General features: G+C 61.6%; 187 protein-coding genes, 1 tRNA gene, 17 pseudogenes and 1 riboswitch (2 of these 206 running past the window's edge). Of the genes and pseudogenes, 91 read left to right on the top strand and 114 right to left on the bottom strand.

Annotation, left to right across the window (positions count from 1 at the left end; translation table 11 throughout):
• The 7 genes in view from SKP52_RS12515 to SKP52_RS12545 are tightly spaced (at most 23 nt apart) and all read left to right on the top strand, a layout consistent with a single transcriptional unit that may run on beyond the window.
• On the top strand, positions 1-929 hold the 3' portion of the coding sequence (locus SKP52_RS12515) for an extracellular solute-binding protein (RefSeq protein ID WP_228383632.1). The gene continues 355 nt to the left of window position 1, outside the view; 929 of the gene's 1,284 nt are visible here — the last part of the coding sequence; the start codon falls outside the window, past its left edge; its stop codon occupies positions 927-929.
• A complete protein-coding gene (locus SKP52_RS12520; protein ID WP_228383633.1) occupies positions 926-1,822 on the top strand; it encodes a carbohydrate ABC transporter permease in 897 nt (298 codons plus the stop codon). Before SKP52_RS12515 ends, SKP52_RS12520 begins: the two co-directional genes overlap by 4 nt.
• A complete protein-coding gene (locus tag SKP52_RS12525; RefSeq protein WP_052208218.1) occupies positions 1,819-2,634 on the top strand; it encodes a carbohydrate ABC transporter permease in 816 nt (271 codons plus the stop codon). Before SKP52_RS12520 ends, SKP52_RS12525 begins: the two co-directional genes overlap by 4 nt.
• Positions 2,635-2,657: 23 nt before the next feature.
• A complete protein-coding gene (locus SKP52_RS12530) occupies positions 2,658-3,410 on the top strand; it encodes a carboxylesterase family protein (RefSeq protein WP_052208220.1) in 753 nt (250 codons plus the stop codon).
• Positions 3,407-4,753 carry a GH1 family beta-glucosidase gene (locus tag SKP52_RS12535; RefSeq protein ID WP_039575147.1) on the top strand — a complete coding sequence of 449 codons (1,347 nt, stop codon included), beginning with the start codon at positions 3,407-3,409 and terminating at the stop codon, positions 4,751-4,753. Before SKP52_RS12530 ends, SKP52_RS12535 begins: the two co-directional genes overlap by 4 nt.
• Positions 4,750-5,622: an endonuclease/exonuclease/phosphatase family protein gene (locus SKP52_RS12540; RefSeq protein ID WP_039575150.1), complete on the top strand. Its 873-nt coding sequence runs from the start codon at positions 4,750-4,752 to the stop codon at positions 5,620-5,622. The genes SKP52_RS12535 and SKP52_RS12540 overlap by 4 nt, the downstream gene beginning before the upstream one ends.
• 2 nt (positions 5,623-5,624) lie before the next feature.
• Positions 5,625-7,793, top strand: a complete 2,169-nt coding sequence (locus SKP52_RS12545; protein ID WP_039575153.1) for a glycoside hydrolase family 2 protein — start codon at positions 5,625-5,627, stop codon at positions 7,791-7,793.
• Here the strand turns inward: SKP52_RS12545 and SKP52_RS12550 are convergent, their stop codons facing one another.
• Positions 7,794-9,278 (bottom strand): glucoamylase family protein, encoded by a 1,485-nt coding sequence (locus SKP52_RS12550; RefSeq protein WP_039575156.1) that lies wholly within the window; start codon positions 9,276-9,278, stop codon positions 7,794-7,796.
• 69 nt (positions 9,279-9,347) lie between these two features.
• On the bottom strand, positions 9,348-12,410 hold the full coding sequence (locus tag SKP52_RS12555) for a TonB-dependent receptor (protein ID WP_039575158.1): 3,063 nt from the start codon (positions 12,408-12,410) through the stop codon (positions 9,348-9,350).
• A gap of 252 nt (positions 12,411-12,662) precedes the next feature.
• Between SKP52_RS12555 and bglX the strand changes: the two genes are divergently transcribed.
• Positions 12,663-14,981, top strand: coding sequence for a beta-glucosidase BglX (gene bglX, locus SKP52_RS12560; protein WP_039575160.1), 2,319 nt, complete (start codon positions 12,663-12,665; stop codon positions 14,979-14,981).
• 44 nt (positions 14,982-15,025) lie between these two features.
• Positions 15,026-16,264, top strand: a complete 1,239-nt coding sequence (locus SKP52_RS12565; protein WP_039575162.1) for an MFS transporter — start codon at positions 15,026-15,028, stop codon at positions 16,262-16,264.
• Here SKP52_RS12565 and SKP52_RS12570 read toward each other — a convergent pair.
• From SKP52_RS12570 to SKP52_RS12595, 6 genes are all read right to left on the bottom strand, one after another.
• Entirely contained in the window at positions 16,256-19,432 is a 3,177-nt protein-coding gene (locus SKP52_RS12570; RefSeq protein WP_039575164.1) for an efflux RND transporter permease subunit, read from the bottom strand. The two genes, SKP52_RS12565 and SKP52_RS12570, sit on opposite strands and share 9 nt — an antisense overlap.
• Before the next feature lies 1 nt (position 19,433).
• Positions 19,434-20,558: an efflux RND transporter periplasmic adaptor subunit gene (locus SKP52_RS12575; RefSeq protein WP_039575166.1), complete on the bottom strand. Its 1,125-nt coding sequence runs from the start codon at positions 20,556-20,558 to the stop codon at positions 19,434-19,436.
• The gene (locus tag SKP52_RS12580) at positions 20,555-21,820 is read right to left on the bottom strand and encodes a TolC family protein (RefSeq protein WP_039575168.1); all 1,266 of its coding nucleotides are present in this window, start codon (positions 21,818-21,820) and stop codon (positions 20,555-20,557) included. The genes SKP52_RS12575 and SKP52_RS12580 overlap by 4 nt, the downstream gene beginning before the upstream one ends.
• A gap of 59 nt (positions 21,821-21,879) precedes the next feature.
• Positions 21,880-22,209, bottom strand: a complete 330-nt coding sequence (locus tag SKP52_RS12585) for a hypothetical protein (protein ID WP_039575170.1) — start codon at positions 22,207-22,209, stop codon at positions 21,880-21,882.
• Between the two features lie 32 nt (positions 22,210-22,241).
• The gene (locus SKP52_RS12590; protein ID WP_039575172.1) at positions 22,242-23,183 is read right to left on the bottom strand and encodes a winged helix-turn-helix transcriptional regulator; all 942 of its coding nucleotides are present in this window, start codon (positions 23,181-23,183) and stop codon (positions 22,242-22,244) included.
• Positions 23,184-23,317: 134 nt separating this feature from the next.
• Positions 23,318-25,606, bottom strand: coding sequence for a TonB-dependent receptor (locus SKP52_RS12595; protein WP_039575174.1), 2,289 nt, complete (start codon positions 25,604-25,606; stop codon positions 23,318-23,320).
• Between the two features lie 115 nt (positions 25,607-25,721).
• Between SKP52_RS12595 and SKP52_RS12600 the strand changes: the two genes are divergently transcribed.
• From SKP52_RS12600 to SKP52_RS12655, 12 genes and pseudogenes are all read left to right on the top strand, one after another.
• Positions 25,722-26,690, top strand: a complete 969-nt coding sequence (locus tag SKP52_RS12600) for an NAD(P)H-dependent flavin oxidoreductase (protein WP_052208224.1) — start codon at positions 25,722-25,724, stop codon at positions 26,688-26,690.
• Complete coding sequence (locus SKP52_RS12605) at positions 26,687-28,183, top strand: carotenoid oxygenase family protein (protein WP_039575176.1); 1,497 nt, start codon at positions 26,687-26,689, stop codon at positions 28,181-28,183. The genes SKP52_RS12600 and SKP52_RS12605 overlap by 4 nt, the downstream gene beginning before the upstream one ends.
• A gap of 1 nt (position 28,184) precedes the next feature.
• Positions 28,185-29,374: pseudogene (locus SKP52_RS12610) on the top strand (long-chain fatty acid--CoA ligase); the annotation flags it as partial.
• 120 nt (positions 29,375-29,494) lie between these two features.
• The gene (locus tag SKP52_RS27005; RefSeq protein ID WP_267128060.1) at positions 29,495-29,875 is read left to right on the top strand and encodes an AMP-binding enzyme; all 381 of its coding nucleotides are present in this window, start codon (positions 29,495-29,497) and stop codon (positions 29,873-29,875) included.
• A gap of 1 nt (position 29,876) precedes the next feature.
• Complete coding sequence (locus tag SKP52_RS12615) at positions 29,877-31,106, top strand: acetyl-CoA acetyltransferase (RefSeq protein WP_039575177.1); 1,230 nt, start codon at positions 29,877-29,879, stop codon at positions 31,104-31,106.
• 4 nt (positions 31,107-31,110) lie between these two features.
• Positions 31,111-32,265, top strand: a complete 1,155-nt coding sequence (locus SKP52_RS12620; protein ID WP_039575178.1) for an acetyl-CoA C-acyltransferase — start codon at positions 31,111-31,113, stop codon at positions 32,263-32,265.
• A gap of 51 nt (positions 32,266-32,316) precedes the next feature.
• Positions 32,317-32,536: riboswitch (cobalamin riboswitch) on the top strand.
• A 177-nt stretch (positions 32,537-32,713) separates the two neighbouring features.
• On the top strand, positions 32,714-34,558 hold the full coding sequence (locus tag SKP52_RS12630) for a TonB-dependent receptor plug domain-containing protein (RefSeq protein ID WP_039575182.1): 1,845 nt from the start codon (positions 32,714-32,716) through the stop codon (positions 34,556-34,558).
• Positions 34,558-35,166, top strand: a complete 609-nt coding sequence (cobO, locus tag SKP52_RS12635; protein WP_039575184.1) for a cob(I)yrinic acid a,c-diamide adenosyltransferase — start codon at positions 34,558-34,560, stop codon at positions 35,164-35,166. The genes SKP52_RS12630 and cobO overlap by 1 nt, the downstream gene beginning before the upstream one ends.
• Positions 35,163-36,017, top strand: coding sequence for an ABC transporter substrate-binding protein (locus SKP52_RS12640; RefSeq protein WP_081997328.1), 855 nt, complete (start codon positions 35,163-35,165; stop codon positions 36,015-36,017). Before cobO ends, SKP52_RS12640 begins: the two co-directional genes overlap by 4 nt.
• Entirely contained in the window at positions 36,014-37,015 is a 1,002-nt protein-coding gene (locus SKP52_RS12645; protein ID WP_039575189.1) for a FecCD family ABC transporter permease, read from the top strand. The genes SKP52_RS12640 and SKP52_RS12645 overlap by 4 nt, the downstream gene beginning before the upstream one ends.
• Positions 37,009-37,782: an ABC transporter ATP-binding protein gene (locus tag SKP52_RS12650; RefSeq protein WP_039575190.1), complete on the top strand. Its 774-nt coding sequence runs from the start codon at positions 37,009-37,011 to the stop codon at positions 37,780-37,782. The genes SKP52_RS12645 and SKP52_RS12650 overlap by 7 nt, the downstream gene beginning before the upstream one ends.
• Positions 37,779-38,468, top strand: coding sequence for a phytanoyl-CoA dioxygenase family protein (locus SKP52_RS12655; RefSeq protein ID WP_039575192.1), 690 nt, complete (start codon positions 37,779-37,781; stop codon positions 38,466-38,468). Before SKP52_RS12650 ends, SKP52_RS12655 begins: the two co-directional genes overlap by 4 nt.
• Here the strand turns inward: SKP52_RS12655 and SKP52_RS12660 are convergent.
• Positions 38,465-41,011 (bottom strand): family 20 glycosylhydrolase, encoded by a 2,547-nt coding sequence (locus tag SKP52_RS12660; protein ID WP_228383634.1) that lies wholly within the window; start codon positions 41,009-41,011, stop codon positions 38,465-38,467. The genes SKP52_RS12655 and SKP52_RS12660 overlap by 4 nt on opposite strands.
• 269 nt (positions 41,012-41,280) lie before the next feature.
• Here SKP52_RS12660 and SKP52_RS12665 point away from each other — a divergent pair, with 269 nt between their 5' ends.
• The 5 genes from SKP52_RS12665 (at position 41,281) to nagE (ending at position 48,736) form a co-directional block, all read left to right on the top strand.
• Positions 41,281-42,072: a GntR family transcriptional regulator gene (locus SKP52_RS12665; RefSeq protein WP_162483408.1), complete on the top strand. Its 792-nt coding sequence runs from the start codon at positions 41,281-41,283 to the stop codon at positions 42,070-42,072.
• A 246-nt stretch (positions 42,073-42,318) separates the two neighbouring features.
• The gene (locus SKP52_RS12670) at positions 42,319-43,356 is read left to right on the top strand and encodes an SIS domain-containing protein (protein ID WP_039575195.1); all 1,038 of its coding nucleotides are present in this window, start codon (positions 42,319-42,321) and stop codon (positions 43,354-43,356) included.
• Positions 43,353-44,516: an N-acetylglucosamine-6-phosphate deacetylase gene (gene nagA / locus SKP52_RS12675; protein WP_039575196.1), complete on the top strand. Its 1,164-nt coding sequence runs from the start codon at positions 43,353-43,355 to the stop codon at positions 44,514-44,516. Before SKP52_RS12670 ends, nagA begins: the two co-directional genes overlap by 4 nt.
• A 51-nt stretch (positions 44,517-44,567) precedes the next feature.
• Positions 44,568-47,057 (top strand): phosphoenolpyruvate--protein phosphotransferase, encoded by a 2,490-nt coding sequence (ptsP, locus tag SKP52_RS12680; RefSeq protein ID WP_039575198.1) that lies wholly within the window; start codon positions 44,568-44,570, stop codon positions 47,055-47,057.
• A complete protein-coding gene (gene nagE, locus SKP52_RS12685; protein ID WP_039575200.1) occupies positions 47,054-48,736 on the top strand; it encodes an N-acetylglucosamine-specific PTS transporter subunit IIBC in 1,683 nt (560 codons plus the stop codon). The genes ptsP and nagE overlap by 4 nt, the downstream gene beginning before the upstream one ends.
• A gap of 2 nt (positions 48,737-48,738) precedes the next feature.
• Here nagE and SKP52_RS12690 read toward each other — a convergent pair whose 3' ends face one another.
• The 6 genes from SKP52_RS12690 to SKP52_RS12715 form a co-directional block, all read right to left on the bottom strand.
• Positions 48,739-49,059 (bottom strand): DMT family transporter, encoded by a 321-nt coding sequence (locus SKP52_RS12690; RefSeq protein ID WP_039575202.1) that lies wholly within the window; start codon positions 49,057-49,059, stop codon positions 48,739-48,741.
• A 155-nt stretch (positions 49,060-49,214) separates the two neighbouring features.
• A complete protein-coding gene (locus tag SKP52_RS12695) occupies positions 49,215-51,260 on the bottom strand; it encodes a glycoside hydrolase family 97 protein (protein WP_039575204.1) in 2,046 nt (681 codons plus the stop codon).
• Positions 51,260-52,900: an alpha-amylase family glycosyl hydrolase gene (locus tag SKP52_RS12700; protein ID WP_052208226.1), complete on the bottom strand. Its 1,641-nt coding sequence runs from the start codon at positions 52,898-52,900 to the stop codon at positions 51,260-51,262. The genes SKP52_RS12695 and SKP52_RS12700 overlap by 1 nt, the downstream gene beginning before the upstream one ends.
• A 17-nt stretch (positions 52,901-52,917) precedes the next feature.
• Positions 52,918-54,711 (bottom strand): alpha-amylase family glycosyl hydrolase, encoded by a 1,794-nt coding sequence (locus SKP52_RS12705; RefSeq protein WP_187337255.1) that lies wholly within the window; start codon positions 54,709-54,711, stop codon positions 52,918-52,920.
• Positions 54,708-56,225, bottom strand: coding sequence for a tryptophan halogenase family protein (locus tag SKP52_RS12710; protein ID WP_039575208.1), 1,518 nt, complete (start codon positions 56,223-56,225; stop codon positions 54,708-54,710). The genes SKP52_RS12705 and SKP52_RS12710 overlap by 4 nt, the downstream gene beginning before the upstream one ends.
• A 53-nt stretch (positions 56,226-56,278) precedes the next feature.
• Complete coding sequence (locus SKP52_RS12715; RefSeq protein ID WP_039575210.1) at positions 56,279-59,029, bottom strand: TonB-dependent receptor; 2,751 nt, start codon at positions 59,027-59,029, stop codon at positions 56,279-56,281.
• 320 nt (positions 59,030-59,349) lie between these two features.
• Between SKP52_RS12715 and SKP52_RS12720 the strand changes: the two genes are divergently transcribed.
• The 5 genes from SKP52_RS12720 (at position 59,350) to SKP52_RS12740 (ending at position 66,892) form a co-directional block, all read left to right on the top strand.
• Positions 59,350-60,384, top strand: a complete 1,035-nt coding sequence (locus SKP52_RS12720; RefSeq protein ID WP_039575211.1) for a LacI family DNA-binding transcriptional regulator — start codon at positions 59,350-59,352, stop codon at positions 60,382-60,384.
• Between the two features lie 269 nt (positions 60,385-60,653).
• Positions 60,654-62,159, top strand: coding sequence for an MFS transporter (locus tag SKP52_RS12725; RefSeq protein WP_052208964.1), 1,506 nt, complete (start codon positions 60,654-60,656; stop codon positions 62,157-62,159).
• A 158-nt stretch (positions 62,160-62,317) separates the two neighbouring features.
• Positions 62,318-64,831 (top strand): TonB-dependent receptor, encoded by a 2,514-nt coding sequence (locus tag SKP52_RS12730; protein ID WP_039575216.1) that lies wholly within the window; start codon positions 62,318-62,320, stop codon positions 64,829-64,831.
• Positions 64,832-64,869: 38 nt separating this feature from the next.
• Positions 64,870-66,309, top strand: coding sequence for a CehA/McbA family metallohydrolase (locus tag SKP52_RS12735; RefSeq protein ID WP_148309267.1), 1,440 nt, complete (start codon positions 64,870-64,872; stop codon positions 66,307-66,309).
• A gap of 507 nt (positions 66,310-66,816) precedes the next feature.
• A tRNA-Thr gene (locus tag SKP52_RS12740) sits at positions 66,817-66,892 on the top strand.
• Here SKP52_RS12740 and SKP52_RS25400 read toward each other — a convergent pair.
• The gene (locus tag SKP52_RS25400) at positions 66,863-67,282 is read right to left on the bottom strand and encodes a hypothetical protein (RefSeq protein ID WP_148309116.1); all 420 of its coding nucleotides are present in this window, start codon (positions 67,280-67,282) and stop codon (positions 66,863-66,865) included. The two genes, SKP52_RS12740 and SKP52_RS25400, sit on opposite strands and share 30 nt — an antisense overlap.
• 2 nt (positions 67,283-67,284) lie before the next feature.
• On the opposite strand from SKP52_RS25400, the gene SKP52_RS12745 reads away from it, so the two are divergent.
• Positions 67,285-67,527 carry a DUF6894 family protein gene (locus tag SKP52_RS12745; protein WP_039575219.1) on the top strand — a complete coding sequence of 81 codons (243 nt, stop codon included), beginning with the start codon at positions 67,285-67,287 and terminating at the stop codon, positions 67,525-67,527.
• A gap of 146 nt (positions 67,528-67,673) precedes the next feature.
• Positions 67,674-68,384, top strand: coding sequence for a 6-phosphogluconolactonase (gene pgl / locus SKP52_RS12750; RefSeq protein WP_039580942.1), 711 nt, complete (start codon positions 67,674-67,676; stop codon positions 68,382-68,384).
• A 94-nt stretch (positions 68,385-68,478) separates the two neighbouring features.
• Here pgl and SKP52_RS12755 read toward each other — a convergent pair whose 3' ends face one another.
• Positions 68,479-70,242 carry an SLC13 family permease gene (locus SKP52_RS12755; protein ID WP_039575221.1) on the bottom strand — a complete coding sequence of 588 codons (1,764 nt, stop codon included), beginning with the start codon at positions 70,240-70,242 and terminating at the stop codon, positions 68,479-68,481.
• A 557-nt stretch (positions 70,243-70,799) separates the two neighbouring features.
• Between SKP52_RS12755 and SKP52_RS12760 the strand changes: the two genes are divergently transcribed.
• Positions 70,800-71,354, top strand: a complete 555-nt coding sequence (locus SKP52_RS12760) for a fasciclin domain-containing protein (RefSeq protein WP_187337256.1) — start codon at positions 70,800-70,802, stop codon at positions 71,352-71,354.
• Between the two features lie 242 nt (positions 71,355-71,596).
• Here SKP52_RS12760 and SKP52_RS12765 read toward each other — a convergent pair whose 3' ends face one another.
• Entirely contained in the window at positions 71,597-72,184 is a 588-nt protein-coding gene (locus SKP52_RS12765) for a helix-turn-helix domain-containing protein (protein WP_039580945.1), read from the bottom strand.
• Positions 72,185-72,376: 192 nt separating this feature from the next.
• Between SKP52_RS12765 and SKP52_RS25405 the strand changes: the two are divergent.
• The 3 genes and pseudogenes from SKP52_RS25405 to SKP52_RS12780 all read left to right on the top strand — a co-directional run.
• Positions 72,377-72,523: pseudogene (locus tag SKP52_RS25405) on the top strand (GTP cyclohydrolase I); the annotation flags it as partial.
• Complete coding sequence (locus tag SKP52_RS12775) at positions 72,523-73,455, top strand: NAD(P)/FAD-dependent oxidoreductase (protein WP_039575229.1); 933 nt, start codon at positions 72,523-72,525, stop codon at positions 73,453-73,455. The pseudogene SKP52_RS25405 and the gene SKP52_RS12775, both read left to right, overlap by 1 nt.
• Positions 73,456-74,206: 751 nt before the next feature.
• On the top strand, positions 74,207-74,578 hold the full coding sequence (locus tag SKP52_RS12780) for a PRC-barrel domain-containing protein (RefSeq protein WP_039575231.1): 372 nt from the start codon (positions 74,207-74,209) through the stop codon (positions 74,576-74,578).
• Positions 74,579-74,771: 193 nt separating this feature from the next.
• On the opposite strand, the gene SKP52_RS12785 is transcribed toward SKP52_RS12780, so the two are convergent.
• The 4 genes from SKP52_RS12785 to SKP52_RS12800 form a co-directional block, all read right to left on the bottom strand.
• Positions 74,772-75,029, bottom strand: coding sequence for a hypothetical protein (locus SKP52_RS12785; protein WP_039575235.1), 258 nt, complete (start codon positions 75,027-75,029; stop codon positions 74,772-74,774).
• A 140-nt stretch (positions 75,030-75,169) separates the two neighbouring features.
• Complete coding sequence (locus SKP52_RS12790) at positions 75,170-75,532, bottom strand: DUF6481 family protein (RefSeq protein ID WP_228383635.1); 363 nt, start codon at positions 75,530-75,532, stop codon at positions 75,170-75,172.
• Positions 75,533-75,745: 213 nt separating this feature from the next.
• Entirely contained in the window at positions 75,746-76,012 is a 267-nt protein-coding gene (infA, locus tag SKP52_RS12795; RefSeq protein WP_039580947.1) for a translation initiation factor IF-1, read from the bottom strand.
• A 301-nt stretch (positions 76,013-76,313) separates the two neighbouring features.
• Positions 76,314-76,520: a cold-shock protein gene (locus SKP52_RS12800; protein WP_039580950.1), complete on the bottom strand. Its 207-nt coding sequence runs from the start codon at positions 76,518-76,520 to the stop codon at positions 76,314-76,316.
• Positions 76,521-77,135: 615 nt separating this feature from the next.
• On the opposite strand from SKP52_RS12800, the gene SKP52_RS12805 reads away from it, so the two are divergent.
• Entirely contained in the window at positions 77,136-78,062 is a 927-nt protein-coding gene (locus SKP52_RS12805; RefSeq protein WP_039575238.1) for a lipid kinase, read from the top strand.
• 164 nt (positions 78,063-78,226) lie between these two features.
• Here the strand turns inward: SKP52_RS12805 and SKP52_RS26500 are convergent, their stop codons facing one another.
• On the bottom strand, positions 78,227-78,562 hold the full coding sequence (locus SKP52_RS26500; protein WP_160292411.1) for a CPBP family intramembrane glutamic endopeptidase: 336 nt from the start codon (positions 78,560-78,562) through the stop codon (positions 78,227-78,229).
• Positions 78,563-78,627: 65 nt separating this feature from the next.
• Between SKP52_RS26500 and SKP52_RS26505 the strand changes: the two genes are divergently transcribed.
• On the top strand, positions 78,628-78,864 hold the full coding sequence (locus SKP52_RS26505; protein ID WP_039575243.1) for a lysozyme inhibitor LprI family protein: 237 nt from the start codon (positions 78,628-78,630) through the stop codon (positions 78,862-78,864).
• A 309-nt stretch (positions 78,865-79,173) separates the two neighbouring features.
• Here SKP52_RS26505 and SKP52_RS27015 read toward each other — a convergent pair whose 3' ends face one another.
• The 5 genes from SKP52_RS27015 to SKP52_RS12835 all read right to left on the bottom strand — a co-directional run bounded on the left by SKP52_RS27015 (position 79,174) and on the right by SKP52_RS12835 (position 83,612).
• Positions 79,174-79,470, bottom strand: coding sequence for a hypothetical protein (locus tag SKP52_RS27015; RefSeq protein WP_148309118.1), 297 nt, complete (start codon positions 79,468-79,470; stop codon positions 79,174-79,176).
• Positions 79,471-79,580: 110 nt separating this feature from the next.
• A complete protein-coding gene (locus SKP52_RS12820) occupies positions 79,581-80,531 on the bottom strand; it encodes a helix-turn-helix domain-containing protein (protein ID WP_052208228.1) in 951 nt (316 codons plus the stop codon).
• 168 nt (positions 80,532-80,699) lie between these two features.
• A complete protein-coding gene (locus tag SKP52_RS12825) occupies positions 80,700-81,581 on the bottom strand; it encodes a dioxygenase family protein (RefSeq protein WP_039575245.1) in 882 nt (293 codons plus the stop codon).
• 45 nt (positions 81,582-81,626) lie between these two features.
• Positions 81,627-82,688 carry a maleylacetate reductase gene (locus SKP52_RS12830; RefSeq protein WP_187337257.1) on the bottom strand — a complete coding sequence of 354 codons (1,062 nt, stop codon included), beginning with the start codon at positions 82,686-82,688 and terminating at the stop codon, positions 81,627-81,629.
• A gap of 48 nt (positions 82,689-82,736) precedes the next feature.
• Positions 82,737-83,612 (bottom strand): sugar phosphate isomerase/epimerase family protein, encoded by an 876-nt coding sequence (locus SKP52_RS12835; RefSeq protein ID WP_039575249.1) that lies wholly within the window; start codon positions 83,610-83,612, stop codon positions 82,737-82,739.
• A 134-nt stretch (positions 83,613-83,746) separates the two neighbouring features.
• Here SKP52_RS12835 and SKP52_RS12840 point away from each other — a divergent pair, with 134 nt between their 5' ends.
• A complete protein-coding gene (locus SKP52_RS12840) occupies positions 83,747-84,658 on the top strand; it encodes a LysR family transcriptional regulator (protein ID WP_052208230.1) in 912 nt (303 codons plus the stop codon).
• Positions 84,659-84,679: 21 nt separating this feature from the next.
• Here SKP52_RS12840 and SKP52_RS12845 read toward each other — a convergent pair whose 3' ends face one another.
• The 8 genes from SKP52_RS12845 to SKP52_RS12880 all read right to left on the bottom strand — a co-directional run bounded on the left by SKP52_RS12845 (position 84,680) and on the right by SKP52_RS12880 (position 93,323).
• Positions 84,680-85,840, bottom strand: coding sequence for an epoxide hydrolase family protein (locus SKP52_RS12845; RefSeq protein ID WP_039575250.1), 1,161 nt, complete (start codon positions 85,838-85,840; stop codon positions 84,680-84,682).
• A 22-nt stretch (positions 85,841-85,862) separates the two neighbouring features.
• Positions 85,863-86,228 (bottom strand): DUF1330 domain-containing protein, encoded by a 366-nt coding sequence (locus SKP52_RS12850; protein ID WP_039575251.1) that lies wholly within the window; start codon positions 86,226-86,228, stop codon positions 85,863-85,865.
• Positions 86,229-86,265: 37 nt separating this feature from the next.
• On the bottom strand, positions 86,266-87,015 hold the full coding sequence (locus tag SKP52_RS12855) for an SDR family NAD(P)-dependent oxidoreductase (RefSeq protein ID WP_039575254.1): 750 nt from the start codon (positions 87,013-87,015) through the stop codon (positions 86,266-86,268).
• Positions 87,016-87,050: 35 nt separating this feature from the next.
• Entirely contained in the window at positions 87,051-88,259 is a 1,209-nt protein-coding gene (locus SKP52_RS12860) for an FAD-dependent oxidoreductase (protein WP_039575255.1), read from the bottom strand.
• A gap of 27 nt (positions 88,260-88,286) precedes the next feature.
• A complete protein-coding gene (locus SKP52_RS12865) occupies positions 88,287-89,030 on the bottom strand; it encodes a 2-oxo acid dehydrogenase subunit E2 (RefSeq protein ID WP_039575257.1) in 744 nt (247 codons plus the stop codon).
• A gap of 10 nt (positions 89,031-89,040) precedes the next feature.
• On the bottom strand, positions 89,041-89,901 hold the full coding sequence (locus SKP52_RS12870; RefSeq protein ID WP_052208232.1) for an MBL fold metallo-hydrolase: 861 nt from the start codon (positions 89,899-89,901) through the stop codon (positions 89,041-89,043).
• Complete coding sequence (locus SKP52_RS12875; protein ID WP_039575258.1) at positions 89,898-90,680, bottom strand: coniferyl-alcohol dehydrogenase; 783 nt, start codon at positions 90,678-90,680, stop codon at positions 89,898-89,900. The genes SKP52_RS12870 and SKP52_RS12875 overlap by 4 nt, the downstream gene beginning before the upstream one ends.
• Before the next feature lie 150 nt (positions 90,681-90,830).
• Positions 90,831-93,323, bottom strand: coding sequence for a TonB-dependent receptor (locus SKP52_RS12880; RefSeq protein ID WP_039575261.1), 2,493 nt, complete (start codon positions 93,321-93,323; stop codon positions 90,831-90,833).
• A gap of 307 nt (positions 93,324-93,630) precedes the next feature.
• Here SKP52_RS12880 and SKP52_RS12885 point away from each other — a divergent pair, with 307 nt between their 5' ends.
• The 3 genes from SKP52_RS12885 (at position 93,631) to SKP52_RS12895 (ending at position 95,664) form a co-directional block, all read left to right on the top strand.
• Positions 93,631-94,383: a glucose 1-dehydrogenase gene (locus SKP52_RS12885; RefSeq protein ID WP_039575265.1), complete on the top strand. Its 753-nt coding sequence runs from the start codon at positions 93,631-93,633 to the stop codon at positions 94,381-94,383.
• A gap of 20 nt (positions 94,384-94,403) precedes the next feature.
• A complete protein-coding gene (locus SKP52_RS12890; RefSeq protein WP_039575268.1) occupies positions 94,404-94,850 on the top strand; it encodes a nuclear transport factor 2 family protein in 447 nt (148 codons plus the stop codon).
• Between the two features lie 64 nt (positions 94,851-94,914).
• Positions 94,915-95,664, top strand: coding sequence for an SDR family NAD(P)-dependent oxidoreductase (locus tag SKP52_RS12895; protein ID WP_039575269.1), 750 nt, complete (start codon positions 94,915-94,917; stop codon positions 95,662-95,664).
• A 75-nt stretch (positions 95,665-95,739) separates the two neighbouring features.
• Here the strand turns inward: SKP52_RS12895 and SKP52_RS12900 are convergent, their stop codons facing one another.
• The 3 genes from SKP52_RS12900 to SKP52_RS12910 all read right to left on the bottom strand — a co-directional run bounded on the left by SKP52_RS12900 (position 95,740) and on the right by SKP52_RS12910 (position 97,983).
• A complete protein-coding gene (locus tag SKP52_RS12900; protein ID WP_267127957.1) occupies positions 95,740-96,822 on the bottom strand; it encodes an alkene reductase in 1,083 nt (360 codons plus the stop codon).
• A 134-nt stretch (positions 96,823-96,956) separates the two neighbouring features.
• On the bottom strand, positions 96,957-97,370 hold the full coding sequence (locus tag SKP52_RS12905; RefSeq protein WP_039575271.1) for a DUF423 domain-containing protein: 414 nt from the start codon (positions 97,368-97,370) through the stop codon (positions 96,957-96,959).
• Positions 97,357-97,983, bottom strand: coding sequence for a glutathione S-transferase N-terminal domain-containing protein (locus SKP52_RS12910; RefSeq protein ID WP_039575273.1), 627 nt, complete (start codon positions 97,981-97,983; stop codon positions 97,357-97,359). The genes SKP52_RS12905 and SKP52_RS12910 overlap by 14 nt, the downstream gene beginning before the upstream one ends.
• A 287-nt stretch (positions 97,984-98,270) precedes the next feature.
• Between SKP52_RS12910 and SKP52_RS12915 the strand changes: the two genes are divergently transcribed.
• Together SKP52_RS12915 and SKP52_RS12920 are read left to right on the top strand one after the other, a co-directional pair.
• Positions 98,271-99,023, top strand: coding sequence for an SDR family NAD(P)-dependent oxidoreductase (locus SKP52_RS12915; RefSeq protein ID WP_039575275.1), 753 nt, complete (start codon positions 98,271-98,273; stop codon positions 99,021-99,023).
• 113 nt (positions 99,024-99,136) lie between these two features.
• Entirely contained in the window at positions 99,137-100,039 is a 903-nt protein-coding gene (locus SKP52_RS12920) for a LysR family transcriptional regulator (RefSeq protein ID WP_039575278.1), read from the top strand.
• A 424-nt stretch (positions 100,040-100,463) separates the two neighbouring features.
• Here the strand turns inward: SKP52_RS12920 and SKP52_RS12930 are convergent, their stop codons facing one another.
• Entirely contained in the window at positions 100,464-100,889 is a 426-nt protein-coding gene (locus SKP52_RS12930) for a hypothetical protein (RefSeq protein ID WP_039575281.1), read from the bottom strand.
• 37 nt (positions 100,890-100,926) lie between these two features.
• Entirely contained in the window at positions 100,927-101,676 is a 750-nt protein-coding gene (locus SKP52_RS12935; protein WP_039575283.1) for an SDR family NAD(P)-dependent oxidoreductase, read from the bottom strand.
• 98 nt (positions 101,677-101,774) lie between these two features.
• Between SKP52_RS12935 and SKP52_RS12940 the strand changes: the two genes are divergently transcribed.
• Complete coding sequence (locus SKP52_RS12940; protein ID WP_039575285.1) at positions 101,775-102,671, top strand: LysR family transcriptional regulator; 897 nt, start codon at positions 101,775-101,777, stop codon at positions 102,669-102,671.
• A gap of 410 nt (positions 102,672-103,081) precedes the next feature.
• Here SKP52_RS12940 and SKP52_RS12945 read toward each other — a convergent pair whose 3' ends face one another.
• The 6 genes from SKP52_RS12945 to SKP52_RS12970 form a co-directional block, all read right to left on the bottom strand.
• Entirely contained in the window at positions 103,082-103,465 is a 384-nt protein-coding gene (locus SKP52_RS12945; RefSeq protein ID WP_039575288.1) for a VOC family protein, read from the bottom strand.
• A 79-nt stretch (positions 103,466-103,544) separates the two neighbouring features.
• Positions 103,545-103,733, bottom strand: a complete 189-nt coding sequence (locus tag SKP52_RS12950; RefSeq protein ID WP_052208238.1) for a (4Fe-4S)-binding protein — start codon at positions 103,731-103,733, stop codon at positions 103,545-103,547.
• A gap of 66 nt (positions 103,734-103,799) precedes the next feature.
• Positions 103,800-105,122: a ferritin-like domain-containing protein gene (locus SKP52_RS12955; protein WP_039575290.1), complete on the bottom strand. Its 1,323-nt coding sequence runs from the start codon at positions 105,120-105,122 to the stop codon at positions 103,800-103,802.
• Positions 105,123-105,261: 139 nt separating this feature from the next.
• Positions 105,262-106,164 (bottom strand): MFS transporter, encoded by a 903-nt coding sequence (locus SKP52_RS26120; RefSeq protein ID WP_052208240.1) that lies wholly within the window; start codon positions 106,162-106,164, stop codon positions 105,262-105,264.
• 155 nt (positions 106,165-106,319) lie between these two features.
• A complete protein-coding gene (locus SKP52_RS12965; protein WP_039575292.1) occupies positions 106,320-107,234 on the bottom strand; it encodes an MBL fold metallo-hydrolase in 915 nt (304 codons plus the stop codon).
• Between the two features lie 356 nt (positions 107,235-107,590).
• Positions 107,591-108,328: an IclR family transcriptional regulator domain-containing protein gene (locus SKP52_RS12970; protein ID WP_052208242.1), complete on the bottom strand. Its 738-nt coding sequence runs from the start codon at positions 108,326-108,328 to the stop codon at positions 107,591-107,593.
• Between the two features lie 138 nt (positions 108,329-108,466).
• Between SKP52_RS12970 and SKP52_RS12975 the strand changes: the two genes are divergently transcribed.
• The 3 genes from SKP52_RS12975 to pcaF are packed head-to-tail and all read left to right on the top strand — an operon-like array spanning position 108,467 to position 111,006.
• On the top strand, positions 108,467-109,138 hold the full coding sequence (locus tag SKP52_RS12975; RefSeq protein WP_039575296.1) for a 3-oxoacid CoA-transferase subunit A: 672 nt from the start codon (positions 108,467-108,469) through the stop codon (positions 109,136-109,138).
• 10 nt (positions 109,139-109,148) lie between these two features.
• Positions 109,149-109,787 (top strand): 3-oxoacid CoA-transferase subunit B, encoded by a 639-nt coding sequence (locus tag SKP52_RS12980; protein ID WP_039575299.1) that lies wholly within the window; start codon positions 109,149-109,151, stop codon positions 109,785-109,787.
• Between the two features lie 10 nt (positions 109,788-109,797).
• On the top strand, positions 109,798-111,006 hold the full coding sequence (gene pcaF / locus SKP52_RS12985) for a 3-oxoadipyl-CoA thiolase (protein ID WP_039575302.1): 1,209 nt from the start codon (positions 109,798-109,800) through the stop codon (positions 111,004-111,006).
• 122 nt (positions 111,007-111,128) lie between these two features.
• Here the strand turns inward: pcaF and SKP52_RS12990 are convergent, their stop codons facing one another.
• Positions 111,129-112,079: a ring-cleaving dioxygenase gene (locus SKP52_RS12990; protein WP_039575304.1), complete on the bottom strand. Its 951-nt coding sequence runs from the start codon at positions 112,077-112,079 to the stop codon at positions 111,129-111,131.
• On the opposite strand from SKP52_RS12990, the gene SKP52_RS26125 reads away from it, so the two are divergent.
• The gene (locus tag SKP52_RS26125; RefSeq protein ID WP_148309120.1) at positions 112,069-112,248 is read left to right on the top strand and encodes a hypothetical protein; all 180 of its coding nucleotides are present in this window, start codon (positions 112,069-112,071) and stop codon (positions 112,246-112,248) included. The two genes, SKP52_RS12990 and SKP52_RS26125, sit on opposite strands and share 11 nt — an antisense overlap.
• 290 nt (positions 112,249-112,538) lie before the next feature.
• Positions 112,539-113,177, top strand: a complete 639-nt coding sequence (locus tag SKP52_RS12995) for an FMN-dependent NADH-azoreductase (protein ID WP_039575307.1) — start codon at positions 112,539-112,541, stop codon at positions 113,175-113,177.
• A 61-nt stretch (positions 113,178-113,238) separates the two neighbouring features.
• Here SKP52_RS12995 and SKP52_RS13000 read toward each other — a convergent pair whose 3' ends face one another.
• Positions 113,239-114,162, bottom strand: a complete 924-nt coding sequence (locus SKP52_RS13000) for a LysR substrate-binding domain-containing protein (RefSeq protein ID WP_039575309.1) — start codon at positions 114,160-114,162, stop codon at positions 113,239-113,241.
• A 324-nt stretch (positions 114,163-114,486) separates the two neighbouring features.
• On the bottom strand, positions 114,487-115,203 hold the full coding sequence (locus SKP52_RS13005) for a nitroreductase (RefSeq protein WP_052208968.1): 717 nt from the start codon (positions 115,201-115,203) through the stop codon (positions 114,487-114,489).
• A gap of 442 nt (positions 115,204-115,645) precedes the next feature.
• Here SKP52_RS13005 and SKP52_RS13010 point away from each other — a divergent pair, with 442 nt between their 5' ends.
• Genes SKP52_RS13010 through SKP52_RS13020 form a run of 3 tightly spaced genes read left to right on the top strand, consistent with a single transcriptional unit; the run spans position 115,646 to position 118,972 of the window.
• Positions 115,646-116,761: an iron-containing alcohol dehydrogenase gene (locus tag SKP52_RS13010; protein WP_039575312.1), complete on the top strand. Its 1,116-nt coding sequence runs from the start codon at positions 115,646-115,648 to the stop codon at positions 116,759-116,761.
• A complete protein-coding gene (locus SKP52_RS13015; protein WP_228383636.1) occupies positions 116,758-118,140 on the top strand; it encodes an amidase in 1,383 nt (460 codons plus the stop codon). Before SKP52_RS13010 ends, SKP52_RS13015 begins: the two co-directional genes overlap by 4 nt.
• A complete protein-coding gene (locus SKP52_RS13020; protein WP_039575315.1) occupies positions 118,133-118,972 on the top strand; it encodes a tryptophan 2,3-dioxygenase in 840 nt (279 codons plus the stop codon). The genes SKP52_RS13015 and SKP52_RS13020 overlap by 8 nt, the downstream gene beginning before the upstream one ends.
• A gap of 6 nt (positions 118,973-118,978) precedes the next feature.
• Here the strand turns inward: SKP52_RS13020 and SKP52_RS13025 are convergent, their stop codons facing one another.
• The 9 genes from SKP52_RS13025 to SKP52_RS13065 form a co-directional block, all read right to left on the bottom strand.
• Positions 118,979-119,620 carry a glutathione S-transferase family protein gene (locus SKP52_RS13025; RefSeq protein ID WP_039575318.1) on the bottom strand — a complete coding sequence of 214 codons (642 nt, stop codon included), beginning with the start codon at positions 119,618-119,620 and terminating at the stop codon, positions 118,979-118,981.
• 200 nt (positions 119,621-119,820) lie between these two features.
• Positions 119,821-120,747, bottom strand: a complete 927-nt coding sequence (locus SKP52_RS13030) for a glutathione S-transferase family protein (protein ID WP_039575320.1) — start codon at positions 120,745-120,747, stop codon at positions 119,821-119,823.
• Between the two features lie 76 nt (positions 120,748-120,823).
• Entirely contained in the window at positions 120,824-121,864 is a 1,041-nt protein-coding gene (locus SKP52_RS13035) for a glutathione S-transferase family protein (RefSeq protein ID WP_228383637.1), read from the bottom strand.
• A gap of 326 nt (positions 121,865-122,190) precedes the next feature.
• Entirely contained in the window at positions 122,191-124,518 is a 2,328-nt protein-coding gene (locus SKP52_RS13040; RefSeq protein ID WP_052208244.1) for a TonB-dependent receptor, read from the bottom strand.
• A gap of 593 nt (positions 124,519-125,111) precedes the next feature.
• The gene (locus tag SKP52_RS13045) at positions 125,112-125,477 is read right to left on the bottom strand and encodes a response regulator transcription factor (protein WP_039575322.1); all 366 of its coding nucleotides are present in this window, start codon (positions 125,475-125,477) and stop codon (positions 125,112-125,114) included.
• 86 nt (positions 125,478-125,563) lie between these two features.
• Positions 125,564-126,202, bottom strand: a complete 639-nt coding sequence (locus SKP52_RS13050) for a response regulator transcription factor (RefSeq protein ID WP_039575325.1) — start codon at positions 126,200-126,202, stop codon at positions 125,564-125,566.
• Positions 126,192-127,712 (bottom strand): PAS domain-containing sensor histidine kinase, encoded by a 1,521-nt coding sequence (locus tag SKP52_RS13055; RefSeq protein WP_148309121.1) that lies wholly within the window; start codon positions 127,710-127,712, stop codon positions 126,192-126,194. Before SKP52_RS13055 ends, SKP52_RS13050 begins: the two co-directional genes overlap by 11 nt.
• Positions 127,713-127,806: 94 nt before the next feature.
• Positions 127,807-128,343: a sensor histidine kinase gene (locus SKP52_RS13060; protein WP_052208247.1), complete on the bottom strand. Its 537-nt coding sequence runs from the start codon at positions 128,341-128,343 to the stop codon at positions 127,807-127,809.
• A 486-nt stretch (positions 128,344-128,829) separates the two neighbouring features.
• Positions 128,830-130,269, bottom strand: coding sequence for a catalase (locus tag SKP52_RS13065; protein ID WP_039575327.1), 1,440 nt, complete (start codon positions 130,267-130,269; stop codon positions 128,830-128,832).
• Positions 130,270-130,781: 512 nt separating this feature from the next.
• On the opposite strand from SKP52_RS13065, the gene SKP52_RS13070 reads away from it, so the two are divergent.
• Both SKP52_RS13070 and SKP52_RS26510 read left to right on the top strand, forming a co-directional pair.
• A complete protein-coding gene (locus SKP52_RS13070; RefSeq protein WP_039575330.1) occupies positions 130,782-131,735 on the top strand; it encodes an SDR family NAD(P)-dependent oxidoreductase in 954 nt (317 codons plus the stop codon).
• A 78-nt stretch (positions 131,736-131,813) separates the two neighbouring features.
• Positions 131,814-132,071, top strand: coding sequence for a hypothetical protein (locus tag SKP52_RS26510; protein WP_039575333.1), 258 nt, complete (start codon positions 131,814-131,816; stop codon positions 132,069-132,071).
• Here SKP52_RS26510 and SKP52_RS27460 read toward each other — a convergent pair.
• Complete coding sequence (locus SKP52_RS27460) at positions 132,016-132,228, bottom strand: Arm DNA-binding domain-containing protein (protein ID WP_407695031.1); 213 nt, start codon at positions 132,226-132,228, stop codon at positions 132,016-132,018. The two genes, SKP52_RS26510 and SKP52_RS27460, sit on opposite strands and share 56 nt — an antisense overlap.
• On the opposite strand from SKP52_RS27460, the gene SKP52_RS26515 reads away from it, so the two are divergent.
• Both SKP52_RS26515 and SKP52_RS13080 read left to right on the top strand, forming a co-directional pair.
• A complete protein-coding gene (locus SKP52_RS26515) occupies positions 132,145-132,552 on the top strand; it encodes a hypothetical protein (RefSeq protein ID WP_160292412.1) in 408 nt (135 codons plus the stop codon). The genes SKP52_RS27460 and SKP52_RS26515 overlap by 84 nt on opposite strands.
• 33 nt (positions 132,553-132,585) lie before the next feature.
• Positions 132,586-133,730 (top strand): annotated as a pseudogene (locus tag SKP52_RS13080) (ISAs1 family transposase).
• A gap of 322 nt (positions 133,731-134,052) precedes the next feature.
• Here the strand turns inward: SKP52_RS13080 and SKP52_RS13085 are convergent.
• Together SKP52_RS13085 and SKP52_RS13090 are read right to left on the bottom strand one after the other, a co-directional pair.
• The gene (locus SKP52_RS13085; protein ID WP_081997337.1) at positions 134,053-135,102 is read right to left on the bottom strand and encodes an MlaA family lipoprotein; all 1,050 of its coding nucleotides are present in this window, start codon (positions 135,100-135,102) and stop codon (positions 134,053-134,055) included.
• Between the two features lie 78 nt (positions 135,103-135,180).
• On the bottom strand, positions 135,181-136,029 hold the full coding sequence (locus SKP52_RS13090; RefSeq protein WP_081997338.1) for a universal stress protein: 849 nt from the start codon (positions 136,027-136,029) through the stop codon (positions 135,181-135,183).
• Positions 136,030-136,828: 799 nt separating this feature from the next.
• Here SKP52_RS13090 and SKP52_RS13095 point away from each other — a divergent pair.
• The 5 genes from SKP52_RS13095 to SKP52_RS13115 are packed head-to-tail and all read left to right on the top strand — an operon-like array spanning position 136,829 to position 141,871.
• Positions 136,829-137,311, top strand: coding sequence for a MarR family winged helix-turn-helix transcriptional regulator (locus tag SKP52_RS13095; protein ID WP_052208254.1), 483 nt, complete (start codon positions 136,829-136,831; stop codon positions 137,309-137,311).
• Entirely contained in the window at positions 137,308-139,293 is a 1,986-nt protein-coding gene (locus SKP52_RS13100) for an FUSC family protein (protein ID WP_039575335.1), read from the top strand. The genes SKP52_RS13095 and SKP52_RS13100 overlap by 4 nt, the downstream gene beginning before the upstream one ends.
• The gene (locus SKP52_RS13105; RefSeq protein ID WP_039580980.1) at positions 139,290-139,502 is read left to right on the top strand and encodes a DUF1656 domain-containing protein; all 213 of its coding nucleotides are present in this window, start codon (positions 139,290-139,292) and stop codon (positions 139,500-139,502) included. Before SKP52_RS13100 ends, SKP52_RS13105 begins: the two co-directional genes overlap by 4 nt.
• A gap of 6 nt (positions 139,503-139,508) precedes the next feature.
• Positions 139,509-140,426, top strand: a complete 918-nt coding sequence (locus tag SKP52_RS13110; protein ID WP_052208256.1) for an efflux RND transporter periplasmic adaptor subunit — start codon at positions 139,509-139,511, stop codon at positions 140,424-140,426.
• Positions 140,423-141,871: an efflux transporter outer membrane subunit gene (locus SKP52_RS13115; RefSeq protein WP_039575339.1), complete on the top strand. Its 1,449-nt coding sequence runs from the start codon at positions 140,423-140,425 to the stop codon at positions 141,869-141,871. Before SKP52_RS13110 ends, SKP52_RS13115 begins: the two co-directional genes overlap by 4 nt.
• Before the next feature lie 406 nt (positions 141,872-142,277).
• Here SKP52_RS13115 and SKP52_RS24645 read toward each other — a convergent pair whose 3' ends face one another.
• Positions 142,278-142,652: a hypothetical protein gene (locus tag SKP52_RS24645; protein ID WP_052208258.1), complete on the bottom strand. Its 375-nt coding sequence runs from the start codon at positions 142,650-142,652 to the stop codon at positions 142,278-142,280.
• 784 nt (positions 142,653-143,436) lie between these two features.
• Entirely contained in the window at positions 143,437-144,066 is a 630-nt protein-coding gene (locus SKP52_RS13125) for a TetR/AcrR family transcriptional regulator (protein ID WP_081997339.1), read from the bottom strand.
• 267 nt (positions 144,067-144,333) lie between these two features.
• Between SKP52_RS13125 and SKP52_RS13130 the strand changes: the two are divergent.
• Positions 144,334-145,691 (top strand): annotated as a pseudogene (locus SKP52_RS13130) (IS701 family transposase).
• On the opposite strand, the pseudogene SKP52_RS13135 reads toward SKP52_RS13130, so the two are convergent.
• The 11 genes and pseudogenes from SKP52_RS13135 to SKP52_RS13190 all read right to left on the bottom strand — a co-directional run.
• Positions 145,678-146,037 (bottom strand): annotated as a pseudogene (locus tag SKP52_RS13135) (IS5 family transposase); the annotation flags it as partial. The pseudogenes SKP52_RS13130 and SKP52_RS13135 sit on opposite strands and share 14 nt — an antisense overlap.
• A 117-nt stretch (positions 146,038-146,154) precedes the next feature.
• A pseudogene (locus tag SKP52_RS13140) lies at positions 146,155-146,999 on the bottom strand (IS3 family transposase); the annotation flags it as partial.
• A gap of 283 nt (positions 147,000-147,282) precedes the next feature.
• Positions 147,283-148,278 (bottom strand): alpha/beta fold hydrolase, encoded by a 996-nt coding sequence (locus SKP52_RS13150; RefSeq protein WP_039575348.1) that lies wholly within the window; start codon positions 148,276-148,278, stop codon positions 147,283-147,285.
• Positions 148,278-149,879 (bottom strand): flavin-containing monooxygenase, encoded by a 1,602-nt coding sequence (locus tag SKP52_RS13155; RefSeq protein WP_267127958.1) that lies wholly within the window; start codon positions 149,877-149,879, stop codon positions 148,278-148,280. The genes SKP52_RS13150 and SKP52_RS13155 overlap by 1 nt, the downstream gene beginning before the upstream one ends.
• Before the next feature lie 29 nt (positions 149,880-149,908).
• Positions 149,909-151,522: an acyl-CoA synthetase gene (locus SKP52_RS13160; protein WP_039575354.1), complete on the bottom strand. Its 1,614-nt coding sequence runs from the start codon at positions 151,520-151,522 to the stop codon at positions 149,909-149,911.
• Positions 151,523-151,579: 57 nt separating this feature from the next.
• Complete coding sequence (locus SKP52_RS13165) at positions 151,580-152,671, bottom strand: acyl-CoA dehydrogenase family protein (RefSeq protein ID WP_039575356.1); 1,092 nt, start codon at positions 152,669-152,671, stop codon at positions 151,580-151,582.
• The gene (locus SKP52_RS13170) at positions 152,671-153,942 is read right to left on the bottom strand and encodes an acyl-CoA dehydrogenase family protein (RefSeq protein WP_228383638.1); all 1,272 of its coding nucleotides are present in this window, start codon (positions 153,940-153,942) and stop codon (positions 152,671-152,673) included. The genes SKP52_RS13165 and SKP52_RS13170 overlap by 1 nt, the downstream gene beginning before the upstream one ends.
• Complete coding sequence (locus tag SKP52_RS13175; protein WP_039575361.1) at positions 153,899-154,360, bottom strand: Zn-ribbon domain-containing OB-fold protein; 462 nt, start codon at positions 154,358-154,360, stop codon at positions 153,899-153,901. Before SKP52_RS13175 ends, SKP52_RS13170 begins: the two co-directional genes overlap by 44 nt.
• Positions 154,357-155,547 carry a thiolase C-terminal domain-containing protein gene (locus SKP52_RS13180; protein ID WP_039575363.1) on the bottom strand — a complete coding sequence of 397 codons (1,191 nt, stop codon included), beginning with the start codon at positions 155,545-155,547 and terminating at the stop codon, positions 154,357-154,359. Before SKP52_RS13180 ends, SKP52_RS13175 begins: the two co-directional genes overlap by 4 nt.
• Before the next feature lie 24 nt (positions 155,548-155,571).
• Positions 155,572-156,714: an NAD(P)H-dependent flavin oxidoreductase gene (locus SKP52_RS13185; protein WP_039575366.1), complete on the bottom strand. Its 1,143-nt coding sequence runs from the start codon at positions 156,712-156,714 to the stop codon at positions 155,572-155,574.
• Positions 156,715-156,758: 44 nt separating this feature from the next.
• Positions 156,759-157,499, bottom strand: coding sequence for a FadR/GntR family transcriptional regulator (locus tag SKP52_RS13190; RefSeq protein WP_039575369.1), 741 nt, complete (start codon positions 157,497-157,499; stop codon positions 156,759-156,761).
• A 190-nt stretch (positions 157,500-157,689) separates the two neighbouring features.
• Between SKP52_RS13190 and SKP52_RS13195 the strand changes: the two genes are divergently transcribed.
• Positions 157,690-158,952 (top strand): cytochrome P450, encoded by a 1,263-nt coding sequence (locus SKP52_RS13195; protein WP_039575372.1) that lies wholly within the window; start codon positions 157,690-157,692, stop codon positions 158,950-158,952.
• 26 nt (positions 158,953-158,978) lie between these two features.
• On the top strand, positions 158,979-159,308 hold the full coding sequence (locus tag SKP52_RS13200; protein WP_228383639.1) for a 2Fe-2S iron-sulfur cluster-binding protein: 330 nt from the start codon (positions 158,979-158,981) through the stop codon (positions 159,306-159,308).
• Positions 159,309-159,505: 197 nt separating this feature from the next.
• Here the strand turns inward: SKP52_RS13200 and SKP52_RS25415 are convergent.
• Positions 159,506-160,488 (bottom strand): annotated as a pseudogene (locus SKP52_RS25415) (helix-turn-helix domain-containing protein); the annotation flags it as partial.
• Positions 160,489-160,978: 490 nt separating this feature from the next.
• The gene (locus SKP52_RS13215) at positions 160,979-161,476 is read right to left on the bottom strand and encodes a MarR family winged helix-turn-helix transcriptional regulator (protein WP_228383640.1); all 498 of its coding nucleotides are present in this window, start codon (positions 161,474-161,476) and stop codon (positions 160,979-160,981) included.
• 68 nt (positions 161,477-161,544) lie between these two features.
• Between SKP52_RS13215 and SKP52_RS13220 the strand changes: the two genes are divergently transcribed.
• Both SKP52_RS13220 and SKP52_RS13225 read left to right on the top strand, forming a co-directional pair.
• Positions 161,545-162,423, top strand: a complete 879-nt coding sequence (locus tag SKP52_RS13220; protein ID WP_039575377.1) for an alpha/beta fold hydrolase — start codon at positions 161,545-161,547, stop codon at positions 162,421-162,423.
• Positions 162,420-162,830 carry a hotdog fold thioesterase gene (locus SKP52_RS13225; RefSeq protein ID WP_039575381.1) on the top strand — a complete coding sequence of 137 codons (411 nt, stop codon included), beginning with the start codon at positions 162,420-162,422 and terminating at the stop codon, positions 162,828-162,830. Before SKP52_RS13220 ends, SKP52_RS13225 begins: the two co-directional genes overlap by 4 nt.
• 285 nt (positions 162,831-163,115) lie before the next feature.
• Here SKP52_RS13225 and SKP52_RS13230 read toward each other — a convergent pair whose 3' ends face one another.
• The 5 genes from SKP52_RS13230 to SKP52_RS24650 all read right to left on the bottom strand — a co-directional run bounded on the left by SKP52_RS13230 (position 163,116) and on the right by SKP52_RS24650 (position 170,398).
• Positions 163,116-164,348, bottom strand: a complete 1,233-nt coding sequence (locus tag SKP52_RS13230; protein ID WP_228383642.1) for a serine hydrolase domain-containing protein — start codon at positions 164,346-164,348, stop codon at positions 163,116-163,118.
• A gap of 61 nt (positions 164,349-164,409) precedes the next feature.
• A complete protein-coding gene (locus SKP52_RS13235) occupies positions 164,410-165,957 on the bottom strand; it encodes a carboxylesterase/lipase family protein (protein WP_081997344.1) in 1,548 nt (515 codons plus the stop codon).
• 55 nt (positions 165,958-166,012) lie between these two features.
• Entirely contained in the window at positions 166,013-168,115 is a 2,103-nt protein-coding gene (locus SKP52_RS13240) for a TonB-dependent receptor (RefSeq protein ID WP_160292414.1), read from the bottom strand.
• 241 nt (positions 168,116-168,356) lie between these two features.
• Positions 168,357-169,661, bottom strand: a complete 1,305-nt coding sequence (locus tag SKP52_RS13245) for a hypothetical protein (RefSeq protein ID WP_052208261.1) — start codon at positions 169,659-169,661, stop codon at positions 168,357-168,359.
• Complete coding sequence (locus SKP52_RS24650) at positions 169,658-170,398, bottom strand: GntR family transcriptional regulator (protein WP_052208263.1); 741 nt, start codon at positions 170,396-170,398, stop codon at positions 169,658-169,660. Before SKP52_RS24650 ends, SKP52_RS13245 begins: the two co-directional genes overlap by 4 nt.
• 133 nt (positions 170,399-170,531) lie before the next feature.
• Here SKP52_RS24650 and SKP52_RS13255 point away from each other — a divergent pair, with 133 nt between their 5' ends.
• From SKP52_RS13255 to SKP52_RS13290, 8 genes and pseudogenes are all read left to right on the top strand, one after another.
• A complete protein-coding gene (locus tag SKP52_RS13255) occupies positions 170,532-171,545 on the top strand; it encodes a serine hydrolase domain-containing protein (RefSeq protein ID WP_052208266.1) in 1,014 nt (337 codons plus the stop codon).
• Between the two features lie 214 nt (positions 171,546-171,759).
• Entirely contained in the window at positions 171,760-173,373 is a 1,614-nt protein-coding gene (locus tag SKP52_RS13260) for a long-chain fatty acid--CoA ligase (RefSeq protein WP_137865749.1), read from the top strand.
• A 171-nt stretch (positions 173,374-173,544) separates the two neighbouring features.
• The gene (locus SKP52_RS13265; protein WP_039575391.1) at positions 173,545-174,222 is read left to right on the top strand and encodes a TetR/AcrR family transcriptional regulator; all 678 of its coding nucleotides are present in this window, start codon (positions 173,545-173,547) and stop codon (positions 174,220-174,222) included.
• 98 nt (positions 174,223-174,320) lie between these two features.
• Positions 174,321-175,007 (top strand): annotated as a pseudogene (locus tag SKP52_RS13270) (DDE-type integrase/transposase/recombinase); the annotation flags it as partial.
• Positions 175,008-175,045: 38 nt separating this feature from the next.
• The gene (gene tnpA / locus SKP52_RS13275; protein ID WP_228383643.1) at positions 175,046-175,537 is read left to right on the top strand and encodes an IS66-like element accessory protein TnpA; all 492 of its coding nucleotides are present in this window, start codon (positions 175,046-175,048) and stop codon (positions 175,535-175,537) included.
• A 26-nt stretch (positions 175,538-175,563) separates the two neighbouring features.
• The gene (gene tnpB / locus SKP52_RS13280; protein WP_202988349.1) at positions 175,564-175,890 is read left to right on the top strand and encodes an IS66 family insertion sequence element accessory protein TnpB; all 327 of its coding nucleotides are present in this window, start codon (positions 175,564-175,566) and stop codon (positions 175,888-175,890) included.
• A 31-nt stretch (positions 175,891-175,921) separates the two neighbouring features.
• Complete coding sequence (gene tnpC, locus SKP52_RS13285) at positions 175,922-177,439, top strand: IS66 family transposase (protein ID WP_039575396.1); 1,518 nt, start codon at positions 175,922-175,924, stop codon at positions 177,437-177,439.
• Positions 177,440-177,451: 12 nt separating this feature from the next.
• Positions 177,452-177,724, top strand: a pseudogene (locus SKP52_RS13290) (integrase core domain-containing protein); the annotation flags it as partial.
• A gap of 18 nt (positions 177,725-177,742) precedes the next feature.
• Here the strand turns inward: SKP52_RS13290 and SKP52_RS13295 are convergent.
• The 7 genes from SKP52_RS13295 to SKP52_RS13325 all read right to left on the bottom strand — a co-directional run bounded on the left by SKP52_RS13295 (position 177,743) and on the right by SKP52_RS13325 (position 185,672).
• Positions 177,743-178,354, bottom strand: coding sequence for an ABC-type transport auxiliary lipoprotein family protein (locus SKP52_RS13295; RefSeq protein ID WP_081997347.1), 612 nt, complete (start codon positions 178,352-178,354; stop codon positions 177,743-177,745).
• Entirely contained in the window at positions 178,351-179,259 is a 909-nt protein-coding gene (locus SKP52_RS13300) for an MlaD family protein (RefSeq protein WP_039575405.1), read from the bottom strand. Before SKP52_RS13300 ends, SKP52_RS13295 begins: the two co-directional genes overlap by 4 nt.
• On the bottom strand, positions 179,259-180,026 hold the full coding sequence (locus SKP52_RS13305; protein ID WP_039575408.1) for an ABC transporter ATP-binding protein: 768 nt from the start codon (positions 180,024-180,026) through the stop codon (positions 179,259-179,261). The genes SKP52_RS13300 and SKP52_RS13305 overlap by 1 nt, the downstream gene beginning before the upstream one ends.
• A complete protein-coding gene (locus tag SKP52_RS25420; RefSeq protein WP_039575411.1) occupies positions 180,023-181,123 on the bottom strand; it encodes an MlaE family ABC transporter permease in 1,101 nt (366 codons plus the stop codon). Before SKP52_RS25420 ends, SKP52_RS13305 begins: the two co-directional genes overlap by 4 nt.
• Positions 181,124-181,478: 355 nt before the next feature.
• Complete coding sequence (locus SKP52_RS13315) at positions 181,479-182,942, bottom strand: efflux transporter outer membrane subunit (protein ID WP_039575413.1); 1,464 nt, start codon at positions 182,940-182,942, stop codon at positions 181,479-181,481.
• Positions 182,943-182,949: 7 nt separating this feature from the next.
• Positions 182,950-184,521, bottom strand: a complete 1,572-nt coding sequence (locus tag SKP52_RS13320; RefSeq protein WP_148309124.1) for an MDR family MFS transporter — start codon at positions 184,519-184,521, stop codon at positions 182,950-182,952.
• Positions 184,518-185,672: an HlyD family secretion protein gene (locus SKP52_RS13325; protein WP_228383644.1), complete on the bottom strand. Its 1,155-nt coding sequence runs from the start codon at positions 185,670-185,672 to the stop codon at positions 184,518-184,520. The genes SKP52_RS13320 and SKP52_RS13325 overlap by 4 nt, the downstream gene beginning before the upstream one ends.
• Before the next feature lie 104 nt (positions 185,673-185,776).
• On the opposite strand from SKP52_RS13325, the gene SKP52_RS13330 reads away from it, so the two are divergent.
• The 5 genes from SKP52_RS13330 (at position 185,777) to SKP52_RS13355 (ending at position 190,777) form a co-directional block, all read left to right on the top strand.
• Entirely contained in the window at positions 185,777-186,265 is a 489-nt protein-coding gene (locus tag SKP52_RS13330) for a MarR family winged helix-turn-helix transcriptional regulator (protein WP_052208277.1), read from the top strand.
• A gap of 5 nt (positions 186,266-186,270) precedes the next feature.
• Positions 186,271-187,860, top strand: coding sequence for an ABC1 kinase family protein (locus tag SKP52_RS13335; protein WP_039575416.1), 1,590 nt, complete (start codon positions 186,271-186,273; stop codon positions 187,858-187,860).
• A gap of 61 nt (positions 187,861-187,921) precedes the next feature.
• The gene (locus SKP52_RS13340; RefSeq protein ID WP_081997349.1) at positions 187,922-188,695 is read left to right on the top strand and encodes an NUDIX hydrolase; all 774 of its coding nucleotides are present in this window, start codon (positions 187,922-187,924) and stop codon (positions 188,693-188,695) included.
• Between the two features lie 220 nt (positions 188,696-188,915).
• Positions 188,916-189,676, top strand: a protein-coding gene (locus SKP52_RS25425) for an IS5 family transposase (protein ID WP_148309125.1) whose coding sequence is annotated in 2 segments (ribosomal slippage) — positions 188,916-189,240 and positions 189,240-189,676 — 762 coding nt in all. Because the reading frame shifts where the segments join, the coding sequence is not laid out codon by codon here.
• 93 nt (positions 189,677-189,769) lie between these two features.
• Positions 189,770-190,777 (top strand): IS110 family RNA-guided transposase, encoded by a 1,008-nt coding sequence (locus SKP52_RS13355; RefSeq protein ID WP_039575425.1) that lies wholly within the window; start codon positions 189,770-189,772, stop codon positions 190,775-190,777.
• Between the two features lie 274 nt (positions 190,778-191,051).
• On the opposite strand, the gene SKP52_RS13360 is transcribed toward SKP52_RS13355, so the two are convergent.
• The 13 genes from SKP52_RS13360 to SKP52_RS13420 all read right to left on the bottom strand — a co-directional run bounded on the left by SKP52_RS13360 (position 191,052) and on the right by SKP52_RS13420 (position 206,784).
• Positions 191,052-191,723 carry a TetR/AcrR family transcriptional regulator gene (locus SKP52_RS13360; RefSeq protein WP_039575427.1) on the bottom strand — a complete coding sequence of 224 codons (672 nt, stop codon included), beginning with the start codon at positions 191,721-191,723 and terminating at the stop codon, positions 191,052-191,054.
• Positions 191,724-191,833: 110 nt separating this feature from the next.
• Complete coding sequence (locus SKP52_RS13365; protein WP_039575429.1) at positions 191,834-192,979, bottom strand: thiolase family protein; 1,146 nt, start codon at positions 192,977-192,979, stop codon at positions 191,834-191,836.
• Positions 192,976-193,389 carry a Zn-ribbon domain-containing OB-fold protein gene (locus SKP52_RS13370; protein ID WP_039575430.1) on the bottom strand — a complete coding sequence of 138 codons (414 nt, stop codon included), beginning with the start codon at positions 193,387-193,389 and terminating at the stop codon, positions 192,976-192,978. Before SKP52_RS13370 ends, SKP52_RS13365 begins: the two co-directional genes overlap by 4 nt.
• A gap of 30 nt (positions 193,390-193,419) precedes the next feature.
• The gene (locus SKP52_RS13375; RefSeq protein WP_234782549.1) at positions 193,420-193,611 is read right to left on the bottom strand and encodes a lipoyl domain-containing protein; all 192 of its coding nucleotides are present in this window, start codon (positions 193,609-193,611) and stop codon (positions 193,420-193,422) included.
• A gap of 35 nt (positions 193,612-193,646) precedes the next feature.
• A complete protein-coding gene (locus tag SKP52_RS13380) occupies positions 193,647-194,648 on the bottom strand; it encodes an alpha-ketoacid dehydrogenase subunit beta (RefSeq protein ID WP_039575434.1) in 1,002 nt (333 codons plus the stop codon).
• On the bottom strand, positions 194,645-195,637 hold the full coding sequence (locus SKP52_RS13385) for a thiamine pyrophosphate-dependent dehydrogenase E1 component subunit alpha (RefSeq protein WP_039575436.1): 993 nt from the start codon (positions 195,635-195,637) through the stop codon (positions 194,645-194,647). The genes SKP52_RS13380 and SKP52_RS13385 overlap by 4 nt, the downstream gene beginning before the upstream one ends.
• Before the next feature lie 55 nt (positions 195,638-195,692).
• The gene (locus SKP52_RS13390; RefSeq protein ID WP_081997350.1) at positions 195,693-197,228 is read right to left on the bottom strand and encodes an aromatic ring-hydroxylating oxygenase subunit alpha; all 1,536 of its coding nucleotides are present in this window, start codon (positions 197,226-197,228) and stop codon (positions 195,693-195,695) included.
• Between the two features lie 43 nt (positions 197,229-197,271).
• Complete coding sequence (locus SKP52_RS13395; protein WP_039575438.1) at positions 197,272-199,650, bottom strand: TonB-dependent receptor; 2,379 nt, start codon at positions 199,648-199,650, stop codon at positions 197,272-197,274.
• Between the two features lie 19 nt (positions 199,651-199,669).
• A complete protein-coding gene (locus SKP52_RS13400; RefSeq protein WP_081997561.1) occupies positions 199,670-201,259 on the bottom strand; it encodes an AMP-binding protein in 1,590 nt (529 codons plus the stop codon).
• Between the two features lie 53 nt (positions 201,260-201,312).
• Complete coding sequence (locus SKP52_RS13405) at positions 201,313-202,077, bottom strand: SDR family NAD(P)-dependent oxidoreductase (protein ID WP_228383645.1); 765 nt, start codon at positions 202,075-202,077, stop codon at positions 201,313-201,315.
• Complete coding sequence (locus tag SKP52_RS13410) at positions 202,074-203,501, bottom strand: FAD-dependent oxidoreductase (RefSeq protein WP_039575443.1); 1,428 nt, start codon at positions 203,499-203,501, stop codon at positions 202,074-202,076. The genes SKP52_RS13405 and SKP52_RS13410 overlap by 4 nt, the downstream gene beginning before the upstream one ends.
• A 20-nt stretch (positions 203,502-203,521) precedes the next feature.
• Entirely contained in the window at positions 203,522-204,766 is a 1,245-nt protein-coding gene (locus SKP52_RS13415) for a cytochrome P450 (protein WP_039575445.1), read from the bottom strand.
• Positions 204,767-204,831: 65 nt separating this feature from the next.
• Positions 204,832-206,784 (bottom strand): oxidoreductase, encoded by a 1,953-nt coding sequence (locus tag SKP52_RS13420; protein ID WP_039575447.1) that lies wholly within the window; start codon positions 206,782-206,784, stop codon positions 204,832-204,834.
• Positions 206,785-207,056: 272 nt separating this feature from the next.
• On the opposite strand from SKP52_RS13420, the gene SKP52_RS13425 reads away from it, so the two are divergent.
• Entirely contained in the window at positions 207,057-208,256 is a 1,200-nt protein-coding gene (locus SKP52_RS13425) for an acyl-CoA dehydrogenase family protein (RefSeq protein ID WP_145923347.1), read from the top strand.
• A 140-nt stretch (positions 208,257-208,396) separates the two neighbouring features.
• On the opposite strand, the gene SKP52_RS13430 is transcribed toward SKP52_RS13425, so the two are convergent.
• Both SKP52_RS13430 and SKP52_RS13435 read right to left on the bottom strand, forming a co-directional pair.
• A complete protein-coding gene (locus tag SKP52_RS13430; protein WP_039575450.1) occupies positions 208,397-209,347 on the bottom strand; it encodes an acyl-CoA dehydrogenase family protein in 951 nt (316 codons plus the stop codon).
• Positions 209,347-210,498 (bottom strand): acyl-CoA dehydrogenase family protein, encoded by a 1,152-nt coding sequence (locus SKP52_RS13435; RefSeq protein WP_052208285.1) that lies wholly within the window; start codon positions 210,496-210,498, stop codon positions 209,347-209,349. Before SKP52_RS13435 ends, SKP52_RS13430 begins: the two co-directional genes overlap by 1 nt.
• Before the next feature lie 141 nt (positions 210,499-210,639).
• Between SKP52_RS13435 and SKP52_RS13440 the strand changes: the two genes are divergently transcribed.
• Together SKP52_RS13440 and SKP52_RS13445 are read left to right on the top strand one after the other, a co-directional pair.
• The gene (locus tag SKP52_RS13440) at positions 210,640-211,560 is read left to right on the top strand and encodes a crotonase/enoyl-CoA hydratase family protein (RefSeq protein ID WP_081997352.1); all 921 of its coding nucleotides are present in this window, start codon (positions 210,640-210,642) and stop codon (positions 211,558-211,560) included.
• Positions 211,561-211,750: 190 nt separating this feature from the next.
• Complete coding sequence (locus SKP52_RS13445; RefSeq protein ID WP_039575457.1) at positions 211,751-212,959, top strand: acyl-CoA dehydrogenase family protein; 1,209 nt, start codon at positions 211,751-211,753, stop codon at positions 212,957-212,959.
• A 208-nt stretch (positions 212,960-213,167) separates the two neighbouring features.
• Here SKP52_RS13445 and SKP52_RS13450 read toward each other — a convergent pair.
• Positions 213,168-213,383 (bottom strand): annotated as a pseudogene (locus tag SKP52_RS13450) (integrase core domain-containing protein); the annotation flags it as partial.
• A gap of 75 nt (positions 213,384-213,458) precedes the next feature.
• Here SKP52_RS13450 and SKP52_RS27465 point away from each other — a divergent pair.
• Together SKP52_RS27465 and SKP52_RS25435 are read left to right on the top strand one after the other, a co-directional pair.
• Positions 213,459-213,617: pseudogene (locus SKP52_RS27465) on the top strand (IS21 family transposase); the annotation flags it as partial.
• A gap of 61 nt (positions 213,618-213,678) precedes the next feature.
• Positions 213,679-214,502 (top strand): annotated as a pseudogene (locus SKP52_RS25435) (IS3-like element ISSpwi1 family transposase); the annotation flags it as partial.
• An 11-nt stretch (positions 214,503-214,513) separates the two neighbouring features.
• Here SKP52_RS25435 and SKP52_RS25440 read toward each other — a convergent pair.
• Positions 214,514-215,457, bottom strand: a protein-coding gene (locus SKP52_RS25440) for an IS630 family transposase (protein ID WP_137865735.1) whose coding sequence is annotated in 2 segments (ribosomal slippage) — positions 214,514-215,119 and positions 215,122-215,457 — 942 coding nt in all. Because the reading frame shifts where the segments join, the coding sequence is not laid out codon by codon here.
• Positions 215,458-215,570: 113 nt separating this feature from the next.
• Here SKP52_RS25440 and SKP52_RS13470 point away from each other — a divergent pair.
• Positions 215,571-216,593, top strand: a complete 1,023-nt coding sequence (locus SKP52_RS13470; protein WP_039575463.1) for an IS110 family RNA-guided transposase — start codon at positions 215,571-215,573, stop codon at positions 216,591-216,593.
• Positions 216,594-217,006: 413 nt separating this feature from the next.
• Here SKP52_RS13470 and SKP52_RS13475 read toward each other — a convergent pair whose 3' ends face one another.
• Positions 217,007-218,329: a hypothetical protein gene (locus SKP52_RS13475; protein ID WP_039575466.1), complete on the bottom strand. Its 1,323-nt coding sequence runs from the start codon at positions 218,327-218,329 to the stop codon at positions 217,007-217,009.
• 687 nt (positions 218,330-219,016) lie between these two features.
• Here SKP52_RS13475 and SKP52_RS13480 point away from each other — a divergent pair.
• Complete coding sequence (locus SKP52_RS13480) at positions 219,017-221,953, top strand: TonB-dependent receptor (protein WP_039575467.1); 2,937 nt, start codon at positions 219,017-219,019, stop codon at positions 221,951-221,953.
• A gap of 246 nt (positions 221,954-222,199) precedes the next feature.
• Here SKP52_RS13480 and SKP52_RS25450 read toward each other — a convergent pair.
• Together SKP52_RS25450 and SKP52_RS13490 are read right to left on the bottom strand one after the other, a co-directional pair.
• Positions 222,200-222,490, bottom strand: a pseudogene (locus SKP52_RS25450) (integrase core domain-containing protein); the annotation flags it as partial.
• Positions 222,491-222,539: 49 nt separating this feature from the next.
• Entirely contained in the window at positions 222,540-223,754 is a 1,215-nt protein-coding gene (locus tag SKP52_RS13490) for an IS256-like element ISSpma2 family transposase (protein ID WP_006954973.1), read from the bottom strand.
• Between the two features lie 394 nt (positions 223,755-224,148).
• Between SKP52_RS13490 and SKP52_RS13500 the strand changes: the two are divergent.
• Positions 224,149-225,457, top strand: a pseudogene (locus tag SKP52_RS13500) (IS110 family RNA-guided transposase).
• A gap of 335 nt (positions 225,458-225,792) precedes the next feature.
• Here SKP52_RS13500 and tnpC (SKP52_RS13505) read toward each other — a convergent pair.
• From tnpC (SKP52_RS13505) to SKP52_RS13520, 4 genes and pseudogenes are all read right to left on the bottom strand, one after another.
• Positions 225,793-227,375 (bottom strand): annotated as a pseudogene (tnpC, locus tag SKP52_RS13505) (IS66 family transposase).
• 70 nt (positions 227,376-227,445) lie between these two features.
• The gene (gene tnpB, locus SKP52_RS13510; protein WP_039575474.1) at positions 227,446-227,799 is read right to left on the bottom strand and encodes an IS66 family insertion sequence element accessory protein TnpB; all 354 of its coding nucleotides are present in this window, start codon (positions 227,797-227,799) and stop codon (positions 227,446-227,448) included.
• A complete protein-coding gene (gene tnpA, locus SKP52_RS13515) occupies positions 227,796-228,137 on the bottom strand; it encodes an IS66-like element accessory protein TnpA (protein ID WP_039581028.1) in 342 nt (113 codons plus the stop codon). The genes tnpB (SKP52_RS13510) and tnpA (SKP52_RS13515) overlap by 4 nt, the downstream gene beginning before the upstream one ends.
• Before the next feature lie 147 nt (positions 228,138-228,284).
• Positions 228,285-228,623: pseudogene (locus tag SKP52_RS13520) on the bottom strand (IS481 family transposase); the annotation flags it as partial.
• A 6-nt stretch (positions 228,624-228,629) separates the two neighbouring features.
• Here SKP52_RS13520 and SKP52_RS13525 point away from each other — a divergent pair.
• Positions 228,630-228,978, top strand: a pseudogene (locus SKP52_RS13525) (integrase core domain-containing protein); the annotation flags it as partial.
• Between the two features lie 197 nt (positions 228,979-229,175).
• On the opposite strand, the gene SKP52_RS25455 reads toward SKP52_RS13525, so the two are convergent.
• Complete coding sequence (locus SKP52_RS25455) at positions 229,176-229,652, bottom strand: helix-turn-helix domain-containing protein (RefSeq protein WP_081997358.1); 477 nt, start codon at positions 229,650-229,652, stop codon at positions 229,176-229,178.
• A 364-nt stretch (positions 229,653-230,016) separates the two neighbouring features.
• Here SKP52_RS25455 and SKP52_RS13530 point away from each other — a divergent pair, with 364 nt between their 5' ends.
• Positions 230,017-230,686: the 5' portion of a DsbC family protein gene (locus tag SKP52_RS13530; protein ID WP_081997359.1), read on the top strand. 167 nt of this gene lie beyond the right edge of the window; the window shows 670 of its 837 coding nt (coding positions 1-670); the start codon lies at positions 230,017-230,019; the stop codon falls past the right edge of the window.

Genomic DNA, 230,686 nt, shown 5'->3' on the forward strand with positions numbered 1-230,686 from the left:
TCGACGACCAGTTTGCCGCGGTGGTCGATACGAACCGCATCGGCGGGGTGGCGTGGGCAATCCCCTGGTACGTCGACACGCGGCTGCAATTTTACCGCAAGGATCTGTTCACGCGCGCCGGATATGACGCGCCACCGGCCGACTGGGCCGGATGGAAGACGGCGCTGCACAAGGTGAAGCGTCAAGCCGGTGCGGGCAATTACGCCCTGCTCTACCCTCTCAACGAATATGAGCAGTTGACGACACTCGCGCTGTCGGCGGGCGCGCGGATGCTCCGCGACGATGGCGCGCGTGGTGCTTTTTCGGACCCCGAATTCAAAGCCGCGCTCGCCTTTTACAAATCCCTGTTCGACGAAGGGTTGGCGCCGGTCGCGTCGATGGCGCAAATCTCCAACGTGTGGGACGAGTTCGCGAAGGGCTATTTCAGCCTTTTCCTCTCGGGCCCGTGGACGATCGGCGACCTGAACAGCCGTCTTGCGCCCGACATGCAAAACCATTGGGCGACCGCGCCCAACCCCGGCCCCGACAGCATCGGATCGGCCGCTCCCGGCGGATCGAGCCTCGTGGTGTTTGCGGGCAACGATCATGGCGATGCGGCTTGGGATCTGGTGTCGCGGCTGATGGCGCCCGCCGCGCAGCTGAAGTTCCAGCAAATCACCGGCGACTTGCCCGCACGGCGTTCGGTTTGGGCGAAAGCGGGGCTTGCGGGCGACCCGATCGTCGCGCCGTTCGCGACCCAGCTCGACCATGCCACCCCGCTGCCAAAGGTGCCCGAGTGGGAGCGCATCGTCACCGAGATGCAGATCGTCGCCGAACGCATGGTGCGCGGGCAGTATAGCGTCGACGAGGCGGCGAAAGAGATCGACGTTCGCGCCGACCGCCTGCTCGAAAAACGGCGCTGGATGCTGGAGAAAGGCCGCACGCGGTGAGCGCCGCTGGGCGGGTCAGCGAAGCGCGCGCGGGTTGGGCGATGTCGTCGCCCGCGCTCGCCGCCATTATCCTCTTCTTCGTCCTGCCTGCGATCGCGTCGCTGGCGTTGAGCTTTACCGACTTCGACATCTACGCACTCGCCGATATCGGCAATTTGCGCTTCGTTGGCTTCCAGAATTACGAAAGACTGATCGGTAACCCGCTGTTCTGGAAAGCGGTCACGAACACCCTGCTTTTCGTCGGCTTCGGCGTGCCTTTCATTGTCGCACTGTCGCTGTTCGCGGCGATGCTCGTTAATTCGCGCTGGCTGAAATGGCGGCCGGTGTGGCGTGTCGCACTGTTCGCGCCCTATGTGACGACGCTCGTCGCGACCGCGGTGGTTTGGCGCTACCTCCTCCACACGCGATACGGCCTCGTCAATTATCTGCTGTCGCTATTCGGCATTGCGCCGATCGACTGGCTCGGCGATCCGCATGCGTCGCTGCCCGCGATCCTGATCTTCGTGGGGTGGAAGACCTTCGGCTATAATATGATCATCTTCCTCGCCGCGCTGCAGACGGTCCCGCGCGAACTCGACGAGGCGGCGCGGATCGACGGCGCGGGGTGGTTCACGCGCCTGCGCCATGTCATCCTGCCCGCGATTGCGCCCACGGTGCTGCTCGTATCGGTGCTGACGGTCGCGGGCATGTTCCAGCTGTTCGCCGAACCCTATGTGATGACGCAGGGTGGCCCCGCCCAGTCGACCGTTACCATCCTCTATTTCATGTACGAGGAAGGGTTCAAATGGTGGAACCTCGGATCGGGCGCGGCAGTCGCCTTCCTGCTGTTCCTGTGCATACTTGCGGTGACTTTGGTGCAATTGCGGCTCGCGAAACGGAGCGGTGCGATATGAGCCTGCGCCGCTGGTCCGTGACCTTGCTCACCGCGTTCGTCGCGCTGCTGACCATCGCGCCCTTGCTGTGGATGCTTTCGGTCAGTTTCATGGCGCGCGGCGAAGCATCGGCATTCCCGCCGCCCTTGCTGCCGAGCGACCCCAGCCTCGACAATTACCGCATGTTGTTCGGCAGCTTCGGCATCGGCCGTTTCCTGCTCAACAGCCTGCTGATCTCTACACTCGCGACCGTCCTCGCGCTGCTTTTCACGATCCCGGCGGGATACGCCTTCGCCAAGCTGCGCTTCAAGGGCCGCGATGCGACCTTCCGCCTGCTCGTCGCGGCGCTCGTGGTGCCGGGGCAGATCGGGATGCTGCCCTTGTTCCTCGAACTCAAGGCGATGGGGCTCGTCAACAGCTATGCCGGCGCGCTGGTGCCGTGGCTCGCGGGCATTTTCGGCATCTTCCTCGTCCGCCAATATTGCCTGGCGATCCCCGACGAGATGCTCGAGGCGGCGCGGATCGATGGCGCGAGCGAAGCGCAGATCCTCCGCCGCATCGTGCTGCCGATCCTCACGCCGATCATCGTCACGCTGGCGCTTTTCGTTTTCCTCGGCAGCTGGAACGATTTCATGTGGCCGCTGATCATCCTCGCCGACCAGGACCTCTACACGCTGCCTGTCGCGCTCGCCGCGATGAGCCGCCAGCATGTGCAGGACAATGAGCTGATGATGGCAGGCGCAGTCATCACGACCCTGCCCGTGCTGATCCTCTTCCTTGCGCTTCAACGCTTTTACCTCACCGGCCTCCTGAGCGGGAGCGTCAAGGGATGACCTCTTCAACCAAGGACAGACATATGAGATATTGGACTGCGGCGCTGCTGGGGCTTGCCCTCGTGGCCTCGCCCGTCGCCGCAAAAACCAAGCTCGTTCCGGTCGAAGGGCAGACGCCGCAGCAGCCGATCGAGGCGGGCAATTATCCCTATCAGCTATTCGTGCCGAAGGGCTATTTGACCGACACGGCGAAGCAATATCCGCTGCTGATCTTCCTCCACGGATCGGGCGAGCGCGGCGACGATGTTGCGAAGGTCAAGGTCCACGGCCCGCCGAAGGTCGCCGAACGCGACCCCGCCTTCCCCTTCCTCACCGTGTCGCCTCTGCTCGGCGCCGATCAGGATTGGGACATCGCCAAGCTCGACGAGCTGGTCGACCATATCGCAAAGAATTATCGCATTGATCCCGCACGCGTTTACCTGACTGGCCTCAGCCGTGGCGGCCATGCGAGCTGGCGCTGGGCGATTGCCGAGCCCAAGCGCTTCGCGGCGGTGGCTGCAGTCGCGGGGCGCGGCAATCCGGGGGAAGCGTGCCGGTTGATGGACCTGCCCGTCTGGGCCTTCCACGGCGACCGCGACGACGTCGTCGCGCCCGAAGGCAGCTTTGCCATGGCGCGCGCGATCCGCGCGTGCGGCGGCCGCAAGGTCCGCCTGACCATCTATCCCGACCTTGGCCACAATGCCTGGGATCCCGCCTATGACGACCCGGCGCTTTACGCCTGGTTGCTCGAACAAAAGCTCCCCTCCGCAACGATCACCAACAAGGACAAAAAATGAGCAAGAGTGTCTTCCCCGACGATTTCCTGTGGGGCGCGGCGACCGCCGCCTATCAGATCGAAGGATCGCCGCTCGCCGATGGCGCGGGCGCGAGCATCTGGCAGCGGTTCAGCCACGATCCGCGGCTGATGGCGGTCAAGGGCGACACCGGCGACTTCGCCTGCGACCATTATAACCGCATGCCCGCCGATGTCGCGCTGATGAAGGAACTGGGGCTGAAAGCCTATCGCTTCAGCGTCAACTGGGGCCGCGTGCTGCCCGAAGGAATCGGGCGCGTGAACGAACCGGGGCTCGATTTCTACGAGCGCCTCGTCGACGAATTGCTCAAGAACGACATCGAACCGCTGCTGACGCTGCACCATTGGGATTTGCCCGTCGCGCTCGACGACAAGGGCGGCTGGCTTAACCGCGATATCGCCGGCTGGTTCGCCGACTATGGTTCGGTGATGTACCGCCGCCTCGACGGGCGCGTGAAGAAATGGGTGACGCTCAACGAACCGTGGGTGATTACCGACGGCGGCTACCTCCACGGGGCGCTCGCCCCCGGCCACCGCAACCTGTTCGAAACGCCGATCGCGAGCCACAATCTGATGCGCGCGCACGGCGCCGCGGTCGAGGCGTATCGCAGCGAAGGCGCGCACGAAATCGGCCTCGTCGTCAACATCGAGCCCAAATATCCGGCGAGCGACAGCGCGGAAGACGTCGCCGCAACCGCGCGCGCGCATGCCTATATGAACCGCCAGTATCTCGACCCGGCGCTGAAGGGCAGCTACCCGGCCGAACTCGCAGAGATATTCGGCGAAGCCTGGCCCCAATGGTCCGCCGACGACCTGAAGGCGATCAATCAGCCGGTCGATTTCATCGGCATCAATTACTACACGCGCAACGTCGTCAAGGCCGACCCGAACCAGTGGCCCGTCGGCGCCTCGCCGGTGAAACAGAATGCCACGCATACGACGACCGATTGGGAGGTCTACCCGCCCGCGCTGACCGACACGCTCGTCTGGTTCCGCGACACCTATGGCGACATCCCCGTCTATATCACCGAAAATGGCGCTGCCTTTTACGACCCACCGCAAGCCGGCCCCGACGGGATCGACGATCCGCTACGCTGCGATTATCTTCGCACGCATATTTCAGCGATCGGCGACGCAATCAAAAAGGGCGTCGACGTGCGCGGCTATATGGCGTGGTCGCTGCTCGACAATCTCGAATGGTCGCTGGGCTTTTCGAAGCGTTTCGGTATCGTCCATGTCGATTATGAAACACAGGTCCGCACGCCTAAACGCAGCGCGCGTTTTTACAGCAGCGTGATTGCAGCCAATGGAGGGAACCTCGGATGACCCGCAAAGTCCTGGCTCTCGCGGCGGCGCTGCTTGCCCTGCCCGCCGCGGCAAAAGAGCGTGCCGACCATTATGAGGCGATGACCTACAACATCCGGCTCGACGTCGCCTCGGACGGCGACAATGCCTGGCCGCACCGGCGGAGCGCACTGACCGGCCTTGTCGCTTATTACGCTCCTGACCTGGTCGGCATGCAGGAAGTGCTGCTGAACCAGAAGCAGGCCGTCGAGGCCGACCTTCCCGCATATCAATTCGTCGGCGTCGCGCGCGACGACGGCAAGGACAAGGGCGAGTTTTCGCCGCTGGGTTTCCGCCGCGAACGCTTCGACTTGGTCGCCTCGGGTACTTTCTGGCTGTCGCCGACGCCCGACGCCCCAAGCAAGGGCTGGGACGCTGCGCTCCCGCGCATCGCGAGCTGGGCACGGCTGAAGGACAAGGCTTCGCAGCATATGCTGCTGGTCGTGAACACCCATTTCGATCATATAGGCACGACAGCGCGGATCGAAAGCGCGAAACAGATTCGCCGCTGGATCGGCGACAATCGCAAGGCCGGGGAAACGGTGGTGCTGATGGGCGATTTCAACAGTCCGGCGACCAGCCCCGCGCATGGCGCGATCGTGGGCGACGCGCCAGGTCAGATTGCCTTGCACGATACGCTGACGATCAGCCGCACCCCGCATTTCGGACCACTCGGCACCTTCACCGGTTTCAAGATCGAACAGCTCGACCCGAGTCCGATCGACCATATCTTCGTCGGTGACGGCGTTGCGGTGCTGCGCCACGCGACGCTGACGCAGCAAACCGGCGGGCGCCTGCCGTCCGATCATTATCCGGTGCTCGCCGACCTCTGCGTCGGCAAGGGCTGCTGAGAATGCGATGGGGGCTGGCAGCGCTGCTTGCGGTGCTGCTGGCTGCTTGTTCGACCAACCCTGCTCCTGCGCCGTCACCCGCCGCCCCGGTCGCGGCGCGAACCGCTACCCAGCTGACGACGGGCTGGCAGTTCCGTTTCGACGATAGCCTGACTCCCGAAGCCGCAGCGGCGCTGGCAGATGCAGATTGGCAGACGGTTGCCCTGCCCCACACATGGAACCGGCTGGGCGAATATCGCGTCGGTCGCACCGGCGCGACCGACAACCGGCAGGGCAAGGGCTGGTATCGCCTCCGCCTCGACGGCTCGACCTTGCCTGCAGGCAAGCGTCACGTCATCGAATTCGACGCCGTCGGCAATCTCGCCGACCTGTGGGTGGGCGGCCGCCATGTCGGCAGCCACGCCGGCGCCTTTTCTCGCTTCCGCTTCGACCTCACCGATTTCCTCGACAAGGCGGGACCGAACACCATCCTGCTGCGCGCCGACAACAGCGCGCCCATAGCAGGCAGCACGACGCAGCATATCGTCCCGCTTGACGGCGATTTCTTTATCCATGGCGGCATTTACCGCCCCGCGCGTCTGCTTCATGTTGCGCCAAGCCACATCGCGCTCGACGACCATGGTGGACCGGGGGTGTATGCGACGCCGACCATCGTGGGCGGCGCGGGCAAGCTTGCGGTGCGCGTAAAGCTGACCGGAGCAACTGCGGGACAGAGCCTTGTCGCGGTTCTCCGCGATGGCGCGGGACGAACGGTGGCCGAAGGCACAATGCCGCTCACGGCGCAACAGGGCGAGGCTAGTTTAAGGCTCGACGTTGCTGCACCCCGGCGCTGGAACGGGCGCCCCGACCCCTATCTTTATCGCCTCGAAACCCGGCTGGCGGACGGCCGCGGCGCGGTCGACAGCGTCACCGTCCCCGTCGGCTTTCGCGAATTCCGTGTCGATCCGGCCAACGGTTTTTACCTCAACGGCAAGCACCTCCCGCTCCACGGCGTGTCGCGGCACCAGGATTATCTGGGCAAAGGCTGGGCCCTCGCGCCCGAGGATCATGCGCGCGACATGGCGCTGATCGCCGAAATGGGCGCGAACACCGTGCGCTTTGCGCATTACCAGCACGCGTCGGACTGGTTCGACCTTGCCGATCGCACTGGCATGATCGTCTGGGCCGAAGTGCCCTTCGTCAACCGGCCATCGAACGACGGCACGCCGGGATCGCCAGAACTGGTCGCCAACGCAAAGGCGCAGATGATCGAGCTGATCCGCCAGAATTACAACCATCCGTCGGTCGTCACCTGGGGGATCGGAAACGAGGTCGATCTCGACGTCGTGACGGGGCGAGCTCCCCCCGCCACCGATGCGCGCCCGCTGCTGCGCGAACTCAATGCGCTATCGAAGGCCGAGGACCCGACGCGGCCGACCGTGCTTGCCGATTGCTGCGAAGCGACGCACGAGGGCGCGGTTCCCGCCAGCGAACGGCCGCGCCAGCCGGTGCTGACCGGGATATCCGACCTGATGGGCTATAATCGCTATTATGGCTGGTATTACCGCGAGATTGGCGACCTTGGCCCGCATCTCGACCGGATGCACGCGCGCTATCCGGCGATCCCGATTTCGATCAGCGAATATGGCGCCGGAGGCGCGCTCAGCCAGCATGTCGAGGATGGCGCAACGCACAAGATCGCGCACGCCAGCCGCATGCATCCCGAAGAGTTCCAGAACTGGTATCACGAGCAAAGCTGGCCACAGCTCCGCGATCGCCCCTATCTTTGGGCCAACTGGATCTGGAACATGTTCGATTTCTCGTCGAAGATCCGGCAGGAGGGCGACGCCACCGACATCAACGACAAGGGTCTCGTGACCTACGACCGCAAGGTCAAAAAGGATGCTTTCTTCTATTACAAAGCCGAGTGGTCGACCGAACCGGTGGTCCATATCACCAGCCGCCGTTGGATGGTGCGCAGCGACCCGCTGACGAAGATCAGAGTTTACAGCAATGCGCCCGCCGTCGCGGTGACTCTAAACGGCAAACCGCTCGGAAACATCGCCTGCGTGGAGAGCATCTGCGAGATCAAGGACGTCGGCCTGACGCCCGGCGCGAACCGCGTTGTCGCCACCGCGCGCTTCGACGGCAGGGATGTGAGCGACAACGTCGAATGGACGTTGACGCCCTAACTACTTCGCCTTGTCGAGCCAGCCACCCTCGAACCCGATGCGTTTCAGCCCTCGCACAATATGCGGATTTTTACGCATCACCTTCCACACGAAGCCGCTGCGATGATTTTCCATCATCGCGAGAATCGGGCCCTGATCAATGCCAAGATAGTCGTTCGCGACCCAACCGTTCACCGGATCGACCTTTCCATCGGATGATTGCGCGCCGACAAAGGTGAAGCTGGGGTTGAACGCGTCCTTGAAGCCATAGCGGGTATAGAGCCGCTCGCCATATTGCGTCCGCATCGCCATCAGCGCCGGGATCGTCACTTCGGGGGCGAAGGCGACCGAACCGCCGGCCGCCGTCGGGACGACCGTGCCGTCGTCCACGACGCGGATCGCGCTGACGCCGCGCGCCATATAACCGTTGAAATTGCGGGCCGTGCCGCTGACACGATATTTGCCCTCCGAATATCCCGGTCCGTCGGACGCGGTCCAGCCCCAAATGTCGGCGCTGTATCCCGTCCACTTGTTCGGATTGTCGGCGCCATAGGCGCGCTGCGCCAGCGTCGCGCGGCGGCTGTTCTCGAAATAATCAATGCCCTTGCCGCGCATGAAATCGTCGCGGATGCCGCGGAAATCGACCCAGACATGGCTATATTGGTGCCCGAACATCGGCTCGAACTGCAGATGCTGCTGGCCGTAATAGGTGCCCCAGTCTTTTTCGAGATCGGCCGCCCAGCCCTTGTCCCAGGCATCCTTGCCGACGGCATGCGTCGGCGAGCCCATTGCGAGGATGTAGACGAGCATGCCCTCATTGTAGCCGATCCAGTCGTGCGGTTCCCACCCGGCCTCGGGTTTCCAGCCCATGGTGATACCGTGCGAATTCGGCTGGTTCGTCGCCTGTGTCCCGGTCGTATTGCGCTGCGCCCAGCGCCAGTCGACGCGCGTGTAGATTTTCTCGGCCAGGTCGCGAATCTCCGCCTCGACCGGATCCTCGCGGTCATAATAGCTTTGCGCGAACAGTACCCCGCCGAGCAGCAGGCTGGTGTCGACAGTCGAGAGCTCGACGTTCCGGAAGCGCGTTCCGTCGTCATTCTTCAGGAAATGATAGAAAAACCCTTTGTAGCCCGCCGCGCCCGCGACGCCGGGCCCCTGTGGCGCCGTCCAATAAAAGCGCAGGCAATCGCGCGTGCGCTCCGCTGCTTCGGAGCGCGTCACATAGCCGCGCTCGGCCCCGATGCCATAGGCGGTCAGCGCAAAGCCCGTCGCGGCGATCGACGAAAAGGGATTGCTCGGCCAGCGATCGGGCGCGAGGCAACGCTGGGTATCGGTCGTGTCCCAGAAATAGCGGAAGGTGCGCTCGGTCAACTCTTCCGAAAAGGCCGCTTCGCTCATCGGCGGCAGCGTCGCAGCCGGGGTGGCGGTCGACGGCACCGGAGTGGCAGCGCAAGCCGCCGTCAGCGCGACGAGGGGCAGGAGCGATGCCCCGATACGAAACGACATTCGATACTCCAAAAAAGTGAGGCGCCCGGCCCGCGGGAGGGGGTTGCGGGCCGGGCGCCTGTCAGCCGGTCAGAATTGGAAACCGGCCGATAGCTTGATGGTCCGCGGCGGCCCGTCAAGAGCCAGGTCGTTCTGGTTGCGCAATCCGGTGAGCGCATCGAACCCGCCGAAGTTGCGATCGTTGAACAGGTTGATGATGTCGAGACGGAAACGCAGGCGCGCTTCGTCGTTGATGAAACCGATCGGCACATATTTGGTGATCGAAAGGTCCATCTGACGATAACCCCAGCGATCGCCATTGCCCTCCGTCTCCGTCGAAATCGCGTCACGCGACGGCGGCGTGTCGCCCGTTCCCACGGTGTTGACGATCGCGCCGAGATATTTGGGCGAGGCGATCTGGAATTTGCCCGACAGGGTCAGTCCCCACGGAATATCGACCGTCCCCGCCATGACGAGGCGATGTTTCCGCACGCCGGTCGCAGTGATGTAGCCATAATCGTCGATGTTCGGGAAATCGAGGCTGAACACTTCACCGAATTGGCGGTTTTCCTTCGCATCGGTGTAGGTGTAGGTCGCATCGAGGCTCCACGGCGACGCCTGGGTATAGCGCTTCGTCAGCTTGAGATAGGCCGTATGCGCCTTCGTCTTCAGTCCATTATCGCCCAGGATGATCGACCCGAAAGGCGACGGCGGCGACCCGAAGGGTGAATCGGGGCTGCCCGTCGGCGGGAAGAAACTGCCGTCGGGCCGCCGGTTGCCGAGCAGGTAGACGAAACCGTCCTTGCTCGTGACATAGCTGTATCCGACTTCGGCTTCGAGCAGGTTGAAGCGTCCCCGCACGCCCAGGCTGAACTGATCGGAATAAGGCGTCTTCAGATCATTTTTGATGAAACGCAGCTCGCGCCCGGCCCCCGGCGGCAGGCCCGCGATCAGGTCTGCGCGCCCCTCGGGCGTCAGATAGACCGGATCCCACGCAATACAGGTGGGGCTTGGGTCGCAGACATTCGTAGTATCGCCCGGATTGTTGAAATTGAAGACGCGGTTGGCGAACAGCCCCTGACGAAGCTCCTGCTGGATGAAGTCGAACTGGGTCCGGTCATAGGACCGGCCGTATCCGCCAAAGATCGCGAAACGCCCCTCGTCATCGAGTTCATAGGTGAAGCCGATACGCGGCTGCCACGCCCCCTTGAACGCTTTTCGCTCCGAACCGGTCGAGATATAGTCGTTGATGTCGTAATCGGCATTCAGCAGGTTGGTATAGGCCGGGGTCACCGTGCCATCCGGTGCCGTGTACCCTGCCTGCCCGCTGACGAACGCCGCGATCGCGGGATCATGCTGATAGTTGAGGAAGGCGGGCGTCCGTTCATAATCCCAGCGCAGACCGACGTTGACCGTCAATCGGTCGGTGACCTCCCAGTCGTCCTGAGCGTAAATGCCGAACTGGAAATTCTTCGACCGGATATTGGGGTCGCCATCGGTCACCGGGGCGCTGAACTCCATCCGGTAAGGGATGGTGTCGTTGAAAGAAGCCCCCGCAGGATAGAGCGCATTGTAGATGAAGAGCGGGTTGACGCCACCCTGCTCGTTCGTGTTCAGCTTGACCCACTTCGCCTTCACGCCGACCTTGAACGTGTGGCTTTCGAGGCCCGTGTAAGTGAAATCGTTCGAAACCTGCCAGCCCTTCTGGCCCTTGTCCTGGAAGTTGCGCCCCGCGCCGATGCGCAGAATATCGCCGCGCTGCGTCGTTCCGGGGAGCGCTCCGGGAACGGTGGCATTGAAGAGCGAGACGTTGCCGAACACGGCCGGCCGCGGCCCCCAGGTCACATCCTCATAGGCGACCTTGAAATCGTTGACCCACGTATCGGCCGTATGTTCCCAGCGAGCGAGGCCGCGCCATTCCGCAACCTTCGCCAGCGTGCGCGTATCATAGGCGTCGAGGCCGTTGTTGATCTGTACGCCCGTTTCGTCGCGATACTTGCCCGACAATTCGAACAGGTCGCTCGACGTCGGGGTGAAATTGAGCTTTCCGAAGTAGAGATTCTCGTTGAACGTCTCGCTGGCCGTGCCGAAATTGGATTGATATTCCGTCGGGAAAAAGCTGACCGGCAGGTTGAGGCCCGGGGTGATCGTGCGCGGTTCGGTGCGCCGCTTGCCTTCGTAGGTCACGAAGAAGTGCAACATATCCTTGATGATCGGCCCGCCCAGCGCGCCGCCGAACTGGATATCGCGGGTCCGGATCTTGGGAATATAGGTCGGGAAATTTTCCGACGGGGTCCGGTCGCGCAGACTCTGGTTGGTGAAGTCGATAAAGCCTTCACCGTGGAATTCGTTGGTGCCCGACTTGGTCACCGCAGTGATCGCGACCGAACTCACCTGATCATATTCGGCCTTATAGTTCGAACCGATGACACGATATTCGCCGATCGCGAGCTGCGGGAACGGATTGCCCTGCGTTGAATCCTGGCCAGTAATGCCGTTCTTCAGCACATAGTCCTTCTGCCCGACGCCATCGATAAAGATGTTGACCGAATTGCTGCCCTGCGCGCCGCCCTGAAGCCGCGACTGACCGCTGGCGTTGGTGATGAACTGCACCCCAGGAGCAAGGTCAGCGAAGGCCAGGAAGTTGCGGTTATTCTGTGGAAGCTGGTCGATCAGGCGCTGCGAGATGGTCGTGCCGACTTCGCCGCCTTCCATCGAACGGATGCGGCTACCGGTCACGATGATCGCATCGTCGGCGCCCTCGGCGATGTCGGGCTGCGAGAAGTCGAAATCGAGCACCGCGCTCTGCGCGACGTTGAGGTTGAATTCGTCGGTCTGGCGCTTGCCCTGCGGTGTCGTGAGTTCGAGCCGATAGGTGCCGACGGGCAACGAAGCAAAGCTGTACCCACCATTCGCGCCGACGGTCGAGGTGCGCGTCAGGCCGGTGTTGACGTTGACGGCGGTAACTTCGGACACGCCGCCTTCGGCCTTCACCGTACCGCGCAGCGAGGCGCCCGATACCTGTGCGTGCGCAGGCGCAGCAACCGCTACGGCTATAGCGGCGGCGGCACTGCTCCAGGCCAGCGCAGCAGCGAGCGAACGAGCGCGCGACTGGCGTGCGGAAACAGTCTGAAAATCAAACGAAAACTTCACAGCATCCTCCCTGCATTGCGAACCCCGACTTTTCCTTGCGCTCGCCTCATGTGCCGACCGGCCTTGCCTCCGGTGCGGTGACGAGTCGCGGGAAACCGCGTCGTTGTTTTTTTGATTTGTAACCGGTTTCACGATCACTGTATAGAGGCAAGCGACGCAGACGGATGCAATCGGGGACCAGCCGGTTTTCGGCCGAAATTCGGCCAATCCGCGTGACAATGTATAAACAGACCCGACCGGGAAGGACGAATCATGCCGCCGATGAAGCGCAACCTCACACGCCTGACGCTGGCCACCCTGATGGTGGCCGGGACGCTTGCCCCCGCACCGCTGTTCGCAAAGCCCGCCATGAGCAACAATGAGGCGGGGACGATGGATTCCGCGGGCTGGATGCGCCCCGATCCGAAGATGGATCGGTTCATCGCCGACCTGATGGCCAAGATGACCATCGACGAAAAAGTCGGGCAATTGTCGCTGCTGACCAGCGACTGGGATTCGACCGGCCCGACGATCCGGCAGGGCTATCAGGACGACATTCGCAAAGGCCGCATCGGGTCTATCTTCAACGCCTTTACCGCCAAATATACGCGCGAATTGCAACGGCTCGCAGTCGAAGAGACGCGGCTGAAGATCCCGCTGCTCTTCGGCTACGACGTCATCCACGGCCACCGCACCATCTTCCCCATCTCGCTCGGCGAATCGGCGAGCTGGGACCTCAAGGCCATTGAAAAGGCAGCACGAATTTCGGCGACCGAGGCTTCGGCCGAGGGCATCCACTGGACCTTCGCGCCCATGGTCGACGTTGCGCGCGATCCGCGCTGGGGCCGCATGTCCGAAGGCGCGGGCGAGGATGTCTATCTCGGCAGCAAGATCGCGGTCGCGCGGGTGCGCGGCTTCCAGGGCGACGATCTGAAGCGCGTCGACACGATACTCGCGACCGCCAAGCATTTCGCCGCCTATGGCGCCGCCCAGGCGGGCCGCGACTACCACACCGTCGACATCTCCGAACGCACCCTGCGCGACGTCTATCTGCCGCCCTTCAAGGCGGCCGCCGATGCGGGCGCCGCGACTTTCATGACCTCGTTCAACGAATATGACGGCGTCCCGGCCTCGGGCAGCCATTATCTGCTGACCGATGTGCTGCGCAAGAAATGGGGTTTCAAGGGGTTCGTCGTAACCGATTACACGTCGATCAACGAAATGGTCCCGCACGGCTATTCGCGCGACCTGAAGCAGGCGGGCGAACAGGCGATCAATGCCGGGGTCGACATGGATTTACAGGGCGCGGTGTTCATGGACCACCTCGCCAAATCGGTCGCCGAGGGGAAGGTCGACGTCAAACGCGTCGATGAGGCCGTAAAGGCAATCCTCGAAATGAAATATCGCCTCGGCTTGTTCGACGACCCGTATCGCTATTCGGACGAAGCGCGCGAAAAGGCGACCGTCTATCGCCCCGATTTCCTTGAGGCGGCGCGCGAGGTTGCGCGGAAATCGATCGTGCTGTTGAAGAACAAGGGCAATGCGCTGCCCCTCGCCGCATCGGCGAAGTCGATCGCGGTGATCGGCCCGCTCGGCAACAGTAAGGAGGACATGATCGGCAGCTGGTCCGCCGCGGGTGACCGTAAGGAGCGGCCGGTGACGCTTCTCGAGGGCATGCAGGCCCGCGCGCCCAAGGGGACAACGGTCGCCTATGCCCAGGGGGCGGGCTATCAATTCGCCGATGCGGGCAAGCGCGACGGTTTTGCCGAGGCGATCGCGCTGGCGCAGAAATCGGACGTGATCATCGCCGCGATGGGCGAGCATTGGAACATGACCGGCGAAGCGGCGAGCCGCACCTCGCTCGACCTGCCGGGTAATCAGCAGGCATTGCTCGAAGAGCTGAAGAAGACCGGCAAGCCGATCATCCTCGTGCTGATGAGCGGGCGCCCGAACAGCATCGAGTGGGCCGACGCCAATGTCGATGCGATCCTTGAGGCCTGGTATCCGGGCACGATGGGCGGCCATGCGATCGCAGACGTCCTTTATGGCGACTACAACCCGTCGGGCAAATTGCCGGTCACCTTCCCGCGCAATGTCGGGCAGGTGCCGATCTATTACGACATGAAGAACACCGGGCGGCCGATCAAGCCCGAGGATCCGAACGCGAAATATGTCTCGCGCTATCTCGATACGCCGAACACGCCGCTTTATCCCTTCGGCTACGGGCTCAGCTACACCAGCTTCGCTTACTCGCCGGTGACGCTCGACAAGGCGAAAATCCGTCCGGGCGAGAAGCTGACGGCCAGCGTCACCGTGACCAACAGCGGCGCGCGCGACGGTGAAGAGGTCGTGCAGCTCTATGTCCGCGACCTCGTCGGATCGGTCACGCGCCCGGTCAAGGAACTCAAAGGGTTTGAGAAGATCAGCCTAAAGAAGGGCGAGAAACGGACGATCCGTTTCACGCTGACCGATGCCGACCTGGCTTTCACGCGGCAGGATATGAGCTGGGGCAGCGAACCCGGCCAGTTCAAACTGTGGGTCGGCCCGTCGTCGGCCGAAGGATCCGAGGCTGCTTTCGAACTCACCGAATAGCGCCGGCCTTGCCGAGGGTGGCAGGGCGGGTTACCCGCGTCTGAGTGAGTCCCGACACCCCGCCCCCGCCCTCCGCGCTCGCGCCGTTCCGCTATCCGGCGTTTCGCGCGATCTGGATCGCGAACCTTGCCTCGAACATGGGGTCGATGATCCAGTCGGTCGCCGCCGCGTGGCTGATGACCGAACTCACCCAGTCGCACCTGCTGATTGCGCTGGTGCAGGCGGGCGCGACGATCCCGATCATGCTGCTCGGCATCTTTGCCGGGGCGATTGCGGACAATTTCGACCGGCGGCGCGTGATGCTCGCGGCGCAGACGGGGATGTTGATCGTCTCAGCCTTGCTGACGCTGACGACCTATCTCGACGCGATCACGCCGCTGACTTTGCTCTTTTTCACGCTCGCGGTCGGGTGCGGGACCGCGCTCAACGGGCCGGCATGGCAGGCGTCGGTGCGATTGCAGGTCGGGCCAAAGGATCTGCCGCAGGCGATCGCGCTCAACACCATCGCCTTCAACCTGGCGCGCAGCGTCGGCCCGGCGCTCGGCGGCATGCTCGTCGCCATCGTCGGCACCGCCGCGGCGTTCGGGCTCAATGCGCTGAGCTATCTTGCGCTGATCGTCGTACTGCTGCGCTGGCATCCCGAAACCGTCCCGCCACGGCGCACGCCGATGCTGACCGCCATCGCGGCGGGCATCCGTTTCTGCGCCCATTCCGACCCGGTGCGCCGCGTGCTGATCCGCGGCTTTGCCTTTGGGTTCGGCGCGGCGGGTTTTCAAGCGCTGCTTCCGTCGCTCGTCCGCGATCGCTTGCACGGAACCGAGATCATCTATGGCCTGTGCCTTGCCGCCTTTGGCGCGGGGTCGATCTTTGGCGCGTTGTGGGTGGGCGCCGCGCGGCGCCGATGGGGCAGCGACCGGGTGGTGACGGTCGCGTCCGTCATCTTCGCCGCCGCGATGCTCCCGGTGGCACTGACCGCCAGCCTGCCGTGGGTCATGCTCGCGGCCTTCGTCGCGGGCGGCGCATGGGTGTCGACGCTGACGTCGCTCAACGTCGCGATGCAGCTGCGTTCGCCCGAGGATATCCTCGGGCGCTGCCTGTCGATCTATCAGGCGGTGACCTTTGGCGCGATGGCGCTTGGCGCGTACACGCTTGGGCTGATCGCCGATCTGGCGTCGCTGCCCGCCGCGATCCTCTTCTCGGCAGGCTGGCTGATCCTGTCGGCCCTGGTGCTGCACTTCGTCGCGCCGATGCCGCGGCGCGACGAAGGCAGGTTGTTACCTTAGTCGCGGACGACCGTAACGCGCATAGAGTGTCGGCAGCACGAACAGGGTGAGCAAGGTGGCGGAGATCAGCCCGCCTATCACGACCGTCGCGAGCGGTTTTTGCACTTCGGCTCCCGCCCCGGTCGCGAGCGCCATCGGGACAAAACCCAGCGAGGCAACGAGCGCGGTCATCACGACCGGCCGCAGCCGCGCCAGTGCGCCCGCTTTCGCCGCTTCGGCACGTGCCGTCCCCTCGGCGATCAATTGCTGGATCGATGTCACCATCACCAGCCCGTTGAGCACCGCGATCCCCGACAAAGCGATGAAGCCCACCGCTGCCGAAATCGAGAAGGGCATCCCGCGCAAGGCCAGCGCGAGCGTCCCGCCGACAAGCGCGAGCGGCACGCCGGTGAAGACGATCGCCGCATCGCGTGCGCTGCCCAAAGCCCCATAGAGAAGCAGCAAGATCAGCGCGAAACAGGCCGGAACGACGAGCGCGAGGCGGTCACGCGCCGAGGCCAGATTTTCGAACTGCCCGCCCCATTCGACATATTGGCCCGCGGGCAGCCGCACCTGTTCGCGGATGGCCGATTGTGCATCCCCGACGACGCTGGCGACATCGCGGCCGCGGACGTTCGCCTGCACGACGATCCGCCTTTTGCCATTCTCGCGGCTGATCTGGTTCGGACCGTCGACCACCTCAAGCTCGGCAACGCTTTCGAGCGGGACGAAACTGCCGTCCGGCGTCGGCACCGGAACCTGCCCCAGCGCCGCGAAATCGGCACGGACGGCATCGGACAGGCGGATCGTGACCGCAAAACGCCGGTCGCCTTCGAAAATCGCGCCAGCGTCGCGTCCGCCGACTGCGGCTGCGACGGTCTCCTGCAACGCCGCCGCCGTGATGCCGAGTCCGGCCATCGCCTCGCGGTTCGGCCGGATATCGAGCATCGGCAGGCCTTCGGTCTGCTCGACACGAACGTCGGTCGCCCCCTCGGTCTTGCGCATCACCGCGGCGATCCGGTTGGCGGTCGCCGCGATCGCGTCGCTATCGTCGCCAAAGACCTTGACCGCGACGTCGCCGCGTACCCCGGCGATCAGCTCGTTAAAGCGCATCTGGATCGGCTGGCTGATCTCGAACGCATTGCCGGGCAGGTTAGAAAGCGTCTCTTCGACTTTCGCGGTCAATTCGGCTTTCGACAGCCGCGGATCGGGCCAGCCCTTCCGGTCTTTCATGATGATGAAGGTGTCCGAAATATTTGGCGGCATCGGATCCGACGCGAGTTCAGCGGTACCCGTCTTTGAAAAGACGAACTTCACCTCGGGCAGGGTCGCCAGTGCGCGTTCGGCGCGAAGCTGCATCGCCTGGCTCTGGTCAACCGATGTTCCCGGGACGCGCAGCAGCTGTGCGGTAAGGTCGCCTTCGTCGAGCTGCGGCAGGAATTCCTGCCCAAGCGTGGCATAGGCGCCCGCGCCCAGAACAAGCGCGCCGGCCGCCGCGAGCATCGTCTTTCGCGGCTGCCGCATCGCTCGGTCGAGACCGGGTTGGTAGCGCGCGCCGAGCCAGCGCATGATCCGCCCTTCCTTTTCCTCGACCGGCTTCGACAACAGACAGGCGAGCAGCGCGGGGACGAAGGTCAGCGACAGGACAAAGGCGGCGGCAAGCGCAGCGATGACGGTCAGCGCCATCGGCGTGAAGGTCTTTCCTTCGATCCCGGTCAGCGTCAGCAGCGGGACATAGACGAGGATGATGATCGCCTGCCCATAGACCGAAGGGCGGATCATCTCGCGCGCCGCCGCCGCGACGACGCCGAGGCGCTCGTCGCGGTCGAGCGTGCGGCCAAGTTTGTGCTGACGTTCGCCGATACGGCGCAGAGTATTTTCGACGATGATCACCGCGCCGTCGACGATCAGACCGAAATCGAGCGCGCCGAGACTCATCAAATTCGCCGACACGCCGCCCTGCAACATGCCGAAGCTCGTCAACAGCATCGTGATCGGGATGACCAGCGCCGCGATGAGAGCCGCACGGAAATTGCCGAGCAAAAGAAAGAGGATGACGATAACGAGCAGAGCGCCTTCGGTGAGGTTCTTCGCCACCGTCCGGATCGTCGCGTTGACGAGCCCGGTGCGGTCGAGCACCGGCTGAATGACGATATCGGTCGGCAGCGAAGCGTTGATTTCGTCGAGCCGCTCGGCAACCAGTCCCGCAATGTTCCGGCTGTTCTCGCCGATCCGCATGATCGCGGTGCCGACGACGACCTCGCGGCCGCTTTCGGACGCCGAGCCCATGCGAATTGCCTGTCCCGTGCGCACGCTTGCGACCTGATCGAGGCGAATCGGCACGCCGCCGCGCGTCGCGATCACCGTCTGCGCAAGCTGATCGGCGCTGGCGATACGGGCGTCGGAACGCACCGCCAGCCCTTCGCCATTGCGGTCGACCACGCCCGCACCGATCGCCTGATTGTTCGCCTCCAGAGCCTGCGCGAGATCACCCAAACTCAATCCGAGCGCCGCGAGCCGCTGCATATCGGGTACGACCTGATATTGCTTCACATAGCCGCCGATCGTGTCGACGCCAGCAAGGCCGGGTATCGGCTTGAGCAACGGCGTGACGATCCAGTCCTGCGCCGTGCGCAGATAGGTCGCCTTTTCGGCGTCGGTGACCAGCCGCTCGCCCTCCGGGGTGATATAGCTGCCATCGGGTTGCATCCCCGGCTCGTCGGGCTTGTGCTTGTCGTCCTTGCGGTGCTCCATATGGACGGTCCACATGAAAACCTCGCCGAGACCCGTCGCAATTGGGCCCATCTCGGGGTCGACACCGTCGGGCAGCGCGCGTTCAGCATCGCGCAGCCGTTCGGCGACCTGCGCGCGGGCGAAATAAATGTCAGTGCCATCGGTGAACACCGCGGTGACCTGCGCAAAGCCATTGCGGCTGAGCGAGCGCGTGCTTTCCAGCCCAGATATGCCAGCAAGCGCGGTTTCGATCGGGAAAGCGACCTGGCGTTCGACCTGTTCGGGCGAAAGCGCGGGTGCGCGTATGCTGATCTGCACCTGATTGTTGGTGATGTCGGGGACGGCGTCGATCGGCAGGCGCGCCAGGGCCCAAGCACCGATCAATGTGGCGATGGCGGTGACGAGCAGGATGAACCAGCGCCGCGCGACCGCGAAATTGACGATCGAGGCGATCATGTCAGTGCCCCCCATGTTCGGCTTCGCCCTTGGCGAGTTCGGCCTTCAGGGTAAAACTGCCCTCGCCCGCGAGGCTCTCGCGGCCCGACAAGCCGGGGACGGTCGCCACGCCGCCGACACGCGAGGTGACGGTCACGGGTACAGCGCGGAAACCGTCTTTCGTGTGGACGAAGACGCTTGTGCGGCCCGCGACGGTCTGGATCGCGCTGTCGGGGATGCTCACCGCGTCACCCGAAGCGCCGATCTGCAGGATCGCCGTAACGGGCTCGCCGGGGCGCCAGCTGCCACCACTGTTGTCGAGCAGGGCCACAGCCGGCACCAGGCGCGTCGCGGCATCGAGCACGGGCGCCACGAACCGGACACGCGCGACGGAGTTGCGCGCACCCGCACGGACCTCGACCGGCGTCCCGACGCGGACCCGCCCCGCATCCGCCGGGGCGAGCGACAGATGGATCGCCACGCGGCCGAGGTTGGCGACGCGGAACAGTTCGGCATCGGGGGCGACGGTCTGGCCGAGCACGACGCTGCGCGCCGTCACCTGCCCGCCGATCGGCGCGATAACGCCGATGCGGTTGAGCGAGCCGCCGCCGACGCCCGCAGCGGACAGCTGCTGCCCGGCAAGGCGCAGAGCAATGCTCGCCTCGGTCATTGCGGTGCGCGCCGCGATCAGGTCGCGTTCGGGCGAAACCTTGAGCGCGAAGAGCCGTTCCTCGCGCGAGAGGTTCGAGCGCGCGAGATTTGCGCGCGCCCGCGCGGCTTCGACCTCGGCACGCAGACCCGCGGCGTCGCGGCTCTCGATCACTGCGACGACCTCGCCGCGGCGGACGGTTTCACCGAGGTTATGGTTCAGCGCGACGATGCGCCCGCCGATTGCGGCCGACACGACTTGCGTCGCCTGCGGGTCGCTCTCGATCGTTGCGGGTAGGCTGAGCGTGCTCACCCCCGCCGTCGGGCGGACGAGCGTTATTCCCGCCGCCTCGATTTGCTGCGTGGTCAGATGGATTACGCCCTCGGCCTCTTTTGCCTCGACCTTTGCAGCCGGCGGCGCCCCTTGCTGGCCGCAGCCGGCCAGAACAAGCGTCAGCGCGAGCGGCAGTACCGCCCGATATTTGGTCTTTGTCGTCATTTGATTTCTCCCTCGGCGGGTAGCCGGGCCGTCAGTCGTTCAAGGCGTGCGGCGGCATCATGATAGGCGGCGCGTGCGTCGATTCCGGCGCGGCGCGTGTCGAGCAGGGTCCGTTCGGCGTCGAGCAGGATGAGCTGGTCGAACTTGCCCTCGGCATAGCCGATGCGCGCGATGCGGGCGACTTCGGTCGCTGCCGTCATCGCGGGTTCGGAGGCGCGCACGGCCGTGGCGGCGCGGTCGCGGTCGGCCTCGGCCGCCGCAATCGCGCGCTCGGCCTCGAACAGCGCGATACGCTGCTGCGCCTCGGCGCGGTCGCGCTCGCGCGCGGCCTGGGTCACCGCTGCCCTGCCGCCATTGAACAGCGGCAGCGGCACCGACACGCCGAAGACCATCGCCCGATCATTGCTCGCCTCAAGCCGCCGCGTCCCGGCGATCAGCGTCACGTCGGGCGCCCGCTGGCTCCGCGCCAGCCGTAGTTCGGCCTCGGCCGACGACGCGTCGGCGGTCGCCGCAGCCAAAGCCAGCGTGCCGTGCGGATCGACCGGAGCTGCCGGCCCCTGCTCCGTCACCGCGGCGCGATCGAACCAGCCTTGATCGAGCGCCGCCCCGGCGCCATCGCCGACATATTGCGCCAGCGCCGCGCGCGTCGCCCTCGCCGCACGCCGTGCGGTCTCCGCGTCGGTTGTCGCGCGGACCTGTTCCAGCACGGCGCGCTGCTCGTCGATCGGCGAATTGGCGCCGACCATCACACGGTCGCGCGCGATGCGCAGATTATCGGTCGTCACCGCGAGCTGTGCTTCGGCGATTTTGGCGCGGCGTTCGGATGCGATCGCCGCGACATAAGCCTCGGTCACCGCCACCCGGCGGTCGGCCTCGGCAACGGCAAGGTCGATCCACGCGCGCCGCACCTTCGCATCGGCGACCGCGACGCGCGCCGATCTTTTCCCGCCAAGTTCGACAGGCATCGCAAAGGCGACGGTCGTGTCGGACTCGTCGAAGCCGCGATATGGCCCGGTGCCGAGCGCATTTTCGGTGTCGACGCTGACCGACGGATTGGGACGCAGCCCGGCGACGGTTCGCCCCGCCTGTGCGGCCGAGACGCCGGCCTCGGTCGCCTGCGTCAGCGGGGTCGCAACGCAGGCGGCCGCCAGTGCTTCGTCAAGGGTGAGTATATCGCCGCCCGCGGACGGGGACGAGCTTTGCGCCTGCGCCGGCAAGGCACAGAGCGACGCGGCCAGCACGGCCGCCAAAAATGATTTCATCGGTTATTATCCTGAACAAGCCAAAGAAAGCCGCCGGATAACCGGCAGCACGGGCTGGTTCAGGCGATCGGCGGCCGCAGGTTCGCGTCGGGGATCAATTGCCGCATGAAATCGGAGCCCGCGACAAAATTCAGGCCATGGAGCGGCAAGTGGGTCGGTGTAGCGTGCGCGCCGACAGCGCCCACCTGATGATGGCCATGGCAGCCACCGTGGTTATGCAACCCCATCTCGTCGGGATCATTGGCGGGTTCACCCTGCGTGTGGCCACTGTCTTCCGCGCAGGATTCGGTTGTGCTCCACTCGGGGGCCTCGACCGCATGCGCAATGCTCCCGAATCCGATCGAGAGCGATACCAGCAAGCCAATCAGGAGGCACGTCAGCGTCCGCATACCCGCGCCTATAATCGCGCGCGGGCGCAATGTCACGCGGAGCCCTCGGCCGTCTCGATCGTGAAGCGGCTGTTCGACAGTTGCAGCTCATCGCCGCAATGGCTGCACGCGGCGACCATGCTGAGGTCATGGCCGCACGGGCGATGGGTGAGCAGCAGCGGCGGCCCCCGCTCGTCCGAAAACCATTTGTCGCCCCATTGCAGCAGCGCGAGCAGCACCGGATAGAGGTCGCGCCCCTTTGCGGTCAGGCGATATTCGACGCGGTCGGCATGCGCCGAATAGGGCACGGTCTTCAAAATTCCTTGCCGCACCAGCCTTTCGAGGCGGCCGGTCAGGATGTTCGTCGCCATCAGCGTGTCGCGCTGGATATCGTCGAAGCGATTGATATGCGTAAACATCGCGCGGACGACGAGGGTCGCCCAGCGGTCGCCGAACAGCTCGATCATCGTATCGACGAGGGGCCGCCCGCCAGGACGGCGCGCGCCGATTTCGCCGTTGAAGCGGCGACGTTCGTAATGCGGGACGACCTGCGCGAGCCCCGGTCCTTCCCGCCAGTCGACGTCGCGCGGGTCGATCTCGGCGCGGCAATGCGCGCACGCGGGCACGGGTTCGGTGGCATGGCCGCAGGTCACATGGTGGAGCCGGACCTGGAAATCGCGGCTATCGGCCTCCCATTTGTGCTGCCAGCGCAGCATCATCAGGCCGTTGGGAAACTGGTCGCGGCCCTTTTGGGTCAGCACATAGTGAAACCCGCGCCCGCCCTTCTTGGGCACTTTGACGAGGCATTCCTCTTCGACCAGCTTCTTGAGCCGGCCATTCACCACCGAGCGTGCGAGACCGGTCCGCGTGACGAATTCGTCGAAGCTGTGGGTGCCAAGAAAGCTCTGTTCCATGATCAGCAGCACGGGCACATCGCCGACGACATCGAGCGCGCGCCAGATCGAACAGGCCCTGATCGTGCGGTCGTGTTTCAAGTGCTTCCCTTGCTTGGATCGTCATCCCGGCGAAGGCCGGCATCTCGCCGGTGCGCCCGAAAGCGAGGGTGAGATCCCGGCCTTCGTCGGGATGACGTCTTTAAGGCAAAGCGCCTCGAAATTGAAATAGTCCCTCAAAAGCGCCCGGTCAGCTGCACCGCAATCGTGCGCGGTCGGTCGACGATGCCATTATAGGCATTGCCGGCATTGCGCGTGATCGTCGTCGCCAGCGGCATCGAACTCGCGGTCTGCAAGATACGCTCGTTCGTCAGGTTGCGGCCGATCACCGCTACTTCCCAGCGGTCGTCGACCTGTGCCAGCGCGAGCCGCGCGCCGAGCTTCACATAACCGTCCTGATGCGTGCGCGGGTCGAGGTTTGCCGAGGCGATGTACGACGAGGAGAAGTCGGCGTTGACGTTGAACGCGACCTTCATGTTCGTCGTGACCGGCGTCGTATAATCGAGGTTCAAATTGCCCGACCATTTGGGGCTGAGCGCGTTACGCTTGCCGGAATAGTCGCAGAATCCATTTGCACCGGGCACCTGCAGATAATAGCATTGGCCGTCGGTGAAATTGGTGAATTTGAAGTCGAGATAGGCGACCGCGCCGCTGACCGTCAGCCCGTCGGCAAGCGCGGCGCGGAAATCGGCCTCGACGCCTTGCGTGCGCGCTTCGGCGGCGTTCCGAACGTTGAAGTTCAGCGTGCCGTCGAAGATGTTGACCTGAAGATCCTTATAATCGGTGCGATAGACCGAGAGGTTGAAAGCGACGTTGCGGCCCTTGTACTTCAGGCCGGCCTCGAAATTGTCGGCGCTTTCGTCTTCGAACTCAAAGGCGCCGGGCTTCGCGACGGTGGTCGAGGTCGGCAGCGAGTTCGAACGGATGTCGAAGCCCCCCGCCTTCGTCCCCTTGGCATAGGAGGCGTAGAGCATCAGGTCGTCGGTCGCATCGAACTGGACATTGACCATCGGGTTGAAGCTGTCCTCGCTGATCTTGCCCGAAATGCTATGCGCCTCGATGTTGAGCGCGCGGAAGGTCGCGGCGACGACCAGCGGGTTGAAGGTGTTGAGCGGGCCTTGGACAACCGCAAGAGAGCGGCGGCCGGTCTTTTTCTCATGGTTGAAGCGCGCGCCCGCGGTGATGCGGAGTTGGTCGGTCACCGACAATTCGCCCTGCGCAAAGCCCGATATCAGGTCCGATTTCTGCGCATAATCGCGGTCGTTGCGCGTGTCGCCCAGCGCATTGAACGGCGCGCCAAGCGCGAGGAAGGTCGGGTTGAACAGGGTGAAATCCTGCACGTCGAGCTTCGCATGCTGGTAATAGACGCCGGCGATATAGTTGAAGGTCTCGCCGCCCGGCGAAGTCAGGCGGAGTTCCTGGCTGAACTGGCGATAATCCTCGCGCAAATTGGTGCCATCGAGAAAGCTGATCCCCGAGAAATCGACGTCGACAATTTCGCGCGTCTTGTAGTCGAGCAGCGACGAGACCGACGTCACCGTATGCTCTCCGACTTCAAGGTCGGCATTCAGTGTCGCGCCGAACACCTTGTTCTTGCTTTCATAACCATTGTCTTCGCGGACATAGTCTGGGTTGGTGCTGACGAAGAACGGCCCCTGGAACACCGTGTTGTAATTGCCGACCGCGCCGAACACGTCGCGAGGCTGCCCCTTCATCTCGAAGTCCGCATATTCGAGCTTGAGTTCCGCGGCGAACGGCCCGCCGCGATCGAGCTCCAGCTTGCCGCGGAAATAATATTCGTCGACGTTGGGCTCGTCGCGATCGAGTTTCTGGTTGTAGAAATAGCCGTCCATCGAGCGATGATAGCCGACAACGCGCGCCTCGACGCCTTCCGACAGCGGTCCTGACAGCACGCCGGTGAGCTGGAATTCCTTATGGTTGAATTCATAAAGGCCGCTGACCGAGCCTTCGAATTCGTCGGTCGGGCTGCGCGTCGTGATGTTGACCGCGCCGGCGATCGCATTTTTGCCGAACAAAGTCGGCTGCGGCCCGCGCAGCACCTCGACGCGTTCCATATCGACGAGCGGGAGGCGCGAGAGCTGGTCGCGGCCGTAATAGACCCCGTCGACGAACATCGCGACCGACTGTTCGAACCCCTTGTTGTCCCCCGAAGCAATCCCGCGGATCGCGATGCGGTTAGCGATCGCAGTCTGGGTGATTTTGAGGTTCGGGACCGACGACGAGATTTGTTCGAGGTTGGTCTGGCCGTAATTTTCGACCTGCTTGCCGCTGATCGCCGAGATCGAGATCGGCACGTCCGACAGGCCTTCGGCGCGCTTTTGCGCTGTGACGATGATTTCTTCGAGCCCGCCCTGTTCCTCGGCAGGGGCAGCGTCCTGCGCAAAAGCGGCGGCGGGGCTGGCAAGCGCCGATGCAGCGAGCAGCGCGACGAAATGCGTCTTCATAATGTCTCTCCCTCCCACCATCGTCGGGTTTGCCCCGCGATGTTTTTCTGGCCTTGCGACTCTTATCGTCTTTAAGTATCGTTATGCAAGTCAGATAATTTGGGAGAGCAGAACAGTGCCGAAAAACGGCCTTCCACCCGCGCTGACGCGCAATTTGCGGCTGCCGGCGATCGCGGCGCCGATGTTCCTCGTCTCGGGTCCCGAGATGGTGATTGCGGCATCGCGTTCGGGCGTGATCGGCAGCTTTCCCGCACCCAACGCGCGCACCTCGGCCGATCTTGAGGATTGGGTCAGCCGGATCGACGCGGCGCTCTCGAACGATCCCGATGCCGCGCCATGGGCGGTCAATCTGGTCGTCCATCCGTCGAACAGCCGCTTGCCCGAAGACCTCGCCTGCGTCGTGCGCCACAAGGTGCCGCTCGTCATCACCGCGCTGGGCAGCCCGGCGCGCGTCGTCGAGGACATCCACAGCTATGGCGGGCTCGTCTTTGCCGACGTCAATTCGGTCGGATTTGCGCGCAAGGCCGCCGCGGCGGGAGTCGATGGTCTCGTCCTCGTCGCCGCGGGCGCGGGCGGCCATACCGGCGCGACCGCGGGCTTCGCTTTCGTCGAAGAGGTGCGGCAATTCTGGGACGGGCCGTTGGTTCTCGGCGGCGCGATCTCGACCGGCCATGCGGTGCGTGCGGCCGAAATCCTCGGCGCCGACTTCGCCTACCTCGGCACCTCGCTGATCGCTTGTGCGGAGAGCATGGCGGCGCAGCCCTACAAGGATATGGTCGTCGCGGCGGGCGCCGAGGATATCGTGCCTTCGAAGGGAATCACCGGCGTGACCGCCAACTGGCTGAAATCGAGCCTGATTGCTGCAGGCTACGATCCCGCGAACATGCCCGAGGACAAGCGCCCCAATTTCTCCGACGCACAGGATGATGCAAAGGCGTGGAAGAATGTCTGGTCCGCGGGGCAAGGCGTCGGCGCGGTGCGCGGCGTCGAGCCCATTGTGGCCATCGTCGACCGCCTCGTGAAAGAATATGATGCGGCCGCAACGCGCCCGCGCTTTGCCCCCGCCGAAGGAGCCCTCGCATGACCGCGCAGCTTGTCGAGACGATCGAAACGACGATCCAGCCGAACGACCACCCCTATATGCAGGGTGCGTGGCGCCCGACCTATAATGAATGGAACGCGATCTTCGCGAACGGCGATGCCGAGGTGATCGGCAATATCCCGAACGACATCGACGGCGTCTACGTCCGCACCGGCGAGAACCAGATCCACGAACCGATCGGTCGATATCATCCTTTCGACGGCGACGGCTTTATCCACGCGATCAGCTTCAAGAACGGCCGCGCCAGCTATCGCAGCCGCTTCGTGCGCACCAAGGGGTTCGAGGCCGAAAAGGAGGCCGGCCGCTCGCTGTGGGCAGGCCTGATGGAGCCGCCGCACAAGTCGACGCGCCACGGCTGGGGCGCGCAGGAGTGGCTCAAGGATTCTTCGTCGACCGACGTCGCGATCCACGCGGGCAAGATCATCTCGACCTTCTACCAGTGCGGCGAAGCCTATCGGCTCGACCCCTTCACGTTGGAGCAGTTCGGCACCGAAAGCTGGGTACCGCTCGACGGCATTTCGGCGCATTGCAAGGTCGACCTTGCGACCGGCGAGCTGATGTTCTTCAATTACTCGAAGCACGCGCCCTATATGCATTATGGCGTCGTCGGGCCGGACAATAAGCTGAAGCATTATATCCCGGTGCCGCTGCCCGGACCGCGCCTGCCGCACGACATGGCGTTCACCGAAAACTATACGATCCTCAACGACATGCCGCTCTATTGGAATCAGGAGCTGCTCGAAAAGCAGCTGCATGTCGTGCAGTTTCACCCCGACCAAAAGACCCGCTTCGCGATCATTCCGCGCCACGGGCAGCCCGAGGATATCCGCTGGTTCGAGGCCGAGCCGACCTACACGCTCCATTGGCTGAACGCTTGGGAGGAAGGCGACGAGATCATCCTCGACGGCTATTATCAGGAAGAGCCGATGCCGAAGTCCTATCCCAATGCCCCGGAGGGCTTGGAGCGGATGATGGCCTATCTAGACCAGGGGCTGCTCAAGCCGCGCCTTCACCGCTGGCGCTTCAACCTGAAGACCGGCGAGACGGTCGAAGAACGGCTCGACGAGCGCGATCTGGAATTCGGCATGTTCAACCATCGCTATGCGGGCAAGCCCTATCGCTATGCCTATAGCGCCATCCCCGAGCCGGGCTGGTTCCTGTTCCGCGGGCTGGTGAAGCATGACCTGAACGCCCGCACGAGCGAATCCTATGAATTCGGCCCCGGCCGTTTCGGCAGCGAAGCGCCGTTCGCACCGCGCATCAATGCCAAGGACGAGGATGACGGCTATCTCGTCTCCTTCATCGCCGACCTTGAAACCGATCGCTCCGAATGCGTGCTGATCGACGCAAAAAATATCGCGGCGGGGCCGGTGTGCCGGATCATCCTGCCCGAGCGCATCTGTTCGGGCACGCACACGGTGTGGGCGAGTGGCGACGATATCGGCATGGGGCCGAACAGCGTGCTGGCCGCCTGAGATGATCGTTGCGGGAGAGGACAAAAGGCAGCGACATCGCGAGAGTGGCTGGTGGGGCGATCAGACCTTCGCCAGCTTGTTCGCGGCGAACGCGGCGACGCACCCCGAGCGGCTCGCGCTGGTCGATGCGCCCAACCGCGCCGAGTTCGCTTTCGGCGAGCCACAGCGGCTGACCTACGCCGAGCTCGCCGCCGAGATCGATCGGCTCGCGGGCGCACTCGTCAAGGCGGGGATCGGCAAGGACGATGTGCTGCTCGTCCAGCTTCCCAACATCAGCGAATTTGTGGCGCTGTACTTCGCCGCGGCAAAGATCGGCGCGATCGTCAGCCCGGCGGCGGTGCAATATCGCAGCCATGAGTTGAGGGGCATGATCGGGGTGGTCGAGCCCAAGGCATTTGTGTGTGCAACGACGGTCAAAGGATGCGATCATATCGGCGTCGCGCAACCGCTGCTGGAAGGTATTGCGCTGATGACCTTCGGCCCCGATGCCCCCGCGAATGCGCTCGACCTGTCAACTGCCAAGGGCGACGCCGACGCCCTCGCGGCGCATATCGCCGCAAACCCCGTCGATGCCGACGACGTCTTCACCATCTGCTGGACCTCGGGCACCACCGGCGTGCCCAAGGGTGTGCCGCGCAGCCACAATCACTGGATCGCGGTCGCGGGTGCGGGATATGAGGCGATGAAGGTCGGCGCCGGCGACGTGCTGCTCAACCCCTTCCCGCTCATCAACATGGCGAGCATCGGCGGCATCACCATGTGCTGGCTGACGAGCGCGGGGACGATGGTGCTGCACCATCCCTTCGATCCCGGCGTGTATCTGAACAGATCGCGACCGAGCGACCGAGCCTGACGATCGCGCCGCCCGCGGTGCTCAACATGCTGCTGCAGAATGAGGCGTTGCTGGCGTCGGTCGACCTGTCCAGCCTGCGCGTCATTGCCTCGGGCTCGGCGCCGCTCGCGCCTGCGATGGTGCGGGGCTTCCAGGAAAAGCTCGGGATCATCATCGTCAATGTATTCGGGTCGAACGAGGGGATGAGCTTCATCACCGGTGAAGGCGACATGCCCGATCCCGACAAGCGCGCGAGCCTCTTCCCGCGCCGCGGTACCTATCAGCGCCCCTATGGCGAAGGCCGCGCGCCGAACATCGAAAGCCGGCTCGTCCCACCCGGCGGCGGCGAAGCGATCGAGGAAGATGGTGTTTCGGGCGAACTCCAGATCCGCGGGCCGACATTGTTCGAGGGCTATCACAACGCCCCGGATCGCACCGCCGAAGCCTTTACCGACGACGGCTGGTTTCGCACCGGCGACTTGTTCGAGATTGCCGAGGGCGGCGATTTCTACCGTTTCGTCGGGCGCTGCAAGGATCTGATCATCCGCGGCGGGGTCAATATATCGCCCGAGGAAATCGACCAGCTGCTCGGCGGCCATCCGCTGCTTGCAGAAGCCTGCGTCTTTTCGCTCCCCGACCCGACAATGGGCGAGCGGATCGGCCTCGCTTACGTCCCGCGCAGCGACAGCGATGTCGGCATCGGTGAGGTCGCGGATTATCTGCGCGGGCATGATCTTGCGGTTTTCAAGCTGCCCGAGCGATTGTTCCGCTTCGACGCGCTGCCGCGCAACGTCACCAACAAGGTGATGCGCAGCGAAGTGCGCGAACAGGCGCTCGCCACTCTCGAAAAGGAAGCCTGACATGGCGAACGATGTCTTCATCCTCGGCGGCGCGCAGAGCGATTTTGCTCGTAATATGGAGCGCGAGGGCGGCGGGCTGTTCGAGCTGTTCCGCGACGTCGCCGAAGCAGCGTTCGTCGCGACGGGGATCGAACCCAAGGAAGTCGAGACTGCGCACGTCGGCAATTTCGTCGGCGAGCTGTTCGCGGGGCAAGGCCAGCTCGGCGGCTTCTTCGGCCATGTCCATCCCGACCTCGCGGGCATTCCGGCGTCGCGTCACGAGGCGGCTTGCGCCTCGGGCAGCATCGCGATCCTCGCCGCCGCCGCTGAAATCGAGGCCAAACGCTATGGCCTCGCGCTCGTGCTCGGGATCGAGTTGATGCGCAACGTCCCCGGCCAGCGCGCCGCCGAATATCTGGGCGCCGCGGCGTGGGCGGGGCGCGAGGCGCAGGAGGCGCGCTACCTCTGGCCGTACATGTTCGCGCGCGTCGCCGAGGAATATGACGAACGCTTCGGGCTCGATCGCGCGCATTTGCGCGGGATTTCGGCGAACAATTTCGCCAATGCGAAGCGGAATCCCAATTCGCAAACGCGCGGCTGGGCGGTGACCGACGATCATCTGGGCGAGAATGACGAGGTCAATCCGCTGATCGAAGGCTCGCTTCGCAAGTCCGATTGCGGGCAGGTCACCGACGGCGCCGCCGCCATCTTCCTTGCTTCGCGGGAAGTGGCCGAGGCCTATGCCAAGCGGCGCGACATTTCGATCGACTCGATCCCGCGGATCAAAGGCTGGGGACATGCCACCGCCCCCCTGCTCTATTCTACCAAAGTTCAAGATAGCCGCGGCGGCGACTACGTGTTCCCAAGCGTGCGCAAGGCGATGATGGACGCGCTGCGCCGCGCCGAGATGCCCGACATCTACGCCTGCGACGGGGTCGAGGTGCATGATTGCTTCTCGATCACCGAATATATGGCGATCGACCATTTCGGCATCACTCCGCCCGGCGAAAGCTGGCGCGCGGTCGAGGATGGCACAATTGCCTTGGGCGGCAAGCTGCCGGTCAACCCTTCGGGCGGCCTGATCGGGCTCGGCCATCCGGTCGGCGCGACCGGGGTGCGGATGCTGCTCGACGGTTGGCGGCAGGTTACCGGCAACGCCGGCGACTATCAGGTCGAGGGCGCTCATAACTTCGCGACCTTCAACGTCGGGGGCAGCGCAACAACATCCGTCAGCTTCGTCGTCGGCGTTTGATCATTTGAACGTCTATCTTTACGACGCCGTCCGCACCCCGCGCGGCAAGGCGCGACCTGATGGCGGCCTCGCTGGGCTGAGCCCGCAGGAATTGGTACGACAGCAGGCCGCCGCGCTCGCGGCGCGCTGCGGCGATGTCGCGGCGACGCCCGATGCCCTGCTGCTTGGCTGCGTCACGCAGAGCGGCGCGCAGGGCGGACATATCGCGATGCTGGCAAAGCTGCATGCGGGCCTGCCCGACACGACGGCGGCGCACAGCATCAACAATTATTGCGCGTCGGGCCTGTCTGCGATCGGTCAGGCGGTCGCCAGGGTCGCGAGCGGCGAAGCGACGCACATTCTCGCGGGCGGGGTCGAGTCGATGAGTGGCGCGCCCTTTCTCGGCGATCGCGCGGATTTCTACACGAACGACGAACTGCCGCCGCGCGCGCGCTTCATCCCGCCCGTTCTCGCTGCCGATCGCCTTGCAAATGCCGAAGGCATCGGCCGCGCCGAACTCGACGCCGTCGCGCTCGCTTCGCAGCAAAAGGCAGGCGCAACCGAAAACGACGCCGCGCTCCAAAAATCGCGGATCGCAACCGGGCCGCTGGCGGGCGAAGAATGCATTCGCCCGCAAACCACGGCGGAATCGCTGGCCGCCGCGCCGCCCGCGTTCGGCGAATTGCAGCAGCAATATGCCGGCGCGCTCGAAGACGTGACGTTCGAGCCGCTCCACGGTATCGCGCATGCGCCGCCGATCTGCGACGGCGCAGGCCTTGCACTGGTCGGCGGTGAAGGGCTTGGCCCCTCCCCGCGCGCCCGCGTGATCGCCTTTGCCGAAAGCGGCGGCGATCCGGCAGCGTCGCTGACCGCGGGTTTTGCCGCAATGGACAAGGTGCTGGCGCGCGCTGGGCTGACGCTCGGCGACATGGACCGCATCGAATTCATGGAAGCCTTCGCCATCACCATCGCCAAATTCCATCGCGACCGAGACGCCGACCCGACGCGAGTCAATGTCAGCGGCGGACATCTAGCCAAGGGGCATCCGATGGGCGCGAGCGGCGCGATCCTGACGTCGACCTTGCTCGACGCGCTCGACGCGTGCGGCGGTCATTATGGCCTTATCGTGCTGACCGGCGCGATGGGGGTCGGCGCGGCGATGATCGTCGAGCGCCAATAGCCATTGCGAAAAAGCGCGGCTGCGCTATGGGCGGGCGCGTGCGGGGCTTGCCCTGCGCATGATCGCGCCGGTGCCCGAAAGGGCTTAAAATGGGAACGCGGTAACGGGGTTAGTCCTGAACCCCCGAAGCCGAGGCTGTCCCTGCAACTGTAAGCGGCGAGCGAGATGCACCGGTCCGACGTTTTCGGATCAGCCACTGGGGTCACCTGGGAAGGCGTGCATCGAGCCCTGACCCGCGAGCCAGGAGACCTGCCGGCGTGGGTCGCTCAATGCCAAGGCCCAGGGAAAGGCCGCGGCACGGAGGTTTCCGTCGAGCGACGACCAAGCGGCTGGAGCCGCTTCGGTGCCGGGGCCGCAGGCATTACGCCACTTGCGACGCCAGCGCCGGTCGATCGCGTCCGACGCATCGGCAGGCTCCGCCTTCGTTGCCGGCGTGCGGGGGCCTCCCATGTTGAAATTCACGACCCTATCCTTGATCGCACTGACGGCGGCGACGCCCGCTTTCGCGCAGACCGGCGACGATATCGTCGTCACCGCGTCGGGCATCGAACAGCCCCGCGACGAGGCGGGGCAAGCGATTACCATCATCGACGCCGATACGATCGAGACGCGACAGTCGGTCGACGTCGTCGACCTGCTCGCCACGACCCCGGGGGTGCGGTTCAGCCGGACGGGCAGCATGGGATCGGTGGCGAGCATATCTTTGCGCGGCGCGGAAACGACGCAGACGCTGGTGCTGATCGACGGCGTCAAGGTCAACGACCCGAGCGGCATCGGCGACGGATATGATTTCGGTCACCTGCTGACCGGCAATATCGACCGGATCGAAGTGCTGCGCGGGTCGAACTCGGTCGTGCACGGCAGCCAGGCGATCGGCGGCGTCGTCAGCCTGACGACCGCGACCCCGGCCGAGGGCTTTGCCGGCAATGCGTCAGCGGAATATGGATATAGCGATACGCTCGCCGCCAAGGCCGACGTGTCGGGCACCGCCGGACGCATCGCGGGCGGCATCGGCGGCGCCTATTTCCGCACCGACGGTATTTCGTCGGCCGCGACCGGCACCGAGAAGGACGGCTACAAGAATTTCGCCGGCAATGCGCGGTTGAAGGTCGCGTTCAGCGACGCGCTGAGCCTCGACCTGCGCGGATATTATATCAACGCCGACCTCGATTATGACAGCTTCTTCGGCGCGCCGGCGGACAGCGCCGACGTCGCGAAGCTCGACCAATATGTCGGCTATGCGGGGCTGAATCTCGGCCTCTTCGACGGCCGCTTTACCAGCCGCGCGGCGGTGACCTGGATGCGAAACGACCGCGACTATTATTTCGTGCGCGGCACTGCGCCCGACTATGGCTATTCGGGCACCAATTTGCGCTTCGAATATCAGGGCGTGGTGACGCCCGTCGAACAGGCCAAGCTGATCTTCGGTTACGAGCATGAACGCCCCGATTATGATTTCTTCGGCTTTGGATCAACCGACAGCCAGCGCGCGAACATCGACAGCGTCTATGCGCTGGGCATCGTCCAGCCGTTCGCCGGACTGTCGGTGACGGGCGGCGTCCGTCATGACGATCACAGCCAGTTCGGCGGCGCGACGACATTCGGCGCCAATGCCAATTATTCGCCGAATGAGGGCGCGACCAATGTGCGCGCAAGCTATGGCGAGGGATTCAAGGCGCCGTCGCTTTACCAACTGTACGACGCTTTCAGCGGCAATGCGACGCTGCGCCCCGAACGGTCGAAAAGCTACGACATCGGGATCGACCAGAGCCTGGCGGACGGGCGGGCGCTCGTCTCGCTCACGGCGTTCCTGCGCGACACCACCGACCAGATCAATTATGACAATGCGACCTTCACCTATGGCAATATCGACCGCACCCGCGCGAAGGGCGTCGAGGCGACGCTGGCGCTGAAGCCCGTCGACGCGCTAAACGTCACCGCATCATACAGCTATATCGATGCGCGCGACCGCTCCGGACGCCCGGTGTTCGACGGCAAGCGCCTGCCCCGCCGCGCCGAACATGCGGTCAGCCTGTCGGCCGATTATGACTGGTCGTTCGGCCTGTCGACCGGCGCGACGCTGACGATGGTCGGCGACAGCTTCGACGATGCGGCGAATGCGGTGCCGCTCGATGGCTATGCGCTGGCGGGCATCCGCGCCTCCGTCCCGGTCGGGCCGAATTTCGAGATTTACGGCCGCGTCGATAATTTGTTCGACGCCGATTATGCGACCGCCTTCAATTACGGCACCTATGGCCGCGCGGCCTATGGCGGCGTGCGGGCGCGTTTCTGATGAAGACGCGCACCGACGCCGAACATGCGGCGAAGATGAAGAAGATCCAGGCCGCGCAGAACAAGAAGGTCGCGGCGAAGACGGTCGAAAAGGGGCTGGTGATCGTCCACACCGGCCCCGGCAAGGGGAAGACATCTGCCGCACTCGGCATGGCCGTCCGCGCGATCGGTCACGACATGAAAGTCGGTGTCGTGCAGTTCGTGAAGGGCGCGATGGCGACCGGCGAGAAAGCGGTGTTCGACCGCTTTCCCGACCTGATCGAGTTCAAGCCGATGGGCGAAGGCTTCACCTGGGACACGCAGGACCGCACGCGCGATATCGCGGTGGCGCGTACCGCATGGGAAGAGGTGAAGCGGATGATCGCCGACCCGAGCTATGCGATGGTGATCGCCGATGAACTCAACATCGTGCTGCGCTACGACTATCTTCCGGTGGGTGAAGTGCTCGAAGCCATCGGGGGCAAGCCGCATATGACGCATGTCATCATTACCGGGCGCAACGCGCCGCAGGAACTGATCGACGCCGCCGACCTCGTCACCGAGATGGCGCAGGTGAAGCATCCGTTCCGCGAGCAGAATGTGAAGGCGCAGCGGGGGATCGAATTTTGAGGCCACGCCCCCTCATTGGCCTCGCGGCACTGATTGCGGGCGCGGGGACGCTGTGGGCGGCGTCGGCATCGTTGCCCCCAAAGCCGCCGACGGTTCCGCAGCGTATCGTTTCGATCAACCTGTGCGCCGACCAGCTCGTGCTCGCGCTCGCCGACCGGGGGCAGATCGTCGGGCTCACGAAAAACGCGACCGATATCGAAATGTCGGGCGAGGCGGCGAAGGCGCGCGGCATTCCGCTGCTCAGCAATTCTGCCGAGCAGATATTGGCGATCGAACCCGACCTGATCGTCGGCATGCCCGCGAGCCGCAGCGCGGCGCTTGGCGCGCTGCCCGAACAGACCTATCCGCTGCTCGACCTCGACACCGCGAACACGCTTGGCGAAATCTATACGTCGATCCGCCAGACCGCCGTTGCGGTTGGCCATCCCGACCGCGGCGATGCGCTGGTCGCACGGATGGAGAGCGATCTGGCCGACTTGCCCAAACCGGGCCGCGGCCGCGTCGCGGCCTATTACCAGCGGCGCGGCTATATGACCGGCACGGGCACGCTAATCGACGAACTCATGACGCGCGTCGGGCTGGTCAATCTTGCGGGCAAGCTCGGCAAGCCGCCGCTGTCGCAGCTGAGTCTCGAGGAGATGGTCGCCGCCCAGCCCGATTATCTAATCGTCGAGAGCGCGACCGACAAGGTCACTGACCAAGGCAGCGAAATGCTGCATCACCCGGCGCTGAAGGACATCCCGCGCATCAGCGTGCCGCAGGCGTGGACGGTGTGCGGCAGCCCCGCCTATACGCAAGCGGCGCGCAGCATGGCGGCACAGATCGCGAAATTTGAAGGAAGAGGCGCATGAGCCGTTTCGCCCTGCCCCGCTGGTCGCTGATAACAGCGTTGGCGGCGCTGATGCTCGTTGCTGCGGTCGCGTCTTTGTTATTCGGCGCGGTCGACCTGTCGGTCGCACGGCTCGTCGACGCCGCGATGGGTAACAACGATAAGGTCGCGTCGATCATCCTGTTCGACCTCCGGCTGCCGCGCACGATATTGGCGCTTGCGGTCGGTGCGATGCTCGGGCTCGCGGGCGCCGCGTTGCAAGGCTATCTGCGCAATCCGCTCGCCGAACCCTCGGTGCTCGGCACGTCGAACGCCGCGGCGCTCGGCGGCGTCGCGGCGATCTATTTCGGGCTTGCCGAAATCCATCCGATCATCTTGCCGCTGCTCGCCACCGGCGGCGCGCTCGTGTCGCTCGCCTTGCTCTTCATCCTTTCAGGCAGGGCCGAAAGCCCGCTGACCTTGATCCTCGCGGGGATTGCGGTCGGGACGCTGGCGGTCGCGGGAACGAGCCTTGCGCTCAACCTGTCGCCCAATCCCTTTGCGGCAATGGAGATCATGACCTGGCTGCTCGGCAGCCTTGAAAACCGGTCGTTCGATCATGTGTGGATCGCGCTGCCTTGTATCGCCATCGGCGGCGCGATGCTGCTGTGGAACGGCCGCGCGCTCGACGCGCTGACGCTCGGCGAGGATGCGGCGCAGGCGCTGGGCACCGATTTGCGGCGCACGCGGCTGCGCCTCTTGATCGGTACGGCGATCGGAGTCGGCGGCGCTGTCGCGGTGTCAGGGTCGATCGGCTTTATCGGCCTGATCGTGCCGCACCTGGTCCGCCCGCTGACCGACCGCAGCCCGTCGGCGATCCTGCTGCCATCGGCGATCGGCGGCGCGGCACTGCTGACGCTTGCCGATCTGGGCGTCAGGATCATCCCGACCACGAACGAGCTGAAGCTCGGCGTCGTCACGGCGTTTCTCGGGGTGCCGGTCTTCCTTGTCCACCTGATGCGGGAGCGGCGGCTATGGTGACCATCACGCTGAACGACGTCGGCGTCACGCTTGGCCGGCGCGCGGTGGTCCACGGCGTCAGCGCGGCCTTTGGCCCCGGCACGCTGACCGGGATTGTCGGCCCCAATGGCGCGGGCAAATCGACGCTGGCGCGCGCGATGCTCGCGCTGGTGTCGGCAAGCGGGTCTGTGCGGGTTGACGACGTCGATGCCGCCGCGATGCCGCGCGGCGAGTTGGCGCGGCGGATCGCTTATGTGCCGCAGGGGCAGACTTTGCACTGGCCGCTCACCGTTGAACGGCTCGTCGGGCTGGGGCGGCTGCCGCACCTCGCGCCGATGTCACGGATCGCCGACACCGATACCGCGGCGATTGAGCGCGCGATGGCGCGCGCCGATGTGCTCGATCTACGCGACCGAATTGCGACCGAATTGTCGGGTGGCGAACGCGCGCGCGTGCTGTTCGCGCGCGCACTTGCGGTCGAGGCGCCGGCGCTGATCGCCGACGAACCGCTCGCAAGCCTCGACCCGGGGCATCAGATCGACGTGATGGACATGCTCCGCGCCGAAGCGGCGGGCGGCGCGCTGGTGATCGCGGTGCTGCACGATCTGACGCTCGCGGCGCGCTATTGCGACCGGCTGCTGCTGATCGATAGCGGGCGGATCGTCGCCGACGGGACGCCCCCCGAGGTGCTGACCGCCGAAAGGCTGCGCAAGGTTTACGGCATTGATGCGCGGGTCGAGACCGGTGGAGAGTGGCCGACCATCACCACCTTCGGTCGCGCGCGATGAGCGAACGGCTCTTTTGCGAACAGGGCCATGCCGCAGTGCCGTTGTTCGAACCTGATTTGGTCCGCATGGCCGCGGCCGACATCGCCGAGCATATCGACCGGGTCGCGCGCGCTCTTTACATGCCCTTCGAACAAAGCTGCCCCGACGCGCCGCTGAGCGAGCGGATCGACCGTATCTATGCGAAGGAGCGCAGCGTTGCGAACCTACTGCGCCTGGCCGTCTGCACCGATGCACATCGCGGCGAGCGGCTGCAGGCGCTCGCGAACGATCCGCGACTGATCGAAACCGCCGAACGGCTCGGCGGCCGTAAGCTGTCGGGAAAGATCGCGCGCGTCCGCGCCAGCATCGCCTGCTTTCCCGAACATCGCCATGCGTGGCACAGTGACGTGGCGCGCGATGACGGCACCGGATGCGGCAAGGTGGTGGTGACCGCCTGGATCCCGCTGACCGACGCCCGGCCGGAGCGCGGCGGGCTGGAGATTGCGGCGGGGCGCCAGCCCGCGCCGCTCGCGAGCATGGGCGACGACGGGTTCGAAATTCCCGAATGGCGCCTCGCCGACCTGCCGCGCGTACAACCCGAATGCCCGGCGGGGACGGTGCTGTTCCTCGACCGCTTCACCCCGCACCGCACCCTGCCTGCGAAGGCGACGCGCTTTGCGCTCGTCGTGTGGATGAAGGCCGCTTAGCGGGCGGGTTCGACGCGGATCGTGCGGCTTGCGCGTTTGCCGTCGGCGGAGCGGCTGCGCATATCGGCCGCACCGCTGACCGTCACCGGCCCCGAATAGCGCGTCCAAGCACCGCCCCCAATCCGATATTCGATTGCGGTCCCCGGGAACATGCTGTTCGCCTCGAGCTTGCCGTTCGCGATCCGCGCGCCGGGAGGGGCGACGCGATAGGCGATACCCATGCGGTCGAGCATCGGCCATTGCGCGGCGACCCGCCCGGCGAAATCCCGCCAGCCCGCCTTGAGCTTCGCCGCATCGACACGCTGATCGCCCCATATATAACTGGCGCCCGCCTGATACGCCGGGGTCCAAGGCGCCGGGCTCCATGCGCGTTCGGCGAGCGCGAGCAGGCGCGGGAAGAGCATATAGTCGGCCTGCGCGTCGGTGCGGATCGTCTCGCTCCATAGCTGCGCCTGCAGCCCCGCGACGCGGTGGCCGGGCTGAAGGATCGGTTTGTCCTCGATCGCCGTGCCCTCCGCCTGAATGTTGCGGATCGTCGCGGCATTGGCCGGCAGATTGGCGGGCATGAAGCCGAACACCTGATACGGATCGACCCCGCGCGAGGCCCAGTTATAACCGCCCTCGTCGGGGTGCGGCGCGTAGGGCATATCGAAATAGCCGAGGTCGGGGACAGACAGGACCGTGTCCCAGCCGCGGTTCATCTGGTCGTGCGCCTCGCGGATCGCGCCCGCGTGGAGCACGCCCCAGATGTTGGTCTGGACTTTTCCCGGCATGCGCGCGGCTTCGGTGTGCCCCATGCCGTCGCTCCACCCGGCGGCTTCGAGCCCCTTGGCGGCGAGACTCTGGCTCACGCGTTCGATGAAGCGCGGGGTGAGCTTGCCCGCATCGCCGCCATTTTCGGCGATCATCGCCATGCAGGCGGGCGATTTGACCCACGCGCCCGCGGTCTCATCGGCGCCGAGGTGGAAGGTCTTGAGCCGCGCTCCGGCCTGCTCATGCATCTTGGCGAGCGCATCGACCACCGTGTCGACGAAGCGATAGGTCGCGGGCAGGCACACGTTCAGCGTGTTGTCGTCGTAATTCTGGATGCTGCGATATTCGGTCGTGTCGGCGGGGTCGATCAGCCGATAGGCGTCCGCCTCGGCCTTTTTTCCTTCAGCGGTCAGCCGTGCGGCGCGCACCTCCATCGCCCTGATCGCGGCGCGACTGTGGCCGGGCATGTCGATCGATGGGATGACCTCGATCTGCCGTGCGGCCGCCGCCCTGACGATCGCGACATAATCGGCGACGCTGAGGTAGCCGTTGACACCGCCGGTCCCGTCGGGACCAGCGCCGAGTTGCGGAAGCAGGCACGTCGTCTCGGCAGGATCATGGCAGCGTTTCGAGCCGATTTCGGCGAGTTCGGGAAGCGCCGGGATCTCGATCCGCCAGCCTTCGTCATCGGCGAGATGGAGGTGCAGCTTGTTGAGCTTGTACGCCGCCATCGCTTCGACCAGCTTGAAAAGCTGGTCGCGGCCGTGGAAGTTGCGGCCAAGGTCGATATGGAGCCCGCGGAAACGATATTCGGGGGCGTCCTCGACATGGAGCGGCCTGAGCTTGCCGCGTTCGAACATTGCCTGCTGGGCGAGCGAGCGCAGCGCATGGCTAGCCCCCGCCGCGTCGCCCGCGATGATCGAGATACCCGACGCCTTGACGTCAAGGACATAGCTTTCCGGCTTCATCGCCGTGTCGACGCGGATCGCGAGCGGCACCGCGCCACCCTCGGCCACGCCGAGCGCCATCAGAGCGGGCGCGACGGCGCTCCGTTCGAGACCAGTCAGTGTCAGCGCGACGCCGCGGCCGAGGTCGATGGCTTTGTCCCTGCCCTGCGTCGCTTTGGCCGGTTTGGGGAGAATCGCGATGCCCGTCGCTTCGGGCGCCTGCCGCTCGGCCTGCGACGCAAAGGCGCGTTCGGCGGTGAGCCAGCGCGTCTTGTCGGCGTCGCCCTTGGTCGCGAGCTTCGCCTCGTCGGTCATCGGCGCGACGAAGGGCAGATATTGGAGGCCCGTTTCGGGATCGAGGATGGGACGCGTCGCCGCGATCGTGCGCGGCTGCAATCCGTCGACAACCAGATAGGCGTTGGGCATCGCGAACGCCTTGGAGAAATTGGACCCGGTGCCCCACAGTCTGATCTCATATTTAGAGCCGGGGCGCAGCGTCGCGCCGGGTTTCAGCGTCAGTTGCTGCAGATCGCCATTGACGAGCTGATGCGTGAAGATGTCGCTTTCGACAAGCGGGAGCCGATTGACGAAGCTGAAGTAGAGCGAGAGGCCCTGCGTCGGGAGCGCGTCCGGCAGCCGTTCGGGCATCGTCAGCGTGATCGTCGACAGGAAACAGCCCTCGATGCCGGTCGGGCACGCCGGGCCATTGTCGACCACCTGATAGCGGTAGCCCAGCGTATCGGCGAAGCGGTCGAGCGAGGCTTGCGGCGACGTGTCCGCCGCCGAAGCCAGCGGCGCGGCCAGCGCCGCAATCGACGTCCCCATCGCCCTTAAGGCCCGCATTCCTATTCTCCCGGTCAGTAATTTGTATCTAAATTGTCATGTCACCCTTGGTCGGTCAACGGCTTTCGATCGGGCTGTTTTAGCGGAATAAACGGCAAAACGCTTGCACGTGTCGCGTCGACCTGCAGAATAAGGGGCCAATTGGTTTTATATTAGTATTGCGATCAAGCCCTCCCCGGCAGCGGCAATCACTTAGCTCGCGCAACCACAGTTGGCGCGAACGGGTCGCAACCGATTGACGCGACGATACCAATGCAACACATAAGGTGATGGCGCTGGTCGTATCGGCCGAAACGCCTTTGCAACCGGATGGAGCAACGTCCTTGTCACTGATCGAACGCGTGGGGCCGCTGCAAAAGGACGATCCCACCCCGCTGTACCTTCAGTTGCAGAAGATTCTGCGCGACGCGGTCGAGGGGCAATTGGTCAAGGCTGAGGAGGCGATTCCGACCGAGCGCGACCTCGCCGAGGAATTCGACGTGTCGCGGATCACGGTGCGCAAAGCCATCGACGGGCTGGTTGCCGACGGCATCGTGACGCGGCGACGCGGCGCGGGGACCTTCGTCACCCGGCCGCGCGTCGAGAAGAGCTTTTCGAGGCTGACCTCCTTCTCGGAAGACATGGTGTCGCGCGGGCGCAAACCGCACAGCGAATGGATCAGCAAGACCGCGGGCGCCGTCACGCCCGAGGAGGCGCTGTCACTCGGCCTGTCGCCGGGCTCGCTCGTCTATCGCTTTCACCGCATCCGCTATGCCGACGACACCTCGATGGCGCTCGAATATGCGACGATCCCGGCCTATTGCCTGCCGTCGGTCGAGACGGTCGGGGCATCGCTGTACGAGGCGCTCGAAGCCGCCGGACATCTGCCTGTGCGCGCGCTCCAGCGGCTGCGCGCGGTCGCCTTCACCGCCGAACAGGCCGATGTACTTGGGATCGAGGCCGGCACGCCGGGCCTGTTCATCGAACGACGCGGCTTCCTGTCCGACGGGCGCACGGCCGAATTCACCCAAAGCTATTATCGCGGCGACGCCTATGACGTCGTCGCCGAGTTGAACGGCTAGGCGCCACAGGCCTTCCCCTCCGCGTTCGCGCCTCCCTATAAGACCAATTTCCGGCGACGGCCGCACCGCCGCGGCCGGTTTTCGTCCGGCGTGCCGCACATCTGGAACGCTAGGAATGGCAACGTTGCAGCGATTGAATCATGAAAATTCACCCTTCGCAAACATACGCCTTGATGAGACCTATATAACCTATATAGTACCAATGTAGCGAGCGGCCGCACGCCGCCGACCGGGAGACGAGATTCTATGACGCCGAACGCCGCATCGGACGGACGACAGACGCTGATGGAGCAGGAAGCAGGCGAAGCGGCAGCTGCGGTCGCACGGATGCTCGAGGCGAATCGGGATGCGGTCGCCGCGATCGGTCGGCACCTTCGCGCCTCTCCCCCCGCGGCTGTCGTGACCTGCGCGCGCGGATCGTCGGATCATGCCGCTACCTATGCCAAATATCTGATCGAGACGATGACGGGGACGCCGACCGCGTCGGCCGCGCTGTCGATCGCCTCGCTTTACGACGCGCCCGCAGTCGCCGGAAACCGGCTGTGCCTTGCGATTTCGCAGTCGGGCAAGAGCCCCGACTTGCTCGCCGCGGTCGAGCAACAGCGCGATGCCGGGGCCTTTGTCGTCGCGCTCGTCAATGCCCACGATACGCCGCTCGCCAAGCTCTCCGACGTCGTGATCCCGCTGTCGGCGGGGATCGAGCGCTCGGTCGCCGCGACCAAATCCTATATCTGCTCGCTCGCTGCGATCGCGGCGCTCGTCGCGGCGTGGGCCGAGGATGCGACGCTCGAAGACGCGCTGACCACCCTGCCCGCGCAGCTTGCCGAGGCGTTCGCGCTCGACTGGTCGCCCGCCGTCGCCGCCTATCGGGGCGCGACCAACCTGTTCGTGCTCGGCCGCGGCTATGGCCTTGGCGTCGCGCAGGAGGCGGCGCTCAAATTCAAGGAGACCTCGGGGCTCCACGCCGAAAGTTTCAGCGCCGCCGAGGTTCGCCACGGTCCGATGGCGATCGTCGGCGATGCTTTCCATATCCTCGCCTTTGGCGGCAGCGACCGCGCGGCGGTCAGCGTCCGCGAGGCGGCGACCGAGTTCCGCGGCCGCGGCGCGACGGTGCTGCTAGCCGATCCCGGGGGCGGCGACCTGCCGGCCATTGCGGCGCACCCGGCGATCGAGCCGATCCTGCTGATCCAGAGTTTTTACCGCATGGCGAGCGCGCTCGCGCTGGCGCGGGGTCACAACCCCGACTCGCCTCCGCATCTCAACAAGGTTACCGAGACCCTATGATTGTTCGTTTCCAAAACGGCCGGCTCGCACTGCCGACCGGCACGGTCGGCGCGGCAGATATCGCGATCAGCGACGGCACGGTCCTGTCGGTGACGCCCGTAGCTGATACGCCAGCCGATTGGCTCGTCGATCTGGCCGGCGGCTGGTTGCTTCCCGGCTTCGTCGACACGCAGGTGAACGGCGGCGGCGGCGTGCTGTTCAACGATCAGGTCGATGTCGAAGCGATCGCGGCGATCGGCGCCGCGCACGCGCGCTTCGGCACGACCGCCTTCCTGCCGACGCTGATCAGTGACACGCCGGCGCAGATTGCCGCCGCGCTCGCCGCGGTCGACGCCGCGATCGAGCAAGGGGTTCCGGGCGTCGTCGGCATCCATATCGAAGGCCCATTCATCAACGAGGTGAAGCGCGGCATCCACGAGGCACATCGTATCCGCCGCCTCGACGCCGACACGCTGGCGACGCTGACCGCGCGGCATCGCGGGCGCGTGATGCTGACGCTCGCGCCCGAGCTTTGCGATGAGGATGACATCCGCATCCTTGTCCGCCACGGCGTGATCGTCAGCGCGGGGCACAGCGATGCCACTTATGACGAGGCGCAGCGCGCGATCGGCGCGGGGCTCATGGGCTTCACCCATTTGTTCAATGCGATGTCGCCGCTGCACCACCGCAATCCGGGCGCGGTCGGCGCGGCGTTCGACTCCGATACATATTGCGGTTTGATCGTCGACAACGTCCACCTGCATCCTGCGGTCGTCCGGCTTGCGATCCACGCCAAGGGCAAGGAGCGCATCATGCTGGTCACCGACGCGATGCCCAGCGTCGGCACCGACGTCAGCGAATTCACCCTACAGGGCAAGCGCATCGCGGTGAAGGACGGCGTCTGCATTTTCGAGGATGGCACGCTCGCGGGCGCGCATCTCGACATGGCATCGGCGCTGCGCAAGACGGTCGAGGTAACGGGCCTTTCGGTCCCCGACGTGTCGGTGATGGCCAGCGCGACGCCCGCCGCCTTCCTGTCGCTCAACGACCGTATCGGGGCGATCGCGCCGGGACAACGCGCCGACTGGGTGTGGCTGGACGCCGAACTTGCGCCGCGCGCGACGTGGATCGGTGGACAGATGATTCCGGAGTCCGCGTCGGACCTTGTCCAAACCGCATAATGACACATAAGCCGCAAGACATAAGCGGCGGAAGTTTTGGGGAATAAGCCGATGAGCATGATCATCACCTCTCCGATCAGAGGGTGGGCGGCGACGCTGGACAGCGTTCCCGATCCGGTTTTTGCCCAGCGGATGATGGGCGACGGCGTCGCGATCCAGCCATTGGGCGACACGGTGGTCGCGCCGTTCGACGGCGAGGTGGTGACGCTGCACGATGCCGGCCACGCGATTTCGCTTCGCAGCGCCGAGGGCGCCGAAGTGCTGATCCACATCGGGCTCGATACGGTGATGCTCAAGGGCAAAGGTTTCACGCCGCTCGTCGCGATCGGCGACAAGGTGTCGCGCGGCGATCCGCTGATCCGTTTCGACCTCGACGCCGTCGCGCTCGCCGCAACCAGCCTGATCACCCCGGTGATCGTGACCAATACGGAAGCCTTTGCGATCAGCCGCCGCACTGTCGATTGTGCGATCGGGGCGTGCGAAGCGTTGATGACGCTGGTGCCGGTGCAGGCCGAGGCGCGCCGCCGTTCGGACGACGGGACAATCGTCGAGCAGGCGGTGACGCTGGCGTTGCCGCACGGCATCCATGCGCGTCCGGCGGCGCGGATCGGTGAGACAGCGCGCGGGTTCGAGGCCGAGGTGCATCTGATGAACGGCGACAAGCGCGGCGATGCGCGCAGCACGGTGGCGTTGCTGGCGCTCGGCACAGCTTTCGGTGACGAGGTCGTCGTGCAGACGCGCGGCAACGATGCCGAAGCGGCGCTGGCCGCGATCGTCGCACTGCTGGCAAGCGACATGGGCGAAGGCGCGCCGGCGGCGACGCCCGTCGCTGCAATCGCAGTGCAAATACTGCGCACAGGGCAGATCGGCGGCGTAATTGCTTCCCCTGGCCTCGCGATGGGCCCCGCGGCACGATTGCGCCAGGCCGAGATTCCAGTCGCGCGCGACGGCAAGGACGCGGCTGAGGAACGCGCCGCACTGCTCGCGGCACGCGGTGACGTTCGCGGGCAGATCGCAGGACGTGCCGATAGCGCGGACGGCAGCATCGCGGCGGTCATGCACGCGCATCTTGCGCTGATCGACGATCCCGAGCTGCTAGCGGGCGCGGAGAAGCGCATGGCCGAGGGGCGCAGCGCGGGCTTTGCCTGGCGCGGGGCAATCCACGACCAGATCGACGCGATCCGTGCGACGGGCAATGCGCATCTGATCGAACGCATCGACGATCTGGTCGACATCGAGCGTCAATTGCTGTCTGCGCTGACGGGGACGCCGATCGAGGGCGCTGCGGTTCCAGCCGGAGCCCTCGTGGTCGCCGACGATTTGCTCCCATCGCAGCTTGTATCGCTCGCGGCGGCAAAGCCCGCCGGCATCTGCCTCGCACGCGGCGGCCCGACGTCGCACGTCGCGATCCTGTGCGCGGGCATGGGGCTTCCCGCACTCGTCGCGATGGGCGATGCGCTGGGCGGGGTCGAGGACGGCGTGCCGCTCCTGCTCGACGCCGAGATGGGGCATGTCACGGTCGCGCCCTCGCCTGCCAACATCGATGCCTTCACGGCACGGCTTGCGAAACGCGCGGCGCGACGCGAAGCAGCACAATCGGCGGCAAAGGACGCGTGCCAGACCGCCGATGGCACGCGCATCGAAATCTTCGCCAACATCGGCACGGTGGATGACGCCGTGCTCGCCGCCGCGCAGGGTGCCGAGGGATCGGGGCTCGTCCGCAGCGAGTTCCTGTTCCTCGATCGCGACACCGCCCCGTCCGAGGACGAACAGCATGCCGCCTATCAAGGCATCGCCGACGCGCTCGCGGGCAAGCCGGTGATCATCCGCCTGCTCGACATCGGCGGCGACAAGCCCGCCGCCTATATCCCCATCGCCCATGAAGAAAACCCGGCGCTCGGCCAGCGTGGCATCCGCGTCGCGCTCGCCCACCCCGCGCTGCTCAAAACGCAGCTGCGCGCGATTCTGCGCGTCCAGCCCGTCGGCCAGTGCAAGATCATGATCCCGATGATCGCGAGCATCGACGAACTGCGCCAGGTCCGCGCACTCGTCGACCGGCTCCGAGGCGAAATGGGCATCGCGACGCCCGTTGAGGTCGGGGTGATGGTCGAGACTCCCGCGGCGGCGATGACCGCCGACCTGCTGGCCGCCGAGGCCGATTTCCTGTCGATCGGCACCAACGACCTCACCCAATATGTGCTCGCGATGGATCGCGGCAATCCCGCGGTCGCCGCGGGAGTCGATGCAATGCACCCCGCGGTGCTGCGGATGATCGGCGAGGCCTGTCGCCTCGCCACCGCACGCGGGCGCTGGGTCGGGGTATGCGGCGGGCTGGCGTCCGACCCTGCGGCGCTGCCGATCCTTGTCGGGCTCGGCGTCACCGAATTGTCGGCGGTTCCCGGCTTCGTCGCCGAAGCGAAGCAGATCGTGCGCGGCCTGACCCTGATCGAAGCGCGCGCGCACGCCGAACTCGCGCTGCAATGCAAATCGGCAACCGAGGTTCGCGCGCTCGCCCGCGCCTTCGAGGAGACACGGCGATGAGGAAGATGCTCGAAACGCTCCAGCCGCTCGGCCGCGCGCTGATGCTGCCGATCGCGGTGCTGCCGATTGCGGGCCTGCTGCTGCGTATCGGCCAGCCCGACCTGCTCGATATCGCCTTCATCTCGGCGGCGGGCGCCGCGATCTTCGAAAATCTGGGTATCCTTTTCGCGATCGGCGTCGCGGTCGGCTTTGCACGCGACGGCAATGGCGCCGCGGCGCTCGCGGGCGTGGTCTGCTACCTTGTCACCACGACCGGGGCGCAGACGTTCCTCGCTGCACCGCCCGATATCGGCGCTGGATTGCCCGAGGCCGCAGCGGCGCTAGCGGCCAAAAATTGGGCGCTGACGCAGATCGACAAGCTTGAGGTGCCCATAGGGATATTATCCGGCCTCATCGGCGGCAATTTCTACAACCGCTTCGCGACGATCGCGCTCCCCGAATATCTCGCCTTCTTCGGCGGTCGGCGCTTCGTTCCGATCGCCAGCGGCGTTGCGGGGCTGCTGCTCGCGGCGGTGCTTGGCTATGGTTACGCCCATATCAGCGGCGCGATCGATGCCGCGAGCCGAACGGTGGTCGAGAGCGGCGGCGCCGGATTGTTCGTCTATGGCGTGCTCAACCGGCTGCTAATCGTTACCGGACTGCACCACATCATCAACAACGCCGCCTGGTTTGTCGTCGGCGATTTCAGCGGCGCCACCGGCGACCTGCGGCGCTTCTTCGCGGGCGATCCCAACGCGGGCGCCTTCATGTCGGGGTTTTTCCCGGTGATGATGTTCGGCCTGCCCGCGGCGTGTCTCGCCATGTATCACGAAGCGCGGCCCGAACGGCGCAAGGCGGTTGGCGGTATGCTCTTCAGTCTCGCCTTCACCAGCTTCCTGACCGGGGTGACCGAACCGATCGAGTTCACCTTCATGTTCGTCGCCCCCCTGCTCTATGCGATCCACGCGCTGCTCACCGGCATCGCGATGGCGCTGATGAACGCGCTCGACGTCAAGCTCGGTTTCGGATTCTCGGCGGGGCTGTTCGACTATGTGCTGAACTTCAGCCTCGCGACGCGGCCATGGATGCTGCTGCCCATCGGCACCGCTTATGCGCTGCTCTATTACGGCCTGTTCCGCTTCTTCATCCGCCGCTTCGACCTTGCGACGCCGGGGCGCGAGAGAGGCGTGGTTGCCGAAGCCGCGACGCAAACGGTGGGCGGCGCCCGCGGCGGCGCCTTTGTTGCGGCGCTTGGCGGCGCGGCCAATCTGGTCAGCGTCGACGCCTGTACCACGCGCCTGCGCCTGATCGTCGCCGACGCCCAAGCCATCGATGACGGCGCGCTGACCGCACTCGGCGCGCGCGGCATCATTCGCCCGTCCGAAAAGGCGGCGCAGGTCGTGCTCGGACCGATCGCCGATCTGGTCGCCGAGGAGATACGCGGTGCGCTGGCGCCGGGCGGTGCTGCGGCCGCGGCGACGCTGACCCCGGTGATAGCCGGCAGCCCCGACGCTTCGGGGCTCCCAGCGGAAATTGTCGGAGCGCTCGGCGGCGACGCAAACGTGCGCTCCATCCATACGCTGCACGGCCGCTTCCGGGTCGAACTCGCCGATGCGGGACGCGTCGACGAAGGCGCGCTCGCTCGGCTGACACACGGCATCGTCCGCCCGCGCCCGGAGGTCTGCCATATCCTGATCTGAGTTCAGGCCGGCGAGGACATCTTCATCAGCACCAGCCCGCCGACGATCAGCAGCGCGGCAACGATCCGCATCGCATTCGCCTGCTCGCCGAGCACGAAGATGCCAACCATAAACGCGCCGACCGCGCCGATCCCGGTCCAGATCGTATAGGCGGTGCCGAGCGGCAGCGATTTCATCGACAACGACAGCAAGGCAAAGCTTGCGATCATCGCGACGAGCGTAACAAGCGACGGGCCGAGCTTCGAAAAGCCCTCCGATTGCTTCATCGAAAAGGCCCACACAATTTCGAGCACGCCAGCGATAGTCAGATAGATCCAGGCCATGACAGCCTCCTTCAAAGGCTGCCGGGCCGTCCCGGACTTGAAGGCCCGCGCAGCGCGGGCGAGGACGTGGCCTCTTTGGCTATTGGCGCGCCCTAGCAACGGGGAAGCGCGGCATCAAGTACAGCCGCCCCCCATCGCGCAGGCTCGCAACGAACTCAGCGATTTGGCGCGAGCCGCATAGCGGCGCCGCCGCCCGGCGCGAGCCACAGCTTATAAGTATCGCCCTTCTTCACCTTGACCGTGTCATAGGCGATGCGGTGGCGCGCGTCGGTCAGATAGGTGGCACCCTCGCCATCCTTCCAGATCATGGCGGTGTAAGTTTTCCCCGGCTCCAGGAAGTCGAAATTCAGCGTCAACGTGCGCTCGGCCGCGTCGTTGACCCCTCCGACATACCAGTCGGCGCTGGCGCGATCCTTGCGCGCAAAGATCGCATAGTCGCCGACCTCGCCCGCGATCAGCTTGCTTTCGGACCAGTCGGCCGGGACCTGCTTGATGAATTCCAGCTCGCGCGGATATTTCTCCAGATTCTCGACGAAATCGGCGGCCATCTGGATCGGCGAATAGATCGCAAGGTAAAGGCCGAGCTGCTTTGCGAGCGTCGAGGCGAGCGGCGCCTTGTTCGCGCCCTCCAGGCTCAGCACGCCCGGCGTGAAGTCCATCGGCCCCGACAGCATGCGCGTGTAGACGAGCGTCGGTTCATGGTCCGGGCCGTTCGCGAAGGCGCCCCAGGCGTTATATTCCATTCCGCGTGCGCCCTCACGCGCAACCCAGTTGGGATAGGTACGGCGAAGGCCCGTATCCTTGATCGGTTCGTGCGGATTGACCGCGACGTGATATTTGGCGGCGGTTTCGACGACTTTCAGATGATGCTGCACCTGGCGCTGGCCGTCGTGCCATTCCATTGCGGTCGTGCCCGGCGTGCCGCCCGACGCGATGATCCCGCCCGCGTCGGCGACATAGCCGGTCTTGACCGTCCCGACGCCGAGCTGGCCATAGAGCTTCATCGCATCGTCGAGCTGCGCTTCATAGACCGCGATATTGCCGCCGGTTTCGTGGTGGCCGATAAGTTGCACGCCCTTTTTGCGCGCATATTCGGTGACCGCCTTCAGGTCGAAATCGGGGGTCGCCTGGGTAAAGCTGAACTCGTCGCCATGGCCGAACCAGTTTCCGTTCCAGCCCTTGTTCCAGCCTTCGACGAGTACGCCGCCAAACCCATGCTTCGCCGCAAAGTCGATATATTGCTTCGTCCGCGCGGTCGTCGCGCCATGCTTCGGCCCCTCGGCCCAGCTCCAGTCGCCGCGGATCATCCCCCACCAGATGCCGATATATTTCATCGGCTTGAACCAGCTGACATCGCCCAGCTTGTTCGGTTCGTTGAGGTTGAGTTCGAGGTCGCTTTCGACCAGCCCCGCCGCATTGTCGGCGATACGGATCGCTCGCCACGGCGTCGCGAACGGCAGGTCGCGGATCACGCGCGGCCCCTTCGACGACGGCGACAGGGTGGCGCGGAACTTCTGCCCCTCGCCGCGCTTGAACCACATGCCGGCATAGTCGACGAGCGCCGCCTCGTGGAACGACATATGGGTGCCATCGTCGAGGCGCATCGTGATCGGGGTGTGCGCGGTCGCGACCGCGTCGATCGGCGTTTTTTGATAGATTTGCTCGTAGCGATTCCACTCGCCGCCGGTGATCCACCACGCGGCGCCCTTGGGCGCGATGTCGAATTCGGTGATTTCGTCGACGATCTTCGCGGTCGGGAGACCCGCCTGCTCGGGCAGCTCGTAGCGGAAACCGATGCCATCGTCGAACAGGCGGAAGCGGACGTTCATCGCGTGGCCGCCCCAGCTCTTGTCCTGACGGAAGCGGACGAGCAGTTCATTGTGCCGGTCGCGCACGAAGCGGCGTTCGCCCCATGGCTGTTCCCAGCGCGTGTCGCCGCTTGCGCGCTCGACGCTCTCGATCGCAAAGCCGCGTTGCAGCCCGATCCGGTCGGCGAGGATGAAACCGAGCTTCGAGGGCGCAATCAGCAGTTTGCCCTTGCGCGATAGTGACCAGGTCGGGCGCTGGTCATTGTCGGTCGACACGGAGAGCGTGATTGCGCCGTCCGGCGACGATGCCGTCTGCGCGGGGCGCGCATCCTGCGCGAAGGCGGGCGCCGCGGCCACGACGAGCAACGGGAGGGCGGCGAACAGGCTACGCATCAATTTGTTCCTTCGAGTTTCAGCCAGAGAGCGCCGCACGGCGGCAGATGCGCCGGATCGGCGCCGTTGAGCGCGGCGATCGGCACGCCGCCCGCGCCATGGGCGGCGACGTCGATCGTCGCACCGCCGAGGTTGAAGAGGCAGCGGACATGCTCGCTGTCCGCGATCCGATCGAAGGCGAGCAGATCGCCCTCGGCGATCCAGCGCGCGTCGCGGCCGAGGCGGAGCGCGGAGTGCGCGGCGCGCAGCGCGACGAGCTGGCGCGTGAGATTGAGAAGCGACGCGGGATCCGCCTGTTGCCGGTCGACCGCGAGCGCTCCGTGCGCCGCGCCCAGCGGCAGCCAAGGATCGGCGGCCGAAAAGCCCGCATGGGTTTCGTTCGCGGCCCACGGCAGCGGCGTGCGCGCGCCGTCGCGCGACAGCGTCAGCGGCCAGTTCTTGAGCGCCTCGGGATCCTTCACCAGCTCGAACGGGATCTCGACCTGGTCGAGCCCCAGCTCCTCGCCATTATAGAGGATGATATTGCCGCGCAGCGCGCAGAGCAGCGCCATCTTCATCCGCGCATAGGCGGCCGGGTCAGCGCCTTCGGGAGTCCAGCGCGACAGTGCGCGCGGCGCGTCGTGATTCTCGAACGCCCAGCTCGGCCAGCCGACACCTGGCGCGTCGGGCCATTGTTCGGACGCTTCGCGCACGAGCTGCGGCGTCAGCCGGTCGGCATAGAGAAAGTCGAAGCCATAAGCGCTGTTCAGGCGGCTTGTCCCCGCGGTGAACAGCTTCATCTCGCGCACCGCATCGTCGCCGCCGACCTCGGCGACGGTGAAGCGGCCCGGATATTGATCGGTCAGCGCGCGGATGCGTTCGAGGAACAGCGGGATGTCGGGGTGCGACTGGTTGTGGATTTTCTGCTGGAAATCGAACGGCCGGGTGCGGACTTTGTTCGACGGCGGCGCGGGTGGATTGTCGCGAAACTCGGGATCGTGCATCGAAAAGTTGATCGCATCGATGCGGAACCCGTCGACCCCGCGGTCGAGCCAGAAGCGCACGACACCGAGCAGCGCGTCCTGCACTTCCGAGTTATGGACGTTGAGCTGTGGCTGCGAGCCCAGGAAATTGTGCATATAATATTGGCCGCGTCGCGCGTCCCACGTCCACGCCGGGCCGCCGAACACCGACTGCCAGTTGGTCGGCGGCGACCCGTCGGGCTTCGCATCGGCCCACACATACCAGTCGGCCTTGTCATTGTCCTTGCTCGCGCGGCTCGCCGCGAACCAGGCGTGCTGGTCGGACGTGTGCGCAAAGACCAGGTCGGTCGTGACCTTCAGCCCCAGCGCATGCGCGCGCGCGACCAGCATGTCGAAATCGGCGAGCGTCCCGAAGATGGGATCGACGCCGCAATAATCGGCGATGTCGTAACCGAAATCGTCCATTGGCGAGGGATAGAAGGGTGACAGCCAGATCGCATCGACGCCGAGCGAGGCGACATAGTCGAGCCGCGCGGTGATGCCGGCAAGATCGCCTATCCCGTCGCCGTTCGAATCGGCGAAGCTGCGCGGGTAAATCTGATAGATCGCCGCGCCCTTCCACCACGGCATTTCTGCGGTGGCGGGCAAGCTGGCATTCTGGACGAGGGGCTGGGTCATTATGGCGTCGTCTTCGCTTATTCACTGGCCTGGCAGATGATCGTGCCGAAGGCGGGGAGAGAAAGATGGAGGCTGCCCGGCGCGGTGGGTGCCGCGGGGCAGTCGCCGTGGAGCGCGGTAAAGCCCGCGCTTTTCATATCGATGGCAATATTGGCCGACAGCGGCGCCGCCGACGTGTTGAAGGCGAGCAGCACTTCGCGGCCAGTGTCGGGATCGAAGCGCGATACCGCAAGCAGGCCGGGCTTTTCGGAAAAGGCGCGGACCTTGGTGGCGCCGCGCATCAGCGCGGGGGTCTTGCGCCGGATTTCGGCCAGCGCCGCGATATGGCGATAGAGCGGGTGCGCGGGATCGAAATTGGCGGTCGCGGTCGTCGCGTCGCTGCCGATCAGGTCGTTGTCATTATAGGTCGCGACCTTCGACGCGAACATATCCTCACGCGCCAGTTGGTCCTTGTCGTCCGACACGAACCCCTGCTCGTCGCCATAATAGATCGTCGGGACGCCGCGCAGCGTCAGCAGCATCGCATGGCCGAGCATCACGCGCTGCAGCAATTCGGCCTCGCTCGCGTTCGGGTTCGCGGCTTTCACGAACATCGCGAAACGGCCCATGTCGTGGTTGCCAAGGAAGGTCGGCAGTTCTTGCGCCGCCCCTGCCCCGCCCTTGTAGAGCGCATCGCCGTCGAACAGCCGCGCGAACTCGCCGGTGCCCTTCGTGCCGCTCACCGCGTCGATCGCCGCGCGCGCGAAACCGAAATCGAGCACCGCGGGCAGCCCCGCCGCATGCGTATACCAGGCGAGCGCGCCCGGATCGACCGCGTCGACATAGACTTCGCCGAAGATGTGGAAATTGGGGATGCCACGCGCCTTCGCGCGCACCTGCATCGCGGGCACGAACGCCTGCCAGAATTCGGGGTTCACATGCTTGGCGGTATCGATGCGAAAGCCGTCGATCCCGAACTCGTCGATCCAGCGGCCGTAGATATCGATAAAGCCCTGCACAACGCGCGGATGCTCGGTCGCAAGGTCGTCGAGCCCCGCAAAATCGCCGTACAGCGCGGACTCGCCAACCCAGTCGCTGTTGCCGCGGTTGTGGTAATAGATCGGGTCGTTGAGCCAGGCCGGCACCTTCACCCGCTCCTCGCCTTTCGGCACGACGGGCGTGTAGGCGAAGCCGGGGTCGGTCAGCTTCTGCCAGTTGCCGGCATCGGCGACATGATCGCCCGCGAAGTCCGGATTGATCGGCGCGCCCTTCACCCCGCCGCGCCGCGAGTAAGGATAGTCGGCGAGGCTGCGGTAGCGGAAGCCGCCGGCCGCATCTTCCTTGTAGGCGATCACATCGGCGGTGTGGTTGGCGATGATGTCCATATAGACCTTCATCCCGCGCGCGTGCGCCGCATCGACGAACGCCTTGAATTCGGCATTGGTGCCGAAATGCGGGTCCACTTGTGTGAAGTCGGTGACCCAATAGCCGTGATAGCCCGCGCTTTCGTCGCCCTTCGACCCCTGCACCGGCTTGTTCTTGAAAATCGGCGCGAACCAGATCGCGGTGGCGCCGAGGCCCTCGATGTAATCGAGCCGCTTTATGAGCCCCGCAAGGTCGCCGCCGTGGAAGAAGCCCTTAGCCGTGGGGTCATAGCCCGTGGCGAGCCGGTCGCCCTTCAGCCCGCCGCGATCATTCTTGGGATCGCCATTCTCGAAGCGGTCGGGAAGCACGAAATAGATGATCTCATCCTCGGGTCGGCGCTCGCGGTAATCCGCTGCCGGCGCGGCGCCGCTGAGGGTCAGGGCAAGTATCGAAGCAAACAGGCTCATGCGGGCACTCCTGCCGCGCAATGCTGCGCGATAAAGTCTTCGTGGCCGGTCAGATGCGACGCAGTGCGCGCGACGATCGTTTCGATGTCGGCGAAAAAGCCCGCTAGCTCGTCGCGGGTGAGTTGATCGGCCATCGGGTGATAACCGCCGGGCAGGATATTCTGCCCCGTCAGCACCTGGAACCAGCCGATCTCGATGAACAATTCGTCGCCCTCGCGGACGATCTGGCCCTGGCTTTTGAACAGCTCGATCTTGCGCGCCAGCGTCTCGGGAATACCCATCTCGCGGCACCGGACCCAGAAGGGCGCGTCGGTGCGCTGGTTGGCGTGATAGTGGAGGATGACGAAATCGCGGATGCGCTCGTAGTCGAAGCGGACGCGGCGGTTATAGGCGTCGATATTGGCGGTATCGAAATCACGATCGGGAAAATGCGCGAGCAGCTTGGCGATGCCGTTCTGGATCAGGTGGATGCTCGTCGATTCAAGGGGCTCGAGGAAACCCGAAGCGAGGCCAAGGGCGACAACATTGGCGTTCCACGCCTTTTTGCGCATCCCGGTGCGGAAGCGCAGCGTTCGCGGGTCGGCGAGCGGGCGTCCTTCGACATGGGCGAGCAGGATAGCGGTCGCCTCGTCCTCGCCGATGAAGTCGCTGCAAAAGACATGGCCGTTGCCCGTGCGGTGCTGGAGCGGGATGCGCCATTGCCAGCCGGCCTTGTGCGCAATCGCCTGCGTATAGGGCCGCGCCGGGCCGGCATTTTCGCTGGGCACCGCAATCGCGCGGTCGCAAGGAAGCCAGTGCGTCCAATCCTCGAAACCCGTTTCGAGCGCCTCTTCGATCAGCAGCGCGCGAAAGCCCGAGCAGTCGATGAAGAGTTCGCCTTCGATCGCGGTGCCGTTTTCGAGCACGACGGCTTCGACATGGCCGCTTTCGCCATTCCGGCGGACGCTGGCGATCTGGCCCTCGGTGCGCTCGACGCCAGCGGCTTCGGAGATCTTGCGCAGATAGGCAGCGTAGAGCGCGGCGTCGAAATGAAAGGCATAAGCGATGCCGTCGAGGCTCGTGTTCGGGATTTGCGGCAACCGCGCAAAGCGGTTCTGGCGTCCCGCGGTTTCGTTCAGCGAATAATCGCCGAGCCGACCCGCAACGCCCTCGTTCCGGCCGCGCAGCCAATATTGCTGGAACGGCAGCATGCCGAGGCTGCGCCCGATCTGCCCGAAGGCGTGCATATAGACGTCGCCGATCCGGCCCCAGTCGTGGAACTGGATGCCGAGCTTGAACGTCCCGCCCGTTTCGCGAATAAACTCATTCTCGTCGATACCGATCAGCGCATTGAACAGGCGGATCGCGGGGATCGTCGCCTCGCCGACCCCGACGGTGCCGATCGCGTCGCTTTCGACCAGCCGGATCGACAGATTGTCCATCGTCCGCGACAGCGCAGCGGCCGCCATCCAGCCCGCGGTTCCGCCGCCGACGATGACGACCTTCGTGATGCGACCGTCGCCCACCCTGCTCATTCCCTCTCTCTTCCGGAAGCGGGCCGGACTTGCCGCCCGGCCCGCTCATCGCGTCAGAACTTATAGGTGATACCGGCCATGAAGTTGCGACCATAATTCTGATAGTCGCGGATCTGGCGCGGATCATTGTTGTAATAGGTCACGAACGGCTCATTGGTCAGGTTCGACGCCTGGAGCAGGATGCCGAGCCCCTCGAGCGCGCCGCTCTGGAAGGTATATCCGACCTGCGCGTCGACGACGAATTCGCTCTTCGCCATGAACATGTCGCGCGCAAGGCTGATCGTTGAAACTTCGGCGAGGAATTTCGAGCGATAGCGGCCCGACGCGCGCACCTGGAACCCGTCCTTTTCGAAATAGGCGGTTCCGTTGATGACCCATTTCGACAGGCCGGGCATCGAAATCGCATCCTCCGTGCCTTCGCGCACCCGGCTCTTGGTATAGGAGGCGCTGCCGAGCACGCCGAAGCCGTCGAGCGACTGGGTGAGGTTCGCGAAGGGCAGCGAGAAGGAGGCTTCGGCACCATAGACGCGCCCGGCATTGCCGTTCAGCCACTGCTTGGTGAGACCCTCGCGCGTGCCCACCGTGCCGCCGTCGGGGACTTCGAAATCGGCGAAATCGAACGGATTGACCTGCCGATAGATGTAATTTTCGAGATATTTGTAGAAGCCGCCGATCGACACATAGCCGCCCTGCCCGAAATATTTTTCCAGCCCCACATCGACCGTGTCGGCCATCAGCGGGCGCAGCTTCGCATTGCCGAGGTCAAGCGACCAAGGCGACGCATTGACGTCGGTGTTGTCGCGCTTCGACGTATCGAAATTGACGCCGCCGCCGGGCTTCAGCTGATCCATGCGCGCGCGCGCCAGCACGCGGGCCGCGCCGAAACGCAGGAACGTGTTGTCGGCGAATTCGACCGACAGGTTCATGCTGGGCAGGATGTCGGTATATTTGGCGCCATCGGTCACCGGCGTCGACTGGGTGACGCCGCCGACGACCTGCGCATAGAAGCTCGAGCCCGTCTGGTCCGAATGGACAATCTGGACGCCGACATTGCCCCGGATCGGCGTCCTGCCCGCATCGGCGTTGAAATTCGCCTGCACAAAGCCGGTCAGCACCTTTTCGCGGATCGTATAATCGTTGAAAACGCGCGCCGGGTCGAAGCCCGCGCCGTCGGTCAGATTATAATTGCCGTCATTATAGAAACGCCAGCTGTCGAACGCGACCATGCCGGGGATGCCGATGAAGTCGAGCGAGACCGGGTCGTAAAGATAATCGGCGGGCACCGCCGTATCGGCCGGATAATTTTTGCTGGTCAGCACAAAGCCGCGGTCGTCGAGGCTTTTCTTGCGGTCCGAATAATTGGCACCGACGCGCAGACTGCTGATGACGCCGTCGAATTCCTGCGTCGCTTGCAGGCGCAGCGATTTCAGCTGGTCCTTGACCCGCGGCGTGTTGACGAACCCGTCCTGGCAATTGGGCACTGCGCCGCCGCAGCTGTTCCAGCCCTGCGGATCGGTGATCACGAACAGATTGGGATCGGCATAGTCGAGCGACGGGTCGAACATGATCCCCCCGTTCGGACGCATCTCGAAGCCCAGCGCGGTCTCGCGCGCGCCGACGCCCTGGCCGCGGCCGGTACCGAGATAGATTTCCAGATTTTCCTCGGTCTTCTTGATCCGCGAATAGCCAAGGTCGAGTTCGAGCGTCAGCTTCTCGTTCGGCTTGAACTGCGCGTTCCAGCCGCCGGCGACGATCGTCGAATCGCGATGGACGACGTCGTTGCGCATCACCGCCTCGGTGCCCGTCCAGACGCCCTTGGTGACCAGACCGTCCTCGACGGTGAAGCCGGGCTGCAACGTCGAATTGCCCCAGAAGAGCGGAAATTCGATGCCGCGCAGGCGCTGTTCATCCTTTAACTTCGACCAATAGCCGTCGATCGTCGTATGGAACTTGTCGCTGGGCTCCCATTCGACGACCGCCATCACGCCGTCGCGCTTCAGCTCGTTCGATTTCACATAGGGCTTGGCGCCGCCGATGACGAAAGCGGTGTTCGTGCCGTCGGTCGCCTCGGGATAGCCCCAGGCGTTGAACCGTTCCTCGGCGGTCGGCGACTGCATGCGCGCATAACCGATCGCCCAGCCGAGCGTGCCGTCGGCATTCTGGTCGATATAGGAGATGTTGGCGCGATAGCCCTTGTTCGAAATATCGGGGTTGAGCTTGCCGAGATCGTTGATCTCGAACCGCGCGCCCGCCGCGATCGCGCGCTTGCCATAGGCGAGTGGGCGCACCGTCCGCATATCGATCGTGCCGCCGATCGCTTGCCCGATCAGCGACGCGTCGGGGGTCTTGTAGACGATGGCGCCGTTCAGCAGTTCGGAGGGATATTGGTCGAGCTCGACGCCGCGGTTGTTGCTCGCCGAAACCTGTTCGCGGCCGTTGAGCAAAGTCGTGGTGAAATCGGGTGCGAGGCCGCGGATCGACACGACATTGGCGCGGCCGTCGAGGCGCTGCGTCGCAAGGCCCGGCAGGCGCGACAGCGATTCGGCGATCGACAGATCGGGCAGCTTGCCGATGTCTTCGGACGAGACCACCTCGACGATCGAGGTGTTGTTCTTCTTCGCCTGAACCGAATTGTTGATCGCGCCGCGGATGCCGCTGACGACGATTTCGCCTTCGACGGGCGCCTCTTCGACGGGCGCGGTGCTCGCGTCCTGCGCCATTGCGACACCAGACGTCAAAGCGGTCAAGGCAAGGCCGAGCGCGATGGCGCTGACACCGCGGTTCAGTTTGTTCGGCAAGATCATGTGTGGCTCCCCTGGCACGGACGGGTGGTCTTGACCCATGCATCGGGAGGGGGGACGCGGCGCGTCCGTCAGGCTCCTCTCCGGCACGTGGGCTTTCCCATCTTGAGCCTCGCAATTGAAACCAATCGCGCCGCCCCGCCATAGGGTATACGTATACGCATAATATGCAGCCCCACCGACTGTCGCGGAAATGCAACGCTTTGAGCGCCGAAAACTGCCAGTCTCGCCGCCATGCAAATTCTTGGCATCGACCTGACCAATCGCTAATCTCCGACATCAGCGGCGGCCATCCAGAAGGCTACCACGTCCGGGAGAGAGACATGGGGCGCCAGCCCTCGGCCAAGCCGACGAGTTTCGACATCGCCTATCTGGCGGGAGTCTCGCAGCCCACCGTGTCGCGCGCGCTACGCGGCAGCAAATCGGTCAGCGCCGCGACGCGCGCCAACATCGAACGCATCGCGCGCGAGCTCAATTACACCGTCGACAAGAACGCTTCGAGCCTGCGTTCGCAGCGCACCCACACGCTCGCTTTGCTGTTCTTCGAGGATCCGAACCCCGACGAATCGATGATCAACCCCTTCTTCCTGTCGATGCTGGGGTCGATCACGCGTGAATGCGCGCGGCGCGGTTACGATCTGCTGATCAGTTTCCAGCAGATGCATAATGACTGGCACGTCACCTATCAGGACAGCCACCGGTCGGACGGCATCATCCTGCTCGGCTATGGCGATTATCAGCTCTACCTCACCAAGCTCGAGCATCTGGTCGAGATGGGGACCAAATTCGTGCGCTGGGGGTCGGTGTCCGAAGACGGTATCGGGCTCACCGTCGGATCGGACAATGTCGGCGCGGGCGAACAGGCGGGCACGCATCTGGTCGAGATCGGGAGGCGGCGCATCGCCTTCCTAGGCGACGCGTCGGACCATGCGCCCGAATTCCAGGACCGCTATAACGGACTGTGCCGCGCGATGCGCGCAGCGGGTCTCGAACCCGACCCGGCGTTGCAGCGCGATGCGGTGTCATCGGAGGATTCGGGTTACGCCGCCGCGCGGTCGCTGATCGAAAGCGGCCAATCTTTCGATGCGGTTTTCGCCGCAAGCGACCTGATCGCGATCGGCGCGATGCGCGCGCTGAACGAAGCGGGGCTGCGGCTGCCGCAGGATGTCGCGATCGTCGGCTTCGACGACATCCCCGCCGCCAGCCAGACCACACCGACGCTGACCACGCTGATGCAAGATATGAAGGGCGCGGGGACGCTTCTCGTCGACGCGCTGCTCGCCCGTATCGACGACCGCCCCGTCGAACAGCGGATATTGCCCGCGCGGCTTATCCGGCGTCAGAGCACGGCGGTATAAGAAGGCTTAGGGCGTCGGTTTTGGGGTGGGGAGCTGCCATTCCCAATTTCGTCATTCCCGCGAAAGCGGGAACCCAGTTGCGACGTCAGCTCGCTGGGTCCCCGCTTTCGCGGGGATGACGAAGTAAGGAGTAGAACGGCAACTATCGGTCGAAACCGGCCGCAGCACGTATTCGTATACGTAGACGCGCGACGCTTGCCCTCACCCGCGCCCGCTGCAACACCCGCACCAACGCGAGCCGCGACAGCGGCCGCAAGGGGAGACGCATGATGGAAAAACCGAAGCAGGGCTTTGCCGGCCTTTGGAATATCAGCTTCGGCTTTTTCGGCATCCAGATCGGCTTTGCGCTGCAGAATGCGAATATGAGCCGCATTTTCCAGTCGCTCGGCGAGGATATCGAGCGCCTCCCCGGCCTGTGGGTCGCCGCGCCGCTGACCGGGCTGCTCGTCCAGCCGATCATCGGGCATATGAGCGACCGGACCTGGCTCGGCCGGCTCGGGCGCCGCCGTCCTTACTTTCTTGCCGGCGCGATCCTCGCCGCCATCGCCCTGTTCGTGATGCCTGAAAGTCCTGCGATCTGGTTCGCGGCGATGATGCTGTGGATCCTCGATGCCTCGCTCAACATTTCGATGGAGCCCTTCCGCGCCTTCGTCGGCGACATGCTGCGCAAGGACCAGCACAGCGTCGGCTATGCGGTGCAGACCGCCTTCATCGGCGCGGGCGCCGTCGTCGGGTCGCTTTTCCCCACGCTGATGGAGGCGATGGGCGTCGCCAATGTCGCACCGCCAGGGCAGATTCCCGATACGGTCCGCTACGCCTTCTGGTTCGGCGGGATTGCGCTGTTCCTCTCGGTGCTGTGGACCGTTGTCACCACCGACGAATATAGCCCCGAACAGATGGCGTCGTTCGAACGCGCAAGCGAGGCGCCCGCAAGTCGCGCGCTCGCATCACACAACTACGGCGCCAGCATGCTGTGGATCGGCGCGGGAATGCTTGTCCTGCTCGTCCAGCATCATTTCGCGCTGCTCCGCGAGGTGCTGCTGCTCGGCGCGCTGCTGATCGGCTATGGCCTCGCCAGCATGGTCGCGATCGCGCTGGCGCGCCGCGGCAACGACAAGAATATGCTGTCGAGCATCGTCGGCGATTTCTCGGGCATGCCCCTGCTGATGAAGCGCCTCGCGCTCGTCCAGTTTTTCAGCTGGTCGGCGCTGTTCATCATGTGGATCAACACCACCCCGATCGTCGCCCAATATCATTTCGGAACAACCGATGCGGCGAGCGCCGCCTATCAGAAAGCGGGCAATTGGGTCGGCGAGTTGTTCGCGATTTACAATGGCGTCGCCGCGATCGCCGCGCTGACCTTGCTCCCCTGGCTCGCTCGCCGCCTGGGACAGGCGCGTACGCACATCGTCGGGCTCGCGTGCGGCGCGGTCGGATATGCCAGCTTCTTCGTGCTGCGCGATCCGTCACACCTGATCGTCAGCGAAATCTTTATCGGCATATTCTGGGCGTCGGTCCTCGCCATGCCCTATGCGATTCTCGCCTCCAGCCTGCCGCAAGCGAAGCTCGGCATCTATATGGGCCTCTTCAATGTCTTCATCGTCGTCCCGCAATTGCTCGTCGCAACGGTGATGGGCTCGATCATGACAGCGCTGTTTCCGGGCGAGCCCATATACACGATGGCCTTCGCCGCCTTTGCCCTGCTGCTGGCGATGATTGCGATGCTGCGCGTCGACCAACCGGCTGGAGATCATGGCAAAAACAGCCACGGCTAGTCGCGCCCACATACCGTCCTGTCGGACCGAGAAACCGGTGTCACAACAACGCCGCACGACTGTCATCATAGCGACCCATCGCCGCCATCGAATCGCAACCCCGAAGCCCTAGCGGACGCCGACCGCAATCGGCGGCAATCCAATCCAGGGGTTTCAGAATGACGATCAGAGGTCTTGCCTCAGCCACCGCGCTTGTTCTTCTCGCGAGCACGAGCAGCGCCGCGCTTGCGCAATCGGACGCGGGCGACACCGCGGCCGCCGATACGGCGGCGCAAGGCGACGAGATCGTGGTGACCGGCCGCGCCGGCGCCGGAGATCGCACACGGGTCGAAACCAGCTATGCGATCACCTCGATCGACAACGACACTTTGCGCTCGCGCGCGCCGTCGAGCGTCACCGAAGCGCTGAAGTCGGTTCCCGGCTTCTGGGTCGAGGCATCGGGCGGCGAAGGCAGCGGCAACGTCCGCGCGCGCGGCATTCCGGTCGACGGCTTCGGATCGATCACCCTGCTCGAAAACGGCCTGCCGGTGCAGCATGACCCGTCGCTCGGCTATCTGAATGCCGACCAGGCGTTCCGCATCGACGAATCGATCGAGCGCGTCGAAGTGGTGCGCGGCGGCCCGTCTTCGATCTTCTATTCGAACGCCCCCGGCGGCGCGGTCAACTTCATCACGCGCCAGGCAAAGGACGAACTGACCGGAGTGGCGCGCATCCTCTATGGCCCCACCGCCGACCTGTTCCGCTTCGACGGCTGGGTCGGCGCACCGCTCGGCAACGGCTGGAGCTTTGGCGTCGGCGGCTATTACCGCAAGGAAGATGGCGTTCGCGATCCCGGTTTCGCGGGCAATCAGGGCGGGCAGGTTCGCGCCGACCTCAATTATGATTTCGGCGATGGCCGGATCACCCTCGGCTACAAAAAGATCGACGACAGCACGATCTTCTACACCGGCATCCCGCTCACCAAGGACCGCAAGGGCAATATCGTCGGCCTGCCGGGCTTCGATCCGCATTATGGAACGACCGCGAGCCGCGCGACCGCCTTCCTGACGCTGCGCGACGCCAACGGCCCCGTTCGGTTCGACAATGCCGACGGCACCGACGTCAATCTCGACCAGTTCAGCCTGCTCGCCGAATGGGAGCTCGCGCCGGGCTGGAAGCTCAGCAACCGCGCGCGCTATCGCGACTCGCTGACGGTGCGCAACGGCGTCTATCCGGCGTCGATCAGCACCGCGACCGCGTTTCTCAACCAGAACCGCGCCTCGCTGCTCGCCGCCTTCCCCGGCGCGGCGAGCGTCCAGCTGCGCTACAGCGACACCGGCGAGGCGTTCGATGTCGCCGGCCAGAACGGCAATGGCGATGTCTTCATCAACGCCGCGCGGCCGGTCACCGTCGACGAGAGCGAATTCCTCAACGACCTCCGCCTCGCCCACAGCTTCGACATCGGCGGCATGACGCACGATGTGTCGATCGGCTTCTACTACGCCCGGATCGAAGAGACCTTCCAGCGATACTCGGCGTCGACCTTGCAGGATGTTTCGGACAATTCGCGCCTGCTCGACCTCGTCGCGCTTAATGGCGCGGGGCAAGTCGTCGGGTCGGCGACCGAGAACGGCGTCGTCCGCTATGGCTCCGAATTCGCCAACGGCAGCGGCACGCAGGACACCTTCGCGCTTTATGCTGCGGACGAATGGCAGGTGATGCCCGGTCTCCGCATCGACGCGGGCGTCCGCTGGGAAACGGTCAAGACCCGCGGCGCGCAAGAGGGCAGCAAGACGGTCGACCTCGGCAACGCGGCAACGCTCGCCGACAACAGCGTGCTGACCGGAAACGGCATCTTCACGCCGTTCGATCAAAAGTTCGACAAGGTCGGCTACACGATCGGTGCGGACTGGCAATTCGCGCCGCGCGCCGGGGTCTTCGCACGCTATACGTCGGCCTTCCGTCTGCCGAGCGTCGGCAGCTTCATCACCAGCGCGACCGCGGTTCCGCGGACGCAGGGCATCGACCTGTGGGAAGCGGGCCTCAAATATCAGTCGCGCTTCGCGAGCGTCTATCTCACCGGCTTCCTGACCGACTTTAATTCCTATGGGATCGGCAATACAAAGTTCGATCCAGTCACCAACGGCTATGTGTCGCAGACCATCTATACCGACACGCGCGCCTATGGCGTTGAGTTCGAAGGGACCGTGCGGCCGACGTCGTGGTTCGACTTCACCCTCAACGCGACGTGGCAGGACCCGACCTTCCGCAACCTGCGCTATGACGAACTCGCGACGGTCGACGGACAACCGACGCTGGTTCCGCGCGACTATTCGGGCAACCAGCTGATCCGCGTCCCGAAAATGACGCTGCGCGCGACCCCGGCGGTGACGCTGCTCGGCGATCGGTTGCGCGCGCAGGTCGATGTCGAGCACAATGCGAAGCGCTTTGCCGATGCCGCGAACATATCGAAGCTGCCGGCATATACCGTCCTCAACGCCAGCGTCCGGTTCAACCTGACCGATCAGATCACGCTCTGGGCCTATGGCGACAATCTGACCAACGAGCTCGGGTTGACCGAGGGCAACCCGCGCGCGGGCGAGCTGACTAGCGGCCAGGCGAACGACCTCTTGTTCATCGGGCGTCCGATCGTCGGTCGTAACGTCCGCTTCGCCGTCGACTTCCGCTTCTGATGTTACGCCGCGCGACCCTGTTCGCCCTGGCTCTGACGATGGCCGCCCCCGTGGCGGCCATCGAACAGACGCCGCCCGATGTCACAGTCACCGGCGAGATCACCGGCGGCGACCATCAGACCTATCGGGAAGTGCCGTTCGACGTGCCCGAGGGGACCGAACGGATCACCGCGGTACTAAGCTACGACAAGTCGAACAAGACCGTCGTCGATATGGGCGTATGGGATCCGGCGCGTTTTCGCGGTTGGAGCGGCGGCTCGCGCGACCGCTTCACGATTGCGCCGAGCGATGCGACGCCGGGATATCTGCCGGGTGCTTTGCCCGCAGGGCGCTGGCGCGTCATGCTCGGCGTTCCCAATGCGCGGACGGACAGCCGGGCGCGCTATTCGGTCCAGATCTTCTTCGATCGGGCGGCGGAACGACGCGCCACCGCCGCAATCGCCGATCCGCCGCTCAAACCCGGCCCGGGCTGGTATCGCGGCGATCTGCACATGCACGACGCGCACAGCGATGGAAGCTGCCAGAGCCGCGGCGGGCGGAAAGTGCCCTGCCCGCTGTTCCGCACGGTAGCCGCGGCGGCCGAGGCGGGGCTCGATTTCATTGCGGTCACCGATCACAATACCACCGCGCATTTCAGCGGCCTGCGCGAGCTCCAGCCCTATTTCGACACGATGCTGCTGATTCCGGGGATCGAGGTGACGACGTTCGGCGGTCACGCCAATATCTTCGGCCCAACCCGTTTCGTCGATTTCCGCGTCGGCGCACCCGGCGGCCCCGAGATCCGCGCGTTGCAGCGCGACGTCGTGGCGGCAGGCGCGATCATGTCGATCAACCATCCTGCCCTGCCCTCGGGCGAGCAATGCATGGGCTGCGGCTGGACGTGGAAGGACACCGACTATGGTGCGGTCACCGCGATCGAGGCAATCAACGGCACGATGACCGACGGGCCCTTTGCCGGGCTCGGCTTCTGGTATGCGCGGCTGAACGAAGGCCACCGCCTGACCGGCATTGCCGCCAGCGACAATCATAATCCCGATGTCGCGGCCGGCAATCCGGCGCCCGGGCCGGCGCCGATCGGCCGGCCGCGCACAGTCGTTCATGCGAGCGCGCTATCGACACCTGCAATCCTCGATGGCCTTCGCGCAGGCAATGTGTTTCTCGATATCGAAGGGACCGACACACGCCTGCTCGAGGTGGACGCCACGGCGAAAGGACAGCGCGCGACGATGGGCGAAACATTGCCGGGGCGCCGCCGCACCACCGTCGGCGCGCATATTGCGGGCGCAACCGGAGCGTTTGCCGAGCTTATCCTTAACGGCCAGCCGACCGGAGAGCGCCAGCTGATCCGCTCGGATGACGCCCGGCTGGACTGGGCGCTGAACGCGGGGCAGAGCTGCGGCTGGCTTGCGGTCAACGTTCGCGGCAGCACCGGCAAACTGCTGCTCGCCGGCAACCCGGTCTATCTCGCCTGCGGTTAAACCTCGGCGGGGATGCGCAATTTGCCGATTGAAATTCAGGACGGACCGGCGGGTCTTCGGCCCGTACCCTGAAGCCAAAGGCCGACGGCACGCATCTGAGCGATAGTCGACAGTCCTCTTTCATTCGCTTTTGTGCAAAAAGGAGCCGTCAGCGACCCTTCGTGAAGAGGTAATGTGCGTACCAGACTCAGCATTTGCAAAAAGAAGCACTCCTATCCGTCGGAGGAAGAAGCGCTCGCGGTCGCTCGGCGTGCCGAAATTCCGCTCCGTACCTATCGCTGCGACCGCTGCCGATTGTTCCATTTGACCAGCCGCACAAAAGGCAAGCCGATGCTTCGACGCGCCGAAAGCCCGCCCTCGTAGCGGTTCGAAGCGCCCTTTCTTTGCCGCACACCCCGCGTGCAATTCGACGCAAGGCGAGTTAAATCGCCGGAGACGGTGTCAAAACAGATTCTGCGCGACGATGCTTGTCTTCGCCCCGGCACGCTGCTAGTGGCGCCCCTCGTTGCCGCTTTAGCTCAGTTGGTAGAGCACATCATTCGTAATGATGGGGTCACAGGTTCGAGTCCTGTAAGCGGCACCACCTCTCCCGAAAATCATTCGAACGAGCGCCAAAGCCGTGGTCCGCGTTCACGTATATGCGTTGCCGTTCCGCGCTCGCGCCTTGAAGCTGGCGGCCTATGTCCGCGATCGTTGGCCGCCTGTGGCCATTATCGTCACGTAGGGCCGGATCGTTCGTGGCGACGGCATTTTGCCAGCCAATGGCGTCTTCCTCGCCAAGCCCTATCGGCCGCAAGACCTTGCATCTCAATGGAGGGGCTTCTTGCCAGCGCTCTAAGCTTCCGCCGCCGCCGGAAGCAGCGGTCCGGCGGAAATCGATTTGCGATTTGTCGGGCATCGGCGAAATCCCGCTCACACCGACCGGAAAATTCCGGGCGCGCGGAACGCAGCAAAGCGTCACGGGTTCGGTCATCCATGCCGATCTACTTTTTCAACGTCTTTAAGGAAAATGCACCGAAGGTCATAGATGAGGAGGGGGCTCATCTGACGGACTTGCGTGCGGCAATCTCCTTCGCTGTTCTCAGCGCCCGGTCCCATGCGGCTGACGACGTCCTGCGCGGCCAGTTCAAATCGCGCGATCGCATCGAGATCGTAGACGGCGATGGCACCCTGCTGCACAGCGTACGCTTCGACGAAGCGATCGGGCTTTGCTCCTAGGCGGTTCGACAAACAATATTTGCCGCGAGAGGGTATATACCAGTAAGCGAACGCGAGATCAGCGTGCGCAGACAAGGGGTGGCTCGCGGCCGTTGATCCTCGTCCACGCGCGATGGCCAAATCAGCGCCCTTTAAAGGAAGAAAATGTGACCGACGAAGTCGAATGGTGGGAGTATGACGACGTGGCCGAGATGGCGGCTGCGGTCGCGGGCGATATCGCCTTCATTATCGAAAGCGCGATCGACGCCCGCGGCGCCGCGGTGGTCGCGCTCGCCGGCGGAACGACGCCGATCCCGATTTATGAGAAGCTCTCATCCGCGAAACTGGACTGGAAGCGCGTCACGGTCGTGCCCGGGGATGAGCGAATTGTTCCGCTCGGCGACCCGCTCAGCAATGTCACCGCCCTCGCCAGATATTTTCTTCCCAAGGGAGCCCGCGTTATACCGATCGTACCGAATGCGATCGCGGACTATAAGGCGGCTGGACGCTCTGCCGATGCCCTGATGCAGGATTTGCACTGGCCGCTCGACCTTTGTCTCCTCGGTGTGGGAAACGACGGACATGCGGCCTCGATCTTTCCGGGCCCCGATTTCGACGAAGCAGTGAACGGACCGAAAGAGCGCCGAGCCTTAGGCGTGTTGCCGGACCCCATGCCGATCGAGGCACCCGTTCCACGCGTAACGCTCAGCCTTGCTGCGATTACGGCGGCGCGAGCACTCCTGATCGCGGTGAGAGGCCAAGAAAAGCGCGATATCATCGAGACAGCGATCAGGCAGGGGCCGTCTTCGCCTTATCCCGTAGGGCTTGTGCTGGCGGGTACCGACCTGCCGGTCGATATCCATTGGGCGCCGGCATGACCCTCGGCCTTCTGAACCGGACCGGCGCTGCCGTGGCGCCGGTTCATCGCGACCTCCCGAACAATGCCCGGCATAAACCGCAGTAACAGCGGTCTTAGAGCGGCCACGACCAGAGTATCAATGGCGTTCCGACGCATAATACCAGCAGCGAAAGCGGCGCTCCAAGCCGCGCGTAATCGCCAAAGCGGTATCCGCCTGGTCCCAGAACAAGCGTGTTGCACTGGTGACCGATCGGGGTCAGGAAATCACAGCCCGCGCCAATAGCCGTCGCGATCAGAAACGCCTCGGGTCGATAGCCCAGATCATGGGCGAACACCGCGGCAATGGGCGCCATGACCAGCACCGTGGCGGCATTGTTCAGAAACGGCGTGACCGCCATGGCGGTTACAAGAATGAGCGCGACCGCGCCCCAAGGCGGCATAAGCGTCGCGGTATGCGCTAGCTGCGTCGCGATGATGTCTGACGCCCCGGTGCTTTGAAGCGTGCCACTGACAGGAATCAGGGCGCCCAGCATGATCAGGATCGGCCACTCGACCGCCTCATAGGCTTCACCCACCGGAAGCGCGCCCGTCACGACGACGAGCCCGGCAGCGGCGAAAAAGGCGACGGCGACAGGAACGACCCCCGTCGCGGTGGCGATCATCGCCGCGGCCAGAATGATGATGGGCAGCCAGCCCCGTTTGGAGACGCCAAGCCGGATCGATCGCTCGGCCAGGGGAAGAGCCCCAAGCTGACCGAGGCGCTGTGGCAGAATGTCCAGCGGCCCTTGCAGGACAAGCACGTCGCCGGCGCGGAGCACGATATGGCCAAGCCGCCGCGTCAGCCGCTCGCCCGAGCGCGCGACAGCAATAAGGTTGATCCCGAACCTCTCGCGTAAGAGCAGACGGCCCGCAGTCCTGCCAACCATTGCCGACTCGCTCTTCACGACGGCCTCGATAACGCCGACCGCGTCGCGGCGGTCGGATTCCGGATCATGACCCGCGAGGCTTAGCTGGTCGCGCGCGATGGCGCGCTCAAGCGCGTCGGGCTCGCCGCTGAGCAATAACAGGTCACCCTCGCGCAGGTGGACGTTCGGATGCACGGTGCCCTGCATACCGCCACGCAGCAGGCTGACGATATCGACCTGTTGCTCGTGGCGCTCGACGAACTCGGCGATCGTCTCGCCAATCGCTTGCGACCCTTCGGATACGGTCGCTTCCGTCACATAGTCGGAAATGTTGAGCGCATCGCCCATCGTCGCGGCGGCACGTCGGTCGCGCGGAAGAAGACGATAGCCAAAGCGCAGAAAGATCAGCCCCACGACCAGAAGCCCCAATCCCGTCGGAAAATAGTCGAACATGCCGAACGGCTGCCCGGTCATATCCTCGCGTACCTTGCTGACGATGACGTTGGGAGACGTACCCACCAGGGTCATCAATCCGCCGAGAAGCGATGCGAACGACATTGGCATCAGATAGACCGAAGGGCTGGTGTCGTTCTTTTTCGCCATTTGCACCGCGGCGGGCATGAGCATGGCAAGCGCGCCGACATTCTTCACGAGCGCCGACGCGACGCCGACCGAGGCGGTGAGCAGAAGAAGCTGCGAGCGGATGCGCGTGATACGCTTCGACACGAAACCTATGGCTGTTTCGATAATGCCCGAGCGCTGCACGGCGGCGGACATGACGAGCGCCGATCCGACGATGATGACGATGTCATCGGAAAACCCTGCAAAAGCATCTTTGGGCTTCACGATGCCGAAGAGCAGTGCGGCCAGCAGCGCGATGATCGCCGTCACGTCATAACGGAACCGGCCCCAGACGAAGAGCGCCATCATTCCCGCGAGCGTGGCAATCGACAGCCATTGTGGCAGCGTCATGCGGGATGCCGGACAGAGCTATCTCTCGACAGCGAACGAATGAATGTCGTTATGTACGGTAAATTTTGAGCGAGCCCCATGCCACTGAAACGCCCCGGTGCGCAAAAGGCTTCCCGAAGGCAGCAAGAAAGACGCCAAGCGTCGCAAAGCGAAGGACGTCCACGAAAGGGCATGATGTGAGACTGCACCTTTATCGCAGTTCCTGTCACGAAGAGATTCCAGAATAACGCCAGGTCACCATCGGCCGTGACCCTTGCGGATGAGGATCCCTTCGTCTCGTGCCTCAGACGGCAGTCGAAATACGAAACGGCCGATTGGCTACCGTCCGCATTCGGGCGGACAGCATCATTTTACCCAATTTGTGCGGTCGAGGTGACAAGGACATCTTCTCGATTGCCAAGCATCTCGGTGCGGACCTGGCCTTGACCCTTTGAGATAAGGATCGGGATCTGCCCGAAGGGTCATATTGGCAGTTCGCGGGATTGAACGCATGTCCCCCTCATCCTCGTCGATCGACTTCCCCCCGCAGATCATGAGGCAATTGAAAGGACTGTTCGATGAAGCTCTCGCTGATCACCTTCCCGCTCGCAGCCGCTGCCCTGATCGCCAGCGGCAGCGCCGCACTCGCCCAGAACCCGATGGTCGGCGGCGCCGCGATGTATGAAACCAAGAATATCGTCGAGAATGCCGCAACGTCTGCCGACCATACGACCCTTGTTGCCGCGGTGAAGGCTGCCGGGTTGGTCGACACGCTCGCTTCGCCCGGACCTTTCACGGTCTTCGCCCCCACCAACGCGGCCTTTGCAAAGCTGCCCGCTGGAACGGTCGAGACGTTGCTCAAGCCGGAAAACAAGGGCACCCTCACCGCCGTGCTGACCTATCACGTCGTTCCCGGCCGACTGACCGCCGCCGACCTCGCGGCGCAAGCCAAGGCGAATGGCGGCAAGGCGGTCCTCACCACCGTGCAAGGCGCCAAACTCACTATTTGGCAGAAAAACGGTGATTACTACGTGACCGATGCCAAGGGCGGGGTAGCAAAGATCGGGCCCGCCGACGTTCTGCAATCGAACGGCGTCATCCACGTTATCGACGGCGTGCTCCTGCCTTCGTAATGAGAATGATGGGCTCGCCGGGACTGTCCCGGCGGGTCCATATTTCGGGCGCCCGATGTCGCCAGCATCTCGGCGAGTGCCGCGCCGATGCCTCCGCTCGCGCCCAACACGCAAGCTCGCCGGTCCGTCACGCCATCCGCCTCGCCATCCTGCAGTCGCCGCCAGTGCGCTGCCACGACGCGACGAACCGGCGATAGATGGACTAAGGAGCAGATGGTGCGATTCGACCCGCCAGTGGCGCGTCAGAAGCCGGCCTCCACCGCGAGACGAATGGCGTCTGCTGTCGTCTCGACCCCGAGTGAGCGCAGCAGCGCGGCGCGGTGCATCTTGACGGTCCGCTCGGACAGACCGAGTTCGAAGCTGATCTGCTTGTTGAGATGGCCCCGGGCCATCAGAATCAGGACCTCGCGCTGCCGCGGAGAAAGGCGCTCGACAGCCTGGAGCGCGAGGGCTCTGCGCTCTGTCAGGCGTACCGCGTCATCGCCCACTTCCATTTGCGAACCCAGAAAATATTCGAGCTCGCCGTCGCTCCCGAAGATCGGCGCAACGAGCACCGCATTGCGGAACGGCGATCCATCCTTCTTGTAATTCAGAATCTCGACGAGCACGGGACGTCGGTCGCGGATCGAGGCGCGCAGCATTTCGCTAAGTTCGGGTTCGGTGTCCGGGCCCGTCAGGAAACGGCAATTGTGGCCGATGATCTCGGCCGCGCCGTAGCCGGTCAGGGCTACAAAAGCATCATTGCATTCGACGATTGGATTGTCGGGGAGCTGCGGGTTGCTGATCACGGCCGCGATCGGGCTGGTTGCGATCATCGCCTTGAGGGACATGCTGAAAACGAACCTTGCACTGAGCGGGAACCACATGCCCCAAGGGACATGTTGCGCCATACGCACGCGCTCATGCAAGTCCCATCCTGCAAGAGCGACGCTTGCGCGCATTCGCCCAAAGAGGTTCTGTCGATGAATTTTGTTCCCCATAACCGTTTCGCCTCCGGCGAATATCCGGGCGAACGGGTGCCGGCCCCCCTCATCGAGGCGCGGCATGGCTGCATGACGGGGCGCGGTGTGCGAACCAAGAGCGTGCACATGCCGACGAGCCGGTTGCTCGGCTGTTTTCTCGACGATCCGGGCAGCCGCCGCGAACTGCTCGCGCTGATGGGTTACTGATGCAGATCGCGATCGTCGGCGCCGGGATCGCGGGCCTCGCTTGCGCCGAGTGGTTGCGCGACGCCCACCACAGCACCACGCTTTTCGACAAGGCCCGCGGCGCAGGCGGACGGATGTCGACGCGCCGTACGACGACGCCGCGCGGCGATATCGCATTCGATCATGGTGCGACGCATTTCACCGCGCGCTCGCGCGAATTCCGCTCGCTCGTCGATCAGTGGCACATGCAGGGGCTGGCTGCGCCCTGGCCGGTAGCCGGCGCACACGCTTGGGTCGGCACACCGTCGATGAATGCGCCGCTCAAGGCGCAGGCCGACACGCATGATGTCCGGTGGTCGTCGCCAGTCACCGCGCTGACCCGCGACGGACCAAACTGGTGGGTGCATATCGAGGCGGAACGACATGGACCCTATGACGCGATCGTGGTCGCCATACCCTCCGAACAGGCAGCGCCGCTGCTGTCGCTCCATGATTTCGACATGGCACGCGCCGCAATGTCGGTCCGGTCGCATCCCAGCTGGACCGCGATGTATCTGTTCGCAAAGCCGATCGAGATATTCCCCGATTTCATTCGCGGTGTGGGACCGATCACCTATGCGGTCCGCAACAGCGCGAAGCCCGCGCGCGCTCCCGGCGAAACATGGGTAGTCCAGGCCGATTGGGCGTGGTCGGAGAAGCATCTGACGCGCGATCCGGCGCTTGTATGCGATCTCCTTCTCAGCGCGCTCGGCGAGGCCGGCGGAACGGCGATGCCCGAGCCGCTGCATGCCGACGCGCATCGCTGGCTCTTCAGCCAGCCCTCCGGCCGCGACCCCGCCTTGTTGTGGAACAGGGACATCCGGCTTGGCGCGTGCGGCGACTGGCTTTCGCATGGCTTCGTCGAATATGCATGGCAGAGCGGGAACGCGCTGGGACAGGCAATCGTCGGCTGAGGTCGGACGCCTGCGCCCTCGCCCCAAAGGACAGGTGAAGGCGTTCCGGCGTCGCTTCCACGCTCGCGCAGGCGACATCTACGACAAGGGGGTGATCGAGGAGGATTTCGCGCTTTATTTTCATCATCCGAGCACAAGCGACGCCTCGCTTGTTCGCTCGGGCACAGCAGCTTCTATGCCTTGGTACCGGTGCCGCATCTGGGCGATGCGCCGCTCGACTGGGCCATCGAGGGTCGACGTCTTGCAAAGCGGATCATCGCCGAAATCGAAAAGCGGCTGCTCCCGGACTTCGGGGCGAGGATCGCCGCCGAATCCCCCCTCCCCTCAGCGTTTGGAGTCGCGAATCGGGCGCTTACGGTCTGACAGTTTTCAGGGTTTGAACCGTGAAACCTTACGTGCCGATCGCATCCGCGTTGCCTTGTCCATTGTCACGTCGGACCTACTTCTTCCCGGCGAGGGCACCCTGAATGCTGACGGCGTTTTTCTGGCCGGCCACCCCAATCCCACTACCTTCCGCTGTACTTCAGCGTCTTCCTGCCTGCACTGTAAGCACCGCAATTCGCCCGCCGGTCGATTGGCGAAGCAGCCATTTCCGGCGCCACGCGTAGAGCAGCCAAGGGCTTTCTTGTAACGGAGACATCGTCATCGAGCTTCTAGGCGCCGAACAGCGGCGGATCCGGCAGGATCTGTCGAGCTCGGGCGCCGCACGCATTTCGCCAGCCTGATTCAAGATCGACCCAGAGGAGAATATATGGCCGAAGTTGACGAACCGACCCAGCTGCTGTGCCAGTCGAATAAGGTCGACGCGATGGCGGTCAAGACCCGCGACGGCGACAAGCTGGGCCATATCCATGCCTTCATGATCAACAAACGAAGTGGGCAGGCGGCCTATGCGATCCTCACCATCGGCGGATTTCTCGGTATGGGGAAAGCCTATTATCCACTTCCCTTCCAACTCCTGGCATTCGAGGCCACGAGCGATTCCTATGTCGTCACGATTGATCGCCGCGTGCTCGAAGGAGGACCGAGCTGGGCCGCGAATGCACCGATGTTCGACCAATCCTATGCCGACCGCGTCGCGAGCTATTATGAGGTGGCTAGGGAAGATCTGACGCTCGGGTGACCTCGCTTTTGTGATCGAACGACGTCAAAAGATCGCCCCTTCAAACAGCCTGACAGGCTTGCCACAACTTTTAGGCGAGGCCTCGCAGCACATATGTAGGCCGGTTCCCGGCTGGGGGCTCTCGGCACGGGAGCGCCAAAAGCGGTCTTTCATTAATCCGACTTTCGCGGATGTACCAGCTTGCACCGCTTGGCTACCTGGGCTGCATGACAACCGCGAACAGCCGGTCAAGGTTTGACTGGAGGTCCTGCACATCCGGGTTCTCGGCATATTTGGGCAGCCCGAGCGGCAAGCTCATGCTCTCGTACATGGCCGAGGCCTCGGCATCGCTTAGGAGGCCGCGTTTGCGCAGGATGTTGGCAAGGCTGACAATCCCATTGATCGCCGAAACGTCCGACGCCTCATGAGCCTCAATGAGGTTCATTGCGCCAAGGACCGGAATATCATCCATTTTGAATCTTTCTATCCCTGGCTCTCGACACGAAAGCGCGGTTAACCGGCTTGGGCAGGCAGGTCGGAAGCAATGAAGAGCCCTCCGTCATGCTCCAGCGACGATCGGAGACATTTGCCGAAGTCACGGCAGGAGGGCGTTCAGGATCTTCCCTTGCGTGCTTTGCGAGCCGCGTATCGCGCATCGCGTGCCGATTTCAGTTCGGCTTCATCAAGGACGCGCGGCGGTGCTGCAGGTGAAATGTCCGCCGCCAGACGAGCCTCTTCGCGCTTGGCCAGTTGCTCGGATTCCTTGGTCGCCTGAGCGGCCTTCTTCGCCTCTTGAGTAGCGGCGCGTTTGATTCGCTTCGCTTCATCCTTGGCCGCCCGATCCGCGATGCGGCGATCTCGTTCAGCGGGATCGACAGGGGCCCTGCTGTTCATCTGCGTAAGCGCCTTGTTTTTGGCACTTTGCGCGACGGCCAGGCGGTCCTGAAAACTCGGCTCTTTGTAACCTTGCATCATATGTACCTTTTCGTTCGCAGTCGCATTCAATCGACCATTGCGGCGACGAGAAGGCGAAGGTCTTCCGTAGCCAGATGGCCATGGCCATGTTGGTCCACAGAGGTTCGACGGTCCGAGTGGTCGTCGGTGAAAATTTCGGTCGTGGGGGAGCTATAGCCACCCCCGTTTGAATTATGCATATTGTCCTCGATCGGCGGCCTTGGCCGCGCTGATTTATTTTCTGAAATTGTTGCGCCGTTTCGCCAGGCCAGTGTGGTTGGCATCGCGCTCACGAAATACGATCCGACCCTTGGTAAGATCGTAGGGGGTCATTTCGAGATGCACCCTGTCACCCACGACCGAGCGGATGCGAAATTTTCGCATCTTGCCGGCCGTATAAGCGATAATCTTGTGTGCGTTGTCGAGCCGGACGACGAAGAGTCCATCGGGGAGGATTTCCCCGATGAAGCCTTCGATCGTCAGCAGGTCTTCTTTCGCCAAAGGCTTGAATTCCGATAAGCATAGCTGGCGTCCGCCGGTCATGCGTTGAGCGTGCCGAGGCGGGCAAGGCAATGCAGATCTTCAATTCGAAAGGGGGATTGCTCCCGCGCCCGACGGCATCGAGACGATGGACCGAGACATCTCATAGGTCGTTGCGGCGCCACCAGAGGGCGGTTCGCCTCAACGAAATGAGGACAGGCCGGCGCATCGCCGATTTTCTGCGATCACAGCCACATGCGGGCGACATTTCTGAGGCCCATATAAATGGCGGCGGGCGCTGATGCTGCCCGCCGCCAGAAGATCATGCAGCCTGGAGGTTCACTGCAGAGGTCTTGCCTCGCTGATCGGTCTCCAGTTCGTACGATACGCTCTGATCTTTTTGAAGTGTGCTCATGCCGGCACGTTCGACGGCCGAGATATGCACAAAGGCATCCTGGCCGCCGTCGTTCGGCGCAATAAAGCCATAGCCCTTGTCGGCGTTAAAAAACTTCACGGTTCCGGTAGTCATATGGGTATCCTTTATCCCAAATATGACGGGCATACGCCAACAGCGACGCATCCCGGCTTCAATAGTGCTAGAAAGGGATAAAGGGATGGCATTAAGCTGCCGATTATCCGTCGCATGCGACGTAAGCATCACCCTAATATCAGTTAAATCGAAAATTGAAAGATAATTCTGTTCTTTGACGAAATGCCGATATGAATATTTTCACGCACGGATGAAACTCCACCGCGGATCAACAAGATAATTTAGGCGGCTTTGGCGAACGCAAGGCTATCGTCAGGGGCGCGCCACGCCGCTTTGCGAGATTACCGACACCTATTTGCGGGGCGGTTCCGTTCATCGCGCGTTAGAGCCGGCCAACGGCCAAGATGCCCGAGGCGCCCTACCGGGCGCGACATTATTTCCGATGCTTGCGGCGCCGCTTTTCAACGCGCCGACACCTTGGCCAGCCAAATGCCAACGAAGGTGCAAGGAGGTTAGCGGTTCATCATATCGATGCGGGCGACCGTCCGGGTGCGCGCGTCGATCCGGGCCGATCTGCCGTTTTAGACCGTCTGGCTTTGGATGCGGATCGGATATAGCGGATTTTCCCTCTCATCTCTCCAGCAGGTCGATTCTATGCCATCACAGAGCGGCAAGCGCATCCTTCTACTTCATAATGCGAAGGCGCGGCAGGGCGATGGCGCGTTGGAGCCGGTGTGCAATCAACTCAATGCCGGCGGTTTTATCGTCACCGTCGAACCCTTCGACAATCTTCCCGAAATTGCGCGCGACATCACGCGCCTTCACCAGTCGTCGGACGCGATTGTGGTTTGCGGCGGGGATGGGTCAATATCGTCTTCAGCGCCGGCGGTTATCGAGAGCGGCCTGCCGCTCGGCATCATTCCGGCCGGCACCGCCAACGATCTCGCACGGACGCTTTCGATCCCTCTCGATTTCGCCGCGGCCGCCGACGTCATAGTTGCCGGCCACAAACGGCAGATCGATATCGGCATGGTGAATGGCCACGCCTTCTTCAATGTCGCGAGCATCGGTCTCAGCAGCGCGTTGGCGCAGCAACTGGACCCCGGAATCAAGAAGCGTTTCGGAAGACTCGGCTATGCCGTTGCCGCGCTCCGCATCATGGCAGGTGCCCGACGCTTCCGCGCGAGGATCGTAGAGAAGGGAAGCGGCACGAGCGTCAGAACCTACCAGATCGCAATCGGGAACGGTCGCCTATATGGCGGGGGAAACGTCGTCGAAGAAACGGCTGCTATCGATGACGGCGCACTCGATCTCTACAGCCTGGAAATGCGGAACCTCTGGAAATCGGCCCTGATGGTCCGTGCCTTTCGGAGCGGCACCCACGGGGCCTGGAAGGAAGTGCGGACGGCGCGGTGCGTGGAGTTCGACATCGAAACACGGCGTCCGATGCCGATCAACACCGATGGCGAGATCGTGACCGCAACGCCGGCACGTTTCAGCGTTTTGCCTGGAGCCGTCACGGTTTTCGTACCGCTTGAGGCCGGCGCCGTTCATCGGTCCGTACGCCTCTACCATAGCTGAGATACCGCATAGGCTTTCAACCCCGAAGTGGCTGTCACCGCTTCGGCGAGCGTCTTTATCCGCGGCGACCTGAATCACGACAGGGCGCGAGTGCCGATCATCAACCAACGCCCCTAACTTAAAGATCGATTGCCTGGAAGACGAGGTAGAGCGTTTGTTTTCGCCTAGGCGAGCTGCTGCTGCCGATCAACGACCTCGGACATCTCACCAAAGTCGCGGTTCACATGTCGCATCAAGGACAGGCCATAAAGGAAGAGCGGGAAGACAAGCTGGACCGGAGCAACAATTGCGGTTGACGAGAGGGTTGGCGCTGCCTCGGTTGCCGCGGACGCGGGAAGGCCCACGAACAGCGAGAAATCCCACAGCGCGTGAACAATGATCAACGGGTAAAGTGAGCCTGTCCTGATACGCAGGGCTAGGGACATCACACCGCTCATGAATGCCGCAACGGCTTGAATCAGCGCCGCGGGCAGATCGCCGGTGATCAGCACGTTCAGCACCACCGCCTCCGCCTCCGCAGGAGGGCGTCGATTGCAATGCCAAGGTCTATGCTGTCGGCACCGTCGTGTGCAAGAATCCCGATCTGCTCGCCATGGATTGCACGGTTCAACGCGAGGCTCTCGATGCCGGCGCGGAACCGGCCGAAAGCGCGCTGTTCGAGGCACACGACACCTGGTTCCGTCGCCGTGGTCTTTGCGCGATGATCGATACGGCACACGAATGTGTCGCGGCCGCTTATTCGGAGCGCTTGGCTGTCCTGAAGGCGTTGCGTGCCAACGCGACACCGTGGCAACCGAAATGAAAGGCATCCCTGCTCCTTGGAAAGGGAGCCTGGGCGTCTCTGTCACGCCAGAGTGGATTATGCTCTCCGATGGAAATGGATCGGTCCACGGGGTCGCAGTACCCATAACGACGTCAGGCTGGCGGCCGACCTTGCGTATCCAAAAAGTGGGAGACGCGAAAGCTGGAACCGCGCGGTGCTGACGGTGTACTCCGGTGCCGAAGGGTGACGGCCAAATCGAGGTAGGACATCATTGCCGCAGTAGCTTTCGTCTTTTGGCCGATTAAGACAATCCGCTTCTCGATGTTGAACGAAGTAAGTGGGCAAACGTCATTCCTTGGCCCCGTCCCCAACCGTTGCCACCGCGCCACGGATAGCGACGATCGCGGCATCGGGTCGATCGAGCTGAATGAAATGGCTCGTATTGGGCACAATTCGATGCTCACCGCGTGTTGACCAGGATGCTTCTTCCTCATGAAATCTGCGCCCGTCCCCGTTAAACCTCGCACCAATCGCGTCGGACCAGCCGATTTGTGAAATCATTAGCCTAGCACCGCGCGACGCTTCCGTAGTCAGGTGTTCGGGCTCAGGGGTGATGAGAGCTCGCCCATAAATCGGCGGCGACATCACACTGACACGCGCGGTCGCAATCGCGTAGGCGGAGCACTGACCATCATACGACGGGAGAAGACCTGTGTATCTTGTTGCTGCGAGGCTAATTAGGCCACTTTCAACTATCAGGCAAAGCCCGGCACCGTCTCCTTATTGTATCCAGAAAGGCAGCCCGATCGGGCCTGACTCGGCGTGAGCCCGAAATAGGCTTTAAATGCGCGATTGAAGCTGCTGATATTCTCGAATCCCATGCTGAAGGCGACCTGCGTAATGGAAGGGGCATGGCGCCCGTAGCTATTGAGCATCCGCCGGCATTCTTCGAGCCGCTTGGATCGAATAGCGGCTGTCATCGTCGTGCCGTGACTTGCAAAGAGCTGGCGCAAATAGCGTTCGCTGATCCCGCACCCGGCAGAAATCACGGCTGGTCCCAAATTGGAATTGCGAAGATGCTGATCGACGAAGCGATTCACACGGTTGAACATCATTTCGGTGTGGCGGCTGCGCGTGGCGCTATCATCCTCGTCACCCGCGGCGTGGGTGAAGGTAGCCGCCACGATGTCGAGCACATTACCGGCAAGAACTCGCGCTTCGTCGTCGCGCAGGGCTTTGCTGGCATGAAGGCAGGCATGGATCATGCGGTTCGCGGCAAAGCCCAGCCCGGTATCGGTCGAAAGGGCGCGCCCGAGCCAGTCCCGGTATGTAAAGAGGCGGGTCTCGATCGCGGAACGCGGCACTTTCAGCCATATGGCTTTCCAGGCACTCGCGACCTCCACTTCGTAAGTCTTGCTGCTGTCGACAATCGCAAGCGAACCGCGCTTGATCCTGGCAACCCGTCCCTCCTGCCTCAGCGCGGCTTCGCCCGCGATCCCGAGCACGACGAGGAACATGTCGACCTTCGACGCTTTCAGAGTGCTCACCGTGCGGGCGATGCGCGCGGGGCTGCCCCAGCTCGACGAATAGACGAGATCGGCGTCGCCGAGTTCGGTGCGAAGGAATACGCCGCCGAAGTCCTTGCTTCCCACTTGTTCAAGCTCGTAAAAAATCTCCGACATCGTCGACGGCACGAAACGCGGCATCCGTGTGATCCGGGCATGCTGCGGCGCGGAAAAGCGGCTTTGATCTGCAGGCAAGGTCGGATCGGCGATTGTTATAGCAGCGGAAGTTCCCATCTTACATTCCTCTCCTTGGATGTCCCGGCCGAGGTTTTCCCCTTCTTCATGCTCGTGGACGTTAGATAAGCTCGATCAGGCAGCGGCTGTGGCGGCCGGGGCCACCGTGAAGACATATTCGACAGCCATATGCGTCTCATCGCTATGGGTGCCGTCCGGAAGGACGCCGCCTTCGTTGAGGTGGAAATCCTGGATGAGCTCGCGCTTGACCCCGAATACCGGATCGGCTTCCACAAAGGGATCGCCCGCGACAAACACCATCGTCGTCAGTTTTTGAGAGCCCGGCGCATCGATCATGACGTGGACATGGCCGGGCCGCATGTTCGAGCGGTGCGTGGCGCGCATCATCGCACCGACCGGACCGTCGTCGGGGATGGGGTAGGATGCAGGCATCACCGACCGGAACCAAAACTGCCCGTCGGCGCCGGTGCGCAGCGAGGCGCGCATGGCGGTCTCGTCCTCGCCGAAGCCGGGCAGCATCATGTCATAATGCCCCTCGGCGTCGGAATGCCACACGTCGACGGCCGCGTCCGCCACCGGGTTACCTTGTGTATCGCGCACGCTTCCTTTGAAAATGAGCGGGACGCCCTCGGCCTTGCCCGAAATGTCCGAACCGTTCGGGAGCGACGGGCGCCCCTCGTAATAAAAGGGACCGAGAACCGAATTGACGGTCGCGCCGGAGGGGTAGCGATGGTTGATCGCATCCACGAGGGTGGTGACGCCGAGCGTATCCGACAGGAGGATGAACTCCTGCCGGACATCCGAACACATTTGTCCGGTGCGGGTCAGAAAATCTATGGCGGCGAACCACTCGGCATCGCTGGGCTCGATGTCGCGCACGAACGCGTGAAGATGGGTCACAAGCGATTGCATGATGCGCCGTGTCCGGTCGTCGGGCGTCCGGTCGATCGCGTCCGTCACCGCCTTCGTGATCGTTTCCTCGTTTACGTCCAACATCTGACACTCCCATCATGATTTCGCATTGGTGGCCTTTCGGCGCAGTCACGGTTTCGGCGGTTCTCCGGCCCACGCACGCCGCATCATGCTTTCGAGCGCTTCGGCATCCAGCGGGCGAGGGTTCCAATAGGCATTTTCGAAGGTCAGCCGACCGGCCTCCACCGCGGCGTCGAGCGTCAACCCGAGCTCGCGGAGCGACCGCCTTGCGCCGACGGCACCGGCCAGGTCGAAGAGCGCGCGGGCGGGATCCGGAGACCCCAGCGCCCGCGAAAGGCTCGCCATCGCTTCGGGCGCGGCGGGCGCATTATAGGCCGTGACATGCGGCAGCATGACGGTGTGCGTTTCGGCGTGCGGCATGCCGAAGCTTCCGCCCAGCACATGGCATATCTTGTGGTGGAGCGCCGCTCCCGTCGATCCGAGACACATGCCGCAGAGCCACGCGCCGTACAGGGCTCCGCCGCGCGGATCCACTGCGCCGGGGTCCGCAACGATGCGGGGCAGCGCCTCGGCCAGCGCACGAACCGCTTCTTCGGCCATCAAAGAGATGACGGGGTTACGGTCTTGCGCATAAAGCGCCTCGACCGCATGCGCGATGGCATTGATGCCCGAGGTGCCAGCCATCGCGGGGGGCAGCGACATCGTAAGATCGACATCGTAGATAACCACTTCGGGCTGCACCCGCGGCGTCGTCTGCGTGGTTTTACGGCCTCCTTCGGTTTGTCCGATGATCGCCGTCATTTCCGATCCGGCGTAGCTTGTCGGCAGCACGATCTGCGGCAGATCCGTGCGGAGCGCGATCGCCTTCGAAAGACCGATCGTGGACCCTCCGCCTATCGCCACGACGACGTCGGCGTTGCAGGCGGTGACCGTCGTCATGGCGTCGTCCGTCACTTCGACTGGCGTATGCATCGTCGCATTGGAATAAATCCCGATGTCACGATCGCCCACGGTCGCGGCGATGGCTTCGGCATCGCCTGCCTGCTCAGGCGTCGAGAGAAACAGTGCCCGCCTGACCGATAGAAGCTCCATTTCGGCGGCAAGCTGCGACACCGTGCCCGAACCAAAGATCACCCTTGTCGGGGCGCTCTTGTATATGAACGACTGCATCACGGCCTCCCGAATGTCTTGCCGCGGAAAAGGAGCCGAGCGATCGCCTCAATCCAGAAGCGCGCGCGCGGTCTGGAACGATCGCGCGGCCGCTTCGTCCAGGGGCAGCTTGCGGTGAACGGCGGAAATGATTTCCACGCCCCAAGGTCCCTGGAAGCCAGTCTTGCGTATATTTTCGACAAAGCTCTTGAGGTCCCAGTCCCCTTCACCGCACAACTGGCGGTGATGCGCCGTATCGTTCCACAGCGTCCCGTTCACCTTGTCGCGCGCGTCGTTGAGTTCGACGCAGGTCATGTATTTTGCGGGGATTCTGGCGAGGTCGGCGTAGTCGTTGCCGCCGCGGGTGATGTGCCAGACGTCGATATCGAGACCGCCATTGGGCTGGTCAGCGCCTTCGACGATGGCGAGGCCAACATCCACGGTGCGCACATTTCCGAACGGCATGAGTTCCATCGCGATCGACGTGCCGACCTTGGCCGCGTCCTGACAGAGTTTTGCGAAAGCGTCCTGCATCAAGGGGATGTCGGGGGTCAGCTCCGCCTCGGTCGGATTGTCGATATCGGCACCGACCCCCGGACCGATCTTGATCGCGCGCGCGCCGAGGCCTTCGGCGGCATCGAGCATCGACTTTCGAAGCGCATCCGATGCGGTCCGGCGCTCGCCGTCAAGGAACCAGTCGATCAAAAATTCCAGTTCGACGTGCCGAATGCCGTTGGCATCCAGAATACGCCGCATCTCGGGAAAACCGAGACGTTCGACATTTGCGTAAACATCGTCGGTGAAGAAGCCAATTCCAGTGTAACCCGCCTTCGCGGCCGCCTCCACCCGCTCCTGGAAACTGAAAGGGCTCACATGGTCGGGACCATAAGGATAGACGTCGCCCGCCAGGGTAAAATAGGCAGCAAGCAGCTCAGGCTGGGACATGGAATAACCTCTCCTAAAACGCTGCCGAGTCCATCGCTCGCAGCTGATTTCATTTGTCTCGACTATCGGTAACGCGTAGATGAGAGGGCGCCAATTAGGCTTTTGTTCCGCAGAGAGTGTCCTCAGGATCAACAATGTCGCTCGGTGATCGTCTCAGCAGTATCGCGGTTTTCATCGAGGTCGCGCGGAGCGGGAGCTTCACCACCGCCGCCAACCGGCTCGGCCTGACGAAGTCGGCAGTCAGCAAGAGCGTAGGGCGTCTCGAGGAACGGCTCGGCGTCAAATTGATCTACCGCAGTACGCGATCGCTGAGCCTCACGTCCGACGGAGAGGCCTTTTTCGCCCGCTGCTCGGTTGCGTTCGACGAAATCGCCGATGCCGAAACCAATTTGTCCGAACTCAAGATCGGACCGCGCGGACGCCTTCGTATCGACATGCCCGCCATGTACGGCCGCAAGATCATCTTGCCGCTCTTGCTGGAGGTCGCGAAGTCGCACCCGGATTTGCATCTCTCGACGACATTCCGGGACTGGGTGATCAACCCCGTCGAGGAAGGCGTCGATCTGGTGCTCCGTTTCGGAGACCTCAAGGATACGACAGGACTTATTTCCCGCAAACTGGTCGAGCAACGCTTCTACTTCTGCGCTTCGCCGGACTATATCCAGCGGCGCGGCGCGCCCTTAAGCTGGGAAGAAATCAAGGATCACGAATGTGTGGTGAGCTACCGCAACGGCGCGCCGCATAGCTGGGTGGTCGTCAATGAGTCGGGGGAGACGATCCGCTTCATCCCGCCCCCTACGCATGAAATGGGCGATGGCGACGCGATGCTCGCCGCGGCGGTTGCAGGCTGCGGCATCCTTCACATGCCCGAAGCGCTTGTGCGTCCCAGTCTTGAATCGGGAGAGCTCGTCCCGCTGCTGCAACATCTGACGCCGGCCCGCGGATCGCTCTATGCGGTGTGGCCGACGACGCGCAGCCTCATGCCCAAGATCCGCTTCGTGGTCGACGCGTTGGTCAACGCCGCGCGCGTCGGCCGGCTGGGTTGACCGGCCGCCGCGGGGCGTCCTTCAGCCGCGCAGCCCTCTGAAGAAACGGCGAATATCTTCGATTACCAGCCGGGGTTCTTCGAATGCCGCAAAATGGCCGCCTTCGGGATATTGGGTCCACTGCTGCAGATTATAATATTTCTCGGCCCATTTTTTCGGCTGCAGGACCAGTTCGTTCAGGAACACGGCAATTCCCGTGGGCGCGCCGACGACGGGCAAATTGCCGTGCGACGGCTGCCAGAGATTGTGCACCGCCTCATAATAATAGCGCGCCGAGGTGCCGAAGCTGTCGGTAAGCCAATAAAGCATGACCGTCGTCAGCATATCGTCCTTGGAGAAACGGCTTTCGATATCGCCGCGCGTATGTCCCCAAGTGCGGCGTTTCTCAACGAGCCATGCGCACAGGCCGGCGGGCGAGTCCTGCATCGCGAAAGCAAGCGTCTGGGGTTTTGTCGCCTGCAGCGAATAATAGCCCGACTCTTTTGCGAAGAAATCGATATTCTTCTGCTCCCAGCCTTCCTCTCCCTCGCCCCACAGCGGGTCGACCTGACCGCCGCCGAACATGTCGAGCGGGAACATGGTCGTGAAATGCACGCCGATCATCCGGTCCGCATATTTGTGGCCGAGCTGCGCGGTCAGAAACGCTCCCCAATCCTCGCCGTGCGAGGCGAAGCGGGGATAGCCTAGTCCTTCCATGAGCTTTACCCACAGGTCGGCGGTGGTCCAGAAATTCTGTCCCGGTTTCGTCAGCGGCGTGGAAAACACATAGCCTGGAAGGGACGGGATCACGAGGTCGAACGCATCTGCCGGATCGCCGCCATAGGCGGCGGGGTCGGTGAGCGGTCCGATAAGGTCGCGATAATCCCAGAAGGTCCAGGGCCAGCCATGCGTGAGAACGAGCGGGGTGGGATTTGGCCCTTTACCCTTGACGTGGATGAAGTGGATGGGGACGCCATCGATCTCGGTCTTGAAATGCGGCCAGGCGTTGATCGCAGTTTCTTGCGCCCGCCAGTCATATTCGTCGAGCCAATAGGATATGAGTTCGCGCAGATATTCGCCGTTGAAGCCATAACGCCAGTCTTCGTTGGCGAAATCGGCGGCAAAGCGCGTGCGCTCGAGCCGGGTGCGCAAGTCCGCGAGCGCGGCGTCGCTTGCCCGGAATTCAAAGGGGGTTATGTCCATATTCCCGATCCCTCGACGGCTGCTAGATTTCCCAGGGCGTGGTAACTTGCAAGACGGCTTCCACCAGCGTGTCGCTCCGCAGATGGAACCCTGCCTTGAAATCGGGGTCGTGAAGGATCGCGAAGAAGCCGGCCTTGCTCGGATAGCGCACCAGCCAGACGGCGTCCCACGTCTGTCCCTCCTCGCCGACGAGGACATGCCCGCCCTTGCCGAGATACATGAACTCGGCGCCATGCCGGGGACCGTGAATCTTGCAATGGCGCACATAGGCTTCATATTCTTCCATTCCGCCCTCGCGAAAGCGAAGAAGGTTGAGCATGTAGATGGGGCCATCGTGATCGATGTCGGCAAGTGCCTGAACAGCGGCGTCGGTGGGGTCAATAGCCATGGTGATTCACCTTTTTTGAACAACAAGCCGTGCGTGGTCAGGCGGAGGCGGCCCAGCCGCCGTCGATGACAAGTTCGACGCCGGTGATATAGCTGGCCTCGTCGGAGGCGAGGAACAAGGCGCCGTTCGCGACATCGACGGGCCGACCGAGGTCACCCATCGGAATCCGTGCGCGCTGCAACTGTTCCTGCTCCTCGGTGATGCCGGCCTGGGTACGTGTCCGCATCGGACCGGGAATGATCGTGTTGACGCGAACGCCATCCTTTACCCATTCCATCGCGGCCACGCGCGTCATCGCACCGATCGCGCCCTTTGTTGCCGAATAGCCGAGGCTGCCGGGCATACCTCTCAGCGCCGTGAGCGATCCGATATTCACGACCGCGCCATTGCCGCTCTTGACGAGTGCCGCGCGGGCAGCCTGCATGCCGAGGAAGACGCTCGTCTGGTTGACCGCAATGACCTTGTTCCAGCCGTCGAGGCCCTGCTCCTCGATCGTGGCGAGCGGCGTCACGCCGACATTGTTGCACAAGGTCGTCAGCGCGCCGAAGGCGGCGATGGTCGCGGCGACGGCGTCCGCCCAGCTTTGCGCACTCGTCGCGTCGAGCCGCACGAAGCGGACGTCGCCGCCAAAGGCCCTGATTTCCGCCAGCGTTTCTTCGGCCAGCGGCTCGTCGATATCGCCGATAACGACCTTGGCGCCTTCCTGGCAGAAGCGGGTCGCCTGCGCGGCCCCCAATCCCGTGGCCGCGCCCGAGATCAAAGCCACCTTGCCTGTCATCCTGCCCATCACACTCTCCTCTGCATTATCTTTTTATCGGTCGCTCAATCGATTCCGGCAGCGTAGGTGAGGCTCTCCCCCATGCTCCAGCGATACAGGAAAGCGGCACGCATGTCGTCGTCGGCGGCAACCTGTTCGAGATGGTCCATCGCCGCCGACCGCTTGTCGAGATCGGTTTCCTCATTCCGCTCTTTGTTTTCGACCGACACACGCTGCACCCATTCCCAATTGGTTTTCCGGCGTTGGCGATCATATTGGTCGAGAATGGCATCGTCGGCGCCGTCGAGCCAGACGGCCGAGAATTTCTCGATCAGGTTGAAGGCGTCGTGAACGCCGCAGTTCAGCCCCTGCCCGCCGATCGGGTTGTTGAGGTGCGCGGCATCGCCAGCGAGGACGACACGCCCCTTTCGGTACGTATCGGCAACGCGCTGATGGACGTTATAGATCGTGGCATTTTCGACTGTGTAGGGCTGGTCCGAAGGCCGAACCGACTGCAACCGGGCCTGGATCGAGGCTGGCGTGAGCAGGGTATCCGGATCGTCGTCGGGGCCAACCCGGCTGACGATCCGATAGAGCCAGTCATCCTTGCCCGGCCCATATGGAACCCGAATGACCAGACGCCAGTTCGGACCGTCGGCCCGATAGTCGAGCCGGCCGTGCTCGGGTTCGAAATCGTGGCGGGTATTGATCATGAGGAAACGATCGGGGAAGGTATAGCCGCCGAACCCGATGTCCTGGCTGATGCGTGTCGGGCTGCTGCCGCCGTCGCATCCCAGAAGCCAGTCGGCGCGGATCGATGTGGCCATGCCGCCAATCTCGACCGCGATGTCGACGCCATCTTGAACCTGCGTGACGCCAGTGACCCGGTGGTTGAAAAGAAACTCGCAGTCCTGATCCTTCAGCAACTCATAGCCCGCATGCGTGAACCAGTTTTGCGCCGCGGAAATCGAGTATCCGTGACCATAGCGGCGCGCCATCACATCGAGATCGATCGTCACCGACCGTCCAAGACCCGCGTCGGTAAAGCGGAATGTGCGATCGCGCGTCCCGCCCTCCAGCAGCTTGTCGATGAACCCGATTTGCTCGAGCATCTCGACCGAGGGCGGATGATAATAGGTCGCGCGCAGATCCTGGCAGACGGTGGAACTTGCTTCCAATATCGTGACGGGAATTCCGCGGCGACATAGGCCAAGCGCGGTGATCAGGCCAACCGGCCCTGCCCCGCTGATATATACTCGCTTCTTGTTCTGCATTTTTCGTCCGTCTCGCATGGCAAAGGCTCAGCCCAATTGTTCGGGCCGTTCCATCAGATCCTTGAAATGTCCCAGATAGGCCGCGACCGGACCCGCGGAGAGCGCGCGATGATCGAACGCCAAACAGAAATTGGCCATCGGGGTCGACCGGATGATCCCGTTGGAATCGACGATCGGCGTATCGATCGCGGCCGCCACGAAGAAATGGGACACGGCAGGCAGAATGCTCATCGCCGAGAAGAAGTTGACCGGCGCGATCATGCCGATGTTCGAAATGCCGATATTGGGCGTTTGCGACATGATCTTGAACGTCGCCAGCGAGTCCTTCTCACCCACCCCGCCCGTCCGGATACGCGCGACTTCGGCCTGCATTTCCGCCGCGATTTCAGCGAGCGATTTGGCGCTCGCCCCCTGAATCAGGAGGGGAAAAGCCGAACCGTCCACCATGACCGGCCCCTGAACCGCGATCGCGTCCGGCCCCGGAACGATCAAACGCTCCCGCCCGCCTTCCTCGAACATTGCCGCCATCATCGGATGCTCGCGGGCCGCCTGTGCAACCGCCTTCTGGATGACGTTCATCGCTGAAACGGGCATGCCATGTTTTCGTGCATAGTCCTGGCGAAACCGTTCGGCGGGCGCCATGTCGATGCCGATCCCGACATGGACGACGGGGGTTTCGCGCCAATTGGCTTCGAAGACATCCCCGACCACCTTCTGAAGGCCGGTGATTTCGTGCACGGTTGACGCGCCGGGGGACGAGTTGTTCATCATCTGCCGCCCCTCAAGGTTCGTTGACCGGCGGAATTTCCCGCATGGCCACCTTGGTCGAATTGCCGAGCAGAAATCCGTCGAGCACGTCGACGGTTTCGGGATAGTCGCGCTCGATACGCTTCGCCAGATCGGCCGAATCGCTCGCTTCCGCGAGATGCTTCTCGAAGCCCAGGATATAGTCGCGGGTATAGTTCCACGACGTGATATCGTCCGGCAGATGCGGTCGCTTATGTCCGGCGACGATCACTTCGGGATCGAGCGACTTGATCTGATCGAGCGCTTTCAGCCAGGCACCCCGATGCTCCTCGAAATGTTCGCCGAACCACAGATGCACCTCGTTGAACAGGACATCGCTCGCAACCAGCGTCTTGAGCTGCGGAACCCAGATCATCGTGATCCGGTTGGCATCGCCCGGAACGGGCCCGACCAGTTCGATGCGCTCGTCCTCGAGCATCACATGGTCGAGATCCCACGCTTTCGGAATGGCGACGTAGCGCGGCGCGAGCTTCCCGATCTTTTCCTGCCACCGGTCCAGACCGCGCGGGGCGTCGATGAGAATATCCTCGACGACCGACGGGTGGGCGAGAGCGACCGCATTCGGGAATGTGTCGAGCAGCAGGTCGAGACCGAAGAAATGATCGGGATGATCGTGGGTGATGATGATCTTTTCCAGATCCTTGCCCGTTTCCAGAATATCCCCGATCAACCGATGCGTGTCGGCGCGCGAAAAGGGCGCGTCGACGAGGATCATCGATCGCTCGCCCTTGATGAGGGCGTGATTGGTGTGGAGGCTGCTGGCCCGGGTGGTGACGATCTCGATCTCGAGCTTGGTGCCCGGGCGCGTGACGATGTTCGGGGCGTTATTGGTCAAAGTCCATTCTCCTGAGCGAGATAGTGAGCGGCGACGCCGCCATCGGCGGGTATGTTCGCACCCCGGATCCACGCGGAAGCGCCGGAGAGCAGGAAGGCGATCACCGGCGCGATGTCGGCGGGCGCACCGGACCGCTCGACGATGTCGGAGTCCTTTTTCGTCCGCTCGCCCATCACGCCCGCAAAAGCGTCGAGGAGCGGCGTCGAAACGGCGGCGGGGGAGACGCAGTTCATGCGGATGCCGCGATCGACCCAGGTACGGCGTTGCCGAATGCACCAGGCGAGTAACGCTTCCTTGGTGAGGAAATAGGACCGGCCAGGCTGGTCGTCGATGCGATGCTTTTCGACGAAAGCATCGATTTTGCCGAAGCTCAGATCGAGCGCCTCTTTGATTTGATCGATCGATTGTTGCCAGTGAAAGGCCGCAATGGAGGACAGGTTGACGATGCCCGATCCATAGGTGAGCCGCGGGAGCAGCGCGTTCGTCAACGCCATGGTGCCCACCAGATTGACCCGGATTACCTGGGCCGCGGGCACCGTCGGCGCGAGCCCGGCGACATTGGCGAGGCCGTCGATTTTTTCCGGAAGGCGCGCCACGGCTTCGTCGATCGACTTGCGCGACGACAGATCGATCGCGATATGCTCGTCCGCATTGTCGGAAGGGCGGATATCCAGCCCGATCACATAAGCGCCGTGCGCGCGCAGATAATCGACCGTCGCAGCCCCGATACCTGAAGCACTTCCGGTCACAGCCAGGGCTTTTCCCTTGAGGTCAAACATAGAATCCCCTGTTGATTGGACGCTCAGTTTGCGCCGCGAGCACATCGCTGTCTTTGCGTAGGCGGCGGTAAATCTTGTCTTTTCCGGCAGATGGCCGCGCCGCCGGACTCCGGATATCCGGCGGCGCGGCAGCCCTTTCGGGCTGGGAGGTCAGAAGCGAAAGCTCGTCCGGATGCCATATGTCCGCGGCATCGCGGCATAGCGAACCGTCGTGTCGTAAAGCAGCGCGACGTTGGTCCAGTAGAATTCGTTGGTCAGATTCTTGACCCAGGCCTGGACCGACCATTGTCCGTCGGGCGACGACAGGCCAATCCGCGCATCGACGGTAGTAAAGGGCTTCAGTCGCCCCACCGTCAGCGTTACGGGGTCATGCCCGATCACAGCCTGCGCGCGGCTGTTGTACGCCATGCTCGCACCCAGATCGAGGGTGAGATCGGACGTCAGCGGCCGGCTATAATTCGCCCCGGCCGCAACATTCCATTTGGGCGTGTAGGGCAGCATGTCACCCGCAAAATCCCCGATATCGCCAAACAGGTTGATGCCGGTGAAGCGCTTGATCTTCCCGTCGAGATAGGTGACCGACCCATTGAGGTTGAGGCCATCGACAGGTTGCCAGGCCAGCGTCGCTTCGGCGCCCTTGATCGTCGACTTCGGAATGTTGGTCAGCGCAAAGACGGTTCCGAAAACCGGCTCGGCGAACCCGCTTTTGAGCTGCTTGCCACGATAGTCGTAGTAGAAGGCGGCGCCGGTCAGGTTGAGCGTGCGATCGAACAGCTTCTGCTTGAATCCGATCTCATAGGCCAGAACCGATTCCTGAGTGACCGGGCGTACCTGGTTCGTCGTCGAGGCGGAAATCGAAGGATAACCGCCCGATTTATATCCCTTGGTGACGTTGGCATAAATCAGCGTGTCGGAACTGGGCTTGAAATCCACGCCCCCCTTCCACGAGACATTGTCTTCGCGCAAATGGGTGTCGAAAAGGCCCGGCAGATAGCTGTCGGGGGTGATGATCGGATTGCCCGCCGCATCGGTCTGCGGCGCATGGATCAGCGTGCAGGCCCCCGGCTCGAGCGGGGGTGCGGCGGGCAGTCCGGCCGAACTGCGCAATGCGCCGATGATGCCGTTGAACAGGACGCGCTGCGCATCGTCCCCCCAGACAGGGTCGAAATTATTGTCGTAGGTGCAACCGATGAAGCGCCGATCCGAATTGGTGTAGCGCGCCCCGGCCTTCAGGGTCAGCGTCTCCGTCACGTCATAATCGACATTCCCGAAAAGCGCCCAGTTTTCGACGCGTTGGTCGCTGAAATCGCCCGCCCGCGAAAAACGAACTCCGAACGATGCCGTGCTCGCGCCATAGGCCAGAAGATTGCGTTCGACGACCTTGCTGTTCTGATAATTGCCGCCGACTGTGAAACGGATGGTGTTGGCCGCGTCGTTGGCGAGACGCAGTTCCTGGCTCCAGTCGCGAATTTTCCCGATATTGGCGACAATATCATAATTGTTGATAGCGACGCCGTCGTCTCCGGCGATGCCGTTTCGCTTGAGCTGCGCATAGGCGGTAATCGACGTCAGCGTGAGGTCATCGCTCAGATTGTAGTCCGCCCGTAGCGACGACTGCCACATCGTATCGCGTTTTCGCGGCGTGATGTTCTGATTGCTTCCATCGGCAATGACCGAGGTCCAGTCCGCAGCGCGCGCCTTGTTCGGCGCCAGCGGCGTGGCGATCAGTTCGGGCGGGGTGAAACCAAAGCCGTCGGGGCCGGATGTCAGGTTCGGCCGAAAGAAGATGAATTGCCCAGCTTGGGGTTGGCCACGGTCGATCCAGCCATTCGCATTGAACTGGACGTTCAATCGTTCGGTCGGCTGCCAATCGAGAAGGATGCGGCCCACATATTCGCGGCGGCGACCCAATGTGTCGCCCGGACGCGCGTAATAGGATTGCTGCCAGCCATCCATGTAAGCCGCCTTGACCGCCACGCGCCCCCTCAGCGTATTCGTGATGGGACCGCTGATAAAGGCGGTGGCCTCGATCTGGTTGAAGCGCCCATATTCGAAATCGAGACCCGTCTCGAGCCGGTCGGTCGGCTTGTTCGCGATATAGTTGATCGCGCCGCCGGTCGAATTCTGGCCAAAAAGGATGCCCTGCGGTCCCTTCAGCACCTCGACGCGTTCGACATCGAGGCCGACCGCCAGCGACGTGAGCGCCGTATAGCTATAGGGTACCTGATCCATGTAGACGCTGACGGCCGGCGCCCCGGACAGTGCGGAATCGAAATAGCCGACGCCGCGGAGCGTAAAGACCGGGGTGTTGAACGCGGAGCGGGCGAATGTCAGGCCCGGCACCACCTTGGTCAGATCCGCGACGTTCGTGATGCCCTGGGCTCTAAGGTCGTCACCGCTGACTGCCGCAATCGCGAGACCGACACGGTTGATCGATTCCGACCTCTTGGTAGCCGTGACGACGATATCGCCGATGCCCGGCTCGGATACATAGTCTTGCGGCGCTTCGTCCTGCTGGACGGACTGATCCTGCACCGCATCCTGAATTGCCGCCTGGTCCTGCGCTGACGCGGGGGCTGCAATGCTTGCAACACCTACCGAAGCCAGCAGGCCGAATACACGGCGCGTGCCATTCATGTACATCTCTCATCCCCTACTCATGCCAAGGCATGATGTTATTATCCAAAAGCGTCACCGCGCCGGTCCAAAGACCATTTTCCGCTACGCTTTCGCGCGCCTCCCGAGTGACGTTTCGGCGCCTTCGCTGTGTGAACCCTCGAAGATGAGCGATCTTTGCACCCGCGGTCGGAAAGCTGTGCGGTTCCGGCGCTCAAGGCGTTTTGGGCCGGTTCACGCTTGTTCTTGCCCCAACAACGGCTTCTATCTCGAACCGCCCGGCCGAGTTCTCAACAAAGAACCTTCGCGACACGGGCAATGCAGGAGAGGATAGATGGGCAATCGACTTGCTGGAAAAGTTGCGGTCGTTACCGGAGGCGCGAGCGGCCTCGGTGCCGCGCAGGCCATATTGTTCGCGCGCGAAGGCGCTGATGTCATGATTGCGGACCTGCAGGCCGACCAAGGCGAAGCTGTCGCCAGGACGATCTGCGACGTGGGCGGACGGGCCCGCTTCGCCCGGCATGATGTAGCCAGCGAATCGAGTTGGCGCCTGCTGATGGATGCGACCCGAAAGGAATTCGGTCCGCTGTCGATCCTGTCCAACACCGCAGGCGTCATTCATCCGGGCGCCGCCACCGAAGAAAGCCTCGACGGCTGGAACAAGATCCTTTCGGTCAATCAGACAGGGACATTCCTCGGGATGCGCGCCGCCCTGCCCGTGATGGCGGCCAACGGCGGCGGCTCGATCGTCAATATCAGCTCGCTGCTGGGCTTGCTCGGATTTCCGGGAATGATTGCCTACAGCGCCAGCAAAGGGGCGATCCGGACGATGACCAAGGCCGTCGCAATGGAATGCGTGGCAAGCCATATTCGCGTCAACACAATCGTCCCGGGCGCCATGCAGACGCCGATCCAGGCGAATGTCACGGCGGAGGCAGATGCCTGGCAGCGGTCGAGAATTCCCATGGGCGACCTTGGCGAACCCGACGATATCGCGTTCGGCGCCCTCTATCTCGCTTCCGACGAGGCCAAATATGTCACCGGCGCCGAACTGGTCATCGATGGCGGCTGGTCGGTCAGCGCCTGATCCAGAAGAAAGGATATTTTATGACAGATTTAGATCAGCTTACCAGCCGTTTCGCGCTCATCGATCTCGTTTCCGATTATGCTCTTGGCGTCGACAAGCACGAGCTCGATCGCTTTCGTAACATCTGGTGGGACGATGCGGTCTGGGACATCGAATTCGTCAAGACCTTCAACGGTCTCGACGAGATTACCGGCGCCGTCGAAAATCTCATTTGGCCGATGTGGGAAAGCACGACCCATTATTGCGCCAATCATCGCGTCTCGTTCGATGGCCCGGACAGCGCCAAGGGAATCTGCGACGTTTATTGCATCGGTAATCTGGCGGACGGCCAGGCCGCGCACGTCGTCGCCAGCTACCATGACGATTATGAGCGGCGGGGCGGCAGGTGGGCGATCGCCCGGCGCTATGTCAATCAGCGCGTCTTCAGCCCCCTGGCCGGACAGGTTCTTGCTCCTCCCGGCGCTTGAAGCCGCCAAAATCGCACCGCCGATCGATCAAACCGCAGAATGAACCAATAATCAGGAGAGGCAAATGACTGACAGGTTGAAAGACAAGGTTGTTCTTGTCACGGGCGCGGCGAGCGGGCTCGGCGCTGCGCAAGCACGCGTGTTCGCGCGCGAAGGCGCGCGGGTAATGCTTGCCGATATTTCGGAACGCGGCGCCGAAAATGCCGCGGCGATCCAGGCCGATGGCGGCAAGGCGGATTTCGTCCGGCTCGACGTCTCCGACGGCGATAGCTGGAAGGCCGCTGTCTCGGCCACGCTTGCCGCTTTCGGGTCGCTCACCTCGCTTTCGAACACCGCCGGTATCATCCACTATGCCGGGGTCGAGGATGAGACGATCGAAGGGTGGAACCGCATTATTGCGATCAACCAGACCGGGGTGCTGCTTGGCATGCAGGCGGCGCTGCCGGCGCTGGTGGCGAGCGGAAACGGCGCCATCGTGAACGTCAGCTCGCTGATCGCCCTGATCGCGGCGCCCGCGGCGATCAGCTATAGCGCCAGCAAGAGCGCCCTGCGAATGATGTCGCGCGTCACCGCAATGGAATATGTCCGCAAGGGTGTGAGAGTGAACACGATCATGCCCGGCCCCATGAAGACCCCGATCACGGCCGACGTCCCGCCGGACATCCTCGCTCAGCAGGTAGCCAAGATCCCGATGGGCGACCTCGGAGAACCCGAGGACATCGCCTATGCAGCCACCTATCTTCTGTCCAACGAGGCGAAATATGTCACCGGCGCGGAACTCGTCGTCGACGGCGGGTGGTCGGTCAGCGCCTGATCGGGCAGGCCAAGCCTTTCGCTCCCTAAAGGCGGAACCGGAAAGGGGCTGGCGTATCGCGTCAGCCCCTTTTTCTTATTGCGGCATGATCGGAACCAGCGCCTCGTCCGCGCTTTGCTGCTGCTCTGCATCGCGATTGGCATGGACGGGGTAATCGATATAGCCGTCGGGACCCTGGCAATAATAGGTCGCCACATGCGGCCGGTTCACCGTCCAGCCATTACGATAGCGCTCCACCAGGTCGGGATTGGCGATGAAGGCCTGACCGAAAGCCACCATGTCGGCACCGCTTTTTTCGATCGCGCTTATGGCCGAAGCCCGGTTGAAGCCGACGTTGAAGATCATCGGCCCATCGAACAGCGGCCTGATCGTACCGAAGACGTCCCATTCGATACCGTAGTTGCCCACGTGCAGATAGGCGATCGAGCGGCGCCCAAGCTGCGTTGCCAGATAGCGGTAGGTGGCGATCGGGTCGCTGTCGTCGACTTGGTTGAAATTCCAGCCAGGCGAAAGCTTTACCGAAACGAAACCGGGAGACGTCGCGGCGGCGATGGCATCGACAAGTGCCAGAAGAAAGGCCGACCGGCCCTCGATGCTGCCGCCCCATTGGTCGGTACGCAAGTTGGCATTTGTCGAGAGGAATTGCATGGGCAGATAACCCGAAGCGGCGTGAATTTCGACACCGTCGAGCCCGGCGTCCCGCGCCAGGCGGGCGCTTGCGACGAAATCGTCGATGGTCGCGAGAATGTCGGCATGCGACAGTTCACGCGGCACGACATAGGGCTTTTTCGGTTTCGGCCAGGGCGAATCATAGGGCTCGCAGGCGGGCGGGGCGACCGCCGATGGGGCAACGGGCGTCTCGCCGTCGAGGAGCAGCGGGTCCGATATTCTGCCGGCATGCATGAGCTGGACGAATATTGTCCCACCTTCGCCATGGACGGCGTCAGCGACGCGTCGCCAGCCTTTGGCGTGCGCCTCTTCGTACAGGCTCGGCGTGAACAGATATCCGCGTCCCATCGCGCTCGGCGCGGTTCCCTCGGTGACGAGCAGCCCCGCCGAGGCCCGTTGCCGGTAATATTCCACGTTAAGATCGGTTGGTACACCCGAAAGCGCGGCGCGGTGGCGGCTCATAGGCGCCATGACCACGCGATTTTTCACGGTCCTGTCACCTATTTTCAATGGCGAAAAAAGCCTGGTTTGCTGGGGTTCCATGTCGTCCTCTTACAAATATTGCCGGGCACGCGGCCGATTGTTTGTCCGACAGGCCCGGTGCCGACCTGCCGTTGTCTAATTCAAGGATCGCCGCGATCGATGGAGCCCGCGGCGACGATCAGCACAATCCAGCCGGCAAGCAGGCCCGCCGACCCGATGCAGCCGGCCGCAAGCTGGAAAGGGCCGCGATAATAAGGCGCAAGGTAGAGCGATCCGCACAGGAAGAATGAGCCCGCTAAAAAGAACCCCGGGGCATGCCGGGCTTTGTGCGCACCCAGATTCATGAATGTCGCGCTGCCGAAGCAGGTCATCGAATGGATGAACTGTATCTGCGCGGCGAGCCGGAAATAGCGCGTTTCAAGGTCGCTCCCGCTCAGATTTCCCCATATCCAGATGACCATGGCCATGCAGCCGCTGATCGCGGCGCACCGCATCCACAGGCGGCGCGTCCACAGCCCTGCCGGACGGGGGAACAGGGCGCTATCGATCGCCATAATCCGGCATCGCTCCCAACGCGGCCGCCACCGCGGGCCGCGCTTGCACCGCCCGACCCACGGCATGGAGCCGAGGCGTCGCCTGGATGAGGTTGCGGATCTGCGGCCGGCGGGACCATTGCGCAAAGACCATGGCATAGGCGTCGCACAGCGAAAAACCCGTCGGCAACACGCTCGCCTCCCCGACAATTTCCCTTTCCAGCCGGCCGAGCACGCTATCGAGCATCAGGACGCCGGTGCTCCGCACATCGGCTTGCGCCTGAAGGTTGGTTGCCAGGCGGTCGGGCCGAAGAACCGGCCGGAATGCGATGTGGACGGTACTCGCAAGCAGCGCGAGGAACGATAGGGTCTGCGCCCGTTCGACCGAAGCGGGAGGTGGAAGGAGATGCCGTCCGGGAACGCGATCCGCGACATAGGACAGGATTGCGACCGTTTCGGTAAGAATGACGCCGCTCTCCAGCACCAGTGTCGGCACGCGTCCCCAACCGTTGACGTCGGCGATTTCAGCGCGATCGTTCGCGTCGACGATGCGAAGTTCATAGTCCAAGCCGCTTTCCGCAAGCGCGACGAGCGACGCCGCCGAGCACGAACCGGGGGTATGATAGAGGATCATTGTCGGTGCCGTTCAATAGCCACCGGGCCCGGCGGCTGTGCGGGGCCGATCATGTCCATATCCATTCGCAATTCGCCGTCCGATCATATTGTCAAAATCAACGATGACCTCGCGATGACATCTGACGGCCGTGGCTGTCTTTGCGCTTGCGGCGCAATCGGTACGCAGCCGCGGCATGGCGGCGCGTCGCGGCTTGGCGGCGTCTTTGCAGGCTGACAAGACGGCCACAGGTTGGCGCGGCTCTCCCCCGGATCCGCCCCCTTAAAACTTAAACTCAAGGAGCTGACATGTCAGGCATAGAAAATAAGGTCATCCTCATTACCGGCGGCGGCAGCGGTATCGGCCTCGCCGCCGCGCTGGCCTTCGCACGCGAAGGCGCGAAAGTGCTGATAACGGGCCGAAGGGCAGCGGCGCTCGATGAGATTACCGCCGCCAACCCGACCATAGAAGGCTTTGTGGCAGACGCGGCCGACCCGGCTTCGGCAGGCGCCGCCGTCGAGCACGCCGTCAAATTGTGGGGACGCCTCGATGTCGTGGTCAACAATGTGGGAGACGGCGGCGTTGGCCCCATGGAATTGGTCGATGCCGAGCGCATCGCGGCCATTTTCAAGGTGAATGTCGTGTATCCGAGCATGGTCTGCGCGGCCGCGCTGCCCCACCTCGCGGCAAGCGAAGGTCTGATCGTCAACATGTCGAGCACCTATGGCAGCAAGGCGGGCGCTCCGCTTTCCTATTATGCCGCAAGCAAGGCCGCCGTCGAGCATCTCACGCGCTGCTGGGCGCTCGAATTCGCGCCGAAGAAAATCCGGGTCAATGCCATCGCGTCGGGGCCGGTCGAGACGACCTTCATGCAGAAGCAGATGGGACTTCCCGACGACGTGATCGAGGCCATCAAGGAACATGAACGCGGGACCATTCCGCTCGGCCGTCGCGGCGTACCGGCCGATGTCGGTGAATGGATCGTGACTCTCGCCCGCCCCGAACTCGGATGGATCACCGGCCAGATCATCGCAGTCGACGGAGGTCTTCAGATTACGTGAAGTCTCCCGGCGCCTCGCATCTTCCTGCACGGCCCTCCTTCAGTGGCCCCGGCATCTGTCGGGGCCACGCGAGAGATGCCGAAAACAGCGCGCAGGTTGCGACTGGCAGACGGATGAAGAGAGCCCACCGCTGGACCGGAGTTTTGGCCTTCGTAAGGACGGTCGAGTCCGGTTCGTTCAGCGGTGCGGCGCGGCACGGAGGAACGACGCCGTCCGCCGTATCGAGGGTCATCGAGCGGCTCGAACGACAACTGGGCGCGAAATTATTCCATCGCACGACCCGGTTGCTTTCGCTGACCGAGGAGGGCGCCGCTTATTATGAGCGCGTCGCGCCGCTGCTTCGCGCGCTCGAAGACGTGGGCGAGATATTCGAGGACAAGGGCAATACCGGGACGCGGGGAAAGCTGAGGGTCAGCTTGCCCGTCGCCATAGCGCCTTTGCTCGTCGATGCGCTGACCGCCGATTTCATGGTGCACCATCCCGCAATCGCCCTTGAGATATCGGTCACCGACCGACATGTCGACATGACCCGCGAGGGTTTCGACATCTTGCTGACTTTCGGTGGAGGCATGACGGACGGCACAACCACGTGCCTCATCGCAAATCTGCCGATCACCCTGGCCGCCGCGCCGGCCTATCTCGATCGGCATGGCTATCCGCGTTCCCCGGAAGAACTCGGCGGGGCGGCGCATATCCGGCATCTGGTTGCCGAGCGGCCGCGCCCGATTGTCTTTGCGGATGGGTCCAAGCTCATGGCTCGAGGTGTGTTCGATACCGATTCGATGGAGGCCATGCGGGTCGCAGCATTAAGGGGGCTTGGCATCGCATCCCTGCCCCGCCTTATCATAGCAGAAGATTTGCGCGCGGGACGCCTTCTGGAAATCGTGCCTCACGCATCGCTCACGCCAGTGGTATTGCACATGCGGCATGCGTTCGGCCCCTTTCTGCCGCGGCGCGCGATCCTGCTTACCGAGTTCATCAAAAATGTGCTGATGTCTCGCGCCGATCGCACCTGACACCGTCCCCAGACCTGGACAACTGAGGCGCGTCGTCGTGGTCATGAACCATGCCGACAAGGCCGGAAATCCCAAAATCGTTGACCGGTGCAGCCTTCCCCTCACCGGCACAACGGCCATCGACGCGATCGTGTCGGACTTGGGCCGCTTCCTTCTCGACCGCGAAACGGTTGGCTGGTCGTTCAGGAAATTGCCGACGGCATCGATCTGGACGCCATCCGATCGCGGACGGCGACCCCCGTCATCAGTGCATAGGCGCGACATTTAACGGGCCTGATAGTCGGCAGCGACATCGATCGAGGCAAGCAAATCGCCTGCCTCGATCGAGCAATCGTCAAAACTACCCTTCCCGCCGCGCCGAGCATCGAGGCCAAAGGGCCGCACCGATGGACCCGCCGGCGAGAAGGTGGCGAGGGACGGATCCTCAGGCCGCCTGCCGGCGTGCCGGCAGGAAGTTGCCATCGATTCCGCCGGGCCAGGGAGTCACGGTTTCACCCGCCACCATCCAACGGCCGCTGTCCTTCCGCAGCCGGAGTTCGTACATTGCCGCGGGGGCATCAGGGCTCATGCGGCGATAGAGGATCGCGGTCGCATGATCGCCCTGCTGTTCGACGTGAAGCACCCGGTGTTCGGTCGACAGCGGCGGTTCGCCGGCGTCGCGGCGCGAACGAAATTCGGCCAATGAATCGGTCCGGCTGACGCGCGTTACCTCGCCGTTGCTGCCGAGCACCAGAAAGCTTTGGTCGGCGGTGTAAAGCTGTTCCATGCCGTCGATGTCATAAGCGCTGCCGACATGAACAACGTCATGGATCAGCGTGTCGATCGCGGGGTCGATGGGGGATTTTGTCATTGTCTTTCCTTTTATTGGGGGAGGTGGAAGTGGGGATTCAGAGCAGTGCCATGCCGCCATCGACGCGCAGGTTGATGCCGGTCACGAAGCTGCTTGCGTCGGACGCGAGAAAGAGTGCGGCCTCTGCGAGTTCTTCGGGGCGCCCGAAGCGGCCAAGCGGAATCGCGCCCGCCATCATCGCTTCGAACCCTTCGATATCCTCGGGGGCCACGCCGAGCTTTTCGATGATCGCCGTATCCGTCGGCCCGGGGCTCAGCATGTTGACGCGGATGCCGCGCGCTTTGAATTCAAGCGCCCAACTGCGCGCGAAAGCGCCGATCGCGGCCTTCGTCCCGGCATAGACGGGATGGCCGTCGAGCACCTTGTCGCTCGCCAGCGATCCAAGGCAGATGATCGAGCCGCCGTCGCGCAAGACGGGGGCCATATTCTGCACCCCGAAAAAGGTGCCGCGCGCATTGATCGCGAATTGCGTGTCATATTCGGCCTCGGACACATTGTGCGAGTCCGTGATCGTGATGACCCCCGCATTGGCGATATAGATATCGGCGCCGTCAAAGCGTTCGCGGACGAAATCGGCGAGCTGGCGGTGATGGGAGGGATCGGCCGAATCGCCCTGGATACCGATCGCGCCGGCGCCGATTTCCCGCACCGCATCATCGACGACCTGCTTGCGGCGGCCCGTGATCACGACCTGCGCGCCTTCTTCGGCAAAAAGCTTCGCAGTCGCGAGGCCAATGCCGCTATTGCCGCCGGTGATCACCGCCACCTTTCCTTTTAAACGAGACATTGTCATTTCCTTTGCATTGCAGAAGGACGCGATATGGCCGTTCCTGAAAGACAGATAAGAGTGGACAAAGGCACATAATTTTTGCCAAAAACTATCGAATGAACGGATTGGAACACGCCACGGGCCTTTTGGCGTTTGTCCGCGCCGTCGAAGCCGGATCGTTCAGCGCAGCCGCCCGATTAGCGGGATCGAGCCCTTCGGCGGTCTCGAAGAGCGTGGAGCGTCTCGAACGCCAGCTCGGAATGAAGCTGTTTCTCAGATCGACGCGGTCATTGTCGCTGACCGCCGACGGCGCAGCTTATTATGAGCGCATCGCCCCCCTGCTTCAGGCTCTCGATGATGCGGACGAAGTGCTCGGCGATGCGGGTAGCGCGCGCGGCCGGCTGCGGATCAGCCTGCCCGGAATATTGGGTCCGATCCTCGTCGACGCTCTGACGCGGGATTTCATCTCGCTTTATCCGAAGATCGCGCTCGAAATCAGTATCACCGACCGGCACGTCGACCTGGTGCGCGAAGGTTATGATGTGGCGCTGCGGGCGGGCGAGGTCGCGGCGGTCGATTGGATCACCCGATCGATCGGCAACCTGCCCTTGATCCTTGTTGCATCGCCCGCTTATCTTGCGCGAGCGGGATCGCCCGCGTCGATCGAGGATCTCGCCGATGCTGCGCATATCCGTTACCTGTTGGGGGCTCGCGCTTCGCCGATCGTCTTCGCCGACGGCTCCCGGATCGAAACCCGCGGGGTCCTCGACACCGATTCCGGTCAGGCGATGCGGATTGCCGCCTTAAACGGCATCGGCATCGCGCAATTGCTGCGCGCCGCCGTCGTCACCGAATTGGAAACAGGCCGCCTTGTCGAGATCATGCCGACAAATCCGCTCGCCCCTGTTCCCGTTCAGACGCTCCACGCCTTTGGCCGGTTCCCGCCCCATCGGGTCCGCCTGTTCAACGACTTCATCGCCGCAACCTTGGCGCCGCACGCACTCAAGCACTGAATCTCGACATTCAATGCCACAGGACGGGTCCAGAGGATGACTGAACCCAAAGGGTCGGCTTCGGCGATACCGCCAAGGCGCGCGCGATCGGGGACGGATTTCAGATGCACGCGCGCACGGCAATCCACGCGCTGTGCGCATCGACCGCTCGCGGCGCGCGCGTTCGGACGAGGCGCGCAGGAGTAGGATAATTTACCACTCGAACATTGCAAGTCGCGGCGGATGAACCGGGTGACGGAGACACGATTGAGCATGGGGCCGAAACCTTTAGCCCCGCATGGGCCTGGACATGCGCTTCGACCACCCCGCCTTTGCCCGTCAGCGACTTCAATGACGACTGTCGGCGTCGATTGCACGGTACTCCGCAGGTCTAGCAGCCCAACCGACGCTTTTGATGCGATGCGATGAGTCTAATTGGCACTACCGCTCGAAACGTGCAGGATGTTGTCGTCGGGGTCGCGAAACCAGATTACGCTCAGCGTGCCCCTGGTATGGATGCCGTCGATCACGGTGTCGTAGCCATCCGGATATTCGTCGAGCGTGACGCCCTTGGCCCGCAGGTCCGCCGCGATCCTTTTGATTTCGTCACCAACTGACCAGACGACGGCATTGGCTCGGTTGGAGCGAGCGTAGTCGCTCAAATAGACATTGAGCTTGGTCGCACCAGTTCCAAAAACCAGGCCAACACCGTGATCAGCGATGAGCGGCAGACCAAGGACTTCACCATAGAAGGCTTTTGCGCGCACCAGATCTGAGCTTGGCACGATCGCCGACGAAGCATAATCCTTGAACATCGTGAATCCTTCTAAAATTTCCTGCGACTATTTCTGCGCACCTGAGTGATCGTCTCAAGATATCCTTTGGGATGGGTATTTAGGAGCAGGCCACCGCAATCCATCGAACGGGCGGCGCCTGCTCTGCTTTGCCGTCGAGGCGATCATAGGTCAGCGCGCCCGAGGGGCATTGGCGGACGATAGCGCAGACTGTCTCGAGGTCGGTCGCGTCGGGCATGATCCAGGCACCGTCATGATTGGCAAGAAAGCTATCGGGTGCCTGGGTCACGCAAACCCTGCTGTGGATGCAGCGCTTCCCCTCGAAATTGATGGCAAGCTCGTTTCCTTCCGCGCGCTAGGCTCCGTCCTTCGAGATCGTCGATGGCGGCACGGGAGCAGGCACGGCTGTAACAGGTGCGGCCGTGATCGCCGGGGTCGACGCAGCAGGCGCATTTCTTAATCTGTCGACCTGTTTTTCCAATATGGTCGAGGCGCGCACAGCGCGGGGATCGCTCTTGTCCATGGTCGCAGCCACCGCTGCCAATTGCTCGGCCCGCTCCAGATAGAAGCGCCGTGCGCTAGGTCCGTGAGGGAGCGACGCCGCTTCGCGTAGCGCCGTGAAGGTGACGCCGGCGTTGCAATCCGGATTCGAAGGGCCGGCCGGCAAACGTGCCGCACGCTCGGCAACGGCGGTCAACGCATGCATCAAGCCCAGCGAGCAGCCGATATAGAGCGCCTTTTCGGAATTCTCGTGCGGGACCGCGAAAGCCCCCGCAAGAAGGCGTAGCGCTAGGGTATAGATGGCATTCGCGAGATCGACGGTCGCGATCGCATCCTTATCCTCCAGCCACACGCGCCCCTCGGGCTGCGGCGGCTTGCGGAGGACCGGATTGATCGCCGCCGGATGGGCCGGTGCAAAACCGGGATTGGCGGCGGAGAGCGCCTCCATCTCGGAGCGGACATTGAGGAAGCGCTGAAAATGCGAATTCTCGCGGTGCGCCGGGGCCCCTTCGCCTTCGATGATGATCTCGGTCAGCGCTGCAAGCGCGCTTTCGAGATCGGTAACGGGCCGAGCGCCCGCCAGGTTCACCTCAGATTGGGAGATCTGGAGCGAAGGGTCTCCGCAGAAAACCGCGTCCTCACCGACCGCGTCAACGAACGCGCGAAGGTCCGCCTCGATCATCTGATAAAAAGTGCCGATCGTTGCATAGTCATAGCCCGACGGCGTGAGGTTCGGCACCAATGGCGTGCGAGGCGGCGGGTTCGGCACGGCGAACCCCTCCCCATCGGGCTCGGATGCCCCCTCGGGTCTCTCGAGGAAGATAAAGTGCTGGATGACCGCTGGGCTAAATGGCGCGAGCTTGACCGAGATGCCCGCGGGAAGATAGCCGGCATCGAGCGGAAAATTGGCGCGCCCGAACCGCGGGGCGCCACCGAGGGCCGAGGTGATGTTCCATACCGCAACAAGGTGGCTCATCTCGTCGATGGCAACGTTGAGAATGGCGCGCCGCCATCCCGCGACCGCAACAGCTTCCGCGGCAGTCAGCCCTTCTCCCTCGCCGTCCTTGAGGCTGAAAGCAGCATAGAGATAGGTGCAGAGCAGATTTTGCTCGAGTTCGGCGGCTTCATAGAGCGCGTGCACGATTTTTTCGCGCGTCACAGCAGTCTTGGCGTCCATTTCTGGCCCTCCTTTTCTGCTCGCAGAATAAGGAGGGTGACACCGGGCGGTTAGATGCGTTTGGTGAAAAGAAGACGGTACCAAGGCCCGTCGCCCTGGGTTCGATCACCACAAATTGCGAGAGGGAGAGGGTGTGATCCTAAACCATCGGATAGGCTCGACAAGCTGCTGCGGGCGGAGCATCGGCACGACCAAACCGCCAAAAACGATCATGAGGTGGAGCGTGACTGAACGATGCCGACAAATTTCCAGCCGCGCTTCTTGAGATCTTTCGCCATCGCGATCGACGCCGGCGATCGTCGCGAGGGCGGCAAGAAGCCCTAAAAGCACCCGCCCCTTGATTTCCCCGCTGCTCGACCAGGCCGTGAGGCTCCAGGTAAGAAGGCCGAGACCGATCGTGACAGTCCAATGAAGTTCTGCTGCCCTTGTCGTTCGGGATATACCGCCACGCGATCGCGATGGCCGCAAGGCCCAACGGCAAATTGAGAAAGAAGATCGCCCGCCACCCTGCAACCTCGATCAACCAACCGCCGAGTGGCGGACCGACGGCGTTCGCCATGGCCTCAAACGCCGCCCATGTCCCGATGGCGCGGCCCTTGGCCTCGCCCCTGAAGCTGTTGCCGAGAATGCCAAGGCTGTTCGGCATCAACATCGCAGCGCCGATGCCTTGCACCGTACGCGCAGCGAGCAGAATCCCGATTGTCGGGGCGAAAGCGCAAGCCAGCGACGCCAGAAGAAAGATCGTAATTCCCGAAACCAGCAGCCTGCGCTGACCGAATTGGTCCCCCGCCGCGCCGCCCAGGAGCAGCAGGGCACTCAGCGGGAGCAGATAGGCGCTGACCGCCCATTGCTGTTCGGCAGCGGCCGCACCAAAGCTATGGCCGATCGCTGACAGCGAGACGTTTACGACTGACCCGTCGATGAAGGCGAGACTCGACGCGAGGATCGTCGCAGCGAGTGTCCAGCGCGGATCGGTTGCTTCCGGCCCGCGCGCATTGTCGAGCACCGCGCTGTCGCAGGGAGCGGGTACGGCGGTGGTCATTCATTCCCTTTCTCGCGCGCGGGATTATTCTCTAGCAACACGGCGATCGACCTAAACGACGCCACGCAGCGTAACCTAAAAATCCCTGACGCCGAGCAGGGTCGTGCCATGAAGCTGGGTCCGGAGCGCGCACGGCGCCCCGGATCCGACATTGCTCAATAATCCCAGAAGCCCGCGATCCAGCGGAACTTGTCGCCATCTTCGGCAACGCGGCCTACCGAGGGAAACGGCAGATGGGTCGCGATGAACACTTCATTGGTCGCCGCCGCCTCGCGGAGGAGGCGAAGACGAACCTGAAACGCCTCTTCGGGATCATGTTCGAAGCCATTCTGCCAATCGGGGTGATCGAAGCCGACCGGGAAGATGGCATCGCCTGCAAAGGTGAGGCGCTCCTCGCCTGCGGTGATGCGCACCACGCAATGGCCCGGCGTATGTCCACCGGTCCGCACAGCGCGCACGCCCGGCGCGATTTCACACTCTTCCTCGAACGTCCGAATCCGGCTGCCATAGGCCTCGAGGAATTGCAACGCCGTCGCGCGAAGCACTTCGGGTACGGGCGACGGCATCACCGTATGCGAGAAGTCAGGAGACTTCCAGAAATCGACCTCGGCGGCCGCGACGTGAATCCGGATGTCGGGCCGAAGACGATTCTTCACATCTTCGACGAGCAGCCCGCCGCAATGATCCATGTGCAGATGGGTAAGTACCACGTCGGTCACCGACCCGAGATCGATCCCGGCCGCTTCCAGTCGCTTGGGACCCAGCCCGGCACGCGGGAAGCCGGGAAACTGGCCGCCGAGCCCGGCATCGACCAAGATGGTCTGATCGCCGCTCCGGACCGCGAGCATGTTCAATGCCCAGTCGAAGGCATCGGGGCCCTGGAACATACTCTTGAACCAGGCCTTCCGGATTTCGGGCTCAACATTTGTCGACATTGTGGACGTCGATATAGGCAGTACGCCGTCGCTGATGACCAGCACTTCGATATCGCCGATCCGAAGCGCATAGCGCGACGGGACCAGCTCTTCGGTTCCGGTTCCGGCGGGACGCTCGATTGCATTCACTCGCATAATTCATTCTCCTGCACCCGGCTAACTAATGCGCGAACCAATGAGGTGCAGGCCATACCGTGGTATAGGTCGTATCCGGAGGTAGGCTGCGACGCGCCAAAGACCGCAGCGATGCGCGCAGCTATGCTCGCAAGCCGGGTTGGAGACGAGGGTTCTGGGTCGCGCGAGCCCGCACTTTGGCGGTGGCGACTGAGGGGCGATTGCCACCTGCCCTATCGCTTTCAATGCCTCAATTCTGCCGCGGCCATGCGCGTCGCGCGCTACGATGTCCTGCACCGTCCACCGCGGAAAGCGGATATCGCCCTGGCGCTTCCCGCGACTGCAGGACAGGCTTCAAAATGAGGATGGCGGCGCCCTCAAAAACTTCCCATCGCCGACAGATCCCGCGAGGCGCGCCGCAAAGCCGGAAGGAAACGGACGCGCAGATCCGTCGCCGCGATACGGTCGGCCTGCGTCCCGATATTGATCGATGCTGCCACGCCCTTGCGGCCGAAAACAGGCACCGCCACCGAGCGCAGACCGATTTCGAGTTCCTGATCGACGAGCGCGAACCCCTCTTCCGCGACCCGCGTCAGGACTGTGTCGAGGCGCCCCCGGTCGGTAATCGTATGCGGCGTGAGCGGGACAAGCCGCGTTCGGCGGAGATAAGCCTCCCTGTCTTCCCGCGAAAGACCGGCGAGCAGCACCCTCCCCATCGACGTTGCATACAGTGGTAGCCGGCTCCCGGGACGCAGCGCGATGGATATGATCCGCGACGATTCAGCCCGCGCGACATAATAGACCTCGTCCTCCTCGATCACCCCTAGTGAGCAGGATTCATGCAGTTCATCGCGCAACTGCTCGAGGATAGGCTGCGCCTTGGCAACGAGAGTGCTCGAAGAGAGATAGGCGTAACCCAGCGCGAGCGCTTTGGGACGAAGCATATAGTGGGGCCCCTCCTGAACGGCATAACCAAGCTGCGTCAGCGTGTGGAGGCATCGCCGCACCGAGGCACGACTCAAACCGGTGGCGCCACTCGCCTGCGCGACGGTCATCGGCTTCTGCTGCTCTGCAAAGCAACGGAGCACCGCAAGTCCCCTGGCGAGCGATTCCATGAAATCCGGGTCTCCCGATCGCTCTGCCACAGACTACCCTTCATGCCGTCAACCGATAATCGCACAATATGCCGTTTATCGGTTGACGGCAATACCCTCGGGGAGAAGTATCCGCGCAGACGGCTTGAAGGAATCGCCATGATCGACAAGGAAGTCGCCACCGCAGCAGCTGGGGTAGCGGACATCACAGACGGATCGTCAGTGATGATCGGAGGATTCGGCACGGCCGGTATGCCTGACGATCTGATCGACGCCCTTATCGAACGCGGTGTGAGCGATCTGACGATCATCAACAACAATGCGGGAAACGGCGAGACCGGCCTCGCAGCCCTGATCCGTGAGGGCCGTGTTCGCAAAGTGATCTGTTCGTTCCCGCGCCAAGGGGATTCGCATCACTTCGACGCCGCCTACCGCGCGGGACGTCTGGAACTCGAACTCGTCCCCCAAGGCAATCTTGCCGCGCGTATCCACGCTGCGGGCTCGGGACTAGGCGCGATCTTCACGCCGACAGGATACGGGACCTTGCTTGCCGAGGGCAAGGAAACGCGCGAGATCGACGGACGTCATTATGTACTCGAATATCCCATCCAAGCGGATTTCGCGCTGATCAAGGCCCGTAAGGGGGATCGCTGGGGCAATCTTGTCTATCGCAAGACCGCCCGGAACTTCGGACCGATCATGGCCATGGCAGCGAAGACCACGATCGCGCAGGTATCTGAGATCGCACCGCTGGGAACGCTCGATCCTGAAGTCGTGGTCACGCCGGGTATCTTCGTTCAGCGTGTCGTGTCGATCCCGGCATCGAGTTAAGGACGAACCGATGACGAACCCCCTCAGCCGCGACCAGATGGCCGCCCGCGTTGCCCGCGACATCGCCGACGGCGCTTATGTGAACCTCGGAATTGGCCTCCCTACGAGGGTCGCCAACTATCTGCCGCAAGACCGCGATATTTTCCTGCAAAGCGAAAACGGCTTGCTCGGCATGGGGCCGGCGCCGGCGCCGGGCGACGAGGATCCCGAGCTCATCAACGCAGGCAAGCAGCCGGTAACATTGCTATCCGGCGGGTGTTTCTTCCACCATGCCGACAGCTTCGCGATGATGCGCGGCGGACATCTCGATGTCTGCGTGCTTGGGGCCTATCAGGTCTCGGTGACGGGCGACCTTGCCAACTGGCATACAGGCGAGCGCGATGCGATTCCTGCCGTCGGGGGGGCGATGGATCTTGCTATCGGGGCGAAGCAGACCTTTGTCATGATGGACCTGCTCACGAAAACGGGAGCGAGCAAGCTTGTCGAGGCATGCACCTATCCGCTGACTGGTCTTGGCTGTGTTTCGCGGGTCTATACCGATCTCGCCATTTTTGCCGTGGGACCGTCCGGCGCAAGCGTGATCGAAACGGTCGACGGCCTCTCGATCGCCGATCTGCGCAAACTGACCGGCCTCGCTTTCGAAAGCTGAGAAGAAGCCCATGTCCCATGCCTTTATCTGCGACGCAATCAGAACTCCGATCGGCCGCTACGGAGGCATCCTTGCCGATGTGCGAGCCGACGATCTCGGCGCCCTTCCCATGAAGGCCCTGCTGGCGCGCAACAGCGAGCTCGATCCCGGCGCGATCGAGGAAGTCTTTTACGGCTGCGCGAACCAGTCGGGCGAGGACAATCGCAACGTCGCGCGCATGAGCCTGCTCCTTGCCGGACTTCCGGTTTCGGTGCCCGGCGTTACGCTCAACCGGCTGTGCGCATCGGGCCTTGAGGCGGTCGCTGCCGCGGCGCGCACGATCCGCTCGGGCGAAATGGATCTGGCCATCGCGGGCGGCGTCGAAAGCATGACGCGCGCGCCCTTTGTGATGGGAAAGTCGAGCAAGCCCTACGGGCGCGCCCAGATGCTCGAGGACACGACGATGGGATGGCGGTTCGTGAATCCGGCGCTCGATGCGGCCTATGGTTCGGACACAATGCCCCGGACCGGCGAGAATGTGGCTCGGGAATATGCCGTCGATCGCGACGATCAGGATGCCTTCGCGTTGCGCAGCCAACAGCGCGCGGCAGCGGCGCAGCGAAACGGATTTCATGCCGAGGAAATCCTGCCGGTGGCTGTTGCGGGCCAATCAAGGGATGAGACGGTCGAAATATCGATCGACGAGCATCCTCGCGCGGACACGAGCATCGACACCCTCGCAAAGCTCAAGCCGCTGTTTGGCGACGGCGGGAGCGTCACGGCAGGCAATGCGTCGGGGATCAACGACGGCGCGGCGGCGATGATCGTCGCCGGAGAGGCAGCCATCGGGTTACACCGATTGACACCTCGGGCGCGGATCCTTGGGTTCGCATCGGCCGGGGTCGAACCGCGGGTGATGGGGATCGGTCCCGTACCGGCGACCGAGAAGCTCATGGCGCGGCTCGGCTTGTCGATCGATGATTTCGATGCGATCGAGCTCAACGAAGCCTTTGCGAGCCAGAGCCTCGCAGTCCTGCGCAGGCTCGGCGTTCCCGACGACGCACCGCATGTGAACGCCAACGGCGGAGCCATCGCGCTTGGCCATCCGCTCGGGATGTCGGGTGCACGCCTCGCGATGACGCTGACCCACCAGCTCGAACGCGAGGGTGGCCGCCTTGGCCTTGCAACGCTTTGTGTCGGCGTCGGGATCGGCGTGGCGCTCGCGATCGAGCGCGTCTAACAGTTAGCGCCAAAAGGCCCGTCGGGCTTGCACCGCATCGCTAGGGAAGTTGCACGAAAAGGGCGGACCGGCTTCTACCGGCCCGCCCTCCGGCGGGAGCCCTGGTTCGACGCGGTGTCGAATTAAACGGAGATCGGTTCTAGGCGACCCAGCAGCTCCTCCTCCCGCTCGCGCAGCCAGGGCGGAAGCTGGAACTCCTCCCCAAAGTGGCCGGGCTCCTCGTCGATGGCAAAACCGATATCGGTGGTTGCTGCCTCGAACATCACGCCCCCCGGCATCTTAAAATACATCGAACGGAAATAGTTGCGATTGACCGATTCCGACGCGTCGATATGACCCATCGACATCAACCGCTCCTTGATCCGCATCTGTTCCTCGACATTGTCGACCGCGAAAGCCACATGGTGGATCGTGCCTTCCCCATAGATCGACGAGCCCTGCAGGCGGTCCGGCTCATGCTGAAATTCGACCACCAGCCCGGGCGCGCCGTCTCCGACTTCGAAGCGGTGGAAATCGCCCGACTGGCCCGCGTAGCGAAAGTCGAGGGCATCCTGCATGAAGATGACCGATTCGGCGACCTCGCGCAGCGAGAGGGTGATGCTGTGCACGCCGCGAATGGCAAATTCGGCGGGAATATCGGCAGCGACGCACGGCATACGCATGTCCCGGTCGGAGGCGACCAAGTCGAATTCGATGCCGCACGGATGCTCGAAGCGCAGCCGTTGCTCGCCGAAACGCTCGACCTCAACCTCGGAAAAGACGATGCCGAAATCCTTGAAACGCGCGCGCCAAAAGGCCAGCGCACCTTGCGGGACCGAGTAGTTTATCACGCGGATCTGGCCGGAGCCGGGCCGCGCCATAACCCCCTTCTGGCGGAAGGGGAAGGACGTCACGAGGGTTCCTGCATCGCCCTGCGGATTGCCGTAATATAGGTGGTAGATAGGATCCTCGCCGTCGAGGAGAACGGTCTTCTTGACCAGACTTTGCCCGAGGAGCTTCACGTAGAAGTCCACGTCCTCCTGCGCGTGCCGGACACCCGCCGTCAAATGATGAAATCCCTTGATGATCGACACGCTGCTCTCCTTTTACTTCCGGATCGGTGATATCTTCCAGCAAGAGCTGTCCCCTGCCCCGCTGGTTGTCAGGCGAAGGGCAGCGACGGAGCTCAAAAGTCATTTCGCGCGGGGGTGCGGGACCGAGACGGCCTCCGGCGCCGTCGCCGCGACTGTTGCCGAACGCTAGATTCGATTTCGCAAGAAGAGAAGATGCCCACTCTGCACGCTGGGTTTGGCATTCTTGAACGATGTCGGCTCTCCGCGCCAGACGGCGCGAAACGTCCGCCGCCGGGGCGTAACGAAGTATTGCTGATGAGGTTCGCCGGCACCACGGCGCCCGTCCAACGTCATGGACGCTGCATCCAAGTCCGAGCCTCTTATGTCTCCGGTCGATCAAAGATAGCTCTCAGCCCAAGCGTCCGGTTCGCTTCGCCCCTTTGATTCCGAACGCGAACATTCAGCCAGTCGGAGAAAAATATGTCCAAACTACTCGTCATAGAGGTCAGCCCGCGCTTCGAATTCTCGGTGTCGCGGGCGCTTGCGGCCCGATTTGTCGAAAACTGGAAAGCAGCTCATCCCCAGGGGGAGGTCGTGAGTCGCGATCTCGCAACGATGAATTTGCCTTTCGTCGACTTGCCCTGGATCGGCGGCGCCTTCTCTCCGCCGGAACAGCATACCGAGGAGCATCTCGACGCGATCAGCCTGTCGAACGAGCTGATCGCGGAACTTCAATCGGCGAGCGATATCGTCATCGCGACTCCGATGTACAATTTCACCGTCCCCGCGGTCCTCAAGGCCTATGTCGATCAGATCATTCGCCCCGGGGTGACGGTGTCGGCGACCTATGAGGGCTTGGTGACCGGAAAGACCGCGACAGTCATCGTCGTCACTGGCGGCGATTTCCGGCCGGGCGCTCCCTTCGCCGCAGCGAACGCTGTCGGCCCATATCTGCAGCAGGCGCTCGGCTTCATCGGTATAACCGACCTCGACATCGTGCTCGCGTGCCGCACCCGCATGGTGGATGAAGGCGAAGTCACCATCACTGAATTCATCGTCGAGCACGAGGAGATGATCGCGGCCGCAGCCGTCCGCAGCTTCTCGCCGGTCGCCGCCTGACGCCAATCGTCCGGGCGGACGTCGCTCGGCCCGGACCGTGGCACACGCATCGCCCGGCCGTTCAGCCCGTCGGCGCTGCCGGGTTGAACGCCGTGATGGTCGGGAGTTCGGAGGCAGCAAAGTCGAGGAGGGCGCGCACAGCCGGCAGGATACCCCCTCGGTTGGGGACAAGCGTTGAGATCCGGGCGTCCGATGCGATCCAGCCCGGCAGGACCGGCCGGAGCAACCCCGACTGCAATTCCGCGCGGCAAATATAACCCGGGAGGGCAGCGATGCCCAGATTAGAGCATGCAGCCTCTTTCAGCGACACCATATTGTTGGTGCGGAAGCGCGGTTCGATCGAGACCGCTGTTGTCCGCCCGTCGGGATCGCGAAGGTTCCAGACCGCAGCGCCGTCGCGGAGCAGCGACAACGTTCCATGCCGGGTAACATCCTCCGGTGTGGTCGGCTCCCCGCTCCGCTGAAGATAGCCGCTGCCGGCGAAGAGATACCAGGGCACATCGGCAACATGGCGCTGAATGAGGGACGAGTTCTGCAGCGAACCCACATGGCCGCGCAGCGCGATGTCGAAACCGTCAGCGACGATATCGACGAGTTGGTCCGTCGCCACTTCGACGATCTGAACCTTGGGGTGCCGGTTGAGGAAGGCCGGGATGAGATGGCACAGGGCGAACTGGGATATTTCGATCGCGGTCGTAATTCTGATGACGCCGCTCGGTTCGGTCAGACGCTGCCCCATCGCTTCCTCGGCGGACTGGGAAACTCGAAGCATCTCCTGCCCGTACCGGTAGAATTCCTGCCCCACCTCGGTCAGCGACAATTGGCGCGATGTCCTGTTGAGCAGGCGGATATTGAGATAGGCTTCGAGCTCCCTAACCCGATGACTCAACGTCGATTTCGGCAGATGCAGCACGCGCCCGGCCGATGTAAAACCGCCGTGATCGACGACCTGGACGAAATAGAAGACATCTTTGAGGTCAAGCATCGCGTCACCCGGTTCCCGATCCGCCGAGTGGCGATGGCGGATCTCATTCTGTCATGGCGCCGGACGGGGATCAGGCAGCTCGCCGCGAGGCAAGCCAAATCGCGCCCTGTTCGCCGTCAGCCTGTCGGCGTCGCCCCGCTCTCCCGCAGCGGCTGCTTTGCCCGTTCTCCCACGCAACCTGCAAAATGCAAGGTCGATGTCCGTGGAAAGTATAATATGTGGCTGGCGCCAGCTTCCATGACCCCACCGAGGGGCCGTCGGCGTCTATTTGCCGACCACGAAACCGACCAGATGATCGGCGATGATCGGCGATAGCTCCGACGCCTAAGAGTCCCTGAAAATGGCGAAATCGTCGACGTCGAGCTTTGCGAGTTGTATCTGGTTTTGCGGCTGGCGGTCATCCGCCCAGCCGAGCGACATGCCGGCCACCACCATTTCATGTTCCGGAAGACCGAGTTCCACCTGAAGCAGAGGATGCATCAGCGACCAGATCTGCTGCGCGCACGTGTCAAGCCCCCGCGCACGCGCCGCGATCATGATCGACTGGAGAAATGTGCCGTAACAGATGAAGCTCGCATAGGCGAGGCGTCGATCCATAGTGAATATCATTCCGATCGGGGCACCGAAAAACTGGAACTGACGCTCAAGATACCGGTCGCGGCCAACCTTGTCCTCCCGTGCGACACCATAAGCATCGCCCAACGTACCGCCGAAATCATGGCGCCTCGAAAGAAAAGGCTCGTGCAGTTCGGGCGGGAAATAAGGATATTCCGGGAAAAGATCGTCGCCCTCCTCGCGCCAGCGAGCGACTGCGGCACGGCTCAGGCGCTCGCGCGCGGTACCCGTCAGGACATAGGTGCGCCAGGGCTGGGTGTTGCTGGAACTCGGCGACCATGCCGCCACAGCCAGGATATCGCGCAGCGTGTTGAGGTCAACCGGCCGGTCGAGATACCCCCGCTTGGTTCTGCGGCTTGCTATCGCCCGGTCGACGAAATCGACCTGATCAGAACTCCACTCATCATGACGAACTTCCGCGATCATCCCCATGTCTCCGATTGCTCCCCGTGATTTTGGAATCGACCGGAAATCCGGCTCAACGATCCGATGACAATGAGGTTACAGGAGGTCCGAGGCGTGAGAAGACCGCTCGAACAAGACGCATCGTATCAAAAATGCGAACGATCTTGAAGTTTTTGATCGCCGCCCCTGCCGGCACCCGATGTTCCGCTGCGTGGGCGACCGATATCGAGACGAACCGGCATTTCACCGAGTTCGCCAGCCATCGTCCAATAACTTGCACGCAAAGTTCGAGTTCGGGGACTTCCGCTGGCTTTCGGCTGGACATAGCCTGCGTGACGAAACCGGTCGGCGGGGTCGGTTCATCGCGGTTCGACGCGGCAGAAAAGGCGACCCCCGGGCTCAGGCAGCGGCCGGTTTGCGTGCAAGGGATGTCCGCGCACGCTAGCAGAAACGGAGATTGATCATGGCGCAACTGCTGCCGCTGCCGCAGAATTTGATCGTATGGGGAGAAAATGTGCTGGCGAGTACGATTTCGGCGTTCCCTGAGCACGGGATCGAGCGTCCGATCGTCTTCTCGGTAGATTTTCTGGATGCGATGCGCCGCGATCTGGTGGAACCGCATCTGGTCGGCAGCGTCGGCAACTATTTGAACTTGCCGGCACACGCCCCCGACATCGCGATCGAGGAAAGCCTCGAACGGATCCGGTCGCTGGGCGCACGCTCGATCATCGCGCACGGCGGCGGATCAGTCCTCGATGCCGCCAAGGCTGCATCGCATCTCCATCACGAACGCACCGGGACCTTTCTGCCTATCGCCGCCCTGCCCACCACCCTCTCGGGATCCGAATTTTCGCACTATTTCGGGATAACCGAGACCAACGGCCCGGTGCGTTTCAAGCGCAGCTACGCCGTCCGGGAAACCGTTCCAACCATCGTCGTCCTCGATCCGTTGCTGCTGCTCGACACCCCGGTCGAGCTTCTGCTTTCATCGGCCATCAAGGGCATGGATCATGCGGTCGAAGGCATGCGAACGGTCGATGTCGATCATCCGCATGCGATCATGGCGGCGAGTGGTCTCAATCAATTTGCCGCCGTTCTCGAAAGATGGCCGCGCGGCTTACCCCCCCGGCTGGCCATCGAGAGCGGCGCAGTGACCCATCGCGATCTGCTGTCGCTGCAACTCGCGGCCTGGCATTGCTATTTTGCTCCCGCTTCCGTCATCTACGGTCTCAGTCACCGCATCGGACACATATTGGGCGGAACCTACGGCCTGCCGCATAGCGTCACCTCGTGCATCACGCTCGCCCCGGTCATCCGGGCGTGCGCCGACCGGTACGGCCCGAAACTCTCGATCTTCGGCGAAAGCAGGATTGCGCCCGCGGCCGCGCAACTCGCGAACCGTATCGAGGGGCTGGTGACCGCGCAGGGCCTCCCCGACAGGGTCGGTCCGCTGGGTCTCGACCGATCGATCCTCCCTGACGTTCACGATCTTCTGGTGCGCTCCTATCCCGCCGAAGTCGCCGATCTCGGCGACGCGGCCGAGGCAAAGCTTACCAGCCTGCTGGACAGCCTGTGGTGACCGAACGGACTTCGGGCTGGCTAGCCAAGACATCGCTCGTCGGCCAGCTCTCTGGGCTCGTCACGGGCGAGGTGACATCGGTCGATCTTGTCACGAAGGCGCTCGTCGACGCGCGAATGTGCCAGACGATATGCAACGCCTTTGCCAGCATCGCGGAAGAACAGGCGCTCGCGGCGGCCCGGTCGAGCGACACAAAGCGCACGCGGCGAGGCAAGGTCGAGGGGTTGCCCATCCTGCTCAAGGACAATATCGATACGCACGACATCGTTACCGCTTATGGGTCGCGGGCCTATCGGAACCATGTTCCTGAGCGCGACGCACCGCTTGTCCGGCGATTGAAGGCCGAAGGGGGTATCATCCTTGGCAAGACGACGACCCATGAATTTGCGTGGGGCGTAACGACGCAGAGCACCGCATTCGGCATCACGAGAAATCCCCACGACCGGTCCCGGATACCCGGCGGATCGAGCGGGGGGCTTGCCGCCGCGATCGCATCGGGGGTGGCAGGCGCCGGCATTGGAAGCGATACGGGGGGATCGGTCCGGATCCCGGCGGCGCTCTGCGGCGTGGTGGGTTTCAAGCCCAGCGCCGGGCTCTGGCCGCTTGAAGGCTTCTTCCCGCTTGCCGCGACGCTCGATCACCCGGGGATCATCGGTGCCAGTGTCGACGATGTAATAGTCCTTGCTTCCGCGTTGGGGCTCGACCTCGCGGAAGATACGGGTGCTCCTCGCGTCGAATATCTCGAGGATCTGCCCGGCGCCCCGCTCGACAGCGAGGTCCGGAACCGGGTCAAGGAGGCGATCGACGCCATCGCGATGTCGCTGCCTGTCCAGCTGTCGAACCTCCGCCCGCTCTTTGCCCATCTCTTTCCGGTTTTTGCAGGCACCGTGCTCGCGGAAGCCGGGATGGTTCATTTTGCCCGTAGCAGCGCAGACACGATCGCATCGCTCTATGACCCGGATACGCAGTCGAGGCTTGAGCGGTCGCGCCTTACATCGCTAGCCGAATATGAAGCCTGCCAGCAGCAGCGGCGATCTTTCGTACAGGCGTTCAAAAAGGAGTTCCGATCCGACTTCCTCATTCTCCCGACCTGCATCTGCACGGCGCCCCGCATCGGCGAAGACGAAATTTCAATCGGGAGCTGGGCGGGAACGGTTCGCGAGGCGCTGATGGCCTATACCTCGCCATTCAACCTGAACGGCTACCCCGCGATCTCACTACCCTTGCCGACGACGGCCGGCTCACTCCCGGCAGGCATTCAGATCGTCGGACGGCCGGGCGGCGACGGGCATTTGCTCCGCTTCGCGGCCACCGTGGAGGCGATACTCGCCTCCCCACGCCGATCAACCTTACCCAGCAAGGAGACCGAATATGGTTAGCCAAATCGTCGAGAACGACGCGTCGGGTTCGACGCCCTACAGTTCCTATGTACAGACCGAGCAGCTCCACAGTCTGCAGGCGCTGGTCAGCGACAGTCCGGTCGAGATGGCCTTCCTTGTCAATGTGCAGATCATGGAGCTCTACTGGGCGCTGACCGTGCACGAGCTGCAAACCGCGCAGGCCAACCTTTGTGCGGACAATGTCGCGGAAGCCAATCGCACGCTGGCGCGGATCGTCTCGCATATGAAGGCGTCCAACGCGACCTGGGGATCGCTATCCTGGATGACGCCGTCCGACCTCCTGCCGATCCTCATGGGCCTTGCCGCAACGCACGGCCGAGATACGGCGCTCCAGGGTTGGACCTATCGGCACATGGTCTATTTGCTCGGTATCAAATCGGCCGAACAGCTCGTCTATTTCGAGCCGCAGCCGATCCGTTACCGGCAGCTCGAAGCCGCCCTCAAGGCTCCAAGCCTCTACGACGAAGTGCTTCGTGCCCTTCGTCGCTCCGGCGCCGACGTTCCCGAGGCGGCTGCCGAGCGCGACTTCGCCATTCCTTATGAGCCTTCGGGGGCAGTCGACCGCGTCTGGCTGGACATCTATTCCCGGGACGACCCTGCGGACCCCTGGCGCGCCCTGGCCGAGAACCTCACCGATATCGCCGTGGAATTCACCAACTGGAAATATCTCCATCTCCTCGCGACGCGGCGCACCTTTGGCCGCCGGCCTGCCTACCACGGCGTCGACGCAGTGGATTGGCTGACGCCGACCATGGAAGAGATTCCGTTTCCCGAGCTTTGGAACGCGCGCAGTTCGGTTGGCGGGATATGAACCCGATCAGCTGAGCAGCAGCTTCATTTCCGGGTCCGCCTTTTGCATGGCTGCAATATAGGCGGGTCGGCTGGATATTCGGCCGAGATAAGCGAGGATGCCCGGATAGGGCGCCAGGTCCATGGGAAGAAAATAGCGCATCGTCGAAAGCGTGAAACCGATCATAACGTCGGCTGCGGTAAACATCTCTCCGGCGAGATAGGGCACGGCGGCCACGCGCTCATCGGTTTGGCGCATGGCGATCGCTGTCCGTTCGGAGATCGCGCGCAGCGTCGGATTGTCCGGCGCTACGCGCGCCCGGTTCATCATCATGACGCGCCCGAGCAAGGCTTGGAGCGTGGCGTTCGAGAAATGATACCAGTAGAGGTAATCGGGAAATTGCGTGTCCGAGACGGACGGCACCAATTTCGCATCCCCGTAGCGCGCCAAAATATAATCGATGATCGCACCGGATTCGGCGAGCACCAGATCGCCGTCGGTGATGACGGGCGCGGCGCCCAGCGGGTGCAATGCCTTATACTCGAGCGGAGCGAGCATCGTGACGGGGTCGCGCTCATATCGTTCGAGGCGGTAGTCGATACCCAGCTCCTCGCAAAGCCACACAATGCGTTCCGATTGCGACTTTCCGAGGTGATGAACCGTCAGCATCAGCGCAACTCCGTTTCGCCATGTTCGCGGTGCCCTGCCCCACGCACACACCGCCGGTCGACATGATAGCCGCGTGTCCGGCCAATGGAACAACCAAAATGGATCAATTCATCGGGAACGGGAACCGCCGGCGCGGCTCCGGAGACAGGCAGCCCGGTCATGCCACCGCAAGCGGTTGCCGGAATGCCCGGCGGCGCGGGTCATTGGCGCGGCACCGGACCTCGGGGTACGATGCCCGACGGATTGATGTTCCGCTGGCTGTTATAATAATGATGTTTGATGTGATGCATGTCGATCGTGGGCGCGATTTCCTCGATCGACGCGATTCTACGCGTATAGGCGCTGAGATGCGGATAATCCTCGATCCGGCGCAGGTTGCACTTGAAATGCCCGTGGTACACCGCGTCGAACCGGATCAAGGTCGTGAACAGGCGGATGTCGGCTTCAGTGAACCGGTCCCCGACCAGCCAGCCCTGCCTGCTTAACCGGTCCTCCAACCAGTCCAGACTTTCGAACAGCGGCCCTACGGCCTCGTCATAGGCCTGCTGGGTCGTAGCAAATCCCGCTCTGTAAACGCCATTGTTGACGGTCGGATAAATACGAGCGTTCAGCGCATCGATTTCCGTACGGAGCTCAGCGGGGTAATAGTCTCCGGATTTGGCGCCGAGGTCGTCAAATGCGTCGTTCAGCATCCGCAGTATTTCGGAAGATTCATTGTTGACGATTGTCCGTGTGTGCTTGTCCCAGAGCACCGGCACGGTCACCTTCCCCGTATAGGTCGGGAGCGCGCGCGTATAGATTTCGTGCAGGAAAGAAGCCCCCTCGGGATCCGGGATCACACCCCCACCGGGTTCGAAGCTCCAACCTCCGTCGAGCATCAGCCAGTTCACGATCGAAATCGGAAGCAGTTCGTCGAGCCCCTTTAGCGCCCTCATAATCAGCACGCGATGCGCCCATGGACAAGCAAGGCTGACATAGAGATGATATCGATCGTCGGCGGCCGCAAAACGGCCGGACACGCGCGTAACCGAATCGCGGAAGAGCGATTCCGATCTGCGGAAAGTGCCATCGCCGACACCATCTCCGCGGGCATCGCAAGACCATCGGCCGCCAACCAGCATTCCCATCTGCCTCTCCCGTCACTCCGGTATCTGCATAGATACTGACACCGCCGCGAGCCGGTCGGGCCCCTTCGGCGCCGCCTCAGTTCGCCACCGCGGCCTCCAGCCGCGCAAGATAGATCGACGGAGGCAGGCTCCGTTCGGACGCACCGATCGCTTCCCGCCGCAAGGAAGGTCGGTCTTTTAGCGCCGCGAAATATCTGGCGACGTTCCGATGATCGTCCCACAGCGATCCAAGACCGAGATAGGCGAGCCTGACGAGGTTCACGCCCCAGAAAATGTCGGCGAGTGTGACGTCGCCCCCATTTGCATAAGGAAGTGAACCGGCAGCGACATCGGCATCAAGATGGTGCAGAAGGTCCGCGGCTCGGCCGCGCGTGGCGCGCTGGAAATCGGGATCGCGCGACACGGCTTTGCCCCCCGTCTCCTTGGCGATCTTCGCGCGATAGGCTCTGACCAGATCGGCATCGTCGGCGTTCTCGGCGATCATTTTTTCAAGCACCATGACTTTGAGGTCATAGACCGTCCCCATCATGTCCTTCATCTCGTCGGGGCGCAGGTCGGTATCGGGATGGAATCCATAAAGAAGCGCACCATTCGGAATCTTGTCGACGATCGACATCTGCCGCAGCACTTCGGTCAGTGCTGCGGTTCCCGTTGGCAAGAGGTTGCCGGCGGCACCCTGCACTTCTGAAAGATACAAGCAGATGCGCTTGGAATCTGCGATCACGAGGCCCGCCTCATAGTCGATCAGGAGAGGCACGACGCAAGGATCGAAGCCTTCCGACGCGACGGAGGTTACGCCGCTATAACCGCTCACCAATTTCCCGCCGGCGTCGCCGGCGCCCAGCATTCTCAGGCGCACATAGGACGGGTCGTAATGTTCGGCCGGAATCAGGCGCGAGCCGTCCATATGCGAGAGGATGAGCATGTCGTTCGAACGATAGGAAAGGCCGGTCTCGAACAGGACGGCACGGACTTTTTGCGAGCAAAGCGAACTCGCGGCGTGGAAGAGCTCGAACCGGGGCTGGCGATCGTCGCCGACAAGCGTGATCCGTTCGGGATCCACGATATTCGATCGCGCTGCCGCCACCATGTCAGCCAGCAGGAATTCGTTTTCCACCGTTGTCTCCACTTCCATCATCTGACGGACACAAGCCGGATCGCCGGACCGAAACTCGTCTTCAACGCTGCCGATCGCAGGATATGTTCGCCAGTTCCCGGCGACCACGTCAGCGATATGGATGCCCGTCCCGCTTGAATAGACGCAACTATTCGGACGCTAGGTTCGAAACCCTTGGACGACGCGACAGCGACGCATTCGGACGCGGCGCGATCGATGGACGCCTTCGCCCCGTTGCAAACGCGTGGCGCACCGCCCCACCCGCTCCTTTCGTCCATGTGACACCGCGAGGACCGGACCGGCGCCAATGCCGGTCCGGTCACACGTCAAAATCGGACGCGGGCCGACAATGTGATCGTCCTGAGCGCGTTCGGGCTCGCAACATGCGCTCCATAATATATCGAGAAGCGCGCGTCGGGCGGCGGGCTGGCGAAATCTTCCGAAACCGCATTGGTGATATTCTTGGCAACGAGATCAATGCCCCACCGCTCGTCGGAAGACTCGATCCCGATGGACGCGTCATATGTCGTCAGCGCCTTGGAAAACTGCTGCTCCTGCCGGGTATTATACATGGAGTTGCGATGCCGTACGCTGCCGCCCAGCCGCAAATTGACGTCCGAGTTTATCGGAATATCGAAATCGATCCCGGCATTGTATATCAGTTTCGGCGCCTGGGTCCGCCGATAGCGCGCAAATATGGGGTTGCCGTCGGCATCGACCGCGGGGTTCCCCGCCGCATCGAATGGCTGGATCACGGCCGTCGCATCAGCATAGGTCGCGCCGGCGTTGAATTGGATATGCGGCGTCAACTGGAAAGCCGTATCCATCTCGAAGCCTTTGCTCCTCGATGGACCGTTAAAGGTTAGGAACCCTAGGGGGCCACCGGTGAACACCGTGTCCTGAAAATTCTTTATCTTTGTCAGGAAGGCCGTCAGATTCAGGCGCAGGCGCCGATCGAGGAGCGTTGTCTTGAAGCCGGCTTCGTAGCTCGTCGTGAATTCGTCCTTGATGGCCGCGCCGGACGCGACGAGAGCGGCTGGGACCTTCCCGCCGACCAGGACGCTGGGATCGGCCACCACGCTGATCGTGTTGGTTTCGACGAAACCGCCCGATTTGCTGCCATGCCCGTAAGATATATAGGCCATGACATTCTGGTCGATGTCATATTGCAGACTGACATTGCCGTCGAAAAAATCGGAGTTATGGTTGAGGGCCGTGGGATCGAACGGCGGATTGACGATGGTGTTCCATGCCGTCAGCGGCCCGAAATTCGTGCGACCGAACACGACGTCCTTCGCCTCGCGCGTGTAACGGAGTCCGCCGGCCAAGCGCAACGTGTCCAATATGTGCCATGTGCCCGAGGCGAATGCTGAATAGGTCTTGGAGTCCTGAACGAAGTTGTTGGTGAAGGGGCCGTTGAAGAACTGTCCTGGAGGGACCGGAAAACCGCTTCCCGGCGGCGGCAGGCCGGGAACTGCCCAAAGCTGATCCTCCTGCGAATTCCAGTGGCTGTCGAGATAGTAAAGGCCCGCCATATATTCGAGCGCGTCGCCGGTGGGCGATTGGATACGCAGTTCCTGAGAAAGCTGCGAATATTTCTCGTTACGCACAAAGTTGATCGCGTCGTCCTTGTTAAAATCGAGATCGTCAAGATTGTAGAGATTGTAGGCGACGTAGGATGTCTGCGAAACGAGCGTATGGTCGCCTAATTCGAGTTCGGCTTTCAGGCTTGCAATGTGCGACCTGGTCCGATGGTAGGCATCGCCGTTCTTCGTCATGCTGGTATAATGGAGTAAGGGCCCGCGGAGCGTCCCCGGTCCATATTCCGGGGGGATATTGCCGACGAGATGATAGCTGGCGCCGATCTGGATATTATTCGAATATTGGTAGGATCCCGTCAGCTTGAGCGTGTTCGTGACCTCGGCCCGCAACGTCGCGCGCAGTCCGAAGTCCTTGTGCTGCGGGCCCTGATGACCATTGATGGCGTTCCGAACCCATCCGTCTAGATCATTATAATGAGCCGCCACACGAACGCCGACATTATCGTTGAGCGGCACATTCGCGACCCCGTCGAACGTATATCCGCCCCGTTCCAGTTCGTATGCCGCACGCGCTTCGAAACCGAGATCCTGGGTTGGCTGGCGCGACACGATGCTGATCGCGCCGATGCTCGCATTCTTTCCCAGCAGCGTCGATTGCGTACCCTTTATGAACTCGATGCGATCGGTATCGAAAAAGGACGTCGAGTAGAGCCGCCCCTTTCCGAGAAAGACACCGTCGGTGAAGACCGCGACAGATTGCTCGAACGCTTGCGGCCTGGCTGACGATCCAAGTCCGCGAATTGTCAGCGCCAAACCGTCATCGGGAGCTCGCGAGAAGACCATGCCGGGGACAAGGTCGGCAACCTGGAAGAGATCCTTGATGCCCTCTTGCGCTATCTGGTCCCCTCCGACCGCGAGCACGGTAACCGGGATATCCTGGATCGACTCACTGCGTTTTTGCGCTGTCACGACGATATCGGTTAGGCCCGATGTCTCGGTCTCAGCGATATTCGCGATCGGTGCTTGCGGCGCGACGTCCTGCGCGGCCGCGGCATTACAAATTCCGAGAGTCCCCAGTGCAGTGGTCCAATACAGCCAACGTCCGTTTTGCATATCTTCACCCCCTTGTGAAAGAGCGCAATATATTGCACTCGAAAATAAAAAATGCTCCGCCCGCAAATTTAATATTGTTTTTTATTGCCGTAATTATTTTCAGAGAATGCTAAATTGTGACCGTAATACATAATAATGCACGGATTATTGCTTCAGATTTTTTCAAATCTGATTTCAATTTATTGAATATACGCGCCTGACGAGCGCCGATTTGGTCACCTTAGTCGGGATGTCGAAAGAGGAAAGACAGCCATTTCGGAACCCATCGTTCACCAATCTAGACGATCGAATGCGAACTGAGGGCAGCCGGCCGCCGCTCGTTATAGCTGTACCGGTCGCCAAAAGGACCACAGCGACGCCGCCAGCGAGGCGCTCGCGACCAATGACCCGGACGTTTTCCGCGCGCGCGTGAAAACAAAAAAGGCGACGCACGACTTGCGGGACGAGGCTTTCTGAAAAGCCCGCAGGTGGATGCAACGTGACCGTATCGAACGCCCGTTCAGTCGGGCTCATGCCTCGAAGGCGCTATCCAAGTCCGGCGCGCCGTATCGGTCAACCGCGCCGACGCCGTCTGCGACCAGGGATATATCGGACTAGCCTATCGCCTTTTCGATCGCAGCCAGCAGACCATCTGGATCCACCGGCTTCGCAAAAAAGGCCACCGCCCCTCCCTTTTCGGCCTGTTCACGGACGGTATTGGTTGGATAAGCCGTCACGAGGATCAACGGCAGGTTCCAGCCACGACGCGCAATTTCGGCCTGCAGTTCAAGTCCCGTCATCCCAGGCATATGAAGGTCGGTTACGACACAGGCCAGCGCGCCTTCCATGCCCGCCGCCAGCATCGCTTCTGCGCTGGCGAAAGAATGAGGGATCATCCTTGCTGATCGGAGCAAGCTGTCGAGACTACCGCGAACGTCGGGGTCGTCATCGACAATCGCAATGGCGGGAAAAACGGACACGAACCTTGTTACTCCGACGAAATCATGGCGCGGCGACGAGAATGCGACCCCTGACTAGGCCCCCGACAAGAGCCTCGCCATCATACTCACATATTAAACCGGTGGATGCTGTCATCGCGAATGCCCAATTGCTCGGCCATGCGCACCAGGTCCGCGAGCGACTGGGCCTCCATTTTTTTCATCACATTGCCCCGGTGAATCTTCACAGTGATTTCGGACAATTCCAGACGGGCCGCGATCTGCTTGTTCATCAGACCCGTGACGACTAGGCTCATCACTTCGGCTTCGCGCGGGCTCAATCTCAAAAAATCCTGCTTCAGTTTCGCGGTCGCGGTGCACATTGCGAGATATTCACGGCTCTTTGCGATCCCCTTGGCAACGGCATCGAGCAGTTGCTCGTCACTGAATGGCTTGGGAAGAAAGTCAATCGCACCCGCCCTCATGCCCCGTACCGTCATAGGGATGTCTCCGTGGCCGGTGATAAGAATGACGGGGATCTTTCGGCCTTCCGCCACCAGCCAATCCTGAAAGTCGAGCCCGCTTTCACCCTTGAGGCGGATATCGAGAATGAGACAGGATGGAATGTCGGCCGCAGCGACCTCGCGGAATGCATGGGTCGTGTCATGGAGCGCGACGTCGAAGCCTGCCGAGCGCAACAGGCTGCCCAGCGCGCCCCGCATGCCTTCATCGTCGTCAATCACGTTGACCAATGCGTCATTCGCCATGCCCGACCTCCTGCGCGGCGACCGGCAACCTGAATCGGAAGGTCGCACCCTCATCGTCATTGTTGACCGCGGACAGCGAGCCGCCATGCTGTTCGATGATCGAGCGGCAAATCGATAGCCCCATCCCGAGTCCGGCCTTTTTTGTCGTGAAAAATGGGGCGAAAAGGCTTTCAGGATCAGTCCTGATGCCGGTGCCGCAATCGCGCACGGCAATCATGACATCGTCCTCGTCCTGCGACGCATCGACGCACAGTTCGCGTTGATGGAGCGGGGTTTCCGCCATCGCTTGTTCAGCATTGAGCATCAGATTCATCAACACCTGCTGGATTTGCACTCGGTCGCCCGCGACCGGCGGCAATCCTTCCGGAATGCTCACGTGGATCGCGACTCCGTGGGTCTGCAGATCGCGCCGGAGAAGCGCCACTGTCTCATCGATCAACGGCGCGAGCCGGATCACGCCACGCTCAGGATCGGCCTTACGCGCCATATCGCGAATGCGTGCGATCACGTCCGCTGCCCGCGTGCCATTGGCCGCTATCTGGTCGAGGCAATCGGACACCTCGGCTGCGTCGGGCGCTTCGCGTGCAAGCCATCGCTTACCCGATTTCGCATAGGTCACGACGGCCGAAAGCGGCTGGTTGACCTCGTGCGCTATCGTCGCCGCGAGTTGCCCCAAGGTAGTCAATCGCGACACATGGGTAAGTTCTGCCTGCGACTGCGCAAGCCGCGCCTGCGCGCGATTCCGTTCGGTGACGTCCAGCGCCATGACGAGGACACGGCGCCAATCGCCGTCGCCCGTCGGCAAGGTCACACGAACGACGACGTCGACCACCTCGCCGGTCGACGACAGGAACTGTGTCTCTTCCTCGATCGCCAAGTCTCCTCGGGCTAGCGCGGCCACGATCGTCGCGAATGTCGCTTCTGCGGCCGGCGTATAGTGAGCCGCCAAGCTCTTCCCGACAAGCGAGGCGCGGTCGGGCCAGCCAAAGAGGCGCGCGGTCGCATCATTGGCATCGCGGACGATGGTCGACACCTTCATTCTGTCGAGGCGCGATGCGTCAAGCGCGCCTCTGCGAAGCACCGCCTCGCGGGCATCAGACCAGTCGCTTTCCCAAATCGGCAGCCCGGCGGCATTAAAGATAGTCCGGTAACGCGCCTCCGACCGTCGCCGTTCTTCGTTCGCTGCGTGATGCCGTACGCAAAGCATTGTCGTCACCGCGATCGCGACGAGGCTAACGCCGAGCCTGATCGCGGCCGATCCTGGCGGGTCGTTCCAATGGCTGATGTAGTAGCCGCCGAAGGCGAGACCGGCCGACAGCAGCCCTGCCGCGAGCATCAGCGTCCGGTTGTGCCCGCGAGAGACGAGCAACACCACGATGGTATAGAGGACCGCGACGGCACCCTGTAGCGGCGTCAGAACATCGAGTGCGAAGATGCCTAGCACCAGACCAAGCGCCGACGCCGCGTACAATCGTTTCGAGAGCTGCAGGCTTTCAGTATCCCCGCGCATCAACCCCTCCCGCAGCCGCGCCGGTGTATAGCGCCGAAGCGGATATAGGCTGGCCGAGCAGCGATGAAAGCGAAACGGCAACGACCCGAATCCCTTACGCCCGCCCGGTCGACAAGGTAAATCGTGTTCCCGGAACACCGTCGTGCCATGCGTGCTGCGCCCCCAGTTTTCGTGCCATCATGTTGATGAGCCGGGTGCCGAAACCACTGCCCGCGGCCGGCGAACCGTGCGAAAATCCGCGCCCCTTGTCCGAGACTTCGAGAGAATATCCTCCGGGCTGCCGCTCGCGCAACACAATTCGGACCGGTGCGGGCGCGCCCGGCTCATATGCATATTTGCGCGCGTTGCCGACAAGTTCGGATACGATTATGCCGACCGCGCTTGCTTCGTCGGCAGATACCGAGACCGGCGCCGGGTCAACCGAGATGGTCCGCGAGACATCGAAGCCGCCTCCCGAATGGTCAAGATCCTGCGCGAGATCGGACAGATAGACGCCAAGGTCGACCGTATTTTTATCGCCCGTGCTGTAAAGTTGCCGGTGCACGCTGGCGATCGCACCGATCCGGTTGATCATAAGGTCGATCATCCCCCGCGCCTCGGGATCGGTAATCCGCCGCGCCTCGATGGACATGAGCGTAACCAGCAGTTGAAGATTGTTCGTTATCCGATGATTGGCCTCATCAAGGCGGCTCGGATCGTAAGAGACGGGCGCGTATACTTTTGATGAAACGTCGATTTTTGCGGCGCAGCCAGATGTGGGCATCGAGATATCCTTTCCGGTTCGCAGCCTCGGCTGCCTCACCGGCCGATCTCAGATCGACGCAAATTGGGCCATCATACGCAAGTTTAATAGCGTTCAGGCGAACGCTGGCCGGGAAACAATCCCCAATCAAAGACCAAGGAGGGCTTGGAAGGGAATTGCTGAGGCCAGCAAGCCGGGATTTCAGGGCGGACAGTGGTCGAAAGTGGATCGATAAATGGCGTGGTGCCTTACCGACGTTTGGCACTAGCGCCCTGTCCCACGTCACAGAGCAACAGTTGCGGCGCCGAAGGGCGACGACCATCGACGCAGAGGCTTCCATCCGTCTGCGCCTCAAGGTCAGTCGCCCGTCCCCGATCAGATACCAAGGGCCTTTGCGACGCCCGCCCCATAAGCCGGATCGGCGCGGGTGCAATTTTCGATATGACGCCGCTTTACCTCCTCACGCGCGTCGCCCATCGCGCGCGCGGTGTTGTCGAACAGAATTTGCTTTTGCTCGGGCGACATCAGGCGGAACAGGTTACCCGGCTGCTCATAATGATCGTCGTCGACGCGGTGGTCCCAATGCGCTGCGGGGCCTTCGAGTGCGAGCGTCGGCTCGGCGAGCGCCGGGTCGTCGCCTATCCATTCTCCCCGGCTGTTCGGCCAATAGCTCGTCGTACCCCCGAGATTACCGTCAGTGCGCATCGCGCCGTCGCGGTGATAGCTGTGATAGGGGCATCGCGGCGCATTGACCGGGATATGGTTATGATTGACGCCGAGGCGGTAGCGCGCGGCGTCAGGATAGGAAAAGAGCCGTGCCTGTAGCATCTTGTCGGGCGAAAAGCCGATGCCGGGCACGATATTCGACGGCGAAAAGGCGGCCTGTTCAACCTCGGCGAAGAAATTGTCCGGATAACGATTGAGTTCCATCTCACCGACCTCGATGAGCGGATAGTCGCCCTTGGGCCACACCTTGGTCAGGTCGAAGGGGTTGTGTTTGTGGCTGCGCGCCTGTTCCTCGGTCATTACCTGGATGGAGAGCGTCCATTTTGGGAAATTGCCACTGTCGATCGCATCCAAAAGGTCGCGGCCATGGCTTTCGCGGTCGCCGGCGATCAGCGCCGCCGATTCAGCGTCGCTCAGATTGTCGATGCCCTGTTGGGTGCGGAAATGGAATTTGACCCACACGCGTTCGCCCGCGGCGTTGACCATTGAGTAGGTGTGACTGCCGAAGCCGTGCATGTGCCGAAAGCTTTTCGGAATGCCGCGGTCGGACATAACGATGGTCACCTGGTGCAGCGCCTCCGGCAGCAAGGTCCAGAAATCCCAATTACTATCGGCCGAGCGCAGCCCGGTGCGCGGGTCGCGTTTCACGACATGGTTAAGATCCGGAAAGCGCAGCGGATCGCGGAAGAAGAAGACCGGTGTGTTGTTCCCAACCAAGTCCCAATTGCCTTCCTCGGTATAAAATTTGATCGCGAAGCCGCGAATGTCGCGCTCGGCATCGGCGGCGCCGCGTTCGCCTGCGACAGTGGAAAAGCGCATGAAGAGGTCAGTCTTCTTGCCCATTGAGAAGATTTTCGCCTTGGTATAGCGGCTGATGTCGTGGGTGACCGTGAAGCTGCCATAAGCACCCCAGCCCTTGGCATGCATCCGTCGTTCGGGGATCACCTCGCGGTCGAAATGCGCGAGCTTCTCGATCAGCCAGATGTCGTCGAGCAACGCGGGGCCGCGCGGTCCGGCGGTCTTGATGTTGAGATTGTCGACGACGGGCGCGCCGTTGGCGAGCGTCATTCGGCGGTTGGGGTCAGTCATGATCTTCTCCTGCGAGGGTGGGAGCGAGCGCTCCGCCGGAAATCGCCGAACGAACCGTCACGGCGGTTGGCGGAATGTTTGGAAGGCTGAAACCACGTATCGGCGGTCCGGAAATCCGGCCGGGCGAGCACGAGCCAGAGGAAACATATGACCGGCGATCGATGATGACTTCCTTGAGACATGTCATGTGCGATTTCCCATACGAGCGAGCGGCTTCCCCCCGTGCTTCGACATGGGCTGCCGGACAAATGCCTATTGCCAGCCGGCCGGGAGCTTTGGGATCATCCGAAGGGCCGGAGCGACCTATTCCATAGTCGCAATCAAATGAGGCTTCGGAGGCGGTAGGGTAGGCTTACCGGCTTGCCCGGGCAGGGTGACCGGGTCATTTTCGGCCATGATGGCAACGACTTGGTGCTATCAGCTCTGCAAATCTCGCACCTTATGCCGGCGGCAGAATTCCTTGATTACGGCCATGACTTGCCGCCGCGCGGCGACCTCCACAAGGAGCGCTCATGCCAAAGATCCAGCAACCTCTCAATTCGGGTTTCACCGCCTTCGCGACCGCCGAAGAGGTGGTGGAAGGCATCGACCTCTCGGGAAAAACAGCGATCGTTACGGGTGGATATTCGGGTCTCGGACTCGAGAGCGCCAAACGGCTTTCGAACGCTGGTGCCTGCGTGATCGTGCCCGCCAGGGATGTTTCGAAGGCCCGCGCGCATACCGCCGACGTACCGCGTGTCACCGTCCTGCCGATGGACCTGCTGGATCGCGCCTCGGTCGACCGGTTCGCCCTGGATTTTCTCCTTTCGGGTACGCCGCTCGACATTCTGATCAACAGCGCCGGGATCATGAATCCACCCTTGTTTCGGGACGCCGACGGGAATGAAGGGCAGTTCGCCGTCAATCATCTGGGCCATTTCCGACTGGTCCAGAAATTGCTCCCGGCGCTCGAGAAATCGAGCAATGCCCGCGTCGTTTCGACCTCGTCCCGCGCTCATTTTTCTAGCCCGGTGAACTTTGAGGATCCGGCCTTTCGTGACCGTCCTTACGATCCGATCATAGCATATGGCCAGTCGAAAACCGCCAACGCCCTGTTCGCCGTCGCGCTGGACGCGCGCTATAAAGATCGCGGAATCAGGGCCTTCTCGCTGCACCCTGGCGCCATCCTGACCGGCCTCATGCGCAACGCGCCGCGCGAAGTTCTCCAACGCCACAACATCATGGACGCGAGCGGCGCCGCGATCATCGACCCGCTGAACGACCGCAAGAGCGTGGAGCAAGGCGCCGCGACCCAAATCTGGTGCGCTGTCAGTGCGCAACTCGACGGCCTTGGCGGCATCTATTGCGAAGATTGCGATATTGCTCCCGTCGCCGAAGAGGGCGCCACGCGAGGCGTCCAGCGATGGGCTAGCGATCCCGAACTTGCGGACCGTCTCTGGTCTCTCAGCGAAGAGCTGGTAGGCTGAAGGTCTGGGGGGGCGCCGTGCGGGAACTATCGGCGGGAGGGTCCCCCGGTTTCGCTCGGGACTGACGGGCGGAGGGCAGTGTCGGTGTTGCCGTGGTGCCCATCTCCTCATGGCTCTCCATTCGTCGACCTCGCCTCGCCGATCGACCCTGCGTCCATTTTCTTCATCACGCTGAGCACCGCGCAGATCGCTCGTGGGATCGCGCTCCGCGCGCGCCTCAGCGAAATCGACCTTTCGCCGAGGCAACCGGTCGATTCCCAGCGCCAGCAAGCGCCGTTCCTTATCGCGCTTCCCTCTCGCATCCGCGAGACCGAGGGCCGGCCACTGTCCAAGTGACGGCGTTTTTCCGCTTGCCGAGCCAGCTGTAGTTGAGGCGCCAGAGCTTCGAGCCGTTCGGCCTGACGAAGAGGTGCAAACCGTCACCGTCAAACATCTTGTAAGCGCGCTCACGGGGTTCTGCGTTCGCGATCGTCGGGGCAAAGCGACTGTTCATAGGGGTATCGAAGAGGCGAAAACGATACCCGGCGAGATACCCTATTTATTCCCGACTGGGCCGTATCCGCCCGGATTTGACCGGACGGCTATAGCACAAAAATGGCTGAAATCTCCCGTTTTCTGGACATCCTCGGACGCCCCCGGAAGAACAAATGGTGCCAGAAGAGGAACTGAACTGGGCATCAAAGCGGCGGAAATCCGATGCAATCAACAACGAGATACCGCTGAAACCATCATAGAAACCATCACACAATTTGGCAAGGGCTGGACGACAGGGCAATCGCTTCAGATGAACGGACTGGTGTTGATTGAAGTGTTATGATTCAGACGATGCTCCATATCCTGGGAGCCATTGATGTCTGGATTGCCATCGTCGCGTTCGATACTCGATCATTTTTCTGCGCTTCGTGATCACCGGGAGCAGTGGCGGGTTCTGTATCCGCTTCGCGAGGTCTTGCTTTTAGTGCTTTGCGCGACGCTTTCGGGGATGGAAGATTTTGTCGAGATCAGGCTGTGGGGACAGCACCGGCTCGATTTTCTGACCGTTTTCTGCCGTTTGCGCACGGGATACCAGCCCATGACACCCTTAATGATGTCATTAACGGGCTTGATCCCGAGCTGTTCAAAACCTGCTTTGCGACCTGGGTCGAGGCGCTGCGCGACGAGGCACCCGATATCATCGCGATTGACGGCAAGACGTCGCGGCGTAGTCACGCGAGGAGCAAAGGCCGCGCGCCGCTGCACATGGTTTCAGCCTGGGCGTCGCGCCAGCGGCTGGTGCTGGGTCAGGAAGCGGTAGACGCAAAATCCAACGAGATCACCGCGATCCCGTTGCTGCTCGAACGGCTGGAACTGACCGGTGCGCTCGTCACCATCGATGCGATCGGAACACAGGCCGCGATTGCCGAGACCATCGTGGCGCGCGGCGGAGATTATTTGCTCGCGCTGAAGGGCAACCGTCCGGCGCTGTTTGCCGATGTCGTGGCGTTCTTTGCCGATCCGCCCACCGATATGACCCTGTCGGCGCACACGACAACCGACGCCGATCATGGCCGCATCGAAGAACGCCGCCACAGCGTCTGTCACAACACTCAATGGCTGTTTTCCGATCGTCGCTATCCTGATGAACCCCATTTTCCCCATCTCGCGATGATCGCCATGGTCGAAAACCACGTCGAACGGGAGGGCCGCAAAAGCTCGGAACGGCGCTATTACCTCTCTTCTGTCAAACTCGATGCCCAAGCCTTCGCCGCCGCAGTCCGCGCCCATTGGGGCATCGAAAACCGGCTCCACTGGGTGCTCGACGTCGTCTTCCACGACGACCTCACAAGACTGCGAACCGGATCAGGACCCCAGAATATGGCTGTCGTCAAACACATCGCCATGAACCTGGTGCGAAATCCAAACGACAAACACAGCCTCAAAGTCCGCAGAAAACGTGCCAATCTCGACCCGGATTACCTCGAAACACTCGTCACTCAACGACAACCGTTAATCTGAAGCGATTCCCCTGGGCTGGACGATATCGGAAGCCGATCTTTGGTTGCCAATTCGCTCGCGATCGCAGTCGCAGCTTTTCAAGTGTGGATCAGTGTTGGAGCGCGCCCCTCCTCTTTCACGATCTATCATTTTGAATTATCGTAAAAAGGTGGTTTTGACCGGGGTCCCGATAGGCGCCGCCCGGGACCCCGACACGCGCCAGTATAGGCATAACAATCAACGCCTATGCTTTCGTGAAGCGTGGCATCACTCTGACGCTGATCGACAATTCTCCGTCTCGAAGACCGCAGCATCCGAGCATTGTCGCTGGCCGCGAATTTGCTCAGTCTTCGATCGGAAGGGTCGTGCCTCTGCTCAAGGTTTTTGCACAATCTGACGCTGTGTCGGCTGATGGATCGGAAGCCTGAGGTGCGACAAGCGTGTCGGGAATGACGATTTCGGGCTGGCCTGCCCGATCGCGACCCTTGCCGCGCAACACGTCAATTTCCCGCTGCCGCATCTCAAGATACAAGCTGCGCGTCTCCACATAGGGATCAGCGCTTTCCTCTTGCAAACGCTCGATTTCCGCGTCCCGCGCGACACGATCGTTCAGCCTGTTGATGACGGTCGTCGGGACAGCATAGGCGGTCTGGTTGAAAGGCTTGCCAACGGAAACGGGCAAGACGAGCAGGTCGATGCCATCGCCGACCATATCGCGCAATGTCGTGGGCCCCACCAGCGGAAGGAAGAAATAGGGCCCGGGCTCCACCCCATAGAAGCCAAGCGTGTTTGCGAAGCCGTTGGATCGATAGGGCAGATTGATGGGCGCCTTTTTGGCGACGTCGAAAACACCCGCGGCGCCGATCGTCGAGTTGATCGCGAAGCGGCCGACCGTTTCCAAAGCCTTTCCTATCTTGAACTGGAGCAGGAAGTTCACAAAATTTATCGGCTCACTGAGATTGCGCAAGGCGTTGCCAAGACCATCACGGATCGGCTTCGGAACGCCCCCCTCATATCCCTTGGCGATCGGCCCAACGAGCGCCTTGTCGACCGACTGAGCCACCTGGAAGGCCTCAATATTCACATTCTGGAGTGGGTCGCCCGGCGGCGCTTCGCCCCGCGCGATTACGATAATCTCGTCCGGCGATGCTTCAGAGGTATTTCCAGGCTCCGCCGGCACATCGATCGATTGTCCCGCTTCCACCGGCCTTTCGCCGATCATGATAGGGGGCTGCACTTCGCCCTGTGAATCCACAATCATCGGACATGGTTCGGCAGAAGCTGCCTGAGCTTGAGCTGTCCGGACCAATGGCTCATTCTGGTGAACAACGCCTATTTCTTCGGGCTGCGTTCCGATCAGAAGGAAAGCGGCAGCACTGGTTACGACGCTCATTTTGCGGTTATCTCCGATATATCGAACATCTTTGGCGTCCAATCTTCTGCCAACGTCTTTAGGCTGGATACGCCCTGGTCAGCGGGAAATCAGTAGCGGAACCCGCGCGCTCGACAGCAGCGATCGAGTGACACCGCCGAAGAGTATCTCGGTGGTGCGCGGGTGGCTGTAAGCCCCGATCACGAGCAGGTTTGCGTCGCGTTCCGCCGCCTGGTCGAGGATCACATCCGCCACCGGTGCGCCCTCGGACGTGATGTTGGCGATCTCGACACGTGCGCCGTGTCTGGACAAATGTTCAAGGAGATTGGCACCAGGCTCTGTTCCAAAACGTTCGGGGTTCCGGCCGCTGTCGATGGTGAGTATCGTCACGTTGGACGCGGAATTGATGAACGGAATTGCGTCGTTCACCGCCCGCCGCGCTTCTCGGCTGCGATTCCATGCGATCAGCACATTTTCGCCGATCGTCTCACCGCCCCATCCCGCAGGGATCATCAGCACGGGAATTCCGGTGGCCAGCAACAGTCGCTCGGCCGACCAGCCTGACGGGAGGTCTGCCGGTTTGGGATGCGCCGCGACGATGAGATCGCAGTGCAGCGCCCGCAACATGCTTTCGTCGCGCAGGTCATCGCGCCACACGATCCGGAATTCGGAGCCGATGCCATATTCGCGGGCCAGCTCTCCAAAATGGCGGGCGGCGGCAATAATTTTCTGTTCGTCGGCAAGCCGTTGCCGCGTCAGCACGTCTCGAATCGCCGCAGTGCCCCTTGCATAGGTTTCGGTGGGATGCGCGTTTTCGTGGGACACGCCATAGACGCCCACCAGATGCGCATTATGACGTTGCGCGATCGCAGCCGCACGGCGACCTATGTGCTCGCCCTCAGGCGTGGCGTCGAGGAAAACGGCGATATCTCTCCAGATAGGCAACAAGGGTTACGATCCTCCAGTTTACGGTTGTCCTCTATCAGATCAGCGGCGTCCTGGCCGAACTGCAGACCAAGACACCGAAAGGCTTCAAGACGGGGATTTGAGAGAGGTTGAAGGTTTGCTTGCGCGGTCCATCGGCAAAAACGCCGATAAGTCGCCTGATCCAGGTTGATCCAGAGGGCAGAGGTCCATAACCGGCAGCCGCATCATGCATGCCGATCCAAATCGCGCGACGCTCCAACAGGGAGAGTGAAATCCCGCGGTCGGCTAGCCCGCCTGCGGGGCCATCGACTGACGGGCTAGCAGACAGGAGGTAGGCCTCACAGGAACCTTCGCCTGCCAAGGACAATGGCTGCAAGAACAATCGGCGAGCAGATTCATCCTGAGCACGCGACGCATTCGGAAGCTGGCCGAAGGCTCCTTCCACTTCACACCCTCCCTCATTTCTCGTTGGAATGAGCCCTCACTCCAACATCGAACGAGTAAACCTGCCAGGAAAGGCAGTCAAGACAGCCCATCGCCCCATCTCTCATTTCAGTCAGCCGTCGGCACGCAATACTCGACGATGTGAAGTGATATGCAGCCGTTCCTGGTACCCTCCTTCTGAAGCGGTGCGTGCAGCATCCGGCTACCATTGCGTGAAGCGGAGGTTGTGTTGGCGCAGGGCGCCATGACCGCGGAGGCGCGTCGGCGGATCGCGACGGTCGTACCCGGCGGCCTGAGTTAATGGGCAGGCCAAATGCGTTTGCTAAAGCAACTATTGCTGATTGAATAAATCGCCGAGAGTGCTAATGCTCGCGCCATGTCAGTAACCTCTGGTAGCCCCGCTGCGACCGCGCTGTTCGCACTCACCGACACTCTGCAGCCGATCAGGCGCTCCTGGGTGCAGGCGGTCATGACGGTCCTTGCGGAGTTCGGCCTGCCCAGTTCGCTTACCGCCGCCGTCATCCTGGCTTCGCGCAGCGGCGACGCGGGAATCAGGCAAAATGTCCTCGCCGAGGAAGTGGGCGTTAATCCCGGCGCAATGGTGCGGATTCTCGACCAGGCGGAAGCGGCAGGCCTGCTTGAGCGACGTGCGTCGGCCGAGGATCGGCGCGTTAATACCGTTCACATTCTTCCCAAGGGGCAGTGTCTTGCTGAAAAGATGGAAGCGGCTGTCGCAGATCTGCGCGAGGCGCTTCTCGGCGATCTGCCGGTCGAGGACATAGAGACCGCGACGCGCGTCCTGCGACTGTTCGAGGGACGGATCGGCGCGTTCCTGCAGGCGGAGCGCGTCAACCGGTGAAAGTCACGTCCGATCAGATACTGTTCTCGGTCAAGCTGTTCATCGCGGCGATGCTGGCCTTCGCGGTAGCGGTCCGGATCGGGCTCCCGCAGCCCTATTGGGCGCTTGTCACCTGCTGCGTGCTGATGAACCCGGCCACAGGCGCGATCCGCTCCAAGGCGGTCTATCGCGTCGCCGGCACCCTGGGCGCCGGCATCGTGACACTCGGCATGGTGGCCATTTTCGCCAGCGTCCCGCTCCTACTGATCATCTCGTCGGGTATCGTTGCGACGATCGCCTTTGGCGTATCATTCCTCGATCGGACCCCGCGGGCTTATGGGTTCCAGCTCTTCGCGGTGACACTGATGCTGGTCGCCGTTGCCGGCGTGGACCATCCCGAGACGATGTTCGACACCGTTGTCGCACGCGTTACCGAGATCAGTCTCGGCGTGCTCGCGACCACATTTGTCGACAGCGTCATTGCTCCTCGATCACTTGGCGGCTTGATGCGCTCAAACCTGCGCCGCTGGCTGCCCGACATGGAACGCTGGGCGAATGATGTACTAGATGGCCGCGAAACGGGTGCACAGGAAGAACATGACCGTTTGAAGATTCTTTCGGACGTCACCGCCCTGTCGCAGATGGTGGCCTGGTTGCGCTACGATCCGACCGTCGACCGCGGCGAACTGCGCCACGTCCTCGCCATTCAACAGCGTTTGCTGAGCATGGTGCCGCTCCTTTCCGCGATCGCCGCTCGCATAGCGGGACTGACTCAGGCGGACCGCGCCGCGCTTGCACCATATCTTGCCGAGGCGCGCGATACTTTCCGAACCGGAGCAATGCCTTCCGCGCGCCCGGCCGATGACGTGCGCAGCCTTCCGCTCGAGGTCGGACGTGAACGACCCTGGCAGCAGCTGGTCCATGATGACCTCGCCGACATGCTCATGGATCTCTTAACGCTCTGGAGCGAGATCTGCCGAATCGACAGGGCGCTTGAGGGCAGGGCCGTGCTCGATCGGGAGCTTGCGGGCCAGGTTCGGCGGACGGCAGCATTCCCCCTGGCGTCCGATGTCGATCATGCAGCGCGCTCAGCCGCCGGCATTTTCGTAGCCTATATTCTGCTCTGCGGCCTGTGGCTGGCCACCGGATGGCACCAGGGGCCTAATGCGGTGCTGATGGGAACCGTCGCGGTGGCCTTCTTCGGAGGGGGCGATGAACCGGGCAAGGCCATAGCCGCGTTCGGCCGCTTTGCGGTCCTTTCACTCTTCCTTGCCGCCATTCTCGCCTATGGACTGCTTCCCCTGGCCAACGATTTTCCGACATTCCTGATCGTCATGGGCCTGTTCATGCTTCCGATCGGCATGTGGGCGGCGGCAAACCCAATGGGCGTTCTCGTCCTTGCCTTCGGACTCAGCAACATCAACCTGCAAGGTCACTATATGCCGTACGATTTTGCCTTCTTCCTTGAGGTCGGTTTCGCAAGCCTGATCGGCATGTATGTCGCCTTCCTGGGCGCGAGCCTGTTCCGCCAATGGGGCGTCTCGCATCAGGTCCATCGTTTCCTGTGCCGGGAAGCACTGGAGATTGCCCGACTCAGCCATTCGGCAACCCGGCGCGCGCGCGACCTTTATATCCAGCGGGCTCTCGATCGCATTGCCGGGATGACCATGCGGCTTGCCGCAAGCGGCCAGGTGGAACGCAGCGCTGCCTTGCTCGCGCGCTTGCGCGTCGGCGTTAATATTGCCGACCTGCGGATCATCGGGACCATGCTTGATCCCGCGGCGCGGGATGCAACCGTGCGGGTGCTCGAGCAGTTTCGCAGGGAGTTCGATGCAGCGCAGCCATCACCCCGACTGCTTGCCCTGGTCGACGAGGCGCTCAACCAGCTGTGGCCCAGGCGAGACAGCCAGAAAAGCAGTCCGGTGACCCGGGCGATCCGTTCGCTTGCCGGGCTGCGCATTGCGCTGTTCGAGCGCGCACCGGCATGGATCCCCGCGTCGTGATCGGCGAGATCAACCTCGCCGGCGTGTTCTTCTCGCCGTTGCTGTTCTGCATGGCCGTCGCTTTCGTGCTCCGGATCCTGCTGTCTCGCCTCCTTGAGACCGTCGGTTTCTATCGGGCCATATGGCAGCGTCCGCTCTTCGATACCGCCCTCTTCCTCATCCTCACCGGCGCGGCCTTCCTCGCGCTGCGTGGGCTCACCCATAGTTGAAAATCGATGATAGCATTAAACCGCGCCACGCTACTCCGCCTTCTCAAGCCGGTACTGACCATCCTCGCCGCCGCCCTTGCCGCGCTCGTGCTCTGGCATCTCTACACCTACTATACCTATGCGCCGCAGACCCGGGACGGAAAGATACGCGCCGACGTAGTGCCGCTGGCGGCCGATGTGTCCGGCCGGGTTGAGGAGGTGCATGTCAGGGACAATCAGGTGGTCCGCAAAGGCGAGTTGCTCTTCACCATCGATCGTGTGCGTCTTCGCAATGCCCTGGCCCAGGCGGAGGCGGCCGTCGCGGTGACGCGTGCGACGCTCGATGCGGCCGAGCGGGAGAACAGACGCTATCGGCAGCTCGGGGATATCGTGTCAGGCCAGCAGCGCGACGAACGACGTTCGCAGGCCGAAGAAGCGCGCGCGCGTTATACGCAGGCGCTCGCCGACCGCGACCTCGCGCGTATCAATCTTGAACGATCTGCCGTCTGCGCGCCCGTCAACGGTATCGTCACCAATTTCTCGCTGCGCCCTGGCGCTTATGCAACCGCCGGCCAGCCGGTGATGGCGCTGGTCGACTCCGACAGCTATTATGTCGCGGGCTATTTCGAGGAGACCAAGCTCTCCCACATCCATCCGGGCGCACCTGTCACGATTCGCGTGATGGGCGAGGACCAGCCCCTCTCGGGGCATGTCGAGGGCCGCTCCGCCGGTATCGACGACCGCGAGCGGACCACCGCTGCGGGGAGCCTTCTCGCCAATGTCAACCCCACCTTCAGTTGGGTCCGCCTCGCCCAGCGTGTCCCCGTTCGCATTGCGATCGACAAGGTTCCGACAGGGATCGATCTTATCGCCGGGCGCACGGTCACCGTGACGGTCGAGGGCGCGGAGGATGCCCTGTCGATCGGAGGGGGCAGCCGGTCGTGAGAGCGATCCGGTTTCACGCGCTGACCGTGCTTGTATCGGCCAGCCTCGTTGCCGGCTGTACAGCGGTCGGACCCGAATACAGAGCGCCCGCCCTTCCCGCTCATGTCGGAGAGACACCCACCGGCCTCAAGGAAGGGCGCTCCCCAGCCTATTCGCCCGCCCCCCTGCCGGCGCACTGGTGGCAACTCTATGCCGATCCGCAGCTTGATGAGCTGGTCGAGGAGGCGCTCAAGGTCAATACCGATCTTCGGGTCGCCGCCGCCAACCTTGAGCGGATGCGCGCCGTGGTGAACGAGGCGCGGGCGCGAGCGGGTGTGGAGACCTCGCTGGACGGGGGTGCTTCGGTAGGCGAAACCTCCAATCTCGGCATTGGCTCACCGGCCGGCATGCATGCCACGCTCGATGCCGGAATCGGCATCTCTTACGAGCTCAACGTAGTCGGCCGCATCAGGCGGACCATCGAGGCCGCCCAGGCTGACGCCGACGCACAGTCGGCGGCTTATGATCTGGCGCGGATCACCGTGGCCGCAAATGTCGTCGGCGCATACAGCGATGCGTGTGCTGCCGGCGCGCGGATTGCGGTCGCGACCCGCTCGGTCGATCTTCAACGACAGAGCCTGGCGCTTACCGAGCGCGGGATGCGTGCAGGCCTCTACACACCGCTCGACGCAACCCGGTCCCGGGCCCTCCTTGCACAACTGGAAGCCGCCGTGCCCCCGCTTGAAAGCAGCCGTAAGGCTGCTCTTTACAGCCTCGCCGTCCTGCTCGGCCGGGCGCCTGGAGATTATCCGGCACAGCTCGATGAATGCGCTGTCATCCCTGCAGTCCGGCAATCGCTGCCCATCGGCGACGGCGCCGCCCTCATCCGTCGCAGGCCCGATATCCGCGAAGCGGAACGCGCACTCGCCGCTGCAACCGCCCGGGTCGGGATCGCAACCGCCGACCTCTATCCCAGCGTCAGCCTTGGAGGCTCGCTTGGCACGACGTCGCGAAGCGTTGAAGGGCTCGTCGACAGCTCTGCATTCCGGTTCAGTGTCGGTCCGTTGATCTCCTGGAGCTTTCCCAATCGCAACGTCGCGCGCGCGCGCATAGCACAATCGGATGCGACAGCGCGGGCCGCGCTCGCGCGCTTCGACGGCAGCGTGCTGTCAGCGCTCCGCGAAGCAGAGACCGCGCTTGGCACTTATGCCCGCGATCTTGAAGAGAATGCGAAGCTTAAGGTCGGGCTGGATGAAAGCCGCAAGGCTGCGGCTCTTCAGTCACGGATGACGCGGGGTGGGTTGACGTCCAGTCTTGAACTGCTGGATGCCGAGCGAAGCCTTGCCAGTGCCGAAGCCGCTCTGGCCGTCTCCAATGCCACGATCGCCGCAGACCGTGTCCGCCTTTTTCTCGCTCTTGGCGGTGGATGGGAAACGCCTTCCGCCGGGCCAGACGGGGGAAGCTGATAGAATGGGACAGGCCCTATGATATCCATATCAGCATGGTTTGGTCTGCCTTGGAAAAACTGGTCCAATTCTAGAGAGAGCCGATTGTGGCGAAAGAATTGGAGAAAGTTATGGGACGTCAACGTTTTACGCCGAAACAGATCATCTCGAAGCTGCGTGAGGCGGATGTGCTTGTGGGGCGAGGGTCGACCGCGGTCGAGGCTTGCCGTCAGATCGGTCTATCGACCACCAGCACCCGAAACGATCAAAATGCCAGCCTGGCCGCTCGGCTCCGCTGCGCTCCGCCTCCCGCCAAGGCTGGCATCGGAGGCGATCTCCAACTAACTATGCAACCGGACCAGTCATCGCGGGCAGTCCATAGGCACGACTGTCGTCTCTCCCGCGCATCCTCTACATGCGCGTCTGGTCATTTGCACTGTCTGATTTTCTTTCCAGGCCCGGTCAGGGTGATCCCGCTTGCGTCTACTGTCATGGTCACTCCGCCGCCTTGGAACGGTCCGCCTGTTTCAGTCGCCTTGAGTTGGGCAAGATTGCCATCTGTTCGGAGCGTGGCCGTTAGACCGTCATTCAGGAAATCCACCGAGACTATGCCGTTGTCCTGGCAGCGATAGGTCATACTTTTCTCGATTGCCGGTGGCAGCTTTGCGGGAGCGATCGGTTTCGCGACGTTGGTTGTGTTGCTCGCGCTTGTCGTGCCGCTATCGCAGGCTGACAGGAGAACGGTAGACGCGAGCGCCATTCCGCCGAGCATCCACACGATTGAAGACGATAGGTTGCCCATGTGCTTCCTTTTATTCTTCCGAACATACAATTCGGTTGCGGTTGTTTGATCTGCTTTTTTTCAGGCGTAGCCGAGGGGGGCCCGCGCTTATGCTCTCCGAGGTCCGCTCGTTTTCCCCGTTCGGCTCGTCCTGCCAGCCCCGGAGACGAAGGATGGGTCGCCGACCGCCACTCGTTGGTGTTTCCAAGGTCATCATACCAGCCTTTCGCGGCGCTCGCCTCGACGGACGATGCTTTCATTGGTCCTGCCAGCCGGCGCGACGCGACCCGAAGGGCTTCGACCAGTGGACAATGGTAGCCGGTTCAGGGAATACCGGCTGGCAGGTGGCGGGACCCGGCGCCTAGGTTAGGGAGAAATAGCGCAAACGGTCCCGTCAAACCGAACGGGAAAAACAATGCCGCGGAGAACGCCACGATCGCGAGCGACCGCGCCGACTTCAACAGGGGAAATGAATGCGCTAGTTCCCATTATCTCTCCGGAGCACATTATGGAATGAGCGCTCATTCCAATTTTCAATAGGCAACCCCGTTTCTCTGGTCAAGCAGTAAATTCAATTCTGGTCAGCGTCTGTGCCTGCGATCATACGCCTCGCGCTTCCGGTCTTTAAAGGGCAGATCCCAGCGGACACAGCTCAATCACCCGATGATAGCCGCTGCTCAGCTGAATCCAGCGGCATCATCGCTTATACTCGCCGCAAGTCAGGGCTGCGGTCTAAAAGCTTTACCGTCACCGATGTCACGATGGGTCCTCCCCCGCTTACGGCCTTGCGCGCATTTCGGAGTCGTCACGGCTGGGCTTGCACGCGACCGCTTTCCAGTCCCGCTAGACCGAGCGCGCGCATCATCAGGCAAGCAGTGCTGTGGCTTGTCGCCTCGGCATCGACGGGTGGCGACATCGCCGTGCGATGGCCGAGGCCGATGAAGCAGGCCATCATGACATCTCCATAGGAGTCGAGCTCGGCCGCGGGCACATCGGGCCGCGCAAGCGCAGCGAGGCGGCGTATGCCATCGCGGTAAAAGGCGGTCTGCGTCTCGAACCGCTCCGCGACTGTCGGATTTCGGCAAGCCTCTGCCAAAATCTCATAGAACAGGCTGCTATCCTCATTGTGCAACGAACTGGCAGCGATTGCCTTGATCGCCTCGAACATCGCAAGCTCGCGCCGTTCCACAGCGTCGAAAATCGAGTGCATCTCGGCTAGGCGAACGCGCACATTTTCTTCTACTATTGCGAGGATGACGTCGTCCTTGTCGGTAAAGAGTCGATATATCTGGCCGACGCTGACCGATGCTTCTTCCGCCAATTCCGCCGTTGTCGTCGCATAAAAGCCCTTCGAACCGAACAATCTGCGAGCAGCATCGACTATTCTCTCGCGCGGCGACTCTCCCTCGACATAATTTCTTGAAGAACGTTTCATTCGAACCTTTCCCTGCGTCCTCTGTTTGACGATCTTTGGACGCGACACATGCCGGTCCGCTCCATCCGGGTCTATCCCGCAGGCTTACATTTCATATGGATGAGGGGGAAGCACTAACAGCTTGCTGAAATGGGCTTCATCGCGCGGTCGACAGGATTCCGTTCCCGTCATTGGACTAGCACTACTTTGGCAGAAGTTTGATTTTGGGGATTCCCATTTTGGTTGATGGGTGATTCATAGGGAGCCGACGTTGGAAGGATGTCGGCGATGGATGGTGATTGGCGTGTTGATCTGGAGCGTTGGCTGGCGCCCTATCTGGAGGGCCTTGGCCACAAGGCTCGGCAACGGATGTGCCCGGCCTATGTCGCGGGCCTGATCGGTCCGGGGGATCGCAAGAGCATCCAGCCGATGGCGGCGCGGACGGGCGAAGTCGGCTATGATCGCCTGCATCACTTCATCGGTGCGGGCCTTTGGGACAGCGGTCCGCTTGAGGCGACCCTGTGGGAACAGGCCGATGCGCTGGTCGGCGGCGACAAGGCATGGCTGATCATCGACGACACCGCGTTGCCGAAGAAAGGGACGGCGTCGGTGGGAGTGGCGCCGCAATATGCATCAGCGCTGGGCAAGAATGCGAACTGCCAGACGCTCGTATCGGTGACGCTGGCGTCGCGAGAGGTGCCGATCATGCTGGGCTTGCGGCTGTTCCTGCCGGAAAGCTGGACGAGCGACGAGGCGCGCATGGTCAAGGCGGGCGTGCCCGAGCCCTTCCGCCCGTATCGCACCAAGCCGGCGATCGCTATCGAGGAAATCGACCGGGTCATTGCCGCCGGGGTGCGCTTTGGCTGTGTGCTCGCGGATGCCGGATACGGCCTCTCGGCTTCTTTCCGCCAGGGGCTGAGCACAAGAGGCTTGCACTGGGCGGTCGGCATCCCACGGCACCAGAAGGTTTATCCCGCTGATGTGCAACTGATCTTCCCCGTGGCGGGACGCGGGCGTCCCCGTCAGCACCACGTTCCGGACACCGCATCGCGCGCCGCCCACGCCGTGCTCGACGACGCAAAATGGCGACAGATCAGTTGGCGTCGGGGAACGAAGGGACGCCTGAGCGCGCGCTTTGCCGTCATGCGCGTCCGCATCGCCGACGGCCCGCCGCAACGCATCGGCGCCTCGGGCGCGCAGCACATGCCCGGGGAAGAAGCATGGCTGGTCGGCGAGCATCGCTCCAGCGGCGAGCGCAAATATTATCTCTCGAACCTGCCCGCAGATACGCCGATCCGGGATATCGCCGGCGCCATCAAGGCGCGCTGGATCTGCGAGCAGGCCCATCAGCAACTCAAGGAAGAACTCGGTCTCGACCATTTTGAAGGGCGATCATGGACAGGTCTTCATCGCCATGCCCTCATGACGATGATCGCATATGCCTACCTGCAATCCCGCCGCCTCGCTCAGGCGGGACGGAAAAAAAAGAATCGCAGGACCACCGCCGCAACCCAGTCTGCCCGCAGTCCGGCAGGCCATCCTTGATCACCTATCCAGGCCGCCGCCTGCCTGTTGCCCCCAATGCGGTCACCGCCTCCGTGAAGAGACAATCAAACTTCTGCCAAAGTAGTGCTAGGCCGCGTTGACAAAAGACTTCAGCCATAGCCGCGTGGCGGCGAGGTTTAGGAAGCTCTCGAACGAGAGAAGGGTTTTGTCATATCGAGTGGCGATGCGTCGTTGCTGTTTGAGCTTTCCGAACATGCGCTCGACGCGGTTGCGGTCCTTGTAACGGCGATAGTCGGGATGCTCTGGCACCTTGCGGTTCGAGCGGGGCGGGATGATCGGCAGGATGCCCCGGGTCAGCAGGCTTTCCCGGAAGCGATCACCATCATAGCCCTTGTCCGCGAGCAGCGCCTTGGGTGTGGCGACGGGGATCGCCATCAGCGGTTCGGCAGCGGTGTAATCAGAAGCCTCGCCGCCGGTCAGGATGGCCGAGAGTGCTTTCCTTGACGATGGAAGCCATCTGGATCATAAAATCACCAGCGCCGATCACCCTCGGCGTAACGAGACCTGCCGGCCTTTTCACGCTATGCCTTCCCAACATAGGACGTTGTCGGACCAGATATGCTCGGGTGGCCCATGCTCGGTGAACAGATCGGCGAGGACGTCGATGACGTCGTTCGACCGGAACCGCCGCAGCGGCACCATCGCCAGGCATTCCCGGCTGTGCTCGTCGATGATGTTGAGCATCCGGAACTTCCGGCCGTTGTGCGTCTGATCCTCGACAAAGTCGTAGGACCACACATGCCCGCGGTGCAGCGGGCGCAACCGGATGCACGACCCGTCGCCAAGCCAGAGCCGGCGGCGCTTCGGTTGTCTCTTCGGCACCTTTAAACCCTCCCGCCGCCAGATGCGCTCGACCACCGACAGGCTGACCTGCCAGCCGGCATGCCCGAGCAGCGCATGGATACGGCGATAGCCGTAACGGCCATAATCCTTCACCAGCGCGATAATGTCGGCCGTCAGGCGCCGCTCGTCGGCATGATCTCTCGGAGGATGCCGCTGTGTCGAGCGGTGCTGACCGAGCACGCGGCAGGTCCGTCGCTGCGATACCGATAATGCACGACGGACCTGCTCGATCGCCTCGCGGCGACGGGAGGTGCTCAAAAAGTCAGCTTCGATGCCTCTTGCAGGATCGCCTTGTCCAGTGCGAGGTCCGCGACAAGCCGCTTCAGCCGTGCATTCTCGCGCTCCAAATCCTTCATCCGCCGCGCCTGATCAACCTTCAGGCCGCCATATTCCTTGCGCCACCGATACAGCGCCTGTTCGGATATCCCGATCTGGCGGCAAGCCTCGACCGCAGTCGATCCCCGCCCGACCAGCACATCCGCCTCACGCAGCTTCGCGATGATTTGTTCCGGCGTAAACGTTGACGTCCCATAACTTTCTCCAATTCTCTCGCCACAATCGGCTCTCTCTAGAATTGGACCAGTTTTTCCAAGGCAGACCAATCTCGCCCAACTCATGCCATGGTCCACCGTGGCCTGAAAACACCGGTTACATGCTTTCGCTGCTTGGCACTGTTTCGCCTTCCCGTTCTATCTGGTGCGGCGCGAACGATGGCTTGAACGCCGCAACGGCATGGCCGGCGAACGCTGAGTGGTAGCTCCCTTTCCCGGCAGGCAAGGTCTGGCAAGCACCGCACCTGCGGGAACCCGGGGCGAAGGACAACCAGGATCAGGCTGCAAGTGGCGGTGCAGTGTGCGTATCCCAAAGGGCAAGAATGCTGCGGAGTGCGGTTACAAAGGCCAAAGGCTGATCGAGCATCAGATGGTGACGGGCTTCAGGCACCGCGATGATCGGAATGTCACCTCCACCCAGCTCGCGGACGTATTCGGCCGATTCCGGGGTGAAGAGTTGGCTCATACCGCCGTGCACGATGGCCTTCCGGCCCGGTGCCTGCACCAGACGCTCGCCCATGGTGAGCCATTCGTTGGGCTTGTTGCTCCTTCGAAAGACCTCGGTTGAAAACTTCCACGTCCACTCGTCTCCATCCTGTCGCAGGGAATGATAGGCCATGTAGTCCAGAAGGAATGGCTCGCCGACCGGCTGGGGCGGGGAAAGGATGTACCGCTTACGTGCCGTTTCATAGCAGGGATAACGCTTGCTGGGCTTGTCCGGATCGCCGGAACCAGGGCTTGACCGCCTGAGGTTCCAGTACTCTTCCAGGAGAGCGGGCCGCATGATCATGAGATCGCAAACCACCACTCCGGCAAAGGCCTCGGGCCACTGGGTCACGGCTGTCAGGGCTGCGCCCGACCCGAAGCTGTGCGCGATGATTGTCGGCTTTTGGCCATCCGCAAACATATTCAGCGCCTCGGCAATCTCGCGAAACTCGCCCCCTCTCGCCAAGAGGTCGGCGCGCCCACGCATGTCGCTGTCGCCCATGCCGGCCAGATCAAACGCCACCACGTCATAATCTTCTGCCAGAAACGGTGCAATGAAGGCAAAGCAGCGCGCATGTGCCAGAAAGCCATGGGTCATCAATACCTTGGGCTTGCTGGGGTCACCCCATCGGAAATAGTGCGCCTTGGCCCCATCTATTTCCACATAACCTTCTTCGCGGGGCACCTTGAGCGCCGAAACGAACCATTCGGGCAGATGTGAGCCGTCGCCAGCCCAAACAGGATCAATGTCCACTGGAAAGTCACTTATTCTGAACATCTCATTCATCAGGTTGCGCTGTCCTTGTTCGCTGGTGTGCTGGCGGCAAAGCCGCGGTAGGCATCGCGTGCCACATCGCCGCAAATCGCAGCATAGGTCGACACGCTTGGAAAATTGATGAGTTGGCGCTTCTTACCCGGGATGTTTGCGCCCATGTACCAGGAGTCCGCTTCGGGAAAGAGCGTCATCGCGCCAACCTGAGCGACCATTTCGGTCCAGTCCGCCTCTGCTTGCGGATCGGCGTCGAAAAGATCGTAACCGTTGTTTCGCAGCCAGACCATGAAATCGCAGATCCAGTCGCCCTGCATTTCCGCGCTTGTCGGGCCGTTGGAAAAACCCGAGGGGCTCAGGGGTCCGTAAGCGAACAGCATGTTGGGGAAACCCGATACCGCCATTCCCAGATAGGCGCGCAGCCCGTTGTACCAAGCTTGCGACAGTGACAGGCCGCCCCTGCCGGTGATGTTCATGTCGATTAACCCGCCCCGCCCCGCGTCGAAGCCGGTGGCGAAAACGATGAGATCGCATTCGACCTCGCCGTCTGCGGTTGTGATTGCGTGCGGCCCGACACGGGTGATCGGGTTTGCCTTCAGATCAACCAGCGCAACATTGTCCTGCGCGAAAATCTCGTAATATCCCTTTTCCAGCGAAGGTCGCTTCGTGCCGAACGGATGCGGCGGTTCGGATGGGGCGAGTTTCTCGGCCAGATCGGGATCGGCGATCCGCGCGCGAACCTTGTCGCGCCAGAAATCGTAGGCGTGGCGATTGGCTGCGCGATTGGTAAGCAAGTCGGCGAAGTTGTGGTACCAGAACCTCAATCCGCCTCGCTGCCATAAATCTTCGAAGTGGGCATTGCGCTCAATCTCGTCGACTTCGAGCGCCGAGACTTCAAGTGACTGGCTTTCAAATCCTCCGCTCGTCTGCCTGCGCTGTTCGAAAAGGGCAGGATAGCTGTGCTTTTCGCGTTCCTGATCCTCCCGCGTCAGCCGCTCTTGCCGCATCGGCAGGGCCAGGATCGGGGTTCTTTGGAACAGGGTCAGCGTCGCAGCACGTTTGGCTGCTTCCTGCGCAACCTGCACTCCGCTTGCTCCTGTTCCAATCACGGCAACTTTGCGCCCATCCAGATCAATACCTTCCTGCGGCCAGCGCGCCGTGTGGCACCATTCGCCCTCGAAATCCTCAATGCCTGGGATGTCCGGGACATACGGCTTCGACGCGAAGCCGAGTGCAGGCAGCAGGAAGCGTGTCGATATGGTTTGCCCGCCCTCAAGCTGTATGTGCCATAGCCCCGCCCCCGCATCAAAGTCGGCGCATTCGACCCTCGACCCCATCCGCATCAGCGGCCAAAGGTTCAGCGTATCGCAAACATGACGGAAATAGGCCCTGAGCTCTTCCCAGCCAGGAAAGCGCTCACTCCAGGTCCATGGCTGCCACACTTCGGGCATCGAGAATTCATAGAGCGGAATCTGCGAATCCACCCGTGCGCCGGGATAGCAATTCCAGTGCCAGATGCCGCCCGGATCGGCCGCCGCATCGACCAGCAGCACGTTGAACCCGGCGTCACGCAACTTGTGGAGCAGGTAGATCCCGCTGAAGCCGGCACCGACGATCACGGCGTCGTAATCGGGCGAAGTCTGGGTCGTCATGATGCGGCAGTCAGGCTCTCGGCAATTGCCTTCGCCGTTGCGTAGTCGGCCTTGCCGTTCGATGCGCGCAGGGGGGTATTCGTTGGATATATGGCCTTCGGCGTCTTGTATCCTGCCAACTGCCCCCGCACATGATCCTTGACGGCTTGCTCGTCGAACGGAGCGTCGACGCTGAGGTGGACAACAGCGGTGACGGCTTGGCCCCATTTCTCGTTCGGCACGCCCACGACCAGCGCGTCACCAATGGCGGGATGGGTCTTGAGAATCTCCTCGACTTCCTCGGGGTAAACTTTCTCGCCAGCAGTGTTGATGCAGACGCTGCCACGGCCCAGCAAGGTCAGGCTGCCATCGGCCTCGACCATGCACCAGTCGCCGGGAATCGAATAGCGGACCCCATCGATTGTGCGGAACGTCTTGGCGGATTTTACGGGATCCTTGTAATATCCCGCCGGGATCGCCCCCATGAGAGCGATAAATCCCGGTACGCCGCTTCCCGGCGTCACTTTCCGGTCGTTTTCGTCAAAGACATCGCAGAATTCGCCAATCGCAAATTTTGCGGTGTTGGTGCCCCCTTGCGCGGTTGTGATGGAGCGGCCGAAGCCGAGCCCTTCGGAAGCGCCGAAGCTGTCCATCAGCACCACCTGGGGGATATGCTTGCACAGTCCAGCCTTGACTTCCTTGCTCCACATCACGCCGGATGAAACGATGGTAACGAGGCTGCTGGTATCCCAGCGGCCGGGATTCTCGTCCAGCGCTTGCAGCATCGGCTTGGCAAATGCATCGCCCACAATTGCGATGCTTTGCACCTTGTGCTTATCAACCGTTTCCCACAATTCCGTCGCATCGAAGGACGGGTCTGCAAGTGTAACGATGGCGCCGCCCGACATAAGTGTGCCGATCGCGGTGATGAAGCCGGTCCCGTGCATCATCGGGCAGGATGGCAGGGTGCGGTTGCCGGGCCCTTGACTTGTGATCAACGCGACGTGTTCTTCGAGTGTCTGAGGAACGGGGGCGAGCAGCTTCTGGGCCTCGAGCTGTGCTTTGCGCATTTGGTCGTGATGCCACATCACGCCCTTGGGCATGCCCGTCGTGCCGCCGGTATAGATGAAGAGCTGATCTTCGGGAGAGCGCACTATGCCGAGCGCCGATCCGTCGCCTTCTTGCGCGAGTGTCTCGTAAGGGATCGCAAAAGGCGCGATTTGCGAAGCCTCGCCAATTTCCACAAAGGTGTGAACTTTCTCGAGCCGATCCTTGAGCTCGACGATACAGTCGCGGAATTCCGAACTGTAGACGATCACTTCGCTATCGGAATCGTCGAAGATGTAGAAGACCTCCTCGGCGACATAGCGGTAATTGATGTTCACATGGATCAGGCGCCCCTTGAAGCAGGCTGCCATCAACTCGCCGTATTCGGGTCGGTTGCGCATATAAAAGGCAACCTTGGCCCCATTGCCGGCTCCGCGCTGCCGAAGCGCGCGGGCGACATTGTTCGAACGTCCGGACATTTCGGGCCAGGTAATGATCCGGTCACCGTGGATCAGGGCTGGCGCATCCTTTGGCATGACAGGCTCGAAAGCGTCGAGAATGTCGCCGAGATTCCAGTCGGTCACATCAGTTCTCCTCTGCGAACGGGGCGGCTCTGGCGTGCGCTATCCCCGGAAGAAATATCACGCAGCTTTGGTCCAGCCCTGAAGTGCCGCAGCCTCCGCCCGGACCGCTTCTGGCCCACCCAAGACCTGCCGGTCGAATCCGATCCGTTTGAACCAGTAGTGCAGGCCAAGCAGGTCGGTGAATCCCATTCCGCCGTGTACTTCGGTGGAAGTGCGTGCGACAAATCGATGGACCTCGGCCGTGTGCGATTTCGCATGGCAGGCGACCAGCGATGCCTCGTTCGGCACCGCGTCGAAGGCGTGGGCGGCGTACCAGACGAGCGAACGGCACGGTTCATGACGCGCGGCCATCTCGGCGCACATATGCTTTACGGCCTGGAAACTGCCGATCAGGCGGCCGAACTGTTCGCGCTGGCCAGCATAATCGACAGCCTTTTCGATCATCGCCTGACCTGCGCCAAGACTGTCGGCGGCCAGGATAACACGGCCTGCATCACGCAACCGGGCCGTTGCAACTCCCCCATCATCAGCCAGTGGTTCCGCTTCGGCCCCGTCAAACCGCAATTCCCCGACGCTGCGGGTGCGATCAATGGTAGTCAACGCGATAGCCTTCAGGCCCGACGCCTTGGCACCGACAAGGTGCAGCCTGCCACCGGAATCGGCGACAATGTAGGCATCATCTCCTTCGAAATCGAGCGCGAACAGGGCGGTGCCGTTGAGCTTCCCGCCGGCAGAGGAAACTCCCGCGCCGTCGCGTACCTCGATCGTCTCGGAAATCGCGACACCGACACGCGCCTCGCCGCTCGCTATCTTTGGCAGCCAGTGGGCCTTTTGCTCCTCGTTGCCAGCTTCGCGCAAGGCGATCGGTGCGAGAACCTGACTGGCGAGAAACGGCACCGGTGCGACCGCATAGCCAAGCTGTTCCGCCACCACCGCCGCGTCGAGCAAGGTCATGCCGAGCCCGCCATGCTCTTCGGGGACGAGCATTCCGGCAACGCCCAGATCGTGGAGGGCGCGCAACACCTGGTCACTCAACGGATTGTCCCGCTCCGCACATTCGCGGACGTGACTGAGCGGGCTGGTATCGGCGAGGCACCGCGAAACGGCGTCGCGCAACATCTGCTGGTCCTGCGAAAGTCCAAAGTCCATCAGTCTGCTCCCTGCTTCTGACGCGCCATGTCCGCGGGGTTCGGCTCACGTGGCATTTCAAGGCCGCGTTCGGCGATGATGTTCTTCTGGATCTGAGCGGTCCCGCCGCCGATGATAAGACCGAGTTGGAACATATAGCTCCATTGCCACGCCCCGCCGTCCCGCTCACGCGGGCTGTGGTGATAGAGTATGCCCAGTTCGCCCATGGCGTCGATTGCCAGCGCGGATATCTGGTGAGCGAGTTCACAGCTTTGCAGCTTGACGATCAGCTTCGCCATGCCGCCCGGCTCTCCCCTAAGGCTGTTCGAAAGGATCCGCATCCCATTGTATTTCATCGCCGCCACTTCGGCCTGAAGTGCCACCAACCGGTCGCGCAGTACCGGATTGTCGATCGCGCGACCCTGGCCCAAACGCTCTTCCTGCATCAGTGCGATCAGCGCCTGCAGCCGGTTTTCGAGCGCGTCGGGATCGCCCAGCATTCCGCGCTCATGGCCAAGGGTTGCATTCGCGACGAACCAGCCCTGGCCCCGCTGGCCGACGATATGGTGCATCGGGACCCGCACATCGGTGAAGAACGTCTCGTTGAACTCGGCGTGACCGGTCATCGTCTTCAAGGGGCGAACCTCGATGCCCGGCGTGCCCATCGAAAAGATCAGGTAGGAAATGCCGCCATGCTTGGGTGCGTCAGGCTCGGTCCTGACCAGGCAAAAGATCATGTCTGCCTGCTTGGCGGTGCTGGTCCAGATCTTCTGGCCATTGATAACAAACTCGCCGTTTTCGATGTGCGCGCTGGTCTTGAGGTTGGCGAGGTCCGACCCGGCACCGGGTTCGGAATAGCCCTGGCACCAGACAATATCGCCTTTCAACGTGGGTTCGATCCAGCGCCGTTTCTGTTCCTCGGTGCCGAGTTCGAGCAGGGTCGGCACGAACATCGAGATTCCCTGATTAGCAAGCCCGCCCGCCACCCTGGCCCGCGCAAATTCCTCTGCGATGATGCGCGATTGGAGAATGTCCGGCTCGGCTCCATAGCCTCCATACTCCTGCGGGATCGTTCGCGCGGCATACCCATGCTCGATCAACAGCTTCTGCCATTCGACCGCCTTGGAGGAAGGTCGGGCCGCCCGGTCAGCAGAAGGCGGCGCGAGATGGCTATGCGCTTCGATGAAAGCCCGCACTTGCTTGCGGAAGACATCGTATTCGGGCCCGTAATCAAGATCCATAACGCTTCTAACTTTCACGCAGGCGGAAAACAGGAAGGCGGAAGTCCTCACCGATCAGTTCGAACTCCACTTCCACCGGAAGATCGAGCGCCAGGCGCTCGTGATCGCAACCAATCAGGCGCGTGGCCATGCGCACGCCCTCTTCCAATTCCACCACCGCCGCCACGAAGGGAATTTCGGCGGCAAAAGCCGGGTGGAGGGCTTGGTGGGTAACGGTCCAGGAAAACAGTGTGCCCTTGCCGCTGCTGCGTTCCCAGGAAAATTCCGGCGCGCCGCACTTTGCGCACATATAGCGCGGCAGGTGGCGGAAGCAGCCGCAACCACTGCAGCGCTGGAAATAGAGATTGCCGTCCTGGCACCGCTTCCAGAATTCCTGCTCAACCGGGTCTTGCGGGCGAGGTCGCGGTTTGGGCGGCGCAACCTGCGCGGAGGGCCGCATTTTGGGAGGCAGATCGCTCTCGCTGCTCATGCAAACCTCCTGAGAATGGCAATGCTTCCATCGCCAAGGTCACCCCAGCCGGTCACAAGACCAGTTTGGGCTCCCAGCACCTGGCGCTCGCCGCAGTCGTGACGAAGCTGGCGCACTGCCTCGACCACGTGGTTGAGTCCCCAGACATGCGCCTCACTGAGCAAGCCGCCATGGGTGTTGATCGGATAGCGGCCACCCAGCTCAATCTGGCCATTGGCTACGAATTCGGCCTGTGCTCCCGGTTCGCAATACCCCATCGCTTCCAGTTGCAGCAAAACGACATAGGTAAAGCAGTCGTAGATCTGCAGGAAATCCATGTCCTCGCGCTTGACGCCCGCCATGTCGAAAGCGCGCGGGGCAGCATAGCTGAGGCCAATCTTGAAGGGATCGGGCCGCGAGGGGATGTCGTCGGCAGGATAGGGGTGACCTTCCGAGGCACCGGCGATGCTGACGGGCACATGCGGCATATCCCTGGCCCGATCCATTCGCGATATGACAACCGCGCAAGCCCCATCGGTTTCAAGGCAGCAATCGTAAAGGCGGAAGGGCTCGGATATCCAGCGCGCCGAATGATAGGTTTCCGCGTCGAGTTCGCGCCCATAGGTAAAGGCGCGCGGATTCAACTGCGCGTGACGCCGGCAGGCTAGCGCTACCGCTGCCATCGCATCCGCGCCCACGCCGTAAAGCTTCGAGTGACGCGTCGCCAGCCAAGCATACATCTGCACCGGCAGGAACACACCATAGGGGATGTAATAGCCCTGGATGGTATTGGTCAGCGTGTTCATGTTCATCGCCCGAGTGGGCGGGGCACCCGGCTTGGGCCTGAGGGCGGAATAGCCGTTCCAACCGAGCGTCACCAGCACGTGATCGCAAAGCCCGCTGGCGATCGCCATTGCCGCGTTCTGCAGCGCCGTCGTCGGGCTGGCGCCGCCCATGTGAACGGTGGCCGCATAGCGCAGCACATCAATGCCGAGATTGGCGGCCATTTCCTCCGAGGTCGTATAGATCGGCGGCGGCACCATGCCGTCGATGTCGCAAGGTTTCAGCCCGGCATCTGAGATTGCGCGGCGCGAGGCTTCCAGCATCATGTCCACCGCAGTCCGTTCGGTGCCCTTGACGAATGCGGTTTCGCCCACACCGGTTATGGCGGCCTTGTCGGCAAAGGATAAGGTCTGCGAAGCGTTCATACAGCGTACCCGTCTTGCCGCAATTCAGGAATAGAATCTGGCATCGGCCAGCGCCCTTTCGGCCCCTTCGACAAGATCGCGCATGACCTCTGCCGCTGGACGGATCGAATGGATCAATCCAATTCCCTGCCCCGCGAAGCCGGGCATGATATCCTTGCGCTGAGCCTTTATGCCCGAAGCCATGACCGGCCCTGAAATCATCGACTGGTAAGGCATCGGAAGCGGCTCCTTGCCCGCCGCAACCCAAGCATCGGCCCATTTGTTGCGGATCATGCGCGCAGGCTTGCCGGTCAACGAACGGCTAACGACGGTATCTGCATCGCCGCCGTCGGTTATTGCTTCCTTTTGGAACCGTTCAATCCCTGCCTCTTCGGTTGCCAGGAACGCCGTTCCGACCCACGCGCCCAGAGCGCCCAGCATCATCGCTGCGGCGACTCCGCGGCCATCGGAGATTCCACCTGCTCCGATCACGGGAACCCGATCGCCCACCGCGTCGACTACCTGCGGAATCAGCGAGAAGGTTCCGATCGGGGAGTTGTGCCCGCCGCCATCGTGGCCCTGCGCCACAATCATGTCGATGCCGTAATCGACCACCTGCTGGGCGTGCTTGACCTTGCCGATCACCGCCATGACCCTGGTGCCATTGGAATGAAGGCGGTCCATCCACGGTCCGGGATGGCCGAGGCCGGCGGCATAGACTGGCACCTTTTCCTCGATTACCACTTCCATCTGCGCCTCGAAAAACTCCCGCGTGAACAGCTGCGGACCGCCCTTGCCCATTTCCGGCGCGCCAGCCGCGCGCATGGCCATTGCGGCATCCACTTCGGGCAGATCCTCGCGTTCCATGAAATCGCGGGTGAACTGCTGATATTCGCCAAGCAGTGCCATCGGGTTTTCGGGCGAGGCGCCGCTCTGCGGTGCCGAACCGCGCCTGACGGAGGCAGGCAGAAGGGTGTCGACCCCAAATGGCTTATCGGTCAGTTCGCGGGTCTGGCGGATCCAGCTGCGCAACTGGTCTGGCGAGCAGGCCGCAGCGCCAAGAACGCCAAGTCCCCCGGCATTCGATACTGCGGCCGCGAGCGCGGGGACACTCGCCCCGCCCATTCCGGCCAGAAGGATCGGGTATTCGATCCCGAGAATTTCGCATATGCGGCTCTTGAGTGCCATCGTAATACCCTCTCCATCCAGCGCCACCCACCGGCGCCCGTTTTTTACGTCTGTCCCCACCTGACCTTCTGGGACACAAGCTCAGGGCTTCTCTGTGCGAGATAGGAGGCGGAGCCCGCCACGAGACGCGCCATAGCCTGCCGCGCTCCTTCGGCATCGCCCTTGCGCACAGCTTCAAGGACGCGGCGCAAGAAACGCAACTGGACCGCACGCTCTTGCGCCGAATACCCCAGCGAGAGCGAGAATTCGCGGGTAAGCATATGCAACGCGGAAGTCAGAAGGCCGAAAAGCGGATTGCCGCTGGCCCAGCCGAGCATATCGTGAAAACGGCGATTCAGTTCCTCGAACTGGCTGCTCGCTTCGTTTCGCTCCAGCTCTTTGAGGCAATCGGCAAGTGCGCTCAGATCACCCGTGGTCGCGCGCTGGGCGGCATAGGCTGCAACATCCGCCGCAATCGCTTCGCGCAATTCGAGCAAGCCCCTCAAGTCCGCCTCCATGAAATGCAGGATCAGCGAGAGGCTGTTCGCGAAGTCGCCAGTCTGCGGGCGTGCGACCACCGGCCCGCCACCGCGACCTAACTGAAGATGGATAACGCCCTGAAGTTCAAGGAAGCGAAGCGCTTCGCGCAAGGTCGCTCGGGCGACATCGTATCGCGCAAGCATTTCGTCCTCGCGCGCCAACCTGTCGCCCGCAACATGCGCCCCGGCTTCGATATCGCGTACGATATCCTGCGCAAGCGTGAGCGCACGCTTGGCTTTCCTCGAATCATCGACCTTCGGTTGCATCTCTGGGAATCGCTCCTCTGATAAAACCTTATAAGAGTTTATCGGATGACATGTCCAGCATCAGTCTATGAAGTCTGCAGTGCGGTCAAATGTCGCAACAATCCTTATAAGCTTTATTGACCATACCCTGCGAAACATCTACCTGTTTGATAGCAAGGTGAGTCTGCTTGCCTGGGATGGAGGACGAGACATGAGCATCGACACGATGGAGCTGGATACTGCCGGAAAAGTTGCAGCCATTCCGATCGACGAAATTGATGTCGCACGGCCGAGTCTTTTTCAGCAGGACACGATCGGCCTGTATTTTGACCGGCTGCGCAAAGAGGAGCCGGTCCACTATTGCCGCGAAAGCTATGTTGGGCCTTACTGGTCGATCACCAAGTTCGACGATATCATGGCTGTCGACACCAACCACAAAGTCTTTTCGTCGGAGGCAAAGCTCGGCGGTATCGCCATTCAGGACATGCATTCGGTGGAAGGCGCGCTCGAACTTGAAATGTTCATCGCTATGGATCCTCCAAAGCACGACCAGCAACGCAAGGCCGTCACCCCCGCTGTAGCGCCGTCCAACTTGCTGTTGCTCGAACCGACAATCCGCGAACGAGCGTGTCAGATTCTCGATGATCTGCCGATAGGCGAGGAATTTGATTGGGTTGACAAGGTCTCAGTTGAATTGACCACGATGACCCTTGCTACCCTATTCGATTTCCCGTGGGAGGAACGCCGCAAGCTCACGCGCTGGTCCGACGTCACAACGGCCGCCCCTGAAACCGGCATCGTCGAATCGTACGAAGCGAGGCGTGAAGAACTCATCGAGTGCGCGATGTATTTCAAAGGACTGTGGGAGCAGCGCATCAACGAAGAACCGAAGAACGATCTGATTTCCATAATGGCGCATTCCCCGGCGACACGGGATATGCCCTTCCTCGAATTTCTGGGTAACCTGCTGCTGCTGATCGTGGGCGGCAACGACACCACGCGCAATTCGATAAGCGGCGGTGTGCTGGCGCTCAATCAGAACCCCGATGAATATCGCAAACTGAATGACGACCCTTCGTTGATCGCCAGCATGGTGCCGGAAATCATCCGCTGGCAGACGCCGCTGACTCACATGCGCCGCACTGCGCTGCAGGACTGGGAGATTGGCGGCAAGCAGATCAAGAAGGGCGACAAGGTCGTGATGTGGTACCTGTCGGGCAACCGCGACGAAACGGTCATCGACCGGGCTGACCGGTTCATCATCGACCGCAAGAATCCGCGCCATCACCTGTCATTCGGTTATGGCATCCATCGATGCATGGGTAACAGGCTGGCAGAACTGCAGTTGCGGATCATCTGGGAAGAAATTCACAAGCGGTTCGCCAAGGTCGAAGTGACCGGCGAGCCCGAGCGCCTTTTCTCAAACCTTGTGCGCGGGATCACCAATCTGCCGGTGCGGCTGCACGCGCGCTGATTTGCTGAAGCAGAAATACGGAGTGTATGATGGTCAAAGTGACGTTCGTATCCAGCGATGGAACGCGGCGGGAAGTCGAAATTGCCGAGGGCGAAACCGCACGCGAGGCGGCGCTCTTCAATGATGTACCGGGCATCGACGGCGATTGCGGCGGTGTCTGCGCCTGTGCGACCTGCCATGTCCATGTCGATCCGGCCTGGATCGACAGGGTTGGTCGCCTGGTCGAAGGGGCAGCGGAGGCAGAGCTTCTGCAATTTGCCGAAGGTGCCAACGAATACAGTCGCCTCGCCTGCCAGATACCCATGGTGGAAGGAGTGGAAGGTTTGATTTTGCACGTTCCCGAGCAGCAATACTGACCAGACAGAGCGCAGCCCTGTCGTGCGCGTGCGGCGTCGCAAATTCAGTTTTGAACGGAGGTTTCAGTGCCAACTCAGCTAGAACCTGATGTCTAGACGAGCGAAGACGCATTTCGCACCGAAATGCGGCAATTCCTCGCCGCCCATTTCCCTGACGAATTAAGGGGCGCGGGCAATATGCTGGCCGGGCCCATTGGCAGCTTCGGCTTGTGGATCATCCTGGCCGACGCGCATCCGGAAGCTTCGAGGGACAGCTCCAGCGTGTCGGTGACATCCCCGGCCCGCATGGTGGTACACAGCTTCCAAAGGATGACATAACGGGAGAAGTCGTCGAGCACGGTCGACAGGTACACCAAGCCCCAGCCGATGATCTTGAAGTAGGTGAAGTCGGTCTGCCACATCTCGTTCGACCGCGTCGTCTTGGTGTGGAACCCGTCGGCGGCCTTGATCACGATGAAGGCCGGACTGGCGATCAGGTCATGGGCTTTCAACATACGGTAAACCGTGGCTTCCGACACGAAGTAGCGCTTCTCGTCGGTGAAGCGCACCGCGAGCTCGCGGGGTGACAGGTCGGTTGTATCCAACGCCATGTCGATGATCTGCTGCTGGATATCATCGCAGATGCGGTTCCACACCCGCCTCGGGGCCGATGGCCGATCCTCCAGCGCCTCCGGCCCGCGCTCGAGGTAGCGGTCGTACCAGCGTTAGAAGGTCCGGCGCGGGATGCCCAACTGCTCCAGCGTGCGCTTGGCCGGCAGGTGCGACTGCTCGACGATCCGAATGATCTCCAGCTTCTCGGATGCGGGTTACCTCATTCGTCGTCGGCCCTATCCGCGATCATGCTTTTTTTGAGCAACCGGTTTTCCAGCGTCAGATTGGCCACGCATTCCTTAAGGGCACGGGCTTCGCGGCGCAGGTCGTGCACCTCGCCGGTGGTCGCGGCACGGGCGGTGTCGCCCGCCAAGCGCCGCTTGCCCGCCTCCATGAACTCCTTCGACCACGTGTAATACAAGCTCTGGGCGATGACATCCTTGCAGCACAGCTCGGCGATGCTGTCCTCGCCGCGCAGGCCTTCCAGCACGATCCTGATTTTGTCCTCTGCAGAGAAGTGCCGGCGCGTCGCACGCCGTATGTCCTTCACCAGCCGCTCAGCAGGGGCCTTCGGCGCCGATTTTTTCAAGGAGGATTGGGCTTCATCCTCGTTCCTTAGTCACTACGACGAAGCCCAAATCCTCCTTAAATCACAACCTCAAATCTGTGCCATTGGTGCTGACGGCGGACAGCACCGGCAATCCGCCCTCACATGAAGCGCTCGGGTTGAGCCATGTCGGTCTCCACGCAGAGGTTCGTTTCTTGGTAGACAACTCGTTGCACGAAATAGCTCGTCGGTCAATTGGCGCTGGCACGCGAAGCCAAGAGCGGCCCGCCTCGCGGGAGGGCGCTCACCGCCGAACGATTGCCGGCTCGATCGGACTATTCTGCAACACGGCGGGAGGCAGGTAGGGCTCCGTGCCGCGATATTCGCAATTCGTTAGCCGTCAGTGCTGGCAACCTGATGCAGCGGGGGCAGAACGGCCGCGGCGCGCCGCCTCAGACGCGAGCGGTGCCAGTTGGGGATATCGGCTTGCTGACGATGAATGGCGTCGGCCATTTCAAATCTTCCACGGCTCCTATCGAGGAGGCATGTCTTCCGATCCGCTTTCGAGATTGCCGGACATTTTCGTCAGCAATGAGCGCATCGCGCGTATCTCAGTTGGGGAAATCATATGGAGCAGTCGCGCGTAGATCATGTCGGCTTCGGCGCGCAGCTGAGGCAGGATTTCGATCGCTCGGGGCAAAAGATGAAGTTCCCAGACGCGCCGGTCGCCCTTGGCAGCGCGCCGTTCCGCGAGCACCATTCTTTCCAGCTGGTCGACAACATGGCCAACGCTGGCACGCTCCAGTTCGAGGCATTTGGAGAGGTCGGTTTGGGTCATGCCCGGGGTCCGATAGATATAGACGAGCGCGCGCCACTGGGTTCGCGTCAATCCGAAGCGCGCCGTTGAGGCATCAAACATCCGACGCAGTTTGCGGGGCACTTCCTCGATGAGAAAGACAAACTCGTCTGAGGCCGTCAGAAGACTTTTCGCGGGAGAGCCGCTTGTATTGCGAGGTTCAACCATCGTCATGGACTGTAGAGCCAACATCATATTCTGAAAACCCTTTACTGTAAGATATGATATAGTATGATCGTGGAATGATTGATCAGTCGATCACGCTTGCCGGGAAAGCGGGCCATGAAATCGCAGCGTCGGTTGATGGCCCGGAACTCGGATTACCGGTAATCCTCGCGCACGGCGGCGGACAGACCCGAAGGGCATGGAGGGCGGTAGCCCACCGGCTCGCGAGCCATGGTTTCCGGACCATCGCAGTCGATATGCGCGGGCACGGCGAGAGTGCATGGGCCAGCGACGGAGCCTATGATATCTCCGATTTTGCGGCCGATCTCGTCGAGATCGCTGCGGCGACGGCGAGCAAACCGGCGCTGATTGGCGCGTCGCTTGGTGGCCTGGCCGGGATCATCGCCGAGGGAAAATGCGCACCGGGAAGTTTCGGATCGCTGACGCTGGTCGACGTCACACCTCAGATGGAACCGAGCGGCGTCGCCCGCGTGGTCGGTTTCATGGCGGCGCATGCGCGCGATGGTTTTGCGTCGGTGGAAGAGGCCGCACAGGTCATTGCCGACTATCTGCCCCATCGCCCCAGCCGGAAGGCTTCGGCCGGGCTAGCACACTATCTGCGCCGCAAGGACGATGAACGCTTCTATTGGCACTGGGACCCCGCCTTCATCGAAAGAGTGACGCAGCAGGGCGGCGGCGTTTCCAGCGACCATGGCCGCACCGAGCTCAGCGCGGCCGCTGCCTGCTTGACCTTGCCGGTGCATCTGATCCGCGGCGGGTCAAGCGATCTCGTCTCGCTGGAAGCCGTCAAGCATTTCCAGGGCCTTGTCCCTCATATGGCGTATAGCGACATTGCGAATGCGACTCATATGGTGGTGGGGGACGAGAACGACGCTTTCGGGCAATCGATCCTAGAGTTTTTGCTCGGCATCCATGAAGCGGAAATGAAATCATGAATGCCCCCGCCGTCCCGGGGCTTGAGGAATTACGTGACCTATTGGCGCTGGCCCCTTTTCACCGCTGGCTCGGGCTCAGCATCGCTGAGGTCGGCGCCAACGAGTTGGTGATCTCCATGCCTTGGCGAGACGAAATCATCTCAAATCCGACGGTCGGCGCGGCGCATGGTGGCATCGTATCGGCTTTGATCGATCTGACCGGCCTCTATACGATCATCGCGATGGGGGGTGCTGCGCGGGCGACGGCGGACCTCCATGTGGATTTTCACCGACCGGCCAAGCTGGGGCCGCTTCGCGCGATCGGCAGCCCGGTGAAATTAGGGCGGCAGATAAACGTCGCGGCTACCCGGATCCTAGCCGCAGACGGAACCTTGGTGGCGAGTGGTAGAGGGGCCTACGTCGCCTGATAACCGCCCGAGGCGAGCCAATCTGCGCGGCCAGATGCATGCCCAGCAGCTTTCGGAGCCGAGGCAGTGGCGGCAGCGACACGCTTTTTGGCGACGTGTCCCTAGGCCGAACCCACGACCGGACGGCCGCGCATCGGCCATTCAGTCAAATCGGCTCCCTGCCGGTCACACGCGGGTTTGGCCGCTCGCCTTTGAGCCGTCGACTTTGCCTAGTCCGACAGGCCAGCCACGCAGCGCATGGAGATCAAGTTCTCCTGTGCTGCGTGACTAGACTGCTGGGTCAGGTCAGGGCGCCGGGGTGCGATTCGCGATCGCATCCTCGATCAGATCCTGCATGACCTGTTCGAGCTCGACGCCTTTCCGGTCGCCTCCGCTCGATATTTCGGTGGCGATCAAAGCGTAATAGCCGGTCTCGCGATCGATCCAGCCGGTCCAACCATAGGCACCCGGTGAGGAATTGATCTTGGACGTCGCGCAGGCCGAAGGCGTGTCGCATTCGACAAAGGAGCCGAGCGCATATTCCCAATTGCCCGCGCTCGCCGGCACGAAAACGCGCGGCAAGCCTGCGGTACGTTGCTGGGTGAAGCTTGTCATATCGGTAATAAAGCTGCCGCCAAGGAAGGCACGCAGAAGTTTCGCATAGTCGCGCGGCGTCGAATAGGCGCCGCCCGCGACCCACGGGTTGGTGGGAGCGCTTCCCGCAGGGTCATACCAGGTCGTGCTCGTCATCCCGAGCGGGGTCGTCACATGCTGCGCGAACAGTTCGTGAAAATTGCGCTGGCGTGCCGGTGACGTGCCGGGCGCGATGCTTATATCCTTTGCCTCCAGATAGGCAGCGGCGACCTGAAGGCCATGCGGTCCATAGCTATATTGCGCGCCGGGCGCGTTACCCGGGCGCAGAATGTCGTAACGCAGATCGTGGATGCTCTTCGCGCAATTGTAGAGCGTCATGGCCGGAAGCAGCTGACATCCGCCAACGAGCGGGCTCGCGTTGAAGCCCGACGTCATCGACAACGCGTGCTTGAGTTTGACATCCTTCTTCGTTCCGATCGTCGTCCAGAAGGCAAGCGGCGGCCGCATCGGATCGTCGAGCGTCGCGATGCCCGCCTGCACCATGCGCATCCCCAGCGCGCCGGCGAACCATTTGGAGGCCGACGCAAGCGGGGTCACCCGATCGATACCGAAGCTGCCCTTCTCATAGGCGAAGAGATAGTCGGGATCCGAAGCATTCCCGACGATGAAATAGCCGTTATCGACCTCGGTATCGGCGTCGATTGCCGCCTGTAACGCTGTCCAGTCATAGGTATATCCGCCGACGGTGGCCGAAAGGCTGGCGGCCGCGGGCGCCGATGCCGCCGACGTCGACGCTTTAGCAGCGGGCGCCGCAGGCGGAAGCTGCACCATGGGACGCGCCTCGCCGCCGCCGTTGCCCACGAACCCGCCCTGCGCCGCAAAGGCCGCAGCCCCAACCATTACTGCACCGGCGGCAAGCGACATCCATTTCATTCTTCCAGCCATTTTCTCTCTCCCAGCTTCGTTGCACATTGTCGAAACGGAGGGCCTAGCGCGGCCAGACGGGCTAGGGCCTGGACTGGCCGTTCCCGAAGTGAACATTGAGCAGATGGTCGAGCTGCGCCTTGCGAAAGCCGGCGACGACGCCAGACTCGGGCGTAAATTTTGCGAGACGGTCGCTTGCCGCATCGTAACGCGGCCAGTCGCGAACGAGTGCGCAGCCAGGAACGCCCGTCTTGGCGAAGCCAACCCAGCAGGCGGAGATGCCTTCGCCGAAGCGGCGATCCTCGTCACCGACGGCGCCAGCGACCGACGCGAAATAGTCGAGCGTCCCGAACAGATAGGGGATTTCAGACCCATGCGCGGCGCCCTTGGCGCGGTCGCGCCGCGCCGCTGCGACATAGTCGAAATGATAGAGATACGACGGCGCGCCCCCCGCCGTCCGGGCCGCGAGCCAGCGCGCCGGGGCGACGAACCAGGCGTCGCCCAACACCTGGCGCGCCAGTTCATCATCGGCCAGCCCCATGCCATAGGCGGCCCGGCCCGCCGCCTGGTCGCGCCCTAGATAGGCGAGCGCGGCGGATGGCGGCACGCCCATGGCAAGGATGACGCTCGCCTCGTTGCTGTTCGCGCCGACGAGGAGCGGAACGTCGATCGGCTCGCTACGCGCAAAGACGCGCCAAGGCGCTTCGCGTACCAGGTCGCCGTCGAGGATGGGGCCGGTCATCGCGCCCGGCGTCCGGACCTCGCCAGCGGCAACGAGCGCGGCGGCGGGCAGCGCGCGAAGCGCGTCGAGCGATGCTGAAGGCGGCGCACCTGCGCGCGCTGCCAACGCCGCGCCTAGCGCTTCTTGCTCGCCAAGCGGGCGCGGATCGAGGAGACCAACGCCCGACTGAACGATCGCCTTGGCGAACAGGCCTTTGGCTTCGGGCTGGGCAAGGATCGTCGTCACTCCGATCGCCCCGGCGGATTCGCCGAACAAGGTGATCTGGCGCGGATCGCCACCAAATGCGGCGATATTTTTCTTCACCCACCGCAGGGCGGCCAATTGGTCCATCAGGCCGTAATTGGCGAGCGCCTCGCCGCGCGGCTTGGCCGCGCTGAGCGCGGGATGGGCGAAATAACCGAGCGCGCCCAACCGATAGTTGATCGTCACCAAAACCACACCTTGCCGCGCGAAGGCGGTGCCGTCGAAAACCGGGAAGGTGCCCGAACCGACCACATGGGCGCCGCCATGGATCCAGACCATCACTGGCAGCTTTCGCGCCCCCGCCGGGCGCCAGATGTTCAGCTGGAGGCAATCCTCAGACTGATGCTCGGCTACCCCGCCCGCGACAAGTGCGGGGCGCACCGTCTGCGGACAAGCCGGGCCGAGTTTTGCGGCATCGCGGACGCCCCGCCAGCGCGGCGGTGCCTGCGGCGCCCGCCAGCGAAGAGCGCCGACCGGTGCGGCGGCGAAAGGAATATCAAGAAAGCGCTCGACGTCCCCCGTGCGCGCGCCCGCAAGGCGCCCCTGCGCGATTGTCGCCGCGGGGGCCGTCTCCGCCGCCGCGACAGACACCGATCCGGTCAGCATCGCGGCACCGAACAGTGCTGCCATCACCAAATGCCGCATTGCGCCCTCCTACCCTTCCCGACCAGCGGCTGGAGGCCGCGGACGGGAGCGCGACCTAGAAAGAAATGCGTCCTTCGACGCCGACGACGCGAGGCTGGCTGTACCGGTTGATCGTCGGCGCCTGCGCGACGAAATAAACCTTGTCGAAGACGTTGTTCGCGAACGCGCTGACGCTGATCTTGCCGAAGTCGACGCCGACCCGAAGATTGACGAGGACATAATCATCGAGGTCGACCGAGGTCGCTGTCAGCTCCTGTTTGCCGCCCCATTGACCACTGATCAGGACATTGCTGGTCAGCGCGACATCCTTGGTGACCGGGTAGCGCAGATTGAGGTTGGCCGAGGCGAGCCAGTCGGGAACCTGCGCAAGGTCCAGCCCGTCATAGCGGCCGCTCTTGACCTTGCCCTCTTGCCGCGAGCCACTCAAGGCGAGGCGGCCATTGCCTTCGCCGAGATCGAAGCCCTGGCTATATTCGGCCTCGATACCCCAGCTTTTCGCATCGCCTGCGTTGGTTAGATAGGCGACCGCGGCGATCGGGCACGCCGGATTGGTGAGCGCGCAGCCATCGTCGACCTGCGCGATCAGGTCTTCAAGCTCGGTGTAATAGCCCGCGATTGCGAAATAGCCGCGGCGGATCGGACTGCCCTTGATGCCGACTTCGTAAGACGTGCTGTTTTCGTTGCCGAACAGCACCTGCACAGGACTCGGCGCGCGCGGATCGGAGAGGCGCGTGTTGAACCCGCCGGCGCGGTAGCTGCTGCCGACCTTGCCATAGGCGAGGATGTTCGACGTGAGCTTGTACGAGAGGGTCGCATTGTAGGAGAGATTGTCGGCGTTGATGCTGTCGTCGATGATCCGCGATGGCCCGCCGGTGGGCAGGCCAGTCCCCAAATCGTAAAGCCGCGCCGAGATGCTCCGGCTGTCGCGGGTATAGCGCAGTTCGCCGGTCAGGTTGAGGCTGTCGGTGATGTCGAAACCGAGCGAGCCATAGGCCGCATAGCTTTCGAAATGCAGCCGCGCGGGCGCGATATTGCCCGGCGACGGATTGGCGAGCGTCGGCGTGCGCGTCGTCGCCACCGAGAAATCGCTGTCGAGCAACAGCATTTCGGCGCCGACCAGCCATGTGAAGCGATCGCTCGCCCCGCTGACATGAATATCCTGCGAAAAATTGTCGGTCGTGTCGACGACGTAGGACGCGGTGCTGGCATCGAGCGGCGTGAGAGCGCCGATCTGCCCCGCGGCGCGCGCACGCGCCAGCTCGGCGGGGCTGATCGCGTCATTGTCGAGATCATATTCGGACGTGCGCTTGCGAAAGGAGGTTGTCGACGTCAGGTCGGCACCGCCCAGATCCACGCGGACGAGCGCCTGAAGGCCGTCCACGTCCTGGCTGGCGCGCGGCGCGGTGTTCCAGGGGTAGCGAAAGCGATCCTGCGTATAACCGCCGGGAAAGCCTGGCGTGCCCGCGGGAATGGATATCTGGTAATGGATCGTCGGCGTGGTCAGCCGCTGGGTCTCGGCCGTGATGATCGCGTCGACCGGCCCGCGCTTCAGCCGGATCTGGCCGCGCAGTCCGTGGCCCTTCTGCTGGTCGAAATAGACGTCGTTGTCGGGATTGTAGAAGAAGCCCTTGTCCTGCTCGACGAGATCGCCGCTGATGCGGATCGCCAGGCCATCGGCGAGCGGGACATTGATCGCGCCCTGCGTCTGGAAGCTGTTGTTCTCGAAGCCATAGCGCGCGCTCGCCCAGCCCGAGAGATCGAATTCGGGCTCGGCCGAGATGATATTGATCGCGCCGCCGACCGCGTTGCGGCCGTACAGCGCGCCCTGCGTCCCGCGCAGAACCTCGACGCGGCCGATGTCGAGCAGGTCGAGCCGCGTGAAGTTGCGACCGCCCACCGGACCGCCGGCGATATAGGCACCGTTGCGATAGAGCCCGACGCTCGGGTCGCCATTGGTGGCACGCGCGGTCGACGAAGCGCGGATCGAGATCTCCGACGTGACGGACGAGTTCAGATTGTTGAAGCGAACGCTTGGCTGATCGGCGAGGAGTTCGCCGCTGCCCGTGGCGCCGCCGCGATCGGTGAACGACGTGATATCGATGACCGACGCCGCGGTCGGCACATCGGCCAGCCGCTCTTCGCGGCGGCGCGCCGTCACGACTATGGCGCCGTCATCATCCGCTTCAGCCGCGTCCGGAAGAGCTTCGGACGGTGCGTCTTGAGCGAAAGCAGGCGGAGCGACGGCTACCCAAATCGCGGCCGTGCAGAAAAGAAGGTTCGCTCTGCGTCCCATGGTCACTCTCCCCATCTTGTTATCGCAATTATTATCGATAATTTTGTGCAAAACCGTCGGCAAGTCAAGCCGGAAAGCGCAATGTCTTTGCAGGTGGTTCGCTGGTCTAAGAGACGACGGCGCTCAGCAGGTCGCGGACGCCCCGCGCCGTAGCGGCAAGGGGGTCAGGTGTGACCGTCGATAAATCGTCGGTCACAGCGTGGTGATGACGGTGTGCGCCAAAGATGCCGGCATGACGCACGTAGCCGGCCTTTATCACTTCCGAGAGTTCGCCCGCTGTGCCTTCCGCCGAAGGATAGGCCATTTCCAACCCCGGCTGGCCTTTGAATATCTCGCGCGCACACGTCACGAATTCGGGCGATGTCATGAGAAAACGATAGGGATCGGCGCTTGGCAGCGGCAGCAAGCGCCCCGGCATTTCCTGATAGTCACGTGCTGCCGCATTGGCGCCGAGATGAAACCAGAAAGCGGTCTCGCCGGGGGCTGGACCCACCTTGTCGGCGATATGGCTCGCACCGAGATTCTCATATTCATGCCCGCTGTTGCACAGGAAGAGCAGGCTGTGTTGCGGAAACGCTCGGGGCATCCAGTCGGCAAGCGCGAGCCACATCGCGATACCCGGCCCCCGCTCGCCGGCGCAATCGGTCCAGCCTGAACGCGGCGTAGAGACGACGAGCCAAGGGCGACCGGAGCGAACGCGTCGCCCGATTATATTCTGCGCTGCCCGAATCCCACCGCGCCCGCGAAGCGCTAATTTCGCCGCGGCACCGTGGCGCGCGGCTTCAATCACCGGGGCGGCGAGTCGCGGCGCGAGCAAGGCAAGTGGCTTGTCCGATACAGGATGACCGGCCGGGACATTGAGGAGCAAGGCCTCGCCCGTCGGCCCAGTCGTAATGAGAATGACCCCGTTCGCACCGCGCGCAAGCGCATCGGCGAGCGGCTCGCGCACTGCACGATCTACGAGGCTCGACCAGCGGCGGAAAGGCAGGCGCACGACGGCGATCGCGCCGTCGAGGCGTTCAGGGATTTCTGCGAGGCGCAGCGGCGCAGCGAGACCGGCCTCGCCGGTTTCGACGGCGAGCGGCTGTGCGACGAGCGGTATCGTGTGGTCGCCGAGCGTAAGTTCGCAATGCGACGCCTCGAACCAAGGCACGTCAAACGTCTGGCGATCCACTTCGAATCCGGCACTGAACAGCCGCTTCGCTGTCCAGTCGGCGGTCCAGCGATCGCCCGCGCCGCCCGACTGCTTGTTGCCGGCCTCGGCATAGCTTTGGACGTCGGCGAAGAGGCGTTCGGGGCCGAACATGGTCAAATCCAGGGATACAGCGGCAGCGGAGTCAACCTGCAATGCGATCGGCGCCGCGAGGCCCGCCTTAAGCAAGGTGCGGCGGTCGGTCAGGAGACGGCTCATGTCACTTTTGCGCGGCGGCGGCTGGGCTTAGGCTTTGCGTGGCGGGCCTTATATTCCTCGAGTGCGCGCCCAAAACTATTCTGAGTAACCCCGATCAGATCGCGCGCCACCGCATCGGCGGCATCGCCATCGCGCGCGACGATATGGCGGCAAAGCGCGTCGTAGAGGATGGCCGATCGCTTCGCCGCCTCGTTGCCATGCGTCTCGATATAGCTGTCAGTATAGACATTGTGCTGCCAGCGCGCGAGCAGCGCGACCCGATCGAGGAGCTCGAGCGCGAGCGGCGCATTGCTGCGTTTGGCGATAAAGCGACCGATGCGGTTCGAGACCTTGATATGCTCGAACGTATTGTCGGTGCGCTGGGTGACATCCTTATATTCGACAAGCCGGTGCATCAGTTCGCGCCCGTCGCGGTCGGTCATTTCGGCGGCCGCAAGGCGACAAACGACGCCGAACAGCGATTTCCACAGTTCATAGACCTCGTTCGCAGCATGCTCGTCGATGTCGATCACATAGGTGCCGCGCCACGGCACGACCTTGACAAGCCCGATCCGCGCGAGATGCCGGAACGCCTCGCGCACCGGCGCATGGCTCACTCCGAAGCGCGCGGCGATTTCGCGCTCGCGCAGCCACGATCCGGGCGGAATCCGCCATTCGACGATGTCGTCGGTCAAAAGGCGCGCGATCACGCGGTCCTGCGTCGGCGCGCTGTCGTCGTCGGTCTTCGTCGCGGCCATGTCTCTCCGTTCGGCTTTCCCTGCTCGCGGCGCCATCCTAATCGGGCAGCGCACACGAGCAATCGATGATTGCGAATGAATTTATTATCGATAATATGGAGAATGACAAGCATCGGAAAATCGGAGTCGGATCTTGAAGCGCACCATCCTCTTTTTCGCAGCCGCGGTTGCGGCACAGCCAGCCGCGGCAGGCGAACCCGCCCCTCTTCCCGGCTGTGCCGAAGCGATCGCCTATTCTGAGGCTAATTCCGGCGTTGCGCTGCTGATACTTGAAGATGGCAAAGTGCGCTGCCGATCGGCAGACATCGCGACGCCGCAGGAACTCTGGTCGGGCACCAAGAGCCTTGTCGGGCTGATGGCGGCGGCGGGCGCACAGGATGGACTTCTAACCCTCGACGAGCGGGCATCGGAGACACTCGCTGAATGGAGGGGCGACCCCAAAAAGGAACAGATCACGCTTCGGCAATTGCTGTCGATGACGGGCGGCCAGGCATCGACCGTCGGCAGGGCCCAAGGGTATCTGGACTCGGTGAAGGCACCGCTCACGGCGGCGCCGGGCAGCAAATTCCAATATGGTCCCGCCCCGATGCAAATCTTTGGAGAGATCATGCGGCGCAAGCTCGTTGCCAAGGGCCAAGACGGCAACGCTCGCCATTATGTGGAGCGGCGCATTCTCACTCCGCTTGGGGTTACCATAGGCAGTTGGCGCAGCGGCCCCGATGGCGCACCGCTCATGCCGCAGGGCCTCGTGCTGGCAGCGTCCGAGTGGGCGAAGATCGGCGAGTTCGTCCGCGGCGGTGGGAAGCTCGACGGCAAGCCGCTTGTCGATGAACTGGCGTTCGCCGAGCTGTTCAAGGGTAGCCAGGCCAATCCGGCCTACGGTCTCACCTGGTGGTTGCCCCGTAGCACGCCGGCTGTCGATATTGTTACCCGGTCCACCGATATCACCAGTCATGCCAACGAACTCCCGGCGGATATGGTCGTCGCCGCCGGCGCGGGCGATCAACGCCTCTATATCATTCCGTCGCTTCGGCTTACAATCGTTAGGCAGGCGAAACTCGATCTGGCGGCTTTGGCGGCGGGGGAAAAAGGCGATTGGTCCGATTGGCGGTTCCTGTCACTGTTGCTGAAAGCGGCGAGTGACTAATTTGAAACGCGGCCGAAAACATGTCGGGGCCGATCGAACCTAGGCCGTGCCGCTGCAATATGATCATTGAGAATTGCTGGCCGAATGGAAACGCGGCACGTGGAGTTTGCCGCTGGACCAAAATGATGACGGTTATTGACAGCCCGCGCGGCAATCATACCCGAGGGGCGGAACCTTGCACGCGACGCCGCAGTGGGGCGAAGAAGGATGCAGCATGTTACGGGGATTGATGCAGGACGCGCCGCTGCTGATCAGCGGAATATTGGAATATGCCGCGCGCGCGCACGGCGAGAGGGAGATCGTCTCGAAGGCTGTCGATGAGCCGGTTTGGCGGTATGACTGGCACCGCTGCGATCAGCGTGCGCGTCAGGCTGCGCAGGCCCTTGGTGTCCTCGGGATTGCAACGGGCGACCGCGTCTCGTCGCTCGCCTGGAACACGCACCGCCACCTCGAACTCTTCTATGCGGCGCCGGGCATGGGCGCTGTATTGCACACTGCCAACCCGCGTCTCAGCGACGAGCAAATCGCCTTTACTATCGCTCATGCAGGCAGCCGCATTCTCTTCTTCGAGCCCAATCTAGCCGAGCTCGTCGCACGGCTGCGCCCTCTCCTTCCAGGTATCGAGCGTTATGTCCTTCTCGCGGATCGCGGAGCGACCGCGCCAGATGTTGCTGACGCGTTGAACTATGAAGCGTTGCTGGCACGCCAGGACGGGGCCCTCACCTGGCCGAGCTTCGATGAAAAGGCAGCCGCATTTCTTTGCTACACTTCGGGGACGACGGGCGACCCCAAGGGCGTCCTATACAGCCACCGATCAATCGTTCTCCACGGGATGGCGGCCGGTCTGAGCAGTGCCTTCGGGTTCAGCGCTTTTGATGTCATCATGCCCTGCTCGTCCATGTATCATGCGACGGCATGGGGACTTCCGTTCACGGCAGCGATTAACGGCTGCAAGCTAGTGCTTCCTTGCGACAGGATGGACGGTGCCAGTCTCGCCGATCTGATCAACGAAGAGGGCGTCACCTTTTCGGGCGGTGTGCCCACGATCTGGACCATGTACCTCGCTCATCTCGACACCACGGGGACGGGGGTCGGCAATCTCAAGCGCCTCGTGATTGGCGGCTCGGCCGTCCCGCGGGCGATGGCCGAGACATTCCGCGCCAAATATGGTGTCACTGTGCTCCAGCTCTGGGGCATGACCGAAACCAATCCTCTCGGCGTGATTTCGACGCCCTCCCCGCTCCTGATGGCCGAAGGCGAGGATTTCGCGAACGATCTCCTGCTGACGAAGCAGGGTCGCATGCAATTTGGCATCGAACTGCGCATTATCGACGGCGATGGCACGCCGCTCCCCTGGGACGGTGAGCAGGCGGGTGCGCTCCAGGTCCGCGGACCGTGGGTCGTCGATCGCTATTTCCCCGATTTTGAGGGCGCCGGGAGCGATGGCTGGTTCGACACCGGGGACATAGGTACGATCGATCGCTTCGGCTTTCTCCGGCTGACCGACCGCGCGAAAGACGTGATCAAGTCCGGGGGCGAATGGATCAGCTCGATTGATATCGAGAATGCGGCGGTTGGGTACCCCGGCGTCCGGGTCGCCGCGGTCGTTGGCGTATATCATCCAAAATGGGAAGAGCGACCCCTTCTCGTGATTGAAACGCATGAAGGTCAAGCCGTCACAGCCGACGCAATTCGCGCGCATCTGGAGACGAAGGTTGTTCGTTGGTGGCTGCCGGACGACATCCTGTTCGCGACAGTACCGCTCACTGCAACGGGAAAGATCGACAAAAAGGCCTTACGCGAAGCGTATCGTAACCAACTCGCCTAGATGAGATCACACTGCGTCCATTCCCTGCGAACGGCAGCGATCCTTTCAGGCAGGCAAAGTTCAGCGGGCCTCGTGGGTCTTGCATAAGCCCGGGCAATCTCGCGGGGGCGGGCTATACAATGCAAAGCGTTCTACGCTTGCAGCGCGGACAAGGTATGGCCAAGATGAGGCATGACGTCGACCCAAAAAACCAAAGAACAAGCTTCCGGACGAACAGGGAGGCCTACTCGACAAGCCTCGCAAGCACTTTCGAGGAAAATTCTCCGTGTCGCCCGCGATGTCTTCTTTGCCGACGGATTCGGTCGTTCAACGGCGGAACGGATTGCTGCAAAAGCAGGCATCTCCAAGCGCACTTTGTACGCCCGTTACGGGAGCAAAAAGCTGCTTTTCGAGGCGGTAATACTCAGGGAAATCGAGGATCGGCTCTCCTTCCTCGAACAGCACGTTCCCGAACATGGCGACGTTCGGCCCGAGCTTGAAGAGCTGTCCGATGAACTGCTATCCTGGATGCTTACCGACATTCATGTCGCGTTGGAACGCGTTGTAATGGCTGAGGCTGCACGTTTTCCCGCTTTAGCGCGAAACCTTTACGAATTCGGCGTAGGACGCACGACGAGATTGGTGGCAGAGGTTTTGCGCAAAGCCGAGGAGAGGGGAGAAATCAGGGTGTCAGACGCGAATTTTGCTGCGGAGCAGTTTATATCCAGCGTCATTTTGTCACCTTTTCGTCGGGCCGCTCTTGGAGTGGGAGTGACCAGTCACAATGAAACCTCTTCAGCCCGAATGAGGCAAGCTGTGGATCTATTTGTGTACGGCTGCCGCCCCTCCCAGAAGGGGAGCCATCCATAACATTCCCGCTTCATCTCGGGCTGGGCAGTTGTCACGACTAGGTGTTTAGTCCCAGCATGTGATGGTGTAAGCTTGTCATCGTCACAGCGGGAGGGATTATGGGCCAGCTTCTACACGGCAGCGCCAAGACCACGCACGCCGTTCGAGCGGAGCTACAGCGATCGCAAGCTCCGGTCGCGCAGCTCGCGAAGCGGTACGGGATCAACGAAAAGACGGTGATCAAGTGGCGCAGCCGGCCGTCGGTCGAGGACATGCCGGTGGGGCCGAAGGAACGGCGCAGCACCGTGCTGTCGCCGATGGAAGAAGCCGCGATCGTGGCGCTCAGGGTGCAGGCCCGGCTGCCGCTCGATGACGTCTTCATCGCGTTGAAGGACGTGATCCCGAACCTGACGCGCTCGTCGCTTCACCGCTGCCTGCAGCGGCACGGGATCAGCCGATTGCCGAAGGCGGATCGCGAGAAGCCGAAGAAGTTCAAGAAGTACGAGATCGGCTATTTCCACATCGATATCGCCGAACTGCGCTACGAAGGCGGCAAAGGATTCCTCTATGTCGCGGTGGACCGCACCTCGAAGCTGGTGTTCGCCCGCATCTATCGACGGGCGACCAAGCTCGCCGCGGCAGCCTTCCTGCGCGTGCTGATCAAGACGGTTCCCTACAGGATCCACACCATCCTGACCGACAACGGCGTGCAGTTCGTGCAGCGTGACCAGGGCGGCACACTGGGATGGATCGGCCATATCTTCGGCCGTGTCTGCGAGCAGAACGGCATCGAGCATCGCCTCACCGTAACCGGTGTTTCCCTGCCACCTTGCGGGAGTGAAGCGTGGCGTCGATTTTCGCTAGCCCGATCAGGCTGGAGGATGCTGATGCTATGATGATGACATGTGATGATGCTGGCACCAGCGTGGTTCGGCGTTTTGAGGTTTTCACAGGTGCGGGCCAGCGTCGGGAGTGGTCGCCTGAGGTAAAGGCGTCGATCGTCGCGGAGAGCTATTCGGGTCAGGAGACGGCCTGCGCGGTGGCGCGCCGTCATGGGCTTGCTCCGTCGCAACTATTCGCTTGGCGCCGGGATCTGCGCAAGAAGCTGGAGGACCAAGGGCTGACGCTTCCAGCGACGCCTGCGTTCGTGCCGGCGGTGATCGAACCGCTCCCTTCGGGTGATCCAGCCCCTGTCGCCAGGCGCGGCCGTCGCCGTCGGCGTCCCACAGTCAGTGCTGTCGAGCTGGAGATTGACGGCGTGGCGGTGAAGATCGGACGCGGGGCCGATGCGGCTGTGATCGCAGCGGTGATTGAAGCACTCAAGGCAACGCGATGATCGGACCTGGCGCTGGCGCGCGCGTGATGGTGGCGACGCGTCCGGTGGATTTTCGCAAGGGACCTGACGCCCTGGCCGCGCTGGTCGGCGCCGAGTATGGCGGCGACCCATATTCAGGCGTGATCTACGTGTTCCGGGCAAAGCGTGCTGACCGGATCAAGCTGGTCTGGTGGGACGGCACTGGCCTGTGCCTGATGGCCAAGAAGCTGGAGTCCGGCGGCTTCCGGTGGCCGGGCATCCAGGACGGCGTGATGCGTGTGACCTCAGCGCAACTCGGCGCGCTTCTGGAGGGTCTGGATTGGCGCCGGGTGCATGGCGGGCGCCGCCCGCAGGCCCCGCAGATTGCCTGTTGACGGGGCGTTCCCAGACTGATTCACTGCTCCCATGCTCATGGAAGCGGACCTGCCGGACGATGTTGACGCGTTACGCGCGCTCGTCCTCGAACAGGCCCGCAAGCTCGAGAGTGCCGACGCGGAAGCCGAACGCCTGAGGGCGATCATCGAGGCTTTTCGGCGTCATCGGTTCGGCCGCCGTTCCGAGCAGCTCGATCAGGATCAGTTGCAGCTGGGCCTTGAGGATGCCGAGACGGCGCTCGCGGAAGCCGAGGCCGCCAGCGAAGCGAAGGCCGGACGGCCTCGCAGTGATCCTGTGCGCAAGACCAACCGCGGTTCGCTGCCCGCGCATCTCGAGCGGATCGAACAGATCGTTGACGTCGAGAGCAATGCTTGCCCCTGCTGCGGCGGCGCCCTCCACCAGATCGGCGAGGATGTCGCCGAGCGCCTCGATGTGGTGCCGACCACCTTCCGCGTCGTGGTCACCCGGCGGCCGCGTTATGGCTGCCGTTCGTGCGAGAGCGCGATCGTGCAGGCGCCGGCGCCGGCGCGGATCATTGAGGGCGGCATTCCGACCGAGGCACTGATCGCCCAGGTGCTGGTATCCAAGTATGCCGATCACCTGCCGCTTTACCGGCAGGCCCAGATATACGCCCGGCAGGGCATCCGGCTCGACCGATCCACTTTGGCCGACTGGGTCGGGCGAGCGGCCTGGTATCTGCGCCCCTTGCGTGACCACATTCTCGACGAGCTACGACGATCCGAGCGGCTGTTCGCCGACGAGACGACCGCCCCGGTGCTCGATCCCGGACGCGGGCGGACCAAGACCGGCCAGCTCTGGGCCTATGCCCGCGACGACCGACCATGGGGCGGCTGCGATCCGCCGATCGTCGCCTATGTCTATGCGCCAGATCGCAAGGCCGAGCGTCCCCAGTTCCATCTTGGTGATTTTGCGGGCATCCTACAGGTCGATGGCTATGGCGGCTACGCCGCGCTCGCCCGGCGGCGCCAGCAGATCAGGCTCGCTTTCTGCTGGGCGCATGTGCGTCGCAAATTCTACGAACTGGCTGATACATCCCCGGTCGCTACCGAGGTGCTGCGCCGCATCGCCTTGCTTTACGCCATCGAGGACGATGTGCGCGGCCTCTCGGCCGAGCAGCGTCGTGCCGCTCGGGCCGGACGCAGCCGCGTCATCATCGACGATCTTCACCAATATCTTGCCGCCCGTGGCCGCCAGGTCAGCGCCAAGAGCAAGCTCGGCGAAGCGATCCGCTACGCACTCACCCGCTGGGACGGCCTCTCACGCTTCATCGATGACGGTCGCATCGACCTCGACTCCAATACCGTCGAACGATCGATCAGGCCGCTGGCTCGCAATCGCAAAAATGCCCTGTTTGCCGGTTCCGACGAGGGCGGCGACAACTGGGCGGTGATCGCCACGCTCATCGAATGTTGCAAGCTCAGCACCATCAACCCCCACCAATGGCTGACCGAAACCCTCACCAGCCTCGCCAACGGTTATCCCGCCAACAGCGTCGGTGATCTCATGCCATGGACCGTCGTAGCCTGAAAACACCGGTTACGCCTCACCAAACCCTATCACCCATGGACCAACGGTCAGGCCGAAAGGATGGTGCGCACCATCAAGGAGGCCACCGTCAAATCTTTCCATTACACGTCGATCAACGAGCTGCGCCGCCATGTCCGCGACTGGTTGGTCGCTTACAACTTTGCCAAGCAGTTGAAGGCACTGCGCTTCAAGACACCCTATGAGGCCATCGAAGAACTCTGGAAATCCAAGCCGGATATCTTCAATATGGAGCCACACCATCACATGCTGGGACTAAACACCTAAGTTTCCATTGGCTACCCGCTAATTGATCACCGCAGCCGTCCAACTCGCGATTTTGTCGGCCATTTCAAGGCTCGCGCGATCAAAGGCTTCGACGATACTCGAAACGCTGTTTGCGCTTGCTGTCCTATCAAGGACGATGCGCGTGACTGCCAGTGGTTCCGATTCTTTGGATCGGCTTAGTTCCACTTGCGCGGCGATGCGAATGATCGGGGCCGCGTCGGGCCCCTGCTCGTAATAGGCTGCAAAAGAAGAAAGCCGTGCGGATAGGACGTAATGATCGGAAGCCACGCTCTGGACAGGGATATATGCGTGATCGATTTTGCGCGCTACGCTTCCGGCAATAGCCTCGCGGATCATCTCGGGCGCAGGCCTCATCCACCGTGCTTTGGCCAGATACGTGACTTCGCGATTCTCGATCGTGAGGATCCTGTCTCCATCGGCCCCAGGCGGAAGCGTCGGTCGCGTAATATACACCGGAATCCACTGTCGTGCAATTTCACGCTCCGGTACGGGCGTGCTGCTGATCCGGTACAACGTCGATTTGCCGCCAGTTCCCAGAATATTCCCGCAACCAGAAAGGCAAATTAGCGCGCCCGTCAGCAAAAACATTCTTGCAGAGATCGTTTTCATTGGGAGAGCTTCCTTTCACGAGGGGTCCGTCGTAGCTGGCCGGCGAGCTGCTCGATTTCCTGCGCCGCGCTATCGAGCGATTTCAAAGTTGCAGCAATCCCGGAGCCGTCGGGCGCCGCCAATCCACTCGCGGCGTCATCAAGCCTGTGAATGACCACCCTCGCCTCGGCGATCCCCTCTCGAAGATCTCGAGCAGCTGCCGAGACATCGGCAAACGTCTTGCGACCGTCGCCATCGATCGCCGTGCGCGCCGATGCGGCCGCGGCCTCGATATCGGCCGCCGCCCGGTCCAGGCGTGCAAACGCTTGTTCAGCCTTGCTGAACATTCCGCGACTAGATCGCAATTCCGCCGTGGTAGCTCTTACATCCGCAATAGCAGCCGAAACATTTTCGATATTCTCGTCGGACAAGGTCCGGTTGACCCTTTCCAGGGCCTGCGAAGCGTCCGCCAACAATGCGCCACCTCCATCCATCAGGGATTGTAGCGAACTTTTTTCCGCCTTAATCACTGGGAGCGTTTCCTTGGAAACCTCCTTCAACAACGGCTTAGAGGGCGTCCCCGCACTGATCTGGATGTAGCTTCCGCCGGTTATGCCTTGCGACTCCGTCGCGGCGGTAGAATCGACGCGCACAGGCGTATCCTCGCGCAGGCGCACCCCTGCAAGCACCCTGTTTGGATTTCTGGGATCAAGACTAATACGCGTGATTTCTCCCACCGGAATTCCGTTGAACTGCACCTCGCCTCCCTCACTAAGACCGCGGACGGGACCATCGAAAATGATCCGATACTCGTCGAAATTACGGGCGAATTGGGATTGACCGAGCCAGAGGATGAAGCCGAAAGCCGCCGCTAGCAGAGCCAGCGTCAGGCCCCCAATCAGACCGTAGTTCGCGTCGCGTTCCATTAACGGTTCCTTTCCTTGGCGCGCTCCGCCCGCCCTCCCAAAAACGCCCTGATCCAAGGATGGTCAGACCTCTCAAGTTCCGCGATTGGCGAAACCTCGACAATTTTCTGATCCGCAACCACGGCCACGCGGTCGCTGATGGAATACAGGCTGTCGAGATCATGGGTCACCATCACGACAGTAAGCCCCAGCGTGTCGCTCAGCGTCCGTATCAGCTGGTCAAATTCGGCGGCGGCGATCGGGTCGAGGCCCGAAGTGGGTTCGTCAAGGAACAGCAATTCTGGATCGAGCGCCAAGGCCCTCGCTACGCTTACACGTTTTCGCATTCCGCCTGAAAGTTCAGCGGGCATTTGCCGGCCCACCTCGGCATCGAGTCCGACAAGGCCGATTTTCATCAGAGCCACGGCCTCGAGCCACGGCTCTCTAAGACGGGTATGTTCGATGAGAGGAGCCTCGACATTTTCTTGCACACTAAGAGAAGAAAAAAGCGCGCCATTTTGAAACATGACGCCAATTCGGTGATCAATTTCCGTACGATCAAAGCGACTCCCAATTTTTTTCTGAAAGATTTCGATTGTCCCATGGCTAGGCGCAATCAGGCCCAAAATGGTGTTCATCAGGACGGATTTTCCACTACCGGACCCTCCGACGACACCAAGAATCTCGCCACGATGGACTTCTAGGTTCAAATCCTGGTGGATAATGTGATCGCCAAATCGGGTTTTAAGATTCTCCACCCGAATAACGATGTCCGGATCGCAAATCATATTTCGAGCACGTTGAAGAGAATTGCAAAGGCGGCATCCAGAAGGATGATTGCGAATAGCGCTTGGACAACGGCGACGGTCACCCGCCCGCCCAGATCCTCAACATCTCCGCGTACCGAAAGGCCGTGGCGACATCCGGCAAGCGCAATCACAATGGCCAGCACCGGTACTTTTGCCATTCCAACCCAGAAGTGTCGGATATCGACCGCAGCCGAGAGTCGTTCGGCGAAATATGTCGGGCTCACGTCGAGTATGCCCCAGCTGACGACAAGCCCGCCGGCCAAACCAGCCAGCATGGCAACAATCGCCAGGAGGGGCATAATTACAAGCAATGCCAATACGCGTGGCACAACCAGCGCGTCGAACAGGTCGATGCCCATCACCTTCATTGCCTGCGTCTCTTGATTCATTCGCATTGCGCCGATCTGGGCCGCGAAAGTGGAAGCGGACCGACCGGCAAGTAGTATCGCGGGAATGAGGACGCCGAACTCGCGGAGGACGGATATGCCAACCAGTTCGACGACCAGTTCCGATGCACCCAATGTCTTGAGCAGATCGCTTCCTATGAGAGCCACCACTGCGCCGATAAAGAATGTCATGATCGCTATGAGTGGCAGCGCATCGAAGCCGGCCTTCTGAATTGACGACGCCAGTGCGATCAATCGCATCCTTTTGGGATGTGCAAGAGATTTCATGAGCGCCACCTCAAGTTGGCCGAGAAATCGAGCGCTTGCGCCGATTTCCTGGACAGCTCGATAAACTTTTTGGCCAAGACGCACGTGAAATGGGGGAGTTTTGATTGGCGGGACATCGCGGTCGGCCATGGCCGAGCCCACCAGCGCGAACAGATCAGCAAGATTGGCGGGCAGGTCTGCGGTAAATGCCGCATTGGGTGCGAGAGTCAGGATGGCGAGCGCGCCTGCGCTGTCTATCCTTCCCAGGTTTCCGAAGTCGCTTGAGAAGGAGAGGTTCGAGGGACTCAGAACATGCCCGGAAAGGCCTGCGATCGACATCGCTGTCCAGTCACCTTCAACGACCAACGTTGAAATGCCATCTCCTTCGCGAACGAAGATGTTCGGTGCTGTGCGCGCATTCATCGCAGCAAGTCTCCAACCGGTGTCGGGAGAGCGGATCGACCGTGGCAACTCCCTCTCCCATAACCCGTCATCGAGCGGATCATGCCAGCAAGCGGGACCACTGACCCCACACATTTAACCATGCCGATCCACACATCGCGCCTTGCCTCAATGGCATTATGTAAACGTCACCGTAGCGTTATATCAGGTCGCTTGCAAGGAGTATGCTGCGCACAAATCGGCCGACAGATCGTTTGAATAAGCACAGGATACTCTTGCTAAGGTTAGATAAAATTGTCAGTTGAAATCCCTATGAGATTCTTTCTGAACCGATATCGCACCTTAGAGTTCATATTAACGACACTCGTAGGTGACATTAAATCTTTGCTTGCACTTGCCATCCCAGGCCGAGTGATTTTTGCAGGGCGATCCATGACAGCGTGAGCGCCGCCTTTCCCCGGACGAGGTCGGTTGCCGCCTGCTGCTGTTTGCGAAGCGTGCGATTTAGGTCGGCGCGCGAGATCACTCCGCCGGCAAATCGTTGTCGATCAAGATCGGCTGCGCCATCTGCCTGGGACTTGATCTGCGCGAACGCCACCAGGGCAGAGCGCTGCTGGCTAAAGCGCGACAACGCGCGCTCGGCGTCCTGAAGTGCAGAAAGCACCGTCTTTCGATAGTTGGCAACTGCCTCGGCACGGACGGCGCTCGCCTGATCGACCGAGGCATCGACCCTTCCGAAATCGAGGAAGTTCCACTGCAACTGTGGAATGGCGAGAATTGACGGATTGCTCACATCAAAGAGATCGTCTGGCGACGTTCCGCCAAGTCCCAAGATTCCCATGAATGACAGCTTCGGAAATCGTGCAGCCTCCGCAACACCGATCCGAGCCGTTGCTGCCGCCAGGCTGCGTTCGGCCGCGCGGATGTCGGGCCGACGTGCGACAAGGTTGGAGGGGTCGCCCACGGCGACCTGTTCCGGCGGGAGGGGAACATCGAAGATCTGTTTCAGCGCTTCGTCCGTTGTCCCTGGGATCTGTCCAGCTAGAATGGCAAGCGCATCGAGCAATACCGCCGTGTCAGCTTCGGCCTCGGCGAGCTGAGACTTGAGCAGCTCGAGCTCGGCATTTGCATTGCCGAGAGGGAACAGGGGCAACACGCCTTGCTGATACCGTTGATAGGTTAGCGAGAGGGTTTGCTGCTGCAACTCGCACTCGGTTCGGTACGCTTTGGCTCGAAACTGGGCCTCGCGCAGGTTGACATAGGCATTGGCAACTTCGGCGGTCAGCTGGACCTTGGCATCCTCCACATTGGCAACCGCTGCCGCGGCCTGAGCGTTGCCGGCCTCGATCCGTCGCTGCGTTCCTCCTGCGAAATCCAGCTCCCAGTTAGCGTTGAGCCCGAGATTGTAGACACTGAGGCTATCATCCGCCTGTCCCTGCGGACTAACAGGCGCGCTCGCCGAAGGCGGGGCACTGTTCTGAATATCAAGGCCCGGCAAGCGGCCCTGAATAGCCGTCGCCTGGGTTCCAAGCGTCGGAAATCTTCCGGCCTTCTCCTGTCTCACGGATGCCCGCGCCTGCGCAATCCGCGCTTGCGCAGCCTGAAGCGAAGGATTGTCCGATAACGCAGCCTCGATAAGCCTGGTCAATTCCGGATCGTTCAAAAGGAGCCACCACTCTGCCAGCTCGGGCTCGGTATCGATGATGTTACCGCCGGCACGGACAAAGCCGTCATTTCGGTTCGCCGAGAATACTTCTGGAGGCCCGGCGTAGTCTGGGCCCGCAACACAACCGGCCAGCAGAAACGAGGCGAGAAGCGATATTACAGATTTTCTTATCATGTCAGGCTCAGTGCATCGAAAGGGAAACATTCTTGGGAAGCGGCTTCAAAAAGATGACCAAAGGAACGGTCATCAAGGTCAGGACGCCCATCACCAAGAATACATCATTGTAGGTCATTACGAACGCGTCCCGCTGGATGGTCCGGCCTAGCATCGACATGGCACCCTCCATCCCGCCGAAGCTTTTCGCGAGTTCATCAAGATAAATCTGGAGTGAAGCACTGTTGGCATTCAGCGTCTCTTCCATGCGCCGGCTATGGTGCCAGATCCGCTTGTCCTGAAACGAAGCCAGTCCGGCCAAAGCGAAAGATCCTCCGAGATTTCGAGCGGCGTTAAAAATACCGGAGGCATCGCCAGCATCTGTCTTTGCCACCGAGGCTACGGTAGCCTGGTTCAGGAACATCATGGCCAGAATCATGCCAACACCCCGAATAAGCTGGCTTTCGATGAATACGGCGCCCCCAGATTCCGCGGTGAGGCTTATGCTGACGAAACAGCTGGCCGCCATCAGAAGCATTCCGACACCGACGGCAATGCGAATGTGGAGTCTGCGGATCATGAAGGGCAGGATCGGCATAAGCACAAAAGCCGGAATACCCATCCAAAATATAACGAGCCCGGTTTGAAAAGCGTTATAATCGGATATGATCGCAAGAAATTGGGGAATGACGTAGGTCGAACCATACATGACCATTCCCAGGGCGAGAGCCATCACCGCAACGCTTCCGAATTGGCGATTGAGAAGGAGGCGGAGTTTCAGGACGGGCTTCGACGCGTTCAGCTGCCCGTATATGAGTGAAGCGAAACCGATAACGGCAATGAGTGCCAGCCAGCGAATAAGAGCGGATTCAAACCATTCCTCGCGATGCCCCTCCTCAAGCAACACAGTCAAAGCGCCCAACCCCAGAATCAGGCCGGCAATGCCCGCCCAATCAGCATCGGTCAGATACTCCCACTTCGGCTCTTCGTGAGGAAGCCCGACGAATAGCAGCAGCAGCAGTACGGCGCAGATTGGAACATTGACAAAGAAGGCATAGTGCCAGCTCAAATTTTCGGTCAGCCAGCCACCGATCAGCGGCCCCATGACCGGACCCAGAATCACTGTCATGCCGAACAGCGCCATGCCGATCGGCTGTTGATGGGGCGGCAATCTTTTCGCCACGATGGTCATCGCAGTTGGTATCAGCGCACCACCCATGAAACCCTGACCCGTGCGACCGATGATCATGGTCGTGAGGTCGGTCGCCATACCGCAAAGAATTGAGAAGCCGGTGAACGCGGAAACCGCAATGATGAGCAGGTTTCGCAGTCCAAAAAGGCGTTCAAGCCAGGCGCTAAGCGGAATTACCACAATTTCGGCAACGAGAAATGCGGTGGCAATCCAAGTGCCCTCGGTGCCGCTGGCTCCGATTTCGCCCTGGATCACCGGAAGCGCGGAATTGACGATAGAGATATCGAGTGTTGCGAGCATGGCGCCAAGTGCACCCGCTGCGACCGCTATCCACGCGGTGATATCGGCATTCCGCCTTTCTGCAGTCGGAGTACCAGAGGCGCTGTTCGATGCCAACTCGGCGGTCATTTGTCGGTACTCGAGATCTCTTTCAGCTCTCCGGCAGCGTTTCGCGTGTCGACAACTGCCACAACCGACATGCCCGGGACGAGCAGACGACGCACTTTGGGCGAGGCTATTATCGCGATACGAACCGTTATCCGCTGAACAATCTTGGTGAAATTCCCTGTGGCGTTTTCGGGCGGCAGGATCGAAAATTCTGCTCCGGTTCCGGGCGAGATGCTCTCAACGCGTCCAGCAATCTCAAAGTCGGGAAGAGCATCGACCTCGAGCCTGACCGGTTGCCCCGCCCGCAAAAGGCCGACCTGCGTCTCCTTGAAATTAGCGATGACGTAGATTTCGTTTACCGGAACCACGGTCATCAATCGCTGACCGGGCTGAACGAATTGGCCGACCCTTACTGTTAGATCGCCAACGCGACCTCCCTTGCTGGCTCGCAGCAGAGTCGATGTGACATCTAGGTCGGCCGCTTCCAGCTGCGCGCGAGCCGCGTCAGCTTGGGCTTCGGTCTGGTCGATCTGTTTGAACAAGGTGGCCCTCCGACCGTTGGCAGCAGAGACTGCTGCCTGGGCAGCAACAAAGTCGGCGTGCGCTTGCTGCGCCTGTGTCTCATATTGTTGAAGCTTTTCTCGCGGCTCCGCACCGGTCGCGGCAAGGGGGCGATACCTCGCTAGCTGCTCATTGGCGAGGTCGAGCGCCGCGCGCTTGGCGGCGAGTTGGGCCCGCGCCTGCCGAATCGATGAGTCCTGTTCGGTTACTTGCGAGCGGATTGTGTCGGCGCCGGCCAGCGTCGCCGCAATTTGCGCACGCGCCTGTTGCGCCTGGGCTCTATAATCTCGCACATCCAGTTGCACGAGCGCCTCGCCGGGACTGACCCGCCCGTTCTCAGAGACGAGCACCGCGTCCACGTATCCGGCCACTTTTGATGAAACCACAACGCTGTCGGCCGCGACATAGGCGTTGTCGGTCGACTGCATGTACTGCCCATAGGTGACATGCCTGTAATACCACCCACCACCTGCAATCAGCGCAGCAGTGATGGCTATGATGAGGATGAGGCGAAATTTGGGTTGCGATTTCAGGCTGGATGCGGGCGCGCGATCCTGTTCCCGCTCATTTGGTTCGTCGGTCATCTGCCTCTTTCGAAGGATTTTGGACATGTGCTAAGTCGCTTCATGGCGTGGCGTAGACCGTTCCATCCGGTTAGTAAAATCGTTTAGTAATTTGCGTTTTGGCATTCCCACGAAACGGACTAGGCAGCGGTATGAACGCAAATCTCGACACAATGCCGCCACGGCTTCGCGAAGGCGCCCTCACCGACGACGACCGTATGCTATATTTGATGGACGAGATTAGTCGGGGGGCGAGGCGCGCTTATGACGCACGGATTGCCAAGATTGGCCTCAATCAGACGCAGTGGCGCATCATCGGACAACTTCTCCGCGAACCATCGTTGACGCAGGCCGGAATTGCCAAGCGACTAGAGTTGGAATCCGCCACGATCGGTCAAGCCGTCGCTGGCCTTTGTGGGAAAGGATTGATGGAAAGGCGACGAGCCAAAACGGACGGCCGGGCATGGCAGCTCATCCTGACCCAGGAGCTCGACAGGTTGTTGCCCCAACTGAGAGAATCCGCGGACGGGCTGCATAGGGTCCTATGGCGGAACGCCACGCGCGACGAAAAACGGACGTTGCTGGACATTCTTGTGCGGATTGCGTCGAATCTCGATCAGAGCCGGACCGATGCGGAATAGGACATATGCCTGGGTTCCGAGATAAACCGATAGGAGACATCGCACGCGCCGCCGAGATAGGACAGATTCTTGTCCGGCACGGCGCCAAAAGCCTGGCGGGCGCTCTCGGAGTCATTCCGCATCCGGCCAAGTCAATCGATCCAGGTGAATTGCGGCCGGCGGCGGTCGTCGCACTCCTGCGCGACATTGGTCCGGTCGGAATAAAGCTTGGACAGCTGCTGGCGACGCGCAGCGATCTGTTTTCCAGGTCCTGGATTGCTGCCTTCGCGACGCTCCACGATCAGGTTTCTCCGGTGCCATTCGAAGAAATCGAGCCCATCCTTGCCGCAAGCTGGGGAGCTGACTGGCGAGGGGAATTCACCCAATTCGATGAACAACCACTGGCTTCGGCTTCGGTAGCGCAGACCTACTCTGCTTCGCTGCTCGACGGCGCCGACGTTATCATAAAGGTGCGGCGTCCGGGCACTGCTGCGCGAATGGAGGCCGATGTGCGGCTCCTGACGCGCCTCGCCGCCGTTGCCGAGGATCGATCCCCTGAAATCGCCCGCTATCGCCCCGTAGAGTTCCTGCGAACCTTTGGCAGAAATCTTGCCTGGGAAATGGATCTGGCAGCAGAAGCTCGTGCATGCGAGCGTATCGGTGGCTATCTTGATACGCTTGGGATCAAGACTCCAACAATTCATTGGGAACTGACGGGGATACGGGTCAACGTCCAGGAGCGGCTGTATGGAACGCCCGCGTCTGCGATCGAGGCCGAATCGACCGACCCACGCGTGGCGGCGTTCGCGAGACAATATGCGAATGCAGTCCTGCGCATGATCATTCTGAATGGCGAATTTCATGGCGATCCGCATCCAGGCAATGTTTTCCTTATCGGGGAACAGGATGTGGGCTTTATCGACTTCGGATCGGTCGGCACTCTCACAAAGGCGAGGCGCGAGGAACTGGTACGACTTGTCATGGCTATAGCCGACGAAGACACAGCAGACGTCGCGAACGTGTTGCTCGAATGGGCTGGAGATCCGAAAGTTGACCGTGATGGGCTCACCCAGAATTTGGACCAGCTGATCGGTGAGTTCAGGGGAACGGTCCTTTCGGGGATTGAGTTCTCGCATATTTTCAGCCGCGTGTTCGATCTCCTGCGAGACTATCAGCTCGCACTTCCGCCTGATCTGGCGATCCTTCTTCGAACATTGCTCACGGCGGAAGGGTTTGCGCGTTCCTTTGCGCCTGACTATAATATCGGGGAGGAAACACGCCCCATCATGTTGGAGCTGTTCGCAGAAAGATTCTCCCTTGGCAGGAATCGCGCCAATTTAAAAAAAGTTCGCCGACAACTCCTCGCCCTAGCGGCGATCATGCCTGACCTTCTCGATAACGCCGCCGCTATAGCCAAGTCCGGGCATGTGCCTGTCCAGATTGATCCGGCAAGTTTTGAGAAGCTCGCAGCCATTCGCCGCGCGAGCCAGCCTGTCAAAGGTCCTGTGGCGGCCGCACTTATCGTCTCCGCGGCGCTGCTTGCGAATCAATCCTGGGTGCTTGCAAGTGTTGCAGTGGCTCTTGCCGGGTTGGTTCTTCTGCGCAAATGGCGATAAGATCGTTGCTCAGCTTGAACGGGCCAGCGTCCAATATCAGGCCAACTGAGAACTGGAGTTTATGATGACACTGCAGAAGCCAGTCGATCCGGTCCCCGCAGCCACCATGCTGTTGCTTCGCGACGAGCCGGAGTTCCAGGTGCTGATGGTCATGCGGCATCACCAGATCGATTTTGCATCCGGCGCGCTGGTCTTTCCCGGTGGAAAGCCTTCTGCTGCCGATGAAGCGCCTGAATGGGCCGATTATTGCAGGGGCTGGAAAACGCTAGATCCTACGCAGCGCACCCTTCGGATTGCCGCGATTCGTGAAGCCTTTGAGGAAGCAGGCATCCTGCTGGCCGATCATCGCGACGGTAGCGAGTTCGAGGATATTTGCGATCTTGAAAGCCGCAAAGCCGTCGAGCGAGGCGAGCGCGAATTTTTCGACATTGTGCGCGAGGCCGATGTGCAACTGCGCCTTGATCGCCTGAGCGAGTTCGCGCGGTGGATCACGCCCAGCTTTATGCAAAAGCGCTTCGACACTCATTTCTTCGTCGTTCGCGCCCCAGAGCGCCAGATCGCAGCATGTGATGGATATGAAACCGTTGATGCGGAATGGCTTTCGCCAAGCAAAGCCCTGAAACTGGGTGTCAGCGGTGAACGAACGATCATCTTTCCCACGCGATTGAACCTGCAACTGCTAGCCGAAGCTGCGAGCGCAGACGATTGCGTCGCGCGGGCCAAGGCTCGCGAAATCGTGCCGGTCCTTCCAGAAGTCATCCAGCGAGACGGCAAGAACATCCTCACTATCCCCGCCGACGTGGGATACGGCACAGCCTTCGAAGTTATCAGCTGAGATAGAAGCAAGCAAGCGGGCGCAAACTCTTACGATCCGTAGCCGGGTAACTGGGGGAATGGCTTGTTTTATCCCAGTATTTCTTGTCGCATAGTCTAAAATTTCTTCACCATAGACATATGTTTCAGAAGGATATTATTCACTTGCTCTTGCCTTAGGGTCAGGACCCATTGATTTGCGCTGATGGCTGTGATTCAGGCGGCTGCGAAGGAGCCTGAATTTGAGCGATTTATTCTGGCTGACGGACGAGCAGATGGCTCGGCTTCAGCCCTATTTTCCCAAGAGCCATGGCCGCGAGCGCGTTGATGATCGGCGCGTTTTGAGCGGGATCATCTTCGTCAACCGCAATGGGCTGAGGTGGCGCGATGCGCCGAGGGAATACGGCCCGGCGAAGACGCTCTACAATCGCTGGAAGCGGTGGAGCGACAAAGGCATCTTCATCCGCATGATGGAAGGCCTGGCGACACCTCAGGCTCCCGAGCGCAAGACGATCATGATCGACGCGACCTATCTTAAAGCGCACCGCACGGCGTCGAGCCTGCGGGTAAAAAAGGGGGTCCAGGACGCCTGATCGGCCGGACGAAAGGCGGCATGAACACCAAGCTTCATGCCGTGAGTGATGCGAATGGTCGTCCAATCAGCTTCTTCCTGACCGCCGGACCGGTCAGCGACTACACTGGCGCGGCCGCTTTGCTCGACAGTCTGCCCAACGCGCAATGGATGCTGGCCGACCGAGGCTATGATGCCGACTGGTTCCGCGACGCCCTGCAGGAGAAGGGTATCACGCCCTGCATCCCGGGCCGAAAAATCCGGAACACGACCGTAAAGTACGACAAACGCCGCTACAAACGCCGTAACCGCATCGAGATCATGTTCGGCCGCCTCAAAGACTGGAGGCGGGTCGCAACACGCTACGATCGCTGCCCGAAGGCCTTCTTCTCCGCCGTCGCACTCGCCGCAACCGTCATCTTCTGGCTCTGATCAATGAGTCATCGTGTAATTGCGGCTGCTTCCCTCGGACCTTGGTTGAGGCGCACACTTCTGGTTGTCGAATCCTGAAGGAAGGAAGCAGCCATGAAGCACTATGCCGGATTGGACCTGTCGATGGAATCCACGCAGGTCTGCATCGTTGATGACAATGGTCGGAAGGTCGTGTCGGAGAAAGTGGAGAGCTCTCCGGAGGCGATCGCCATGATGCTGGAGCGATACGGTCCAATCGAGCGGGCGGTGATCGAAACGGGCCGCATGTCGCCGGCGATTTGCCTCGGTCTGCGTGAACTGGGTGTCCCGGTGGTGTGCATCGATGCCCGCCAGGCGCACCAGAGCCTCAAAGCAATGAAGGCGAACAAGACCGACCCTCACGATGCCGCCGGCCTCGCACAGTTGGCGCGCACCGGCTTCTACAAGGAGGTGCATGTCAAATCTCCGGCAGCGCATGGCGTTCGCAGCGTGATCACCGCACGGAGCCATCTGGTGGAAGCGCGTGTCCGGCTCGACAACACGATCCGCGGTCTCTGCGCCACGTTCGGATATCGGCCCGGCGCAGGTCAAGGGAAGGCCTTCCTCGAACGGATCATGCAGGCCGCCCACACCCCGGGCCTTGGCGACGCCATCGCATCCTTGCTGTCCGTGCGCGCAGAACTGGTCGAGCAAATCAAGGAAATGGACCGCCGCCTGCGTGTCATCGCAAGCCAGTCACAGGCTTGCGAGATCCTGATGACCATTCCGGGCGTCGGCGTGCAGACATCTGCTGCCTTCGCCGCTGCAGTCGATGAAGCCGGACGCTTCCGACAATCACGCAATGCCGGGGCCTACTTTGGCCTTGTGCCCCGACGCCATCAGTCGGGCGAGCTCGATTGGACTGGCAGGATCACCAAACAGGGCGATGGGACCGTGCGCAAGCTGCTGTACGAAGCTGCCAACTCGATCCTTACCCGGAGCCGTGAGACCTTCGCCCTGAAAACATGGGCCATGAAGATCGCCAAGCGTCGCGGCTTGAAGAAAGCCCGTGTCGCACTCGCCCGTCGGCTCGCGGTCATCATGCATGCCATGCTGCGTGACGGCACTTTGTTCCAAGCTTGAGGTAGGCTAAAGTCTGTTTGCCAGCGGTGACGCGTCAAAGCTGATCCGAGGGCGGTGTCCCGCGAGGGAACGCAGGGACGAACGATCTGCGAAGGTAGTCAGATGGGCTGCAAAGCCCGCTTCGAGTCAATGCAACGTTCGCCTCTGTGAGACCCGATATAGCACGACCAGGCTTCGGCCCGGCCAGTGCGGACAGATCCATGAAACCCTCAAGGGATCGGCACCGCCAAGCTCTGCAATTACAGATCCTGACCCTAGGGCACGCCATTGCAGTCTACTTTGGCACGTCAATCGGGCGAATAATTGGGTTCTCGAACTTAGGTAGCTCGCCTGTAGCTACCATTTTTGTAAGAATGGAATTTGCTGTTTCTCTGACTTCTCCTCGCGTTGCCGCCAACGCACTGAAGAGAATAATCTCGACGAAGTGAAAAAGGTAATCCGAATCTTTCACGCTGCTCGTCGCCCATTCAAGTATTAGGCCATATTCCATGTTTGCCATGTGGCGGGTCAGATGATCGATATTCACCCAATCGTGAAGCCCACCCTTGGCACGAACATCTTCCAACCACTCTCGCGTATTGCCAACCGCCATTTCCTGTAGCAACGAGCGCAAGTATGGATTTGTACTAGGCGAGAAGTAGATTGTGGCCACTGCCTGTGCGTAATTTCGCGCCTTCAGATTTCCTCGATTAAGCACTATGGCGCGATCCAACAAACCCTCAAGCGTTCTGTCTGAAGTCCTGAATTGGACATTCTGTCGAACCGCATCGTACACCTCTCGAATGGCGCAACCGATCAAGCGATCACGATCTCCAAAGGCATTATAGAGAGTCTTGGGCGCGACGTTCGCCCTCTTGCTGATCTCGCGCATGCTGAAGCCTTCCAACCCCTCCTCATTGACGAGCTTCCGAACTTCATAAAGGATCCGCTGACGCCGTTCAGCCATCGTGACGCTATCATATGTTGTTTTTATTTTTAGCACCTATTATTGTTCCCAATATTTATCATATCCAATATTAGAACAAACCCTTAAATACAGCTGCGCTTCGCAGCAAATTAAATCTTTTCTAGGATCGCAACTGCAGCAAGTCCTGGAGCCCCATATACTTGCGAATAAGCAAGTCTGGCGTTTTCGACCTGCCTGTTTTCGGCCTTCCCGCGTAACTGCAGAACATTTTCATAAACCTGACGCAAGCCGGAGGCGCCAATCGGTTCCCCACAGGCAATACATCCACCGTCCGTATTGATTGGCAGTTGCCCGCCAAGAGCGGTTAGTCCGTCGGCAAGCCATTGTTCCTGATCGCCATCACGGCAGAAGCCGTTTTCCGCCATATGCATGATTTCAGCGCCGCTTTCGGTATCCTGTAACTGGGCAACATCAATGTCTTTCGGACCGAGACCCGCCTTATCAAAGGCGGCGCGAGCTGCAAGCATTGTCGGCGTTTCGCCCCTCTCGACAGAAAGAGAAGGAGAAAACACTTCAAAGCTGTTTTCTGGCCTTGTTTTCACCGCTGCCGACCTCAACCTGACCTGCGTCCGTCCCAATTCGCGAGCCTTTTTCTCGGAAGCAAGGATCAGCGCCACGCCGCCCTCCGAGGGGCTGCAGAACATATATTGTGTTAGAGGATCGCTTATCATGCGGGAAGCCAGGATTGCGCCCTGGTCCATCGCCGCGCGCCGCCAGGCGTGGGGAGTGCGCGAACCGTTCTCGAATGCCTTGGACGCGACCCGGGCGAGCGTCCGAGCCGAAATACCATGATCGTGCATATAGCGCTGAATCTTCAGGGCGAAGAACTGGGTCGTCAACATAAGGCCGGTATCGCCGTACCATTGTGGGAGCCCATATTTCTCTGGATCGGGATTGAAGGAGCCGCGAGGATGCTTATCAAACCCTACCGCCAAAGCCGTGTCAAACTCACCGGCCTTGATCGCCCAGTACGCAGACAGCACGGCAGAACCACCGGTTGCGCAGCCATTCGCTACATTTATGAACTGAATTCCCGTGAGACCCATTCGCGGCATCAAGGCATCGGCATTCCCCGAGGCTGACGATCCCCCGAATGCTGCTTCGACATTCGACCACTCCAGTCCGCAGTCGTTCAACGCTAACTTTGTGGCATCGACACCTAGATCGAGACCAGATTTGCCGTCGTGTCGACCGAACGGATGAATTCCAGCGCCGATGACATAAACTTGGCTCATGAATTGTTGTCCTGTTCGCTCGAGGCAAACGCATATGTCATCATCTCTCCGCCATCGGCCTTGGACAGGGAAATCGCAATACAATCCATCGGCATTCCAATTCTAAGGCTCTCGGGATCGGCAACGAGCCGACCTTCAATCATGATTTCATCCCCGAGGCTGACGTACCCCACCCCATACGGCTCATAGTCGTCGGGATTGGTCACGCCTACATAGGGCGGGTTCTTCGGCGGAATACGTTGTATGGTAAACGTCCACAAAGTCCCGCTTTGCGGAAGCTCGATCCGTTCGTATGCCCCCTCGCCCTCTCCATCTGGATATGGAAAGACAATCTGTCCATTGGTGCGGTTCTTCCCGGCGACAATGCGAGCCTTCCCGGCCTGGTCGACAACAAATACCTCGTCACGCATTTCGGGTCTTCTCCACTTTCCCAACAGGCTTCAGGAAATACGAGCAATGAGAGTGCCGACCTCATATTCAGTATCGACCAAGCCGATTATCTCAATCTGTCCGTCGGCCGGCGCTTCCACCTCAATGGTCGATTTGTCTGTCTCGACCGTATAAAGTGGCATGCCAGCACTGACCTGCGCACCATCTTCAACGCACCATTCCAAAAGGGTTGCAGTTTCCATGCTCATCCCAAGCTTTGGTATGCGAACTTCTATAGTCATGAGTTAATTGCCTTATCTGTTGTTGCGTGTGCCGCACGAACAATGTCATCGACACTATAGAGGAATGCTGTCTCCAGTGGCTTCGCAAAGGGAACCGGAGAGGGATAGGACGCGACCCGCTGAACTGGCGCTAGTAGATCAGAGAACAGTTCTTCGTGAATGCGAGCGGAAATCTCGGCTCCGGCCCCGAAAGGACGAACTGCTTCGTGGACGATTACAGCGCGCTTTGTCTTGGCGACAGAAGCGAAAACCGCCTGTTCATCCCACGGGGCTATGGTGCGCAAGTCAATGACTTCAGCGGCGATACCTTCATCAGCCAACAGGCTGGCCGCCTTCAGGCTATCGCTTACACCGCGTCCGTAAGTAACAAGAGTGATGTCCCTTCCCTCGCGCGCAATCGCTGCCTTGCCCAGCGGCACGCGATAACCAGCCTCTGGGGCGGGGCCTGTCATTCCGTAGTGTGTGATATTCTCGATCAGGATAACGGGATCTTCATCGTCAATCGCAGAGCGAAGCAGGCCATAGGCATCCGCCGGGTTCGAGGCGGTCGCAATCTTTAGGCCGGGAACATGAGCAAACCAGGCTTCCAGCATATCGGAATGCTGACCTCCGAAACCCACACCAGCCCCGGTCGTCGTTCGGACAACCAGCGGCACATTGGTCTGGCCGCCCGACATGAAGCGCAGCTTCGCGGCGTGATTGACCAGCTGGTCCATCGCGACCGTGATGAAATTCATCAGCATGATCTCGGCCACCGGACGCATGCCAACAATCGCCGCACCCACTGCCGCGCCCAGGATGGCCTGTTCAGAAATGGGAGTCGAACGAACGCGACTGGTTCCGTATTTGCTCGAAAGGCCCTTGCTGACCTTGAACACGCCGCCGCCCTGCTCGTCGGCAACATCCTCGCCAAGAATCATGACATTTCCGTCGTCCGCCATCGCATCATCGAGCGCAGCATTGAGAGCCTGGCCGAAGCTGATAGTTTTTCCGCTCATGCTGCCTGCTCCGTTTCGTAGATGTCGAACCTGATCTCGTCCGGATCCGGCGGATCACTTTTCAGTGCGAACGCCACGGCATCTTCGATTTCGGCGTCCACCTCCTGTTCGATCTGCGCGAGATCGGAATCGGTGACCTGTCTCTCGCTGATCCTTTGGCGAAGGCGCATCATGCTGGCCCGCTCTTCGGCAGCCTTGAGCTCTTCCTTGGGAATATAACTGTAATCAGCGCCGAAGATATGACCCTGCAAGCGGTACGTATGTGCTTCGACCAGGGTAGGGCCGTCTCCAGCACGGGCACGAGCAACCGCTGCGGCCATTGTTTGATACATCATTTCGGGATCGAGACCGTCGCACGACACGCCGGGCATTTCGTAACCCGCAGCTCTTTCGGCGATGCTCGTCACTGAAGTACCTGCCGCGAGCGTCGTATGCTCGGCGTATTGGTTGTTCTGGCAGAGGAAAACAACCGGCAGTTTCCAAACCGACGCCATGTTGAGCGCTTCGTGGAACGCGCCGATATTGCTGGCCCCGTCACCGAAACTCGCCACCGCTACCCGGTTCTCGCCTCTAATTTGCGCGGCCATTGCCAGGCCATTGGCGATCGGAATGCCCGACCCGACGATTCCTGTCGTCACCATTACCCCGGTCGGGGGATAAGTGATATGCATCGGTCCGCCCTTGCCCTTGCAGGTCCCGGTGCGTTTTCCGGCAAACTCGGCCCATAGCAAGCGTGATGGAATCCCCTTGGCCAGGGAATCGTGAAGGCCGCGATAGGTTGTCACCAGATAGTCTTCGGGCTGCAATGCAGACAGCGCAGCGGCTGCGGTGACCTCCTGTCCACGAACAGGGTAGTATGCAACTGCCAATTCACCATTCGTCAGCATCGCCCGGAATCGTTGGTCCGTGCGGTTGATGAGATACGCTTTGCGATAAATCGATCTCGCTAACTCAGGCGTGAAGGCATGGGAGGAATCTGATTTGTTCATACATTGACCTTGAAAAACGTTTATCTGTGGGCGCCAACGAGCCTGCGCAGGACTATTAATCGAGCCAATCGTCCAAAGTGGCATGAAAATGCCGGATCTTGGCTTCCTGATATTCCGCCAGCATGATCTTGCCCCCAGGAACATTGCGCAACCCCAGCTGTACTGCCGGCAGGTTCAAATTATCCTGATTGAACACCTTCGCCAACGAACCGAGTTCGGGAGCCTCCATGTAGTCATCATTTAGGCCGAGCCAATGGATCGAAGCCGGCTTCGGTCGGTCTTGTCCTTTGGGAACCGGAAGCATGAACATGATTTCGTGGATGCATTGTTCCGGATTATCGCCATCTGGTCGGAACCTGTAGAAGATTGGATTGTAGCACCCCCACGGACTAATGTTCGGAAAGATGCTGTAATATATTGAATCGACCAATTCGGCGTCACACACCCGGTCGATCTCGTCCCCCATCAGCGGTCGCAATTGCTCCCGCTTGGCAGCAGCGCGACTCGCACGGGCTTCGACCACCGGCAAGGCGCCGAAAGCATGGCTTGCCGCTTCCATATCGGGGGTCAACCTGCCCGCGAACCAGTTGCAAATGTGGAGGTCCGCATTTTTCAACTCGCCCTCCAGCGGCTCTGCCTGTGCATTGAACACCCCGACCCGGCCATCCGCCTTTGTCAAACGTATGCGGCCCTCACTGAGGCGCTCATAGAGATCACCAGTTATGGGGTGACGGTAGACGGTAAAGGGCGTGGTATCGTCAAACGGCTCGCCCGCAAGTTCGGCCTCAATATGCGGACTGGCTATGCCTTGCGCGGAGATGGCGCGTGAAAGCACCCCGAAAGCGTCGTACTGCGAGTTAGCATCCCCCATCTCATACAGCAGAGTAGGATGCGTCGCGATCACGTGATAGGATTCCATGAAGGCTTCCTGTGCAATTTTCCAATTGCAGGGCAGCTTTTTGGCGACGTGCACGGCCTTGTAGCGACGTTCGAAGGGAAGGGTTGTCCAGTGTTCGTCAATGTCCCCCAGGAACTCCTTGAGGGGCTGCGCGTCCGGGTCTGGGTTGATGAACACGAACCCACCCCAGCGGCCGGTTTTCACCTTGGGAAGTGAGTGCGTTTCTTCGGTGACGTTTGGGAAATCCCAGTGGCATGGAACCTCTTTGAGTGTCCCATCAAGTTTCCACGACCAACCGTGGAAAGGGCATCGGAAATTGGTGAGCCCCTTTTTGGGGCAATCCAGCAGGCGGCGCCCCATGTGGCGGCAGGCGTTGGGATACGCGGAGAATTCATCTTCTCCCGTCTTCACCACAATAAAGGAAAGCGACGCGATGTCATAGACCAATGCATCCCCAACCTCGGGAATTTCGTCTTCGTGACAAGCCAATTGCCACACGCGCCGCCAGAGTTTTTCGACTTCCAGATCGTGGAATTCGCGACTGTAATATCGCTCAACATCGATAGATAGAGGAGTATGATCCAGCGCCGATTCCTTCTTCAGCGACGCAGGTACGCTTTTCGAATCAGTCTTGAGGAGTTCCTGATAGGATAATCCTCTTGATCGATTTGTTCCGGTCAGCGTTTCTACCATGATCGAGACTCCTCTATCCACAATGACATCAAAATTAAGAGACTCAGTACTTAACGGCGAACTCTACGAAGACCTGCCGGCCCCTGTTCTGTGTGAGTGCCAAGTCGTCACCCACTCCGGCTTGCCGGAACGGTCGGCCAGATGCCTGATTGACGTAGATCTTGTCGGTCAGGTTGTTTCCAACCAAGGAAAGGCGCCAACGATCATTCGACGAACTGATCGTAACATTGGCATCCAATGTGACGTAGTCTTTCTGAACATAGTCATTCAAGGTCGTTGCATCGGCAAAATAGGAACCGCTGTAGTTAGCCAAACCGAACACACTGAAGTCGAGGCTATCAGAGATCGGGATCTCCCAGTCGAAAGACAGATTGCCTGACCACTTGGGCGCTCTTGGTGCAGCCCTGCCTTTGAGGTCGATTCCGGCATTGCTGATGAAGGTCTCGGTAAATTCGGCATCAGTATAAGCGACTGCCGCACTAAGGGTCAGGCCATCTGTCGGCGCTTTCCAGCGGAGCTCAAGGTCGCCGCCGCGTGATCGCAGTTGGCCAGCATTGCTTGTGCTATATTGGATGGCGACTGGATCGAAACTTTGTATCTGCAAGCCCGAGAAGGTGTAGTTGAACAGCGACATGTTCAATCGCACTTTGTTCTGAGCCAGTGAACTTTTCAATCCGACCTCAAAACCTTCGGCCGTCTCGGAAGCGAAGATGAGCGAGGAATAGTCGCCCGAAGCAACGATGGCACTCAACCCGCTTGAGGGCAAGGCGCTATTGTCGATTCCGCCTGACTTGAAGCCCTTCTTGTAGGAAGCATAGACTTGGGCATCGTCGGAAAGCTTGTATTTCACCGATACTTCTGGTGAGAAATTATCGTCCTGGAAGCGGATCTGCGGTGATTGGAAACCGCTTCTGATGAAGTTGAACTGCGGCCCGGACAATATAGCGTGAACGTAAGGCACCTCGATCCGGTTCGTCTTTTCCTCCTTGGTATAACGCAGGCCGGCGGACAACTCGATGTTTTCCGTAGGTTCCACCAGCACGTTCCCGAAGACTGAATATGCGTCAGTCTTGGTGTAATGCTGGCGGCGCCAGTCAAATGTCGAACCCGTGATAGGGTCGGCCGCCAGAAATGAAATGTTGACTGCATTCTGCGCTGCTTCGAACAGGATGTCGCGGCGCTCGTAGAAACCGCCGACCAGCCAGTTGACCGGTCCTTCATTGTCACTGGCGAAGCGAATTTCCTGGCTGAACTGCTTATTCCGGTTGCGATTGAGATCGGTACCGATCCCGGACGTGCCGCCATAAGCGTAGAAATCCTGACCGCGCGATTGGAAGTCGAAATATCCGGTCACCAGGGTCAGCGACAGATTATCCCGCAGCGCTATGTCCGCTTTTGCGCGGATCAGGAACGTATCCGTATCGTTGAACGGAACCCCGCCGTTATTATCCATGCCCGGAGGTGCCTTGCGGCCCAAGGGAACCGCGGAATCGGGCAGCCAGAAAACATTGTCGAACGAGTTGCAATCGTACCCGGCCGGAATGACCACAGCCCCGCCCAGCACAAAGAGGTTGTCGGCTACGCCGTTCGGCCCACAGAAAACCTGCGTGTGCCGGATCTCGCCGTTGTTATTATGACCGACATAATTCGCTTTGAGATTGAGAGTGAAGTCTGCGCTCGGCTTCCATTCGAGCGTGCCGCGCAGATTGATGTTCTTCTCGCCGCGATGCGGATGGACAACATTTGGTGCCGCATTGAAATAAAGATCGTCAATCTTGTTATAGCGGCCAGCGATGCGGAAACCCAGAGTGTCGCTGATCGGTCCGGAAACGTATCCTTCGACAGTATAGCCCTTCTCTTCGAATTCGTAGGACCCGCGCAGTGATGCTTCGAGTGACGACGTAGGACCGGCAGACCGGATCGAAACCACGCCAGCAGTAGCGCTCTTGCCGAAATACAACGACTGCGGCCCCTTCAGAATGTCGATCTGGGCGACGTCGAAAAACCCAGACTGGACCAGGCGCATGGAACTGACCACAATGCCGTCGAAATCGAGCGCAACTGCACTGTCGAACGCCGCAGACACATTCGAGGATCCGATCCCACGAAGACTCAGCTGGCCACCCGAACCCGAACCGCCCACCGCGATATTCAATGTGGGCACGCGCGCCGCAAGTGCTTCCGGTTTGGTGATCTGCGACTTCTCGAGTTCGTCACCACCAATGGATGCGATGGTAATCGGGACATCCTGGAGCGCTTCGTCACGCCGACGGGCAGTAACTACGATCTCATCGCTCTCGGCAGGATCCGCAGTCTCCGCAACCTGTTCACTGGCGTTCTGGGCAAAGGCCGGCGCAGAAAATCCACTCCAGGCAAGAGCAGCAATTGCGCAACCCGACAAAAAGTTGTGATTATTGTTCATAAGTTCTCTCCCCAAATATTTATATAATTTCACGAATTCTCTCACGCAGAACATTTTTCTGAATCTTGCCAGAAGCAGTCATTGGAAATTTGCTGATTACTTCGATTCTGGCTGGTGCTTTTTGAGGGGCAAGGCCTTGTTGCCGCACAAACTGGCTGAGTTCGCCGACGCTTGGCGCCGGACAATCGGCCTGCAGAACGAGAAAGGCACAGACACCTTCTCCCAGCCTTGGATCAGGCATCGAGACCACCGCAGCCTCCTGAATGGCAGGATGAAGACTCAGGACATCCTCGATCTCTTTCGCGCTGAGGTTTTCGCCACCCCTGATGATGAGATCTTTCAACCGCCCGCTGACGACAATGCTGCCTTCTGGCCCAGCGCGAACGAGATCGCCGGTATGAAAATAGCCATTCCCGTCGACCGCCTTCATCGTTTCCTGCCAATCGGTGTACCCAAGGAACATCGACGGCCCCCGCGCGAGGATTTCTCCCTCTTCGCCAGGTGCGACATCGCGGCCGTCTGCATCGACGATGCGCACGTCGTAATTGTAGATCCGGCCGTCGGTTTCGGCGGCCAGATTTGCATGTTCGGGCCGCAGGTATCCTTGTGTGACGAGCGGCACCTCAGTGCTTCCAAAGACCCGGAAGCAGCGACAATTATCAAGCGTCTCATGAGCCCGGACGATCAGCTGGGGAGACACCTCCGCGCCACCGCAGGCAAATTGACGCAGGCTCGGCAGGCCGGTGCCGCGCGCTTCCGCTTCGTCCAGAAGCTCCTTGAGAAAAGGGGTTGCGCCAACCGTCAAGGTGGCCCCTGTGCGATTGATGAAATCAATGGCCGCTGCCTTATCCCAGCGTGACATGAGAGCAGTCTTGATCGGGGAATTGAATGCCTGCTCGAGCGACGAATAGCCCGTCACATGAGTAACCGGCGACGCCATCAGGGTGATGTCGCCTTCCCCCACTCCTCGCGCCTCGCGGGAATTGGCCGCAGAACGCCTCAGCGTATTATGGCTGTGCAGAACCCCTTTGGGAATTCCCGTGGTGCCGGAGGTATACATCAAGAGCTTGACGTGACTAGGATCGACCTCCGCAGCTTCAAATTGTTCGGGATTCCCTTTCTCGATAAGCTCAGCGTAGCTCAGGGTTGCGCTCTCGCTTTCGCCCGGCCTCACCGTCACGATGTGCTCCAGCGAAGGGGTCATTGCCGCAATGCGCGCCGCCATGGCGAGATAGTCGAAGCTCCCCGTACCGCCCGGCGTGAACAGCAGGCGCGAGCCAGCGTCCTTCAGAATGAAGCCCACCTCGCGATCGCGGTAAATCGGAATGATCGGGTTGATGACCAGGCCGAGGGCGCAGCAAGCTAGGTTGATGATCGCCATCTCCCGCCAGTTCGGCAGGTTGGCGCTGACCACGTCACCCTTGCGCAGGCTCAGTTCCGTCAGCGAGGCAGCAAGCGTAATCGCCTCCTCGCATCCCTGACGGTAAGTCAACTCGGAACCGTCGTCGAACCAGATAGCGACGCCGTCGGGGTCTGACTGAGCAAAGGCCACGGCATCCTGCCAAGTGGTGCGGTTTTCCCACACGCCCGTTTTGACCAGATCTTTCATCTCGTCCTGGCTGCGCCACAACCGCCAGCCTGAAGGATCGAGGACACCTTCCCTCACAGGGTCGAACCTCCATCGATCACAAGTTCGAGGCCCGTGACCCAAGCCGAGAGGTCTGAGGCGAGATAGAGAACGCCATTCGCAATATCGAGCGGCAAACCCACCCGCCCCAAGGGGTTTGCGGCATTTAGCTTGAGCAGCGCCGCTTCCGCATCGCCGGTAAGCGCGGCGAAATCGTCAAGCATTCGGGTATGCACCCCGCCTGGGTGCACCGAATTGCAACGTATCCGGTCACGGGCAGCGTGGAGTGCCACCGATTTGGTCAAAGCCCGCACGGCGGCCTTCGATGCGGAATAGGCAGCCAGTTCGGCTGCGGGGCGCAGGGCCTGAATCGAGCTGAGATTGATAATCGAACCGCCTTCGCCAGATTGGCGCATCAGCGGCAGCGCGGTTCGGCACCCGAGAAACACGCTCTCGACATTGATGGTCTGAACGCGCCGCCACAAAGCCAGATCGCTTTGTTCAATGTTCCCGGCCGGGCTGATCCCGGCATTATTGACGAGAATGTCCAGGCGACCATGCTGGTCACGAATTTCCTGGATCGTGTCTTCCCATTGGGATTGCACCGTGACGTCGAGATTGCGGTATGAGCCACCCTGCACCGAAGCGGCCGCCTCGGGACCGAGTTCTGGTTCGACATCGGTGAAAACCACCTGCGCGCCGCTTTGCGCAAGCCGGCAAGCGATTTCGAGGCCAATGCCCCGTGCCGCGCCGGTAACGAGCGCCACTTTGCCGTCTAGCGAAAATTCGTTTGCCATCATGCTTGCTCCCTGTCGGTTCCAAGGCCCGCTTCACGCGCCGCCTGCTCACCTGCGACACGTCCGAAGACGATCGCGTTGGCGATCGAATTTCCGCCGCCTATATATCTGTCACCCAAAACACCGCCCGACACTTCTCCGGCAGAAAAGAGCCCGCCGATGGGGCGGTCTGCGCAGTCGAGAACGTGCATGTCCCTGTCCACCCGCAAGCCGGTCGAGGTCAGACAGACAATCGCAGGGCGGATTTCGGCGGCATAGAAGGGCGGTTGGGCGACAGGCTTCATCAGTTCGCCGTCCTTGTGGAATTTGCTGTCCACCCCTTGCTCGCAATCCGAATTGTAACGGGCGATCGTGGTTTCCAACGCGCCGCTTTCGATACCGACCAGGTCGGCGAGTTCGGCCAAGGTCTGCGCCTTGATGACCTTGCCCTTGGCGATCTGTTCGTCGATCTTGTCGGTCACCCAGTTCAGCGTGATGATCCCCGCCTTGTGGGCTGCGGCATAGCGAGGCTCTGGCACGGCAGTGGCGCGTGCATTCTCGTCGAAGATAGCAAAGATAGACCCGCCAATTTGGTCCTTCACGACCCCGGCCATGACCGCATATTCGGTGGTTTCGTTGATGAAGCGGCGCCCCTCGCGGTTGACATAGACCAGCCAGCCCGGGACGAAGACTTCGAGATCGCGATAGAAACCGGGCGTGGTCAGCAGCAACCCGCGATTGTGACCGGCAATATCCGCGCCGACTTCCTGGCCCATCAACAGGCCATCGCCAGTGCAGGTCTTGGCGGTTATGGCCCAAGTCCAATCGCCGTGCTGGGCCGCTTCGGGATAGTGACGGTTCAGGAGGAGCCGGTTGTGACCGAAGCCTCCTGTGGCGATTATCACGCTATTCGCGCTTACGGTCTCGCCATCCAGTACGACGCCGCGCACACAACCGTGTTCGTCTGTGTGCAGCGCGGTCACGCGGCAGCCCCGCGAAACGTCGATATTGCGGCGGTTGACCTCGCGGTCCAGCACCTCTGACAAGGCGGCGCCGTTGCCCGTTGTCTTGTGGCCTCGCGGAACGCTTTCCACACCGGAGGCATACAGTTCAGCCGGATCGAACTCGACCCCCATCGAGATGAGCCATTCGATCGCCGGTCCGGACAACTCGCAGAGCCGCCGAACGATCGACGGTTCCACCTTGTGCTGGTTCAAGGTCATGTAATATTCGAACATTGCATCGACTGTGTCGCTGTCGATGCCGGCAGCCCGCTGGATGCTGGTCGGGGCACCATAAACCACACCGCCCGACAATGCCGTCGAGCCGCCAAGCTGGTTTGCGGCTTCCAGAAGCGCCACGCGCGCGCCGGAATCACAAGCCGTGATGGCGGCTGCCATCCCGGCCCCTCCGCCGCCAATCACGATTACATCATAGTCGTAGGTCATGTCTGTTCTCACCTGGGATCTCACCGCTTCGAGAATTCGATCTCGAATTCATTGAGAGCCCGCAGGATCACGCTCGGCGCATGCGAAATCTTGTCCGCCTCGACCAGGCGGATGTCCTTCAGCCGGGCCGTCAGTTCGCGCGCGGCGATCGCGATTTCGCGACGCGCCAGCTGAGCGCCGATGCAGTGGTGGATGCCGGCCCCGAATGCTAGATGGGATGACGCGTTCGCGCGAGCCACGTTGAATACTTCGGGGCATTCATACTTTCGCTCGTCGCGGTTCGCCGAGCCATAGCGAAGGTTTACAAGGCTGCCTTTGGGAATGGTAACGCCGGCGACCTCGACATCCGCAGTCGTCATCCGGAACAGTCCCTGGACGGGAGACTCGTGACGCAGAATTTCTTCTGCGAAATTGTCGCATTTGCCCGGTTCTTTGGCGAGGAGTTCGACCAGTTCGGGCTCGTTGGCCAGGCGCACTATGGACGCAGCGATTGCGCTGGTCGTGGTCTCATTGCCGGCGACGAGAAGCTGATTGAGGATCGACAGGAGTTCCGGGATGCTCAACGGAGCTCCGTCGATTTCCTTGGTGACCAGATCCGAAATCATGTCGTCGCGCGGATTTGCCCGGCGATCGGCAAAGACCTCAACGAAGTAATGTTGCATTTCGACTGCACTTTTGGCGCATTCGATTTTTCTCTCGTCAGACAAAAGCAGGCCGAGCGGGGCAACCGCCGAATCCGACCATTCCTTGAACCTGTCCCGGTGGCTGCGCGGCACGCCCAGCTGGTCCGCAATCACATACATGGGAACGGGGACAGCGAAGTCCTGCATGACCGAGAGGCGACCCTTCTCGATAAAGGCGTCGATCAATTCCCTGACGACCACCACCATGTAATCTTCCATCTGACGCACGCGACCGGCGGTAAAAGCGCGGTCGACCAGCTTGCGATAACGCGTGTGCGATGGCGGATCGTTGCTGACCAAGGTATCGGGAAGATCCCCAAAGCCTTCTTCGTTGTAAATCCGCATTACCTCATCGGGAACCGAGCCGGGCCGAAAACCCATCTTGCTCGAAAATACTTGCGGATCGCGGATGGCATTCAGGCAATCGTCGTAGCGGGTAATGAGCCAGAATCCCAACTTCTCCGCGAAGTAAACCGGCGCTTTTTCACGCAAGCTCTCGTAGATGGGATAGGGACACTCCATCACCTGCGGATTGGCAAAATCCAACTGGGCGGGATCCGCATCTTGTACCGTAGAAGTCATGGTCGTCCTCTTTCCATCAATTTATCTAGCAGCAACTGCACTCTCGGCTCTCAATACGAACTCTATCATGCCATACAGCCTGCCCGGTTCCCCTCGGCGATCGCGCGGAGAAGAAAGCGCGGGCTGTTGGCATCCCCAACAATCGCGATGTCGGATCTGGTCCCCAGAAGATCGGCAAATGGCTCGATCGCAGGCCGGTTATGACTGACCATAACTGCCCAATCTGCCCGGACGGTGCTTGTGCCTCCGCCGTTCAGATCGCTTATGACTGCCTCGGACCCGTTGAACGAATCCACGTGCGAGCGCAGGTGCAGGCGAAAGCTCCCGCGGTTGAGACGCTGCAGCGCCGGCTCTGGCTGCAACGCCGATTCGAGCAGGTGGGCGAAGGACTTGTGACGGGTGACGAAAGTGACATCCGAGCCACGCTCGATGAGCGCTTCGGCGACCGCAATGCCCTCGTAATGCCCGACGTCATCGACCACTATCGCACTGGCAGGGCAGGAATTATGCCGACCGGAAAAAAAGTCGATCGATGATATTGCATCGGGATGTTCGATTCCTTTCATGGGGCGGGCGGGAATAGCCATCTGGACCCCGTCCACCCGCGGACTGGAACCGGTGGCAATGATGATCCGGTCCGCTCCGAAAGCGTCGGCATCGCCCCCATCCAGATATGTGCTGAGCCGCACATCGACGCCCAGGCGATAGATTTCCGCCTCCTGCCAAAGAGTGTAATCGCCGATCCCTTGATGCCGGGGAGCCAGCGCCGCGATCCTCACCTGGCCGCCAAGTTGGGGGGCCGCTTCGGCGAGAATGACGTTGTGTCCCCGCAGCCGGGAAACCCGAGCCGCCTCCATCCCTGCCGGCCCGCCTCCTATGACCAGTACCGTTCGTTTTGCATCTGCGGGCGGCAGACGATCGTCGCTCACTTCGCCTTCCCGCCCGATATAGGGATTGACCGTGCACCCCATACGCCGTTCCGGACCGAGCAGCATTCCGACGCAACCTTGATTGCAGCCAATGCAGGGGCGGATTTCTGCCTCCCTCCCCTCGCGCGTTTTGCGGACGATCGCGGCATCGGCAATGTGCGCGCGGGTCATGCCGACTAGGTCCGCCGTCCCCTCGGCAATGACCTGACTGACCTCCTCAAGCGTACGAAACCTGCCTGTAACGATCCGTGGAACCTTTACCGCCGCGGTCACGGGCGCACTGGTCGCCAGCTCGTAACCCGCCGGCTCGAACATTCCGCCGATCATCTTGGGAAAGGCGAAATACCCGCCCATCGATACGTCGAGAAAATCGATCAGCCCCCGTTCCTCGAGATAGCTGGCCGCGCGGGCTGTTTCCTCGGGCGTCATTCCGCCTTCGACGATTTCGGGGCTGAGGCGAATGCCCACGGGGTAGCCGGGGCCGACCTGCTCGCGAATTGCCGCCAGCACTTCCACGGTGAACCGCATCCGGTTCTCGAAGCTGCCGCCATATTCGTCCTCTCGCCGATTGAGCATGGCGGACATGAATTGCTGCGGCAGGTAACCATGCGAGCCGTGCAGCTCCACCCCGTCGATCCCGCCCCTCTGACAGCGCTCCGCAGCAGCAGCGAAAGCCTCTACCATCTCCCGGATCTGGGACTGGCTCATCGTGATGGGCACTATCCCGAGTACCGGGCTTGGAAGATCGCAGGAAGACCATGGGGGGCTCCCGTCAATTGGGACCCCGTTATGTCCCGCGTGCCATAATTGCTGGAACACCCGCATGCCGTGGGGCCGGATGGCCCGCATCAATTGTTCGTACCCTTCGATTACCGAATCGTCGAAGTTGCAGATCGAAGACGGGCAGGTGGGATGCACCCCTGCGATTTCGAGAATCGTCAGACCAACGCCGCCACGCGCACGTTCGACATGATAGTCTATAAGGCTGGGGACAATTCCGCCGCTACCAAAATGCGTGCTGTGAGCGGTTCGCACCACCCTGTTCGGGATTTCGACACCGGCGATCGAGATCGGCTCTAGGGCTTTCATTTCCTCTCCATCTCCCTCAGCGCGGCATGAATCCCGGACGCTCTGATTGCCCGCCAGATAACAGCCACAGAGTTGGATTGCAACACTATATACGCACTGTTATACTTTTGACGCACGGCGAAGCGGGCAGTGACCTGCGATTTCCCTGCACTCTTTCGCGACGCTGCTATCAAGGCACGGAATTCAGCCATTTCTGGCAGACTCCGAGCACTCAGATCGCGGCGGATCGTTCGGCGATTCGCCTCTCGTGACAGAGTGATAAGGACCTAAACTTGCTAAATCTCTTGCCAACGCAATCAAAGCGCGGCATCAAAATTATACACGAAACTCTTTTTGGGATTATTATGCATTTCAACCCTACCGAAGAGCAGGCGATGTACCGTGAAACCATCGCAAGGTTTCTTGATGACCGGTATTCCGTTGCGCACAGACAGCAGTTTCTGGAGCAGCGCCGCGGATACGATCCGGAAAACTGGTCAGCGCTGGCGGATCTGGGCGTGTTATCCTTGCCAATCCCTGATGGTTTGGGCGGTCTTGGCGGAACAGCAGCGGAAATCGCTATCATACAGGAAGAATTGGGTTACCGGCTGGCCGTTGAGCCATTTTCGGAAAACATTGTCATACCTGCGGTAGCCCTCCAGGAATTCGACGACGAGGGTCGGGCGCGAACCCTGGCTGCCGAGATGCAGGCAGGAACCAAAACCGTCGGCGTTGCGCTCTCAGAAGGTGCCAGGCGGTTCGACGCTGCCGCAATCGCGTGCCGAGCGAAGATCGATGGCGGAAACATTACACTATGGGGCACCAAGCACGTCGTTTCCTATCCAGAGGCAGACTTTCTCCTGGTTAGCGCCCTTCTGGCGAATGAGGACGCTGAGAATGGTTTGATACTATTGCTTGTGCCGGCAGGAACCGACGGGATTTCAACCAGGACGTACAGGCTCATCGATGGGACCTTGGCGGCGGACTTTGAATTCGAAAACACCAGATTAACATCCGCAGCGATGGTCGCCAGTGGCGCAGGTGCTGTCCGCGCTATTGAAGGCATGCATGACCGGGGTGCCCGCGCAGCTGTCGCCGAAAGCCTGGGGATTTTGAGGCGGATGTTCGAACTGACGACCGAGTACACGAACAGTCGTGTTCAGTTTGGGCGTCCGCTCACCGGAAATCAGGTAGTCCGCCACCGTCTGGCCGAAATGCTCATGCATTACGAATTGGCACGAAGTGTAGTTGCCGGGCTGTGCATCTTTCCGGCGGGAACACATCACGCTGCCAAGCTCGTTTCCGCCGCCAAGGTAACGGTCGCAAAAGCCTTTGACTTCATTGGCAAGCAGTCAATCCAACTTCACGGGGGCATCGGATTGACGGACGAATATGAACTCTCACACCACTACAAGCGCGGACTCGCTTTGCAAGAGATGTACGGCAACAAACGAGAGCACGCTCTGCGACTAGCCAAGCTTTCAACGTCCTGAGCCGCGGGGCGGCTCTGATGCGGGCAAGAAGATCAAGGGCAGGAAGCGCCGCGGCGTGGCTCTACCTCGCCTTGATCCAGCTCATCACCCGCAGACTCGCAAGCTCATAAAATCATCACCAATGATTCTGAATTCAGACTCTACGAAAACATCTCTTCGCGAACGAGATCGAGCGTGGATCTAGGATCAGCCAGTATTTCGCGACCGATCAGGCCGGCCCAGTAATTCTCGGCTCCGCCCGCCAGGCGCGAGGCATGGATTCGTCGAATAAGAAGATTGAGATCGTGTTCGCCGCTGATTCCAATTGCCCCGTGCAGGCCGTGAGCGATCCCGGCAACGACCGGTGCCGCACGCGAGGCGATCAATTTGGCGCTTGCAGCTGCCAGGGGACTTGGCCAACTGCTATGCCGGACTGCCGTCTCGCAGGCCATTCGCGCGGCGACTACATGTTCGCTAGCAAGCGCAAGATTCTGCTGAAGCACCTGTTGGCGCGCTATCGGTTTCCCAAATTGGGTACGCTGGAGGGCGTAGTCCACACACATTTCCAGAACTGCCTCGCTCGCGCCGACAATCAAGGCGGCATACAGCACTGCGGCAGCCGGGGCGGTCTTTGTCACGCGGCCTTCTTCCATCCCGATGGCTGGCTCTTTCCTCGAAAGCGGATCGCGGGAAGCGCCGACCGTTTCGACGCCATCCAGACGTTGTAGTTTCACTCCGCGCGAATCCTCCGTCAGAACAAAATTTGAGTGTTCCGCACCTGGGAGTATCAATGATGGAACGCCGAGCACGATTGGCCCGAGGCGATAATCGCTTCCCGCTTGCGCCAGCAAGGCGCGGGCCACGATGGTTTCGCCGACCGGGAGCGGAACCGCTCTTCGTCCCAGCGCCAAGAAGAGAGGCAGGACAGTGGCAAAAGACAGATTCGCCCCGCCGCTCTCTTCGCACACTAGTGCATCAAGGAAACCCGAAGATTCCAGAGTAATCCAAATTTCTGGATCCAGCTCACCCCGTCCGATTTGCCGCAGGGTCGCGCTGCTGAACAGATCGGCAAGCATCCGGTCAAACGGTTCAAGAAGGCCGATTTCGTCCATTATCGCAACCCCATTCCGCGAGCGATGATGCCTCTGAGAATCTCCCGCGTTCCTCCTCTTAGAGAAAAGCTCGGACAGATCATCTCGATGTAAGCCAATGTCTTGTACAGATCCTGATCGACGTCTTCCTCGGGATGGGACGCCAGGTCATCGCCCACGATGCGGGGTATGTCTTGCTCGAACGCTGTGCCGAGATCCTTGACCATCGAGGCTTCGACGACAGGACTTTCGCCTAAAGCCAGCTGCGCAGTGCAAGCGAGCGACATAGCGCGTAAACTGCTGAATCGCGCGACCAGCGATCCCAAGGTGCGTGCGGTCGTTTCGTCGGATCGCCCAGAATTCCGCAAGTGCTGTCGCCAGCCGTCCAGCAACACCAGAGACGAGTAAATCCGTTCAGGACCGCTTCTTTCAAAGGCGAGCTCTGCGGCTACCTGTTGCCAGCCCTTTCCTTCTTCACCGATCAGCGCGGAAGTATCGAGTTCCACGTTATCGAAGAAAACCTCCGCGAAATGTTCGTCTCCAGCGAGATCCCTTATCGGCCTGATTTCCACGCCCGGTAAGCGCAGGTCCACTATCAATTGGGAAAGGCCCTTGTGCCGATCTTCCGGCGTGCCGGAAGTGCGGACCAGAGCGATCATGTAATCCGAATGTAAAGCGTTGGTGGTCCAGATTTTCTGGCCATTGAGGAGCCAGCCGTTGTCGATCGGTTCGGCCCTGGTCCTGACACTTGCCAGGTCGGAACCCGCGTTTGGTTCGCTCATACCGATGCAGAAAAATATTTCGCCGCGGCAAATCCCGGGAACATACTTGTAGCGTTGGGTCTCGGTGCCGAACTTTAGAAGCAGGGGCGCGCTCTGACGTTCAGCAATCCAGTGGGCCGAGACCGGCGCGCCCGCCGAAAGCAATTCTTCCACGATCACGAAGCGCGAGAATGGGCCCAGCCCGGCCCCGCCATACTCTTCTGGCAGCATCAGTCCGATAAGACCGGCCTGGCCTAAACGGCGGCTGAATTCGGCATCGAAACCCATCCATGAGCGTGCGCGACGGTCCATAGGCATATTCGCCACCGCACTTGCCGCAAGATCGCGCGCGCGCGAGCGGAATTCCTCATCCGCTCCCGGAATGTCGGAAAGAGAAAAGGAACTGAACATGTATGAGGTACACTCCCCGAAAGCGTGTGGCACGCCTGGTTCACCGATCATTGCATCCGTACCGATTGGGGTTGCGGATATAGCAGCGGTTTGACTAAACGCCCATTCCGGCAAAAATGTCAACACGGAGTAGAATTTGAAATGAGCTCATTCCTAAAGGTTTCTCGCGAAGGGCCGGTGGCTATTGCAACCCTCAACAGGCCTGAGCAACGCAACGCCATTTCCACGCGCGATGATAGCAGGGAAATTGAGGAATTTTGCCGCGAAATGACCGAAGATCATACTGTCAGAGTGATCGTCATGACCGGCGCAGGATCCGCTTTTTGTGCCGGTGGAAATGTTAAGGACATGGCGGCCAGGCATGGAATGTTTGCAGGCAATCCGTATGAACAGCGAAATTACTATCGGCTTGGCATTCAAAAGATTCCTCTTTCCCTGTACGAACTCGAAGTTCCCGTGGTTGCGGCGGTCAACGGACCGGCGATTGGCGCCGGACTTGATCTCGCCTGTATGTGTGACGTCCGAATAGCCTCGAAAACTGCAGCATTCGCAGAGAGTTTCGTCAAACTGGGAATTATCCCGGGAGATGGTGGTGCCTGGCTCCTGCCGCGCATAGTAGGAATGGCGCGCGCCAGCATCATGACATTGACCGGGGACGCGATTAATGCGGCAACCGCGCTTGAATTCGGACTGGTGACCGAGGTGGTGGAGCCCGAGACCTGTCTCGATCGAGCCCTGGATATCGCCGACCGAATCGCAGCGAACCCCGGCCATTCGACACGTTTGGCGAAACGGCTTCTTCGAGAAGGTCAGGACATGAAGTTAGGCCCCCTTTTGGAACTGTCAGCTGCTTATCAGGCCTTGGCGCATCACACAGTCGATCACATTGAGGCCGTAGACGCCTTTATTGCAAAACGTCGGCCCGTGTGGGCTGACGAATGTCGCAAACTCAGTTTAGGGCCCGTGATTGACTTAAATTATGATACGCGTTATATTAATTTAGGTAAGGCTAAGGCGGTGGCAATGGCCGGACTGTCTTATGCTAGGATAGGATGGGTATGACTCATCGCATTCCGGTTCAACCGGTGTCGTAGCCGGATATTTCAAGGTGTGATGCATCGGCATCCCGGCACCTTAGTATCACTGGAGAAATCGCGCAATTTAGCGGCAACGTCGGTTGACCACTATTGGTTCGAAGCGCTTTGTCACGTTTTCTGCGGGGCATGGCTGAAACATGGAAGGTTAGGTAAACTTGGATATTGATCTAGCCCCAGAGGATCTCGAATTCCGTCGGGAAGTGTTATCCTTCCTTGAGGAGCATCTGTCGGCGGACGTCCGTCGCGCGAGTCGGTTATCCACCGGCGTATTCGTCGATCCCCCCTGGTCAAAAGAATGGCATCAGGCGCTATTCCGGAAGGGCTGGATTACCCATGCCTGGCCTCGGGAATACGGCGGATGTGGCTGGTCTCCCATGCAGCGATATATCTATGAGAGCGAGGCATCACTCTGTGGCGCTCCTGCCGTCGCGCCCATGGGAATCAATCTCGTCGGACCAGTCATCTGCGAGTTCGGTTCACCCTGGCAGAAGGAGTTCTATCTACCTCGCATTCGATCCGGCGAAGACTACTGGTGCCAGGGCTTTTCCGAGCCTGGCGCCGGCTCTGACCTTTCCAGCCTGAAGACGAAGGCCGTGCGGGATGGCGATCATTACATCGTCACCGGTGAAAAGATCTGGACGACCCATGCGCATTTCGCGAACATGATCTTCGTGCTCGCGCGCACGTCGCCGGAGGAACGGCAGCAGCAAGGGATCAGCTTTCTCCTCATCGACATGAAATCACCGGGTGTTTCGGTTCGACCGATCATTACTCTTGGCGGCGATCATGAAGTTAACCAGGTGTTCTTCGACGACGTTCGCGTGCCGGTCGAAAACCTCGTTGGTGAAGAAGGAAAAGGCTGGAACCAGGCCAAGTACCTGCTTGAATTCGAACGAGGCGGCGGCGCGCCATCCGTTCGATCGCGCGTGGCGCTTGAGCGATTCAAGAATGTCCTGCGGAACGAAGTCGGCGATTCCCATGGCAGTCGCCTGATTGACGAAAAAGATAGGCAATTTCGATTGGGCGAATTGGAGGCGCGAGTGATGGCGCTCGAAGCGCTAGACATGCGGCTAGTCGCAAAGCGACAGACCGGAGAACGTCTCGGCACGACAGCTTCGCTCATCAAGACGCTCGCCTCTGAGCTTCTCCAAGAGATCGAAAAAGCTTCGGTGGAAGCCCTTGGGCCCCATGCGCTGCCTGATTTGGCATTCGATGGTCCAGCATTCGCAGTTTCCAATGAGGCTCCAGTGCCAGAACACGGTTGGGCAATAGTCGGTAGGCATCTGAATGGTTTGGCGGGCACTATTTTCGGCGGTGCCTCCGAAATCCAGCGCGAGGTCATATCCAAGGACTTGGTAAAATAGCGTGGACTTGTAACGGTCGCGTGACCGTCAAGAGGGGTTTTTGCATCTTTCTCCGATCGATGATGTCGCGATCGTAGCGGTGTATGATTGGGTTTGCTGGCTCGGCCTCAGTTGTACCGGTTAAAATCGTTTGTCGAAGGCATGGTCGTATACGCCGTCGAATATGAAGTGAAGCGCCGCGGGACTGCCGGAGGCCATTTGGCATAAGTTACGCAGCCATGGCGATGTCGTCCAGCATGGCGTAATATCGTTCTTCGGCTTCAGCGGGCGGGATGTTTCCGATAGGCTTGAGCAGCCGCCTGTTGTTGAACCAGTCGACCCATTCGAGCGTGGCATATTCGACAGCTTCAAAGGATCGCCACGGACCTCGCCGGTGGATCACCTCCGCCTTGTAAAGGCCATTGATCGTTTCGGCCAAGGCTGAGGATCAGCGTGCAATAGGACCCTTCATCCCGAGGATTTAGGCGGCTGACTGGTTTGATTAGTTGGCGAGAACGGGATGTTCGTAGTGGAGACAGTGGTTCGGATTCGGCGTGAGCATGCGTCTGGCAAGGCGATCAAGGTGATCGCCCGTGATCTTCGGTTATCGCGCAAGGTGGTCCGGAAGGCGATCCGGTCGCCGGAGGCGTTCAACTACCAGCGCACAGTCCAGCCTTTGATCTGCCTCCTTCTGAGTGGTCCAAAATTGATGATATTTTGGATTTCGAAGGAGATTATGAATGCCGAGCAAGAAGCATCGCCCGGAAGAGATTATCGGCAAGCTGCGTGAAGCGGAGGTTGTTCTGGCGCAGGGTGCGACGACCGCAGAAGCGTGTCGCCGGATCGCGGTCAGCGAGCAGACCTATTATCGGTGGCGCAAGGAATATGGCGGCCTGAAGACCGATCAGGCGCGGCGAATGAAGGACCTGGAGAAAGAGAATGCGCGGCTTCGTCGTGCGATCTCTGACCTGACGCTGGACAAACTGATCCTGCAGGAAGCTGCTCGGGGAAACTTCTGAGCCCCGCGCGCCGAAGGCGCTGTATCGACCACATCAGAATGATGATGCCGGTGTCCGAGCGGCGGCTGTGCCGTGTGCTTGGGCAGCACCGGTCGACACAGCGCAAGGCGCCCCGCGGGGCAGATGACGAAGCGGCTCTTACCGAGGATATCATCGCGCTGGCGCGGCAATATGGTCGTTATGGCTATCGCCGGGTGACTGCGTTGCTGCGCGACGCGGGGTGGCATGTGAACCGCAAGCGGGTCGAGCGCATCTGGCGACGCGAGGGGCTCAAGGTGCCGCAAAGGCAACCGAAGCGCGGGCGATTGTGGCTGAACGACGGATCATGCATCCGGCTTCGGCCCGAGTATCCTGGGCATGTCTGGTCCTACGACTTCGTCGAGGGTCGCACCCACGATGGCCGCAAATACCGGATCCTGTCGATCATCGACGAGGCGAGCCGGGAGTGCCTGGCGTTGCCGGTCGCGCGCAAGCTCAAGAGCGACGACGTGCTTGCGGCCCTGGCCGAGCTGTTCGTTACGCGCGGGCCGCCAGCGCACATTAGACCGGGATGACATTAGGTTGATGCATATCCGGAGTTGGCGAAGTAGTTGGCACACTCTTGTGGGCTGAAGGCATCGAGCAATGATCCGATGCGTCGCCAGGTGTTTTCAGCGGTTCGCTCGGAGGCCTTTCGCAGCAGGTGTTTGAGCTTCGAGAACATCTGCTCGATCGGGTTCAGGTCGGGCGAATATGGTGGCAGGTAGAGCAACTTGGCCTTGGCGGCACGGATGGCCTGGCGGATAGCTGGACGTTTGTGGCTGGAGAGGTTGTCCATGATGACGACGTCGCCCGGTGCGAGGGTGGGCACGAGGAACTGCTCGACCCATTTGGCAAAGCTGGCCCCGTTGATCGGCTGATCGAGGACGCACGGTGCATCGATCCGGTCGCAGCGCAGCGCGGCGATGAAGGTCATGGTGCGCCAATGGCCATAGGGCACCTTGGCGTGCAGCCGCTGGCCCTTGGGCGCCCAGCCCCTGAGCGGGGCCATGTTGGTCTTGGCCCAGGTCTCGTCGATGAAGACGAGATGCCGGGGATCAAGCCGCCCCTGATACTTGCGCCACTGCGCGCGCCGCCTTGCGATCTTGGGGCGCAGCTGTTCGGCGGGAAGAACGCTTTTTTTTTGAAGCTCAGCCCCCGCGCATGGACGAAGCGCCAGACCTGCACATAGTCGACCCTGACCCCGCGTTCGGCCAGTTCGGCAACCAGTCCGCGCAAGGTGAAATCTGACTTGGCTCGCTCGACCAGCCAGTCGCCATGCGCGCCCGACAGAATGTTGGGCTTGTAACCGCCGATCTTGCCCGGTGCCACGCTCCCCGTCTCACGGTGCCGACGGACCCACACAATCGCGCTGCTGACCGAAACACCAAAGCGCGCCGCAGCAGCCCGGGCCGAAATCCCCTCCCGCAAAACCGCCAAAACCAGCCGCTCGCGTAAATCCGTCGATATGGGTCTGGACATGATTTGCTGGCCTCCAATCCCAGCACAAAGCTTGATGATGTGGACGCCCCTGCACCGGTCCGCAGCCGCTATGCTGCGAGTCGGTCACCCGAACAGAAAGAGGAGCGTTCACGATGAGGATTGCGACGATAGGACTGGATCTGGCGAAGAGCGTTTTCCAGGCGCACGGCGTCGATGAGAACGGCGCCACGGTGCTGGTGAAGAAGCTGCACCGCAAGCAGATGCTGCCGTTCTTTTCGAAGCTGTCGCCATGCCTGATTGGCATTGAGGCGTGCGGAACGGCACATTACTGGGCACGCACGCTCGCCGAGATGGGACACGAGGTTCGCTTGATCCCACCATCCTACGTGAAGGCCTATGTGAAGCGCGGCAAGAGCGACGCCCTCGATGCCGAAGCGATCTGCGAAGCCGTGCAGCGTCCGACGATGCGGTTCGTGCCCGTCAAGACAGTCGAGCAGCAGGCCATCCTCATGACCCATCGCGCCCGGTCCCTGCTCGTGCGCCAGCGCACTATGCTCGCCAATGCCCTGCGCGCGCATCTGGCGGAACTGGGCTTCGTCACTAACCCCGGCATTGCCAACCTTGCAAAGCTGACCGACCAGGTGCTGGCCAACAAAGATGCTTTTCCATCCTATGCAAGCGCGGCCGTAGAGATACTGATCCGTCAGATCATGGGCGTCAGTAGCCAGATTGCGGTGCTCGACCAGCAACTCGCGGCCTGGCATGCCGAGAGCGAGGCCTCTCGCAGGCTCGCCGCGATCCCGGGGCTCGGCGTGATCACGGCAACCGCGATCGCTGCTATCGTCACCGATCCCGATCAGTTCCGGTCGGGAAGGCAATTCGCCGCCTGGCTCGGCCTAACTCCGCAGCAGCACTCCACCGGCGGCAAGACCAGGTTGGGTGGCATCTCGAAGCAGGGAGACCGATATCTGCGCCGACTGCTCGTCGTCGGCGCCACCGCCGTCATGCGCCACATCAAGGATAAGCCAACGCCCATGGCCGACTGGATCAGGAAACTCTCGGAGAAAAAGCCGTTCAGGGTCGTCTCCGTGGCGCTTGCCAACAAGTTGGCCCGGATCGCCTGGGTCGTGCTGACCCGGAAGGAAGCCTATGGGCCCTATCAACTGACGACCTAACAGAATACCGAACAACCGAATTGGCAGTGGCAGTCAATGATGAGTAACGATCGAGCCAATGGTGAAACCAACCCGTCTGATTCAATGCGCTTCAACCGCGCGCCAACTTGATTAGGGACCTCACCGGCGGATTTCCATCAAGGCCAGCGGCACTCAAAACGCCGCACAAACAGGCCGGACATATGAAAGCAACCGATCAAAGCCATCGCGACCACAAAGCCCTTGCCATAGGGGGCGTCCACATATGAATCAGAAAACCGCCCAAAAAAGAATCCCCTTTGAATCAGCCAAATGTCATCCCGCTCTAACTCCTCGCCCAGCCAATGATATCTACGGCGGAAAACTCTAACCGCAACTGGTCCAGAATTCAGGTGGCAGAGCACCTGAAATGGAGGCGGCGCCGTTCTTACAGGTCAGAGCCGCACGCATCCCCGCAGGGTATCGCGCAGCACTGCAATTGAATTGCTGAGCGAGGCTTCGCCTTCCAGCCGCCCGTTGATACGTAGCATCACCGTCCCGCTTTGCTGCATGAGCAGGGGAACAAGTTGCGTACCCGTCACGCCGCCGATCCATTGAGTGCCGTTCGCATTGGCGCGCTGAACGGATATGCTAACGAGCCGACCGGAGAAGTTCCACGTCATCGTCATCGCATTGTCGGCGGAGGGCTTGTTGAGCAGCATCGCCATGTAGGGCTTTCCGCCTTCACAATAGAGACTGAGGGCTTCGATGTTGGGCGATGCCGCGGCGCTCACATAAGCCATGGGCGCGCGACCTTGCACCGGTACAACTTCCCAGGGTGTACCGGGAAGCGGCACTGCCGTTTCGGGCGGGCTTTTGTCCAACAGCGTCTTGATTTCCGGCGCAATCGGCAGCCTAACGCCCGAAGCAGACGGATAAACTGTTAGCTTGCCGCGCTCCCAAAGGCCCACCTGCACCGCACGGCGCGCCGGGTCTATTATTATATAGGCCTGCTCCACACCGCCCTGATGCTGCGCATTGCCGGAAAGATAGTAATAGTTCCCAGCCCGCTGCAATGGCGAGACGGCTGAGAGATTGGTCCGCAGCGCAGCCATCTTCGGCCCCATCCGGGCCTTCAATGCCGCAGCCAAGGTACCCTTATCGAACAGGTCGATATTGTCCTTGGCGTAGCTTCCCGGATATTTGCCGACGAGGCTGGCGAGATTGGTCCATTCCGCTGGAATGCCTTGCACGGCCACCGCCGGCTCAGGCCGTGGCGGCAGTGGCGTGCCAGCAAGAGCGCTGCCCTGGCAGAGCGTGAACGGGCCGCCACCCGTGAAGGCCGCATGGAAAGAAGCCGGGCGTTGGCCGCGCGGCAGATCGGATTCAAAGCGGATGACACCGCGCTTCTCGTCGTCGTTCACATACATGAGAACCCGACCAAAATCATTGCTGCTAACTGGAAAGGGAAAAAATACTGCCATGATGCCGTCATAGCTCTGGCCCATGAAGGTGAGAGCATATTCCACCCGAGGGGGCTTTATTTCCCGACCATTGGCGCGGAACGTCATGCCCTTTTCATCGATGGTTACGCGCGGTTCCTTTGAGCAGTCGCCGCGCGGGGCGTAGCTGCCAAAGATATGGTCGACGCCCTGATCCTTGAAGCTGGATAGTGGTAGCGCCTGCGCACTTGCGGCAGCAATCGTGGCAATCGCACAAGCGGCAAGACCTACACCCGAAAGGCGGATTGTGGACGGCATGTGAAATGGCAATGTCATGTCGAATCCCCATCGAAGTGGTGACGGTTTTCGCGCGCACATGGCTCAGTCACGAGGTAAATTGGTGCGCCGGTCGCCTTGATCCTATTTGGCCAACAGGATAGCTGACTTAAGGGATGGTTTGGTTCTGGTCATGGATGCCCCCACGTGAAAGCCCTGCCCGGCAGGGACCGTGACGTGGTTAATACGATCTTGATGACTCTAAAATGAACGGGAAGGAATAGGTGAACTGACCTGACCCCCTGGTTTCCACCAGCCGGGATCAGAGCCCGGCCTTTTGCACTGCTATCCAACTTTCGACCACGCGGGTCATGCGCTCCGGATCGGGCATGCCGTACCGCAGCCGCATCCAAAAGTCGTCGGCGCGCGCTCGACCGCGCCAAGGCTGAAGCGCTGACAGCAAGCATCGGATGTATAAACTGATATCTTCGGATCTGAGATGGCACACCTCCCACCGCCCCGAGCAAAATAATAAAGTGCCATAATAAAGTTCTTTACCAAATGCCGAAAAACTGCTCATCTTCCAGCCGAGCGGCGAGAATCTTTTCCTCTCCGGAAATCTCCTTCTGGCCACTCCTCAAACTCGGGGCAGCTCGGCGAGCTGCCCCATTTTTGAACATCGACAATCGGGGACAAGGACGGGTTCGCGCAAGAAACGAAAAAATCGAGACAGGGAGAGATAGGGTGATGAATAAGAAAGCCTATTGGTTGGCAAGCGCCGTCGTGATGGCGTTGCCACAGGTCTCAAATGCTCAGGAAGTCATAGCCGAAGAGCCAGATGGCGGTGACAATGTCATCGTCGTGACAGCGCAACGTCAGGCGCAAAGCTTGCAAGACGTACCGATCGCTGTCAGCGCATTCAGCGCTGAGGCGCTTGAAAGCCAGCAGATCGAAAATGCCTCGGATCTACAGCTGACGCTGCCCAATGTATCTTTCTCGAAAGGCAATTTCACCTCAGCTTCATTCACTATTCGCGGCGTTGGCGACCTGTGCGTCGGCGTCACCTGCGATGCTGCGACCGCAATCCATGTCAATGGATCCCCCTTGTTCGGAACACGCCTGTTCGAGACCGAATATTTCGATCTGGAAAGGATTGAAGTCCTTCGCGGACCTCAAGGCACCCTGTTCGGCCGGAATGCGACCTCCGGGGTCGTGAATGTTGTGACCGCGAAACCCAAACTCTCCCGTTTCGAGGCTGAAGCGCAATTCGAGTATGGCAATTTCAACAGCATCGAAGCGCGTGGCATGGTCAACGTCCCGATCGGGGATATGATCGGCGTGAGGCTGGCGGGCATATATGTGAACCGCGACGGTTATACGACGAATCTCTATGATGGATCGGACATCGACGCTCGGGACCTCTATGCGTTGCGAGGCTCCCTTCGTTTCGAACCCGGTCCTGATACGACGATCGATCTCATGGGCTATTATTTCCGGGAAAAGGACACGCGCCTCAGAAACCAGAAACAAACGTGCCAACGCGATCCATTGGGCGTGCTCGGATGCCTGAACAATCGACGTGATTTCGATACCACGAACGCAAATTCAACGGTCGGTGCGACGCTCAGTTCATCCGAGTTCTTCGCCATTCAGGGCATTCCCGCCGTGCTCGGCCTCGGCAGCCTTTATGGCCCTGATGGGTTTTCCGGGTTTCAGGAGCCTGGCGATGTGCGTGTCGTCAACACGGCCTATACCCCTTTCTATTTTGCCGAAGAGCTACAGGTGCAGGCGCGCCTTGAGCAAAAATTCGGCGCGATGACCCTGACGGCCACCGGCATTTATCAGGATACTGAAGTCGATTCCAGGCAGGACTATTTTCTTGGAATTCAAAGCCGTGCCGGTTTCGCCCCGGCGCTCAATACGTTGGACTTTTTTGCGGCTAACGGATTACCGACAGGTCTTGCTCCGCCGGCGCCAGCCTTCATTCCCGGCTCTTCGGCCTATTTTTCGCCGATTGCCGGCGCTCTAATCCCGGACGGTCCGCAGGGCGTGCTGTGCACGTCGGATAATGATGATGGAAGCAGAGGCGCTTTCGAAGGGAACTCGCTGTGTTCCGAAACGCCGCTTTCTTTCGATCGATCTTCGGAACAACGCGAATCGTGGAGCGGAGAGCTCATCCTCACGAGTGACTTCGACGGGCCGTTCAATTTCCTGTTGGGCGGAATTTATGCGAAATCGAAAACCACCGACAATAGCTATTATGTGAACTCGTTTGCGCTCGATTACGCCAGTGCCGTATTGGGTTCATTCGGCTCCTTGTCGGGCGGCCTTCCGCCATCCTATTTCGCGACGTCGATGTATCGGAACAACTCGCTGGAATCGAATCTAGAGAGCTATGGCATTTTCGGCGAGGTCTATTTCGATCTAAGCGACCGGCTGACGTTGACCGGGGGGCTGCGTTACAACAATGACAAGAAGGATGTGACGGCGCGTACGACGCTGATCAGTTTCCTGAACCCTTATGCCAATGATGGAGATCCGTTCGATACCCCGATAACGCCCCTCACCGGGCCGTCTGGGCTTTTCGATGCCGACCCGGGGACGCCGGGCCAACAGCTCGCCCAGTTTCGCGAAGTAAGCTTCGACGAAATTACCGGACGAGCAGTTCTGGCCTTCGAGGTTACGCCGGACAATTCACTCTATGCATCTTATTCTAGGGGTTACAAATCCGGCGGGATCAATCCTCCGCTTTCTCCGATTTTCGCCGTCAGCGAGAGTTTCGGCTCTGAATCGATCGATGCCTTCGAGATCGGCTCCAAGAACGTCTTCGCAAACGGCGCGTTGCAACTCAATGCCACCGCATTTTACTACAAATATAGTGGACTGCAGCTCAGCCGCATCGTGGCAAGAACGTCCGTGAATGACACGGTTGACGCCAATATCTGGGGTGTCGAACTGGAGTCTGTCATCAGGCCGGACCCGAACTGGCTTATCAATCTGTCCTTCAGCTATCTCAATGCCAAGGTCGCCGGCGATCAATTCTTCTCCAATCCGCGTGATCCGGGCGGCGGGGATCCTGATGCCGTGATTATCAAGGACATCAGCAATGGTGCGCACTGCGCTGTCACGGGACCTGCGCCTGGCGTTGCTGATGCGTTCGTTGCGGGCGTAAATGCGGCTCTCGGCCTTCGCGCACCGCAGGAATTTCCTTCGGACGGCAATATCGCCTCCAGCGGCGCGTTCGGCATTTGCGGTGTCCTCGCGAGCGCTATCCCTGCGAACAGCGGGATCCAGGTATTGAGTCCTGGCGTCGAGGTTAACATCAAGGGCAACACATTGCCGCAAGCGCCGAATGTCAAGGTCTCGATGGGCGTGCAGTACACGGCAGAGGTCGGGAATGGTATGACACTCGTCCCCCGCGTCGACATTTCCATGACCGGAAAGCAATATGGCAATATCTTCAACGGCAGGATTAATCGCATCCAACCTTTCGTACAGGCTAATGCAGTTTTGCAGTTGAATGGTGCCGACGAGCGCTGGTTTGTCCGGGGGTTCGTTCAGAATATCTTCGATAGCAACTCAGTTACCGGACTTTATGTCACCGATGCATCTTCCGGTAATTTTACAAATATCTACACGCTTGATCCGCGGCGTTATGGTGTCGCGATCGGCGCAAAATTCTAATGATTTAGCTGTCCCAATCGATCGGGAAAAATTATACCGCATGAAAATCGCGGCGTCGGAGGGCCAGTAGCAGGCCCTCCGACGCCGATTTCATGCGCCAATTGCAGTCTTGGGCGAGGAATTGGTGTGAGATACGTCCGGCGTGCGCACTGCGGAAACTTGCGTCTCGCGCGAGCGATATGGGAGGCACATTGGCTCCTGCCCCTCGAATCTGACCGGCCCCCACCGAGTGGTCCGCGTGGACTGTTAGGTGTTTAGTCCCAGCATGTGATGGTGTGGTTTCATATTGAAGATATCTGGCTTGGATTTCCGGAGCTCTTCGATGGCCTCGTAGGTTGTCTTGAAGCGCAGAGCCTTCAACTGCTTGGCGAAGTTGTAAGCGACGAGCCAGTCGCGGACATGGCGGCGCAGTTCATTGATCGACGTGTAACGGAAGGATTTGACGGTGGCCTCCTTGATGGTGCGCACCATCCGTTCGGCCTGGCCGTTGGTCCATGGGTGATAGGGCTTGGTGAGGCGATGCTCGATGCCGTTCTGGTCGCGTCCGTCAAGGTGGTGTAATTTCGGCTGTGGCCGTGGGCCATCGTCAGGCGGCTTTGGCGGTGATGTGTAGGGGCTGATTTTCCTCCTCGATCATGGGTTGGTTGAGTTCGGCCATGCCTTCGATCTGCATGTATCGGTGCTGGAGCTGCCACTCGTCGTTCTGCTCCATCAGCACAGCCCCGACGAGGCGGATGATGCTGTCTTCGTTCGGGAAGATTCCGACGACGTCGGCGCGGCGCTTGACCTCCTTGTTGAGCCGCTCGAGCGGATTGGTTGAGTGTAACTTCGTGCGGTGCTGGGTGGGGAAGCCGGTGTAGGCGAGCACGTCGGTTTCGGCCTCGTCCATGCAGGCGCCGAGCTTGGGCCAACGGGTGCGCAACTGGTCGGCGACCTGTCGCCAGACCTGCGTTGCGCTTTTCTGATCGGGCTGCAGGAAGACCTGGCGGATCGCGGCGGCGACGACAGTGTTCTGGCCCTTGGGCACATAGGACAGGGCATTGCGCATGAAGTGCACCCGGCAGCGCTGCCAGGTGGCGCCCATGACGCGGGTGATCGCGCCCTTGAGGCCCTCGTGAGCATCGGAGATGACCAGCTTCACGCCGGTAAGACCGCGCCGAACAAGGTCCTTCAGGAAGTCGGACCAGAAGACCTCCGCTTCCGAGGGGCCGATATGCAGGCCGACGATCTCGCGCCGGCCCTCGGTGTTGACGGCCATGGCGATTATTGCGGCAACGCTGATGATCCGCCCGCCTTCGCGTACCTTGAGATAGGTGGCATCGAGCCAGAGATACGGCCATTCGCCGGTGAGCGGGCGTTTCAGAAAGGCATGGACGCGCTCGTCAATGTCCTTGCAAAGCTTGGAGACGGTGGACTTGGAGATGCCGGTCATGCCCATGGCCTGGACGAGTTCATCGACCCGCCGGGTGCTGACCCCGCCGATCCACGCTTCCTGGATCACCGCAACCAGCGCTTTCTCGACCATCTTGCGGGGCTCAAGGAAGCCCGGAAAATAGGACCCAGCACGCAGCTTGGGGATTTTCAGGTTCAGCGTGCCTACCCGGGTATCCAGCGAACGGTCGCGATAGCCGTTGCGCCAGGTCGCGCGCTCGCTGCTGCGTTCGTGGCGACCCGCGCCGATCAGGCCATCAACGTCGGCCTCCATGATCAGCTGCAGCACGTTCTCGGCGATGGTGCGCAAAAAATCCGGTTGGCCGCCCTTTGCAGCCAGCTCTTCGATCAGTAATCTGTCCTCGGTCATCGGGAACTCCTCTTCGTCACGGTTGAAGTGTGCAAACTCCACCATAACGATGAACCCGGTGGCCACCAGCGACGCCGCATTCCGGGGTGGGGCATGCCCCACCCCGGAATACACCATCGCCTACACCGGAAATTACACCACGAGCGCGGACGCTAACGCCGTTCTGCTCGCAGACACGGCCGAAGATATGGCCGATCCATCCCAGTGGGCCGCCTTGGTCCCGCTGCACGAACTGTACGCCGTAGCACATTGGGAAGCGGCCTATCGAAGGGCCACAATGCCTTGATGGAGACAAGGGCGCGTAGCGCCCGCCGGCTTCATCAAGGCAGCCATGATCGGCCAGCAGGTCTCTAAAGAGAAGTTGTCGACACAACCCTTTGGAGGCTGACCGATCATGACCAAGCGTAATTCTACTCCACCCGATGCCGTGCTGGTAGCGATCGATATGGCGAAGCACCGCCAGGAGATTCTCCTTGAGCGACCGGAAGGCGGCCGCCGTCGCCGTATGACCGTGATGGCGACGAAGGCGGACTATGACCGGCTCGCGGACGAGCTGACCGCAATCGGCCGGCCCGTCATCGTCGGATTCGAAGCGACCGGCAACTATCACCGCACGCTGGCGCATCGATTACTGACCGCCGGCTTCGAGCTGCGCCTGATTTCCTCGGTTGCTTTGGCCCGGACCCGAGAAGCCCTGCACAATGGCTGGGACAAGAATGATTCCAAGGACGCGCAGGAGATCCTGCATATGCTGCGGATCGGCGCGACCCAGCGCTATGTCGATCCGCTGGCCGCGGGCATCAACGATCTGCAGGAGATGTCGAAGACACACGAAGCCATTTCCAAGGCGAAGACCCAGACATGGTACCGGATTCTGACGCATTATCTGCCGCTGTATTTTCCGGAGATCGAGCGCTTCGCGGGGAACAGCCGATCAGATTGGTTCCTGGCAATGATCGAGCGCTTTCCGACTCCGGGCAGCATCGCCTCGATCGGGCGCGAGGATTTCACCGAACAGGTCTGGCCGCTGATCGGTCGCAAGGTTTCCAAGGCCCGGGTGGTCAACGACATTTACGAGACGGCCTGCGCGTCGATGGCGCTGCCGATCGACGAAGATTCCACCGCCGTCAAAATGTTCCGCATGGTCATCGCTCAGGCACGCACCCTTATTCGGCAGCGCAACGAGATCGAGCGGATCGCCCATGATGCGCTGGCCGCGAACCGCGACTATCAACTCCTGCGCATGATCCCGGGGATCGGCCCGATCAATGCCCTGACGATCCTGGCGGAAGCCGGCGACCTGCGCCGTTTCGGCCACCATCGCCAGTTTCTAAAGTTCTGCGGCCTCGATCTCGCCACCCGACAGTCAGGCCTGTTCCGCGGACGAACCAAGCTGTCGAAGTACGGCAGCGCCCGATTGCGACGCACCTTCTGGATGGCGACCCAGGTTGCGATCCGGCAGCCCAACAACAGCTTCCGCGACAAGCTCGGGCGCTATGTTGCCGGGCATGCCGACGATCCTGATCGACGCCGCAAGGCGATGACCGCTCTCACCGCCAAGATGGCCCGCGTCGTGCACGCCGTCATCAAGACGGGAACCGAGTACCGTCCGTTCGTTGAACGGGCGGACACCAGATGGAAGGACCCCTCTCTGCTGTGCCGTGAGGGCGTGCCAAGATCTCTTGGCGCGACCCTGTAGATAATGTTTGGGCCTTCCATCTGGCATGCGCATCTCATCTTAAGGACGGTGAGGACCACGACCTCGACAATCGATGGATCCTGTGTTTGCTATGGCCGAGAGTGCTTTCCTTGACGATGGAAGCCATCTGGATCATAAAATCACCAGCGCCGATCACCCTCGGCGCAACGAGATCTGCTGGCCTTTTTCCGCTACGCCTTCCTAACATAGGACGTTATCTGTCAGGATGGTGTGGATCCTGGTAAGCGATAATTTTCCCCCACGCGGGGCGGACGGGCGCGGGCTTCGATTAGAAGCTGGCGCCTAATTTCGTTGTATCTAATTTCGATCGTGCTTTGCTCAGGCGGCGTTGGCGGTGGCACTCGTTTCGAACGTCATTTCGGCGGCCTTTGTATCGACCCAGTTCCCAGGTAGCAGGTCATCGATGGGCTCGCCGTCGCCGCGGGTGACGATGCGGGCAAGGACGTCGGCCAGGTAGGCGGCGGGGTTGATCGCACCCAGCTTGCAGGTCTCGATCAGCGACGCGATCGCCGCCCAGTTCTCGGCGCCCAGTTCGTGGCCCGCGAACAACGCATTTTTCCGTTGGAGTGCGATCGGCCGCATCGACCGCTCCACCGGGTTGTTGTCGATGTCGATCCGGCCATCGTCGAGGAACCGGACGAGCCCGGCCCAGTGGCTCAGTGCATAGTTGATCGCCTTGAGGGTCGGCGAGCCGCTGAACATGCGCCGGCGCTTGGCGTCGAGCCAGTCATGCAGCTCGTCGACGATCGGGCTGGCCCGCGCCTAGCGGACGGCAAGGCGCTCCTCGGGCGTGCGACCGTGGATCTCGCGCTCGATGTTGTAGAGCAGCCCGATCCGGTGCAGCGCTTCGGTGGCGATCGGCGCGCCATCGCCCTTGCCGCCGGCGTCGAAGAAGCCGCGGCGAACATGCGCCCAGCAATAGGCCAGCACCGAGGGTCCGCCGGGACGGCCCGCCTTGCCAAACTAGCCATAGGCTTCATAGCCATCGACCTGCAGGATGCCGTGATACTCGCCGAGGAGCTTCGCCGCCCACATGCCGCCCCGGCCCGGCATGTAGCTGTAAACGATCGCGGGTGGATCGACCCCGCCATGCGGGCGGTCGTCGCGGACCATCGCCCACAGGTAGCCCGTCTTCGTCTTGCCGCTGCTCGGCGCCAGCACCTTCGCGGTGGTCTCGTCGACGAACAGGCGATCGCTCTTCAGAAGCTCCGCCTTCTGCCGGTCGACGATCGGCTTCAGATAGCCCGCCGCGCGGCCGACCCAGCCCGCGAGCGTCGCGCGATCGATCGTCACGCCCTGGCGCGCCAACATCTGCGCCTGCCGGTAGAGCGGAAGGTGATCAGCGTATTTCTTGACGAGGATATCGGCGAGCAGCGCTTCCCTCGGCAGGCCGCCCGGCACCACATGCGCGGGAGCCTTCGCCTGCGCGACGCTATCGCCGCACGATCGGCACACCATCCTCGGCCGCACCGTCACGATGACGCGATATTGGGCGGGGATGATGTCGAGTCGTTCGGACCGATCCTCGCCGATCCGGTGCAGCGCACCGCCGCAGCCCGCGCAGCAGCCGGCCTCCGGCGCGATCTCGATCTCGTGACGCGGAAGATGCGCCGGCAGCGAGGCGCGGGTTCGTCCGCCGCACGCTTGCGCCGCGGCGGCGCGATGCCGGTGGCTTCCTCGCCCTGTTCGACCAGCAGTTCAGCTTCGGCCATCGATACGTCGCGATCTTCGAGCGCCAGCGCGAGCTGGCCGCTGTCGATCTTCTCCGACCGCTTGCCGAAGTGCATGCGATTGAGGACATCAAGAAGGTGCTGGAGCCGGGCGGAGCGGAGCCGTTCGGCGATGATCATCGCCTTTAGTGCCTCGACGTCGTCGGGCAGCTCTTCCACCCCCTCGCTCATGGTGCGGATGGATACATTATTTCGCGGTTTTCTGCCCGTTTTGTGCGGCAAGACGAGTCATTTTCACGGCCTATAACGCCATGACCGGACGCGCCACACGCGGGGCATGAACACGCGCCCAGTCGAGCCCTTCGATCAGCGCCGAAGCCTGCGCCGCGGTAAGGCTCATCACCCCGTCGCCGAAGCGCGGCCAGCGGAACGTGCCCGTCTCGAGCCGCTTCGTCACCAGCACCAGGCCGGTCCCGTCCCATAGCAGCAGCTTGATCCGATCGGCGCGCTTGCAGCGGAACACGAACATGATTCCGGAGAAGGGGTCGCGGTTCAGCTCGTGCTGCACGAGCGACGCCAGGCCCACCATTCCCTTGCGGAAGTCGACCGGCTTCACCGCCGCCAGCACCTTGAGCGGTCCCGGCGGGATGATCATGTCGACACCTGCACAGCCAGCAGCACCCGCTCGATATGGTCGGCCGTCACGCCGTCGGGAATGCGGATCGTCATGCCCTTGATGTTGATGCGGATCTCGGCGCCGCTGCCCTGCGCCTTCGGCTCCTCGACCATCGCCGGAACGAAGGCCGGCGCGTCGTCCGATTCCATCCGTTCGCGCGCTTCCCGGCGCCAGGCGTAGAGCTGCTGCGGCAGGATATCGTTCCGGCGCGCGATATCCGCGACGTTCGCCCGCGGCGCCATACTCTCGGCGATGATCCGGGCCTTCGCTTCCGGCGTCCACTGCCGACGCTCGCGACCCGCCGGGATCACCTCCATCGGGCGAGCACGACCGTTCCCGTTGCTTTCGAAGCTACTTTCGAACGTCGTTACATCGCCCATCGCTAGTTACGCTCCCGATACAGAAGGCGCGCAACATAACGATCTCAGAACATTCGAAAATGTGGGGGTAAATTAGCGCTTACGGATCCTGTATGGCACCGTCTTGATAAGCACGCGCAGGAAGGCTGCCGCGGCAAGCTTGGTCGCCCGGCGATAGATGCGGGCGAACACCAGCTTCGAGGTGCGGTCCACTTCGACATAGAGGAAGCCTCTTCCGCCTTCATAGCGCAGTTCCGCGATATCGACGTGGAAGTAGCCAATCTCATATTTCTTGAACTTCTTCGGCTTCTCCCGATCGGCTTTGGGCAACCGACTGATCCCGTGGCGTTGCAGGCAACGGTGCAGCGACGAGCGTGTCAGGTGTGGGATCACGTCCTTCAGCGCGATGAACACGTCGTCGAGCGGCAATCGCGCCTGCACCGGACACCGGATGTGTTCGAGGTGCTGGAACGGGGCTGCGCGCAAGTGGGTTATCCCGCCTCGATCAGGGCTGACAATGGCAGCGAATTTTATCTCCCGCGAGCTCGATCTGTGGGCCTACATGAAGGGCGTGACGCTCGACTTCTCGCGGCCTGGCAAGCCCACCGACAACGCGTTCATCGAGAGCTTCAACGGCAAGGAATGCCTTAACGCCCACTGGTTCATGAGCCTGGATGACGCGGTGCGAAAATGCGAGGCTTGGCGTAGGGACTACAACGAGGTACGACCGCACAGCGCGATCGAGAACAAATCACCGATATCGCTCATGTTGGCATCAGCGGCACATGGCCCGCCCTGATGTCAGCACGCTGGAAGGCTGCCAGCAGGGCGGTCCAGAAACGGGTAGCAGCTCAGAAGCCATCGAGTATCTTGGCAAGTTCTGGACGATCCTGGGATGTCGGTTTGCCCCAAACTTCGTCGTTCTGATCGCAATGCAACTCGGGTACGCAAATCCTTGTCCCTGGTTCACTTGACAAATTTTCAGAAGTAGCAATTTTAGCTCCTATCCTGAGTAGCAGGTAAAGATTGTGCTGTTCTTGACTGATTTTCAGCAGGGACTCGAACCTCGGCGCGCAGAGGTTCCTGGGCGCGTTCAAATTCGCCGCGGTGTGCAGCCCATCCTGCTCGTCTGCCGATATGAGTCCAGATCAGATATTCGATGTCGGCCCATTCGAATGGCGCTGGATCGATCGACGAAGCTTGGCTGTAGTCAGGGTCCAACAAGGGAAGAAGGACGAACGCGGGCGCGAGACGGAGCGCCGCTGCGCAACGTAAATGGTCATCGAGCGCCACGGCCGGGTTACCGCTCTCGATCTCTCGTAGCCAACGAACGCTCAATCCAACTCTGCGGGCAAGATGCTCCTGACTCAAGCGACGGCGAAGACGCTCGCTTTCGATGCGCCGCCCAGAGAACTCCTTGAGCTGATCCAGCGAAGCGACGCCGCCCTTCTCGCATGTCCTGGTGTCCGACATGAGCTTCCGTCCGAATAGTATGTGGTGCGCTAGCGCTCCATGCGAGGCTGGCTATCGCTGAGCGACACAGCAAGTAGAGATGCTTTCAGTCTATTAGCTTCGTTCATCTTCAACGATTTCAGTCTGTGTCGCGCCTGACGCAATTCCCTTCAATTCATTGATTCCAATATGAAAGTTGGAATCACGATGCTCGGCTGCGGCACAATCGTGCCGCCTTGGGGAACGCGCCTGCCCTCACGATTGCCGCTGGCTCACAGCGCGTCCATCTATCCCTCCGTTCCGACCGGCTGACTTATCACTGGCTGCCTCATCGGACGTTCACGCAACCCACATCGAACGGGCGCCGTCGCGCCAGGGAGGACTCATGTCATGCGATTCCGCGAACGATCGTGCTGCGCCTCGATTCCGGTTATCGTCATTATCGGCGAACGGCCCCTTCAAGAAACCTGCCGTCTTACTGGCGGCGGCCGCACTTCTCGCCTCGCCGGTCGTTAGTGCACAAGAGAAGACGGAGAAGGTGTTGCTGGCAAAAGCCGCAGCGGAGGCGGAGCAGCAACTCAAGCAAACCTTCACAAATCTCCAGTTCGATGATTTCGAACCGGCGCCGGTGAAAGGCGCGATCTATCAAGCGAGTGCTGGCGGCCGGATCGTCTATTATGCGCCCGAGAGCGAGCATCTCTTGTTCGCGTCGATCTTCGACAAGAACGGCGTCAATCTGACAGCCCTCGCGCAGGAAGCCGGCATCTCCAACCGTCTGAAATCGATAGACTCCTCACAGGCGCTTGAAATCGGCCCCAAGGATGCGCCGACGGTGATCGAATTTACCGATCCCGACTGCCCCTATTGTCGCGCGCTTAATCGATATTGGGCAGCGAAGGCCGCCGAGGGAAAACCGGTCCGGCGTCTCATATTCTTCGTGAGCGGCATCCATCCGGAAGCCGCGGCAAAGTCCGAGCACATCCTGTGCTCAGTCGATAAGGCGGTAGCCTTTAAAGCCATCTATTCGGGTGCCGCCCCGACAGCGCTGCGAACCT

Source organism: Sphingopyxis fribergensis (assembly GCF_000803645.1).
Taxonomy (GTDB): Bacteria; Pseudomonadota; Alphaproteobacteria; order Sphingomonadales; family Sphingomonadaceae; genus Sphingopyxis; species Sphingopyxis fribergensis.

What these genes read in the sequence shown, in the direction of transcription:
- SKP52_RS13490 (WP_006954973.1), bottom strand. Translation starts at nt 223,754, where the DNA reads ATGACCGAGGACAGATTACTGATCGAAGAGCTGGCTGCAAAGGGCGGC.
- SKP52_RS13295 (WP_081997347.1), bottom strand. Translation starts at nt 178,354, where the DNA reads ATGAAAACGATCTCTGCAAGAATGTTTTTGCTGACGGGCGCGCTAATT.
- SKP52_RS12580 (WP_039575168.1), bottom strand. Translation starts at nt 21,820, where the DNA reads ATGAAATCATTTTTGGCGGCCGTGCTGGCCGCGTCGCTCTGTGCCTTG.
- SKP52_RS12940 (WP_039575285.1), top strand. Translation starts at nt 101,775, where the DNA reads ATGAACGGATTGGAACACGCCACGGGCCTTTTGGCGTTTGTCCGCGCC.
- SKP52_RS12980 (WP_039575299.1), top strand. Translation starts at nt 109,149, where the DNA reads ATGACGAACCCCCTCAGCCGCGACCAGATGGCCGCCCGCGTTGCCCGC.
- SKP52_RS12935 (WP_039575283.1), bottom strand. Translation starts at nt 101,676, where the DNA reads ATGTCTCGTTTAAAAGGAAAGGTGGCGGTGATCACCGGCGGCAATAGC.
- SKP52_RS13410 (WP_039575443.1), bottom strand. Translation starts at nt 203,501, where the DNA reads ATGACCTACGACTATGATGTAATCGTGATTGGCGGCGGAGGGGCCGGG.
- tnpB (WP_202988349.1), top strand. Translation starts at nt 175,564, where the DNA reads ATGGTGGCGACGCGTCCGGTGGATTTTCGCAAGGGACCTGACGCCCTG.
- SKP52_RS12790 (WP_228383635.1), bottom strand. Translation starts at nt 75,532, where the DNA reads ATGATGCAAGGTTACAAAGAGCCGAGTTTTCAGGACCGCCTGGCCGTC.
- SKP52_RS12650 (WP_039575190.1), top strand. Translation starts at nt 37,009, where the DNA reads ATGGTGACCATCACGCTGAACGACGTCGGCGTCACGCTTGGCCGGCGC.
- SKP52_RS12735 (WP_148309267.1), top strand. Translation starts at nt 64,870, where the DNA reads ATGGCCGCCCCCGTGGCGGCCATCGAACAGACGCCGCCCGATGTCACA.
- SKP52_RS13340 (WP_081997349.1), top strand. Translation starts at nt 187,922, where the DNA reads ATGATGACACTGCAGAAGCCAGTCGATCCGGTCCCCGCAGCCACCATG.
- SKP52_RS13360 (WP_039575427.1), bottom strand. Translation starts at nt 191,723, where the DNA reads ATGGCTGAACGGCGTCAGCGGATCCTTTATGAAGTTCGGAAGCTCGTC.
- SKP52_RS13415 (WP_039575445.1), bottom strand. Translation starts at nt 204,766, where the DNA reads ATGACTTCTACGGTACAAGATGCGGATCCCGCCCAGTTGGATTTTGCC.
- SKP52_RS12875 (WP_039575258.1), bottom strand. Translation starts at nt 90,680, where the DNA reads ATGTTTGACCTCAAGGGAAAAGCCCTGGCTGTGACCGGAAGTGCTTCA.
- nagE (WP_039575200.1), top strand. Translation starts at nt 47,054, where the DNA reads ATGAGGAAGATGCTCGAAACGCTCCAGCCGCTCGGCCGCGCGCTGATG.
- SKP52_RS12930 (WP_039575281.1), bottom strand. Translation starts at nt 100,889, where the DNA reads ATGACAAAATCCCCCATCGACCCCGCGATCGACACGCTGATCCATGAC.
- SKP52_RS12910 (WP_039575273.1), bottom strand. Translation starts at nt 97,983, where the DNA reads ATGATCCTCTATCATACCCCCGGTTCGTGCTCGGCGGCGTCGCTCGTC.
- SKP52_RS12525 (WP_052208218.1), top strand. Translation starts at nt 1,819, where the DNA reads ATGAGCCTGCGCCGCTGGTCCGTGACCTTGCTCACCGCGTTCGTCGCG.
- SKP52_RS12995 (WP_039575307.1), top strand. Translation starts at nt 112,539, where the DNA reads ATGTCCAAACTACTCGTCATAGAGGTCAGCCCGCGCTTCGAATTCTCG.
- SKP52_RS13020 (WP_039575315.1), top strand. Translation starts at nt 118,133, where the DNA reads ATGGTTAGCCAAATCGTCGAGAACGACGCGTCGGGTTCGACGCCCTAC.
- SKP52_RS12655 (WP_039575192.1), top strand. Translation starts at nt 37,779, where the DNA reads ATGAGCGAACGGCTCTTTTGCGAACAGGGCCATGCCGCAGTGCCGTTG.
- SKP52_RS12545 (WP_039575153.1), top strand. Translation starts at nt 5,625, where the DNA reads ATGCGATGGGGGCTGGCAGCGCTGCTTGCGGTGCTGCTGGCTGCTTGT.
- SKP52_RS13180 (WP_039575363.1), bottom strand. Translation starts at nt 155,547, where the DNA reads ATGAACGCTTCGCAGACCTTATCCTTTGCCGACAAGGCCGCCATAACC.
- SKP52_RS12550 (WP_039575156.1), bottom strand. Translation starts at nt 9,278, where the DNA reads ATGTCGTTTCGTATCGGGGCATCGCTCCTGCCCCTCGTCGCGCTGACG.
- SKP52_RS12540 (WP_039575150.1), top strand. Translation starts at nt 4,750, where the DNA reads ATGACCCGCAAAGTCCTGGCTCTCGCGGCGGCGCTGCTTGCCCTGCCC.
- SKP52_RS12710 (WP_039575208.1), bottom strand. Translation starts at nt 56,225, where the DNA reads ATGAGCAGGGTGGGCGACGGTCGCATCACGAAGGTCGTCATCGTCGGC.
- SKP52_RS12715 (WP_039575210.1), bottom strand. Translation starts at nt 59,029, where the DNA reads ATGATCTTGCCGAACAAACTGAACCGCGGTGTCAGCGCCATCGCGCTC.
- SKP52_RS13165 (WP_039575356.1), bottom strand. Translation starts at nt 152,671, where the DNA reads ATGGACTTTGGACTTTCGCAGGACCAGCAGATGTTGCGCGACGCCGTT.
- SKP52_RS12700 (WP_052208226.1), bottom strand. Translation starts at nt 52,900, where the DNA reads ATGACCCAGCCCCTCGTCCAGAATGCCAGCTTGCCCGCCACCGCAGAA.
- SKP52_RS13245 (WP_052208261.1), bottom strand. Translation starts at nt 169,661, where the DNA reads ATGAGCCGTCTCCTGACCGACCGCCGCACCTTGCTTAAGGCGGGCCTC.
- SKP52_RS13325 (WP_228383644.1), bottom strand. Translation starts at nt 185,672, where the DNA reads ATGTCCAAAATCCTTCGAAAGAGGCAGATGACCGACGAACCAAATGAG.
- SKP52_RS12830 (WP_187337257.1), bottom strand. Translation starts at nt 82,688, where the DNA reads ATGCAGTCGTTCATATACAAGAGCGCCCCGACAAGGGTGATCTTTGGT.
- SKP52_RS13010 (WP_039575312.1), top strand. Translation starts at nt 115,646, where the DNA reads ATGGCGCAACTGCTGCCGCTGCCGCAGAATTTGATCGTATGGGGAGAA.
- SKP52_RS12670 (WP_039575195.1), top strand. Translation starts at nt 42,319, where the DNA reads ATGACGCCGAACGCCGCATCGGACGGACGACAGACGCTGATGGAGCAG.
- SKP52_RS13475 (WP_039575466.1), bottom strand. Translation starts at nt 218,329, where the DNA reads ATGACATTGCCATTTCACATGCCGTCCACAATCCGCCTTTCGGGTGTA.
- SKP52_RS13150 (WP_039575348.1), bottom strand. Translation starts at nt 148,278, where the DNA reads ATGAATGAGATGTTCAGAATAAGTGACTTTCCAGTGGACATTGATCCT.
- SKP52_RS13005 (WP_052208968.1), bottom strand. Translation starts at nt 115,203, where the DNA reads ATGATCGCGGAAGTTCGTCATGATGAGTGGAGTTCTGATCAGGTCGAT.
- SKP52_RS13385 (WP_039575436.1), bottom strand. Translation starts at nt 195,637, where the DNA reads ATGAACAAATCAGATTCCTCCCATGCCTTCACGCCTGAGTTAGCGAGA.
- SKP52_RS12530 (WP_052208220.1), top strand. Translation starts at nt 2,658, where the DNA reads ATGAGATATTGGACTGCGGCGCTGCTGGGGCTTGCCCTCGTGGCCTCG.
- SKP52_RS12615 (WP_039575177.1), top strand. Translation starts at nt 29,877, where the DNA reads ATGGCGAACGATGTCTTCATCCTCGGCGGCGCGCAGAGCGATTTTGCT.
- SKP52_RS25400 (WP_148309116.1), bottom strand. Translation starts at nt 67,282, where the DNA reads ATGACCGAACCCGTGACGCTTTGCTGCGTTCCGCGCGCCCGGAATTTT.
- nagA (WP_039575196.1), top strand. Translation starts at nt 43,353, where the DNA reads ATGATTGTTCGTTTCCAAAACGGCCGGCTCGCACTGCCGACCGGCACG.
- SKP52_RS12585 (WP_039575170.1), bottom strand. Translation starts at nt 22,209, where the DNA reads ATGCGGACGCTGACGTGCCTCCTGATTGGCTTGCTGGTATCGCTCTCG.
- SKP52_RS12570 (WP_039575164.1), bottom strand. Translation starts at nt 19,432, where the DNA reads ATGATCGCCTCGATCGTCAATTTCGCGGTCGCGCGGCGCTGGTTCATC.
- SKP52_RS13265 (WP_039575391.1), top strand. Translation starts at nt 173,545, where the DNA reads ATGACGTCGACCCAAAAAACCAAAGAACAAGCTTCCGGACGAACAGGG.
- SKP52_RS12895 (WP_039575269.1), top strand. Translation starts at nt 94,915, where the DNA reads ATGACTGACAGGTTGAAAGACAAGGTTGTTCTTGTCACGGGCGCGGCG.
- SKP52_RS12595 (WP_039575174.1), bottom strand. Translation starts at nt 25,606, where the DNA reads ATGAAGACGCATTTCGTCGCGCTGCTCGCTGCATCGGCGCTTGCCAGC.
- SKP52_RS12725 (WP_052208964.1), top strand. Translation starts at nt 60,654, where the DNA reads ATGGAAAAACCGAAGCAGGGCTTTGCCGGCCTTTGGAATATCAGCTTC.
- SKP52_RS13085 (WP_081997337.1), bottom strand. Translation starts at nt 135,102, where the DNA reads ATGAGCGTCGTAACCAGTGCTGCCGCTTTCCTTCTGATCGGAACGCAG.
- SKP52_RS13320 (WP_148309124.1), bottom strand. Translation starts at nt 184,521, where the DNA reads ATGACCGCCGAGTTGGCATCGAACAGCGCCTCTGGTACTCCGACTGCA.
- SKP52_RS12605 (WP_039575176.1), top strand. Translation starts at nt 26,687, where the DNA reads ATGACCGCGCAGCTTGTCGAGACGATCGAAACGACGATCCAGCCGAAC.
- SKP52_RS27015 (WP_148309118.1), bottom strand. Translation starts at nt 79,470, where the DNA reads ATGTCGCCGCCGATTTATGGGCGAGCTCTCATCACCCCTGAGCCCGAA.
- SKP52_RS12755 (WP_039575221.1), bottom strand. Translation starts at nt 70,242, where the DNA reads ATGACGCTGCCACAATGGCTGTCGATTGCCACGCTCGCGGGAATGATG.
- SKP52_RS25455 (WP_081997358.1), bottom strand. Translation starts at nt 229,652, where the DNA reads ATGTCGGACACCAGGACATGCGAGAAGGGCGGCGTCGCTTCGCTGGAT.
- SKP52_RS12665 (WP_162483408.1), top strand. Translation starts at nt 41,281, where the DNA reads ATGGCGCTGGTCGTATCGGCCGAAACGCCTTTGCAACCGGATGGAGCA.
- SKP52_RS13185 (WP_039575366.1), bottom strand. Translation starts at nt 156,714, where the DNA reads ATGGCACTCAAGAGCCGCATATGCGAAATTCTCGGGATCGAATACCCG.
- SKP52_RS12535 (WP_039575147.1), top strand. Translation starts at nt 3,407, where the DNA reads ATGAGCAAGAGTGTCTTCCCCGACGATTTCCTGTGGGGCGCGGCGACC.
- SKP52_RS12785 (WP_039575235.1), bottom strand. Translation starts at nt 75,029, where the DNA reads ATGGATGATATTCCGGTCCTTGGCGCAATGAACCTCATTGAGGCTCAT.
- SKP52_RS12575 (WP_039575166.1), bottom strand. Translation starts at nt 20,558, where the DNA reads ATGACGACAAAGACCAAATATCGGGCGGTACTGCCGCTCGCGCTGACG.
- SKP52_RS13380 (WP_039575434.1), bottom strand. Translation starts at nt 194,648, where the DNA reads ATGAGCGGAAAAACTATCAGCTTCGGCCAGGCTCTCAATGCTGCGCTC.
- SKP52_RS13395 (WP_039575438.1), bottom strand. Translation starts at nt 199,650, where the DNA reads ATGAACAATAATCACAACTTTTTGTCGGGTTGCGCAATTGCTGCTCTT.
- SKP52_RS12965 (WP_039575292.1), bottom strand. Translation starts at nt 107,234, where the DNA reads ATGCGAGTGAATGCAATCGAGCGTCCCGCCGGAACCGGAACCGAAGAG.
- SKP52_RS12955 (WP_039575290.1), bottom strand. Translation starts at nt 105,122, where the DNA reads ATGGACGCCAAGACTGCTGTGACGCGCGAAAAAATCGTGCACGCGCTC.
- SKP52_RS12730 (WP_039575216.1), top strand. Translation starts at nt 62,318, where the DNA reads ATGACGATCAGAGGTCTTGCCTCAGCCACCGCGCTTGTTCTTCTCGCG.
- SKP52_RS12825 (WP_039575245.1), bottom strand. Translation starts at nt 81,581, where the DNA reads ATGTTGGACGTAAACGAGGAAACGATCACGAAGGCGGTGACGGACGCG.
- SKP52_RS12835 (WP_039575249.1), bottom strand. Translation starts at nt 83,612, where the DNA reads ATGTCCCAGCCTGAGCTGCTTGCTGCCTATTTTACCCTGGCGGGCGAC.
- SKP52_RS13225 (WP_039575381.1), top strand. Translation starts at nt 162,420, where the DNA reads ATGAATGCCCCCGCCGTCCCGGGGCTTGAGGAATTACGTGACCTATTG.
- SKP52_RS13390 (WP_081997350.1), bottom strand. Translation starts at nt 197,228, where the DNA reads ATGGTAGAAACGCTGACCGGAACAAATCGATCAAGAGGATTATCCTAT.
- SKP52_RS12890 (WP_039575268.1), top strand. Translation starts at nt 94,404, where the DNA reads ATGACAGATTTAGATCAGCTTACCAGCCGTTTCGCGCTCATCGATCTC.
- SKP52_RS13370 (WP_039575430.1), bottom strand. Translation starts at nt 193,389, where the DNA reads ATGCGTGACGAGGTATTTGTTGTCGACCAGGCCGGGAAGGCTCGCATT.
- SKP52_RS13220 (WP_039575377.1), top strand. Translation starts at nt 161,545, where the DNA reads ATGATTGATCAGTCGATCACGCTTGCCGGGAAAGCGGGCCATGAAATC.
- SKP52_RS12820 (WP_052208228.1), bottom strand. Translation starts at nt 80,531, where the DNA reads ATGCCGCGTTTCGTGCCGTCGACGATGTCGGAGATTTTTTACGAGCTT.
- SKP52_RS12855 (WP_039575254.1), bottom strand. Translation starts at nt 87,015, where the DNA reads ATGGGCAGGATGACAGGCAAGGTGGCTTTGATCTCGGGCGCGGCCACG.
- pcaF (WP_039575302.1), top strand. Translation starts at nt 109,798, where the DNA reads ATGTCCCATGCCTTTATCTGCGACGCAATCAGAACTCCGATCGGCCGC.
- SKP52_RS12970 (WP_052208242.1), bottom strand. Translation starts at nt 108,328, where the DNA reads ATGGAATCGCTCGCCAGGGGACTTGCGGTGCTCCGTTGCTTTGCAGAG.
- SKP52_RS13405 (WP_228383645.1), bottom strand. Translation starts at nt 202,077, where the DNA reads ATGATGGCAAACGAATTTTCGCTAGACGGCAAAGTGGCGCTCGTTACC.
- SKP52_RS13300 (WP_039575405.1), bottom strand. Translation starts at nt 179,259, where the DNA reads ATGGAACGCGACGCGAACTACGGTCTGATTGGGGGCCTGACGCTGGCT.
- SKP52_RS12760 (WP_187337256.1), top strand. Translation starts at nt 70,800, where the DNA reads ATGAAGCTCTCGCTGATCACCTTCCCGCTCGCAGCCGCTGCCCTGATC.
- SKP52_RS13375 (WP_234782549.1), bottom strand. Translation starts at nt 193,611, where the DNA reads ATGGAAACTGCAACCCTTTTGGAATGGTGCGTTGAAGATGGTGCGCAG.
- SKP52_RS12915 (WP_039575275.1), top strand. Translation starts at nt 98,271, where the DNA reads ATGTCAGGCATAGAAAATAAGGTCATCCTCATTACCGGCGGCGGCAGC.
- SKP52_RS12765 (WP_039580945.1), bottom strand. Translation starts at nt 72,184, where the DNA reads ATGTCCCTCAAGGCGATGATCGCAACCAGCCCGATCGCGGCCGTGATC.
- SKP52_RS13435 (WP_052208285.1), bottom strand. Translation starts at nt 210,498, where the DNA reads ATGTTCAGTTCCTTTTCTCTTTCCGACATTCCGGGAGCGGATGAGGAA.
- SKP52_RS13260 (WP_137865749.1), top strand. Translation starts at nt 171,760, where the DNA reads ATGTTACGGGGATTGATGCAGGACGCGCCGCTGCTGATCAGCGGAATA.
- SKP52_RS13470 (WP_039575463.1), top strand. Translation starts at nt 215,571, where the DNA reads ATGAGGATTGCGACGATAGGACTGGATCTGGCGAAGAGCGTTTTCCAG.
- SKP52_RS12920 (WP_039575278.1), top strand. Translation starts at nt 99,137, where the DNA reads ATGAAGAGAGCCCACCGCTGGACCGGAGTTTTGGCCTTCGTAAGGACG.
- SKP52_RS12905 (WP_039575271.1), bottom strand. Translation starts at nt 97,370, where the DNA reads ATGGCGATCGATAGCGCCCTGTTCCCCCGTCCGGCAGGGCTGTGGACG.
- SKP52_RS13060 (WP_052208247.1), bottom strand. Translation starts at nt 128,343, where the DNA reads ATGTCCATCGAGGCGCGGCGGATTACCGATCCCGAGGCGCGGGGGATG.
- SKP52_RS13355 (WP_039575425.1), top strand. Translation starts at nt 189,770, where the DNA reads ATGAAGCACTATGCCGGATTGGACCTGTCGATGGAATCCACGCAGGTC.
- SKP52_RS12850 (WP_039575251.1), bottom strand. Translation starts at nt 86,228, where the DNA reads ATGGCTATTGACCCCACCGACGCCGCTGTTCAGGCACTTGCCGACATC.
- SKP52_RS12860 (WP_039575255.1), bottom strand. Translation starts at nt 88,259, where the DNA reads ATGCAGAACAAGAAGCGAGTATATATCAGCGGGGCAGGGCCGGTTGGC.
- SKP52_RS13190 (WP_039575369.1), bottom strand. Translation starts at nt 157,499, where the DNA reads ATGCAACCGAAGGTCGATGATTCGAGGAAAGCCAAGCGTGCGCTCACG.
- SKP52_RS13335 (WP_039575416.1), top strand. Translation starts at nt 186,271, where the DNA reads ATGCCTGGGTTCCGAGATAAACCGATAGGAGACATCGCACGCGCCGCC.
- SKP52_RS13230 (WP_228383642.1), bottom strand. Translation starts at nt 164,348, where the DNA reads ATGGCTGGAAGAATGAAATGGATGTCGCTTGCCGCCGGTGCAGTAATG.
- bglX (WP_039575160.1), top strand. Translation starts at nt 12,663, where the DNA reads ATGCCGCCGATGAAGCGCAACCTCACACGCCTGACGCTGGCCACCCTG.
- SKP52_RS13420 (WP_039575447.1), bottom strand. Translation starts at nt 206,784, where the DNA reads ATGAAAGCCCTAGAGCCGATCTCGATCGCCGGTGTCGAAATCCCGAAC.
- SKP52_RS13000 (WP_039575309.1), bottom strand. Translation starts at nt 114,162, where the DNA reads ATGCTTGACCTCAAAGATGTCTTCTATTTCGTCCAGGTCGTCGATCAC.
- SKP52_RS24645 (WP_052208258.1), bottom strand. Translation starts at nt 142,652, where the DNA reads ATGGGCAACCTATCGTCTTCAATCGTGTGGATGCTCGGCGGAATGGCG.
- SKP52_RS13175 (WP_039575361.1), bottom strand. Translation starts at nt 154,360, where the DNA reads ATGAGCAGCGAGAGCGATCTGCCTCCCAAAATGCGGCCCTCCGCGCAG.
- SKP52_RS12975 (WP_039575296.1), top strand. Translation starts at nt 108,467, where the DNA reads ATGATCGACAAGGAAGTCGCCACCGCAGCAGCTGGGGTAGCGGACATC.
- SKP52_RS12845 (WP_039575250.1), bottom strand. Translation starts at nt 85,840, where the DNA reads ATGGACATAACCCCCTTTGAATTCCGGGCAAGCGACGCCGCGCTCGCG.
- SKP52_RS13315 (WP_039575413.1), bottom strand. Translation starts at nt 182,942, where the DNA reads ATGATAAGAAAATCTGTAATATCGCTTCTCGCCTCGTTTCTGCTGGCC.
- SKP52_RS13195 (WP_039575372.1), top strand. Translation starts at nt 157,690, where the DNA reads ATGAGCATCGACACGATGGAGCTGGATACTGCCGGAAAAGTTGCAGCC.
- SKP52_RS13200 (WP_228383639.1), top strand. Translation starts at nt 158,979, where the DNA reads ATGATGGTCAAAGTGACGTTCGTATCCAGCGATGGAACGCGGCGGGAA.
- SKP52_RS13070 (WP_039575330.1), top strand. Translation starts at nt 130,782, where the DNA reads ATGCCAAAGATCCAGCAACCTCTCAATTCGGGTTTCACCGCCTTCGCG.
- SKP52_RS12630 (WP_039575182.1), top strand. Translation starts at nt 32,714, where the DNA reads ATGTTGAAATTCACGACCCTATCCTTGATCGCACTGACGGCGGCGACG.
- SKP52_RS13095 (WP_052208254.1), top strand. Translation starts at nt 136,829, where the DNA reads ATGTCAGTAACCTCTGGTAGCCCCGCTGCGACCGCGCTGTTCGCACTC.
- SKP52_RS13440 (WP_081997352.1), top strand. Translation starts at nt 210,640, where the DNA reads ATGAGCTCATTCCTAAAGGTTTCTCGCGAAGGGCCGGTGGCTATTGCA.
- SKP52_RS12880 (WP_039575261.1), bottom strand. Translation starts at nt 93,323, where the DNA reads ATGTACATGAATGGCACGCGCCGTGTATTCGGCCTGCTGGCTTCGGTA.
- SKP52_RS12865 (WP_039575257.1), bottom strand. Translation starts at nt 89,030, where the DNA reads ATGATGAACAACTCGTCCCCCGGCGCGTCAACCGTGCACGAAATCACC.
- tnpA (WP_039581028.1), bottom strand. Translation starts at nt 228,137, where the DNA reads ATGGAGGTGATCCCGGCGGGTCGCGAGCGTCGGCAGTGGACGCCGGAA.
- SKP52_RS13055 (WP_148309121.1), bottom strand. Translation starts at nt 127,712, where the DNA reads ATGCGCGGGGATACTGAAAGCCTGCAGCTCTCGAAACGATTGTACGCG.
- SKP52_RS13305 (WP_039575408.1), bottom strand. Translation starts at nt 180,026, where the DNA reads ATGATTTGCGATCCGGACATCGTTATTCGGGTGGAGAATCTTAAAACC.
- SKP52_RS13040 (WP_052208244.1), bottom strand. Translation starts at nt 124,518, where the DNA reads ATGCAAAACGGACGTTGGCTGTATTGGACCACTGCACTGGGGACTCTC.
- SKP52_RS12775 (WP_039575229.1), top strand. Translation starts at nt 72,523, where the DNA reads ATGCAGATCGCGATCGTCGGCGCCGGGATCGCGGGCCTCGCTTGCGCC.
- SKP52_RS12720 (WP_039575211.1), top strand. Translation starts at nt 59,350, where the DNA reads ATGGGGCGCCAGCCCTCGGCCAAGCCGACGAGTTTCGACATCGCCTAT.
- SKP52_RS27460 (WP_407695031.1), bottom strand. Translation starts at nt 132,228, where the DNA reads ATGAACAGTCGCTTTGCCCCGACGATCGCGAACGCAGAACCCCGTGAG.
- SKP52_RS24650 (WP_052208263.1), bottom strand. Translation starts at nt 170,398, where the DNA reads ATGGCCGCGACGAAGACCGACGACGACAGCGCGCCGACGCAGGACCGC.
- tnpB (WP_039575474.1), bottom strand. Translation starts at nt 227,799, where the DNA reads ATGATCATCCCGCCGGGACCGCTCAAGGTGCTGGCGGCGGTGAAGCCG.
- SKP52_RS13400 (WP_081997561.1), bottom strand. Translation starts at nt 201,259, where the DNA reads ATGAAAGATCTGGTCAAAACGGGCGTGTGGGAAAACCGCACCACTTGG.
- SKP52_RS13480 (WP_039575467.1), top strand. Translation starts at nt 219,017, where the DNA reads ATGAATAAGAAAGCCTATTGGTTGGCAAGCGCCGTCGTGATGGCGTTG.
- SKP52_RS13065 (WP_039575327.1), bottom strand. Translation starts at nt 130,269, where the DNA reads ATGACTGACCCCAACCGCCGAATGACGCTCGCCAACGGCGCGCCCGTC.
- SKP52_RS12660 (WP_228383634.1), bottom strand. Translation starts at nt 41,011, where the DNA reads ATGCGGGCCTTAAGGGCGATGGGGACGTCGATTGCGGCGCTGGCCGCG.
- SKP52_RS13125 (WP_081997339.1), bottom strand. Translation starts at nt 144,066, where the DNA reads ATGAAACGTTCTTCAAGAAATTATGTCGAGGGAGAGTCGCCGCGCGAG.
- SKP52_RS12800 (WP_039580950.1), bottom strand. Translation starts at nt 76,520, where the DNA reads ATGACTACCGGAACCGTGAAGTTTTTTAACGCCGACAAGGGCTATGGC.
- SKP52_RS13215 (WP_228383640.1), bottom strand. Translation starts at nt 161,476, where the DNA reads ATGACGATGGTTGAACCTCGCAATACAAGCGGCTCTCCCGCGAAAAGT.
- SKP52_RS13235 (WP_081997344.1), bottom strand. Translation starts at nt 165,957, where the DNA reads ATGCGGCATTTGGTGATGGCAGCACTGTTCGGTGCCGCGATGCTGACC.
- ptsP (WP_039575198.1), top strand. Translation starts at nt 44,568, where the DNA reads ATGAGCATGATCATCACCTCTCCGATCAGAGGGTGGGCGGCGACGCTG.
- SKP52_RS26120 (WP_052208240.1), bottom strand. Translation starts at nt 106,164, where the DNA reads ATGACCACCGCCGTACCCGCTCCCTGCGACAGCGCGGTGCTCGACAAT.
- SKP52_RS12690 (WP_039575202.1), bottom strand. Translation starts at nt 49,059, where the DNA reads ATGGCCTGGATCTATCTGACTATCGCTGGCGTGCTCGAAATTGTGTGG.
- SKP52_RS12645 (WP_039575189.1), top strand. Translation starts at nt 36,014, where the DNA reads ATGAGCCGTTTCGCCCTGCCCCGCTGGTCGCTGATAACAGCGTTGGCG.
- SKP52_RS12840 (WP_052208230.1), top strand. Translation starts at nt 83,747, where the DNA reads ATGTCGCTCGGTGATCGTCTCAGCAGTATCGCGGTTTTCATCGAGGTC.
- SKP52_RS12705 (WP_187337255.1), bottom strand. Translation starts at nt 54,711, where the DNA reads ATGAGCCTGTTTGCTTCGATACTTGCCCTGACCCTCAGCGGCGCCGCG.
- SKP52_RS12780 (WP_039575231.1), top strand. Translation starts at nt 74,207, where the DNA reads ATGGCCGAAGTTGACGAACCGACCCAGCTGCTGTGCCAGTCGAATAAG.
- SKP52_RS26125 (WP_148309120.1), top strand. Translation starts at nt 112,069, where the DNA reads ATGATCGACACGCTGCTCTCCTTTTACTTCCGGATCGGTGATATCTTC.
- SKP52_RS12745 (WP_039575219.1), top strand. Translation starts at nt 67,285, where the DNA reads ATGCCGATCTACTTTTTCAACGTCTTTAAGGAAAATGCACCGAAGGTC.
- SKP52_RS12805 (WP_039575238.1), top strand. Translation starts at nt 77,136, where the DNA reads ATGCCATCACAGAGCGGCAAGCGCATCCTTCTACTTCATAATGCGAAG.
- SKP52_RS12945 (WP_039575288.1), bottom strand. Translation starts at nt 103,465, where the DNA reads ATGTTCAAGGATTATGCTTCGTCGGCGATCGTGCCAAGCTCAGATCTG.
- SKP52_RS13025 (WP_039575318.1), bottom strand. Translation starts at nt 119,620, where the DNA reads ATGCTGACGGTTCATCACCTCGGAAAGTCGCAATCGGAACGCATTGTG.
- SKP52_RS13430 (WP_039575450.1), bottom strand. Translation starts at nt 209,347, where the DNA reads ATGGACGAAATCGGCCTTCTTGAACCGTTTGACCGGATGCTTGCCGAT.
- SKP52_RS12695 (WP_039575204.1), bottom strand. Translation starts at nt 51,260, where the DNA reads ATGCGTAGCCTGTTCGCCGCCCTCCCGTTGCTCGTCGTGGCCGCGGCG.
- SKP52_RS13050 (WP_039575325.1), bottom strand. Translation starts at nt 126,202, where the DNA reads ATGGCGAATGACGCATTGGTCAACGTGATTGACGACGATGAAGGCATG.
- SKP52_RS25420 (WP_039575411.1), bottom strand. Translation starts at nt 181,123, where the DNA reads ATGAATGCGCGCACAGCACCGAACATCTTCGTTCGCGAAGGAGATGGC.
- SKP52_RS13030 (WP_039575320.1), bottom strand. Translation starts at nt 120,747, where the DNA reads ATGGGAATGCTGGTTGGCGGCCGATGGTCTTGCGATGCCCGCGGAGAT.
- SKP52_RS13365 (WP_039575429.1), bottom strand. Translation starts at nt 192,979, where the DNA reads ATGAGCCAAGTTTATGTCATCGGCGCTGGAATTCATCCGTTCGGTCGA.
- SKP52_RS13330 (WP_052208277.1), top strand. Translation starts at nt 185,777, where the DNA reads ATGAACGCAAATCTCGACACAATGCCGCCACGGCTTCGCGAAGGCGCC.
- cobO (WP_039575184.1), top strand. Translation starts at nt 34,558, where the DNA reads ATGAAGACGCGCACCGACGCCGAACATGCGGCGAAGATGAAGAAGATC.
- SKP52_RS13110 (WP_052208256.1), top strand. Translation starts at nt 139,509, where the DNA reads ATGATAGCATTAAACCGCGCCACGCTACTCCGCCTTCTCAAGCCGGTA.
- SKP52_RS12885 (WP_039575265.1), top strand. Translation starts at nt 93,631, where the DNA reads ATGGGCAATCGACTTGCTGGAAAAGTTGCGGTCGTTACCGGAGGCGCG.
- tnpC (WP_039575396.1), top strand. Translation starts at nt 175,922, where the DNA reads ATGCTCATGGAAGCGGACCTGCCGGACGATGTTGACGCGTTACGCGCG.